Below are 229,605 nucleotides of genomic sequence, written 5' to 3' on the forward strand. Positions count from 1 at the left end.
AGGCTGGTCAAGCAGCTGGTTGAACAACTGATGCAGCATTATCGCCCGGCGGCCGAGCAAAGCATCCGTGGTGCGCTCAACCGTGCGACCCGCAGCAACCGCCCGCGTCCGTCCGAGGTCAACTGGAACGCCACCATTCGCAAGAACCTGAAGCACTGGCAGCCCGAAGAACAGGTCATTTTTCCCGAGCGACTGGTCAGCTACGGCCGCCGTCAGCGCCGGGCCAAGCAGGTGATTCTGTGTGTCGACCAGTCCGGCTCCATGGCGGACAGCGTCATCTACAGCTCCATTTTCGCGGCTGTGATCAGCTCCATGCCGTCACTGCGCACCCAGCTGGTCGTGTTCGATACTGAAGTGGTCGATCTGACCGAAGAGTTGCAGGACCCGATCGAGATGCTGTTTGGCATCCAGCTCGGCGGCGGTACCGATATCGCCAAGGCACTGACCTACTGCGAAAGCCTGATCACCAACCCGTCGGAAACCCAGCTGATCCTGATCAGCGATCTCTACGAAAACGGTGATAAGCAGGCTCTGCTGCAGACGGCCCAGCGCATCATCGAAGGCGGCACCAACCTGGTCACTCTGCTGGCCCTGTCCGACGAAGGAGCGCCCATATCCAACCGTCATATTGCCGGTCAGTTTACGGCATTGGGCTCTCCGGCCTTCGCCTGCACACCGGATCTGTTCCCGCAACTGATGGCCGCCGCCCTGGAACGCCGCGATCTGCACCAGTTCGCCTCCAGCAACAACCTGCCGGTCATGGTAGGCGAAGACTGAGCCCATGCGGAGTCCTTCCGGGCTACGCATGTCCTATCCCTGCTGCTTCACGCCCAGCCAATAGGCATAAAGCCCCTCGATATCGCCGGAACACAGCAGCGGCACAGCCTCTTTGACCCATGTATCCGGCCAATGCCACCACTGCATTTCCAGCAACTTGCCGACCAGCACGTCATCAAAGCGGTAACGAATCAGTTTGGCCGGATTGGCGCCGACGATGGCATAGGGCGGCACATCTCGAGTCACGACCGCACGACTGGCAATCACCGCGCCATCGCCGACCTGCACGCCGGGCATGATCATCGCCTCACTGCCGATCCAGACATCATGGCCGATACGGGTATCACCGGCCCGGACAAAGCCATCCCGCGCACCCTCGAGCAACGGATGACTCTGGTAAAAGAACGGAAAGGTACTGCCCCAGTCCATGCGGTGCCCCTGGTTGCCCGCCATCATGAACACGGCACCACTGCCGATGGAGCAGTAACGACCGATGATCAGCTTGTCCACATCATCCCGGTCGGGCATCAGGTAACGAGCACAGTCATCAAAACTGTGGCCATGGTAGTAGCCGGAATAGTAACTGTGTTCACCGGCAACAATGTTGGGGTTGGTAACCTGATCCCGGATGGGCAGCCCCACAAAGGGACTGTCAAAATGGTTGACTTGAGTGTCGTCGGTCATATTGCCTTGCGCCTGATATAGCGTTTCAACAAGCCGCCAATCAGCAGGGCACAACCAAACGCCGCCAGGAGCCAGGACAAGGGCAACAATGCAAAGGGTTCACGCAGCACACCATCCGCCCCCACTTCCGAACCGATCATGCGAAAGGCCATCAGGCAGGCAAAAGACAAAAACAGACACAAGCAGCCAATGGGAATCAGCGCCCAGAATTTTTTCAACATCAATATCCCCCACCAAACATCGAACGATGTTGGATCGAATGACCTTGTATTGGTTCCTGTTGCCTGAACAGCAACATTAATCGCCGCATCCTGTCAACGCTCTCAGGCGAGCCAGTGCTCCCAGCCGTTCGGACCTCCAGGGATGGGCAAAACTCATGCGCAGGCAGTTTCGATATTGCCCGGTGATCGAGAACAGAGGCCCCGGTGTTACCACCACTCCCTGTTCCAGCGCATGATGATAAAGCGACAGCGTATCAACCTGTTCAGGCAGCTCAAGCCACACGGCCAGACCGCCTTCCGGCCGACTGACCCGCAGATCAACAGACCAGCTATTCAGCTCCCGCAGCAACCGGTCACGCTGATCACGTAACTGTAAACGCTGACGCCGAAGATGGGTGGCATAACTGCCGTCGGCCATGTAATCAGCAACGCCCTGCTGCAGGTAGCGGCTACTGGCCAGCTGGGTAACCAGCTTGAGATGCAGAATACGTGCATGCCAGCGTGCGCCGGCAATCCAACCAAGCCGCAAGTCACGCGAAAGTGCCTTGGAAAAGGAACTACACAGGATGACCCGGTCCTCCCCATCCAGCGCTTTCAACGGGTCGGGCATGTCGGAGAACGCGGTATCGGCATAAATATCATCTTCAATAACCGCCAGGTCATGGCGACTTGCCAGCGCCAGCAGACGTCGCCTTGACGCCTCGGGCATCAAGGCTCCGCCGGGAGTCGAAAAGGCCGGCGAGACAATACAAGCTCTGACGGGCCAACGCTGCAACACATCCTCCAGTGCATCCATATTCATGCCTTGCTCGCAACTCGCCGGAACTTCAACGCCCTGTAAACCAAGCTGTTCCAGCAGCTGCAGCACGCCGTAAAACCCCGGCGATTCTACTGCAACCACATCACCCCGTTCACAACAGGCCATCAGAGCCAAGAACAGGGCATGCTGACAGCCTGATGTAATGCACAGCTGATCGGGCGTGACCGGCCAACCACGGCGCAAGGCATGCTGTGCAATTTGCTCCCGCAAGGCCGGTTCGCCTGCAGGCTCATCATAATATTGGTAGTCATTGCCCTTCTGGCGACGCAGCGCCCGCCCGATACTGCGATTCAAGGTAACCAAGGATGCGGGCAGCTCACCGGCCTGCGGCATTGGCAGCAGGTCAAACGCGGCACTGCGGCGCATGATATCCTGCAACAGGTCACTGACCGTTACCGGACGAGGTGCCGCGATGCGCGCCTGCACCACCGGCGCCTTGATCGGCACTGGCAAACTGGTCACGAAATAGCCGGACTTGGGCCGGGCCTCCACCACTCCCATTGCCTCCAGTCGCTGCAGGGCATGCATCACGGTCGCCTTCGATAACGCCTTTTGACGACACAACTCTCGAATCGAAGGCAACCGCTCACCCGCTTGCCAACGGTGCTCTCGTATCCCCTGTAACAACCAGCTTTCCAGCTGCTGGTAACGATATCCCACAACTGCCCCATCTGTTCCTATCGAATTTATGTTTTTTATACCTGCATCTATTCAGATTACAAGCGTAACCTGCCGCTGAAACTGATTTGCGGATAGTAATGATGGAAAAGATACCCGTTGTCCAACAACATACTCCTGCTTTCGTGAAAGACGGAAAGTTCCATGTACGTCTGGTCGAAGGCCGCTTTCAGAACCTGCGCCGCCTGACAACCTGGCCACTGATCGCACTATTTTTCGGTCTGGTCTGGGTACAGGTCGATGGCATGCCCTGGTTGCTGTTTTCGTTTGAACAACGTCGCATTCTGTTGTTTGGCACGTCCTTATCCTGGCATGACCTGCCCCTGCTCGCCGGCCTGATGATTGCCGGTGCCTGCCTGCTGTTTTTTATGGCCGTTGCCTGGGGACGCGTCTGGTGTGGCTTTGCCTGTCCACAAAGTATCTGGACCTGGCTATTCATCCGTATTGAAGACATGACCGAAGGCCGTGCCAACCAACGTGCAAAACAGGATAAAAAGGGGCTGACAGGCGCTTTGTTCCTGCGCCGTAGTGCCAAACACCTGCTGTGGTGTCTACTATCGCTGGCCACTGCTATCACCTTTACCGGCTACTTTATTCCCGTACGTGACATTATGGATGGCGTACTGACACTGCAGCTATCACCAGCCATCGGAGGCTGGTTGCTGATCATGGCCGGACTGACCTATGCCAATGCCGGTCTGGTGCGCGAGAAGATCTGCCTGCATGCCTGCCCCTACTCACGTTTTCAGGGCGTGATGTTCGATTCCGATACCCGTACCGTCAGCTACGATACCAACCGTGGCGAACCAAGGGCACACAAACGTGCTCAGGACGGCAGCAGTGGCGACTGTGTGGATTGTGGCCTTTGCGTACAGGTTTGCCCTACCGGAATCGACATCCGCAACGGCCTCCAGGCCGCTTGTATCGACTGCGGTGCCTGTATCGATGCCTGTGATGAAGTGATGCACAAACTGAACAAACCACGCGGCCTAATCCGCTTCGCGTCAGAAATGGAATTGACGCACAAGGCATCCCGCTTCCTGCGTCCCCGTCTGCTCGGCTATGGCACAGCCATTGTCTGTACTACTGTTGCAGTTCTCTATGGCTTTACGTCTACAACCAGCCTGTTGGTTGAGATACGCCGTGATCGCAACGCCCTGTTCATTCAGCTGGATGAGGACACTTTCTGTAATACCTATGGCGTCAAGGTCGAAAGTTTCGCCGACAATGAACAGTTGATCAACGTATCGATTGCGGGCGACCGCCCCTACGAACTGTTCGGCCCGGCACAGCTCGATATGCAGGAGACCGGCTCTACATGGCTGCCTTATCGTGTCTGTGCATCAGGTATAGACAGCCCCCGCTCCGAACTGACCTTCAACTTCAACGGCCGTGAGGTTGCTGCCAGCAAGCAAACAACCTTCCTCGCACGACCGTCAAAGCCGGTACCAAGAGACTGATACCTCTGGACGGGCGGTCGTCAGGCCGCCTATCTCCTGATCCAGTTCCTCTGCAAAATAACGCTTGATCTTGCTGACCAACAGGTCAACATTTTCTTGAGGTATTTTAATATCGTTCATAAAGTCCGAAGCTGCGGGCTCTTTTGCCCGCACCTCATCACATACTGCTTCGATCGGTAACTGTACCAAGAGAGCCTGGCATATCAGACAAACTGCCCGGCACAAAACCCGGATGCCCAGGCCCACTGAAAATTATGTCCGCCCAAGTGACCGGTGACATCCAGACACTCGCCAATAAAAAACAGCCCCGGAGCCTTGTTGGCCTCGAACGTTTTCTGTGAAATTTCGTCGGTTTCAATACCGCCCAGCGTCACCTCGGCCGTCCGATAACCTTCTGTCCCTGAAGGCTTCACCTGCCAGTGCTTGAACTGTCGCGCAATCTCTTGCAAGCGAGCATTGCTGCACTGGCCAATCTCACCATCAAAATGCCAAAGGTCACACAAGGTCTGTGCCAGGCGCCGAGTCATGTGCTGTGCCATCAATGTCCGAAGTTCCGCTTTGGGACGCTGTTGCCGCTGCTCCTTAAGCCACTCTTCCAATGCCAACTGTGGTAACAAATCAATCTCAATCGAATCCCCGGCACGCCAATAAGACGATATCTGCAAGATCGCAGGACCACTCATACCTCGATGCGTCAGCAGAAGGTTCTCGGTGAAGCGCTGGCCATTACACGCTACCGTAACAGGCTGGGACACACCGGACAGGGGCTTCAGATGTTCAAGCAGATCCGGTTGCAGAGTAAACGGCACCAGAGCCGCCTGACGCGATGTCACGGCCAGTCCGAACTGCTCGGCGACTGTATAGGCAAAACCGGTGGCACCACCGTTGGGAATGGACAAGCCCCCAGTCGCCACCACCAGTGATTCGGCCTGATACTGCCCCCTGGAGGTCTTGAGGTGATACCCCTGACCAGACTGTTCCACTTCGAACACAGTGGTTTCAGTCATGATTTCAACCCCCGCCCACTCGCACTCGGTCAGCAGCAGTTGCAGGATCTCTTTACTGGATTCGTTACAGAACAACTGCCCCGGCGTTTTCTCGTGGTACTCGATGCCATGACGGTCCACCAGCTCAACAAAGTCCGCGGCACCAAAACGACTCAGTGCCGACTTACAAAAATGCGGATTCCCGGAAAGAAAATGACCGGGAGTATTGTGCAGATGGGTAAAATTGCAGCGCCCACCTCCGGACATCAGAATCTTGCGCCCGATTTTACGGGTATGTTCCAGCAGCAAGACCTTGCGGCCCCGATAGGCAGCAGTTGCGGCACACATCAGGCCAGAAGCACCACCGCCAATGATTACAACATCGTAGTTCACATATCACTCCACCGGGGCCACCCGGTATGGGCGTTACTCGTCAGCGGTCTGTTCCTGCTCGCGCTTGTCGGCATTCAGCTTACGGATCTTGTCAGCCAGGGGACCACCATGCCGGGTTCCCTTGCGACCGGCCCGAGTGTCTCGCTCCTGAGCCGACATGGTGGCATCACGCTTTCGTTCCGCAATCGAAGTGTGCTTTTTGCGCTCGTCCAACGCCTTTTTGCGACGACTTTCCTTACTGGTCGGATCCGCCAAACGCTCCTGTTTTTTGGGCTTGCGCTCCAGCACCGTCATAAAGGCACCGGCTTTACGTGTTTTTTTGTTACGACTCATTACTTTTTCTCCTCAGCTTCGGCAGCGGCCTGGGCGGCCGCTTCAGCTGCAGCCTGTTCGGCTTCAATACGTTTACGCTCCCACTCTTCGACAGTCTCGAAGGTGATTTGACCCAATTTCCCGGCCCGCATCTCGGTCAGCAGTATTTCCGATGCTTTGTGGCGATCGACCACACCTCCCGGGCGCAAGCAACCACGCCGGCGGCCCAGCTCATCAAGCAGCGCCTCACGTCCGGCTGGCAAGTCTTTCAACTTATAGCGCTCCTGCAACCGCTCGGGGTAATCCCGCAGCAGAAAGCCGGCGGTGTAGGCTGCCACCATTTCATGTTCGATCGCGGTATCCTTGATGGCCCCACTGGCTGCAAGACGGTAACCGGAATCTTCATCTTCGATCTTGGGCCACAGAATGCCCGGCGTATCGGACAACGCCATGCCGTTATGCACACTGTACTTTTTCTGTGCCTTGGTGACGGCCGGTTCATTGCCTACCTTGGCGATCTTTCTCCCCAGCAGTGCATTGATCAGGGTCGATTTCCCCACGTTGGGAATCCCCATGATCATCGCTCGGACGGGCCGGTCCTGACGCGTTCGAGCCGGCACCATCTGCTTGCACATCTCGGGAATGCGTTTGATGACGGCTTTCTGCTGGATATCCAATGCGATCGCCGTGATATCGTCTTTGGCATTGAAGTAGTCCAGCCATTCGCGCGTGCGCTTCGGGTCTGCCAGGTCCTGCTTGTTCAACAGTTTCAAGACAGGCTTGCCTTTACGCAGCATATCCACCAACGGGTTCTCACTGGACATCGGCAGGCGAGCATCCAGAACTTCGATGACTACATCGATTTCATCCATCACCTGCGCAATTTCCTTGCGCGCCTTATGCATATGGCCGGGGAACCAGTTGATACGGGTCATGCTTTATCCACTACTTATGTTCGGAAGGCCCGCTATTATACCTGCGTGCGGGACGTAACCATACCGAAAAGCTCGAGTGGTGATAAAATCGCCCTTCCACTCAGCTCTACTTGGAGAGATCCATGGCAAGTACAACGGAAAGGGGCCAGACCTTGCTGGCACGGCAGCCCATTTTTGACCATCAACAGCGCGTAATCGCTTACGAACTGGTTGCCAACGATACAGACCACTTGAATGCCATGCTGGAGATCGATCCCGAGGCCGAGTCCGGTTCTGAATTGCTGTTACACGCCTATACCAGCCTGTCTGATCAGGGTGAAATCAAGCGCGTACCGGCTTTCATCCGTGTCAGCCAGAAAATGCTGATCGAGGGCAATATGCCCGCACTACCGGCCAAGCAGGTCGTGATCTGTGTTCGCCTGACCGAACCGGACAATATGGAGCTGTTACGCGCCATGCATGCCATGGTCAAGGCAGGCTATCGTTTTGCGTTACATGATTTCAAATACGACCCGGCCTACAGTACGGCGTTAAAGCTGGCCAAAATCGTACGCATCGACGTCAACAACCTGGACTCCCAGGGGATTCAAGCACAAATCGAACAGCTGGAGCCCTTCAAATCAACTGTACTGGCCGCTAACATCTCCAGCTTTGAAGCCTTGGAAGAGTGTATCCAAAACGGATACAAGCTGTTCCAGGGCAGTTTCCTGAGCAAGCCCAAAGTCGTCAAGGGACGTAAAATCAGTGCCAACCAGGTTGCACTGATGCAATTGATTCAGGAGCTGCAGAAGCCCTCCACCACGCCGGAAGCACTGGAGGACATGATCATCCGCGACCCCATTTTGACCTATAAATTGCTGCGCATCGTCAACTCGGCAACGTACTCACTGGTACGTCAGGTCGAGTCCGTCGCCGAGGCAGTGGTACTGCTGGGCATGGAGCAGGTACGCAAGTGGGCTACCCTGATCTCCATGTCTGCCAACAAGGACAAGCCGGAAGAGCTGACACGCTTGCTGCTGACCCGAGGCCACATGTGCGAGATCATTGCCCGAAGCCTTAACCTCACCAACCCATCCGGTTTTTTCATGGTCGGTATGATGTCGGGCCTCCACGCCATGCTTGATATTGATCAGCCAACCCTGTTGGAGCAGTTGCCCCTGGGTGCTGATACCCAACTGGCTCTGAGCAAGGGTGAAGGTGATATGGGGACTGTATTGAATCAGGTAATGGCGTATGAATCAGGCGACTGGGACCTGCTGCCCAGCAACTTCGATGTTTCGCTGTACGAAGCAGCCTACCGCCACAGTTTGAAATGGACCAAGGAATCCATGCAGGCCATGTACGACTGATTTGCGGGAATAAAAGCACGCATTCGGTGAAGGGGAAAGCCGAATGCGTGCAGCGTATATCCATATGCTCCTGCCCGGGCAGGCCAGTGCGCTTCCCGCGCACTGTTGGCTACCAGTATAGACAGCACTGAAAATATTGCGCCTTAAAAGGCCATTATTTTCAAAATAATCTCGCTGTCATAGCACTCACGGCTATCATCGGGCACCCGCTTCAGCCGCCCGGCATCAGCTCTCAGGCAGCTCCAGCTGTTGCGGCGCAACCAGTACACCATTGTTGTCGGCATACACAAATTCACCCGGGTGGAATGTCACGCCACCAAATGTTACCGGCACATTCAGCTGACCCACTCCCAGCTTTTCAGTTTTCATGGGATGGCTACCCAATGCTTGTACGCCGAGTTCCAGTTCGGCAATCGCATTCACGTCGCGCACACAACCATAGATGATGATGCCTTCCCAGCCATTATCCTGAGCCTTCTCGGCCAGCATGTCACCCAGCATGGCGCGACGCATGGAGCCACCACCGTCTACGACCAGCACCTTGCCCTTGCCGGGCTGGGCCACCTGCTCTCGTACCAGTGAATTGTCTTCAAATGCCTTGATGGTCACGATTTCACCACCGAAGGTTTCACGTGCACCATAGTTGCCAAACATGGGTTCAACAACCCGAACCAGTTCTTCAAAATGATCGCAGAGATCAGGCAACAGGTCTTCCATCAGGTGCTCCTTCATACTGTTTGATAATGAGGGCCATAATCGCCGATCCCTGCTGCATTTGCACTACAACTTATGCAGTAGGAAACGGCGACGCCGGTCTTGAGGCCACTTAATCCCGCAGTGCCGAGAGCAGTGCCTGTACCGGGTGCGGCAACTGCTGATCGTCAAAGCGTTTCACCTGCGAACGGCAGGAATAGCCCGTTGCCACCAGTTTGCCCGTGTTCTCCGGCTCGTTAACAATGCCACGCCAGCTCAATTCGTAGATATCCTTTGAACGCTGCAGATTCTCGCTTTCATGACCAAAGGTGCCGGACATGCCGCAACATCCCGTTGCCACAATTTCCAGTTTTTGCCCCAGCGCTTCAAAAATCGCCTGCCACTGGCGCAGTGACGGTGCCGCCGAGGTCTTCTCGGTACAGTGGGCCATCAGGCGATAAACGCTGGGTGTCGCTGCCGGGCGGTTGATCGTGTCCAGCTGACTGCTGAGCCACTCCTGGATCAACTGCACCGGCGGCAAATCACCGTCAACGACATCCTTGTATTCCTGACGATAGGTCAGCGTCATGGACGGGTCGATTCCGACCAGCGGAACATCACAAGCCGCCAGCTGTTGCAGCATCCGAGCATTGCGTGTGGCCGCCTTGTCAAAGGCCTTCATGAATCCGTGGACATGTAACGGTTTGCCGTTGGGCATAAACGGCGCTACCAGTACGTAGAAGCCCAGTTTGCCCAGCAAATCCACCAGGTCCAGTACCAAGCGTGTTTCGAAGTAGCTGGTAAAGGCATCCTGCACGATCACGACTGTACGCTCACGCTGAGTATCGCTCAGACCGGCGATGGTTTCGGGCGTTGCCCAGTCAATGCCGCGCTGAGTCAACCCTTGCTTGAGGCTATTGGTGCATATGACCGGGCTGTCCACCATGCCGCCAATGCGCCTCATGGCGCTGCGTACAAGAGTATTGCGCATCGCCCAGTTATAGGGCGCCGGAAACTTGGACAGAGTCGGTATCATGTATTCCAGGCTCCCTACCAGATAGTCTTTCATCGGCCGCAGGTAGCGTCCGTAGTAAACCTCAAGGAAGCGGGCACGGAAGTCGGGTACGTTCACCTTGATCGGGCACTGACCCACACAAGACTTGCAGGCCAGACATCCCATCATGGCGTCATGTACTTCATTGGAAAAGTCATAGTCGCCGTTTTGCTTGCCCAAGGTATTGCGAATACGGCCAGGCAAAGAACGGATAAAACCACGCTGACGCACCTGCTCCGCTTCAGCGCTCACATCCACGCCCCGGTTGGCCATCAGGCGCAACCATTCGCGGATCAATGATGCGCGCCCTTTCGGAGAATGAATACGCTCACGAGTCCCCTTCCAGCTCGGACACATGGCGTCGTTGGGATCATAGTTGTAGCAGGCGCCGTTGCCATTGCAATTCATGGCGGAATCGTACTGTTCCCGCACTGGCTCGCTGATCTGACGATCATGCTGGCCACGGGTGGCAACAGCATCGATTTTGAGCAGCTCGGCACCTTCGATCATCGGTGTGGCGATCTTACCCGGATTAAGCTGGTTACGCGGGTCAAAGCAGCCCTTGATCTGCTGCAGAACCGGATACAGCGGGCCAAAGAATTCCGGCGCGTATTCTGAGCGCACCCCCTTGCCATGCTCCCCCCACAACAGACCTTTGTATTCCTGGGTCAGGCGTACCACCTCATCGGTGACTTCACGGACCAGGGCTTCCTGTGCCGGGTCTTTCATGTCGATGGCCGGGCGAACATGCAGCACACCGGCATCAACATGGCCGAACATGCCATAGGCCAGGCCACGCTCATCCAATACTTTCCGAAATGCCATGATAAAGTCGGCCAGATTTTCCGGCGGTACCGCCGTGTCCTCCACAAAGGGAATCGGACGCTTCTGCCCCTGCGCGTTGCCCAACAGGCCAACCGCTTTCTTACGCATACCCCAGACCTTGCCAATCTCACCGGCACCATACACCACAGTATAGCCAAAGCTTTTGCCCGGCTCGCCGCTGATGGCCTCCAAATGCTGGCACAACTTTTCAACTTTGGCACGCAGCTCCGCTTCATCATCCCCGGTATATTCCACCAGATTGATGCCCTGAATCGCCGGGTCGCCATCCTTTTCCGGGAAATAGTCACGCACCGTATCCCAGACGATATCGCCCATCGCCAGGTTCAGCACCTTGGAATCGATAGTCTCAATGGAAGTCGGCTGCCAGTCGGTCAGCGCTTTGGCATCACGCAGAGAAGACTCAAAGCTGTCGTACTTGATATTGACCAGCGCGGCATATTTCGGAATCGGCAGTACATTGAGCTTGGCTTCGGCAATAAAGGCCAGCGAACCCTCGGCGCCACAGAGCACGGAGTTAAGGTTGAAACGGCCGGACTCATCACGGATATGTGCCAGGTCGTAACCGGTCAGACAGCGGTTCAGTTTCGGGAAACAGGCATCGATCTCGCCCTGCTTGGTGCGCTGAATGTCATCCAGCAAACGATGTGCCTCACCGATACGATCCTGACGCTGCTTGATGCCTTCCAGCTCTTCATCACTGATCGGACCGGACTGCCAGACGCTCCCATCAAGCCAGACGCTGGTCAGTGCCAGCACATGATCACGGGTCTTGCCGTACAACACCGAGCCCTGGCCGCTGGCATCGGTATTGATCATCCCGCCCACGGTGGCACGGTTACTGGTGGACAGCTCAGGCGCGAAGAACAGGCCGTAGGGCTTGAGCGCCGCATTGAGCTGATCCTTGACGACACCGCTCTGCACCCGCACCCAGCGCTCATCCGGGTTGATCTCCAAAATGCGGTTCATATGCTTGGAGACATCCACAATCAGGCCGTCGGTCAGCGACTGGCCATTGGTGCCGGTACCGCCGCCACGAGCACTGAGTACCACGTCCTTGAACCGAGCCTGGCTGGACAGCGTTGCGATCAGAACCAGGTCATCCGTGTGTTTCGGATACAGAACCCCCTGAGGCAGTACCTGGTAAATACTGTTATCGGTCGCCAGCACCGTCCGGTTAGCGTAATCAGGGTTCAAATCTCCCTTGAACCCCTGCTCTTGCAGGGTTTCGATAAACTCAAGGTAGAGACTCTGGGTGTCATCAATCTGATCTAGGCGAGGAATCATAGCGTTCTCCGGGGCTGGCTGACCCGATGCTGCACAACCGGTGCAGATCAGGCCCACTGGCATCTGGTCATCAGACACAGGCGGTGTGTCTTTGTATATTTGGATGTAATGATGCAGAATCATCATTTATCATTCAAATGATTAAATTCTATAAATTAATCAATTAATACGAATAATGAGCAGCATCATTGGCATCCGTCATTTCAAGGCCTTTCTCGAAGTTGCGCGTTGCGGCAGCTTTACCCGCGCAGCTCGACAGCTGCATCTGACTCAGTCAGCCTTGACCGCCACGATAAAACAGCTGGAACAGGATGTCGGGCTGACCCTGTTTGATCGCACCACCCGCAGCGTCGTTCTCAGTGCGGAGGGTGAGCGCTTGATGCCGGTTGCCACCCGTCTGGTATCGGATTTCAATACCGCACTGGATGACCTGCGCGCCCGAGCCGAACTGCAGCAGGGCAGGGTTAGTCTGGCCGGATCGCCCTCGGTTGTCATGCGCCTGCTGCCTGTGGCACTGGCTCAGTTCAGAGCCCTCTACCCTTCCATTCAAATTGATATTCGCGATGAAAGTGCCGGCAGCCTGGAACAGCGCGTACTCGGCAATGACGTTGATTTTGCCATCGCCGGCAACCATTCTCAGCAACCAGAGCTGGAATACAGCCCTATCCTTCGCGACCGCTACGGTCTGGTTGTGCCAAGTGATCATGCTTTGGCCCAAGCCCGATATCTCGACTGGCAGCAACTGCCTGCGGACGACCTGTTGCTGCTTTCTGAAGACACCGGCATTCGCGCTCAGTTGACCCGCTTCAGCCTGAACGAACAGATCCCCATCAATCTGGGGCGAGTTCAGATAGAGGTTTCCAATCCTGCCGGCATGGCAGCACTGATCAGCCAGGGACTGGGCATTACTTTACTCCCGGCCCTGGCAGCCGACACGCGTTCCTTTGCAGATCTGCACTTCATACCGCTTGCAGCTCCTCTGCTGGAACGTGAGATATGCATCATTACCCGTAAGGGGCGCGCCTTAAACCCGGCTGCGGCAGCGCTTCTGGCGACAGTCAGGTCCTGCCTGCGCAACATGTCACTCCCCGAATGGGTCAGCACAGTCTAAAGCCGGCACATCCAACATTTTTCTGCGGTGATATTGCATACAATTATTCCGATAGACAGCATGCTCACCTCCTGCCAACCAATCGAGTATTGTGCATGGAAATCGTCTATGTCAGTATTTTTATCAGTGATAACTGAATACTTGAAATGTCATTTTTATACGACACTTTAAAATAAAGTATTCAACGAAAAGTTAAGCAGGGATACATTTTGTTCGGCACCATTCATCTCCCTTAACTTATCGGGACCACTCGTTAAAAACCGAAAAAATCGGTTTTTTTAATACTCATGGAGGAAACATGAAGAAAGCACTTGCCCTTATCTGTGTCGCAACCTTTGCCGTTAATGCCCATGCAGGCGTTAAAGAAAAAAAGGCACAGCGCGCTGCTGAAGAAAATATTGCTGCCGCTATTGTTGACACCAAAGCTGCCTGCGGCAATGCTCAGCTGGATGTCAAGGTCGCATGGGACGAGGTTGATGCCATGGCGGCAGACAACGAAGCGATCATTCAGCAAAAAGGCATGACCCTGCCACAGATTTATGACGGTCTCGGCAAGCGCACCCAGGCCACCCTGGAGTCCCTTACCAAAATTTGCCAGGACGATGCCGATTACAAAGCGGCAATCGCCGAAATGACTAACGTGGAAGTCAAAACCAAGCCCAAATATGACGACTACCGCTCCGCCTTCACACTGAACGGCACAACACTGGTCATTGAAAATGGCTGGTACATGACCCGCTCAGCTTCTGATTTCCGCTCACGCCTGATGGACCTGTATTAAGCATCCGGTTCTGGCTCGGGGATGCAGCCGTCCTTGTCCGGGAGCTGCATAACCGAGTGTGGAGGTGAACCCCCGCCTCCACACTCATCCCCCCTACCCAAAACCTTCTCGAACCTCATCCTTGAGAGGGCGCTGACAAAAATCGGCCAGATACTGGCCTTGCCGCTCAGCCTCCTGTCGCACCCCTCGTTTCACCAGACAAATACGCTGCCCGTTCGACAGGCTCATCATCACGCTGTACCGGCGCCGCTCAAAAGCCGCTCTGGATACATAAAACCCTGAAATCTCATCCAAAGGCACTTCCAGACGCGCAATGGGATACAGGCTGCTTAAGCTGTGGATCAAGACCCCTCTGTTCTTGTCAATTGCAATTGAATGTCGCACACACAGCAAGTGCCATGAAAATGTCGCAGCCAACGCCCACCCCAAAATCATGGGCGGCTCGCCGGGTAGACCTGTAAGCCCGGTGGGAATCACTAGCAGCAGAAAAGGGATGGCCCACATCCAGGCACGCCGCCCGAACACCAGCTTGCCTTGAGTCGGCGATATTTCAATCCAATGCCCCACGTTAACCCCCCCGATTACCAATCAACATGGATAACACCCCCAGTATGACAAAGAGAGGGAACGGCCATACCAGCTTCAGCACAATGTAGCGCTCCCAGACACCCCGGTAAGTAACAGGCAACACTGACGGCCCCTTGTTATCCTTGCCCACGGCAATCGCCATCACGGCTTCAGGTTCTGTTACGGGCAAGACCAGAGGTCGCTCTTCCGGCCACTCGGTCACACGATCAACGGCCTGAACCTTGAAATATCGGTGCAAAAATAGCGCCAGCTGGCGTGTCTGTTCCAGAGAGCCAACCGTAAAGCGTTGCTTCAGCACTTCAAGTTGACACCCTTCAGACAGTTCCGCAATGGGAGCCACCACAACTTTCAACTCGCTCAGGGGCGGCCCAGGCAGCTCTTTCACAAACAGTCCCCACCAGCTTTTCCGGTGCAGCAATTGCCCTTGATGCCGATCAAAAACGAAATGATGACGCCTGCCCAACGCCAGGATAATAAACGGCCACAGCAAAAACGTCACAACGGTATATATAACCTGTTCAGCCCCCGACAGAACGATAGCCATAAAGGCGGATGACAGCCCCGACACTAATGCGATCAAGCCGATAATAATCCATGTCACCTGACTTGAACCTATTAGATAATAGCGCCCTTCCACACCCGCTTTCAGGTGCCAGCGTGCGCCCTTGCTGAGAGAGCTATAATCGGTTTGTATTGACATACATCATCCTGAATTCAGGTCTTTCAAAAATAAAGACATCATATTTTACCTGTATTAAAAGGTATCTGTATCGTCATAAAACGCACTCCGTCCTGTTTTTTCCAGCAGTGCTATTAACTTCTGCAATGTTACCCCCGGTGCTCCCCGCCACACCAAATGCGTGCAGTTATACGCCCAACGGTCCGGCAAGGCATGAAGCTGCACCGCCTCACGGCAAACAGCCGTTTCCAGCACCGATAATGGCACAACTCCGACGGCCGCACCTGCTGCGACACAGGCCAAAATGGCATGATAGGATCCCAACTCCATGATCCGCCGCGGAACCACGGCCTCGGTAGACAACCATTCAAGCAGGATATGGCGATACGAACAGCCTTGAGAAAAAGCGGCAATGGCACGCCCCTGTAAAACGGCGGGCGAAGATACCGGTGCATGGCCTTGTGCCGTCACCAGTACCAGTTTTTCTCGAAACACCGGCAATACATTAAGGCCCCCCGGATCAAAAGGCTCCGACACCAACGCCGCATCGATCCTATACTCCCGCAGCCGCTCCAGTAATACACCGGTACTGCCGGTACAGAGATCTACAAGGATATCGGGATACTGTCGATGAAAGCCGGACAGCACATCAGGCAGACGCACCGCCGCCGCACTTTCCAATGAGCCCAGCCGCAAAGGGCCAGACAGTTCCCGGCTAGTCATGTCCCGCTCGATCTCATCTGCCAGGTCCAACAAAGCATCGGCATGACCCAACAATCTGCGGCCAGCCCCCGTCAGTACCAACTGGCGTCCCTGGCGCTGAAACAGGGCACACCCCAAACGCGCTTCAAAACGCTTGATCCGCGTCGTTACGTTAGACGGTACACGATTGAGTGCATTGGCTGCCCGGTGGATGCCCCCCTCACGTACGACCGTCCGAAAAATCAGCACATCCTCAAGAGTTATAGTTCTCATAATATGAATGGTCACAATTTATTATTCAGTTTTAAATTATAACCAAACGATATCTAATAACCTCCATACGCATGTCCACCGGCCGATGCAGCCACCGTGAGATGCTATTCGACAGGCAACCAATATCAGAGCCCACATGAATAGACTGACCAATCTTTTCAATATTGATCTCCCACTCATACAGGCCCCCATGGCAGGGGTACAAGGGTGGGAGCTGGCAGCCGCTGTCACCCTCACTGGCGGTCTTGGCTCGTTACCCTGTGCCACGCTGACACCCGGCACTATACGTGATGCCGTGCATCAGTTTCGCCAACACTCCAGCGGATCGATCAACCTAAACTTCTTCAGCCACACATCACCGTCACAGAACGCCGACATGCAAAAGAACTGGCTGGATCATTTCCGTCCCTATTATGAAGAATGGGGCATCCCCACCCCCAGCGGCACCAGTGGTCCCGGCCGACGGCCATTCGATCAGGACATGGCCGATCTTGTCGAGGAAGTAAAACCTGCAGTCGTCAGTTTTCATTTTGGCCTGCCCGAACCGCGACTGCTGTCTGCCGTGCAACGCTCGGGGGCCAAAATCATTTCATCCGCAACAACGGTTGAAGAAGCTCTCTGGCTGGAAGCACACGAAGTGGACGCTATTATTGCGCAGGGGCTGGAGGCCGGTGGACACCGAGGCATGTTCCTGAGTCAGGATATCAATGCCCAGGCAGGTACCTTTGCCCTACTGCCACAAGTTGTCGAAGCCGTAAGGGTGCCAGTCATCGCGGCAGGCGGAATCGCGGATGCAGCGGGCGTCAGAGCAGCCATGACACTGGGCGCTTCCGGTGTACAGGTCGGCACGGCCTATTTGCTTTGCCCGGAAGCCCGTACCTCAGCCATTCACCGGACGGCACTGAGCAGCGAAGCCGCTCGACATACCGCGTTGACCAATATTTTCAGCGGTCGCCCCGCTCGCGGTATCGTCAACCGCATGATCCGGGAACTGGGCCCCATACACCCTTCGGCACCTCCCTTTCCGCTGGCAACCGCAGCCTCCGCGCCGCTGCGGGCTGCTGCAGAAGCCAGGGGGGCCGATGATTTCACCCCGTTATGGGCAGGCCAAAACGTATCGGGCTGCCGCCCGATTCCCGCCGCCGACATCACACGGGGCCTGGCGGAAGGTTTTGCGGCATTGCGATAAGTAAGTGGCAGAGAGTTGCTTCTCATCCAGCAACCCTGTGCCCGCTATGTCTCCGACCAGGTTGCCTTCAAGGTAACCTGGACTTTCAGTCCCCCCATTTCAGAGCGTCCGAACTCGACCGTCCCCGCATAGCTGTCTGCAATCGCTCTGCAGATCGAAAGCCCCAGCCCACTGCCGTCACCGTTGTTTTCATCTATACGGACACCTCGGGCCGATAGCTGGTGCAAGTTCTCAGACGCAACGCCGACACCATCATCCTCCACTATCAACCACCATTCGCGGGGATCAGGACCTGCCGGTACCAACGCCAAATGTACTCGTGATCCGGCATGCCGCCAGGCGTTGTCCAACAGGTTGCCCAGCAGTTCCAGCATGTCATCACGATCAAAGGGAACAGCCCCCGACGGAAGCTGCGAGACAAAGTTCAGATCCGCACGCCCAATACGCTTCAGCAGCTGTACCAGATGAGGCAGTTCCGCTTCCGGCACAAACTGCCGCCCCGGCCCTGGAGCCCCCGCTATCCGTGCGCGCCGCAACTCCCGTTCGACACGCTGCAACAGCTCCTGATACAACTGCGTCAACTGCTGGCCCTGTTCCGGATCAGGGTGCTGGTCGGCCATCCACTGTAACTGCTGCAGCGGGCGCTTAAGTTCGTGGGCCAGATTACCCAGTGCCATGCGGGACCGACTGATCTGTTGTCCCGACTGATGCAGCAATTGCGTGATACTGGCCACCAACGGTGCCACTTCATCCGGTACATCGCCCGGAAGCGCTACGGCTTCACCCGCCTGCTGCTGTGCCAAAGCCTGGCGCAATGGTTCCAGGCGTGCAAACCCCCGCTGCAAAACCCGGCGCTGCAACAACAACAGCGCCGGCACACTGAGCCCCAACAGTAGCAGCAGCGAGAACTCAAAACGCTGCTGATCATTCCGCAATTCGGTAATATCCTCCGCCAGCCACAATGTAAAAGACTGCCCTTCCTTTACAAACCCCTGCTCCACAACCAGCCAGTGCTGGCCTGCCACCGGCGCCTGCAACTGTATCAGCTGCTTGCCGGGTGCCAGCGTATTGACGTGAGGCTCAGTATCCCACAATGAACGGGAACGAAATCGGGTTGTTCCGGACTGCAACATGTAATAATGACCCGAGTGCACCCGCTGATAGGCCTGCGCCAGCCCGGAGGTATTCAAAGACCAGCGCTTGTCAGCGCCCCACTCCAGCGCCGCAATCAGGTTTTCGGCATCATCCGCAAGCTGACTGGCGACAAAACTCTGGGTCAGACGGGTCACACTGAAATGCACCACCGCCAACAACACCAGCATGACCGCCAACAACCCCAGCAAGAGCTGACGGCGAATACGACTTTCCAGTGAACCGACCCGCCCAATCATATCAATGCCCTGAATTAGAGCCCGAAGGCAGGCAGTACCCCTGGCCACGTCGGGTCAAAATGACCTCCTTGCCCAACCGTTGCCGCAAGCGATTGATGTAAACTTCAATCACATTGCTGTCACGCAAATGCTCTTCCTCATATACGTGCTCACTCAATTCCGTTTTTGACAGTATCCGATCCGCGTTCAGCATCATGTAACGCAGCAGCCGATATTCGGTCCCGGTCAATTGATGGGATACCCCCTGCTGGTCATCCACCATTTGACGATCCATATCCAACTGCAAACCACCCACTTCCAACTGACTACTGGCATGACCATGTTGACGCCGCACCAGTGCCTCCAGACGTGCCAGAAGCTCCTCCATATGGAAGGGCTTTCCGAGATAGTCATCGGCCCCCGCCTTCAGCCCATCCACCCGCTCATGCCAGGCATCGCGGGCCGTCAAGACCAGTACCGGCATCCCTCGACCTTGCCGACGCCACTGCTTCAACACCTCGAGGCCGGGCTTTTTCGGTAACCCCAAGTCCAGCACAACAGCGTCAAAGGACTCTTCCATACCTAGAAATTCGCCATCGATACCGTCGGTCGCCACTTCCACGGCATACCCCGCCTGCTGCAAGCAAGGCCTGAGACGTGCAACCAGGCCGGTATCATCTTCCACCAACAATATCCTCATCCTCAGTCCTCAATCTCTTCCTTGAGCACCACACCGGTGACGGGATCCAGCTCGAACTCTCTCACCACACCATCGTCCCCCAGGATTTCGATTTCATAGATCAGCCGACCATCATCGTACTCCAGCTCGACATCCAGCAAGTGCCCCCTGAAACGCTTAGGGTTTTGCGCCATCAGCTCGGTCAGCGGCCTGATTTTCCCCTGCCGTACCAGTTCCAGCACATCATCCTGATTCAGATCGCGGCCGGCAAAGGCAAACGAAGGCCCCAGAGCAGCCGTCAACAGACCGATCACTACCAACGACTTGACTGTTTTACTCATAACGCCTCCGCAGGCCTCATCTTACATTCATGGCCGATTACAAGGGTCTCGGTCAGACGACCAGCGCACCGCCTGGGCAAGCAAACCCCATAGCCCTACACCACTCTTTAATCGTCCAGCTCCATTTCAACCATCTCAAAGGTTTTGGGGTTGAAGCAAGCTTCGATACGTCGCTGCTGTTCGTCATAACCATCGATTTCATAGCAGCCATCGTCGATCTCGAACTGAGTGATTTCCCAACCTTTTGCCTTGATAGCAGCACGGAACGCCTGTTCACTCTGCCATTCATCTTTGGGAACATCGCATTTGACACCCGCCATGGCCGGGGCAGACACGACAGCGGCTGAAACCAGAAAAGCAGCTAACATTTTTTTCATCGTTTGACTCCTGTATTGATTGACAGGAACCAGTGTAAGGCCAGGGACTGAAACGAAACTTAAAGACCACTTGCCCAGAAAATACAAAGCGTTAAGCTGTGATACTTACGGCCCACCAGGATGTCTGCATGCGCTTGCGAATTCTTTCCGATCTGCACCTGGAGCACCATGATGAGGGACGTGCCTTACCCGATGCTCCGGCAGACGTGGTGATTCTGGCGGGTGATATCCATACCGGCACTAAGGGGCTGCATTGGGCTGCAGCCCGTTTCCCCGACACCCCCGTACTCTATATACCTGGCAACCACGAGTTCTACGGCACTTGTATGCCCAAACTGAGGCAGGCCCTGCAATACGAGGCTCAGCAGCTGGGTATCGAGCTGCTGGACAACCGCTCCATAGTGCTGGATGGCGTTCAATTCATGGGGACGACGCTGTGGACCGATCTGGCACTCTACGCACAGAGAGAGGCGTATAGCCCTGCGGCAATAGAACATTTCGCAGAGCACGTCATGCCGGATTTTCGGTTGATTGAACAGCCGGAACAGGAAATTTTCAGTGCTCGAGAAAGCACCCGACTACACCAACAGGCGCTGGCCTGGCTGACCAATGAACTGGATCAACCGTTTACCGGCCGCCGAGTCGTGATCAGCCACCATGCGCCCTTGCCCGACTGCATTCCGCCGCGCTACCGGGGTGATGACCTGTCCCCGGTTTTTGCTTCAGACCTGTACCTTCTGATGGGCCGGATGGACCTGTGGGTACATGGCCATGTACATGAGCCGGTCGATTTTTTCTGCGCCGGCACACGCGTTCTGGCTAATCCGGGCGGTTACCCCGGCGAATTTGAACCACCCGTTTTTGTGGCAGACAGGATCGTCGATCTCGATTAACCGACACACTCAGCCGTTCAGGTGAATACCCTGCTCGTCCTGTCGAATACGACCGGCCTTCATCAGCTGTCCCAACGCCATTTTGTAGGCCTTCTTGCTGACCCCGAAGGTCTCTCGAATCGCATCAGGGGCGCTCTTGTCACCCAAAACACAGAAGCCGTTACGTGCCTCAAGATACTGCAATATCTGCTGCGCCAATGGATCAACCCGGCCATAACCCGGTTTCTCCAGCATCACGGTGATTTTGCCATCCTCTCGCAATTGCTTGATAAATCCGGATAGCCGCTGCCCCGGACGCACCGGACGATGGATATCCTGCTGATGCAGCAAGCCTTGCGCCTGGTTGTCGATGATCACCAGATAACCGATGTCGGTACGACGCCATACCAAAAGTTCCACCAGCTGCCCCTGTTGATAGTCAACATCGGCCGCCAAGTGCTTTTCAACCTTGGTCGTCGCGGCAATGCGGCCTGTGTTATCCAGATACAGATACACCGTGACGTGCTCGCCGGGCTGAAGTCGGCGCGTTTGCTCGTTAAAAGGCAAAAACAGGTCCTTGGGCAGCCCCCAGTCCAGAAAGGCACCCACATCGTTCACTTCGACGACTTTCAGATTTGTGAACTGCCCGACCTGCGCGCGCGGACGCCGAGTCGTCGCAATCGGCATGTCATTGGTATCAAGGTAGACAAACACCTGCAAATGGTCACCCAGGCGCGCCCCTGCCGGCACTTCGCTTTTGGGCAGCAGGATGCCTCCGTCGCGGTCGCCTTGCAGATAGACGCCAAATTCGACTTCACGAATCACTTTAAGCCTGTTCAGCTGCCCCATTTCAACCATGAATTACCCCGATAAACGCTGTGTACTGCCTCTATGAAAAAGGCACCCCGAAAGGTGCCTGCAGAAGTATACCCCAGTTATCGCCCGAACGATTGCTTCTTGCCGCAAATACAGGCGCACGCCTCAAAGTGCTGCTTCACTCACCAGGCCTGTATCAAAATACCCCTTGATAATCATGCAATCACTCCGGTCAGCCTCGGCGAACATGCCGTCCTTACGACAGACTTCCGCTTCAAAGCTCCCCCTGGCATGAGCATTACCTTCCAGTTCAATCGACTCAAACTCGAATTTGACCGCCGATGTATCTTTTTCGTCGCTGACATAAAAAGGCTTACCCATACCCTCGGGCCAATAGGACACATCAGCTCCGAAATGTGATGACAGCGTTCCTGAATGGGATAACGGCATTTCCAGTGTCACTACATTATGCATCACACTGTCAGCGTCAGGGTCATGACTCTGAAGCTTCACAATTGCCATATTGGTCACTCCGAAATCCATGTAGCTTGCCGATGCGCTGCGTTCTCCCTTGGCAGTCAAGGTAATACCTTCATACTGCATGTCACCAATGGTTGCGGTCAACGTTCCCAACGCGTCCTTCTCCGAGATGCCGGCCTGAGCGCACAACGAAAAGGTCAAAACACCTATGGCGGTCACGTTTCGTACGATGTTAACGGATAGTGTCATGATCTCATTCCTCTTGAAATTATCTGTTCTGTTCATCCAAAGAAAAGTCGCGCGCGCCATGTTCAATGTTGAAAATCCGGACAGGCGCACCATCCCGTTCCGTATCCGCACGCAGCCTCAAGGTTGCACGCTGCTGTACGCCGAAGTTGATAAAGTCCACATGGACGGTAATCATGCCGCGCAGCACCGGTTGCACCGCGTCTCTCACCGGTTCTTGCATGCTGCCGTTAAAATCTTGTCCACCAAACAGAGGGTCCTCCTGCATTTCGCCCGACAGCAGCTGTTCCACCAGGTCATGCGTAAAAAATCGGCTGGCCGTTTCAGCATCGTAAATACCGGCATGGGCGCCGCTGAGCCATAGGGTATGAATGTCATACAGCGTTCGAACCAGTCCCTCGGCTTCTGCAATCATCGCTTCGGCCGATTGGCTGTAGCCTCTCTCTACTACCGGGTTTTCACCATAGTCCGGCATCAAATAGCGCGCCTCGACCCAGCCCGCTCGAATGCCGCCGGCATCATGAACGAGACACCAGCGAGGAGTGAGCTCTACAGCCTTTAATACTGCTTCACCTATATTCACCACTCCAAAGACGAACGGTACACAGGTCACCTGTTGCAAGCCCCTGGCATGATGTGGAAACACCCCAATGGAACGATAGTCGTCTCCGGGCCCCATTCTCGCCTGAAGAGACTGCCCCTCTGCCACACCGGTAACACGCCATGCATCAGGACCATGTCCATCAAGTGCAGACGCGAACATCGATGGTACCGACAGTCCAAACAGCATGATCATGCTCCAACGCGCCTGTATACGCATAAATCATCCTCAACCACGCCAATGCCCATTACCAACCCTTGCCACCAACACCGTCCAAGTCCATTGGCTGGGCCGGCAATTTGAAACGAGCGGCCTCAGGACTGCTTTCTTCTATGGAGGAGACAACATATTCCTTCCCGTACCGCAGCACTCCAAGTTTCTCACCCAGTATGCTTTGCTCCATCATTTTCAGATCCGCCGACTTATCGATCTGAGCGGCGCGCATCATGATGTAACTCATGGCCATAGTTGCCTGCGTCAACTCATAGACTACCGGATCATCACTCAGCACCAGTGTTTCAGTACCGGAGTCGCCACTGTTATCGACATAATCCAGCTCATAGACATCACCGCGGATGGTCGCTACGGTTTCCTTACGCTCCGTTTTCCTGAACGCTTTCACTTCTTTCACATCAGCCCCGAACAGTTCGTTATCCGGCGCGTCATCGCTCATTTTGCCCAATGCCGCGCCCAATTCGATCACGAACGCAGTACCGGCCTGTTCCACAACACTGTAAATACGATCATCACGCATAATCATGTACACATCGGGTTCGTCCGACTGTTCAAGGCGCATGGCGCCCAGACCGTCAAATTCGATCAAAGTTGTGGCACCATCCGCCTGAATATGAGCCAATCCGCCGGCCCAGGCCGGAAAGGGTACGGCAATCAGCAACAACAACGTTGTCAGATACTTCTGCACACACATGTCTATCTCCTTGCACATTGAGGACGCAGCATGCTTCTCCCCAGCCAAGTGCATGCCGTCAAAAAAAACCTGATTAAACACTAGCAACTGCTCGAGCCCACCGCCCCGTGCGAATCAAGGGGAAAACACACGATTGGGCTCGAAAGTCGACAGGCGTATTTGAATCACTACACACATGGATATAGGCTAAAAGGCAATCCCGTCTGTTTAGACGGGGTCATGAACGGTGCGATGCTGTAAAGTCACCCCATTACCAGGCGTGCAGCAACAGGGCCGTCCCTGTGCCGCAACGTCATTCGAGATAATGTAATTCCAGGAAGGTTATATGCATTTTCTCCCTTGCTTGAGTCTGAGCCTGCTGCTCGTGTCCTCTGCAGCAGCACAAACAGACACACTGCCACAACCGGTCACTCCCGTGATCCTGACGGTCGGTGGCCATATCGCCCATTTCAATACCGATACGTCTGACCGCCGAGAAGCCCGACTGGACCAAACCCTGCTTGATACCCTACCCCGACGGACACTCATCACCTCAACAGTTGTTACCGACGGGAGCCGCACCTTCGAAGGCTTTCTGATGCGCGACCTGCTCAACCGGCTGGAGGCACAAGGCTCAACCGTGGCAGCAACCGCGCTCAACGACTACGTCATTCGAATTCCTTTCGACGACTTCTACCGTTATGACGTACTGGTCGCCGACACCATGGACGGCAGACGCCTGACGCCACGTGACAAGGGCCCGCTCTGGATTGTCTACCCGCGTGATACGCATGATGAACTGCAGGATATTCGGTATGACTATCGCTGGGTCTGGCAGCTGCATCGTCTGGAGATCCAGTGATACGCCCTCCACGCACCCGCTACCTGCTGCCAACCGTGGCGATTGTCGCACTGGTCGTATTTCTGAGCGGCTCCCTGCTGCAATTGCTGCAGCTTGAAAAAGACATGCGCCTGCATGTGGATGAGAATATGCTCTGGGTCGTCACCCAAGCGCAGGTGGCCGGCCACCGATTGGCCGATGATGTGCACCGCTATAGCCATGGCGACACTGGTGCCAACCCGTCGTTGCGCTTTGATATTCTCGCCAGCCGACTCGCCTTGATGCACGATGGCCCACAACGCCGCTATCTGGAAGCCCTGGGACACACCAACGATCTCGACCATACGCTTCATACTCTGGAACGCCTGGAGCCGGCCCTGGCCGCCCCTGACATGCATACCAACTCTGCCCTCATTCACACCCTGCTAGCGCCTCTTCTGGCACGCCTTAACAGCATTGCAAATGCCGTCATGGTTGCAGAATGGGAATCCGCCGGGACCCGTATCGACACCTATCGATCCAACATGCTGCAAGTGATCGGCCTGATCATCGGCATTCTGTTCAGCGGTCTGATGCTGGTCGTGTTGCTGATCCGGGCCCTGCAGCAGCAGGGCCGGGCACATCATGCACTGGCATGTCACCGCGACGAACTGGAAAATGAAGTACAACGCCGCACACGGGACCTTGAAGCCGAGCGCCGCCGAGTCGTGACTGCCATCGAAACCGCGCCAGACGGTTTTGCCGCCTTTGACAACGAAAACCGGCTGACTTTGGTCAACCCCCAGTTTTCAAACCTGCTGCCCGTCCCGCCCGAAGTGCTGGAGCAAGGCCTCCACCTGCACAGTCTTCTAACCAAAATCCGAGGCATTGCACGGATTGAAAAAGATGATACCGAGGCCCTTGCACTCGATGTGAACGGCCACCTGCAATGCGACCTTGAACTGGCCAACCGAGGCTGGCGACAGTTGACCGTACGCAAGGCGCGTGACGGCGGGCAGATCATCCGGGTTGCCGACATTACCAATTACAAGGCCGCTGCCAAGGGGCTGGAACGCTCCCTGCAGCTGGAACGCGGTGTCAGTGAATTCCACCGCAGCTTTGCCGGAATGGTGTCGCATCAATTTCGTACGCCAATGGCAGTGATCGATTCCGGCCTGCAGCGCTTACTGCGACGCGGCAGCACCATGAACCACGACGAACGTCAACAGCGTCTGCACAGCATGCGCGCATCCGTCGCCCAAATGATTCGCCTGATTGAAAGCTCTCTGACTGCTGCCCGACTGGATGGAGGCACTGTGCATTTGCAGTCCCGGCAACAGGACCTGGTCGCTCTGACCCGGCAATGCTGCCGACTGCCCCAAACATTACACGCCCGCATTCAGATCAACGCCAGTGCCCCCGCACTGACCACCTGGTGCGACCCTATTCTGGTGGAACAGATTCTGAACAACCTGCTCACCAATGCCATCAAGTATTCGCCAGCCACAACAGACATACACATATACTTGGGCGATTCAAGTGATCAGGTGTTTTGCGCTGTGGAAGACAAGGGTATCGGCATTGCTCCCGATGATATTCCCTATATCTTTGATCGTTTTTTTCGATCAAGTAATGCATCCGGGTCGCCCGGTGTGGGGCTCGGCCTGAACATTTCCCTCAATCTGGCCCAGATACAGAAAGGGAATATAACCGTGACATCCACTGAAGGCGAAGGTACTACCTTCACCCTTTGGTTACCCAAGAACCAGATACAGGAAGAGGACTTCGGATATGGATAGCGCAGCCGTCACCCCTGCCCTGATACTCTGCGCAGATGATGAAGAAAGCCTGCTGACGGATATATGCGACGAACTCAGGGAGGCGGGCTACAACGTTCTTGGCGCTACCGACGGCAACACCCTGATGGAGCAGGTAAGTTCCGTAACGCCCAACCTGATCTTATGTGATATCAACATGCCCGGCTTGAATGGATATGACGTTCTCGACACCATCCGTGAACAGCGACCGGACCTGGCCGACATCCCCTTTATTTTTCTTACCGCCCTGTCCAATCCCGACGAAATTGTCACCGGCAAACGCTTGGGCGCCGATGATTATCTCGTCAAACCCATCGACTTTGATTTATTGCTGGCAACGATTGATGCCCGACTCCGACAGGTTCAGCGTATGCATGAAAAGGCTTCGCTCGAGAAAGAAAAACTCTGCGAAACCATGCAGGAACTGACCCATCAAGCCGTGACCAGTACCAGCCGCGCACTGGATCTGGTCGCGCCCGGCATTGTGCTACTCAACGATCAAGGACGAGTCATGTATGCCAACCGCTCAGCAACGCTACTGGCAGATACGAACCGCTATCTGAATCTGGGTGAAACACTGACCACGACGCTGACCCGCGAAAACAGACAGCTGTGCCAGTCCATAACCGATATGATCAACGCAGAAAATGAACAGGTCCTGTGCCTCAGCCTGCCTCACTCGCGGAAAGGGCATGACTTGTTGGTACTGGTGTGCTCTCTGGACAAGCGTAATGCCGGCCCTGCCGCCGTTGTGCTGTTATCCGACCCCGACAACCGTGTACATGTGCCGCCACAGGTCGTCGCCAAGCTGTTCAACTTCACACCGACCGAAGCACGTATTGCCTTGGCGCTGGCAGATGGCCGGCGTACGGAAGAAATTGCCGTCGACCTGTCCATTTCCGCAACAACCGTTGCCTTCCATTTGCGCAATCTCTTTCAGAAGACGGACACCAATCGTCAGGCCGACCTGATTGCACTGATTCTGGCAGGCACCATGATGTGGAATCTGGGGGGCTGACGCCAATAGGACTTAACGCTTTTTCTGCTTACGTTTTTTCTTGAAGTAATCCTTAACTGGCGTGGGCTTGTCCGGCAAAGCCGCAGCAAAGCGTGCTCGCATGGCATCGACCCGCTCTTCCTTCTGTTCCTGCTGACGCCGCTGCAAGTGCCTGGTGCCGGCTGCAGCAAAATCGACTACATTGTCATCACTCACGATCAGATGCCCCCATAGTTCATGCCGGTAAAGGTAAGGTATCGTCCACCAGGAAATCCTGCAATGCGTAGACACTGACCTCTTTCGAGCGCAAGCGTCGGAAGGACACCTCCGTGGCAGATACTTCGCAAAACCACTGGTGTGTATCCGTTGGTGCCGTTTGCACAAACGCGGCAGGCGTAAACAGTGCCACACAGTCGCCACAATCATGTATCCGGGCAGATTCATATTCAAACGCTTCAACACCCGACTGACGCATGGCGATGCCAGCGGCCTGGGTATCCGCATACTGGCGCGGGTGTATCAGCCTGTCACGATGCTGCCGGAAGGGCTCCGACTGCAGCTGCACACCGAGAGATGTCACGTAATCCACTGAGAACAGTGTGTGTTCCGTCAATATTCGCTTCTTGACTGGTACTCCCTGGATGGAATACCAAAACACAAAACGGTAGTAAGCCGATTCCGCCAGTGTTACCCCTATATCAAGACCACCATAAAAAAGACTCGGCTCATGGGGACTGCCAAAACGGGAGCCCCACTGTAAAGGCGGGTAACGAAACGGCGTTTTCAACAGGTAGTGCAATTCATCCGGGGCTTCCGGTTGAACCGGTTTCACGTCCTCCAGCATGTCTTCCAGCAACGCCTGTTCCTCAAGCGTGTCCACATACCCGAGCGTCGCCACCTGCTCCTGACTCTCAACCAGGCGATAAAGCCTACCCTTGATCGGTTTTATCTGATCTGGTCCCTGACACGCCTCCCAGATCATTACACCTTGCCTCGAATGCCATCAGCAAAACGTAACACCGTCATCAAACCTTGAATAGTACGAATCTGCTCGGATGGAACCCCACCGGTCAGTCGGTTGTGACTCCGCATGAAATGACGCATCCAATCGGTATCACCGCCGGTCAGGGCAAACAACGAACGGGCCAGACGAATCAACAAAAGCGCCAGCTCACCCTCCTTCGAGCGTGGGTCCAGCGAAGGCTTGCTATTGAGACGACTGACCGCCGTGCGATGCAAACCGATGACGGCACCCAGATGCGCCTGCGTCAGCCCCAGCTGTTCGGACGCCCTGAGCACCGCCTTCGCCAATACGGCATCCGGCGCAGGTCGAGTATTTTCCAATTCGGACATGCCCCTCCCATATGTGCAATATGCAATAATAATAGCCACCCTGTGCTATATGCACAATCAATTCTGGCTGTTATCGCTTGAAACAACAGGCCTGCTCGTGCGAACGGGGCAAGCAGACGGTTTTCAGACTTGATCTGCCAGCACGTGGCTGACCTTGACAGCAAAACTCCAGCCTTGCCGGGCTTGTTTCGCCAGAAACCAGCCCAATATAGGCACAGGTATACTCTGAACATCAACAAGGGGACTGACCTTGAACCTGACCGACATCGCCCTGAGCCGTTACTCCACCAAAGCCTTCGACCCTGACCGCAAGATTCCGGACGAAGCGCTTACGCAGATCAAGTCACTGCTTCGCTACAGCCCGTCCAGCGTCAACTCCCAGCCCTGGCATTTCATCATCGCCGGCAGCGATGCAGGCAAGCAGCGCATCGCCAAGGGCACTCAAGGGCCTTTCCAGGCGAACGAAGCCAAAGTCCTCAATGCGTCTCATGTCGTCCTGTTCTGCGCCAAGACCGAGATTGACGATGACTACCTGGATCATCTGCTGGCCACCGAGGACGCCGACGGCCGCTTCCCTGAGCCGTCTGTCAAGGAGATGACAAAAGGGGTACGTTCCGTCTTTGTGAATCTGCACCGCCATGAGCTGAACGACGCCCCTCAGTGGATGGAAAAGCAGGTGTACCTGAACATGGGCTCCCTGCTGCTGGGTGTCGCCGCACTGGGGATCGATGCCGTGCCGCTGGAAGGGATCGATATTGCGGCATTGAATGAAGAGTTTGGCCTGCAGGAGAAAGGCTACACGGCTGTAGCCGCTGTATCCCTGGGATACCGCAGCACCGACGATTTCAACGCCAAGCTGCCCAAGTCCCGCCTGCCGGAGGACGAGATCTTTACGCTGGTGTAACTGGCAGAATGAGGTATGGGATGCCCGTTTCGGCGGGCTTTCTCCTGTTCAACTCTAAAACCAACCACCCTCTGACCTCAGGAAGTAGCCTCTTCCGTCTGCGTCAACGTTTCATTTTGCATTCCATTCAAAGGGGATGACGTCAAATAGGGCACCTTACCGGACGGGACCAGTTTTGCCGCCTCGTCCAGATGTACATCCTGGTCATCAAAAAACACATGCGGCCGAAACGCCTGCAACACCTTTGTCTTGCCCACGCCACCCATGAAAAACGCCTCATACATGCACGCCCCAGTGACGCAGAGTCTTGATCACACGCATCTCGGCCGGGCTGTCCCGAGCGGTGATCAGCGCGATGCGAACAGGAGAGCGATCTACTCCCTGAGGCAAACGTTCCTGCAGCCGTGACAGCTTGCGCAACAGGTGGGCATAGGGACCCTCTTCCAGCGGCTCATCCTGATGCGCGTCCTCATGGTCATGGAAGGCCTGCAACCCCTGAGTCTTGTACACCAGTTCACTTTCTTCAGAAAACAGCACCGCATCCCCATCGAAGGCTATTCTGACTTGTCCCTCGGGAATTATCCCACCCGTACCGCTTGGCGGCTCCTTCAGTACCGCTGCGGCACACGCCCGCGAGTCAATCACTTTCTGTGCATCTTCGGCATTGGTAGTCAGGAAAAGATCCACATCAAAGGCATCCAGATAATCGGGGACCGATTCACCACCGGTAAAAGCCGAGCGGGAGATTTTCAGCTGATGACGGCGAATATTGCTCAGCACTCGCAGCCCGGTATCCGGGCTGTTTCGCGACATCACCACCACTTCGACCAGCGATGGCTGGTCAGCGCTAGCATACTGGTTCAACCCCAGCAACGCCTTTACCAGCGGATAACCGGTACCCGGCAGCAACGGGTCGTCTTCATTCTCCAGCATGTGTGCACGGTATACCGACACCGCCGTATCCGGGTTGTCCGACTGCGCCTGACGATACACGCGATCTGATTCACTCATATCGAACAATGCCGTTGCGGAAATACCGACGACGAAAGTTTTGCTCAGGTTTACGGGCATAACTCTTTCCTTAGTGTTGGGCCGACATGTGCTGGCTGGCCAGCCAATCATTCCACTCTATTGATTGACAGCTTCGACCGGTCTGACTAATAACCTGTGCGCCGAAGATACTGCAACGCCCGTTCATGGTCAGTCATTTCAAGCCGTTCGCTTTCAGTTTAGCCAACTGATCTTCAAAGCTGAGCCAGGGCTTCCCATACGCCATCACATCTTCCCTTGTTATACCTGCAACGACTCCTGGACATCAATCAGCTCCAGCCAAGACTTACCAACGAACTGCGGCCGGCACTGGCAGTGTATTCTTCGCGAACCTGCGTCTGGATATTACAGCCTGCGGCGACGATGGCTGGGGTAAGGAATTTGGCGTGGATATCCGTTTCGGTGAGGCTGCGCTTATCCATGCTCGGTTCCACTTCAAACATTGTGCTGCTCAGTGTATCCAGTCCCGAGGACATTGTCCGTTAACCGGGACAGCACCTAGGATACAAAAACACCCGCCAAGCTGCCCGGGCGGGTGTTTTGTTTTCAGTGCTCAAGCGGGTTATCAAGCCCACTCGCTGCCGCTGAGACTCAAGCCTTTTCGTTGGCCAGGAAGAACCTTAGTTTTTTAACACTTATAGAACAATGGCTTATATTTTATGCCTAAAATCAGCAAACATATTGCAAACATCTAGCTCCCTGTCGATCTCTACCAGCCTGCCCCTGTATTCCTGTTCACTAATCTGATGCTGCCAGTACCTTTGTCGGGCTTCAATTGCCTGCATCGCCAGGTTGAACGCCTCATGCTTCACGCGCCAGCGGTGAACTGTTCGCCGGTCGATGCCTAGCCTCTCTGCCAGTCTGCCCATGCTCGGGAATGGTTTAGCCTGCTCTGCATACTGCCGTGCGGTGACAACAGCTTCGGCGCTGAATTTGGTCGGATATGGCATTGCGTCTACCTCCTTGCCTTGCCTAACGTGCGTTCACCGTCGCGGATCTCCAAAACTGCCTGCTTGAATTGATCCTGCAGCCACTCCGGGTCAGTGCCTGTCATCTGGCATAAGTGCCGCGTCATCGGCCCCAGCCTGCAAACATCATCAAACGCAGCTTCCAGCTCATAATCTGGCACGTTAAATGGTTTTTTACCGCCGGTGGCGTGCCTGATTGCGTCCTGCAGGTACAGCGCCAGCGCAGACGCCCATAGCCTTGAGCACTGCTCGGCCTGCTGAGTTGGACACGGCTCCAGGTCATCGGCGTGATCGGCTTCAATGGTCGCGGTGACGGGTGCATTCATCGGCTTAGACCTCAGTGCAAACTCTGAACCACCGGCAGATCCCGGACGGCTTCGACAAGCTCCGGGCGGTGGCGTAACCATCGGTAAAGCGTTGGGCGGCTGATCCCCAATTCATCAGCGAGTGCGGTCATGCTGGGGCGCTGGCCCTGAGCTTCACACCGGCGCAGATAAGCCCGGACGGTGCCGGGCATGTCTGGTCGATACAGTGGCGGGCGTCCTGCTTGGCTATACCGCATCGCGCTCAACCTTCCGGCCATGCGGACCAATGCTTGCCACTGCTCGATTGAACCCAGCTCGGCAACGGTCACGGACGGCTGTCAGGTCCATGATTTCCGCTTCTACGGCCTTGAGCTTGTCGGCTGCCCCATCGGTCACAATGTCGATAAGTCGCGCTTGTGCGGCTTCCTGCAGCGGCTGGCGCTTACATGCTCGGGCGGTATCTGCAAGCACACGCAAACCATCGGCATCAGTCGCGGATTCCAGCAGCTCGGCATCATCAGCACCGGCAATAATCGCGGCTTGAATGTCCAGGCGCTTGCGCAGATCGGACACGCTTTCCGGTTGTGGTTCGCATGCCTTGCTGAGCTGGTCGCGGTACTGGCTTGCCTGTTCGGTTAGCCGGTCAATGAGTGCATCCAGCTCTGTCATTTGGGGCGCGTGCTTCCGGGCTTCGGCCTGAAACTTGTCATACGCGGCATCCACGGCGGCAACGGCGGCGGCAATTTCGTTATTCATAGCCACAACGGCATCGGCGGCATCACCCCGGTAACGGTGTGGCAGTGCCACTTCCTCAATCGACAAGCTCAGCGCGTGGGTATAAGGCTGGCCAAACTCGTTGGAGCGCAAAAATTCGGGAATCTGACTCATTGCGGCATGTACCCCTCATCATCCGGCGCTTCCATGTCCATGATCGAATCACCACGGTTGCCCTTAAAAATACCGCCCAACTCAGGCGTATCAGATACGGAAGGCGGCTCCATCAGCAGACCTACCTTGCCTTGCCGGTGCAGGCGCTCAAATGCCTGCCGGTGGCTTTCGTCGTAGGCGGTGTGTGCAATCAGGTTTGCACGGATCATTGCCATTAATGAATCATCGCTGGTCATGACACCAGTGAAGGTTTTTTCCTGTTTGGCTGTAAGTGCCATCGGTGTGGTTCTCCAACAAAGCGTTAAATATGTGTTGCGTAACTGTCTAAATTATAACCTATTACGTGGTAGAATGTTAGTGAATACTAACCTTATAGGCTTTGAATTATGGCGAACATTGGACGACCACGGGTATTCCAGAACCCCGGCGAACTTGAATCAGGATTGAACGATTATCTGCAGCATTGCGAGGACTCAGGCGAACCCAAAACGATCACCGGCCTTTGCCTGTTTTTGGGACTCAGCAGCCGGGCGGCATTAGACGACTACGCTGGACGGGATGGTTTCGGGGATGCGGTGGCGCGGTGCAAACTAGCGGTTGAACACGGATATGAATTGCGCCTGCATGGTGACGGTGCATCATCTGGCGCAGTGTTCGCGCTGAAAAACTTCGGTTGGAGTGATCGCCGGGAACTCGACCATCAGTCATCAGACGGATCCCACCGGCCCCCGGCGGCTCAAGTGGTGGTCACTGAGGCCGATATTCAGAGCATCCTCGACCGGCTGTAATGGTATAGGCGGCTCAGGTGGCCGCCTTTTCGCGTTTCACTGTCTGGACTAAGTAAGTGCTGCAGCCTGCAAGCTCTGCCGTTCTGCGTACACTGTGGCCCTTCTCCAGCAGCTCAGCCACCCTGAGGCGTTTGTCGGCGTCCTTCTTTCGGCCCTGATAGACGCCTGCAGCCTTTGCCTTGTCGATGCCCTGTCTCTGCCTCCGGCGGCGGTCATCGTAGTCCTTGCGAGCAACTGCGGCCAACACATCCAGCATCATGCCGTTAAGCGCATCCAGCATCCGAGCGGTGAAGTCATCCCCGGCGGTTTCCTTCATGGCGGCATGGCTGGTCGGCAAATCCAGCGCGACAACACGCACGCCCTTGGAGTCGATCTCATGCCGTAGGGTTTTCCAGTCATCAGCACTGAGGCGGCTCAGGCGGTCAACCTGTTCCACCAGCAGCACATCACCGGCGTGGGCGTCATCCAGCAGGCGCATAAGCTCCGGTCGATCCTTCCGGGTGCCTGATTCATTTTCCGTGTAATAGGACGCGACTTTGTGGCCGTGGTCACTGGCGAACTGTTCCAGGTCAGAACGGGCGCGGTTGGCGTCCTGATCCTTAGTTGATGCTCTAAGGTATGCGCGGATAAACATCACTGATCCCCTGTGTTGTTATGGGTGTGTTGTTTTTACTGTATAGAATAGGGTTATATTTATCAACCAAAATACAGGGCTTAGGGGAAGGTGTTTGTATATTGGTTGGGCTATACCCTTTTCAACACACATCAGCAGCACGTTTCCCCCGCGTTTGATGCCAGAAAAATCATGGGGCGCTTCAGTGGGTCGCGATTGGGGGCGGGAACCTCGACCACCTCCATGGCGTCGGGAATCTGTGGCGCTTGCTGGCGCTAACGGGCCTAAAATCTGCGGCGCTTCGATTTGTTAGCCGGTCTGTTTGTGTTCACTTTGTCCAAATGGCTTGCCCAGCTACAGGCCAGTAACGGCGCGACTTTCGGGCTATTTGTCCAAACTTGTCCAAATGGCTTGCCCGGCTACAGGCCAGTAACGGCGCGACTTTCGGGCTATTTGTCCAAACTTGTCCAAATGGCTTGCCCGGCTACAGGCCAGTAACGGCGGGGCATACAGCCTATTTGTCCAAATAAAGAGAATTTTTTTATTTTCTTTGTTCTTTTCTCTCCCTTTTTTTGTTTATCTTGAAAATCGCGGTTTTTTGGAAAAATAAGCCCTCAGCCCAGTAACGGCGCGGCTTTGAGCTGGGCAAAAGGCTTGCCCAAGTTTGCCCAAGTTGGACAAGTTGCCCAAGTCGCAGGCACAAAAAAGGGGCCACTGTCGGCCCCTTGCGTCATATTGCGGATTTTGAGCGGTAACGCTTGGATCTGCCGTTATCTATCAATTCCAGCTCACCACTGGCCTGCATACGATCCAACAGCTCGGCTAACCTGTCCCTGGTCACGTCCTTGTTCTGCATCGCCTGCCACTCTCTCGACCGGGTGACGGTCTTTTCTGTCGCGCTTGGGGTTAGTCCTTGCCCCTTGCACTGTTTGAGCAGTTTCAGCCGGGCGTTCTCAATAACGGCCCCATCTGCAGCGGCATCGCCTTGCGCCATCGCCTGAATTATCAATTCGCGTATGTCTGCAATGGATGATTTCACCAGCGCCCCGGCATATTTGGCGTGCTTTAGGGTGATCGTTCCGGTTTCAACGGCCAACAGGCTGGCCACCTTATAGAGTTGTTCAGGCGCTCGGCGGTAGATAGCTCCTAAATATTGGCAGTTGCGCTGTTCTTCGGCGTCGTAGAAATCAATGCACTGCTCCAGGTATTCAGCCGCATCAGGTGACGGGATAACCATTTCACGGGATCGCTTGATCCTGCTCAGGCGCTCCACTATTTCAGCCTCCAGGTGCTTTGCGGCGTTCTGGTCGCGTTTCCCTCTTTTCAGTAGTTCGCCACCTTCCGGGCATCGGACAACAAGGGTTCGGCCCATCAAGCCTTCGGCAATGGCGGTCGAATCAGCGGCCAGCTTGTCCATGTGTTCCGGCACTGAATGGCCCATGATTGAACAGAAGGGGTTCGGCCATCCGTTCTCGATGTAATCAATGTGCCGCTCGAGCTTTTCCTTTGTCCTGGTCAGCCTTATAAGGTCGTCGCTGATTTCGCTCCCGTCTTCGTTCTGTTTGTCGAGCTTGGCATTTACCTGTTTCAGATCATCGTTCAAAGTCTTTAACGGCCCCCGCTTTTCCATCGGTCGGAAGGTATAGCGGTTCGTGGTCGTCATCTTGAGGATTTCGGGCTTTATCTTCTTTTCATAGCTGGCTGCATTCTTGTCCTGTATGCCACCTAACAATGAATGCGCCTCGTCCACAATGTAGAGACTAGCCCCGTCTGTCTCGATCATGTTGTATATCATGTCTCGAAAACTGCCAGGTTCGGACGTTACCTTGCTGCTCAGATGAACAGAGTGCAGCAACTCCTTTGCTACTTCTTGCGGGTTTTCCTTACCGGCTGCGCTCGATGCAATACCTAGCGTTAGCAGGTTCAGCTTTTTGGTGTATTCCGATTCGCGCCCATTGCTCAGCAGCGCCAGCACATGAAGCGCGGCCAGCTTGTAAAGCTCGGGGCGGTCGCGCCGTGCTTTCATCTGCATAAGCTGGCATATATCCCCGGCAATTCCCGGCGGGTAATCCAGGTCAATCCCCGGATCACTAGCCGGGCTAGTATCTTGCTCAGGTTCGGCGGTGCTGTCCTGCAGATCCTCAAACGTCCGGGCGGCATGTTCCTGTTCTCGCTGAATCGCCCACTCTTTCCGGCGCTCCTGGTTGCCGTCCTTGTCGAGCATAACGGCCACGGCTTCCACGGCTGCAGCTTCATCGCCCCCGTGTTCAAAGTGGCAATACAGGTCGAAGCTGTCACCCCATTGGCCGGAACCACCAGGGAACGGCGCTCCTATGCCTGCAGCCTGATCGCTGCCGTGGTGACTAACCCACTTGCCGCTATCCATGATGGATATGGCGGCTGATCCACTCGAGCTGTAAGGTGATAACAGGCGCTTGCCTCGTGGTTTTGCGCCGTAGCTGATCCAGGCATCCCCGCTCCTCACCTGTTCAGCGTAGGCGGTGCGAGGCAATACGCCCTGAACCTTGACCAGCTCGGCGGCTTTTCGGCGGCTCTCTTCACGTTTGGTGTCTGCTTCGGCTTTGGCTGCAGCATCAGCGGCCCTGATCGCTGCAATCTGATCGGCCCATTGGTGCGGTGACAGGAAGCCCAGCATTTCCTCAACGTGGAAGCTGTACCACTCGCCGGGGTTCGGAAGGTAGCAGAGCTGTCCAGATCGCTCATTCACTATGTCCGGCTGTATGCCCCCGGTCTGCATCAGATCGTTAAGAATCGCCTGCATGATCTGCCAGGTGTAACCGTCCACGGGTTCCAACAGCGGGATAATGAGGCGGTGCTTTTGGTTGTCTTTAGTCGCGCTGCGGCTGGCGTATGCCCAGAAATCGCCAGGGATATGACCAGCGGCATGTTCAATGCTGTCAGTCATCGTCCGGCCCTGCAGCTCGTCAGCATCGAACCATAGGGCATGATAGCGGCCCTGGTTGCGGTGCTGTTCGTGGCTGCGGGTCAGTTGATCGGACGGGATGAACCAAAGCCCGGCGTGTTTATCGCTGGTCTGCAGGCCATCGCGCCCCGCTTCGATCATCTGCCGGATCTGCTGCAGGGTGATAGTGTCGAGCTGTTCCCGCTTTTCCGTGTGGTACTGGCCACGGCCAGCACACAACGGAACGGTCAGCACATTATTAGCCGGGCTAATCGCTTGAGGTGCATTCATCGAATCACCTCCCCGACCTTCAGGCGAACGGCGGGGCGGCCATCCGAAGTCCAATGCTTGCCATAATCGGGGACATTTACAGGATCAAACTCGACGGCCAGGCGGCCATCGGTCAGCATCTGATCAATCACGACACGCACGTCGTCCTCGAAAAATGCGGTGCTCAGGCGCTTGTGAAGGTCCACCAGTGTGACCGGATCCATGACATGCCGATTACGGACATACTCCAGGATCAACAGCTCGACCATGTGGCCATGTGGCTGCGGGTATGGGCGATTATTAGCGGTCATAATTCGCCCCCTTGCCATTGCAACCATTGTGCTCAGTGGTAAAATAGTAACCAGTGAATGATTTATGATCGGCTTTGATGTTCTCAGCGTCAAAGCCTTTTCTTTTCTGGTTCATACCCGTCCAGCCTCCTTGCCTTCCAGCCAATTCAGCAAAGACTCAGCACGCCAGCCAACACAACGGGACGTGATAACGATTTTTCGCGGGAACGTGGGGTCTGATTGCTCCAAACGCCAAAGGGTCGTAGTCGATACACCCAACAGGGCTGCAGCGGCTTTGGTGCGTAGCAGTTCAGTTTTCTGTGTGATCTTCATGCCAGCACCTCCTTGAAAGCATCAAGGCGGGTGGCCAATAGGCGGGTTAAACGTGATCGCGCGGGTTCTGGGTCAGGATCTCCACTGCTGCTGCCGGAACTACTGCCTGAGCTGTTTCCGTTAACGCGGTGGCTGCCCCCGTGGCTGGCGCTGCTACGTTTGGAGCGGGTGGACTGGTTCTGCTGTACCGATTGCGCCTTAGAAACGTGCGACGGCTTGCCGGAAAGCATGTCGGACAGCTTGTGGAGCAAGGATATTACTTTCAGGCGCTGTGCCTTGCCACTGCCGGTACGCTTCAGCTTGCTTGCTTTCGCGGTCAGGGCATCGCGTATTACATACGCATCTTTGCGCCGAATGTTTACATTGATTCCCATCTAAAAAACCTCATTCCTGATTGATGAGGTTTAATAATAGACGTAGTTATTTCAGCAAACAACACTATAGGGCAAAAAAAACCATGTTTCAACCATTATGCACAAAAAAATTAGGCGGGTTTGGGGTTGCTATCGCGCGGCCTCTTCGCTGCTATTTGGTGCTACCTGCAGGCTCTGGCCCAATACCTCCAGCGCGTGTGCTGCTGAATGCGGTGCCAAGTGGCCATAGTGCCGTTCGATCATCTTAGTGGACTTATGACCGGCTAATTTCGCCACGGTGAACAATGGCACGTTGTTAGCCACCAGCGTTGAAATGAAATGGTGCCGGGTACTGTATAGCTCCGGCTCTAGACCCGTGATTGTTCGCAGCTTGTTCCATGTTCGATTGAGTACCACTTGTGAGACTTGGCCGCCACGGGGCGTTGTGAACACTAGCCCGCCATCGGGTTTGCCGCATTTATCGAACCAATCGCGCATAATTTCCAGGCACTCCCCCTGCAGCGGCATTGTTACCTTAGCCGGGTCTGGATGATCTAATGTTTTGTTCGGGACTTTGGTCAGCCGCTTGAACTGGATATTCAATTCACCCCCCCATACAAGCGAGCGCAGATCACCGGGGCGCAAACCAGTATGCAAAGCGAGGATCACCAGCGGCTTGAACCACTCCACGGGATCGGCTCGAACGTCCAGCGTGTGCGGCAACCGCTCTAATCCATCACGGATCAAACGGATCTCATCCGGGGTTAACATACGGCGCTTGGCTGCATCCCTGTCGGCGGCTATACGTTTTTTCTCTTCGGCGGTTGGCTCCTTGAGCTGAACACCTTTCAACGGATTGAAGGCGATAACCTCCTCTTTCACGGCATGATTCAACAGCGCCTGAATGGCTGAATAGAAGCGTTTAATACTGCTGTGCCGCTTGCCGTCTTTTTCTAGCTGCAACTGCCAAGTTGTTACCCGCCCCTTGTCTAGCCTCTCCAGTTCCAGATCCAGCCACTCAGGGAACGCGCTCTCGATCATCTTTTTGGTGGGTGTACCACCGTTGCGGCGGCGTGATAGGTCGCGCATATATGGCCCGTCTAGGTAGCCACGGACGGTTGCGAATTGCCGTTGCTGCTTTTCCTGTTCGCGCTGCTTTGCCTCTTCCTTGAGCTTGTCGATCTGCTCCAGCGGATCAACTTCAGGCAAGCCAGCCCGGTACTGTCGAGCAACGGTAGCGGCTTGAACGTGGGTCATTTCAGGATAGCGGCCAATTGTGGCTATACGCACCTTGCCAGCGGCGTTGCTGTACCTGAACCGCCAAGTGCCAGCAGGCACTTTAATCTTGTTGCCGTTGCTGTCTTTGCCTGAACGCTCGACCTTCACCAGATGAAACCCGGCGGTCATAGCGCAGGGCAATTCCTTGCGCTCGGGTGCGTCCTGAATATGCGCTTTGGCTGCATTGTTATCAATGCTAGTGATCTTTGCCATGCTGTTTGCTCTCCATTTTCTGCAAACATTTTGCAAACATCATAATGGAAGAATCAGCAAAAAACAGCACTAACCTGAAATAACGCCATCGGGCAATAAGAATGGGTAACTGTTTGTTTTTGAAGGCCAAACCCCCGTTTTTCAGGGGGTTCAGCTATGGGGCGGGATTACGATTTTTCTTCGTTGGCCAGGAAGAACCAGGTATCCAGTACGGAGTCCGGGTTCAGGGACACGCTGTTGATGCCCTGCTCCATCAGCCAGCGGGCCAGATCCGGATGATCGGACGGGCCCTGACCGCAGATGCCGACGTACTTGCCCTGTTTGCGACAGGCTTCGATCGCCATGCCCAGCAAGCGCTTGACTGCTTCGTTACGTTCGTCGAACAGGTGCGCGATGATGCCGGAGTCGCGGTCCAGACCCAGAGTCAGCTGGGTCAGGTCGTTGGAGCCGATGGAGAAACCATCGAAGTACTCCAGGAACTGATCCGCCAGCAGGGCATTGGACGGGATCTCGCACATCATGATCAGGCGCAGACCGTTCTGGCCTCGCTTGAGACCGTTTTCGGCCAGCAGATCGACCACTTGCTTGGCCTCGCCCGGGGTACGCACGAACGGCAGCATGATCTCGACGTTGGTCAGCTTCATTTCGTCACGCACGCGCTTGAGCGCACGGCATTCCAGTTCGAAGCAATCACGGAAGTTGTCGGAGATGTAACGCGCCGCACCACGGAAGCCCAGCATCGGGTTTTCTTCGCTTGGTTCGTAGCGGTCGCCGCCAATCAGATGGCCGTACTCGTTCGACTTGAAGTCGGACATGCGTACGATCACCTTCTTCGGATAAAAAGCCGCGGCCAGGGTGGAGATGCCTTCCACCAGCTTATCGACATAGAAGTCGACCGGGGATGCATAGCCGCCGATACGACGCTCAATGATCTGCTTGGTATCACGCGGTTGATCATCAAAGTTCAGCAATGCTTTGGGGTGCACGCCAATCATCCGGTTGATGATGAATTCCAGGCGTGCCAGGCCCACACCGGCATTGGGCAGTGACTGGAAATCAAAGGCACGGTCCGGGTTGCCCACGTTCATCATGATATCGAACGGCAGGCTCGGCATGGATTCGACGCTGTTACTCTGATGCTCGAACGCCAACTTGCCTTCATAGGCGCGACCGGTATCACCTTCAGCACAGGAAACGGTCACATCCTGACCATCCTGCAGCTTTTCGGTGGCGTCGCCACAGCCCACAATGGCCGGGATACCCAGTTCGCGCGCGATGATCGCCGCATGGCAGGTACGACCGCCACGATTGGTCACGATGGCGGAAGCACGCTTCATCACCGGCTCCCAGTCCGGGTCGGTCATGTCGGTGACCAGTACATCACCCGGCTGCACTTCGTGCATCTGCTCCAGGCCGCTGACCACACGCACAGGACCCGAACCGATACGATGGCCGATGGAGCGGCCTTCAACCAGCACCTTGCCTTTCTCTTTCAGCAGGTAACGTTCGATGACCGTGCCCTTGTTCTGGCTCTGCACGGTTTCAGGACGCGCCTGCACGACGTACAGCTTGCCGTCGTCACCGTCCTTGGCCCACTCGATATCCATCGGGCGACCGTAGTGTTTTTCAATGATCACGGCAATACGCGCCAGCTCTTCTACATCAGCATCGTTGATGGAGAACTGGTTGCGCTCGGCCTTGGCCACATCGACAGTCTCTACGGCCTTACCGGCGCTGCCGTCATCGGTGTAGACCATCTTGAGCGCCTTGGAGCCCAGGGTACGACGCAGGATTGCAGGTGCACCCTGAGCCAGAGTCGGCTTGTAGACGTAAAATTCGTCCGGATTCACGGCACCCTGAACCACGGTTTCCCCGAGGCCATAGGCAGAGGTAATGAACACCACATGATTGAAGCCGGATTCGGTGTCCATGGTGAACATGACACCGGAAGAACCTGTTTCGGAACGCACCATGCGCTGAATACCGGCCGACAACGCCACTTCCGCATGGGTAAAGCCCTTGTGTACACGGTAGGAAATGGCACGGTCGTTATACAGGGAAGCAAACACTTCCTTGATGGCGTGCTTGACGTTGTCCAGGCCACGAATATTCAGGAAGGTTTCCTGCTGACCGGCGAAAGATGCGTCGGGCAGATCTTCTGCAGTAGCGGACGAACGCACGGCGACAGCAATTTCATCACCGCCTGTCATTTCGGCCCAGGCCTCATTGATCGCCTGATCCAGTTCAGGCTGAAACTCAGCCTCCATGATCCACTGGCGGATATTGCCACCGGTTTCGATCAGGGCCCGGGTATCATCCGCATCCAGCGCATCCAGCGCCTGATTGATGCGGTCGGCCAGACCACTTTGCGCCAGAAAGTCGCGATAAGCCGCTGCGGTAGTCGCGAAACCGCCCGGCACACGCACACCCGCGTCACTGAGCTGGTGAATCATTTCACCCAAAGATGCATTCTTGCCGCCGACTTTGTCGACATCTCCCATGCCTGCCTGTTCCAGGCGCAGTACATAATCCTGCAAAGCCAATTCTCCTGAGTCTGAGCCGTTTGACGTAAGGATCATTATTATTATTTTCACCGAAAGCCGGATAATACTGCAGAAATCACAAAAAATCTTGGCTTCGGCGAAATGTAAATTAACTACAAAAACACGGGCCCGATTTTCTGCTAGAGTAGCCTTTTAGCAAAAGGCTTAATAGCGCAACATTGTCGACAATCAGGATGTAACATGAAAAGAACGGCCTTCTTTATTTCCGATGGCACCGGCATTACCGCCGAAACACTGGGCAATAGTCTGCTTTCACAATTCGAGGCAATACAGTTCGATAAGATCACCCTGCCCTATGTCGACACCCCCGAAAAAGCCAAGGTCATTGTTGAACGTATCAATCAGCAGGCAGAGGAAGACGGCAAGCCACCCATTGTACTGGACACCATCGTCAATGATGAGATTCGCGACTTGCTGGCAACCTGCAACGGTTTCAAAATCGACGTCTTTTCCACGTTTCTCAAGCCCCTGGAATCGGAACTGGAAACGCATTCGTCCTACACTGTCGGCAAGTCACACGCCATCAACGAAATGGAGCGCTACAAGGACCGCATCGACTCGGTCAACTTCGCGCTGGACAACGATGACGGCGCCCGCACACGGCAATACAACAAGGCCGACATCATTCTGGTTGGCGTCTCACGCTGCGGTAAAACCCCCACCTGCCTGTACATGGCACTGCAATTCGGCATCCGGGCCGCCAACTACCCCTTGACCGAGGAGGACATGGAGGCCAGCCGCCTGCCGGAATGCCTGCAAGAGCACCGACACAAACTGTATGGGCTAACCATCGATCCTTTTCAGCTGGCGGCCATACGGCACGAACGACGAGCCAACAGCCGCTATGCATCACTGGATCAGTGCGATTTCGAGGTGCGTACGGTGGAGCGCCTGTTCCAGAAGGAAAACCTCAATTGCATCAACACAACCAATTTTTCCATTGAAGAGATCGCGACCCGCATAATCAATGAGTCCGGCCTGAAACGCCGCATCAGCTGATCAGCGTCCTGACTCGAACATCGACAGATTCAGCGGGACAGCCTGCCCCAACCAATAGGCGTAATCGGTGTGATCCTTGTAATCATCGCCGGTTACGCCATGTACCAACACATCCAGATCACCGCGCTGTATATCCAGCCAGGGGATGAAGGCGTCGAAATCACGATGTGTAAACAGGATTTGGACACTCCAGCGGGGATGAGGCCCCACCGGCTTCTGGTGTATACGGCCAACATTTAGACCGAAAGACTGACTGACCAAGGCACAGAGCGCCGTAACACGATCAACGCTCTGTTCATCGAAGTAGATATGCGCATGATAGACCTTGTGGCGATTTACCGGATAGGCAGAAGTCGTGTTCATCATCGTTCCGTCAAAAACCAAACCTGAAGTGTACGCATCCGCCGCATTACAGTGCAAATCTGCGCCCCCTATCTGTGACGAACAGCACTTTTCTCATAAAATGGAAGGCGTTTCCCTTACACCTATTTTTGGAGTTCCACCATGCCGAAAGCGGCCGATGTTAAACGTGGCAATCTGGTCGAAATCAATGGACAGTACATGCTGGTCCAGCAAATCGATATTTCCAGCCCGACTGCACGCGGCGCCAAGACCCTGTACCGCATGCGATTCAGCAAACTGCCCGGCGGTGGTCGACACGAAGAGACCTTCACCGGCGACGACATGCTGAAAGATGCGGCCCTGGAGCGACGCAAGGTATCCTACCTGTACAAGGAAGGCGACCTGTACACCTTCATGGATACCGAAGACTATACCCAATACATGCTGAACAGCACCGCCATTGAAGCTGAACTGCCCTACCTGATGGACGGCATGGAAGACATCATGGCACTACTGGTGGATGACAATATCCTGACGATCGAACTGCCGGCAACAGTGGTAATGGAAATCATCGAGACAGTCCCCGGCATGAAGGCTGCCAGCGCAACAGGCCGCACCAAGCTCGCCAAATTCGCGACCGGCCTTGAGCTGCAGGTTCCCGAATACCTTGAGGCTGGCGAGAAAGTCAAAATCAACACCGAAACCGGCAAGTTCCTGTCTCGCGCCTGACCCACCCGGGCCGTTAAACCGACGGCCCCACCTGCCGGGGCAACAGCCCCCTCGCCCACCATCAGCAGCAACCTGTTAAAATATGACACTATCTAACTATATAAATTAATTTAAACGTGTCATTTAATAGCGTTTAAGGCTCTTACCGGCGCCGGTCCTTGATGAAGCGCACCGAGCAACATAAAATTCACTGCCCGCTGCGGGTATGGCGTTGCCCTTACACCTCGACAGCAGCCAGTATCGACCAGACAGATGTGAGGCATGACCAAAATACGTTGTATCGAAGAGCTCGTTCAGGAGTTCCAGGAACAAAGACCCATTCGGGGCGGCTCTCTGATCATTACCATTTTCGGTGATGCCATTGCGCCCCGCGGCGGCACAGTCTGGCTGGGTAGCCTGATCAACCTGCTGGAGCCTCTGGGGCTGAACCAGCGCCTGGTCCGCACCTCCATATTCCGCCTGACCAAGGATGGGTGGCTGACTTCCAATCAGATCGGACGACGCAGTTACTATAGCCTGACCGATTCCGGCCGACGACGCTTTGAAAGCGCCTTTCGCCGTGTCTACGCGGAACTCTATCCCGAATGGGACGGCAAATGGGACATGGTATTGGCCAACCAGCTGGATAGCGAGTTGCGCAAGGTATTGAAAAAAGAGCTGGAATGGCAAGGCTTCGGCAACATTGCTCCCAGTATCATGGCGCACCCCATGGCAGACCCTCAGGAGCTGAACAACACCCTGCAAGAACTGTGCGTACAAAATGAAGTCATTCACATGCGTGCAGAAATGGTAGGCACCCAGACTTCGGAAGCCCTCAAGCAGCTGGTACACGAATGCTGGAGCCTGCACGAACTGGCTGAAGATTATCAACAGTTTCTCGACCGCTTTCGCCCTATTCTGCGAGCACTCAAGTCAGTCGATGACCTGGAACCCGAACAGTGCTTCCAGCTTCGCACCCTGCTGATCCATCATTATCGACGCCTGCTGCTGCGCGACCCGTTGCTGCCTGAAAAGCTGCTGCCTGCAGACTGGGCCGGCACATCTGCACGCCTGCTGTGCCGCAATATTTACCGCCTGATCTATGCTCAGGCCGATCAGTGGCTATCCGAAACTCAAGAGACGGCCGACGGCCCGTTACCCGAACCGGTTCCCCGCTTTTACAAGCGTTTCGGCGACCTCTAATCCGTACCCACACTCGAGGTAATCATCATGCCCCTGCCCACCCCCGCCGAGCGCGAACCGGTGCATACACGCCATGTGACCTGTCAGGGTTACAAACGCAAGGACGGCCTTTGGGACATTGAAGGCGAACTCATCGATATCAAGAGTTTTGATCTGCAAGTTGCCGAGCGCAACAACGGAGTGATACCGGCAGGCGAACCCCTGCACAAGATGTCATTACGGATGACCATCGATTACGACCTGAATATTCTGGATGTTCAGGCATGTATGGACTACACCCCCTTTCGCCACTGCCCCGGCATTGCCGACAATTTCCGCAAATTAATCGGACACCGTATTGCCCCGGGCTTCACACGCCTGACCCGCGACCTGCTGGGTGGTACTCAAGGCTGCACCCACTTGCTGGAAATGCTGGGGGTACTGGCAACGACCGCCTATCAAACCACCCACCACGAGCGAGAACAGCGCGAAGATTTCGGCACACAAGGTGGCGGACGCCCCCCCATGCTGAACACCTGCCACACCTTCGACACACGCGGCCCGGTGGTGCAGCAGTACTGGCCCCAGTTTTACGAAGGCAATGACTAGCCCCGGTAACCGATACACGACGGCGAGAGCCAACCTCCCGCCGTTCCTGCTATCAATCGCCCTTCTGCTTGACCTGATACAGCGGGATCACCTCGTCATCAAAGCTGAGCCGCTTGCGATCTGATTCCACTTCGGTCAGGGCCTCCACTTCCTGCATGGTGTTCAAACTGCGTATCGCCAGATCCTGATACTGACGCGTACCCGCCGATTTCCAGGCAACTTCCTGCTCTCCCAGTTCACGAATGATACGCGCAGGAGAGCCCGCGACCAGAGTACGCTCGGGTACCTCGAACCGAGCCTTGACGAACGCCATAGCCGCCACAATCGCAGACTCACCCACGACAGCACCATCCATGATCACGGCATTCATACCCACCAGCGCGTTCCGCTTGATCACACAACCATGCAAGACAGCACCATGTCCGATATGCCCATCCTCTTCCACTACCGTATCTGTACCGGGAAAACCGTGCATGACACAGGTGTCCTGGATATTTGCCCCTTCCTTCAGCACCAAACGACCGAAATCCCCTCGCAAACAGGCCGCCGGACCAACATAACAGCGTGGTCCTATAATGACGTCACCAATCAGCACCGCGCTGGGGTGAACATAGGCGGTCGGATCTATGACCGGGGTAATACCATCAATGGAATAGACTTTCATGCTGTCTCCTTGGCTACAGACTTATCGTTATTTGAGTCAGTTCTAACATGCAACCGAACGAGACTCCAACCTTATATTTTTATATTGTGATACATGATATATATTTTTTTTAATAAAAATGTATCTCTTTTTTCTTTGTGCTAAGATGCCAAAATGTTGCTCCAGCACGACCGGGCAACGCTCTCATCTTCCCTTCGGACATCCATCATCCGAAGCAAGCAATGTTACTTTGCCCTTGGCGGACCGGCTCTCGTCGGTCCGCGTTTTTCTCTTTTTGCGTCCTCCGCCGACACGGTTCCCTGATGCACAGGTTCGGGCTATGCTGGAGACCACGCATAACAGGAGGAAAGACTATGCTGATCCATCCAGAGACATCCTGCCTGCTGGTCATCGACATTCAGGAACGCATGACCCCCGTCATCCACCAGGTCGAGCAGTGTGTGGCCCACTGTGAATGGCTGATTGATATTGCAAATCGACTAGAGGTACCGGTACTGGCGACCGAACAGTATCCGCAAGGACTGGGCAGTACGCTGTCAAGCATTCGTGACCGCATTCGTCCTGAACATATTGTCGAAAAGATTCATTTCTCAGCCATGTCCGATGCCGAACCCGATCGCCTGATCAATGCGGGGCAATACTCTCAGATCATCCTCATCGGCATGGAGTCTCATGTCTGCGTGTTACAGACGGCTCTGGAATTGAAACAGCAGGGCAAAACGGTTTTTATCGTTGAAGACTGCGTTTCCTCCCGCTCCCCCGATGACAAGGCAACGGCGCTGGCACGCTTCCGCCAATGTGGCATTTACATAGTCAGCCGCGAGATGGTCGCCTTTGAATGGCTACGCAGGGCCGGCACCGACCGCTTCAGGGAGATCAGCAAAGCCTACCTGCGCTAACCCCATTCAGTATTTTCCCTTATTCCCTTGACTCTGCCAGACAGATCAATGAAAGTTTACGTAAACGTAAACTTTCATTGATATACCAACATACGATATCTCACCCATAAAAATTAAATCAGGAGAGGTCGATGACAGCGCCACTCTGGACACCCAGTCAGGTCCGTTGCGAACATACTCGCATCTACCAATTCATGCAGCAGCTGAATCAAACCCACAGTCTGTTTCTGGACTCGTACACAAGCCTGTACCAATGGAGCATCGACAACAGTAGTGCCTTCTGGGGTGCGCTTTGGGAATATGCCGACGTTATCGCATCAGAGCACGGCACCTCGGTTCTGGAACATCCTGAACGCATGCCCGGCGCGCGCTGGTTCCCGCAGGCTCGGCTGAATTTTGCCGAAAACCTGCTGCAACATCGCGACAACCATCCCGCCATCATCTTCCGTGGCGAAGATGATACGCGCATCGAACTGAGCCACGCCGAGCTCTACCATCAGGTTGCCCAGTTGGCGTCGGCCCTGCGCAAACAAGGGATTGTCCCCGGCGACCGTGTTGCAGGCTTTATGCCCAATATCCCTGCAACCCTTATAGGCATGCTCGCCACTACTTCTATCGGCGCTATCTGGAGTTCCTGCTCGCCCGATTTCGGTATCAATGGGGTGCTGGACCGTTTCGGGCAGGTCGCACCCAAGGTGTTACTGACCACCGACGGCTATCGTTACAACGGCAAAACACTGAGCAGCCTGGAGCGCGTTCAGGGAATTGCACACGAGCTGCACTCGGTCGAGACCATTATCGTCGCTCCCTTCATTGAGACAACACCCGATATCAGCCAGCTGGATCGCGCCATTCTCTGGGACGACTTTATCGACACCGAAGCCGAAGAAATTGTTTTCGAACAGCTGCCCTTCGACCACCCTCTGTATGTCATGTACTCATCAGGCACCACCGGAGTCCCCAAGTGCATCGTACACAGTGCCGGTGGTACCCTGCTCCAGCATCTGAAAGAGCACATGCTGCATACCGACGTAAACCGTGAGGATCGCCTGTTCTACTACACGACCTGCGGCTGGATGATGTGGAACTGGCTGGTCAGCGGACTGGCAACCGGGTGCACGCTGATTCTGTTTGACGGCTCCCCGTTTGCCCCGTCTCCCGAAGTACTCTGGGATATTGCCGAACAGGAGAAAATCAGCATTTTCGGCACCAGCGCCAAATACATCGCCGCCCTGGAAAAAGCCAATATCAAACCCCGTGAGAGTCATGATCTCAGCTCTCTGAAGACCGTTCTTTCCACTGGTTCGCCGCTGGCGCACGAGAGCTTCGAATACGTCTACCGGGATATCAAGCAGGACCTGCAGCTGTCCTCCATATCCGGAGGCACCGATATTGTGTCCTGCTTTGCACTGGGCTGCCCCATTCGCCCCGTCTATCCTGGCGAACTGCAATGTCGCGGACTCGGCATGGCCGTTGAAATCGTCAACGACGAAGGCCAGCCAGTACGTGGCGAGAAGGGCGAACTGGTCTGTACGCACCCCTTCCCTTCAATGCCCATCGGCTTCTGGAACGACCCCGACGGACAGAAGTACCATGATGCCTACTTCTCCCAATTCGAGAACATCTGGGCCCATGGCGATTATGGTGAGATTACCGAACACGACGGCTTGATCATTCATGGTCGCTCGGATGCCGTACTCAACCCTGGAGGCGTGCGCATCGGAACGGCCGAGATTTACCGCCAAGTCGAAAAGATTGAGGACGTACTGGAAAGCCTCTGCATTGGCCAGCCCTGGGACAACGATGTACGCGTCGTACTTTTCGTTCGCCTACAGGATGGAGTTGAACTGACCGAAGCACTCATCAAAACCATCAAGGATACCATCCGTGCCGACACTACACCTCGCCATGTGCCGGCTTGCGTGGTTCAAGTCAGCGATATCCCCCGCACCATCAGCGGAAAAATTGTCGAGCTGGCCGTGCGCAAGGTCGTCATGGGAGAAGCCGTGACCAACAAGGATGCTCTGGCCAACCCCGAAGCTCTGGAACTTTTCCGGGACTTGCCTGAACTGAAAGCCTGACAATAATGACCCCGCTCACGGCGGGGTCATCAATACACATCAGCGTCATTCAACGATCATCGGTTATTACCGCTGCACGTGTTCCGTTTGAGCAATAAAATCTTCAGGGTCGATGACACCGATCAGGGTCAGCTCAGGTCGCACCTGCCCACTGGCATCATAGAAAATCAATGCCGGAGGACCAATAATGGAAAAACGACGGTATAGCGCTTTTGCCTCCTCGTCATTAGCGGTCACGTCCAGCTTGATCAATTTGAAGGGTGCCAGTGACTGCTGGACACCGCTATCACTGAAGGTTACGTAGTCCAGCTCTATACAGGAGATACACCAGTCGGCGTAAAAATCCAGCATGACCGGCTGCCCTTTTTCCCGTGCCTGCTCCAGCAAACGATCCAGCTCAGCTTCTCGACTGACGGTTTCAAACGCCAAGCCGGGGGTAGCCTGATTGCTCGCAGCACCGACTCCCGCAACCCCTTGCAGCGGATACAGCAGACTCTTGCTGCCAGACAATACGCCGACCATCAACGCCGCACCATACACCAGCAGAATGACACCGATACCCTTCCAGAAACGATGCCAGCCCCGAGCCTTGTCGTGCAGCCGGTCCAACGCACCAAGATAAACGGCACTGATCAACAGAATCACGCTGACCATCAGCATGGTAATGGTCGTTGGCAGAATGCGATCCAGCATCCAGGTGGCCATCAATAACAGCAGGACACCGAAGCCCGCCTTGACACCTTCCATCCAGGCCCCCGCTCGCGGCAGCAGCTTGCCAGCCGACGCACCAACCAGCAACAGAGGCACCCCCATGCCGATGGAGAGACTGAATAGCGCCGCACCACCCAGTACCGGATCACCACTTTGACCAATATAGATCAGGGCGCCCGCCAGCGGTGCTGCCATACACGGCCCTACGATCAATGCAGACAGCAGTCCCATGATGGCGACACCGGTCAAAGTCCCGCCCTGCTGACGGTGGCTGGCACTGCTCAAGCGACTCTGCAGTGCAGACGGCAGTTGCAGATCATAAAAGCCGAACATGGAAAAGGCCAGCAACACGAAAACCGCGCTGAAACTGCCAATAATCCAGGGGTTCTGGAAAGCAGCCTGCAGGTTGGCGCCAAAAAGGCCCGCCGCAACCCCGGCAAGGGTATAGGTCAACGCCACTGCCAACACATACACCAGCGAGAGCAAGAACGCCCGTGCCGTGCTGATATGCGTTCCCTGGCCTGCGATGATACTGGACAGAATCGGTATCATCGGCAACACACAAGGCGTCAACGACAGCGCCAGACCGGCCAAAAAAAAGGCTCCCAGCATTAACAGCCAATTACCGCCGGCCAACAGTCCCGCAAAACGGTCCTGCTCACTCATGCCAATGCTGCCAGCCTTCTCATTCGGGGTAATCGCCGCTTCTGCCGTTTTTTCAGCAGATGCTGCCGACTCCTCGCTCCACGCTGAGTCAGGCCATACAAGACCGGCAGCCGCAGGCAAGTTGCTGACGCTCACCACCTTGGTAACGGGCGGATAACAAATCCCGCCTTCCCAGCATCCCTGATAACTGACGGACAGCTCGACCTGATCATCAAAGCCCGGCGCATGCCCCAGCAATAATGCCACTTCAGCAATGTCATGATACACCTCAACCCGACCAAACAGGGGGTCGTCCTTCATATCACCGCTGGCATCGCGCCGTTCGACCAGCTCAACCCCTTCTGGCAGCTCAAGTGAAATTCGCTCCTGATACAGGTAGTAACCGGGCTCCACATCCCAAACCAGTCGGGTTACACCCGCATCCGGGGCTTCAACACGCAACCGGAAAGCCTCATCCACCTCCAGAGGCTGGCTGCTGCTGGCTCCACCGCCAAAGGGGCTGGCATAGGCCGTGAGCGTGGCAGAAAGCGTCAGCAACAACAGCACCAATGGCTGCAAAAACACGCGAGTCAACAAAGCGGTCATCCTTATTCAATCACATCATTCAGGTCTGACCACCAACGGCGCGGAATGTTCTCGAAAACGACCAGACCTGATCCTGTTCCAGTTTACCACCCACATCAATGCAAGGGGGTACACAACGCACAATCTCACACCTTCAGATACTTATAACCGCCGCACCAATGTGGTAAAACAGAAGGAGACCGGCCAGCCAATAAAGCCGGCGACCAGCACTCAAGCCGCTGCCAGGACGATAAGATGACCGATACACGTGTAGAAGACCTTAATATTGACTCCAATGTCCCATTGATCACCCCGGAAGCCCTCAAGACCAAGCTGCCCATTACCGATGCGGCCGCCGCTACTGTTATAGAAGGCCGCCGGGTCATCAAGGACATCCTCGACCGCAAGGACAAGCGCCTGTTTGTTGTTGTAGGCCCCTGCTCCATCCATGATCCTGAAGCTGCTCTGGAATATGGCCGCAAGCTGAAAGCACTGGCCGAGGAAGTCAAGGACACCCTGTATCTGGTCATGCGCGTCTATTTTGAAAAGCCCCGTACCACCGTGGGCTGGAAGGGTCTGATCAACGACCCGCACATGAACGATTCCTTCGATATCGAAGAAGGACTGCATATTGCACGCAAGCTGCTGATCGATCTATCAGAAATGGGCTTGCCCCTGGCGACCGAAGCGCTAGACCCGAACACGCCACAGTACTTGCAGGACTTGATCAGCTGGTCCGCAATCGGCGCTCGCACGACCGAATCGCAGACACACCGTGAAATGTCATCCGGCCTGTCGTGCGCCGTAGGCTTCAAAAACGGTACTGACGGTGGTCTGGATGTGGCCGTCAATGCAATGAAGTCCGTACTCCACCCGCACAATTTTCTGGGCATGAACGGAGACGGCCAGGTATCCATTGTGCGCACACGCGGCAACCGCTATGGCCACGTTGTATTGCGCGGCGGCAACGGCAAACCCAACTACGACTCCGTCAGTGTCAAACTGTGCGAACAGGCACTGGAGAAAGCCGGACAGCCCGCCAACATCATGGTCGACTGCAGCCACGCCAACTCCAACAAGGACCCAGCCCTCCAGCCTCTGGTAGCTGAAAACGTAGCCAACCAGATTCAAGAAGGCAACAAATCCATCGTTGGACTGATGATTGAGAGCAATCTCGAGTGGGGCTGCCAATCCATACCGGACGACCTGAGCCAGCTCAAGCACGGCGTATCCGTAACGGATGCCTGCATTGACTGGAGCGCAACCGAAGAAAGCATGCGCGCCATGCATGTAAAACTTAAGGACACAATCAGCCAGCGCTAAGTTCACGGGAGGTTTCAACCGCCTTCCGCCTCGACCGCGTCGCGATACAAAAACGCCCGATGATCACTCACCGGGCGTTTTCACAATCAGCACCGAGCCATTACCTCACCAATCAGAAGGTATCGCCCGGGACACGTACATACCCTTCCATTAATACTCGGGCACTACGGCTCATTACCGCTTTTTTGGCCGTCCATTCACCCTTAACCTCTTCCGCTGCCGCACCGACACGCAGTGTGCCAGAGGGGTGGCCAAAGGTAACCGCATCGCGAGCACCGCCACCGGCAGCCAGATTGACCAGCGTACCCGGTACCGCCGCAGCGGTTGCGATGGCGACAGACGCGGTACCCATCATCGCATGGTGCAGCTTGCCCATGGACAGCGCACGTACGCAGACATCAATGTCATTTGCACCAATCTGCTTGCCACTGGAGGCTTCATAGGAAGTAGCCGGAGCGACGAACGCGATTTTGGGAGTGTGCTGACGCGCTGCAGCTTCTTCGATCTCCTTGATCAGGCCCATTTTCACCGCACCATAGGCACGCATGGTTTCGAACCGCGCCAGCGCTTCGGCATTGCCGTTGATGTCTTTCTGCAGTTCGGTACCGGTATACCCGATATCGGCTGCATTAACGAAGATGGTCGGGATGCCAGCGTTGATCATGGTCGCCTTGAAGGTACCCACACCCGGCACTTCCAGGTCATCGACCAGATTGCCGGTCGGGAACATGGAACCTTCGCCATCGGCCGGGTCCATGAACTCGATCACCACTTCGGCGGCCGGGAACGTCACGCCATCCAGCTCGAAATCACCGGTTTCCTGCACCTCACCATTGGTGATCGGCACATGGGCGATGATGGTTTTCTGGATGTTCTTCTGCCAAATACGCACAGTGCAGATGCCGTTTTCCGGAATCCGATCCGCATCAACCAGGCCACCGCTGATGGCGAAGGCACCGACAGCGGCGGTCAGGTTGCCGCAGTTGCCGGACCAGTCGACAAACGCCTTGTTAATCGCCACCTGACCGAACAGGTAGTCAACGTCATGGTCGGGCTGGGTGCTTTTATCCAGGATAACGGTCTTGGAGGTTGAGGATGTGGCACCACCCATGCCGTCGATCTGCTGACCGTAGGGATCGGGGCTGCCGATCACCCGCATCAACAGCTTGTCACGGGCTTCGCCGGGCTCCTGGCAGGCTTCAGGCAGGTCCTGACGACGGAAGAAAACACCCTTGCTGGTACCACCACGGATATAAGTGGCCGGTACTTTGATCTGGGGAACACTGGACATGTAAATGCTCCAAAATAAGTCGGTTGCCGGACGCAGAAACGCCGCTGAGAAATATGAGGAAGTGGCGGGGTGTGGCTACAGCGGACCGTCTGTCGCCATGGACGGCGACAGCGAGCCCCCATGGATGGGTTTACGGCGTGTCCGATGCAGTTACATCCCGGCACGGAAGTAGTTTCTGCTCCGGGAAATACCCGAACCATCATCGATGGCCCGGGCAGTTTTCAGGAGTTCGGAATCAGGCAGCGCCTTCCGCTTCCAGGAACTCCTTGGCGAAGCGCTGCAGTACGCCACCAGCCTTGTAGGTCGCTACTTCAGCAGCGGTATCCAAACGGCAGGTCACCGGCACTTCAACGGTTTCACCGTTGCGACGGTTGATTACCAGCGTCAGGTCTGCACCCGGTGCAATCTCGCCCTTCACATCATAGGTCTCGGTACCATCGATGCCATAGGTGTGGCGGGTATCACCTTCCTTGAACTGCATCGGCAGTACGCCCATGCCGACCAGGTTGGTACGATGGATACGTTCGAATCCTTCGGCCACGATCGCTTCCACGCCAGCCAGACGCACGCCCTTGGCCGCCCAGTCACGGGACGAGCCCTGACCGTAGTCGGCACCGGCAACGATGATCAGGTTCTGCTTGCGGTTCATGTAGGCTTCAATGACTTCCCACATGCGCATCTGCTGACCTTCCGGCTCCAGACGCGCCAGAGAACCCTGGATCACCTCACCCTGGTCATCCAGGCACATTTCGTTCAGCAATTTCGGGTTGGCAAACGTTGCACGCTGAGCAGTCAGGTGGTCACCACGGTGAGTCGCGTAGGAGTTGAAGTCCTCCTCCGGCAGGCCCATTTTGGCCAGGTACTCACCGGCCGCAGAACTGGCCAGGATTGCGTTGGACGGAGACAGGTGGTCAGTGGTGATGTTGTCACCCAGTACTGCCAGAGGACGCATGCCGCTCAGGGTACGTTCACCGGCCAGCGCACCTTCCCAGTACGGCGGACGACGGATGTAGGTGGACATTTCACGCCAGTCGTACAGCGGGCTTTCCGCCTCTTCAACCTGACCCAGGTCGAACATCGGGATATAAACCTGCTTGAACTGTTCCGGCTTCACGCTTTCCTTGACGATCGCATCGATCTCTTCGTCCGACGGCCACAGATCCTTCAGGGTAACCGGGTTACCGTTCTGGTCGGTGCCCAACACGTCCTTCTCGATATCGAAGCGCACGGTGCCAGCGATAGCGTAGGCCACGACCAGTGGCGGAGACGCCAGGAACGCCTGCTTGGCATACGGGTGGATACGGCCATCAAAGTTGCGGTTACCGGACAGGACTGCTGTCGAGTACAGGTCGCGGTCGATGATCTCCTGCTGAATCTTCGGATCCAGGGCACCGGACATGCCGTTACAGGTGGTGCATGCGTAGGCTACGATGCCGAAGCCCAGCTTTTCCAGCTCCGGCAGCAGGCCGGCTTCTTCCAGGTACAGACGGGCAACCTTGGAGCCCGGTGCGAAGGAAGACTTGACCCAGGGCTTGCGGATCAGGCCGAGTTCGTTTGCTTTCTTTGCCACCAGACCGGCCGCAACCACGTTGCGCGGGTTAGAGGTGTTGGTGCAGGAGGTGATCGCCGCGATGATGACAGCGCCATCCGGCAGCAGGCCTTCTTCCTCTTCCTTACGTGCTTCCGCCAGCTTGCCTTCGTCGGCGATACCGCGTTCGTGCAGAGCCGTGGTCGGCAGGCGACGGTGCGGGTTGGACGGACCGGCCATGTTACGTACTACAGTGGACAGATCGAACTCCAGTACACGTTCGTACTCCGCCTCTTCCAGTGCAGTCGCCCAGAGGCCCGTTTCCTTCGCATACTGCTCGACCAGCGCGACCTGTTCCGGCTCGCGACCGGTCAGCTTCAGGTAGTCGATGGTCTGCTCGTCGATGTAGAACATCGCGGCAGTGGCACCGAATTCAGGCGTCATGTTGGAAATGGTGGCACGGTCACCGATGGTCAGGCTATCGGCACCTTCACCGAAGAATTCCAGATACGCACCCACCACACGCTCCTTACGCAGGAACTCGGTGATCGCCAGCACGATATCGGTGGCGGTGATGCCCGGCTGGCGCTTGCCAACCAGCTTCACGCCGACGATGTCCGGCAGGCGCATCATGGACGGGTGACCCAGCATCACGGTTTCAGCTTCCAGACCGCCGACACCGATGGCAATAACGCCCAGCGCATCGATATGCGGAGTGTGGGAGTCGGTACCGACACAGGTATCCGGGAAAGCCACGCCATCACGGGCCTGGATCACCGGCGACATTTTCTCCAGGTTGATCTGGTGCATGATGCCGTTACCGGCCGGGATCACGTCCACGTTCTTGAACGCGGTCTTGGTCCAGTCGATGAAGTGGAAACGGTCTTCGTTACGACGGTCTTCGATAGCGCGGTTCTTTTCGAACGCTTCCGGATCAAAACCTGGTGCTTCCACGGCCAGAGAGTGGTCAACAATCAGCTGAGTCGGCACCACCGGGTTGACCTTGGACGGGTCACCGCCCTGCTCGGCGATGGCGTCACGCAGACCTGCCAGATCGACCAGTGCGGTCTGCCCCAGGATGTCATGACACACTACGCGGGCCGGGTACCAGGGGAAGTCCAGGTCGCGCTTGCGCTCGATCAGCTGCTTCAGGGAATCGGTTAGCGCTTCCGGCTCACAGCGGCGCACCAGCTGTTCAGCCAGTACACGGGAGGTGTACGGCAATTTGGCATAGGCACCGGCTTCAATTGCTTCAACCGCCGCGCGGGTGTCAAAGTAATCCAGCTCAGTACCGTTCAAAGATTTACGAAATTCTGTATTCATGGCGTCGGGAGTCCATCAAGTAGTGTTCATTGACGCAGGCCTTGAGGGTACGAATGCACCCGGCCGATAGACCGAGGGAAGACGGGGTGCCGCCAGTCATGACCACACCCCGGCGCATCAGGCGCGCTCTTCGATCGGCACCCACTCGGCCGATTCAGGGCCGGTGTAGTCCGCGGACGGACGGATGATACGGTTGTTGGCACGCTGCTCCATCACGTGAGCGGTCCAGCCGGCAACACGCGAGCAAACAAAGATCGGTGTAAACAGTTCGGTCGGAATGCCCATGAAGTGATAGGCGGACGCATGGAAAAAGTCGGCGTTGCAGAACAGCTTCTTCTCGCGCCACATGACCGCTTCAACACGCTCGGAGACCGAGTACAGCACGGTGTCACCCACCTGCTCGGCCAGCTTCTCGGACCATTCCTTGATGATGGCGTTACGCGGATCGGACTCACGGTAGATCGCATGGCCGAAGCCCATGATCTTGTCCTTGCGCGCCAGCATGCCCATGATTGCCTCTTCGGCTTCGTCGGCAGACCGCCACTGCTCGATCATCGCCATGGCTGCTTCGTTGGCGCCGCCGTGCAGCGGACCACGCAGAGAACCGATCGCACCGGTTACGCAGCTATGGATGTCGGACAGCGTAGAGGCACAGACGCGAGCGGTGAAAGTGGAGGCATTGAATTCGTGTTCGGCGTACAAGATCAGGGATGCATGCATTACCTTAACGTGCAGCGGATCCGGCTTCTTGTCGTGCAGGGTCCACAAGAAGTGTTCACCGATGGAATCCGCATCGGTTTCCGTCTCGATACGCACGCCGTTGTGAGCAAAGTTGTACCAGTAGTTGATGATCGACGGGAACACGGCCAGCATGCGATCGATCTTGTCATGCTGCTCGCTGAAGTCCATTTCGGTCTCCAGGTTGCCCAACATGGAACAACCGGTGCGCATCACATCCATCGGGTGAGCATCTTTCGGGATCTGCTCCAGCACCACTTTCAGCGCTTCGGGCAGACCACGCATGCCTTTCAGCTTGGCTTTGTACGCATCCAGTTCTGCCTGGTTCGGCAGCTTGCCGTACAGCAGCAGGTAAGCAACTTCTTCAAACTGCGCCTTGTCGGCCAGTTCCTTGATGTCGTAACCACGGTAGGTCAGGCCGGCACCGGTTTTACCCACGGTACACAGTGCGGTTTCACCTGCGGACTGTCCACGCAGGCCGGCGCCACCGAGTTTCTTTGCTTCTGCCATCTGTATCTCCTTAATCTGTTGTCGGGAGGCCGAACCTCCCTGTACCAGTTATCTCGATCCGCAAAACGGATGATGACTTATATTTATTTGTTTTTGCCTTCTTTGAAGAGGGCGTCCAGCTTCTGCTCGAAGTCGTGGTAGTTGAGGAAATCATACAGTTCCATACGGGTCTGCATGGTATCGACAACCGCTTTCTGGTCACCGTCTTTCATCAGGTGTTCGTACACATTCAGGGCTGCCTTGTTGGCGGCGCGGAAAGCCGACAGCGGATACAGCACCATGCTGGCACCGGCTTCAGCCAGCTCGGCCTTGTTGAACAGCGGTGTCGCGCCGAATTCGGTGATATTGGCCAGCAGGTGCGCACCGTTGATACCGTCAGCGAAGGCACGATAGTCATCCAGTGTATGTACAGCTTCAGCAAAGATGCCATCTGCACCCGCTTCCAGGCACGCCTGGGCACGTTCAACCGCCGCGTTCAACCCTTCCATCTGGAAGGCATCGGTACGCGCCATGATGAAGAAATTGTCATCATTCCGAGCATCAACCGCAGCTTTCACACGATCAACCATCTCTTCCAGTGATACGATTTCCTTGTTCGGACGATGTCCGCAACGCTTCTGCGCAACCTGGTCTTCCAGATGTACAGCAGCCGCACCGCCCTTTTCCATTTCCTTGATGGTACGCGCGATGTTGAACGCACCACCCCAACCGGTATCAATATCAACCATCAGCGGGGTATCAACGGCGCTGGTAATACGACGAACGTCTTCAACCACATCATTCATCGAGGTCATGCCAAGGTCAGGCAGGCCGTAAGACGCGTTCGCAACACCGCCTCCGGACAGGTAGATTGCCTGATGGCCCACACGCGTCGCCATCATTGCATTGTATGCGTTGACGGTACCCACGATCTGCAGCGGCTTGCTCTCGGCCAGCGCTTTACGGAAGCGCGCACCCGCAGTCAGTTTCTCAGCCATGTTTATCCCCTTCTGGTTTGGTATCGGTATCCAGTTTGGCCTCGATATTCCGACGTGCCGCACTGATATGACGGCGCATCAGCATCTCGGCCAGCTCTTCGTCACGAGACTCGATGGCATCAATAATCTGACGATGCTCTTTGAGCGCCCGCTTGGGACGAGAACTGGAAACACTGAATTGATAGCGGTACATACGTACCAGGTGGTACAGGTCATCACCCAACAGTTCCAACAGCTTGGAATTCTTGCTGCCCTGTACAATTCGATAATGGAAGTCCAGGTCGCCCTCTTTCTGAAAATAAGAGCGTCCTTCTCGCTGTTCGACAGAGGCTTCATGCTCGTCAAGCAACTGCTTGAGGCTCGCAATTTCGTCATCTGTCATGTTCTTCGCTGCCAAACGGCAGGCCATGCCTTCAAGTGCTTCACGCACTCGATAAATCTCGATCAGTTCACGTGTCGACAGCTGTACGACCCGAGCACCCACATGCGCCTTGCGTTCAACCAGTCGCCATCCTTCCAAACGACGTATGGCTTCACGCAGAGGCCCACGACTGATGCCATAGGTGCGCGCCAGTTCCGGCTCGCTGATCTTCTGGCCCGGAGGGATTTCACCCTTGACGATGGCCGTTACGATCTGACGACAGACACGATCCGCCAGTGTTCGCGTTTCAGGCTCCAGAGGAACCACTTTCAGCTCTACGCTTTTTTTACTCACGCTCTGCACAACCCTGATTCAAGATTGTCGACAATATTTTCAGAAGCAACAATACCGATGCCAAAACCGAGCGTCAACTCAACCATAGCGAAAAATTGTCAACATCAGACAAAAGTCTAGGGGGAATCCCTCAGACTCTTTCGAGGTGACGTTTCAACTCATCATTCATGATACGCGCGATCTGGCGCGGCTTTTGAAATGGTAAGGAGTGATCCGTTCCCGGCACCATGAAGTAGTGCCAGTTAGCCATGCGTTCAGCCAAACTTAAATGCAATTGATGCATCAGTTCGACACTCTGGCCGCCAATGAAGCTACTGACATCCCCCTGCGTAGCCAATAACACCTCTCGATCAATCGTGTTGATCGCCGCCGTGACCGCATCCAGAGAATTCGCAAAACCCAGGGGTCTGCGCGCCAAGCGGCTGACGGCAACCGACTCGGCCTGGACCGACACCTTTCGTTTGGGCGAAATGGTATCGAGAAACTGCCGGATACCCTGATCCCGATCCACCGAGCGCAGATGTACGGCCGCTTCCGAGTAACGGCGACGCAACTCGACCGTACTGCCCCAGTCAGGGCGATCCAGTACCGCCGATTCCAGCAGGTACTGCTTGCCAACCCGATCACGGCAACGCTGCTTGAGCAACATACTCACCAGCCCGCCCAAGGAGTAGCCTCCCAGATCAAACTGCCACCAGCCCATATGATCCACCAGAGCGGCCATATCATTCACAAGATCATGCACATCAAAAGCATGCTCCTGCCCGTCAGGGTAGTAACTGCCCCCGGCTCCACGCAAATCCGGTACCAGTATCTCGCTCCACTCACTCAAAAAGGCGGTCAACATGTGCCAGGTGTCTTCGCCGGCTACCCCCGCACCATGGATCAATAATAAACGGCGAGAGGAATGGGCCTCCCGATTGCGGTACAAACGGTAATGCAGCTGCTGATCCGGCAGCGACAAGCGATCTTCCTGAATGGCAAAAGGGTGTTTCATAATCGGCTTCCACAACATATCAATGACATATTATAAGCAACACGAGACTCGGGGCGTAGCCAAGCCCTCTCGGGATGCTAGAATATGATCTTTTGCCGAGGCCACGGGTTGATTAAGCAGCAATACCTTGATTATGAATTGAACGCACATACGCTGCTGGAGCGTCTTCGACCACTTGGCCACGCAGTACTGCTGGACAGCAGCCACCCTCAAACCGATCGGGGCCGCTACGATATCATCGCCGCCGCCCCTGATCGTGTTATCCGTTTTGATCACGGGTGCCTCCAGGTCTGCGATGACCACCAACGCGCTCTGGATACCGGCTCGCTATCACCATTTGAATATATGGATCAATGCCTGGCTGAACTGGGGCAACCAAATTCCACCCCTGACCTGCCCTTCTGCGGCGGCCTGATCGGCCTGTTCGGCTATGACCTGGGGCGCTCACTTGAGCAGCTGCCCGAGCACGCCGATGCGGATATCGATTACCCTCAACTGGTGGCAGGGCGCTATCTCTGGGCCGTGGTGATCGATCACCACCACCGCAGTTCACGCCTCATCAGCCACCCGCTAACCGATCCCGTACGACTGGAACAGGCGAAAACCCGACTGCTCACCCCCGCAACCAATCACGACATGCAGTTTCGCCTCACCTCAATGTTCAACAGCAACCTGAGTGCCGAAGCCTACGGCAACGCCCTGAAACGCATCGATGACTACATCCATGCCGGAGACTGCTACCAGATTAATTTCGCCCAACGCTTTCAAGCACATTACACCGGCGACCCCTGGCAGGCCTATCGGGCACTGCGCACTGTAGCACCAACCCCCTTTGCCGCCTTCATGGACATGCCCGAGGGCTCTATCCTGTCGCTGTCGCCGGAACGTTTTCTGCTCTCTGATTCAAGCGGCGCCGTCGAAACTCGCCCCATCAAAGGCACGCGCCCGCGCGGCAAAACGCCAGCCGCTGACCGGGCGCTGGCCGATGAGCTGTTCCACTCAACCAAAGACCGGGCCGAAAATCTGATGATTGTTGATTTGCTGCGCAATGACCTGAGCCGCAACTGCGCTCCCGGCAGCATTCAAGTACCGGAGCTGTTCAGCATTGAGACCTACCCGAATGTACATCATTTGGTCAGCGTTATCCGCGGACAACTTAAGACCGGGACGGGCCCCCTGCAACTGTTGCGTGATGCTTTTCCCGGAGGCTCCATTACCGGCGCGCCCAAAATCAGAGCAATGGAGATCATTGATGAGCTTGAGCCTCAACGTCGTGCGATCTATTGCGGCTCCATCGGCTATGTCAGCTGCTGCGGGCGCATGGACACCAACATCACTATTCGCACACTGCTGTGCCAGGAAGGATCAATCTACTGCTGGGCCGGCGGCGGGATTGTAGCGGACTCACGCATTGAGGATGAATACCAGGAAACCTTCAACAAGGTTGGCAACCTGATCGAGTGCCTGCAGCAGCAGGCCTGATACTCGACCCCGCGTCAATCAGCCCTGATTGACGCCCATCTGCTCCAGCAGGCGCTGGGTACGCTGAGTGAACGCCAACCGCTCATCCTTATCGACTCCATCCGCAACCGGTATCGGTGCAGTCATTGCATTCACTGGACGACCGTTGACGTGCAGCTCATAATGCAGATGCGGACCGGTCGAGCGCCCCGAATTGCCGGACAAGGCTATTTTCTGCCCGCGACTGACGGTCTGGCCTTTTGTTACCAGAGCCTTGCTCAAGTGCAGGAAACGCGTTTTGTATTTTTCACCGTGCTCAATGACGATGTACAGCCCGGCATAAGGATGCTTGGTGACGCGCGTTACTACACCATCACCCGTTGCCAGAACGGGCGTCCCTATCGGCGTGGCAAAATCAGTACCGTTATGAGGACGTACTCGCCCAGTCACCGGGTGCTTGCGGAAGGGGTTGAAATGAGAACTGAGCCGATACTTGCCCTTGGTAGGGTAGCGTATAAAGGCACTCGCCAGGCTCTCGCCATTCAGGTCATAGAATTGCCCTTCAAAATTGAAGGCGGTCAACTCACGGGAGCGATTGAGGATACGCAAACCTTCCAGCCGTGTATTACCGGTCGCTTCGCCATCCACATACTGTTCGGCACGCACAACCTGAAAGCGATCACCGGCCCTCAGGTCTCGGCGGAAATTAATTTTATCCTGCAACAGCGCCGATACACGTTGTATTTCAGAAGCACGTAAGCCGGCTCGTTTGGCCGAATTATAGAAGCTGCCATTGATCTCTCCGGCAAGCATCTCTTCACGCCACTCACCCTCTAGACGCACTTCGCTGTATTCAAAAACTTCTGCCGCAGCGCGGGTAAATACAACCTGTTCCGCTGCACTGAACCTGAGTTCCAGCTGATGCAACTGCCCCGACTCAAGCCAGAAACCCAACTTGTCGCCAGGCTTGAGCGTATCCAGCGCCAGGATGGAAACATCGCTTTCCAGCACTTGATACATCTCTTTTTGGGAGACACCCAGGCGCTCAAAAATAGTACTCAGAGTATCACCCGATTGGATCGTGTAAACATAATCGGGGATACTCAACTGAGTCAAAGATGTCGGCTCTTCAGCCTGCAGATCGACCGCCGCGGATTCGGGGAGTTTCAACGGCAGCGAGTACTCCAACGGCTGAAACGAGAAGGCCCCGAGCATGAGCGCTGCGGCGGGCAGGTAAATGCCCAGCATCAGCGGCTTGCGCAAATATCTTTTCATTATTCAGGACCTCCTACGAACAGCCTTGATGGACGATACCCTCAAGGCAGGTTACTGCAATAAATCAGATCGTCAGATCACGTACACTCGCCTTGACGAACTCGGCCTTGAGATCTTCGTAGCTGTGAACCGCCGGGAACTGCGGAAATTCACTGATCACGTTCTGCGGCGCATGGAATAAAATTCCCGACTCCGCCTGTGTCAGCATGGTGGTATCGTTATAAGAGTCACCGGTAGCAATGACCCGGTAATTCAGCAGCTGAAACGCACGCACGGACTGACGCTTGGGGTCACGCTGACGCAGGGTGTAATCGGTAATGCGGCCCTGCTCATTGACTTCCAGCTTATGGCACAACAGGGCCGGATAGCCCAACTGCTTCATCAGGGGAGCCGCGAATTCGTAAAACGTATCGGACAGAATAACGACCTGAAAACGCTCGCGCAACCAGTCAACGAAATCGCGCGCGCCTTCCAGAGGCGACAAACGGCTGATGGTATCCTGGATTTGCGGCAAGGTCAGACCGTGCTCATCCAGAATACGCAGTCGCTGCTTCATCAGCACATCGTAATCCGGGATGTCCCGCGTCGTAGCCTTCAACTCTTCAATACCGGTTTCCTCGGCAAACGCAATCCATATTTCGGGAATCAGAACACCTTCCAGGTCAAGACAAGCCAGTTCCACGCGGGACGCCTCCAGTCAGTTAATAAAGTGCGCAACAATGTACCCTGTCACCTATTCCCTTTCAATGCTCTGGCAGCTCAAGATCTTCAAACAGCGCCTCAATATCGTGACGATTTTTGCATGCCTGCACCTGGCGCACCAGGTCGGGTGTCAAATGCGGCGCAAATGTCTGGATAAACTCATACATATACCCCCGCAGAAAACTGCCCTTGCGGAAACCGATACGGGTGATGCTGGGCTCAAAAAGATGACTGGCATCCAGTGCTACCAGACCATCATCCTTACCTTCCTCAAACGCCATAGTCGCGATAATACCCACGCCAAGCCCCAGGCGCACGTAGGTCTTGATTACGTCGGAGTCAACAGCCGTCAACACCACCTTCGGCTCCAGCCCCCTGTTGGTGAAGGCATCATCCAGCTTGGAACGACCAGTAAAGCCGAACACATAGGTGATAATCGGCCACTCAGCCAAAGCTTCCAACGTCAACTCGGGCAGTTCGGTCAACGGATGCCCTTCCGGCACAACAACGGACCGGTTCCACCGATAGCAGGGCATCATGATCAGGTCACTGAAGTGCGACATTGCCTCGGTCGCTATCGCAAAATCCACCGTGCCATCGGCAGCCATTTCCGAGATCTGCATTGGCGTACCCTGGTGAATATGCAGGGACACATCGGGATAAACCTTGATGAAATCATGAATGGTTGATGGCAAGGCATAACGCGCCTGAGTATGAGTAGTGGCCACTTCCAGTTTGCCCTTGCGCTCATCACTGAACTCCTGAGCAACCTGACGAATGGCCTCACATTTTTGCAGCACCTCGCCCGCGATCGCCAGAATCGCTTCCCCGGCAGGTGTCACACGAGTCAGATGCTTGCCACTGCGCGCAAACACCTCCACACCCAGCTCATCCTCAAGCAGACGAACCTGCTTGCTGATACCGGGCTGGGACGTGTACAGACTTTGTGCGGTTGCCGACACGTTCAGGTCATGACGGGCCACTTCCCATATGTAGCGCAGTTGCTGAAGCTTCATCGATCCACCCCATGAAAGGTTATAAATATTCCATGCAATATAACATCAAGGAATAAACAAGCAAAACCCCGGCCATCGATATCTACATCAGGCGCGCTGTTTGATGCGACGCACCTCTTCTTCCAGCGCTTCAGCTCTCTGCTCGGCCGCCTGGGCCCGCACCTGAATTTTCAACACGTCATCTTCACGCTGCTGCAGCTGAGCTCGCAACTGCGCTTCCCGGCGCGCACTATCACTGCTGGTTTCCACCTGTTTCTGACTCACGGCCTGCAAACGCTCTTCCAGTTGCTTCACCTGCTCCTCGGTCCGCTTGTTTCGATTTGCGGCCGACAACAGCTGAGCGCTCATCTGAGCCTGTTCACGCTGCTGCTGAGCATCTTGCGACTGCAGCCCCCGCATGACTTCATCCTGTGTTCGCAACTGATTACCCAAAGCTTCCGATTTGGCATCACTGCGAGCCAGACGTGCGCGCAGCTCATTCAGCTCACGAGTCAAATCCGCCTCTTTGCGACCACTTTCATCCCGCAATTTTTCCAAAGCGTTCCGATAATGCCGGGTGTCGACCTCGGCACGCGCCAGAGCTTCCAAGTTATGGCGCTGTTCGTCACGAACACGCTGATCAAATACTCGCTGCGCATCCTCATAGGTCTTGCGCAACTGCTCCAGCTCTTGCACAGCACTGGCTCTGAGCTGTTCTTCCTTCTTCAGTTCGGCATTTTCGGCGGACTGCTCGTTGCGCACCTGCTGCAGCTCGGTTTCCAGCTCGGTCTGCCGCTCTTTAGACTGACTCAACTTGAACGCCTGCTCACGGTAACGCTGCTCCAGCTCGGCAATTTCATCTCGAGCACGTTTCAAGGCATCATCGCACGCCCGCTGTTTCTCATCGCTTGCGGGATCGGAAATCGGAGCCTGCCGCCCCAGCTCTTCACTCGCCTCCTGCACTGCCTGACGCCATACACGCACAAACAGTTGTTGCATGCTATCCGGAACACCCATAGCCGTAGAGGGCCCTGTCAACTCCTGCAAGCGAACTCGCGACGGCAATTGCGCCCGCCACTCAACCAGCAACCGCTCAATTTCGGCAGGCTCGGCGCTGGATAATCGCGCCTCCAGGCCTTCCAGAGTCGGCATTTCGCCCGACAGCAGGCTTTGATCGGCAAGGGTAAATATTTTGGTTCTGAACTGCGAATCCATTACTGTGTTCCTGTATTCACTCCACTCGGTCATCGGCAAGGCGTGACAAGGCTTTCTCGGTATCAGTGTCCAAAGGTGCGTCCACTCGCAAGCGCTCGCCATCCGGCATGTGCAGTTCCAGCCGAGCGGCATGCAGCATCAATCGTCTGATGCCCTCCTGCCGAAACACTCGATTATCATCATCCGGCGTGTACTTGATATCACCGACTATCGGGTGGCCCGCAAACTGCGTATGAACTCGGATCTGATGCGTACGCCCCGTTAACGGCCGCGCCTCGATGAGCGTGGCAAAGTCCTGATATCGACGCAGCACCTTGAACTCCGTTACCGATGGTTTGCCCTCAGGATGCACTTTGACGATACGCTCACCCGATTTCAACTCAAATCGCTGCAGAGGGGCATCAACCCTGTCACGACGCCCTGGCCAACGACCAACGACCAACGCATGATAGACCTTGTTTACCTTGCGCATTCTCAAAGCATCATGCAAGTAACGCAACATGCTACGTTTCTTTGCCACCATGATGCAGCCCGATGTATCCCGATCCAATCGGTGGACCAGCTCCAGAAAACGGCAGTCTGGGCGGATCTGTCGCAACGCCTCAATCAATCCCAGGCTTACCCCGCTGCCGCCATGCACTGCCAGCCCGGCCGGTTTATTGATAACAATCAGACTGTCACTTTCGTACAAAACTGCACGATCAAGGTGCTCAGCAAGACCCGCACCCACAGGCGCACTTTCACCCCGCTCGGCCACTCGAACGGGCGGAATACGGATCAGATCACCCGCATTCAAACGGGTTTCGGGCTTGACCCGTTTTTTGTTAACCCTCACTTCCCCCTTGCGTACTATGCGATAGATAAGACTCTTCGGAGCACCCTTAAGGGCCGTCCGCAAAAAGTTATCGATACGCTGTCCTGCCTGATCTGCATCCACTTCAACAAAGCGGACCTGATGTTGCTGCTCTTGTGTATACGTCATGCCAACGAAATCGACTCTCAATTGATGCCTTAGGGGGTTAACTGTTATATTCTAGCGATGCTACGGGCGGTTGGCTTTAGTAAATTTGAAAACCATGCAGCTGGCCCCGCCTTTTTTCAGGACGAGTGGCCGCACGCGCACTCCCACCGGTAGCTGAACATACTATTTATCGTGAAATACAACACTTTCACGTAACGCTTTCACGACCTTCGTCAGACGGAAGGTTCAGTTGGAGGTGAAGACGCACGCTGACCAGGAACCTGCCCGCGCCGACTGGCCCGGGTAGCCACAACCAGAGACTATAATGACAGAGGTCTGCGTTTCCTTCACTGTCGATCGTGGCGGCCCGCCGATTGCGTGGCTGCACATGTTGCCTGCACAACCGGCAACCGCATCCAAAGACTGGACATTGACTTTCTCCCTCACAGCCAGGGCGAGAAGCGTTGCGTTTATGAGAACGCACACGACATGAAAAGAATGCTGATTAACGCAACTCAACCCGAAGAGTTGCGCGTCGCGCTGGTGGATGGCCAGCGCCTGTTCGACCTGGATATCGAATCCGACAGCCGCGAGCAGAAAAAAGCCAACATCTACAAGGGCCGCATTACTCGGGTAGAGCCCAGCCTTGAAGCCGCTTTCGTCGACTTTGGTGCCGAACGCCACGGTTTTCTGCCACTGAAGGAAATCTCGCGCGAATACTTCTGCAAGCAACCCGAACGCGGGCAGCGCCCCAACATCAAGGAAGTCATCAAGGAAGGCACCGAAGTCATCGTTCAGGTTGACAAGGAAGAGCGCGGCAACAAGGGCGCCGCTCTGACCACCTTTATCAGTCTGGCTGGACGCTATCTTGTTCTGATGCCCAACAACCCCCGTGCAGGCGGCATTTCCCGCCGCATAGAAGGTGAAGACCGCACCCAACTCAAGGAAGCCCTGTCCGGCACCAACATACCCGACGGCATGGGTGCCATCGTGCGCACGGCAGGCATCGGCCGCAGCTCGGAAGAACTGCAATGGGACCTGGATTACCTGACCACTCTGTGGGACGCTATTCAGGCCGTTAACGAACGCCCGGCCCCCTTCCTTGTCTATCAGGAAAGTGATGTTGTCATCCGCGCCATTCGCGATTATCTGCGCGCCGATATCGGCGAGGTACTGATCGATAATCCCAGCGTATACGAACAGGCCCTGCTGTTTGTTCAGCAAGTCATGCCAAGCTACGAAAGCCGCATCAAGCTGTACAAGGAACAGACACCTCTATTCAACCGCTTCCAGATCGAAAGCCAGATTGAAACCGCCTTCGAACGCGAAGTAAAACTGCCCTCTGGCGGTTCTATCGTAATTGACCCGACTGAAGCGCTGGTCTCCATCGATATCAACTCCGCCCGCGCCACCCGCGGCAGCGACATTGAAGAAACCGCTCTGCAGACCAACCTGGAAGCAGCGGAAGAGATCGCCCGTCAGTTGCGTCTGCGCGATATCGGCGGCTTGGTGGTCATCGACTTTATCGACATGACCCCCATTAAAAACCAGCGTGAAGTCGAAAACCGCCTCCGCGATTCCCTGAAGCTGGATCGAGCCCGTGTTCAGATGGGTCGTATCTCCCGCTTCGGCTTGCTGGAAATGTCTCGCCAGCGCCTGCGCCCGTCTCTGGCCGAGTCTCGCGGCAGCGTATGTCCGCGCTGCCACGGACAGGGCACCATTCGCGATACCGAGTCACTGGCACTGTCAATCCTGCGCCTGATCGAAGAAGAGTCATCCAAAGACCGTACCGCCCAAATCCGTGCCATTTTGCCGGTTTCCGTTGCCACCTACTTGCTCAACGAAAAGCGCCCCGAAGTACACGCGATCGAGATGCGCCATCAAGTGCGCATTGTGGTTGTTCCCAACCCGAACATGGAAACACCTCACTATGAGGTCGTACGCTTGCGTGACGATCACACGGTCACCACAACCCAGGATGCCAGCTACAACCTGCAGCTCGATGCCGAACCGGCACAGCAGGAAAGCAGTCGCACACCGGCCGCCAAACGCGAGCAGGCAGCCGTCAAAGCGGTCGCCCCTCCCACACGTGCTCCACAACCCATCAGCGAAGACCAGCCGACCCCTCGAGCTACCGACAAAGGCAGCGACAGAAAAGTCGAAGCTGCCACTACAGCTGCACCCTCGTTCGGCGACCGCATTTTGGGCGCGCTACGCAGTATTTTTGGCGGTGACAAGAATGCGCCGGCACAAACCGGTAAGCCCGCCAACAAGAACGCTCAAGCCGAACCCAAGGCCGAACGAGAATCTGCCGGCCAAACCAAGCGCGGCAACCGTGAAGAACGCAGCGAAGAAAGCAAGAATAACCGCGACCGCCGCTCTCGCAGCAGCAATCGCCGCGACTCCGACCGTCGACGCAGCAACCGCGACAAGCGCGACACTGACGAGATCATCACGATAGAGCCGGATCAGGTAGCTGCACCAACGACTGAAACAGAGTCATCCAGCAAGAGCGACGAGAAAAAAGACAGTAGCCGCCGTCGTCGTCGTCGCGGCCGCCGCGACGACACCCAGGATACCAAATCAGCCGATACCGGTAGCACGGACAGCAAAACACAACCGGCTCAGGACAAGAAGCCGAACGAGCAGGATGAAGGCAGTCGTGCATCCCGCCGCCGTGGCCGCCGTCGCCGCAATACCGAAGAGCGTACCGCGACACGCACAGCTCTGCCTGAAGAGATGCGCGACACCCAAGCGGAGCAGGAAATTCAGTCTCTGTTGAGTGAGCAGAAGATCACCAACGAAACGCTGAATACCGCTGAAGCTGCACCAACCCCTGCCACAAGCAAAGTGGCTGAAGTGGCTGAAGTGGCTGAAGTGGCTGAAGTGGCTGAAGTGGCTGAAGTGGCTGAAGTGGCTGAAGTGGCTGAAGTGGCTGAAGTGGCTGAAGCCAATGCAACGCCAGCGCCGGCTACCGAGCAAGCGGCAGAAACGGCAAAAGCCGCTGAAGCTTCCCCCGCAGACAACGGCACCGCGGCAACACAAGCGGACGCCCCGCAATCGGGAGCAAAAACGGCTGATGATCAAGATGGAGACAGCGAAAAACCCAAGCGCAACACTCGCAGTCGACGTCGCCCGGCCCGTGGCCGCAAATCCGAGAACAAGACTGAGCAAAACACTTCCTCTGAAGCAGAGTCTTCTGTTTCAAGCGGGGAAACACAGCAGGAACTTGCTCTCGAAGTCGATGCGCCAGAGTCACACGGAGCCGAAGGCAAGCAGGAAGTGACGCCCCCCTTCCCGCAGGAGGAGGCTCCGCAAGAGCAAAAGCCGGAAGAGGCACAACACGCAACGGTAACGGCGGCAGATACACCGATACCCACGCAGAGCGAAACGGGTAAACCTGTCACTGAAGCGAAGCCTGCGATCGAAGCAGCCAAGACTCCAGAGGAAGAGGCTCACTCCGAAGCATCGGCCACCCCGGCAGCGGAAGCAACAGCCGAGCAGCCGCGCTCACGCCGCCGTGCAGGCCGCGCACCCAACGACCCTCGCGAAGTCCGTCGCCGCCAGCAACAGGCGGCCGAACAGAGCCAACCCGATACTGACCAGCAGTAGGGTCAGCCGAAGACTAAAAAGCCGCTGCAGTCTTGATACTGCAGCGGCTTTTTTTGTCTCTCTATCAACCTTCAGGTCAGGGGTAAAAACGAGGCTCTGGCTCCAGCTCGACACCAAAGCGCTCTCGCACTTTCAACTGTATATACTCGGCCAGTCGCTCAATGGCTTCGCGGTCTCCCCCACCCCAGTTCACCAACACCAAAGCCTGATCAGGGTACACACCCACTGAATTCTGACGATAGCCTTTAAGCCCACAGCGATCAATCAGCCAGCCTGCTGCAAGCTTGCATCCACCCGAAGAGTCCGGATAAAACACCAGATCAGGCTCCTGCGTACACAGGCGCCGGCACTCTTTATCGCTAATGACTGGGTTCTTGAAAAAGCTGCCGGCATTACCCACCCGATCCGGGGACGGCAACTTGCTTCGCCTTACAACACAAACAGCATCAAATACCTGCTGTGGATCAGGCTCCCTCACATCACCCAGCGCCGTACGCAACGCTGCATAGCCTACCTGCACATCGGGAATCAGGCTCAAATTCAACTCAACTGCCGTGATAATATAACGTCCCGGCTCACCCGACTTGAACAGGCTATCGCGGTAGGCAAAACCACATGCCTCACGCTCCAGTATTTTCAACCGGCTTTCCATACAATCAAAAACTTCAACCCGACTCAGACGATCCTTCAATTCCACGCCATAAGCACCGATATTCTGGACCGGAGCAGCCCCCACAGTTCCTGGAATCAATGCCAGGTTTTCCAGGCCGTACCAGCCCTGACGAAGCGTGTGCTCAACAGTTTCATGCCAGCTCTCTCCGGCACCCACCCAAAGCCTGACTCGATCTGCCTCTATTGTCGGCTCCCAACGTCTGATCGCCATACATGCCACAACACCCGGCACATGTTCAGCCAACACCAGATTACTGCCACCACCCAGCACCAACAAAGGCTGGGGATCTTGAGACAACCGCCCCATCAGCTGCGCCAATTGCTCGGTATCACGAATCATGACCAACTGGTCCGCCGTCACCTCGAAACCGAACGTATTCAAATGCCTCAGCGAAGCCTGATACTCGATGCTCAAATCACTCAATGCCAGACTCCTGCAAGCGCCGGTATAATCCCTGACTCGCAACCTCGACCAGATCCAGCACCTCCTCAAATCCCTGTTCGCCCGATGTATAGTATGGGTCCGGTACTTCCTTGTGCTTTACGCCCTCGGCAAAATCAAGAAACAGCCCCAGATGACCGTGAAAACCGCGTGGACACAAGCGGCGCAGATCGCGCAGGTTGGCGTCATCCATCGCTAAAATATAATTAAAGCGTTCGAAGTCCGCCGCTTCGACCGCCCGGGCACGCAAATGCTCCAGCGCGTAACCTCGGCGACGAGCCGCTACCTGAGTACGCGGATCCGGCGCCTTGCCAATGTGATAGGCCGCCGTGCCTGCCGAATCGATCAGGAAAGATTCCGATTCTCCTTTCCGCTCGACCAAGTGTTCGAACACACCATGCGCACTGGGTGACCTGCAAATATTGCCCAAGCAAACGAAGAGAACTGAAATTTTTTCCATAAAATCAACACCTTATGCATAAAAACAGGGCTAAATAACACATAAAAAAGGCACCTGTTTGGCCATTATAAATCAAAAGGTTGCAAAAGAGTTTTCAAACGCGGCAAATGGGAGCAGGTCGACCCAGAACCAAAACAGGCGCCCTGGGAGGCGCCTGTTTTTTTCATCATCAACCATGTTTTACTCAGTCAATCAGAGTATCAATTAGATCAATCATGAATTCCGTTTGCTCTTCTTCCATCAAATCCCAGCCATCAAGCCCCATGCTCTTGAGCACTTCACGGCCTTTAGGGTCTTCTTCCATACCAAGCAAACGCTCCGTCAGCAATTCCACATGCTCTTGCATGCGCGGACCAACAACCAGAGTGTGGTGCACCACACTAATCTGGCTATTCACCAGCGATTTGGTCTTGCTGCGCACCAGATCGGACAACTCGTCATAACCGGCTTTCAGGAAAAAACCAACATCAGCCTGACCGTTCAACAACGCCTTGGCAACCAGTACATAGTTGTCGTATTCGCGGAAGGTGACATTATTTTTATCCAAGTCCGCTGATTCCAGCATGATCATACCCATGGTATGAACGTCCGGATCGGCCGTCGTAGCAATAGTAATACCCGACTCCAAATCTTCTACGGAGTTGCGTTCATCATCCTGGCGCACCGCAATAACCGTTTCATCTGCACGGTTGCGAGGGCGCACCAAGACCTTGAACCCAAGCTCACGCACCAGCATCGACGCATCATAGGGATTCGCGTAAATCAGGTCGATTTTTCCGTTCCGGATATCTTTACGCTGCTCCTCAAAGCCATCGTACAGTTCCAGATGCACCCCTGTACCCAGCTGGCGCTGCAACCAAGTATTGAAGATAAACCAACCGGAAAGATGAGCCGGCGGAAAATCCGGACTCACTGATAAATTCAATGTCATCGCGTTACCTCGCCTAGCGCAGCGTCTCGTACAGAGCTTCGCTCTCCTTGATTTTGCTGCGCGATGGCTTACGGCGGACGGAAGTATATCCGACCAGCTCGCCATTACGAATGTTCGGTATAACGGTCGCCTTGACCCAGTAATAGGCCCCATCCTTGCGCAGATTTTTTACGTATCCCTGCCACTTTTTCCCCTGAGCTACCGTATCCCACAGGTCCTTGAACGCCACAGCCGGCATATCGGGATGCCTCAGGATGTAGTGATTCACGCCCAGCAACTCTTCGCGAGCATACCCCGACATTTCAATAAATGCACGGTTGGCATGAGTGATAACACCGCTCGGGTCGGTACGGGAGACAATCAGCTTGCCATCTGGATAGGGAACCTCACGGTCAACAATCTTGGCCAGTCGTTCCGTACTGTCAAAATACTTGATCAGCACCTCACGAACCGAGCCTGTATCATGTTCGGACATATTCACTCCAAACCAGGAAAGAAGCGTGCACTCAACCAATCAGCATCCATGCACGCCAGGCAAAAGGTTGTTTCAGAGAATCTTGCCGATGGCGTCAGCTGCACGCTTGACATCCAGGAAGATCAGACCCAAACGCGCATTGGTCTTGGCAACAACGGTCAGTACGGATTCCTGGTTTGCATGTGTCATCAGGATATAACCGTTTTTACCCTTGACCAGAACCTGCTCCAGCTCACCGCGAGCCAGCTCCTGAGACGTCCGCTCACCCAATGAAAGCATTGCGGCACTCATCGCACCCACACGGTCTTCGTCCATACCGGCCGGCAGGAGCGCATCGATCACCAGGCCATCTGTAGAAATCACTGCAGACGCTTCGATTTCAGCAGAAGTGCCGTTGAGATCGTTAAGAATAGAAGTCAACATTTCTGAGCGCATGGTAGTCTCCTTTTAGGCCATTAGCGCTGGTTGTAATTCTGTATGAAACGGCTAACCCGTTTCATCAGTAATCCAGGTAGCGTCGGATCAGAACCGACATCAAATCTACAAAAGGCTGCCTGTTCAAATGTGGCATCCCTTCCAGAATCAAGAGAAACTTCTGCTCCCCGACATGCAGGGTCCAGAACCCCAACTCACTCTGGCCGACTGCATCAATCAGCGCCCAGGATGAGCCATCAATACCAAGGTGACGGCCCAGCAACGCCTGATGGCGCTCGTGCATGGACACCAGGTCTGCCGCCATACCGGCGATCGCTTCAGCTTCTTCATCTTCAAAGCCGGACTGCCCCAGACAGAAGCCCTGGTCATCCGCCAACAACACACGACCATCGGCCAGGCTCGGCAGCAGCTTGGGCAACAACTCTTCAATCGTCCCCCCGGCAATGCTTTCAGGTGCTTCCGGCAGGTCAATGAAGCCATGCTGCACCGCCTTGTCGAGCAGCGTTTCAGCTTCAGCTTCCGGCAGGCCGGTCAGTTTCTGCAACAAGGAGCCGAGGTACGGAATGTGCGTATCAGCACTCAGCAACTGCAGCAACAAGGCACGCAGTGTTTCCGGTTCGGTATTCAGGGTGGCGTAGTACGCGCCACTGGGTGTGACCTGAAAATACCGCGGGGTATCATTTTGCTCTTGATTCACGGTTAAACTCCGAAAGATCCATTGGTGTGATACACACGTTTTCGGTCAGGGGCAGAACAGACCGATGGCGTCCGCTGCCACAAAGAACGAGAATACGAAACGTTGAGGCACACCCAACATAGACGCTATATTTTGTGCAGACAAACGCTGGCTTTGCCAAAGCTCCGCAATACTTCTTGCGTGAGGCGTCTCAAGCAAACGCTCGAAATCCGGCATTTCATCCAGCACCCGCGGCTGCTCTGCCGACAATGTATCCGGGACGCGTCCGCGCGCCGTAAAAAGTGCCAACTGCCACAGCAACTCATCAGCGGCCACCTTGCGCCCCTGGGGCAACTCGGCCTCGGCACTTCGCTCCTGCAGAGAAATTTCATCAAATCCGAAACGGGTACGCGTCAACTGCAACAGCAGATCCGCATCGACTCCAACGAGAAAAGCCCTCTCGGCCGGGAGATAAAGCAACGCACCCGGCACTCCCAGCACTTGCTGTACCTTGCCTGATTCATTACCCTGCTGAATGCAGCGTTGAATCCAGGGCAGCAACAAGCCATCAAGACTGAAGTAAGCCCGGCGACGCTCATGCGCCGAATCCAGATTGACATCCGGCAAACTGCCGCAGCACTGCTGAATCATTTCTGCAGACAATTTGGGAGGCTGCAATATATCTTCCGGCTCTTCAACAGGCTCGGATGCCGGTCGCGACGGCGCACGCTGTTGCTGCTCCTGAAGCGCCTGCTGGGCTTCAAAAATCAGGCTGTTCAGCTCATTACGCTCGACACTAAAGCGACTACGCAAGGCCTCGCCTTCTCGCTGCAAGCCATCCCCTTTCCAGGCAGAGAGCGCCGCACTACTGCGCTCTTTGCGCGCTTCCCATTCGGCAAAAACCGCTTCTCGCACCTTGTCCTGCTCACTCGCAGCCACTCGATCGCCGGCAATTCTACCGCCTGCTTCATCATGCAACTGGTCAGCAGCATCCAGCCTGCCATGCAACTGCACCAAGGCAGCCTGTAACGCGCTTATTGTCAGCGGACGGTGAATAACGATATCTGTCGCAGTAACGCGCGACGTGCTCGATGGATCTACCACCGCAATCCGGGGCTGATCATGTTGCGCCAGCCATTTTTCAGTCTGGGCCGATTCTTCTCGATCACTGAAGCCGACAATCAGTGCCTCTGCATGATTCACATCAGACAGAAGGAATCCATCCCCTTTATTGCCTTTAAAGAAAAGCTCCAGCATTGCTGCCTCATTGGCAGCAAAACCGATGACTCCAATTGAGTGCTTACCACCGAACGACATATTCAAATCCTTCTAAGGCGGTGTTCAGTGTAGTTTCTGTCTGGAAAACTGCATGCAACGCCCATTGCTCAAAACCGCATGTTCAAGGGGCAGATCAACCAACCGCGACAAGTCTCGTGTGTCGACGGCCTTGTTCATTGCGATTCGGTGATCACTGTGCAGCAGGGGACCCGATTGTTGAATAAGGCGATTGACCAAAAATTGACCTCGCCCGCGCAGCACCAGCAACAGATCGATCAAGGCACCGGTCAGCTGTTCGTTATCAGCGCACTGAATAGCGAGATAAATACGTCGGATATGATTACGCAATATCCGAGGGCGAGCCGCTACCAGGCGCGTAAGGTAACGCAGCGCAACAGTTGGCTGAACGCCGATATAGATCAGTCGCTTGTCGGCTTGCAGATTAAACATGATCTGCAATTTTGAAAGCTGTAAATCCGCCTTTATCATGCGCTCATCCTGTGCGACTTCAGCCGGACTGTCTGCTGAACTCATCGAGGCTACCTCCTGCCTGAGATAATGTATTGATTTGTTATACGTAGCTTTTCGCTGGATTTCAAACACAGCTAATTGAAACTTGACCGGCATCAAAAGCACCTACTCGTAAAACACGGAAAATCCAAGTTTTCCCGCACTCTTCAGGCACATGAAAGCCGATGGTCACTTTAACACCTGCATCTTTTCAATCTTATGAAACAACATGTTAGATGAAAAACCAAGAACGTGCCGGTCACACCATGACTTTTTTCGCCCACACCTCTCTTTTCTGGATTCAAATGTCTCTCTGGAATGACATACGCATGTTTAAATCTATCGTTCGCCATATTGAGAAACATGACAATCCTATCCCCGCCCCATTTCCTCCTAATAAAGGCAGACAAACATCAGCCTGACGACAAGGAGACCACCGAGGTAAACCGAACCCTTATTTACACCTGCAATTGTGAATTTCAATAATCGTGTAAGCCCTTGTTCCCCGCATGATTGGGACTCTTATACTTTGGTCAGGTAATTGTGTCGACAATCTTAACTTTGTAGCTGCCTTCCGCTAGAATTCGCCTCGCCAATCACCATTCGATACCTAGTCGATACGCCGTCGGTGGAGGTTTACCACTCCGGCGTCCGGCGGTGAAAACAGATGAGGGCCATATCGTGCTTGAAGCTTATCGTAAACATGTAGAAGAACGCGCCGCCGAAGGCGTCCCTCCGAAGCCGCTTGACCCTGAGCAGACATCCGCTCTGGTCGACCTGCTGAAGACCCCGCCTGCTGGCGAAGAAGAATTCCTGCTGGACCTGATCACCAACCGCGTACCCGCGGGTGTTGACCAGGCCGCTTACGTCAAGGCCGGTTTCCTGGCAGCGATCGCCAAAGGTGAGACCTCCTCTCCTCTGATCGACGAAGTAAAGGCTGTTGAACTGCTGGGCACCATGCTGGGCGGCTACAACATCGCACCGCTGATCGAGTGCCTGGATAATGAAGCGCTCGCACCCACTGCAGCCAAGGCTCTGTCTCACACACTGCTGATGTTTGACGCCTTCCACGATGTTCAGGAAAAAGCGACTGCCGGTAATACATTTGCCAAGCAGGTTATGCTCTCTTGGGCTGAAGGCGAATGGTTCACTTCCAAGCCGGAACTGGCCGAGAAAATCACCGTTACCGTCTTCAAGGTACCGGGCGAAACCAACACCGACGACCTGTCTCCCGCCCCGGATGCCTGGTCACGTCCCGACATCCCGCTGCACGCCAATGCGATGCTGAAGATGGAACGTGAAGGCATCAATCCGGAAGAACCCGGTGTTAAAGGCCCGCTGGCCCAGATCGAAGAAGTCAAAGCCAAAGGCTTCCCGGTCGCTTACGTGGGTGACGTAGTCGGTACCGGCTCTTCACGCAAATCTGCTACCAACTCCGTACTGTGGTTCTTCGGTGATGACATCCCGAACGTACCGAACAAGCGCGCTGGCGGCTACTGCTTCGGTGGCAAAATCGCTCCGATCTTCTATAACACCATGGAAGATGCCGGTGCCCTGCCGATCGAAATGCCGGTTGACAACCTGAATATGGGCGATGTCATCGACGTTTACCCGTTCGAAGGCAAAGTATGCAAACACGGTACTGACGAAGTCATCTCCACTTTCGGCCTGAAAACTCAGGTTTTGATCGACGAAGTACGTGCCGGCGGCCGTATCCCGCTGATCATCGGCCGTGGCCTGACCGAAAAAGCCCGTGAAGCACTGGGCATGGGTACGTCCGACCTGTTCCGTAAGCCGGAACAGCCGGCTGATACCGGCAAAGGTTACACCCTGGCACAGAAAATGGTCGGCAAGGCTTGCGGCATGGACGGTGTACGTCCGGGCATGTACTGCGAACCGAAGATGACTACTGTTGGTTCCCAGGATACCACTGGTCCGATGACCCGTGACGAGCTGAAAGACCTGGCGTGCCTGGGCTTCTCTGCCGATCTGACCATGCAGTCGTTCTGTCACACTGCGGCTTATCCGAAGCCGGTTGACGTGAACACTCACCACACCCTGCCGGACTTCATCATGAACCGCGGCGGCGTTTCTCTGCGCCCGGGCGACGGTGTTATCCACTCTTGGCTGAACCGCATGCTGTTGCCGGACACCGTGGGTACTGGTGGTGACTCTCACACCCGCTTCCCGCTAGGCATCTCTTTCCCGGCCGGTTCTGGTCTGGTTGCCTTCGCAGCAGCTACCGGCGTTATGCCTCTGGACATGCCAGAATCCATTCTGGTTCGCTTCAAGGGCAAGCGCAACCCGGGCATCACCCTGCGTGACCTGGTACACGCCATCCCTTACTACGGCATCAAGCAGGGCCTGCTGACCGTAGAAAAAGCCGGCAAGAAGAACGCATTCTCCGGTCGTGTACTGGAAATCGAAGGTCTGGAAGAACTGACTGTCGAACAGGCGTTCGAACTGTCCGATGCATCTGCCGAACGTTCCGCTGCAGGCTGCACGATCACTTTGTCCGAAGACTCTGTTGCCGAGTACCTGCGCTCTAACATCGTGATGCTGAAGTGGATGATCGCTGAAGGCTACGGTGATGTACGCACCATCGAGCGCCGCATTAAAGGCATGGAAGAGTGGCTGGCCAACCCGAGCCTGATGCGTGCTGACGCTGACGCTGAATACGCTGAAGTGATCGAAATCGACCTGTCCGAAATCAAGGAGCCGATCCTGTGCGCTCCGAACGATCCGGACGATGCCCGCCTGCTGTCTGAAGTACAGGGCGAGAACATTGATGAAGTGTTCATCGGCTCTTGCATGACCAACATCGGACACTTCCGTGCCGCCGGTAAACTGCTGGAATCTTCCGGCAAGTCTATCCCGACACGCATGTGGATTGCCCCGCCGACCAAGATGGACCAGGCACAACTGAGCGACGAAGGTTATTACAATATCTTCGGCAAGGCCGGCGCACGCATGGAAATGCCGGGCTGCTCCCTGTGCATGGGCAACCAGGCACGTGTTGCCGCGAAGTCTACAGTTGTTTCCACTTCAACTCGTAACTTCCCGAACCGTCTGGGCGATGGCGCCAACGTATACCTGGCATCTGCCGAACTGGCAGCTGTTGCGGCACTGGAAGGCAAACTGCCGACCGTAGCCGAGTACATGGAATACGCCAGCAAGCTCGATAGCATGTCAGGTGAAATTTACCGCTACCTGAACTTCGACCAGATGGATAACTATGTCGAAAAGGCCAGCAACGTTATCCCGACCGCTGAAGCCTGATCCATAAGAGGGTGCCAAAAGCACCCTCCATTTGACGAAACAAACCCCGCCTCGGCGGGGTTTTTGCTTATCTGGCGTCCGTTTCGGCCCCGGTCATGCACCTGTTATACTACTTGCTACACATTCGACACGAACTGCTGCATACAGGTCACCCACCATGAAAACAGCTACTCCCGACCAGCCCCTGTCTCGGGAAGAAGAGACGTCACAAACCAAAAACGGCTTCCTGGTACTGGCTTCACGCCTTCTGCTCGAAGAGAAACTGCCCATCCGCTTCATGTACAAAACCGTGCCCGAGCACCTCAACGATACCGGGTGGCGCATGTATACCGGCTATGAAACCGATGAGTTCCTGGAAAACGAACTGATCAATATGATGCCGGTTCCGCTGGAGCGAATCTGCCAACTGGATCCATCCCTGACTCCTCTGGTGGAATATAATGCAGGCACCGTCTGGGAGCGCATACCCGATTCGGAGGGTTGGGAGCGCGTTCATGATTTCCGTATCCCCGCCCCCAAAGTAGATGTTGATATCACCAACGACGTTGACCATTTCAGCCAACAGCGAGAAGGCAGCTGAACAGCCAAACGACCGGTGTCATTCACATGCCGGTCGTTCCCTGTCTTCGGCAAAAGACTCGCTTTCATAACGCCAGACTCTGACCTGATCTGACCAGTAATCAGCCGCCAGCGCCGCTTTGCGCTTCAGTGCACGCAAAAAGATATCAGGCGTCGTCAGCCCCTCCCAAACGACGGGCAGAAACGTCGCCCGATTACGCCCCGCCTGCAAGAGCACGCCATCCCGTCCCGGCACCAACTGATGGAGCAGGTCCGCCTCCGAACTGAATATCACCTCATCCAGCGGCGAGAGAATGGAAACCGATATCGATACAGGTTCACTGGCCTGCAAGGGCGCAAAGCGATAATCGTGCAAAGCCGCTCCGCATGCATTATGCAACACATCATGCGCCAACGGACGGACCGCCTGTAGCGAACCGATACACCCCCTCAATTCGTCATGACTATCCAGAGTTACAAAACTGGCACGAGGCAGCTGCAAATAAGGCTCGAGCGAGGCAAGATCCGGCAAGTCGATATACCCTTTTGCTACCGCCTGACAAACTCCCTGACGGGCCAAAGACAGAAGCGAAGCCCGCTGTCGGGCCGTATACTCAATAGCAGACATAAGCGCCATACCCTACGACCTGTTCTTTATCCCCCGTCACGTCACCCGACGTCATGTATTGCAAACAATCGATAGCCGCCCCTTGCCTTTTCGCAGCCAATAGCAGGCCATTCAGGGCATAACAGCCGCAAGCCTGCCCGGAGCCAAGTTGCGGATCAGCTTGAACAATCATGTGGCTGGTCATGGCATCCAGGCGCCGAGCCTCGACCCAGGGGTGATAATGGCTAAGATCACTACTAACAATCACCAGCGTCTGCTCGTCCTGCCAGCAGTACTCAATCAGCTCAGCCACCTTGTTTGCAGGCGTCTGCCCCACCAGAATCGGCACCAGACGACAGCCTTCGGCCACCACCTGCAGGAATGGCAACTGTACTTCCAGTGAATGCTCCAGACGATGGGCCTCCGGTGACGCCACCAGGCCAAACACCTCTGACAACCGGATCATAAACGCTCGATCAAGCCACCCAATACCCAGCGGGGTCTTCCAGTCAGCCTCACCAGCCAGCGCCATACCCTCCAGCGGCATTCGATGATTAGGCCCCAGCAATACGATACGACTCCAACCATGGACGGCTTGAGCCTGCTGTAAAAGATGGTAAGCCGTCGCCGCAACAGGCCCCGAGTACACTAACCCAGCATGAGGCACAACCAGCGCCCGCATGCGCCTGGGCAAGACCGGGCAATCTTCCGCCGACGCCAACATCGCACGCACCAGTCGTTCTAATTCTGCCTGCTCTTCAGGATAAAACAGCCCCGCAACCGCAGCTGGTCGCCACATATCACTCATAATACCCCCAGCCTTTGCTATGCTTTGAAGTATAGAAGCCGACCGGCGTTTTATCATGAACAACATGCACAGTGTCAGTACCGAGTACTGGCACCCGTTGGATAACGGCAAAATTCAATGCGATCTATGCCCCCGCTTCTGCCAACTGAATGATGGCCAGCGAGGGTTATGCTTTGTACGCGGGCGTGTCGGCGATGAAATACGCCTGCTAAGCTACGGCCTGTCCAGTGGCTTCTGCATAGACCCCGTCGAAAAGAAACCACTCAACCACTTTCTACCCGGCACCCCCGTACTCTCCTTCGGAACAGCCGGCTGCAATCTGGCTTGCCGCTTCTGCCAAAACTGGGATATAAGCCGCTCCCGACAAACCCAGCGCCTGTGCGACAGCGCCATGCCCGAGCAACTGGTGCGGGCAGCCATCGCGCATGACTGCCGCAGCATCGCCTTCACCTACAACGATCCTGTTATTTTCCACGAGTACGCCATTGATGTTGCCAAGGCCTGCCATCAGCACGGCCTGAAAAGCATTGCGGTCAGTGCCGGTTATGTCTGCCCAGCCCCAAGAGAAGCTTTTTATCAGCACATGGATGCCGCTAATATCGACCTGAAAGCTTTTACCGAACGCTTCTACAAAAGGATCTGCGGCGGCTCACTGGCCCCTGTACTGGACACTCTGGAATACATTCATCACCAAACCGACACCTGGCTGGAAATCACCACACTGCTGATTCCCGGCGAGAACGATTCCGACCGTGAGATTGCTCGACTGGCACACTGGATATGCACTCACCTGGGTGATGGAATCCCCCTGCATTTCACCGCATTCCACCCGGACTGGAAAATGCTGGATCACCCGTCAACACCGCTGGACACTCTGCGTCGCGCACGCATGATTGCACACGAAGAAGGGCTGAAATATGTCTATACCGGCAACTTGCCGGACCCCGAGGGTAATACCACCTACTGCCCGGAATGTGACCGCCCGCTCATCAGACGCTCCGGCTATACCATCACTGAATGGTCACTGACACCTGCCGGCCATTGTCGCTACTGCGGTCACCCTCTGGCCGGCCACTTTGAAGCAACCCCCGGCCACTGGGGCTCAAGACGACTGCCGATCAGTATTAACCGGTAGCACTCGCATCATCAGCCAACAACGCCGCAAAACGCGCAGGATCCATTTCGGCCCGTACTCGCTCAAACAAGATAGCCGCCTGAGGGTAATGGCGCTGCATCATCCGCAACCACTGCTTGGTACGCCCATTGACATGCTCCGCTGCCAGGCGTGCCGTTACTTGCTGGTGGTAGATTCTGATCAACCGACAGGTATCATGCCACGTAGTCGCCGCGTCAAGATTTTGCCCGGGGTCGTGTATTGCCTGGGCCAGAAAAGGATTGGCTATCATGCCTCGCCCGATCATCACGTCATCGCAGCCACTGACCTGACGGCAGCGATGATAGTCTTCCACCGTCCAGACGTCGCCATTCGCCACCACCGGTATCGACACGGATTCGCGAATGCGCGCAATCCATTCCCAATGCGCTGGAGGTCGATACCCCTCAACCTTGGTCCGCGCATGCACCGTCAGCCGCATGGAGCCAGCCGCTTCCAGCGCCTGAGCATTCTCGATAGCAAGACTTTTGTCCTGAAAGCCAAGCCTCATTTTGGTACTGAGCGGTACCTCCGAGGGCAGCGCACGACGCACACCTGCCGCGATATCATGCACCTCTTCTGGATCTTTCAGCAGGATGGCACCACCACGGCTTTTATTGACCGTTTTGGCCGGGCAGCCAAAATTCAGATCAATGCCCGGAGCACCCATTTGCGCAGCTCTGGCAGCATTCTCACCCATAGCAACAGGATCATTACCCAGCAACTGTACCCACACCGGAGTACCGGATGGTGTACGACACCCATGCGCCAACTCCGGGGCCAGACGACGAAACACCTGCTCCGGTAACAACTGATCAGTCACGCGAATGAATTCCGTAACGCATATATCCACTCCCGGAATCCGGGTCAGAATATCACGCAGGGAATGATCCAAAACGCCCTCCATCGGGGCCAGAAAGATTTTCATGGGTTTCATGTTCGGCAAGAGAGTGGCCGCTCAGGACAGAGCGGCCAGAGAGGAAATATCAACCGTGCAAGGCATCCAGACCACGCTGCAAGTCGGCCTTGATGTCATCCAGTGACTCCAGGCCCACCGAAAAGCGGATCAATCCTTCACGAATTCCGGCCGCTTCGCGCTCTTCAACGCTCATACGACCGTGGGTGGTCGTGGCGGGATGGGTAATCGTGGATTTCACATCACCCAGGTTGCCCGTGATCGATACCATGCGCGTTGCATCAATAAAGCGCCAGGCTTCTTCGCGTTCGCCCTCCACTTCGAATGCCAGTACACCACCGAATGCCGACTGTTGCTTGCACGCCAGCTCGTGCTGCGGATGCTCAGGCAAACCGGAGTAGTAGACACGACGAATTCCCGGCTGTTGCTGCAGCCAGGTCGCCACTGCCAGCGCGCTTTCGCTGTGCGCACGCATACGTAGCGGCAAGGTTTCAAGCCCTTTCAGGAAAACCCAGGCATTGAATGGACTCAGACAGGCACCACCGGTGCGGATAAGTCCGAACACAGCTTCCATCTCTTTGTCACGCCCAACCAGGACACCGCCAATACAGCGCCCCTGCCCATCCAGATATTTGGTGGCCGAATGCATCACAATATCCGCCCCCAAGGCAAGCGGACGCTGCAGTACAGGCGTCAGGAAACAATTGTCCACCACTAACAGAGCATCATGGCGATGCGCAATGCCCGCCACTGCTTCAATATCACTCAACTCGGCCAGCGGATTGGAAGGAGTTTCCATGAAGAACAGACGTGTTTGCGGCGTTACGGCCGCTTCCCAAGCCCCTATATCGGTAGGATCAACAAAGGTGGTCGTGATACCTGCACGGATCAGGTATTTGGTGAATAGCGACACGGTGGAACCGAATACACTGCGTGAGCATACGACGTGGTCACCATGCTGCAGCAAAGCCAGCCCCAGGTTCAAAATCGCAGCCATGCCCGAAGACGTGGCGATCGCTCGCTCACCACCTTCCATCGCAGCAATACGCTCTTCAAATGCCTGCACCGTCGGGTTGGTAAAGCGGGAATAAATATTGCCGACTTCTTCACCGCCAAACCGTGCCGCCGCCTCACGGGCACTGGAAAATACAAAGCTGGACGTCGCAAAGATCGCATCGGAATGCTCACCTTCGGCAGTACGGCTCTGGCCAGCACGAATCGATAGCGTATCGATGTCGTACCCTTCGCCCGCATCAAAATGAATGCGCTGTATACGCTCGTAACTGGACTGACTCATGGATCACCTCAGTCGATCTTGTTATGCAGATCGGCAGACTCGTTCGCATCTTCGGCTGTGCTGTCGGCAGCTGCCTTGGCATCATCGTTTCGCTTGGCTTCGATTCTGCGCAGATAGTCCGAGTCAACCGTTCCGGTCACATAATGACCATCAAAGACACAGGTATCGAACTCTTTGATCTCGGGGTTGAAGCAGCTGACGGACGCCTTCAGGTCATCTAAATCCTGATACAACATCCAGTCACAACCGATGTATTCACCCACCTGATCTGCAGTACGACCATCTGCGATCAGTTCACTGGCCGACGGCATATCAATGCCGTACACATTCGGGTAACGCACTTCCGGTGCAGCAGAAGCAAAGTATACCTTGCGAGCCCCGGCCTCTCGCGCCATCTGGACAATCTGCTTGGAAGTCGTGCCACGCACGATAGAGTCATCCACCAGCATTACGACCTTGTCACGAAACTCAGCCTGGATAGGATTCAGCTTCTGGCGCACGGATTTCTTGCGCTGTGTCTGCCCCGGCATGATAAACGTACGGCCGATATAACGGTTTTTGATAAAGCCTTCGCGGAAGGTTACGCCCAACGCATTTGCCATTTCCAGCGCAGCGGTACGACTGGTATCCGGAATCGGAATAATGACATCGATATCATGCTCAGGCATCTCCCGCTTGACCTTGTCGGCCAGCTTGATCCCCATCTCCATACGCGAATGATGAACCGACACCCCGTCGATAATGGAGTCGGGGCGTGCCAGATAGACATATTCGAACAGACAGGGAGCAATTTTGCTCTCGGCCGCACACTGACGGGTGAAAACATTGCCATCAATATCAATAAAGATAGCTTCGCCGGGAGCCAGGTCACGTACCATCTGAAAACCAGATGTATCCAAGGCAACACTTTCCGACGCTACCATGTACTCTTCTTCACCCTGGTCGGTCACGCGCTTGCCATATACCAGCGGGCGGATGCCACAGGGATCGCGGAACGCCACAATGCCATAACCTGTGATGATCGCCACGACTGCATAACCGCCCTGGCAGCGACGGTGCACCTTTTCCACGGCCTGAAAAATATCATCGGCCTCGGGGGTCAGTTTGCCAAGCCGCTGTAGTTCATGTGCAAAGATGTTGAGGAGAACTTCAGAGTCGGATGTGGTGTTAATGTGGCGCAGATCGGAACGGAATATTTCATCGGCCAGTTGGTCAGCGTTGGTCAGATTGCCGTTATGTGCCAATGCAATACCGTACGGTGAATTGACATAAAACGGCTGAGCCTCCGCCGCACTGGAGCTTCCGGCGGTTGGATAACGGACATGGCCGATCCCCATGTTACCGTTCAGCTTTTTCATATGACGGGTGCGAAACACCTCGTTCACCAAGCCGTTGTCCTTACGCAGGTAGAAACGGTTACCTTCACAGGTCACCATGCCGGCCGCATCCTGACCACGGTGCTGCAACACCGTCAACGCATCAAAAATAGTCTGATTTACAAAGGACTTGGCAACTATGCCGACGATACCGCACATTCAATCCACCTCTGAAGGATGTCACAAAAAGAGTGGCGCCAAGCGTTGTGCTCAGCGTCCGATATTCCAGATTACTTGCCCGACGTCACTGGCCACCTGACGGGTCCAGTCCTCAAGCAGTACAAAATGGGGAATCAGCTCCGATTCCAGCCACCAACGATCCTGTACTGCCGGCGTCATCTCCAGCAGAGCCACCATCACAACGATCACCAGGCCACCGCGCACAAGACCAAACCCCATGCCCAACACGCGGTCGGAACTGGTTAGTCCGGTGGCACTCACCAACGCGGAAAACAGCGCCCCTACAAGGGCCCCGGCAATCAGAGTGACGATAAACAGGATAGCAAAGGCCGATACCAAGCGCAGGGAGGGAGTCTGGATATAGGCTTCCAGCAGCACGCTCAGTGAGGGCGAGAAAAGACGAGCCAGAACAAAGGCGGTAACCCAAGTCAGCAACGAAACAGCTTCGCGCACAAAGCCCCGTTTAAGGCTCATCAGGCTAGAGATCGCTATGATCGCAATAATGGTCCAGTCAGCCCAGTTCATCGTCGTTCGCCAGTGTCGAAAACAGCGCGCATTCTAACAGAGCCCAAGGGTCAACCCAATGGTGAATTCACTGTGTCGTGAATCGAACGATCATCCCTTCCAAGGAATAATCACGCTTCAACCGTGTCTGCAACTGCTCCAACCGACTCCGCTGCAAATCAGGCCCCACAAAAACACGCACCATGTCAGGGCCGTTACGGATATAGACCTTATACCCGGCATCAACCAGCTCCTTACGTAACGAGCGCGCATTGGCCTCGTCTCTGAAACTGGCCAACTGCAGGGTCCAGGCGACAGGCACCTGCTGCTGATCCAGCACCGGGGTATCCTTCGTGGCCTCAATACGCGGCTGCGCCTGTTCTACTGCCGGTTGCAGCGCCGAAGCCGGCACCTCCACCACCGCAGGAGCCGCCAGCGGCGCAGGCTCGGCACTGTCAGCCAACACCGGCTTCGAAGGGGCAATATCCACCACATCGGGCAACGCCGGAGCTGCGGGCATACGCTCCGGCAAATGACGCTCACGATACCCGCTGCCATCCAGCAGCAACGGAAACAGAATAACAGCCGATACGATCACGGCAGCCGCACCCACCAACCGTTTTTTCTGTTGCTCGGTCATTGGCTCAACTCTCCCGCTGCACACAGACGCAGAGCATCCGCGACAGTAAAAAACGACCCCGCTACAATCACCTGCCCTTCGGGGCGCGCTCCCTGTAGCTTCTGAAGCGCCTGGCCAACACTCGCTGCCGAATGCACCCTGGCCACATCGACACCCGCATCATGCAGGACCGACACCAGCGTCTCGGCAGAGGCCCCTCGCGGTACCGAAAGTGTTACCGGATACCAGAAATCCACCACCGGCAACAGCGTCTCTATTACCGTCCGAATATCCTTGTCCGACAACATGCCCAATACCAAATGGACCGGCTCTCGTACAGTTTCCAGCTGGCTGACCAAATACGCAGCCGCTTCCGGATTGTGCGCAACATCAAGCATTACCGACAATGAACCAATATCCGCAGCCTGCATTCGCCCCGTCAAGCCGGCTTGAGCAAACCCGCGCCGAATGGCCTCTTCACGGATTGACCAGGGCAACAACTGCAGTACCTGCAACACCAGAGCCGCATTCGGCAGCGGCAACCCCGGTACGGGAAGCTGATCATATCCGCACGGCTGGCCGGCATTACCGACACCTTCCCAGGACCACCCATCAACGGTCCGCTCATAGCGGTAGTCAATCCCGTTACGATGTAGCGGCGCTCCGATTGCTTCAGCATGCCTTATCAAACTGTGCGGAGCTTCGGGGTCCCCGCATAGAGCGGGCTTGCCCGCACGAAAGATACCGGCCTTTTCAAAACCGATCGCCTCACGATCATCACCCAACCAATCAGTGTGATCCAGAGCTACGGTGGTGACCGCAGCAATATCCGCATCGACGATATTCACCGCATCGAGACGGCCGCCCAGCCCCACTTCCAACAGCGCCACATCCACCTTTTGACGCGTAAACACCAGCAGCGCCGCCAAGGTGCCATATTCAAAGTAGGTCAGCGATATATCACCACGCGCCTGTTCGATTTCCGCAAAAACCTCACACAGCAGCACATCAGAAACCGGCTCGCCGTCGATGACGATACGCTCGTTATAATGCAGAAAGTGCGGCGAGGTATAAACACCGGTCCGGAGCCCCTGCTCCCTCAGCACTGCGTTCAGCATACTGAGTGTCGATCCCTTGCCATTGGTACCCGCCACAACGATGCGCGTACTACCTGACAGATCAATGGACAGACGTTCAGCCACTTGAGAAAGACGCTCCAGTCCCAACTCGATCTCACCGGGGTGGCAGGCCTCGATACGGCTCAGCCAACCCTCCAGTGTGTGCGGATAAGCATCGACGCTCATTCTTTGTCGCTTTCCTGCTCAACAACGTCCGCAGCTTCAATCACGTCCTCAACGGGTTCATTGACTGCTTCATTCTGGCTGTGCGTCAATTTGCGCAGAATATCCGCCAGACGGGCCGACAATTCATTGCGGCTGATAATCATGTCGACCTGCCCATGCTCCAGCAGGAATTCACTGCGCTGGAAACCTTCGGGCAGTTTCTCACGCACGGTCTGTTCGATTACGCGTGGTCCTGCAAAACCGATCAGGGCGTTCGGTTCAGCCACGTTCAAATCACCCAGCATCGCCAGAGACGCAGACACACCACCATAGACGGGGTCTGTCAGCACCGAAATATAAGGCACACCCGCCTGTTTGAGTTTTTCCAGTGCTGCACTGGTCTTCGCCATCTGCATCAGGGAGAACAACGCCTCCTGCATGCGCGCACCACCCGAGGCCGCAAAACAGATCAACGGAATGCGCTCCTCCAGTGCCAGCCGAGCCGCACGTACAAACCGCTCACCCACGACTGCCCCCATGGACCCGCCCATAAAGCTGAACTCAAAGGCAATCGCTACCACGGGAACACCTTCCAGTGTTCCCCGCATGGCGATCAAGGCATCCTTCTCACCCGTCTGCTTCTGCGCTGCGCTCAAACGATCCTTGTATTTTTTGGAGTCACGGAATTTCAACCGATCGACAGGCGTAACCTCGGCCGCCAGTTCCTGACGCCCCTCATCATCCAGAAACAGCTCAAGACGACGACGCGCATTGAGACGCATGTGATGATCACATTTGGGGCAAACGTTAAGGTTCTTCTCCAGCTCAGGCCGGTAGAGGATCGAATCGCACTTGGGGCACTTTTTCCACAGACCCTCGGGGATATTGGTACGCTTCTTTTCGTTGCGTACCAGAGAAGGTACGATTTTTTCCAGCCAGTTACTCATGTCTCACGTTCCTGTTGACGCCCGCTGCCCGGTAGGTGCAGGCTGTTGGAAAACACATATTCTAGTCATATTGCCTTTAATGCCGCTGAACAGCCGCCATAAAGGCCTTGATTCTTGTCCGGTCCTTACGCCCCGGTGCCGCTTCAACCCCCCCTGACACATCGACCGCATAGGGGGCGACCAGCTCAATCGCACGCGCCACGTTTGCGGCACTCAAGCCGCCCGCAAGCGTGATCCGAGACGCCAGCTCCGCAGGTATCAGCGCCCAGTCAAACACATCGCCCGTTCCCCCGGGGATTCCCGGACGATAGGCATCCAGCAGCACGCCTCTGGCACTGGGGTAGGATTCGACCTGCGCCATCAGATCCAGCTCCGGACGCATCCTGAATGCCTTGATATACGGTCGGGTAAAAGCCCGGCAAAAACTTTCCGGCTCGTCGCCATGAAACTGCAGCAGATCAATCCCCGTACGCTCCAGTATCGACATCACTGTCTCCCGAGACTCGTTAACGAAGAGCCCCACCGTGGTTACGAAAGGCGGCAACTGCCGAATGATATCCGCTGCAACATCAGGATGCACATAGCGCGAGCTGGGCGCATAAAAGACGAACCCCAGCGCACTGGCACCGGCTTCGATCGCCGCAACCGCATCCGCCAGGCACGTAATGCCACAAATTTTCACCCGAGTAGTCATGCTTTTTCCTGCTGTATGGCGCAAGGCGACAATCTTAGCAAAGCCGCTTCGGGCCGTCAGTCCGATGTTGACAGAAAATAAGGTCCAAGCGGCATCTTCGGCAGCTTGAACAGATCGGGGTAGCGCACATCAACAAAATAAAGGCCATCCGGAGGTGCCGTCACCCCTCCTTGGCGCCGATCCTTTGCCTGCAAGACTGCAAGTGCCCAATCCGGTGATTTCTGACCGGTGCCCACCGCCATCAAGACACCTGCGATGTTGCGCACCATGTGATGCAGGAATGCATTGGCACTGATATCGATCACGACCAACTGCCCGCTCCGGTACACGTCCAGATGCCGAATTTCCCGCACCGGACTACGCGCCTGACACCCCACCGCGCGATACGAGGTGAAATCATGCTCCCCCAGCAGATGCCTGGCAGCCGTTTGCATACGCTCGGTATCCAACTGACGATGCGTCCAGGTAACACCACCCGCCAGAATCGCCGGGCGCGTAGGAGAGGTGTAGATCAGATAGCGATAGCGGCGCTCTCTGGCCGAAAAACGGGCATGGAAGCATCCGGGCACCTTGCTTGCCCACTTGATCGAGATATCATCCGGCAGATGGCTGTTGGTTCCAAGCGTCCAGGCACGCTCGTCACGCTCGGACCAGCTGTCGAAGTGAACCACCTGATGACAGGCATTCACCCCCGCATCAGTACGGCCCGCACATACAACCTGCACCGGATGATTGGCAATAACCGATAACGCACGCTCGACCTCGGCCTGGATGGTCGGCACATTATCATATGCCTGCAACTGCCAGCCTCTGTAGCTTGCCCCCACATACTCGATGCCGAGCGCATAACGAAAAGGGGCGATCGAAATCGCCCCGGTAGAAGTTTCTTTACTCATCCAATCTCTTGATCAGGCCAGCGTCTCCAGAAGTTTCTGCGCTTCCTCACGCTGACTATCGGAGCCTTCGCCGGTAATTTCATTAAGGATATCACGAGCGCCTTCACTGTCTTCCATTTCAATATAGGCACGTGCCAGATCGAGCTTGGTTTCAATTTCATCCGCATCACTGAGCAGGTTCAGCTTGTCCAGAATCTCACCCAAGTCATCGTGATGCAGCTCATCCAGCTCAATCTCGTCATCGGTACTGCCGAGCAGCTCATCCACTTCTGCGTGAAGATCCATCTCAAGATCATGCGAGATATTGGCAGCCAGCTCCTCTTCCGCCCCCTCACTGACCATCGCCAGCGCAGGTGCCGTTGTCTCTTCCACAACAAAGTCATCCGCGTCGAGGGAAGCCAGCAGACTTGCCAGGTCATCCTCATCGGAGCTGCTCTCGGCAGAAGCGGACACATCATCCGCAAAGCTCAGATCGAATTCAAGGTCACCATCGTCCTGCTCCGCTTCAGACTCTCCGTCGCCCTGCAGCATCGCCTCCAGGGCAGGATCAATTTCAAACTCGACTTCGCGGGCAGCATCAACCTGTTCATGCAGACTGTTGTCAACGTCCGCTTCGTCGACTTTTTCTTCCACGGCACTGTCAGCGCTATCAAGCTCGCCGGCCAAAACCGCTTCCATATCGAAGTCCAGCGATGCTTCATCCGCCTCAGCCTGATCCCTGCTGGCATCCTGCTCGACATCGGCCGAATCAACATTGGCGTTCAGCAGAAAATCCAGCTCATCATCCAGGCTTTCATCCGCCAGCATCTTATCCAGTTCGCTGAAGCTTTCGTCTTCTGCCGCCGGCTCATCCAGCGTAAACTCAAGCTCATCCAATTCAGCAACAGGCTCTGGCTCAACTTCCTGCTTTGGCGCAACCTCTTCAACAGCCGCTTCGGTAACCGTTTCATCCAGCCCCAGATCAAACTCGTCCGAAGCAGTATCGGCAACATCAGAGACCACCGACGCCTGCTCGTTCAGATCCAGCTCCATATCCAGATCCAGAGCCTGCAGATCACGATCAAGGTCTTCCTCGGCAGGCGTACTGTCTACCGGTGCCAGCGATGCCATCGGCGGCCGTACGAAGTCGTCCTTTTCAACATCGCCCTGCACATGTTCAGCTTCATCTGTGGCGGCTACCGCGACGGCAGCAGCCCCGGCGGCGACGGCAGCCGCACCTGCCGTCGCAATATCGGGAGTCGTCTCTTGCTTATCGACAGAGGGCTCCGCTTCGTCCAGTTCATCGAACTCGTCCAGGAATTCTGCTTCTTCCTTCGCACGCTTGCGGCGCAACATCAACCAAGCACCCCCCAGTAGCGCAATTGCACCTGCGCCGACGCCACCCAGCAGGGTCGGATTATCCAACAGAGAGGGTTCTTGCTTGTCAACCGGCGCTGCCGGCTCAGTAGCCGCAGGGGCTGGGGCCACCGATTCCGGCTCGGACTCTGCAGGTGCCGGCACCGCTTGCGGTTTGCTCAGCTCTTCCTGCAAGGTCGACATCTGCTGAGATTGCAGTTCAAGCAGCCTGTTCTGGGATTCCAACTCTTCCAGTACGGAGCTCAGCTTATCATTCAGATCGGTATTATCGCGCTCAAGACTGTCGATCTTTTCACGCGCCATCAGCAGTTCATTTTCCAGACGCTCGGCCGCCGCCGACACAACCTGCTCTCCGCCGGCATCAGCCCCCGCAGTTTCATCAGCCCCGGTATCGCTGTCAACACTGCTGGTCGCGGATGTGACCTGCTTCGGCTCTTCCGCTTCCGGCTCAGGTGCCATCACGGTCAATTTGCCTTCATCCGGCTGCTCAGCAGCCTGAGGCACCTCAACCATTTCAGCGGCCGCCTCTTCCTTCACCGGTTCCGGCTTGGGCTCAGGCTTGTCGGCTGCCTTACTGACATCCAGAGGAGCCTTGTTCGGCGCTTTTCCGGCTGCCTGTCGATCCTTCCATATCTGCATCTGCCGCGCGACTTCCGCCACGGACTCACGATGGCTTAACTGTTTGACTTCGGCACCCGCCGGAATATCCAGCACCACGCCGGCCCGAAGGTTGTTGATGTTATCTGCCAGGAAAGCCTGCGGATTCTTGCGCTGTAACGCCAGCATCATCTGATGTTCACTGACGCCCTGCGGCTTGGTACGGCGCGCTAGATCCCACAAGGTATCCTGCCCGGTCACACGAACCTGAGTCGGAGCGGACGCCGGGGCAGACACCTTGACAGCTGGTACCGGCACAGGCGCCTGCGTGCGCACGGGACGCTCCATCGCAACCGGTGCAGCCGACTGCGTACGGGTCATGGTCATTCCACGGGACACCGGAGACGGATCAAACACGGGAGGATCAAGCAGCAGCGTATACTCCCGCACCAATCGACCACTGGGCCAATTGACCTCAACCATGAAATTGAGAAACGGCTCTCGCACAGGCTCGCTGGATTTCAGGCGGATACGCCCGGTTCCTTCCGGCGATACAAGAACCTGAAACTGGATATCGCGCAGATAGCGCGCCTGGATACTGCCCACCGAACTTGCATATTCGTCCAGACCTGCCATTTTCGGCTGGATCTGCAACGGAGAGAGATCACGTACCTGCGTCAGTTTGATTTCAGCATCGAGCGGCTCATTCAGGGCCGAATTAACTTGAATTTCCCCGAGCCCAAGGGCATTAACCTGTGACGCCCCCAGAGCTGCTGAGACCGCAAGGCTTAAGGCTAGTTTACGCAGCATCGGTTACTCCCTTTGGTGTAGTATGCGCGCCCTCTCCATTTCTCGACGAATCAGAGGGTTACGGATCCATATTGTTTGCAAGTATTATGTTTAAACAGCAGGCGGTCAACCCGTACCCCTACCTCGTCTCAACTATCCCTGTCCCTGTAACGCCAGCGCTATCTCCAGTGCTGCCAGTGCGCTTCCGCGGCTCAGGTCGTCACTCAGCGCCTGCAACCCGAAACCGCTCTCACCCGAAAAGTCGGGTCGAATACGATTAACGAGCACAGTCTCCTCGCCAATGACATCATCGACCAAACTGGCCGGCTTTTTGGCCGCCTGATCGAAACGCACTCCTGCAGCCTGATCCATCAGCAGCTGGATGTTATCCAATTCCAATGACTGACGTGTTTCGGCCTGCGCAACAACCATGTCCCCGTAAAACACCGGAACACGAACCGCACTCACATCCAATTCCAAATCTTCATCGCCAAGCAACTGAGGCAGCTGCGATAGCACCTGCTCTTCCAGTGACGTATAACCCGATGGCTGTACATCACCCACATTGGGAATCAGGTTGAACGCGATCTGACGCTCAAAACAATCTGCCTCGACATCCCGGCCGTTCAACAATCTGGCTGTCTCGGCAGCCAGCGCTTCCACACCCTTGCGTCCATATTCAGATGCGGCACACAGCACGGTCAAATTCAGCTTAAGTATCTGATATGCATGGTGCAACGGAGCCAGAGCCAAGGCAGCGGTAATAGTAGCCGATCCCGGCACTCCGATAATACGACCTGCGTCAATCGAAGCGAGCACATCCCCATTGATTGCAGGCAGAACCAGTACAGGTGTTTCAGAATAGTGTTGCGGATACAGATCAATCACGATGGCCGTTGTCTGACTTTCCAGCGTACTCACCGTCTCGGCATCAAGAGCGGGCTCACAGACAAAAATCAGCGTACAGTCCTGAACTGCCAAGGCATCCAATGCCTGGGTGCGGCAGGCCTTGCCTCTGAACATCAGACTGCGCCCGGCATTGTCGGCCTCTTCATACAGCGTCATGCTGTCGATTGACAGGACCGACTCATCGAGCAACTCCAGCAACTTTTCCCCTTTCAGGGTACCCGGTCCAATTAAAGCAACGTGTATTGACATATATCCAGGGTCTCACAAAGCAAAACAGCCCGGACAATCGCCGGGCTGGGAAGTAGTTGTAACATCAGAGCGGTGATTACCGCTCCAGAAGGATGCGCAGAATTCGGCGCAAGGGCTCGGCGGCCCCCCACAGAAGTTGATCGCCAACACTGAACGCGTTCAGGTAATCCGGCCCCATCTTCATTTTGCGCAACCGGCCAACCGGAATATTCAGCGTACCGGTCACTTTGGTCGGCGACAGATCACGAATGGTCGCTTCACGCTCATTCGGTACGACACTCACCCAATCATTCGCCTCGGCAATCATCTGCTCAATTTCATCCAGCGGCAGATCCTGCTTCAACTTGATGGTAAATGCCTGGCTGTGACAGCGCATTGCGCCGATACGGACACAGGTACCGTCGATGGCAATAGGGCTATCGGACAGACCCAGAATCTTGTTGGTTTCAACGAATCCTTTCCATTCTTCCTTGCTCTGACCGTCTGCAACCGCCTTGTCGATCCAGGGAATCAGAGAGCCGGCCAAAGGCGCACCGAAGTTATCGGTCGCAAAGGTATCGCCTCGCATGGTATCCACAACCTGGCGATCAATATCCAGAATTGCCGATGCCGGATCTGCCAACAGCGCCTCGGAGCCGGCATGGATCTGCCCCATCTGGGTGATCAGCTCACGCATGTTCTTGGCACCCGCGCCAGATGCAGCCTGATAGGTCATGGACGAAACCCACTCGACATGACCGGCCTTGAACAGGCCACCCAGCCCCATCAGCATCAGGGAAACAGTGCAGTTACCACCCACAAAATTCTTTACGCCCGCATCAATACCGCGATCAATCACCTCGCGGTTAACCGGGTCCAAAACGATCAGACTGTCATCAGCCATGCGCAAGGTAGAGGCCGCATCAATCCAGTAGCCATTCCAGCCGGATTCACGCAATGCCTGGAACACTTCCGTGGTGTAGTCACCACCCTGACAGGAAACAATGGCGTCCATCTGCTTCAGCTCATCAATATTACGCGCATCTTTCAATGCCGGAATATCCTTGCCGATATCAGGACCTGCCGCTCCAGTCTGAGAAGTGGTGAAGAAAACCGGCTCTGCAATATGATTGAAATCCTGCTCTTCCAGCATACGCTGCATCAGAACAGATCCCACCATGCCACGCCAGCCGACAAAACCTACACGCTTCATTCGTGCCCCCAATAATTATAGTGTGCTGTACAACAAAACCCTGTATGACCTGGAGAACACCCGACAATGGCGGGTATTCTCCACATCATGGTGCTCAGGCCTGCAAGGCTGCCACAACGGCATCACCCATTTCGGATGTGCTGACCGCCCGCATGCCTTCGGACATGATATCCGGAGTACGCAGATTCTGATCAAGCACCTTGCTGACCGCCGCTTCGACCTGATCAGCCGCTTCACCTGCACCCAAAGAGTAACGCAACATCATAGCGACTGAGAGGATCGTTGCCAACGGATTTGCCTTGCCCTGGCCTGCAATATCCGGTGCCGAACCATGACAGGGCTCATACATGCCCTTGCCGCTTTCATCCAGAGATGCAGACGGCAGCATGCCGATAGAGCCGGTCAGCATGGCTGCTGCATCCGACAAAATATCGCCAAACATGTTGCCGGTCACGACTACATCAAACTGTTTGGGCGCACGTACCAGCTGCATGGCGGCATTGTCCACGTACATGTGGCTCAACTCTACATCAGGGTACTCCACGGACAGCTCTTCCATAATTTCACGCCACAGGACTGTCACTTCCAGCACGTTGGCTTTATCGACGGAGCACAAGCGCTTGTTGCGGGCACGAGCTGCTTCAAACGCCACACGACCGATGCGCCGGATTTCATTTTCATCGTAGACATAGGTATTGAAACCTTCACGAATGCCGCCATCCTTCTCACGAACGCCGCGCGGCTGGCCGAAATAGATGCCGCCGGTCAGTTCACGTACGATCAGGATATCCAGCCCGGACACAACTTCCGGCTTCAGCGTGGATGCATGTGCCAGCTGCGGATAGAGAATGGCGGGGCGCAAGTTTCCGAACAGCTCCAACTGGGAGCGGATCCCCAACAAGCCTTTTTCCGGACGGATGGCGAAATCGGGATTGGTATCCCATTTCGGACCACCAACAGCACCCAGCAGAATGGCATCAGCCGCTTTGGCCGCGGCCAGCGTTGCGTCCGGCAAGGGAACACCAGTCGCATCAATGGCGGCGCCGCCAACCAACGCTTCGTTGATTTCCAGGCCGAGACCATGGCGGTCGTTCACCAGCTCCAGCACCTTACGGGCTTCGGTGACGATTTCAGGACCGATGCCGTCACCCGGCAAGACCAATACGTTTTTACCCATGTTACATATTTCCTTGAATCCAGAATCGTTTACTTGATCGCACCAAACAGCCAGGGTGCTTCCTGACGACGACGCGCTTCATACGCCTTGATCTCGTCAGCATGCTGCAAGGTCAGGCCAATATCATCCAGACCATTCAACAGACAGTGCTTGCGGAAGGCATCGACTTCAAAGACGAAACTTTCACCGCTCGGTGTCACGACAACTTGCCGTTCCAAATCAACGGTCAACTGATAGCCTTCTGTCGCATCAACTTCGTGGAACAGCTGATCCACCTGCGCCTCTGGCAGCACGATCGGCAACAGGCCGTTTTTAAAGCAGTTGTTGTAGAAAATATCCGCAAAACTCGGCGCAATTACAACACGAATCCCGAAATCGTCCAGCGCCCAAGGCGCGTGTTCACGACTGGAGCCGCACCCGAAGTTCTCCCGAGCCAGCAACACACTGGTGCCCTGGTAGCGAGACTGGTTCAAAACGAAGTCCGGATTCAACGGCCGGCCCGAGCAGTCCTGATCCGGCTGCCCCTCATCCATATAGCGCAGTTCATCAAACAGGTTGGGACCAAAACCGGCCCGCTTGATCGACTTCAAAAACTGCTTCGGAATGATCATATCGGTATCAACATTGGCACGGTCCAGCGGTGCAGCAATACCGGTGTGTTGGGTAAACTCTTTCATTGCACTCTCCGTTTACTGCATCATTTCACGTACATCAACAAAATGGCCCGCTACGGCTGCAGCTGCCGCCATTGCCGGACTCACCAGATGGGTGCGACCACCAAAGCCCTGACGCCCTTCAAAGTTCCGGTTTGAAGTCGAGGCACAATGCTCACCCTGCCCCAACTTGTCCGGGTTCATTGCCAGACACATGGAACAGCCCGGCTCGCGCCATTCCAGCCCCGCGTCAATGAATATCTTGTCCAGGCCTTCCGCTTCCGCCTGCGCCTTGACCAGACCGGAACCCGGCACGACCAGCGCCTGCTTGACGGTCGCAGCCACCTTGCGCCCTTTTACCACTTCAGCAGCCGCGCGCAAGTCTTCAATGCGCGAGTTGGTGCAGGACCCGATGAACACGCGATCCAGCTGAATGTCGGTAATCTTCTGATCCGCCGTCAAGCCCATGTACTGCAGGGCACGACGAATACCATCCGCCTTGACCGGATCACTTTCGGCCGCCGGATTCGGCACCAGCGCACTGATCGGCGCCACCATTTCGGGAGACGTACCCCAAGTCACCTGCGGCTGAATTTCTTCCGCCTTGATTTCGACCACAGTATCGAAACGAGCATCGGCATCCGACACCAGCTCTTTCCAGGCAGCAGCCGCAGCATCCCATTGCTCGGCGCTGGGAGAAAACGGGCGGCCACGGAAGTATTCAACAGTGGCGTCATCAACCGCGACCAGACCGACACGCGCCCCCGCTTCAATCGCCATATTACAGATGGTCATACGGCCTTCCATCGAAATGGAGCGGATCGCACTGCCACCGAACTCAACCGCATAACCGGTCCCGCCTGCAGTGCCGATCACACCGATGATGTGCAGCACCACATCTTTTGCGGTCACACCGGCACCCAGTTCACCATCAACACGCACCAGCATGTTTTTCATTTTCTTGGCAATCAGGCACTGAGTCGCCAACACGTGCTCCACTTCGGAAGTGCCAATGCCGTGTGCCAGTGCACCAAAGGCGCCATGTGTCGAGGTATGAGAGTCACCACACACAACTGTTGTGCCCGGCAATGTCATGCCCTGCTCAGGCCCCACGACATGCACAATCCCCTGACGCTGGTCATTCATCTTGAACTCGGTGATACCAAACTCGTCACAGTTGGCATCCAGCGTTTTAACCTGAATCCGCGATACCGGGTCAATGATCTGATCGACCCCGCCGGCCCGTTCAGTTGTCGGCACGTTATGGTCAGGTGTCGCAAGGTTGGTATCGATCCGCCATGGCTTCCGACCGGCCAGGCGCAGCCCCTCAAAAGCCTGCGGTGATGTTACTTCGTGCAGAATCTGGCGATCGATATAGATCAGGGCACTGCCATCATCGTTCTGGCGCACCAAATGGGCATCCCAGAGCTTGTCATACAAGGTTTTTCCAGCCATGTTACTCTCCCCTCTTAATTAGTCCGCTCTTGTGGCGATTGCAATCATCCTAATCCAGCCGTAGCGCATAAACAAATTCATAATTTTTATGTTTTGAATTCCGACAAGGAATAGATAGACTGTCATCCAATATTCTCAGACCCCCGGAATTCATGGATACTGCAGGCCTGAACGCTTTTGTTACCGTCGCGGATACCGGCTCCTTTTCCCAGGCCGCCCAGCTTCTGTTTCTCACCCAGTCAGCGGTCAGCAAGCGCATTGCCCTGCTCGAGAGCCAGCTCGACTGCCGCCTGTTCGACCGTATCGGCCGCCAGGTTCTGCTCACGGAGTCGGGCCAGGCCCTGCTGCCCAAGGCACGCGAGATCCTTATCTCCATGGAAGACGCCGAACGCATGCTCGGTAACCTGTCCGGCCATGTCGGCGGTCGTCTGGCGGTTGCAACCAGCCACCACATCAGCCTGCACCGCCTGCCTCCGCTACTGAAACATTTTGTGGCATGCTACCCGGATGTGGAACTGGATCTGCAGTTCGCGGCCTCGGAAGTGGCCTATGAAGGCGTATTGAAAGGAGACCTGGAACTCGCCCTGATCACCCTGTCACCCGAGCAGGATGAGCGTATCTGCGCCCGCACGATTTGGAGCGACCGCCTGCAGTACGTAGTTGGACACAACCATCCATTAGCTGCCAGTACGCACCTGAACCTGACAGAGCTTAACCGCTACCCGGCCATTCTGCCCAGTCCGAACACTTTCACGCATCAACGCGTACGCCAGCAACTGGCGCGGCAGGGACTGGAGCTGAACCTGGGCATGGGCACCGACTACCTGGACACAATCCGCATGATGGTCAGCATAGGACTGGGCTGGAGCTTGCTGCCTGAAACCATGATTGATGAACAACTGGTACGACTGGATACCGGCACAGAGCCCATCGTTCGCCCACTGGGGTACATTTATCACCGTGCCCGTACACTGAGCAACGCCGCCCGAGAACTGGTGCAGTTACTCGAGACAAGCGTTTAACAACACGCGACCATCGTTTAAGATCGACGCTCAACTTGCACGGAGACGTGATGTGAACGAGCAACTGCTGAACAGCCTGCGCCTGTGGCTTGAGCAACTGGAACAGGGTCGCCCGGCCAGCGATGGCCTGGGTGCATTGCAGCAATGCCTGTTTATGCCGCCCAGCGACAACATCACCCCACAGCCTGCCGACCTGTTCTACCGCATTACCCGCCAGAGCAAGCAATTCAAACAGTTCGCTACCCGTCTGGCCGAACTCTGTGATACCAAGAACAGTATCGACAGCAATGAGCTGATAACCCATTTTCAACACCATCTGGAACAGCTGAACCAGGACTGGGTTCTGTCTCACTGGCCAATACCGGAACCTTTGGCAACACTGTTTGCCGTTGCATTCAGCCAGCCCCCCAATCAGGAAGACACCCTGCACCATATGAATGCGCTGCTGACACAGCTACTCAGCACCCTTGAGCCTCACCTGCCCCTCTCTCTGCTACAGCACCTGAGGGACAGACTGGTTCAGCTGGAAACCTTTGAGCAGTCACGTCAGGCGTATCGAGAACAACTGGATCGTATCAATCAGGAAGCGTTGACCCACTTCCGCCAACAACTGATCGGCAATACCCTTTCCGACCTCGACCAGCTGCATCAACTCTGGAGTCAATGTTACGAGCAGTGCTATCAGAACCAACTGCAGCAACCGGCATATCAGCAAGCGTTTGGTACACTCTGTAATGCCGCCATGGCGATCAGACATACCTGGCAACAACAACTGAATCAATTCTATGCCAACTGCGGTTTGGTCACGCTGTCGCAATATGATGAGCTTAGCCGACAGCACCACCAGCTGCGTCGTCGCGTCCGCAGCCTTGAGCAGCAGCTGTCCCGGACACAGCCGGACGACCCCGGCTGCAATGGTACATCGCCATGACACGCATCAATGTTGATTCCGACCATATTCGTCAACAGGCGGATGCGCGACATCAGCGCCTGACCCAACAGCTTCCCCATGCAGACAAATACTTGACGCCTCACCTGCCGACACCGCACACCACACTACTGCGTAGCGGCAGCCTGCAACTACTCAAATTCGAGCCGGTCACATCGCCCCAACTGCACACTCCGGTGCTGATTTGCTACGCCCTGGTCAATCGCCCCTGGATTCTGGACCTGAGCCCGCAGCGTTCACTGATCCATCGTTTACTGCAACAAGGAATTCCGGTTTACCTGATCGACTGGGGTTACCCCGAACGTTGCGACCGCCACCTGACACTGGACGATTACCTCACAGACCTGCTCGACCGCTGCACCGACAGCGTCCGACTGGATGCCGGCAGCAACAAGGTCAATCTGATGGGGGTCTGCCAGGGCGGTGTGCTCAGTCTGTGCTACAGTCTTCTCTACCCTCACAAGGTGCGTAACCTGATTACTCTGGTAACACCGGCTGATACGGCTGTCGACAACTTCACCCTCAGCCAACTGACTCGGACGATCGACCTGGACCTGACGAGCCGCACGTATGGCAATATTCCGGGCTCATTGCTCAACGAAATTTTCACTCTGCTTCAACCCATGCGCCTGGGCCTGGAGAAAAGGATCGTAGCCAGTCGACAGCTCTGTGACAACGACAACCAGGTACAGCACTTTTTACGTATGGAACAATGGCTGCAGGACTGCCCCGACTTGGCCGGTGCGGCCCTGCAGGACTTCATTCAACTGTTTTTCCGCGACAATGCTCTGATGTCAGAGGCCGGATTTGAACTGGCCGATTCACTGCTTAAACCACACGACCTGTCACCACCTCTACTGAATATCTACGGTAGTCGTGATCAACTGGTGCCACCGGCCGCATCGGCCGCGCTCGGGAAACTCGCACAGGGAAAGGATTACACGGAAGTTGCCCTGGACGCCGGGCATATAGGGGTACTCAATGGCGGCAAGGCACTAACCACACTTCCGCCACTGATCTACAACTGGTTACAGGAACGCGAACCTCACCGAATCAGCGGCTCGCCTTAGTCGCAGCATCATCGTCCTCGGTCTTCTCTTCCACTTCAGAGGAGGCCTGAGACTCTTCCTGCTCCTGCTCCGAGCCTCCATCTGCTGCACGTGGTGCAAACATATTCCAGACCGCCATGTTCTGGTCGGCAATACGCCCCATCATCGTCAACGGATTGGCCGCCCCCATCATACTCTGCATCTGCTCGCGAATACGATCCTGATGCTCCAGAAAAGCCGCGATACTCTGCTCCAGGTACTGACTCATCATGCCCTGCATGCTGTCACCGTAAAAACGGATCAACTGCTGCAGCACCTGATTGGTCAACAAGGTTCCATGTCCATCGGCCTCCTGCTCACTGATAATCTGCAGCAGTATATTGCGGGTCAAATCATTACCGGTTTTCGAGTCCTGAACCTGAAAATTCTCGCCGCTCAGCACCAACTGCTTCACGTCTTCCAACGTCACATAGCAACTGCGCGAGGTATCATACAAGCGTCGATTGGTATATTTACGCAGAATCCGCACGTTCGACTCTCCTGCTCCTCTCTGACTCATCCACACGTTCCATTCAGTCGGCGTCGTGTCTGTCTTTCCCGTACTGGCTCATCATGCCGAAGAGCAGTTTCTGGAAAGACTCCATCGAGCCGATACCACTATTGAGGTAAGGCTTCAGCAGCGTCAGCGGGTCATAACCTTCAGCCCCAGCATTCATCTGCTCCCTGACCTGATCGATCATTTCCTGCTGCAGCGCCGAGACATCCGGCAATCCCAAAGCCCGGCGCAACTCTTCGGGCGTCATTTCAATATCGATTCTGAAATTCATACACATTCACCCGATCTGGAAATGTTACCTCATACTATAGCAATAGCCTTTCAAAACAACATCACCCCAGTATTTACGATTCTTTTTCCCGACAGCTTCCCGCCCTGCTGCCCAATCCATTAGGAGGCCTAATGAGATGCAACATGACCACACAACATGACATTCAACTGCGGAAAAGGAAAAGAGAAAGATTCAGGTGCCGAAGCCGGAGCGGGGGAAGGTATTGGTGGGAAGGTGCAGGCTCTCGGCTTGCTGAACGGGGCTGAAGGAGAATCAGCCCCGTTCCGGATTAACAGTCGCTAAGCGCCTGTACGACATACTGCGGCAACGCGAAACTTGCCACATGCAGTTCAGGCGTATAATAACGTGTTGTGATGCCGCTGCGCTCAAAGCGCTCACGAATCACCTCCACACGTTGTTGGCGCATGCCCTTATTATCGCTGCCCCAGGCAAAGGCCATCACGCCACCCACGTAAGTCGGCACCGCTGCGGCATAAAAATACGGGTCCGCAAAATAAGGGCCAAGACGGCGATATGTCGTAACCGCTTCTTCCGGCTGCATGAACGTTACCCCGTTCTGAGCAACAAAAACACCGCCCGGCGTCAGACAGCGCTTGCATCCTTCATAAAAGCGGCTGGAAAACAGCACTTCACCCGGACCAACCGGGTCCGTGCAGTCGGAAATAATGACATCAAAGGTATCGGTGCATTCATTGACGAATTCAACACCGTCGGCAATGACGACATTGGCACGGGAATCCTCAAACGCACCCGCCGAATGATTGGGCAGGTATTGTTTACACATGTCGATCACGGCCTGATCGATTTCAACCTGAGTGACATGCTCCACATTCTGATGACGCAGCACTTCACGCAGCATTCCACCGTCGCCACCACCAATGATCAACACACGCTTGGCATCGCCATGCGCCAGTATCGGCAGGTGCGCCATCATTTCATGGTAAACAAATTCGTCACGCTCGGTCGTCTGAATCACGCCATCCAGCGCCATCACGGTACCGAACTCACGGTTACGAAATATGATCAACTCCTGGTGTTCGGTGCGATGCTCAAACAGCACCTCATCCACCGTAAAGCTCTGACCGTAACCGTCATACAATTTTTCAAGATAGGTAGTCGTCGTCATCAATCCTCACCTTACCACGCAAAATTTCTTCAACTTTCACTTCAGTCGGCGCAAATGCCGCCTCCAGAACGGGAACGGCCTTGGCCGGCTCTGATTCTCCGCACATAAAGACATCAAACGCAGCGAAGTTGCGTTCCGGCCAGGTGTGCACACTGATGTGCGACTCGGCCAATACCGCCACTCCCGAAATACCGCCATTCGGCGTAAAGTGGTGCAGGTGGATATGCAGCAGTGTTGCCTTGGCCGCTTTGATCGAGTCACGCAGCGCTTTCTCCATCACTTCCAGATCATCCAGACGCGATGCACCGCGCAGATCAATGATCAGATGGGTACCGGCATAACGATGACCGTCACGCTCGATGAAAAAGTCCAAACGTTCTTCATCGTCGCCCTGAGCATAGGCGGGCCATTCGGCAACACTGCCTGCTGCCTCTTGGTCGTTCACTTCAGACGCCAGGTCTATTGTTTCTTGCATGGGGAATGACTCCAAACAAGTCTGTGCTTACACAGAGTTCAGAAAACAAAAACCCAACCTTTGGCGCTGTGACCGGGCACCATGCAGCATTATCAAATCAGGCTGTCACCTGCAGCAGGCGGCAACCTGAATCGCTTCATGAACCCCGCACACCCCCAAGGGTTGGGACGTATCAAAATCTGCCGCCTTTATACCGCGTTATGCTCAGAATTCAAGCAAAAAGCACAAGACTGTCAGAAAAAATTCACCCACTGACAGTACAATCAGAAAGTTAGCTTTCAGCACTGCCCAGCATCGGCAACACAGATTCGACATCCGCATTTTGACCACGATGGCGCAGCAGATGATCCAGCAGTACAATCGCCATCATCGACTCAGCGATTGGCGTTGCCCGGATACCCACACAAGGATCATGGCGCCCCTTGGTAACCACTTCGATTTCCTCGCCCGCCGCGTTAATACTGCGGCCCGGCAAACGCAGACTCGAGGTTGGCTTAAGTGCAATATGCGCCTCGATGGTTTGCCCGGTAGAAATGCCGCCAAGAATGCCACCCGCGTGATTGGATAAAAAACCGCCGGGCGTCATTTCATCACGATGCTCGGTGCCTTTTTGATTGACCACCGCAAAGCCGTCACCAATTTCTACGCCCTTGACCGCATTAATGCTCATCAGGGCATGAGCAATATCGGCATCCAGACGATCAAACACGGGCTCGCCAAGCCCGACGGGAACACCTGTAGCCTGTACGGAAATCCGCGCACCTATGGAATTCCCTTCCTTGCGCAAGGCATCCATGTAGACCTCCATCTCGCTCGCAGCCTTTGCATCCGGCGAGAAGAAAGCGTTCTGCTCGACCTGCTCCCAATCGAACCGTGACTGATCGATGGCAATGGGCCCAAGCTGGGACAGGTATCCGCGCACCTGCACGCCCTTCTCGGCCAGCACTTTTTTGGCCACGGCGCCCGCCGCCACTCGCATGGCGGTTTCACGGGCCGAGGAACGCCCGCCACCACGGTAGTCACGGAAACCGTATTTGTGAGAATAGACATAGTCCGCATGCGCCGGACGGAAGGTGTCGGCTATGTTGGAGTAATCCTTGGAGCGCTGATCCGTATTTTCAATTAACAGTCCAATCGGTGTCCCCGTCGTCTTGCCATCAAAGACACCGGACAGAATGCGCACCTGGTCCGGCTCGCGGCGCTGCGTCGTATGACGAGAGGTACCCGGTTTCCGACGATCAAGATCCGCCTGCAGATCGGCTTCGCTCAACGCGATGCCGGGAGGACAACCATCGACGATGCACCCCAGTGCAAGGCCATGGCTTTCACCAAAGGTAGTGACTGTAAACAGTTTTCCAAAGCTGTTTCCGGACATAGTGTTCTACTCTATAACTGTATGGTGCTCACCCGTGTGGCCGCACCTGAATTCATAACAAATGTTGATGCGCCCGCAAATCGGCAGCGGTAATCACGAACACGCCATTGCCGCCCCGCTCAAGCTCTACCCATACCAGCGGCAACTCGGGCAGACTCGACATCAGGTGGACCTCGCTGTTGCCGACTTCGACGACCAGCAGGCCATCTTCCGCAAGATGAGAGCCGGCCTCCCGCAGGATACGACGAGTAATATCCAGACCATCCGACCCTGACCCCAATGCCAGCGCGGGTTCATGCCCATATTCTTCTGGCATGTCAGCCAGGTCGTTCTGATCCACATACGGCGGGTTACTGACAATCAGGTCATAACGTGCTCCGGGCACGGCCGCGAAGAGATCCCCCTGACGGGCGTAAACGCGCTCTTCCAGTTCGTAACGGGCGATATTCTGTCTGGCCACCTCCAGCGCATCGCCGGATATATCCGCCAAGTCGACTTCCGCCTCCGGGAAGGCAAGAGCACACGCGATACCGATGCAGCCACTGCCGGTACACAAATCCAGAATACGTCCGACCGGGCCGGGCCTCAGCCAGGGCTCAAAACCCTGCTCGATCAATTCAGCTATCGGCGAGCGTGGAATCAATACCCGCTCATCAACCTGAAACGGCAACCCCATAAACCAGGCTTCACCGGTTATATACGGTAGCGGCTTGCGCTCTAGTGTGCGCTGACGCACAAATTCCTGTACACGCATGCTCTCAGCCGGCAACAAACGCGCATCCAGCACGGCCGGATCCGTATCCCAGGGCAGATCCACCGCGTTAAGCACCAGCTGACAGGCTTCATCCCAGGCCGTTGCATGACCATGACCGAAGTAGACCTGGTGACGATGGAATTCACTCAACGTCCAGCGGATGTAATCACGGAGAGTAAACAGGTGCTCGCTAATCGCGGCTTGATCCGACTTCATATATGGCCTGATAATAAGTTTTACTGCATTTAGGGCGAATATGTTAATGAAAACCCCCGTTGAACGCCATGTCTTATCCAACTGATACAGAATCCAACGACGATCTTGACTTCAGCAGCGCCATGCAAGGCGTCAAACCGCTGTCCCATGACCGCCATGTCGCCACAAAAACGCTGAAGCCCAGCCTCAAGGCCGCTCGCGATCAAACGTCACGCTATCGTCGCGCCGCAGCTGCAGAAGAGATCGAACAGGTCATCGACGGCCTGTCGTCAGAGGCCAAGGAGATCATCGACTCGCAGGATGAGTTACTGTTCGCCGCACCGGGAGTACAGCTCAGACTGCTCAAGCGCCTGCGCCAGGGACACATACACTGGGAGGCGGGCCTGGATCTGCATGGCTACAGCGTCGACCAGGCCCGCGATGAGCTCAGCACTTTTATTCGCGATGCGGCCCGACAGCAGATGCGGGCCGTTATTGTCGTTCACGGCAAGGCCTTCACCCAACCGGGCCAGCCCGCCCTGCTCAAATCATGCGTCAACGACTGGTTGCGCCAGCTGGACCCCGTGCTGGCCTTCTGCTCTGCACAACCCAAGGACGGCGGCACCGGTGCAGTATACGTCCTGCTCCGTCGCGAGCGTTAGCCCCCTCGCTCGGGCCGCTGCTATACTGCTCCACTCCAGGTATCGCCCTGTTTAAACGACCAGGCAACACCGCCGGTATCGGGCACAAGAACAGGCTGTTGTTGCCCCCTGCCCTTTACCCGAGTGTCATATTCAAGTAATTTACGCCGTTTTCTCCCAGACGCGTCGAGTAACCGAGGATCCAAAATGGAAACAGCCTACGCCCAGATCATTGAACAGCTCGGAGAGGACCTGAACCGCGACGGGCTCAAGGACACCCCCACCCGAGCGGCCAAGGCGATGCGCTTCCTGACCCGCGGCTACAACCAGAGCCTGGACGAAGTCGTCAATGATGCGCTGTTCCCGTCCGATAACAGCGAGATGGTTGTCGTCCAGAATATCGAACTGTACTCATTGTGCGAGCACCACCTGCTGCCCTTTATCGGCAAGGCTCACGTTGCCTATATTCCGAACGGCAAGGTACTGGGCCTGTCCAAACTGGCCCGTATTGTCGACATGTATGCGCGCCGCCTGCAGATCCAGGAAAACATGACCAAGGAAATTGCCGAAGCGATTCAAAACGTGACCGGTGCTGCAGGTGTCGGCGTAGTCATTGAAGCACAACATATGTGCATGATGATGCGCGGCGTCGAGAAACAGAATGCATCCATGAAAACTTCCATGATGCTGGGCTCATTCCGCAATAACCCGGCCACCCGCGCCGAATTCATGGCTCTTGTCGGCAAGTAACTCGAACAAGATCTTGCTAAAGGGGGAGAGACTACCTCCCCTTTAGCACCACCACGGCCACTTGGCTGCGCCCACCCAGCACGCGCGGCACCAGAGCCCCGACTCCACGCCCCTTGATGTTTTTCGCATCTCCGCCCTTGTCAGTCAGCAGACGCAGCAAGCGTCGAGCGGCTTCTTCCGACTGGCGCACGCTAAGATCCAGATCCTCACCTCGCCAATGCACCACCAGCCACATCTCCCTGGTCGGGAAGGCTGTCTGCAGATCCAACAGAGCCTTAACAGAACGATCCGGCGAATCAGGCCAGTCCGGCAATTCCACATACCCCTGCTGACGCAAGCGAACACTCAATTCGGCCAAGGTCGCTTCTTCATGTTCAAGCACATCCAGATGGAGATAGACCCGCCCATTACCTCGGCGCACAGCATAGATCGCCACATGCGCCTGCGGCAACACCAGCGCTGCGTAGAACTGGCTGTTATCCACCCCGTAAAGCCGCGACTGCCCAAAGACATCATTCGCCCAAAGATTGCTGGACCCGCATTGACGGCCGGCACATTCAAACAGCACCTCTGCATCGCGACTCAGGAATTGTTCACGCAGATAATTAAAGCCCGCCTCGGGCGCATATCCCGAAGGCAGTTGCCAGGTTGTACGACTCAACTGAGCCTGGAGGCGCTGCTCACGATCACTGCGAATCAGGCCATTGATTTTGACGATCCCCCCCAGCATCAACTGATAATCCGGCTCCTGTCGCTGCAACTGGCTGATCACCGTTGACAGAGGAAAAGGCTTTAACTCAGACATCAAGGATGATTCCCGAGCCTGCACAGACACCGAAACCAGCAACACAGACAGCAGAAACAGCCGCATCACCTTCATCACCTTCTCCTTGCACCCTTACAGATGCCGATGGAATTCATTGATCGTGTCCGCAACTGCGCGGGCGGACGATTCATCCAAGTGCAAATGATGATTACCGGCCAGCGTAAGACGCCGCAGCCCGGATACCAGTGCTGCACGCTCATCCAGCAACGGCGTCCCTATTCCTTCCGAGCCCATCACCAGCAGGGCCGGAGCCTTGACAGCACATAAAAACGCACGTACCTGTGCTTCCGACAACCGCAACACGGACGGCAGGACCAGAGCCGGGTCACTGCGCCAGCGAACTCCCTTGGGAGTATGCACTATAGAGCGTTCGACCAGCCACCGAGCAGCCTGTTCCGTAACCGGGAAATGCCCTTTCATCCGCGCCTGCACAGCGGCCTCAGTATCAGGATAGTATCTGGGGCTGCGCCCCCGGCTCTGCCGCCGCCGAATCGCCAATGCCATTTTGCCCGGCAACTCATCCGGCTCATCCGCCAGCGGTGCCAGCCCTTCCAGCAAGACCAGGCTCAGGATCCGTTCCGGCATGGTACCGGCCAGCAGCGAAGCGATACCCGCACCCATCGAGTGCCCAAGCAGGTGGAACTGTTCCCAGCCCAGCTCGTCAGCCACTGACAGTACATCCGCAACGTTATCCCAGATGTAATATGGCATTGCATCCGGTCGATGCATGGAAAAACCATGCCCAGCCAGATCCAAAGCCACCAGGCGTACGGAATCCAGATACGGTTCCAACGCACGAAAACTGGCCGCGTTATCCAGCCAACCATGCAGTGCCAACACAGGCCGTCCGTCAGCAGGACCAACAGCACGGGCAGCCATCAACTGCCCGTTCACTTCAAAACGCAGCTCTTCTGCCACCATGGAAAGGTCTCTCAATTCAGGGCGTATGCGGATCAAGCCAACGCACCAGACGTGCCATGCCCGCCGCAGGCCAGTCCAGTTCCAATAACGCACCACTGCAAGGCGCCACCGACAGCGGCTGATCTTGCCCCTCGGTCAACCAGTGAATCAGCCGACCGCACAGGGGCTGATGCGTCAACAGCACCAAAGGTCGGTCGGTCGCAAACAACGGCTCAAGCCGTACCGCAACCGCCGCTACTGAAGCGGTCGGGATCAGCTCGAGGGCAGAAGAAATCTCATTTTCGGACGCCGTCAGCTCGGCCGCCGTACTCCGTGCCCGCACCCAGGGAGAACTTAGCAAACGAAAGTCTCCCAGCAGCGATTCCAGCCGTGATGCCATCATCTGTGCTTGCACGCGCCCCTGCGGCGTCAGCTCACGACAAGGGTCAAGATCCGCACCCGACACCGCCTCGGCATGCCGCAAAACAAGCAAACGCATTATGGCTCCTGGCGTGGCAACACGAACTCCACATCGCTGCTTTGGGCATTCAGCATCATGCCCCGCGCCACTTCCTTGACCGGTGCATTGTTGAACACCACCTCATACAAACCGGCAACGAGCGGCATGTATATTCCCAGACTTTCGGCCTTTTCCTTCACCAGCCGCAGGGTATTAACCCCCTCGGCCACTTCGCCCAAGGCTGCAACGGCCTCATCCAGCGTTTTACCCTCGCCCAAAGCATGGCCCACTCGATAATTTCGACTCAGAGGCGACATGCAGGTCACGATCAGATCACCGACGCCCGCCAATCCCAGAAAAGTCAGCGGATTGGCCCCCAGGCTAACGGCAAACCGGCTCATTTCCGCCAGACTGCGCGTCATCAGCATACTCTTGGTATTTTCTCCCATACCCAGAGCGGCACTAAGACCCGCTGCGATAGCGTAGATATTTTTCAGGGTACCACCCAGCTCGACCCCGTAAGTATCGGTACTGGCATAGACCCGGAAGCAGGAAGTGTGCAACAGCGCCTGAACCTGATCACGAAGTTCCGCATCACTGCTGGCAATCACGGTTGCCGTCAGTTGGTGCTGCATGATTTCTTTCGCCAGGTTAGGCCCACTGAGAACTCCCATACGAGCCTGCGGGCATTCCTGCGAAATAATCTGACTCATCAAGCAGAAAGTGCCCGATTCTATTCCCTTGGTTGTGCTGACCAGCAGTTGTTCTGGCGTCAACCATGCCGCTGCCTGTCGCAACACTTGGCGAAAAGCGCTGCTGGGAATCGCAATAAAGACGGCCTGAACCCCGTTCAGTGCCTGCTGCAAATCGGTGGTTGCAACCAGAGAAGGCGCAAGATCCCGCCCGGGAAGATAACGTTCATTGCGATGATGCCGGTTAATCTCGGCAACTGACACTTCGTTACGCATCCAAAGGCGGACTTCCAGGCCTTTTTCGGCCATAAGGTTCGCGATGACGGTACCGAAACTGCCGCCACCCAAAACGGCCACAGGGGGCTGGGATTGCATATATTCTCCCTAAGACTGAGCATGGAAGCCTCGCAGGCTTCCGTCAAGATGGATCGATCTTGTCCAGTAGACGCCCAATCCCGAAAAACAGAAATTTGACGACAACAAATGCCAGCACAGCCAGACCCAGAAACAACAGTAACTGCTTCAGGTCTTCCGTACGCTGGTAACCGGCCACGGCTACGGCAGCAAAAAAGGCGCTGGCGACAATGGCCAGCACCGTACTGATCCGCCGCAGATTGTGCTTATCGCTCATCTCTCTGCTCGGTTTTCGGTTCAGCTTGTTCAGCTTGTTCAGCTTGTTCAGCTTGTTCAGCTTGTTCAGCTTGTTCAGCTTGTTCAGCTTGTTCAGCTTGTTCAGCTTGTTCAGCTTGTTCAGCTTGTTCAGCCAAGTCTGCGCCGGCCGCTTCGACCACTGCAACATCCTTCACCGCATCAGCCTCAGCTGCAGATTCAACCTGCTTTTCGACGACAGCCTGTACCGGCTCATCAGGCTCAGCTGTCGCAACGGCAACAGGTGCATCATCGGATTGGGCAATCAGTACACTCACTGCCCCATCGTCCTGCGCATCATTACTGCCCTCAGGCAGTTCGGAAACGCTCTCGGTCACTACTGACTGCTCTGCGACGCCTTTCTGCTCGGGCTCAACGGCCGTCTCTGCGGTTTCAGCCTTGGCTTCCACAACGGCCAGCACCTCGTCAGAGGCTGCAACAGCCACCGCTTCGGTTACAGTCTCAACCGACTCGGATGCAGGGACGGCAGCCATGTCATTGCCAGCAGCTATTTCAGCCTCACCCAAAGGCTTCACCAACGCTGCCTCCGGGTGGATGCATTCCAGTTTCACCCCGGTTTCACGTTCGATTTCGGGAATCAGGAATGAATCATCTTCACAGGCAAAACAGATCGATGTACCGGTTTGACCCGCACGGCCTGTACGGCCGATACGGTGCACATAATCGTCGGCATCTTCCGGCAGCTGGTAGTTGATCACATGTGTAACGCCATCGATATGAATCCCGCGACCAGCCACGTCGGTGGCGACCAGGACTTCAATCTTGCCATTACGGAAATCCTCAAGCGTTTTCAGACGCTTGTTCTGAGGTATTTCGCCGGACATCAGCGCAGCCTTGATGCCATCCTTGCTCAGGCGTTCAGCCAGTGCCCGCGTTTCGTGACGGCGGTTGCCGAACACAATGGCACGCTCGATACCGTTGATGCGCAGATAATTACGCAACAGCTGGTACTTTTCACTGCTGGAAACCAGGAAAACCTTTTGCGCCACATTATCGGTGGTTTTGTGTTCGGACTCGATTTCGATGGTCACCGGGTCCAGGGTCCACTGTTCCGCCAGGCGCATTACCTCTTCGGTAAAGGTCGCGCTGTACAGCAGAGTCTGACGGTCGGCACCCTTGCGCGGAGTCTGGCGGATAATGGTGCGCACATCCGGGATAAATCCCATGCTGAGCATACGGTCCGCCTCATCCAGCACCAGCACCTCAACGTGATAGAGATCGACTTCCTTTGAACGCACGAAGTCGATCAGACGTCCCGGTGTCGCTACCAGAATGTCAACCGGCTTGGCAGCCAGCGCCTTGCGCTGTTTTTCATAGTCCATGCCACCCACCAGCGACACCACGGACAGGTCACTGTATTTACCCAAGCCTTCGGCATCAGCGGCAATTTGCAGGGCCAGCTCACGAGTCGGGGCAATGATCAGAGCACGCGGCTCCCCCTTCTTGCGCTCTTCGTCAGCAGTCAGCGGGTAATCGAGCAGGTCGGTCATGATCCCCATCAGAAAGGCTGCCGTCTTGCCGGTCCCCGTCTGCGCCTTACCAATCAGGTCACGCCCCTGCAGGGCATGCGGGATCGTCGCAGCCTGAATCGGCGTGCAGTATTCAAAACCCAGATCCGCAATCGCATGCATCAATACATCGGGCAAACCGAAATCGTGGAAACGGCGTTTGCCTTCAACGACCGGCACCTTGAACATCACTGGTGTCCAGCTGCCCTGCTGGCCACCTCCGTCACGCGGCTTGCGCGAGCGACGACGACGACGCGGGCGGTTGGAATTGGGCTTTTGTTCTGAGCCCTCTGCAGCTGTGGTCTGTTTGTCTTCAGTACTCAAGATCGGATCCATTCAGATTAACGGTTTATTTCGCGCCGAAACGGAGGCAAGGAGTCTAACAGTTGTCGGCCATAGCGTCGCGTTACAACACGACGATCCAGCAACACGACACGTCCCTGGTCCTGCTCTGTACGCAGCAATCGCCCGACGGCCTGTGTCAGGCGCATTGATGCCGCCGGGACAGTCCAATCCGTAAACGCATTGCCGCCACGGGACTCAATCCACTCCGCCATGGTAGCATCAACCGGGTCGTCCGGGACGCTGAACGGCAGTTTGGTGATAAACACATCGGTCAAATAACCGCCGGGCAAATCAACGCCTTCGGCAAAAGAAGCCAGGCCAAAAATAACACTGTGCTTACCTTCGTCAATACATTCGCGATGACGCTTCAAGGTTTCCTGTTTACTGTATTCTCCCTGCGCCAGAACACTATTCTTAATGGATTCATCCAGACGTTCAAGCACCGAACGCATTTGCCGCCACGAACTGAACAAAACCAGCCCGGCCTTGACCGTCGGCAGTTGCTTTTCAAGCAACATCAGCACTTCATCGGTGTGTGCATCCGGTTGCCCGGGGTCCGTTTTCATTGCCGGCACCTCCAGTACGCCGTGTCGTGCGTAGTCGAACGGACTGTCGAGACGAATCGCCTCGGTATCATCCGGCAACCCCAGCGAAGCAAACAGCTGATCAAAGCGCCCCAAAGCCGTCAGTGTAGCCGATGTTAATATGGCGGCATGACAAACCTGCCACAGATGCTCCGACAGTGTATCGGCAGCGGAAACCGGGGCGCTGCGCAATTCCAGATCCTCACCAGCGGGCGACTCCAGCCGATTGATCCAGCGTGCCGTTGGAGACTTGCCTTCCACGTCTTCACGCGCATAACTCTGTGCCAGCCAGGCGATATGTTGCACCCGCCCCCACAGGCTACCCAACTGCGGATACCAGCGCTCTGCTGCCGCCCGCGGAATATCAGCCAGACCGCCTTCCAGGGCCTCTTTAAGCACATCGACTATTTGCTCAAGGTGCTGCTGCGCTCGACTGGCCGCATGCGCCAGCATTGAGCAAGGCTCTATCAGAGGAGCCGGCAGCTTACCGCCGGGAAAACGATACCGATCCTTGGGTTGCTCCTGCATCATCGGCTTCAACAATACTTCCAGTTGCTCCAGTGACAGGCTGATATCATCAAACGGCTTGTGCAAACGCTCTACCGGCCCGCTCAACTGCGCTGCGGCACCGGTATCCTGCAACATCTGCGCCAGCTGCTTCAAAGCCGAACGCAGCATGCGCCGACTGCTGTCCAAACGCGTACCGAAAGCAAAATGACCGCTGGCCTTATTGGCCAAATGATGACCCTCATCAAAAATGTAGATGGTTTTTTCAGGTTCGGGCAGGATAGCACCACCGCCCAACGCCAGGTCGGCCAAAACCAGATCGTGATTCGCAACAATGACATCGGCCTCTTCCAGCCTGTCACGCGCACGATAAAAGGGGCAAGCCGTGAAGTTCAGGCAACGGCGATTGCTGCACTGCATATGATCACTGGTCAGGGGTTGCCAAATCTGATCATCGATTTCATCACTCAAACCATCCCGGTCTCCATCCCAACGCCCGGACGCATAATCATCCATCAGCATCTGATAGCGAGCCAGGGTTGCCGGCTCCAGCTGCTCCGCCACTTCATCTTCATACAGCGCCATTTGCCCCAGAACGCCCTGTTGCTCGAGTAGTCCCTCGACCTTATTCAGACACAGATAGCGCCCGCGCCCCTTGGCCAGACGATATTTCATCGACAGCCCGGCATGCTCTTCAACTTCAGGCAGATCCTTGTTGATCAGCTGCTCCTGCAAGGCCACGGTTGCCGTGGACAGAACCAGTCGGCACTCTTTGGCCTGTGCCAGCGGAATCGCGGCCAACAGGTAAGCGATCGTTTTACCGGTACCGGTGCCCGCCTCCACTACGCCAACCAGCGGATGCTCGGCACGGTTGATCTCGGCCGAATCCGCCTGCGCCAGAGTGCGCGCAACCGTCGCCACCATCTGCTTTTGTGCCGGGCGCGCCTTCAGCCCCCTGCTTTTGAGAAAGCGACTGTACGCTTCCTGTATTTCCCGTTTCTGCGCGTCACTCAGCACACCCGGCCCCCATTGCTTTTCGATGAGCGGATTTTAACAAGATACTGGATATTTAGACAGATAATGCTTGACCCTCACACCGCACTGTATAAAATCACAGTAAATCGATTGAGTACGGCCGCTATGAAACTGACAAAAAGACAAACCGAAGTATTGGAGTGCATCAAGCAGCATATCGACTCCACGGGCTATCCGCCCACACGTGCGGATATTGCGCGCGAACTGGGCTTTCGTTCCGCCAACGCCGCCGAAGAGCACCTGAAGGCATTGGCACGAAAAGGCGCCATTGAGCTGACCAAAGGGACCTCCCGCGGCATTCGCCTGCCCGAGAGCGAACAGGCTGCCGCCGAGGGACTTCCAATTATTGGCCAGGTCGCCGCCGGCGAGCCCATTCTGGCGCAAGAACATGTCGAAGATCAGTGTACGATCTCAGCCGATTTTTTCCGCCCTCGCGCAGACTACTTGCTAAGGGTCAAGGGAATGAGCATGAAAAACATCGGTATTCTGGATGGCGACCTGTTAGCCGTTCACCAGACACCCGATGCCAGGGATGGACAGATTGTTGTTGCCAGGATCGGCGACGATGTAACGGTCAAACGCTTCAAGCGAGACGGCCAGAAAGTATTTCTGATTGCCGAAAATGAAGACTTTACCCCAATCGAAGTCGACCTGTCCGAGCAAGAACTGATTATCGAAGGTTTAGGGGTCGGCGTTATTCGACAAGGTCATTAACGAGGTGAGCCATGCCTGCCATCCACTATGCTCCAGTAAACCGTACACGCGCCACTTGTCATCACACGAGCCGCGACGGCAGTCATGGCGACTCCAGCCGGGTAACCGAAATATTGCTGCATAACAACCGGGTATCACTGCACCCGGTGCTGCTGCCCATGATCACTCAGCTCAGCCGTCACAACCGCTGGCTGACCCTGATCAACCCGCCCGCCGATCTTAACCGCGAGTTGTTGTTGCAGGCCGGAGCCATAACCGGACACATACAGTCTCTGCACAGTCGCGATCATCGGCACGAGCCGCTCAAGCTATGTCAGCAGGCACTCTCTGCCGGCACTTCGCATACAGTCATTGCCTGGTGCGAGCCAAACCGTTACAGACCTTTGCACCTGCTGGATCTTGCTGCCAATCAGGGGGACGCCCAAGCCATTCTGGTCCGTCACTGACCGGGCTACCACTCCTGCATATTGGCACGCAGGCGCTCCAGCAGCTCCCGGAACGCCTGCAGCCAATGATTGTATTCTTTCAGCACTTCGGCATCTTCTGCATGATCCGGATTGACCTGCAACACATGGATTTCCGATACGCTGCTGCCGGCGGCAGTCACTTTCACTGACCCTCCTGCCACCTCCCAGCAGGAGCGGTAGGCCTGCAGCATTTTATGCAACCAGCTGTTCCGGTCCGACTCCAACTGCTCCAGCTCCCGAACTTCCGGGGACTCCTGGCCCGTTGCTTCCATCTGTTCCAGCAAGTCCGCATGACAGTGGATTCCGGTCGGAGTCAGATTGTAATTCTCGGCAATTTCGCGCAGCAGTGCCGCATAGCCACTGGCCAGGAAAAACAGTACGGACTCATGATAGGACTCAATCCGCGGATTCTGACTCCACTGAGGCGCTTCCTGTGCCTGCACCAGCGCCTTGATATGCAAGCGGGCGAAATTCAGCTTTTGATTGGTACGTACCGCATAGATTTCACTCATCGTTCCGACTCTCGTCTAGTCCCTGTGTTGCGGGCAGGTCAGCGCTTGCCGCCCTGCTCCTCCTGCCAACGACCATCACGGTAGAAGGCTTTCCACCCGGTAGCCTTGCCCTCGACTTCGCTCATCACATACTGCTCCTTGCTCTTGCGACTGAAGCGAATAACGGCAGGGTTACCCTCCGGGTCCTGCTGGGGCGCCTCCATCAAGTAGGCATATTTGGGATCGATTTCATCCTTGTGAGGCACCAGTTCCCGCACCAACGGCGCTCGCGTTTCACGCATTTTGGGGAACTTGCTGGCCGCCAGGAAAAGACCACTGGCACCGTCACGCAGAACATAGGTGTCATCCACTTTCTGACACTGCAGCTCCGGCATCGGCACCGGGTCCATTTTGGGTGGCGCCGGCTCGCCGCTTTTCAGCAGCTTACGCGTATTCTTGCACTCACTGTTGGTGCAGCCGAAGAACTTGCCAAAACGGCCCGTTTTCAATTGCATGTCGGCGCCACACTTGTCACATTCGATACTCGGGCCGTCGTATCCCTTGATACGATAGCTGCCGACTTCGACTTCAAACCCGCTGCAATCCGGGTTGTTGCCACACACATGCAACTTGCGCTTTTCATCAATCAGATAAGAATCCATCGCCGCATCACACAGCTTGCAACGATGTTTGTTACGCAGAATTCGGGACTCTTCCTCTTCATCTCCATCCACACTGACCACCTCGTCTCCGGGGATCAGGTTGATTGTGGATTTGCAGCGCTCTTTTGGCGGCAGGTTGTAACCTGAGCAGCCCAAAAAAACACCGGTGCTGGCAGTGCGAATCATCATCGGACGACCACACTCCGGACAGGGAATATCGGTTTGTGTTGGGGTGTTGGGCCGCATGCCGTGCTCACCACCCTGAGCTTCACCCAGTTTGTCGGTAAAGCCACGGTAAAAATCGTTCAGCAGGTTTTTCCAGTCGATATCACCCTGAGCCACCTCATCCAGCTTCTGCTCCATACGGGCCGTAAAACTGTAATCCATCAGATCGGAGAAGTTTTCGTTCAGGCGTTCAGTGACGATATCACCCATTTTGCACGCATAGAAACGACGCCCCTGCACCTCAACATAACCGCGATCCTGAATCGTGGAGATAATGGAGGCATAGGTTGACGGGCGCCCGATGCCCCGTTTTTCAAGCTCTTTGACCAGACTGGCTTCACTGTAGCGTGGCGCCGGCTTGGTAAAGTGCTGCCGGGGCTCGAGCTCCACCAGCGTCAGGGCTTCGCCCTGCTGAATATCGGGCAGAATGATATCTTCATCGCTGCGACCTTTCGGTGGCAAGACACGGGTGTAACCGTCAAAGCGCAGGATACGTCCCTTGGTTGTCAGCTCATATTCGCCACAGCCCACATGAATACGAGTACTGGTATAACGGGCCGGTGTCATCTGACACGCCATGAACTGACGGCGAATCAGATCGTACAGCCGCTGAGCGTCCGGCTCCATACCCTTCAACTGCTCAACCGTCAGCGCCACGTCGGAGGGACGGATCGCCTCGTGCGCTTCCTGGGCACCTTCCTTGCTGCTATAGCTGACCGGCTGTTCCGGCAGATAATCGCCGCCATAATGCTCCTGAATAAAATCACGGCAGGCAGCCACCGCTTCAGCACTCAGGTTGGTCGAGTCGGTTCGCATATACGTGATGTAACCGGCCTCATAGAGGCGTTGCGCCAGCATCATGGTTTTCTTGACACCAAAGCTGAGACGCGTGCTGGCGGCCTGCTGAAGAGTCGAGGTAATAAAGGGCGCCGACGGCTTGCTGCTGGTCGGACGATCCTCGCGCTTTTCAACCACCAGACTGCCGGTACGCAAGCTCGCCAAGTGCGCCTCGGTTTCATCGGCACTCAGCGGACGAAATGCCTTGCCCTGGTATTTACTGACCTGCAAGCGCAGTGCGGCCGCGGTGGCGGCCTGTGTATCGGCGTGCACTTCCCAGAACTCTTCCGGGATGAAGGCACGAATTTCGCGCTCACGCTCCACGATCAGCCGCACGGCGACCGACTGTACACGGCCGGCCGACAAGCCTCGGGCAATTTTTTCCCACAACAGCGGCGACAGCATATAGCCCACGATGCGATCCAGGAAGCGTCGTGCCTGCTGCGCGTTAACCCGGTTCAGGTCCAGATCACCCGGCTCTTCGAACGCCTGCTGAATCGCCTTTTTGGTGATTTCGTTGAACACTACTCGGCGATAGCGTTGATCATCACCACCGATGGCCTCGCGCAGATGCCAGGCAATCGCTTCACCCTCTCTGTCCAAGTCCGTTGCGAGATAGATTTCATCAGCGTTCTTGGCCAGCTTGCGCAACTCTTCGACAACCTTTTCCTTGCCCGGAAGAATTTCGTAGTGAGCATCCCAATCATGATCAGGATCAACCCCCATCCGCGCAATCAACTGCTGATGAGACTTCTTTTTTTTGTATTCCGCTTTTTCATCAGGTGACATCTTGCGCGTCAATGCTGCCTGGCGCGCACGCTCTTTGGGATCACTCTTGCTGGCACTGCCACTGGTCGGCAAGTCGCGAATGTGACCGACACTGGACTTGACCACGTACTGGCTGCCCAGATACTTATTGATCGTTTTGGCCTTTGCCGGTGACTCGACAATGACAAGGGTTTTTCCCATGAATACAGATCCTTTTTACGACGGGCAACTCAGAAACTGCGAGCATATATAAGGTGTGGTGCTCTCAGCGTCAAGCGAACTGTTAGCATCCGATCATCCGACAAGCAGGCTATCGCTTACATTGCACAGGCTATCTGATGTAAATTAGCTCTTTTTCAGAGTGCCAAACACTATGCTTGGAGACAACCTGTATCTTGTAATCTTACTGGCTGGCGTCGGCATTCTGGCGCTGGTGGTGAATTACATTCTGACCACACGCGAACAACAGTCCGAGGCGCGTCGCGAGCGCCTGAACTGGCTCCAGACGCAAGCTGAGCACACACTGAGCGCACTGGCCATCTTGAAAGAAACCGGTTGCCGACAAGATATCGTGGACAAGCTCAATCAACACGCCATGGCACTGATTGAAGAGATCAGCCTGCTGGCTCCTGACTCAGAGCTGATGACGCAGGTTGGCGATCTCAAGGAAACCAGCGACCGTTCCCGCCCCGATCGAACACGCTTTAACAGCGACCGTGCCGTCAAGCGTGCGCAAATTTACATCAATTTCGCCGAAAAACTCATTATCCAGATGGCCAAGGCCGGTAAAATGACCGGCCAACTGGCCCGCACCTACCAGCAGGAGTTGTATTGGCTGAACGTTTCACTGGTAGCCGACGCTCATCAACACCAAGCCACCCGCCTGATGGACATGGGCGACAAGCACACCGCACTGAGCCACCTGAAGCATGCCAAGGCGGTCCTGGTCAGGGCTGGTGTTCCGCAGCGACAAAAACAACCCAAACTGGACGAGCTGCAGGTCAGCATTGACCGTATCCAGCCGAAGCGAGACTGGGGGGCCGGAGCCTTGGCTGATTCACTGGATGACTACTTGAACGATTCTCCATGACCCCTTAAATCTTGGCATCCAGCAATGGCTGCACCAGCGCCTGAAGCTGATCCAGGCGTTCGATTTCACCACGCTCGTACCAGTACAGGGTCAGGTTGAGAGGGTTTGACTCGACCCCAACGACATCATCAGGCAAAGCATTCAACAACTCGACCAGCCGCGACAGCACCGGTTCCGGCAAAGTGCCACCGCCCTTGAGCCAACTCCACCCCTGCGGCAGCACCTCGTTGTGGAGACCGATCGTTTCCACTCGGTGCACTTCCCACTCTACCCAGGCATTGCGTTCCCGACTTTCCAGGTTGGTACGTACAAAGCGATACGCCGGCACACTGACACGCTCGGCTTCCAGCTCGCCCCTGGCCCGTGGCAAGTCCACATGCGCCAACTGCACCTGAATACCCAATGCACGGGCCCGCATTCGCACCTTGGCCTGATACCGCTGACGTGGGCTGGGCCTGACCCAAAGCACCGAACCCAGCAACGAAATAAATATGAGGGCAACAATCAGCCACTTCATCTTCTGCAGATCCTCCGTATGGCCGCTGACAGGGCCGCCGTAAAAGTGCCCTGTATGATAACGATCAACCCGCAGTGACAACAGCATTACAAGGCACATGCCGGCTCAGGAAGACCGTGTTTTTATTGATATCGGTAGGGGACGCTTGCCAAGGTTGATGCTATTCTGCTGTCAGAACCATCTAAGTCGCACGGTTGCAAGCAGCAACCTAAAGGAAGGATTACGCGCATGAGCATTTACACCCGCATCCTGCTGGCCCTTGACCTGTCCGAAGAGTCCGAACAGCTGGCTGTCAAAACAGCCCAGATGGCCAAGGCATTCAATGCCGAGTTGAATCTGATCCATGTCGTCGAGCCGCTCAGCTTCGCCTACGGCGGGGATGTTCCCATGGATTTGACTACCATTCAGGAACAACTGGATGATCATGCTCGCACCAAGCTGGATCAGTACGCCGAGAAGATCGGTTACCCGGTACAGAAAAAAATCATCGTGACCGGTCACACTGAAACCGAAATCCACCGCGCCGCCGAAGAACTCGGCAGCGATCTGGTGATTTTGGGCAGCCACGGCCGCCACGGTCTGGCCCTGCTGCTGGGCTCCACTGCCAATGGAGTCCTGCACGGCGCCAAGTGTGACGTACTGGCCATCCGGGTGAAAGAGGAGGATTAACCCCCCTCCTGCAGCGCCTCCAACTCAACCCAGCGCTCCATCAGCGTTTCCAGCAGCAGCTCTTGCTGCTGGAGCTGAGCCAGGGTATCGGCAACCTGCTCGTGGTCACCGGTGTAGAAATCCGGTGTGGCCACCACCTCCTGCAAGGCTGCCAACGCCTGTTCAGCTTCTTCCAGCCGTGCCGGCAACTGATCCAGTTCACGCTGCAGTTTGTAGCTGAGTTTTTTACTCTGCTTCTTGACCGGTCGACTCTGCGTAGCCGGCTTGTCAGCAGGTTTTGCCGCTTCAACCTTTGGCGTCGGCCGCTGGCGTAACCAGTCCTGATAGCCGCCAACATATTCCCGCACCTGCCCATCACCTTCAAACACCACCGAACTGGTGACGACATTATCGAGAAAGCGTCGGTCATGACTCACCAGAAGAATGGTGCCATCAAAGCCCAGCAGGATCTCTTCCAACAGCTCCAGCGTCTCAATATCCAGGTCGTTGGTCGGCTCATCGAGCACCAGCACGTTGGCAGGCTGACTGAACAGCCGCGCCAGCAGCAGTCGGTTGCACTCGCCGCCTGACAATGCCTTGACCGGCGTACGCGCCCGCTCCGGGCTGAACAGGAAGTCCTGCAGGTAGCCAATGATATGCTTGCTCTGGCCGTTGATTTCAACGCTTTCACGACCACCCGAGACGTTATCGATCACGCTTTTTTCGGGATCGAGCTGCCCCCTCAACTGATCGAAGTAGGCCACTTCCAACTTGGTCCCAAGGCGTACTTTGCCGGACTCCGGCTGCAAATGACCCAACAGAATTTTCAGCAGGGTACTCTTGCCGCTGCCGTTTGCACCAATCAGACCAATGCGATCCCCGCGCTGCACCTTCAGCGAGAAGTGCTGCAATAGCGGCTTGTTCTCGTAGGACATGGAAACATCCTCAAGCTCGGCCACCAGCTTGCCGGATTTCTGTGCCTCTTCTAGGCCGAAACTGGCGCCGGACTGACGCTCACGTCGCTGAGAACGGTCCCGGCGCATCTGCTCCAGCGCCCTGACTCGCCCTTCGTTACGCGTCCTGCGCGCCTTGATGCCTTGGCGAATCCAGCGCTCTTCCTGTGCCAGCTTTTTATCGAACTCGGCATTCTGGCGCTCTTCCTCTTCCAACAACTGCTGCTTGAGTTCCAGGTAACGATCATAACTGCCCGGGAAGCTGGTCAGATTACCCCGATCCAGCTCCACAATCCGGGTGGCCAGCTTCTCCACCAACGCACGGTCATGCGATACAAACAGAATCGCGCCACGAAAATCCAGCATCATCTGCTCCAGCCACTCGATGGTCTCAATATCGAGGTGGTTGGTCGGCTCGTCCAGCAACAGCAGGTCAGGTTTTTGTACCAGCGCCGCTCCCAGGGCGGCACGGCGGCGCCAGCCACCGGAAAGTTCGGACATGCGAGTGTCCGCGTCCAGTCCCAAACGATCCAGCACGGTCTGGACCTGCTGTTCAAGATGCCAGCCATCCTGCGCTTCCAACTGATGCTGAAGATGCTCCATCTTTTGCAAGGATGCCGCGTCAGTCTGGTGCGACAGCGCCTCAAATGCCTCACGCAATTGCACGACATCAGCCAGACCTTCGGCAACCACATCATAAACCCGACGCTCATCGGCTGCCGGCAGCATCTGCGGCAGCTGGGCAACACGAATAGCCGGATCCTGCCACACACTGCCCTGATCAACATGAATGTCACGTGATACCAGCTTCATCAAGGTCGACTTACCGGCTCCATTAAGCCCGACCAGCGCGACCCGCTCCCCCGGATCAATCTGGAAATCAACCTTGTCCAGCAGTGGCGCGGCACTGAAACTGACTGAAACGCCTTCAAACTTCACCAACGGCATAGAAACTGCATCCTGTCCTGTAAAAACCAGGCTCTAGTGTACCTGAAATCCGGTTCGACATTTAAAAGCCGCACTTCAAGGTGATTTTTTTCGTCCAGTCGATATACACTGCAGGCTATCGCTCCCCAGGAACACCAGAGAGGACCTCATGTCTATACCGCGCCGCACGCTTCTCATCGGAGCCCTGATCGCCACTCAGGCATCAGCCGCATCCACTGTGGATCAGGACGACCTGCGCCAGGCCTTTATCGAACATTATGCAACAGCCGTGGCCGAACCCAACGCGGTGAGCAGCGCCATTCACCAGACACTGTCAACCTACCCTCTGTACCCGTATCTGGAATATCAGGTACTCAGGTCCTCGTTGAGCAGCCAATCGGAAGCGCGCGTCAATGACTTTCTCGAACGCAATGCCGACACGCCTCTATACGGACGTTTGCTGTTTGCCTGGGCACGCCAGACAGGTGCCAAGGGAGAATGGGACAGCTTTGACCGGGCCTGGCAGAAGATCCAGCGCCCCAGTACTGATCTGAAGTGTCTGAACGGACGGCATCAGCTGGAGCAAGGCAACCTGTCCGTCGCCTGGGAACAGGCCCGCACACTCTGGACCGTGGGTCACTCACAGCCCGACAGCTGCGATCCTCTATTCAACACCTGGCTCGAATCGGACAATTTCAGCACTTCTGATGCACTGAAACGCTACCAGGCTGCGCTGATCAAGGGACGAGAAGGACTGGCAACCTATATCAAGCGCTTTATTAGGGACCAGGCAACCCTGGCCGAAGCCGAGCGCGCACTGGCGCTATATCAGACGCCCCGCCTGTTGCTGGACGAACCGGCGCGGCTGAAAGACGACATGCCCGGTGCACAGGCACTGCTGGAGATGAGTGTACGCCGTCTGGCCCGCCAGGATTTGACCGCCGCCATTCAGCTCTGGGTACGCGATCGGGATCGTCTCGGTCTGAGCACAGAGAACCAGGCGGAGCTCACCCGCTACCTGGGCGTCTGGTATTCCAAACGTTTCCCGAATGCACAGGGCCGCGCCTTGCTGGCACAGCTTGACCCTCAATACCAGAGTGCCGATCTGGTGGGCTGGCGCGCCCGGCTCGCCTTGAGCGACCGCAACTGGTCAGAAGCGCGACAGCTGATCGAGCGCCTGCCTGCCGAAGAACAACAGTCCGACCGCTGGCGTTACTGGACGGCCATTTCCCAACAGGGGCAGGGCGATTCGGCGCGAGAAACCTTGCAGGCACTTGCCGCTGAGCGCAGCTTCTACGGGTTCATGGCAGCCCAGATTCTGGGGGTCGACTACGCGTTGAACAACCGACCGGCCAGCCTGGATATGACGCGTCTGGAAACCCTGGCAGCGACTCCTGCCTTTGCCCGCATGCGCGAACTGCTGGCACTGGAACGCTACTCTGATGCTCGATCCGAATGGAATCTGGCCATTGCCGACATGAGCGAAACAGATATCCACCATGCCGCACATCTGGTCAGCAGCTGGGGTTGGCATCATCAGGGGATACGTGGCGCCATCAGCAGTGAACAGTGGAACGACATGCAACTGCGCTTCCCCAACCCCTATCCGGAACTGTACAGCCGCCATGCCGGGACCCGTGACATTGACCCCATCTGGGCACTTGCCGTCACCCGCCAGGAAAGCGCCTTTTGGATGGGTGCCAAGTCGCGCGTGGGCGCTCGCGGCCTGATGCAGCTGATGCCTGCCACAGCACGTGCCACGGCACGCCGCAACGGCATCAGCCTGTCCACACTGGACGACTTGGGCAAACCCGATCTCAATATTCAGCTGGGCACTGCCTACCTGGGCGAAATGTTCCAGCAGTTCAACGGCAACCAGGCACATGCCACAGCAGCCTACAATGCAGGCCCGCACCGCGTCAGCCGCTGGCTGGATGCGCGCGGCGAACTTCCTTTGGACATATGGATCGAAACCATTCCCTTCGATGAAACCCGAAGCTATGTCCAGAACGTTCTGTCATTCAAGGTGATCTATGCGCGTATGGCCAACACCCCTGTCGCACTCTTCAGTGACCGGGAATTCGCCACCCTGGCACTGAATCAGCAGAATTGACCTAAGGGCGCTGCGGCAGACTCTGGAGAAACTGCCGCAGCTGCTCCGCATCAAACGGCCACCCCAGCTCACGTTCGCCCCCTCGCTCAACCAATACGGGAATACGCACGGCGTACTCTTCCATCAGCTTGGGGTCATATACAATATCAACCAGGTCCACTTCGGCCTGTCCCGGTAATAACACCTGCTGCAACACCACGATAGCGTCTTCACACAGATGACAGCCTTCCGTTGTCATTAAATCCAGGTACAGCACATCACACCCTCTTCTGCAGTATCATTCGATGCTTGAATCGCCACTCGACTCACGGCACTAACGCTAAATACCTCACACCATACAAAAAGTGCAACATACGATAGTTAGGGTTGCCTATTCGAGACTCTTGAGTATTGTAATAGATGAAAGGACTTGCCACTCATACTGGTTGCACGTCTTTTCAGGTGGCTATCCCGCTACAAGCCCAACAGGTAGTGACGGGCCATCAGCCCGTAGCGACCGGCAGCCGTGTATTGGCCGGTACTGATGTCCCAAACAGCAGATTGGAAGCAGGCATTTATGACGGATAAAAACGGCAACTTCACCACAGACCCCCAGGAATTCATCGACTACGTCAACCGCGAGACCAGCAAAGTGCTGGAAATGTTCTCCGCCACCGGGGGCGACGACATCCTGCGCCAGTTCACGCAATCATGGACCGAGTTGGCCACGCGCTCTCTGGAAGATCCAACGGTATGGGTTCGTGCCATTGCAGACTATCAACAGGCCCAGTTCAACCTGTGGCGTAACCTGCTCAGCGGCAACACCAGTGACAACCCGATTGCCGAACCCACACCGGGCGATCGCCGCTTCAAAGCCGAGGAGTGGTCCAAAAACCCGGTCTTCGACTATATCAAGCAGTCCTACCTGCTGACATCCCACATGCTGATGGACATGGCCCAACACGCCAACTTGTCCACTCAGGAGCAGCAAAAACTGGAGTTCTACACGCAACAGTATGTCGACGCCCTGTCACCGTCCAACTTTGCCCTGACTAACCCCGAAGTACTGCAGCAGGCTCTGGAGACCAAAGGTGCCAGCCTGGTCGACGGTCTCAAGAACCTGCTGAGCGATATCGATAAGGGCCGCATCTCCATGACCGACGAAGATGCGTTCGAGCTGGGCACAAACCTGGCGACAACCGAAGGTGCCGTTGTTTTCCAGAACGACATTTTTCAACTGATTCACTATAAGCCGCTGACCGAACAGGTCCATGAACGCCCGACACTGATTGTGCCGCCCAGTATCAACAAGTACTACATTCTGGACCTGCAGCCCGACAATTCCTTCGTCCGCTATTGCCTGGAACAGGGACAGGATGTCTATCTGGTGTCCTGGATCAATCCATCACCGGAGCAGCGCAGCCTCAGCTGGGACGATTACGTGGGCGACGGCGTTCTGAAAGCCATCGATGTCACCAAGGCCATCAGCAAACAGAGCAAGCTGAATCTGGTTTCCTGGTGTGTGGGGGGCACTCTGACCGCATCCGCACTGGCCGTGCTGGCCAACCGCAAGGACACTTCGATTGGCAGCTGCACCTTCCTGACCACTCTGATCGATTTCAGTGATCCCGGCGATCTCAGCGTTTATATCGACCAGTACCAGGTCAAGCATCTGGAAAGCAAGGTAAACAATGAAGGTATTCTGCATGGCCGTGAGCTGGCCACCTCTTTCAACATGCTGCGTTCCAATGACCTGATCTGGTCCTATGTGGTCAACAACTATCTCAAGGGCCAAACACCTCCCCCATTCGATATTCTGTACTGGAACAGCGACCCGACCAACCTCCCGGCCGATATGTATACCTATTACATCAACCGCATGTACCTGGAAAACAAGCTGGTAGAGCCGGATGCCCTGACCATCTGCGGCGAGACCATCGACCTGCGGCGCGTAAAAACACCCTGCTACTTCCTGTCGACTATGGAAGACCATATCGCTCCCTGGAAAGGCACCTTCAGGGCGCTCGACCTGTTCAGCGGTACGGTGGAGTTTGTCCTCGGCGCCAGCGGACATGTAGCGGGCGTCATCAATCCCGCCAAGAAGAATCGTCGCAACTACTGGATCAAGGGCGAATTGGGCAAAGGACCCGAAGCCTGGCTGGAATCGGCCGAACGTCAGGAAGGCTCCTGGTGGAACCACTGGAGCGAATGGCTGCGCCGCCGCGCCGGCAAGAAGGTGACAGCACCGACCGAATATGGCACTGCGGATTATCCCGTTATCGAAGCGGCCCCCGGCAGCTACGTACGCAACCGACTGGATTGACCCGGCACCGACCCGCTACACAAACGGGGCTTTACGCCCCGTTTTCAGTATTGTTTGTGTCAAAGCAGTAGCACGTCAAAGACCGCCCATCAACATGTACTTGCACTCAAGATATTCATCCAGTCCCTGACGCGCCCCTTCGCGCCCAAGACCCGAGGCCTTCACACCGCCAAAGGGTGCCAATTCTGTCGAAATCACCCCTTCATTAATGCCGACCATGCCATATTCCAGCCCCTCGGCAACACGCCAGCACCGGGCCAGATCACGGCTGTAGAAGTAGGCTGCCAACCCGTATTCAGTCGCGTTTGCCATGGCAATTGCCTCGGCTTCATCCTTGAACCTGAACACCGGTGCCAAGGGGCCAAAGGTTTCTTCACGTGCTACACACATCTGTGTCGTCACGTTTTTCAATACCGTCGGCTCAAACCAGGTACGCCCACGATCATGAGGCTTGCCGCCACACACCACTTCAGCCCCCAAGGCAACAGCATCATCAATATGCGCCTGAATCTTGTCGACCGCAGCCTGATTGATCAATGGACCCTGCTGCACATCCGCCTCGATACCGGCCCCCACCTTCAGCCGGGATGTCCGTTCCGCAAGACCTGCCACAAAACGATCATAGATGCCGTCCTGGACCAGAAAACGGTTGGTGCAAACACAGGTCTGGCCTGTATTACGGTACTTGGAGGCCATGGCGCCATCAAGTGCTCGCTCCAGGTCCGCATCATCAAACACGATAAAGGGCGCATTCCCGCCCAGCTCGAGCGAAACCCGCTTAACCGTCTCGGCACATTGCGCCATCAGCAACTTACCCACTCCGGTAGACCCGGTAAAAGACAGCTTTCGCACCTTGTCACTGCCCGTCAGGACTGCGCCCAGCGCCTGAGGGTTGCCGGTAATGATATTGAATACTCCGGCCGGAACGCCGGCACGCTCGGCCAGTTCCGCCAGCGCCAAGGCCGAAAGAGGTGTATCCTCTGCCGGCTTGCAAACAAACACACACCCTGCCGCCAGTGCCGGGGCCGCCTTGCGCGTAATCATGGCGGCCGGAAAGTTCCAGGGCGTAATAGCGGCTACCACGCCGACCGGCTCACGGCTGACCAGAATACGGGCATCAGTTTTATGACTGGGGATCAAATCACCGTAGGCTCGCTTTCCTTCTTCCGCAAACCATTCGACAAAACTGGCAGCATACAAGACTTCGCCCCTGGCTTCCGCCAGCGGCTTGCCCTGCTCCAGCGTCATCAGCAGGGCCAGATCGTCCGCATGCTCAAGCATCAGCTCATACCAGCGCCTCAGAATGGCGGCCCGTTCCTTCGCAGTCGTTTTACGCCAGACCTGGAACGCATCTTCTGCCGCAGCAACCGAACGCTCCGCATCCGCCTCGTCCATCCAGGGCACGCGTGCAATTTCTTCCCCCGTCGCCGGGTTGTATACGGCAAAGGTTTCACCGCTTCCGGCATCTATCCAACGGCCGTCCACATAGGCTTGCTGACGCAGCAGCCGGTTATCATTGAGCTTCATAACTGATTACCTCCGACAAAATCCATAACACCTTAACCGTCTCGGGATTGCACTCCCTGCTGCTCGCGCTTATGCTTGGCGCGTTCAAGGAGCGAATGACCATCATAGCCGATACAGCCAACTGTACAGAGCCACTTTCTCTCCATCCGTTTCACTTTGCAGAGTACAACATCTCACCGTGTTCAAGTTGAGTCAGAAACGCAACGCAGAAGTCCGTTACTTGTTACGCCTGGGCTGGCCAATTATGGTCGCGCAACTGGCCCAGAACGCCATGGGCTTTGTCGATACCCTGATGGCGGCCCGTGCCGGCACCGAAGATCTGGCTGCGATTGCGCTGGGCAGCAGTCTCTGGTTACCGGTTTTCCTGGCCCTGGCCGGGATTCTTATGGCAACCACTCCACTGGTCGCCCACCTGGTGGGCGCTGGCCGGGATTCGGAAACCCGCCTGCCACTGCAGCAGGCGTTCTGGGTCGCGGCAGGTCTCGGGCTGCTCGGGGTGATTATCCTGCGCAATGCCAACCCGGTACTGGACCTGCTACAGCTGGCGCCGGGACTGCAACACAAAACCCAGGACTATCTTGATGCGATCAGCTGGGGATTCCCCGCCTTTCTCTTCTATCAGGTCATGCGCAGCTATTGCGAGGGCTTTGGCAAGACTCACCCTGTTATGCGCATCGCCGTACTGGGCGTCCTGTGCAACATCCCGCTCAATTACGTGCTGATTTTCGGCAAACTCGGTCTGCCCGAGCTGGGCGGAGTGGGCTGCGGCTATGCGACAGCCGTCGTCATGTGGATCATGCTGAGCACCGCCGTGTTCTATCTGCTCAAAAGCCAGCATTTCAAGCCCCTGCGTCTGTTTAATGACTGGCAACCACCCCGCCCCGAACAGCTGCTGCAGTTGCTCAAACTGGGTGTTCCAATCGGCTTTTCCCTGCTGATAGAGGCCAGTATGTTCTGTGTACTGGCCCTGATGCTGGCCCCCTATGGCGAAACCGTTATTGCAGCCAACCAGATTACAATCAGCTACACCGGTATGATCTTCATGATACCCCTGAGTATCGCCATGGCCCTGACCATCCGCGTCGGCCAGTTGGTTGGCCGGGGGGAGCCTGTCGAGGCCCGCCATGCAGCTCAGACCGGCATCTTGATCACCCTGTTCGTCGCACTGTTCAGCTGCAGCTTATCCCTGTTGTTGGCACGTCAGATTACCGGACTCTACACCTCGTCAGAAGAGATTCTGACCCTGGCCACAACCTTGATCAGTATTGCAGCCGTTTTCCAGTTTTCCGACGCCCTTCAAGTCAGTGCAGCCGGTGCTCTGCGTGGCTACAAGGACACCAGCATTCCGCTGGTAATGGTCTTCATCGCCTATTGGCTGGTAGGCCTGCCAGTCGGTTATATTCTGGGCTTTACCGACTGGCTGCGCCCGCCGCTAATCGCCGCCGGGCTCTGGTATGGCCTATTGATCGGTCTGAGTGTCGGGGCTGTCCTGCTCTCCAACCGCCTGGCCCGCATTTCACGCCAGGCGATCAACGCCACACCCATCGTTCGGCCCGCTCAATCACTGTAACTCAACCGGCCTCCAGTCCGTCTATACTGTTAGCAACCATAATTGCTGACTTACACCCCAGACGTTACTGCCAGGCCGGTAACACACCCGCCTGCCTTTCAATCCGAACATGAGGCTGCAGCCAGCCGCGCCATGTCGCAGGAGCGTGCCATGTCACTGTCACATCAGCTGGTCGCGGCCATGCTGGCCGTACTGCTGAGCTTTACCCTCGGAACAGTATCCATCCTGTCGTACAATTCCCGCGCTCTGCTGATAACTCAGCTGGACGCTCAAGCGAAAAACAGCGCTGCCCACTTGGGACCTTACCTTGCTCCTCATATCCGGCAGCACGACCCGAGCGCAATTGCACAGGCCGTTGATACTCTTTTTGACAGCGGCCTTTATCAAAGCATCAGCGTATACGACCCACTGGGTCATGCGCTATACCGCACCAGCCGTCCGGCCGAGAGCGTCATTGATGCACCCGACTGGTTCATCCGCCTGCTGCCTCTCACCACCACCGAGCAATCACACCCACTGACCTATCAACAGCAGCCTGTCGGCAGCATTCGTATTCTGAGCAGTACCAACTATGCTTATGCGTCCATCTGGCAGACAATACGCCACACCTTGGTGCTGTTTGCCTGCTTGACCGGCCTAACGGCATTGGTCATATTCGGCCTTATACGACGCCTGCTCCACCCCTTGGCAACCATTGAACACCAGGCGACCGCCCTCGCCCGGCGCGAATACGTCGAACAGCAATCACTGCCTCGTACCCCCGAACTGCGCCGAGTCGCTGCCGCCATGAACATGATGGTTCAACGTGTTCGAAAAATGTTCGATGAACAGAACCGCAATATGGAGTCCCTGCGCAGCACCGCTTATCAGGACAACCTCACCGGCCTGAACAACCGACGCGCCACCCTGATCCAACTGACGGAGCATCTGGAACATCATCAGGACTTCGGCCCCGCATCCCTTCTTCTCATTCATCTGAACAACCTGCAACGATTGAATCAGCTGCTGGGCGAAGACGCCACCAACCACTTGATTCGACACTGTGCAACGGCTGTGAAGACCCTGGGCGAAAGCCTTGGGCCTCATATAGTCGGACGGACGGGAGGAGCGGATCTGATATTGCTGACACGCAAGCTTGCGCTGGAAGAGTGGCATAAACGACTGGATCCCATACTGCACGCCGTTCACAACCAGCTGCAGCAGTATTCACTGGAAGGCGGATCGGAACAGTGGCTCAGTATCGGCATTACATCCGCCGATGGCCCCGCCACATCAACTCAATTACTGACCGAGGCCCGCCTGGCACAGCAGGAAGCGGAACAACGCAGCGACTGCAACATTCTACTGTACCAGCCGCATCAGCAGGGTTGGCCGACCCAATGGCGGCAACACGTTGCCGATGCCGTTCAAAATGAGCAGATTTTCCTGCAACAGCAACCTGTGATCACGCCTGCCGGGGCCTGCGTTCATGCCGAAGTATTCGCACGCATTTTGGATCAGGACAACTCCGCCTGCCCGGCTTGCGATTTCCTGGGTGCAGCCTGCGACCTTGGTCTGCTGGCAGACATTGATCGTGCCATCATGCAGCATGCTCTGCAGCATCTGCACAACACACCGGACAGCTCGCCTCTTGCGCTAAACCTGTCCAACCAGACACTGGCAGAACCGACAGCCATCAAAGAACTGCTGACAACGTTGAGCAGCAGCCCCGTCAGCAGCCGACTGCATATCGAAGTTAACGAAACAGCCATTCTGATAAACCCGGACAACATGCAACAGTTACGACAGGCACTGGGAGACATGAGCATTCGTTTCGGAGTGGACCACTTCGGCACTCACCCCAACGGCTTTAGCTATCTGTATGCCCTGCGTCCCGACTATATAAAAATTGACGGCTCTCTGGTACGCCACCTGGAGCAGAGCGAGGAGGATCAGTTTTTTGTCGGCAGCTTGATTAATGTCGCACACAGTCTAGGCATTCAAGCCTATGCGGAACAGGTGGAGCGTGAAAGCCAGCGTCAGGTGCTGCACCGGATGCAGATCGACGGCACCCAGGGCTACCTGCATGGATTGCCGTCGGCACTCTGATCCCGGTTTGATCTCACAAGTGAGGGCGGACCCAACGCTGCAGACTGCCCAGATCCATCGCGCCGGCCTGACGGGCGATTTCCACCCCTCCGTGCAGTAGAAGCAGGGTTGGAATACTGCGAATCTGGTAACGCGCCGCGATTGACTGAGCCTGCTCGGTATTCACCTTAAGCAAGCGGCAATCAGGCTCCAAAGCGGCAGCCGCTTGCGCGAAAACAGGCCCCATCATTTTACACGGCCCGCACCATTCGGCCCAGAAATCGACCAGCACCGGAATATCGGTATTTGCCAGAATGCGATCGAAGCTGCTCGAATCCGCGTCTACAGGGCGGGCATCGAACAACAGAGCCTGGCAACGCCCGCACTGAGGTGCGTGCTGCAGTCGCTGTGAAGAAACACGGTTGGTTGCCAGACAACTCGGACAGGAAATATGCAGGGAATCGTTCATCGGTAGCCTCCAAAAATCACTCTAGCCAGTATAGATGGAGGCTACCGATCGGCTTTTCAATGGATCAACGCCCCTTGACGTTGACCAGCGCCTCCAGCTTGCGAGAAAAACGCTCTTCCTTTTCACGCTTGCGCTGCTGCTGTTCCTGCTCACGCTGCTCCTTCTGGCGTTCACGGCGCTGCGCTTGAATTTCCTTGATCCGCCCCTGAGCGTGCTCGGCCTCACCGGCACTAACCACGCCAGCCACTTCGCCCTTCAGGTCAATACGCTCGGCACCTTCCTGCACGCTGCGCAAATACGCCAGGGAACGCACATAAGTTGCCAGTGCCCGTTTGATACGGTTACGTGCCAACTTCTCGTCAGCGATCAGATCTTCCTGAATGCCGACCTTGAGCGGACGCACATTTTCACGACTGAACGTCTGCGGATAGGCTTCGATCAGTTGCTCCAGCGCGGCCTGGTTTGCGGCGCGGTTCTTGGAGCGGGTCTTGCTATTGGCTGTTTGATTCACGATTTGACTCTCTGTTGTACCTGTTGCTGCCCGCTGGTGTTGCTCCACTGCCGACAACCTTTGTTCACACTCTTGCAGCAGAGATTCGACCTCATGCTGCAAATTGATCAGATCTGACACTCAGCCAGCCCCTTTACGAATAAGATACTCATAGATTTCATCTTCCAGCACCACTTGATGCATCAACTCATGGCCCAGAAAAGTACAGAACTTGGGAATGTCACGCTGTGTAGACGGGTCTGTCGCAATCACCAGCAACACCTCGCCTGCCGACATTTCACGCACCTTGTTATGCAACAGCATGACCGGTTCGGGGCAAAGCAGCCCGCTCGCGTCAAGCCTGTAATCTGCATTGGATGTCTTCATGCGGGTCAAATACTCCCCCGACGCACAATGAATGTTAAATATTTTGCATCCTGCCACTGATACAGGCTTGCGACCTTCCAAGAAGCGATTATCCTGATATCAGGACCATCTCTCAAGGAGTTAGCTGATGATTCGTGTACTGATTGAACGCCATATCGCCGATGAACTGAGCGAGCACTATGAACGCGCCTCTCGCGAAACGCTGCAAAAAGCGATGCATTCTCCCGGCTTCATCTCCGGCGAAGCGCTGCACAACACCAGCGATCCCTGTCACCGCCTTATTCTGGCGACTTATCGATCTGAACATGATTGGCAACTCTGGTACGCCTCGACGGAACGACGCAGCATGATGGACACCATCACTCCCATGCTGACAACCGAAGAGAAAATAACCGTTTTCGAGCACTGATTCAGTGCTCCGGTGTCAGTGACAGCCAACAGGTAATCTCTTCTCGGTCATGATAAAGATGGCGCGCCTGCAAACGGTACTTGATACCCGCCTCGGCCAGCGCCTCGCGCAAACGTTCCAGGCAGCGCTCAACCTCGTCGAAACGCTGCTTCATGGGCAGCTTGAGATTGAACATGGCGTTTCGGCACCAGCCATTGAGCGCCCACTGCAGCATTAATTCCGTCACCCGCGCCGGCTTATCCACCACGTCACATACCATCCAGTCGACAGGCTTGGAAGGCACGAAGGTAAAGGCATCCTCACGGCGATGCTCCACCTGCCCACTATCCATCAGTGCTTCGTTCATCGGGCCGTTGTCCACCGCCGTCACGAACATGTGCCGATTAACCAGCTGCCACGTCCAGCCCCCCGGCGCTGCGCCCAGGTCCACTGCTGTCATGCTGCCACGCAGTAATTCTTCTTTGCGCCGCGCCGGGATGAAATAGTGCCAAGCCTCTTCCAGCTTGAGTGTCGACCGACTGGGCGCATGTTTGGGGAACTTGAGTCTCAACACTCCCATCGGCCAGGGCGAACTGTTGCCAACTGGCGCAACACCTACCCACAAGGTACGCCCTGTCAAGACAAACACATGCAACCGCCACTCGGCTCTTTGCTTGCGTGGCAACATCAGGCCATCACGGCGCAGTCCCTGCGCAAGTGCCGAACCGAATTTACGTGCGAAACCCTGCAACTCACGCCCATCAGTCGTATCGGCAACTTCGACCACCAGCTCACCGGTTTCCGGCAGCTCGGCCACCAACTCCCGAATCGGCCCGATTCGATCCGATGCGGACAAATCATCCAGGCGCGGCATGCACGCTACCCACTGCCGAGCGAAAACCAGGGCGCGAAAGCTCAGCTTGCGCATCGCCGACAGGGCCCCACCGGGCTCATGGCAATGATAGAGAACATATCCCTGGGCTGATTCAAACTGCGGATAGCCATATATTCCCACCTCGGCACAGCGAGTTGTTATTTCAGCGGCACATTCCTTTTCAAAACCGGAACGGCAGTACAGCAACAGTGTGTTTACGTCAGTCATGAATTCTCCCCAAATGCCCGCGCACTATAGTAATCCATTGGTCTAATAACAACTGCACTTAAGCGTTATGCCACCCTCAAAAACCTCCGATAACAGCCTTGATCCATATCAATCAAAACCTTGTATCAAACAAAAAACACCCTGAAAACGCGCTGCCAAAAGCCTCTGGCATGGAGAAAAACGCTTCTTCTCACCCCACGAGATAACCCTACCTGATTGAATCCGTTGAAATATCCATATAAATGCCAAATGACCGCAAAATTACAAAATCAAAAACTGTCCTGCGACAATAAACCACAGTTAAAGGTTCCATCACATTGAAATACCGTGGGTATTCCCAGATAATTGCCGGTGGAACTCTTCTTACTACTATTAGCTTGTTGATGAGAGCCTGACATGAGCACTGCAACTGAACACCCGACTTACAACTACAAAGTCGTGCGCCAGTTCGCCATCATGACGGTGGTCTGGGGCATCGTCGGTATGGGCGTTGGCGTCTTGATCGCCGCCCAGCTGGTGTGGCCTGCACTGAACTTTGATATTCCCTGGTTGACCTACGGACGCATCCGTCCGTTACATACCAACGCGGTAATCTTCGCGTTTGGTGGCTGCGCACTGTTCGCGACCTCGTACTACGTGGTTCAGCGTACTTGCCAAACCCGACTGTTTTCCGACTCTCTGGCGTCGTTTACATTCTGGGGCTGGCAAGCCGTAATCCTGGCTGCGGCCATCACCCTGCCAATGGGTCTGACCAGCACCAAGGAATACGCAGAGCTGGAGTGGCCGATCGACATTCTGCTCGCCGTTGTCTGGGTCAGCTACGCCATTGTTTTCATGGGCACTGTCAAGAACCGCAAGACGTCTCACATCTACGTGGGCAACTGGTTCTACATGGCGTTCATCATCACCGTTGCGGTGCTGCATATCGTCAACAGCCTGGCTATCCCCGTCACTCTGACCAAGTCCTATTCCGTTTATCCGGGCACCGTGGACGCCATGGTTCAGTGGTGGTACGGCCATAACGCGGTAGGCTTCTTCCTGACCGCCGGCTTCCTGGGCATGATGTACTACTTCGTACCCAAGCAGGCCGAACGTCCGATCTACTCGTACCGTCTGTCGATCGTACACTTCTGGGCTCTGATCGCGACCTACATCTGGGCCGGTGGTCACCACCTGCACTACTCTGCTCTGCCTGACTGGACTCAGTCCGTAGGCATGGTAATGTCCCTGATCCTGTTGGCTCCCTCTTGGGGCGGCATGATCAACGGCATGATGACCCTGTCCGGCGCCTGGCACAAACTGCGCACCGACCCGATCCTGCGCTTCCTGGTGGTATCCCTGTCCTTCTACGGCATGTCCACCTTCGAAGGCCCGATGATGTCCATCAAGACCGTTAACGCCCTGTCTCACAACACTGACTGGACCGTTGGCCACGTACACGCCGGCGCCCTGGGCTGGGTTGCGATGATCTCCATCGGTGCGGTGTACCACATGATCCCGAAACTGTTCGGCAAGGCTCAGATGTACTCTGTTGGCCTGATCAACACCCACTTCTGGCTGGCAACCATCGGTACCGTTCTGTACATCTGTTCCATGTGGGTCAACGGTATCCTGCAGGGTCTGATGTGGCGTGCGGTTAACGAAGACGGCACCCTGACTTACAGCTTCGTCGAAGCGTTGGAAGCCAGCCACCACGGCTACCTGGTGCGCTGGATCGGCGGCTGCTTCTTCCTGACCGGCATGCTGCTGATGGCCTTCAACGTTTGGCAGACCGTGCGCAGCGGCAGCTCCGTCAAGGCAGCTGAACCGTCTGCCCAGGCGGCCTGATTGAGACGAGGAGCAGAAAGCAATGATCAAACACGAAACGATTGAAAAGAATATCGGCCTGATGATCCTGCTGATCATCATCGTGATCAGCGGTGGTGGTCTGGCCGAGATCGTACCGCTGTTCTTCCAGAGCTCTACGACCAAGCCGATTGAAGGCCTGCGTACTTACAACGCGCTGGAACTGGAAGGTCGTGACATCTACATCCGTGAAGGCTGTCATGTATGTCACACTCAGATGATCCGCCCGTTCCGTGCCGAAACGGAGCGCTATGGTCACTACTCCACTGCCAACGAGTTCGTTTGGGAACACCCCTTCCTGTGGGGCTCCAAGCGTACCGGTCCGGACCTGGCTCGCGTGGGCGGCCGCTACTCCGACGACTGGCAGAAGGCTCACCTGTACAACCCGCGTGACGTGGTACCCGAGTCCAAGATGCCGTCCTACCCTTGGCTGTTCGAGAACAAGCTGACCGGCAAGGACACCGCTGCCAAAATGACAGCGCTGCGCAAACTGGGCGTCCCGTACACCGATGAACAGATCAGTACTGCACGTGAAGACGTACAGGGTAAGACCGAGATCGACGCCCTGGTTTCTTACCTGCAGTCCTTGGGTAAAACCCATTCTGTTTATACAAACCAACGGTAATTTTCCGTGAGTTATGAGGTTTATGGTCCCTACCTGCCAGTTCTGATGCTGGTTACGTTTATCGGCCTTTTCGCCTGGGTGCTACTGCCCGGCAACAAGAAAGGTTTCGATGAGGCATCTCAGCTTCCCTTCGCCGACGAAGAGAAGACTGATGAACCGGGTCAGGATGGGACCCATAACAGGAGAGACAACAAATGAGTGCTTTCTGGAGCGCATGGGTAACCGTTATTACCCTGGCAGTTATTTTCGGCTGCGCCTGGCTACTCTTCGCGACGCGCAAGGGTGAAAAGTTCAAGGAAACGACCGACCAGACCGTTGGTCACGCATTCGATGGCATTGAAGAGTTTGATAACCCGCTGCCGCAGTGGTGGTTCTACCTGTTCGTAGCAACCGTCATCTTCGGCCTGGGCTACCTGATGCTCTACCCGGGCCTGGGTAACTTCAAGGGCCTGCTGGGCTGGACTTCCACCAACCAGTGGGAAGCCGAAATGCAGCACGCTGAAGAAGTGTACCGCCCGGTCTTTGCCAAGTATGCGGCCTTGTCTATCGAAGACCTGCAGAAGCCTGAACACGAAGCCGGTCTGAAAATGGGTCAGCGCATGTTCGCCAACAACTGCTCCGTATGTCACGGCTCGGCAGGTACTGGCGCCATCGGTTTCCCGAACCTGACCGACAGCGACTGGCTCTATGGCGGTAACCCGGCCACCATCAAGCAGACCATCACACACGGTCGTACCGGCGCAATGCCCCCCTGGGGCGAAGTGCTGGGCGAAGATGGTGTACGTGACGTGGCCAGCTATGTCATGACCCTGAGCGGCCAGGACGCGGTTGCCGGTACCGATATCGGTAATGGTGAACGTCAGTTCCAGGCCCTGTGCACGGCCTGTCACGGTGCTGACGGTGAGGGCATGCATGCGCTGGGCGCACCCAACCTGACCGACGACGTATGGCTGTATGGCAGCGAGTTCAAAAACATCGCCCATACCATTCGTGCAGGTCGTGCGGGTGTCATGCCTGCACAGAAGGATCTTTTGTCTGAAGACAAGATCCACCTGATCGCCGCTTACGTGTACAGCTTGTCCAACAAGTAAACCCGTTCGGCTGACAAAAAGGCGGCATGACGCAGGTCATGTCGCCTTTTTTGTTACCGGACTAGTATAATATTCAGCATTCCTAATAAATTTGGAATAGACCTGTCGACGTAATCAGTAGTAGGTACTGGCATGAATCAGATACCGGTAAAAGACGTAACCCCTCGCAAAGATGGCAAGGAGCAGGCTGAGTCCTACAACCTCTACGCCAAACGCGAGCACATTTACGTCAAATTTTACAAAGGCTTGTTCAAGAACCTCCGTGTGGCATCCGGCGTACTGATGCTGGCCATGTTTTACGGGGTTTCCTGGATTCAGTATGACGGCCGCCAAGCCGTTCTGTTTGACCTCCCCAACCGTCAGTTTCATATTTTCGGCCTGACATTCTGGCCCCAGGATTTCGTACTGCTGTCCTGGCTGCTGATCATTCTGGCCTTTACCCTGTTTTTCGTGACCGTATTTGCCGGCCGTCTCTGGTGTGGCTACTCCTGCCCACAGTTTGTCTGGACCTGGCTGTTCATGTGGGTAGAACGCATCACCGAAGGCGACCGCAACAAGCGCATGCGTCTCGACAAGCAACCGATGAGCGGCGAAAAATTTGCACGCAAAACGGCCAAGCACTTGCTGTGGGTAGTGATCGCCATCGCCTCGGCCATTGCCTTTGTCGGTTATTTCTCACCTATCCGTGAATTGATCCCCAACATCATGGTCTGGGACCTGGGTCCCTGGGAAACCTGGTGGCTGGCCTTTTTCGTAGTTGCAACCTACGGCAACGCCGGCTGGTTGCGCGAACAGGTCTGCATCTACATGTGTCCCTACGCCCGCTTCCAGAGCGTCATGTTCGACCAGGATACGCTGATCATTTCCTATGACGAAGCCCGCGGCGAACCGCGTGGCAGCCGCAAGAAGAACACCGATAAGGAAGCCGCCGGCCTCGGCGACTGCATTGACTGCCTGGCCTGTGTTCATGTTTGCCCCGTCGGAATCGACATCCGTGATGGCCTGCAGTACGAATGCGTCGCCTGCGGCGCCTGCGTAGACGCCTGCGACGATATGATGGACCGGATGGGGTACGCACGTGGACTGGTGCGCTACACAACCGAGCACGCCCTCAGCGGCAACAAGACCAAACTGCTGCGTCCACGCCTGATTGGCTACTTCGCTGCCCTGCTGATCATGTCCGGCGCCTTCGCCTGGGCCATTGCCGACCGCGTCCCGCTGGAAGTCGATGTCATTCGCGACCGAGGCCAGTTGTACAACAACACGCCGTCCGGTCTGATCGAAAACATCTATACACTGAAGATCGCCAACAAGGAGCAGGTCGATCATCGCTATACCATTTCGGTATCAGGTCTGGAGGGCATCAAGATCGCCACCGACCCCGAAATTGCGATCGCAGCTGGCGAACTGCTGACCTACCCGGTACGTCTGCAGATCAGCCCCGATAACCTGCCATCGAACAACTCGACCATTCGCTTCAAGGTTGAGGCCATCAGCGATTCAGGTATCAGCATTGAAACTGAAAACCGTTTCCTGGGTCCCATACCACAACGGTAGTCCCTGAAAACTTTAATTTAGGTTAGAATAACGGCCGGCTCATCCCCGGCCGTTATTCTATGCAAGGAGTGTCATGAACACGCACGTCAACCCCCCTGCTCCCTGGTTCAAGCAACCCTGGCTCTGGTTTATCCTGGCCCCGCTGATCGCGGTCTTCATTTACTCAAGCTTTTTCATCTACTACGCCATCACCACCAGCGATGGCGTAGTCAAGGAAGACTATTACAAAGTCGCACGCGGCATGAACATCGATACATCCAAGATCGATTACGCACGCACGCTGGGCCTGGATGCCGATCTGCGCATGGATACGCTGACCGGTGATATCAACCTGCGCCTGTCCGGAGCACTGGAGGCCTACCCCCAGATCTTGCACCTGAACATCATCCATCCAACGCATCAGAAATATGACCAGATCCTGGTATTGCGCAGCGTGGATGGCAAGGGACTTTACACCGGCAGTCTGGAAGGCCACATCAGCGGCAAACGTTACCTGTCACTGGTACCGGATGACGGCGACTGGCAATTACGTCAGGAAATCCTTCCACCTTTCACTGAGCAGCTTCGCTACTCTCTGACCCCGCAGTGAGTATAGACATGACCGTCCAGCGGACACAGGCACCGGCATCCTGCTTTCATTGCGGACTGCCGGTACCTTCCGGCACCGATTACACCACCCTGATCAATGGCAAGGCACAGCCCATGTGCTGCCCAGGTTGCCAGGCGGTGGCAAAAACCATCGTTGACGGCGGTCTCGATGGTTTCTACCGTCACCGCGAGGCGTCTGGCGCGATCAACGACGGGCGCCTGGCCGCCGAGTCTCATCTGGCCGACGAACTGGCGCTGTATGACTCGAAAGCCATACAGGCCGAGTTTGTGCGCCACATCAGCTCTGAACAGGCTGAAGCCACACTGGTGATTGAAGGCATCACTTGCGCCGCTTGCGTCTGGCTGCTGGAGCACCATTTGGGCCAACAGCCCGGCGTGACTCAATTCAGTGTAAACATGACCAACCACCGCGCACGCCTGGTCTGGAACCCCGAGCAAACCCGTCTCAGCACACTATTTGCCGAAGTTCTGCGTATCGGCTACAAGGCACACCCCTACCACCCCAACCGTGAAGAGCAGTTGCTTGAGCAGGAAAACAAGCGCGCCATTCGACGCCTGGGTGTAGCCGGTGTCGGCATGATGCAGGTCATGATGATGGCCATCGCCCTCTATGCCGGTGCTCTGCAGGACATGGAAGCCCGCTTCGTCGAATTCATCCGCTGGAGCAGCCTGGTATTGGCGACGCCGGTGGTACTCTATTCCGCCCGCCCATTTTTCATTACGGCCTGGCGCGACCTCCGCACCCGCAACCTGAGCATGGACGTGCCGGTTTCCATTGCCATCGGTGGCGCCTATCTGGCCAGCGTCTGGGCAACTGTTATGAACACGGGTGAAGTCTATTTCGACTCCGTCACCATGTTCACATTCTTCCTGTTGATCGGTCGTTATATCGAGATGCAGGCACGACACCGTACCGGCAAAGCCGGCAATGCCCTGATGGACCTGCTGCCGGCCAGCGCAACCCTGCTGCAGGAAGGCCATGAGAAAATGGTCCCGGTTTCCGAGCTTAAGCCCGACGATCTGGTACTGGTCCGCCCCGGACACACCCTGCCTGCCGATGGCATCATTACGGACGGTGAAAGCGCGATCGACGAATCGGCCCTGACCGGAGAATACCTGCCCATCAGCAAAGCCGTGAATGATCCCGTTGTGGGCGGCACCATCAACGTCGAACATCCCATCAAAGTCCGCATTACCGATGTGGGTGCCAATACTCGCCTGTCCGCCATTGTCGGCCTTCTGGACCGCGCCCATGCCGACAAGCCCATGACGGCACGAGTCGCCGACAAGGTCGCCCGCTACTTCGTTCTGGCGGTACTCATCACGTCAGCCACTGTAGCCACAGCCTGGTCATTTATCGCGCCTGAAGACGCTTTTTGGATCACCCTGTCCGTACTGGTTGTTACCTGCCCCTGCGCACTCGGACTGGCCACTCCTACCGCTCTGACGGCGGCAACGGGAACACTGCGCCAACAGGGCTTCCTGATCACGCGGGGCCATGTGCTGGAAGGGCTTGCCAGCGCCACTCACGTCATTTTTGACAAGACCGGTACCCTGACCGAAGGCAATCTCAGCATCCAGCAAATGCAGCCAGCCCGCGAGTTGGGCAGTCACAACCCCTACGCGATCGCAGCCGCACTTGAGCAGGTATCCGAGCACCCCATTGCTCGCGCGTTCCGACCCTATTTCCAGATTGAGGCCTGTAACACTCGCATCACCGTCAACGCCGGTGTTGAAGGCGAAGTGGCCGGAACATCCTATCGTATCGGCAAACCTTCATATGCTGCCGAGCTGTATCAAGGCCCACTGCCCGAACAACCGGACAGAGAGCGCCAGTGGCTGCTGCTGGCCGATCGACAGGGACCGCTTGCCTGGTTCGCTCTCGACGACCAGATCCGCAAGGACGCCGCCTTCACCCTGTCCGCACTCAAGCGACTTGGCATGCAGATCGGCATGCTCACCGGCGACGATTCTTCCGCCGCCGCTCGTGTGGCACAGGAACTTGGAATTGATACGGTCAAGCAGGGTGTTTCGCCCGACCAGAAACTCGAGTACATCAACGAGCTGCAGGCATCCGGGGCCAGTGTGGTCATGGTCGGCGACGGTATCAATGATATTCCCGTTCTGGCGGGCGCACGCACCTCCATCGCCATGGGCTCTGCGACCGACCTGGCCAAAACCAGCGCTGATGCCGTACTGATTTCCAGCGAACTGGAACGCCTTGCACTCGCTCTTCTGGTTGCACGCAAGACGCGCATGATCATTCGTGAAAACCTGACCTGGGCGCTCATGTATAACCTGGTCGCTCTGCCGCTGGCCGCCATGGGCTTTATTGCCCCCTACATGGCCGCCGTCGGCATGTCCGCCAGCTCACTGATCGTGGTAGGCAATGCCATGCGACTGTCACGCCGACCACGCCTTCGTCGCAAGCATCGGGAGTAACTTATGGAAATCATCTACCTGCTGATTCCAATCGCGATCATCTTGGTCAGCGTCGGTATCTGGGCGTTTTTCTGGAGCGTCAAGCAAGGTCAGTTTGATGACCTTGAGTCACCGGCTCATCGCATTCTGTTCGAGGATGATGGAGACATGATCCCCGACGATGCCCGCCCTGATCATTCCGACAAAACGGACAATACTCCCTGATGGAACCCAGCTTGATGCTGTCCGCTCTGGTCTTCGGTCTGGCGGGCAGCACCCATTGCGTCGGTATGTGCGGCGGCATCGCCGGCAGCATTTCCATGAGCCGGACTCCTGCCCAAAGCAGCGGCCTGTCATTGCTGCTGGCCTTTAACCTGGGCCGCATTCTGAGCTACGCCATCGCCGGCCTGCTGGTCGGAGCTTTGGGACACTCCCTGGCCAATAGCCCGGAAGCTACCCGCTGGCTGCGTACACTGGCCGCACTGATCATGATAGTCAGCGGACTCTATATTGCCGGCTGGTGGCAGGGTGCCGCCTACCTTGAGCGACTGGGCGGCGTCCTCTGGCGACGTATCCAGCCGCTTAGCCGTACGCTCTTGCCGGCCACCACACTACCCAAGGCTCTGGCTCTGGGCGGACTTTGGGGCTGGCTGCCCTGCGGCCTGGTCTACACAACTCTGATCTGGACCGGGAGCGTCAGCAGTGAGCCCGCCAACAGCGCCCTGCTGATGCTGTTGTTCGGACTGGGAACTCTGCCGGCTATGATGACAACCGCCTTGCTGGCCGGGCAGCTGCGCCAGCTGATGCAACAGCAGGGCGTACGTACCGGCGCTGGCCTGCTGGTTATCGTCTTCGGCCTTGCTACCGTGCCCTGGGGACTGTGGCTGCCTCACGCTTGATACTTATCAAGCCGTCTGGTCGACACAACGCCTATAATGCCTTTTTGATTGTTATCCAAGAGGTGTAGTCGTGACTCAACAGAGCAATGTCAGCTGGGATCTGGATCTTATTCGCCGTTACGATCTTGCCGGGCCCCGCTATACCTCCTACCCGACCGCTATCCAGTTTGATTCCGGCCTGGCAGCCGATCAGCTGATTGCCGCAGGACAAGACAGCGCCGACCTGAACGCCCCCCTGTCACTGTATGTGCACATTCCCTTCTGTGCCCATGTCTGCTATTACTGCGCCTGCAATAAGGTGATCACGCGCAACCGCAAGAAGGCCCAACCTTACCTGGATACGCTGTACCAGGAAATGGAACAGCTGTCCCGTTGGTATCGTGGCGATCGTATCGTCAACCAGCTGCACTGGGGAGGCGGCACTCCCACGTTCATCAGCGATCAACAGATGCGTGACCTGATGCAGGCGCTGAGGCACAATTTCAATCTGCGCGACGATGATCAGGGCGATTATTCCATTGAAATAGACCCCCGTGAGGCAGGCACGGACACTTTAGGCGTACTGCGTGATATCGGCTTCAACCGCATCAGTCTGGGCGTACAGGATGTGAACCCTCAAGTCCAGGAAGCGGTCAATCGCGTCCAGCCCACCGAACAGGTCAACGCCGTACTGGAACGCTCTCGCGAGCTGGGCTTCAAGTCCATCAACATGGACCTGATTTACGGCCTGCCGCACCAGAGCGAACAAAGTTTTGCCGACACGCTGGAAACCGTCCTCGACATGAGTCCCGACCGCCTGTCCGTATTCAACTATGCCCACTTGCCGGACCGCTTCCGCTCACAAAAACACATTCGTGCCGACGACCTGCCCTCAGCCGAGACGAAACTCGCCATTCTGCAAAACAGTATCAACCGCCTGCTTGAGGCCGGTTATGTCTATATTGGCATGGACCATTTCGCCAAGCCTGACGACGAACTGGCCCAGGCACAGGCCCAAGGCAAGCTGCACCGCAACTTTCAGGGCTACACCACCCATGCGGACTGCGACCTGGTCGCCATGGGCGTTTCCGCCATCAGCCAGGTTGGCAACGTCTATTATCAGAACGAGCACGACATGACGGCGTATAGCCAGGCCGTAGCGCAGCAGCAACACGCCGTCAAACGTGGCGTACAACTGGGTCGGGACGACCACATCCGCCGCGCCGTCATCACCAGCCTGATCTGCCAATTCGAACTGGACACGCGCAGTATCGAGCAGCGTTTTGCCATCAGCTTCAACCAGTATTTTGCCGACGAACAGGCAGAACTGCGCCAATTTGATGCCGACGGCCTGATTCGCCTGCAGCCGAACTCCATTTCCGTCACCCCTGCTGGCCGACTGCTGATCCGCCGTATCTGCATGGCCTTCGATGCTTACATCCCCAAACAGCACCCGACACGAAATTTTTCCCGTATCATCTAAAGTTCAGGCCCGGTTCACGGGCCTTGCGCTTCACCCTTGAGGGTAAATGTTACATAATGCGCCCAAAGCCATCATGTGACTACAGACCAAAGGATGCCCTCATGGCCGACTGCAAAAATCAAGGAAAGCTTCATAGTCTATCCCAGGTGCATTGCAAGACCTGCAGCCTGAGCACTCTTTGTTTACCCGTGTCCCTGGAAATGACGGATATCGACCGTCTGGACGATATCATCGAAAAGAGCCGCCCCCTCAAAAAGGGCGAGCACCTGTTTCATCAGGGCGAACCTTTCAGCTCGGTCTACGCCATCCGCGCCGGCACGATCAAAAGTTACACGCTGACCAATGAAGGCGAAGAGCAGATCACCGGATTTTATTTCCCCGGCGAACTGGTGGGCCTGAGCGGTTTTGATGCCGAAAACTACCCGATGTCGGCCAAGGTTCTGGAAACAACCACGGTCTGTGAAATCCCCTTTGAACGCCTGGATGACCTGTCAGGCCAGCTGCCCGAGTTGCGTCGACAGATGCTGCGCAGCATGAGCAAGGAACTGCGTGACGACCAGCAGATGATGCTGCTGCTGTCCAAGAAAAATGCGGAGCAGCGCGTTGCCACCTTCCTGCTCAAATTGTCCCAGCGCTTCAAAACCCGTGGCTACTCGGCTTCGAACTTCCGTCTGTCCATGTCACGTAATGAGATCGGTAACTATCTGGGTTTGGCCGTGGAAACAGTGAGCCGGATTTTTACCCGCTTCCAGAAAATGGAACTGATGAGGGTTGATGGCAAGGAAGTGGAACTGATCAATCTTGAAGAAATGTATCGCCTGTCGGGCGAGTCACGTGATAACAGTCAATGCTCAACGGCAGCTCAGCGAGAACACAAAAGCTCCTGACGCCAACCAGCCTACCCTGGTTACACATGGCTCGATAAAAAAAGGACGTAGCTCCACTGAAGCTACGTCCCAAGTTGCACAATGAAGTAGCCATCTCAATGTGTAACCCAACACCTGCATTACACCTGTATTCCGTTACTGCGGCATTGAGTTATATCAATTGAGTGCCACCTGGGAGTTATCGCATGTCCTACGATGAATTTTATGTCAAATCCGTCATCCGCTCGCTGCAGGACTGGCCTGATCCCGGCGTCATTTTTCGAGACGTGACACCGATTTTCAAGGACCCCAAAGCCATGCGCATGGTGTCTGATGCATTCATCCAGCGCTATATCGACAGCGACATTACCCACATTGCCTGCATTGATGCACGCGGCTTCCTGGTCGGTGCCATCATTGCGCACCAGCTCAACTTGCCCCTGGTTCTAGTGCGTAAAAAAGGCAAACTTCCCGGTGAAACCATTCATCAGGAATATACGCTGGAATACGGGACTGCTGCGGTCGAAATGCAGATCGACGCCGTTAGCGAAGGTGATCGCGTCCTGCTGTTCGATGACCTGATCGCAACCGGCGGAACCCTTCTGGCCGCCTGCACGCTGATCAAGAAACTCGGGGCCGAAGTCATCGAAGCAGCTGCACTGATTGACCTGCCCGATCTGCAGGGCTCGACTCGCATTCAGGAACTGGGTATTCCCGTGTACGCTCTACTGGCTTATGAAGGCAGCTGAGTCGACGTCACACGCGCCACTCATCGCCCGGAAGCAACAATCATGAAACTTTTTTTTGCCTTGCTGCTTATCCTGCCTGCCCTGCCGGCAAAAGCAGCCGAAACCTTGCCCTATTTCACCGGCTTTGAGCCCCTGCGGGCTCAAACACCGGCACCACAGATACTGGTGCTGCTGTTTTCACAGCCCGAATGCGTCTACTGCGACCTGGTACGCGGGGATTTTCTGCTTCCCATTCACCGGAAACAACAATCAGAACTGATCGTGCGCGAACTGAAAGTCCCCGGGGCCGGCATGATCAAGACCGGCGACCACCAGCCTGAAACACCTTCAACCTTTGCTCAACGTTACGGGATCAAGTTCTTCCCCAGTGTGCTGATGCTGGGCCTGGATGGCATGGCACTGGGTGAACCTTTGGTCGGTATCAGCTCCAGGGACTTCTACGGCTACTACCTTGACCAGGCGATTGAACAGGCTCTGATGCACACTCAGCCGTGAATCAAACCGTCCGGCGCGTTAGAATTCTTCCATACCCCGCTTAAACCACTCTTACCGGGAGATCCCATGCTCTGGTTTCGCAACCTTATCTTCTATCGTTTTGAGCCCCCTGCCGGCCTGACGCAGGAACATCTGCAACAGGCCCTTGCCGAACACCCCTTCACTCCCTGCGGCAGCCAGGAAATGAACCGCAGCGGCTGGAGCCAGCCGGTCAAGGAAGCCGAAGAGATGCTGGTCTTCAGCAGCAACGGTTTCTTACTGATCAATTTGCTGCAGGAAGAACGCATTCTCCCCGCCAGCGTCGTCCGCGAGCAACTGGATGAGAAGGTCGCCCTGATCGAAACAGAGCAGGCCCGCAAGGTGTATCGCAAGGAGAAGCTGCAGCTCAAGGATGACGTCATCATGGACCTGCTGCCTCGCAGCTTCACGCGCCGCCGCCGTATTGAAGCCATTCTGATGCCACAACAAGGCTGGATTCTGATCAATACATCCAGTCACAAGCAGGCCGAAGAATTGCTGAACCAGTTGCGTCAAGTACTGGGGTCCCTGACCGTCAAGCTGCCTCAGACCCAGCTATCGGCCGATAAGGTTATGACCGCCTGGCTGCAGGGAGAAGGCATGCCCCAGGGGTGGGCACTGGAGGACGAATGCGAGTTGCGCGATCCGATGAATGAGGGCAGCAAGATCAGCGTCAAGGGACAGGACCTGCTGTGTGATGAAATCAGCGCACACCTGGAAGCCGGCATGCAGGTCAAGCGACTGGCGCTGGAATGGCAGCAACAGGTGCGCTTTGTGCTGCATGAAGACCTGAGCCTGCACCGCTTGCGTCTGAGCGATGAATATCGCGAGCAACTGGACGCTGAGATGCCCGAAGATATCCTCGCAGCCCGTGACACCGAACTGGCGCGCATGGGGCTCGAATTTGCCCGACTGCTGCCCGAGGTATTGCATGCATTCGGCGGCGAACCTCAGGCCTGACGAGGTCCGCCCGGGGGTGCCATGACGTTTACTCGGCACCCTCACCCACAACAGAGAAGCCCAGGCTGACCCAGGCCTGCATACCACCCCGGTAGTATTTCAACTTGCTGTCAGGATACCCCAGCGCCAGCAATTTGCGAATCATCGCTGGCGTCTGGGCACACCAGTAGCCGTTACAAAACATCGCCAGCGTTTTCGCTTGGCTGAAGTCATATTCTCCAGCGGCCGTTTTGGTCACGCCGAAATCATCCAGTGCCCAATCCCGGTCCCCAGCATCATCCATCATCGTATACGGATAGCTCTGCGCTCCCGGAATAGTCAGTCGTGCAAACCAGCCCACGGTGCGAGTATCCACGATCATTACATTTGAATCCGTTTGCGCCTGCTGCATGTAGCGTATGAACTCCAGCTCACCCAGTGTTTCAACCTGATGCGGCTCAAATGGATGCATCGGCTGAGGCACGCCTCGACCCGTGGTGTCATACAGCGCATTAATACGATGCCCCGGGGTCTGGTTGCGCAGAATTTCGTATGCCTCACCCTCATGCGTAACGGTAAAGGAATACAAGTCAGGCGCAATCATCACACGATTGCCTGCCTCGTCCCCAGAAGCGACAGGTGCCACAGCCAACAAACTGCTGAATGCGGCAGCTGCAAACCAACGCATATCCATTTTCATCTCCTCCATTTATGTGGCCTTGCAGTATAAAACACTTCGTGCACATCCCCGAGCATCTTGATCATTATCAAATTGCCGATACACTGACGCCTCAATTCAGCAGGAGCTTGCATGTACAGCGTCAAAGAAATTTTTTACACCTTACAGGGCGAAGGTGCCCAGAGCGGTCGCGCCTCGGTTTTCTGCCGCTTCACCGGCTGCAACCTGTGGTCTGGCCGGGAACAAGACAGGGCCGGCGCTCTATGCGACTTCTGCGACACCGATTTCATTGGTACCGATGGGCAAAATGGTGGCAAGTTTGCCGACGCCGACACCCTGGCCGCTCGTATCAACAGCTTCTGGCCGGATAAACAGACAGGCAAGCGCTATGTCGTGTGCACCGGCGGCGAGCCCGCACTCCAACTGGACACCGAGCTGATAGAAGCCCTGCACGCCTACGGCTTCGAAATTGCCATTGAAACCAATGGCACCAAGCCCCTTCCCCCCGGTATCGACTGGGTATGCGTCAGCCCCAAGGGGCGCAGCGAAGTCATCATTACCGAGGGTGACGAACTCAAGCTGGTCTACCCGCAGAGCGAAGCCCTGCCGGAGCGCTTTGCCCACTTGGCATTTGATCACTTTTATCTACAGCCACTGGATAGCCCGCTGCAAAACACACACACACGCCGTTGTATCGACTACTGCATGGCCCACCCACAATGGCGACTGAGCCTGCAGACACACAAGATCATTGGTATCGACTGAAACTCAGTCCAACGGGGTGAATCCTGACGAAGTTGATGAAACAGGTATGAGATCACGGTTGCGCCAGCCGATCAGAACCAGTACCGGCAACTGCATCAGCACCCCGTAAATCAATACGCCCACTGACATTTCGGCGCTTTGCAGCAACCCTCCCGTCACCAGCAAGGCGGTGCCTGCATTCTGAATACCGACCTCAATGGCCAGTGTAACCTTCCCCGCCCCCGACACCCCTGCCCAGGCTGCGAGCAGATATCCCGTCAGCAAGGCGCAAACCGCCAGTAGCAAAGAAACCGGCCCCACGGCACCGATCAGCTCCGGCAATCGGGCCCAATTGGCCCACATGATCAAGGATACGGTCAGCACCATGAAGATCAACGAACATACCTTGATCGGCGGGATCAGGCGCGTGCATTGAGACGGCCTCACAGAGGCAACCAGCATACCCAGCCCCACCGGCAACAAGGTTACCAGCACCATTTTCAAGAGGGTTACCAATACGGGAAAGGGCGGCATGACCTCACTCAGACCATACACGTCCAGCACGACCAGTGTCAGTAATGGCAACGTAAAGGGTGTCACCAGACTGGTGATGGCTGTTAATGTGACCGAAAGTGCCGTATCGCCCCGGGCCAGCAGCGTCAGCATGTTGGAAGTGGCGCCACCCGGCGCCAATGTCAAGATCATCAAACCCGCGCCCAGCAGTGGAGGCACCTCTGTACACCACAGCACCATGGCCCCCAGCAGGGGCAAGAGAATCAACTGCGCCCCCAGCCCCAGCAACACGATTCCCGGTCTTTGCAACAGGCGCATAAAATCACTTCGGGACAGAGTCAGGCCCACACCAAACATGATGCTGAACAGCGCCAGAGGCAAAACAAGCTGGGTGAGATATGAGGTCTGCATCAGGCACCATCGACGCGAAACGAAGTCGCCATGCTAAGCGATACGGCATGAAGGAACAATGGCATACTGACGCCCCGACCCTCTCCGTGACCGGCTTATGTCATCCTACCCACATCTGCTGTGGATAACACTGTGAAGATTTCATTACCAAACGGCTTCAGCTCGCGTAATCACGTGCCCTCAAACAGATTGATCGTTTTTTGATCACCAGTTTTTAATTACTGAAATCAGCCACTTACTCGCTCAATAACCCTACCGTCAGGCGCACGTCTAGTGCCGACCGGGATATAACGGTATCATTACGCGCTGTTTTCAGCGGAGTGCACAACCGATGCAGGAACAACTCGACAAGCGCCGCAAGGCCGCCGAGCGCGTCACCATTATCGGCGCCATTCTGGATACCTTTCTCGGCATCCTGAAAATCCTGATTGGCGCTATTGCGAACTCGAGCGCTCTGATTGCGGACGGAATCCATTCCCTGTCCGACCTATTGACCGACTTTATGGTCGTCGCGGTACTGAGGCTCTCGCACCGAGCACCCGACGACAACCACCCTTGGGGCCACGCACGCTTCGAAACGGTAGGCACCGTGGCGCTGGGTACCATTCTGATCGCTGTCGGCGGCGCCATGGCCTACGACAGCATCAGCCTGCTGTTTGCCTCGACTGCGCCTGACCTGCCAACTTGGCCCGCACTGATTGCTGCGGCCATTTCCATTCTGGGAAAAGAGTGGATCTTTCGCTATACGCTGAAGATCGGTAAGCAGTTGCAGTCCGATCTGATCATCGCCAATGCCTGGCACAGCCGTACCGATGCCTTCTCTTCCATTGTCGTACTGCTGGCGGTTGCCGGTGCCATGGCCGGTATCTGGTGGCTCGACGCGCTGGCAGCCGTTTTGGTGGCCGTTCTGGTAGGCAAGATCGGCTGGGACCTGGTTTCCAAAAGCGTGACTGAACTGGTGGATACCGCCTTGCCCGAGGAGCGCGTTGCGGAGCTACGTGAGCAGGTCTTGCGAGTAGAAGGCGTTATCAACGTCCACAGCTTCAAAAGCCGCCTGATGGGCAGCCAGAGCCTGCTGGAGATGCATCTTCAGGTTGCCCCCCACCTCAGTGCGGCCGAAGGGCACTACATTGGTGACAATGTGGTGTGCCAGTTACAAAGCCGGTTTGATGACATCGGCCATGTCATTTTTCATATCGACACCTATGACGATGAAATCCATGGTGATGTCTTTTGCCCGATCATGCCGTCACGACGTGAAATCAGCCAACACCTGGACGCGGCGCTGAGTCGAATTCTTGGCGACAACCCGGATTACGAACTGATTCTGTACTACCATCCGGAATATATTGACCTGGATATCAAGGCATCGGGACAGATTCATCAGTTGCTGGTACAAACCGGACTCAGCGCCCGGGAACTGGAAGAACAGCTGCGCGAACAGCTGTCGGCATTGAACTGGTTCAGGGAATTGAATCTATGGCTGCCGCCACACTAGCTCCCGGCCGACAATCCGGGGCTGGGTCCCGGCAAAGGACCCGCCCCATCCAGAGACGGACTCAGCCGTTGACCAGAAGCTCGGCGATACGCGCCAGGTCTTCCGGCGTATCCACTCCCGCGGGTGGCGCCACATCCGCCGCTGCCACGTGTATCCCCACCCCGTGCCAGAGTGCGCGCAACTGCTCAAGGGACTCGGTCTGCTCCAGCGCAGCCGGTGGCCAGTTGACAAAATCATTGAGCATTTTGACCCGGTAGGCATAGAGACCGATATGACGCTGCCAGGGGAAGCCTGCCGGCATTTGATCACGCTCACCCGACATGAAGTCGTCACGCGGCCAGGGTACCGGTGCGCGACTGAAATACAGCGCCATCCCCTGATGATCGGTTATGACCTTGACCACATTGGGGTTCAGTAGCGCATCAATCGTTTCAATAGGCTCGGACAGCGTGGCAATACCCGCCGTTGGCACCGCCATCAGGTTGTGCGCCACCTGGTTGATAATGCGCGGCGGAATCAGCGGTTCGTCACCCTGAACATTGACCACGATATCATCCGCATAAAAGCCCAGCGTCTGGACCACTTCCTGCAAACGATCAGTACCCGACGGGTGATCAGATGATGTCATACATACTTCGGCCCCAAAACCGTCAGCGGTCTGTGCAATCCGGTCGTCATCCGTGGCGATAACCACCCGTACAGCCTCACTCTCGCAAGCACGCTCGTAGACATGCTGCAGCATCGGTTTTCCGGCCAAATCCGCCAGCGGCTTGCCCGGAAAACGACTGGATGCATAACGAGCCGGTATAACAACTGAGAAACTCATGGATCACTGGCTCTCCTTCAACCGCTCTTCCGCACTCAGAGTACGGGCTTCCGACTCCAGCATCACCGGAATATCATCGCGAATCGGGTAGGCAAGGCCGCTGGCTCGACACACCAGCTCATTGGTCTCCCTGTTCCACTCCAAGGGAGCCTTGGAAACGGGGCACACCAGAATATCAAGCAGTTTGGGATCCATTGTTTTGTCCTGTCTGTTGCGCTGACACCTGTGCCAGCCGCTGTAAAAATTGAGATTGGAACGATGCGCTCAAGCGGGCTTCGACCCTGAGCACCCAGGCTTCCTTCAGCGGAAAGGCCCGGCACTTCACGGCATCCTTTTCGGTCATGATAACAGGCAACGGCGGCAGAAAGTCGAATTGCTCGGGAGTCATCGCTGCATGATCTTCCAGCGGATGCTCAATGGGCTCAAAACCCAATGATCTGAGAGTATCAAAGAAACGGCCCGGATTGCCGATGCCGGCTACCGCATGAACCTGCCGCCCCTGCGTCCAACATTCGGGCCGAATGCTCGGACCACCCGACAGGGGTGTTAACCGGGAGGGAAACAGCTGCATACAGACCGGCGTCTGTTCCAGCGCCGGCAGCCCCGCGACCGTGGCAGCGCCATTGACCACAACCCAGTCCACCAGCGCCAGGCGCTCGGGCGGCTCCCGCAACGGCCCTTCAGGCAGACAATGCCCGTTACCCAGTCCCCGCCTGCCATCAACCACGGCGATCTCGATGTCCCGTGCCAATGCATAATGCTGCAGTCCGTCATCACTGATAATCACGTCACAGGGCGAGTGATCCAGCAGAGCATCAACCGCGCGCGGGCGATCCGGGTCTATCACCAGCGGCACATCGGTACGCTGCACGATCAAACAGGGTTCATCTCCGCCCGTTGCCGGCGGTGTTTCTGCAGTCACATGCCAGGGATAGGATGGAGGAGCAGCGCCATAGCCGCGACTGACCACCCCTGGCCGGTAACCTTCAGCACGGAGCAACTCAATAAGCGCGATTGTCAGCGGCGTTTTCCCGGTGCCTCCGATACTGATGTTGCCGACAATGACAACCGGTACGGGAATGCCGGATTCGGCACTTCCCAGACGGCGCTGCCGCGCACAGCGGCGCTGCACCAGACACCGAAACAGAGCCGACAGGGGGCGCAGCATCCTGAGCCAACTCGCTCCCGAATACCACGCCCTTTCCAATGACATCAGTCGCCGGCTTTTTGGGTCGCGATACTCAGCCGGGAGAATCCGAGCTGGCCGGCCACATCCATGACCGTTACAACCGACTGATGTTTGGCATTGGCATCCGCCGTAATGACGAACGGCAAATCACGTTTTTCCCCGGCCAGCTTGATCACTGCTCGCCGCAGCGTCAGTGCATCACTCGTTACCAGCGGCAGTTCATTGACCGAATATTGTCCTTCGGCCCCGATGACCACATCAATGGCGTCAATTTCGCTTGCCGCATTAACGGCATTCGTTGCCGCTTCCGGCAAACTGATGCTCAAGTGGGACTCGCGGGTAAACGTGGTCGTGATCATGAAAAATATCAACAGCAAAAACACCACATCAATCAAGGGTGTCAGGTTGATATTGATCTCTTCACGTCGTTGACGTTGGAATTTCACCGCTACCTCCCGGATTATTGGGTATCGACTTCGCGATCACCATGAATCACTTCGACCAGCTTGATCGACTCCTGCTCCATGGTCAGAACAAGACTGTCGACACGGCGTTGGAAGTAGCGGTGCATAACCAAAGCGGGGATCGCCACCGACAGCCCAGCGGCCGTCGTGATCAGAGCTTCGGAAATCCCGCCCGCCAGAATGCTGGCATTGCCGGTTCCCTGCAGCATAATCTCCATGAATACCTTGATCATGCCGATCACGGTTCCCAGCAGTCCCAAGAGCGGCGTAATGGCTGCAATCGTTCCTAATGAGTTCAAAAAGCGTTCAAGCTCATGCACCACATGGGAAGCTTCTTCCTGAATGCTTTCTTTCATGATATCGCGGCCATAGCGCGCATTGTTCAGACCGGCAACAATGATACGCCCCAACGGGCTGCCGCCACGAACAGCGTCAAGACGCTCGGTGGTCAATGCATTTTTCTGGGTTGCTTCCCACACATCCGCCAGCAGCCCTGCGGGAGTAACAAGCGCGGGGCGCAACACCAGCAAACGGTTCACGCAGATGGCAAGTGCAACAATAGAGCACGCTACGATTGGCAGCATCAACCAGCCGCCGGCAACTATAATCTCAAACACCTTAGACACACCTCCTGTTAGTGGTGTCAACTTTATCACAGCATCCTTACCGGGAGTAAGGCGTTAACTGGCTGTCCAATAACGCTTTTTCTGCTTTCTGTAACCTGCTGCCGAACAGTGTTCCGAATCGGCAACCAATTGTATGGCTCCTGCGTCAGCCGTCTGCAGCCAAGGGATTCCCCGTGCTTCCAAGCGCGCCACGACCTCGCCATGAGGATGACCAAACCGATTATACCGACCGGCACTGATCACGACCTGGTGCGGCTGTAACAGGTCGAGCAACGCAGCGGTGGTTGAGTCCCGACTGCCATGATGCCCGGCAACCAGCCAGGTGACCGGCTGTCGGAAGCCTCTAGACAGCAACCGGTATTCGCCACTCGCATCCAGATCGCCCGTCAACAGCAGGCTGCAATGGCCGTTGTCGACATACAAGATACAGGAGCGATTGTTACGGCTACGCGTTTCCGTATCGGCAAAGGCCCGGTAAAAGCCGAACTTCACACTCCCCGACCGCCACTGCTGCTCGGCACAACGTTCAGCGCCCGGCAGCGCATCCGGCTCACCGGCATAAAGCTGTCGCACACTCAGATGTTCGGCCAGAACATTCCAGCCCCCGGCATGATCGCTGTCGCCATGACTGATTACCAGGGTTTCCAGCACCGATATACCACGCCGCTCAAGCCAGGGTAGAACCGCATACGGAAAGGCTGCACCGCCCCCGGGGTAACCCGGGCCCGTATCATACAACAGAGAACCGCCTGCCGTTTCGATCAACACGGCCTGTCCTTGCCCCACATCAAACACCCAGACGTTGAATTCACCCACTTCCGGCAATGTAATCCGCGGCGCCAGTATCGGGATCAGTACCGGCACCAGCAACACACGACACAACGCGGGCATCGGCAACAGCAGCAGGACAACCGCCAACCCCATCAATACCAGCAAACTCCCCGAAAGCCCTGCCACATCGGTATGCAGACCCGGGACCGTCGCGCACCAAGTCAACAGCTGCCATAACCCTTCGACCCCCATATTGATCAGCTGAACCACTTCAACACTGAAAGCAGCCAGCGACAACAGGGCCGGAAGCGACCAGATAAGCAGCCCTAAAATCGGTACGGCCACCAGGTTGACCGGCACGGAGAGCAGGCTCAGCTGATTGAACAGAGCCGCTAACAGGGGCAACATGCCAAGAAAAAGTACCCACTGCAGCTTGAGACCAACGCCCAGATGCCGCTGCCAGCCCTGCACTTCGGCGTTGCTCTGCCAGAGCCAGAGAATCAGCGCCACCGCCCCGAACGACAGCCATAATCCGGCTTCCAGAATGGCCAGCGGATGCAGGGTCACAATGACGACCAGCGCCAGGCGCCAGCGCTGCCAGCCCGACAAGGGATACAGCCCTCCACTGCCCAGCATGAAAACCGCCAGCATCAACCAGGCCCGCTGCACGGGAATCCCCCATCCCGACAAACCGGCATAACACCCTGCCAATCCAACGGCCATCATCGGCGCCAGCCAGCGCCAACCTGAAGTGGACCGAGACCATAGCAACAGCGGCAACTGCAGCAACCGCCCGATCCCCCAGCCCAAGGCCGCAAAAACGGCCACATGCAAACCGCTGACCACAAACAGATGCGCCGTCCCGGTGACCTGCAGCACCTGCCACTGCTCGGAGCTCAGGCGCGTACGATCTCCCAGTATCAACGCCCTGAGCGTGTTTGCTCCGAGCACCGAGAACCTTTGGTCAAAATAATCGGCCAGGTATTGGCGCACATGTCGTATCGAGGGCTCAGCACTCCGATGCCCCTCAATCCGGCGGACATACCCCCTGGCATCGATGCCACGACTAAGGTAATCACGTTCACGATCAAACGCAGCCGGATTGCTTAACCCGACGGGGGGCTTGATTTTAACCACCAGCTCCAGGCAATCACCCTTTGCAAAACGATAATCGACCCCATAGTAGTTTGCCTCAACCAGCCTGAGCGCTGGCAGTTCAGAGGCTTGGGCAGACACCTGCACGGGCCTGAGCAGAAGGCGGTAATAACCGTTCTTATAGACCGGCAAAGCCGCAACTTCTGCCGTCATAACCAGGTCTTGGGGCGATTGTTCAAAACGATGTGCAAGCTGCCAATGGCCATAGACTGTAGCGACCAGCAGCCCCCCTGCGTATAACAGGGCCGATGCCCGTATCGGCTGCCAGAATGCAACCGCCAACGCCATCAGTATGCCCCACCAGCCCCACGACAATTCGGGGACAAACACGAGACTGACAATTCCGGACAGATAAGCGATCATCCTTGATCCTTATGGTTGGCTTAACGAAATTCTGGCGGCATAATGTAACCACTTGTCAGAAGTGGTGAACCCGTCTCGATGCCTCGCAAGCTGATCAAAAAATACATGCCCAACGAGCAGACGTTGAAGTCACATCGTCATCTCAGCTGGCTAGGACGACACCTGCACGACCCCAATCTATGGCATCTGACCCGCAAATCCGTTGCACGCGCCTTTCTGGTCGGCATTCTCTGTGCTTTTATGCCGATTCCCGGCCAAATGGTTATCGCTGCCGTTCTGGCCATTCTGGTATCCAGTAACCTGCCCATCTCCGTAGGCCTGGTCTGGATCACCAACCCCCTGACTATGCCACCTATTTTTTACGCCTGCTACCGGGTCGGTCTGTGGATACTGGGTATGGAGTCCAGCCTGGGACATAACTGGTCGTGGGAGTTGCAAACCATTCAGGCGGAGTTTGCCTCGATCTGGTGGCCCTTGTTACTGGGCAGCGTGGTATGCGGCCTGTTCTTCGGCCTGACCGGATATGCAGCCATCAGCCGTTTCTGGATCTGGCATGTCAATAGAAGCTGGCGCAAGCGCATACAGCTTCGCTGTAAGCGCAAGGACAGCAAATAAATAATCAGGCGACCGCTTCGTGCAGCACACCATCGACCAGTTCAAGCGCCCGCCCCATGCGAGCCGCCAACTGCATATCATGCGTCACGATCACAAAAGCCGTCGCCAAAGTTGCATTCAGCTCGTCCAGATAGTGCTGTACTTCTTCAGCCGTATGACGATCCAGGTTCCCTGTCGGCTCATCCATTAATACACAGGCAGGCTCATTAACCAGCGCACGTGCAATCGCCACTCGTTGACGCTCTCCGCCACTCAACTGAGCCGGTTTATGCCGGATACGATGCTTTAATCCCACTCGCTCCAGCAGTTGACCCGCGCGCTCGGCAGCGGTATGGCTGGACTCTCCGGCTATCAGAAGAGGCATGGCAACATTTTCCAGCGCAGTAAATTCGTGCAACAAGTGATGAAACTGATACACAAAACCCAGCTTCCGGTTACGCAGACGAGAACGCTGACGCTCACTGACACCATAGAGTGACTGACCGACAACCTGAACTTCGCCGCCATCCGGGCGGTCCAGACCACCCAGTATATTCAGCAGGGTACTCTTACCACTCCCCGAGCTGCCGACAATCGCCAGTCGCTCGCCCTTGGCAACGGTCAAATCGATGGATTTGAGAATATGGATCGGCTGCCCAGCTTCCCGGTAGCATTTGTCGATGTGCCGACAGCTCAATACAGCTTCACTCATAACGCAGGGCCTCCGCCGGTTGGGTACGTGATGCGCGCCAGGCCGGGTACAGGGTCGCGACAAAGCTGATCGCAAAGGCTGCCGCCGTAATCATGCCGACATCGGACCACACCAGTTCCGACGGCAGATAACTGATGAAATACACATCCGCTGACAGAAATTCGATTCCCAGCATACGCTCGATCCAGGCCACCAGATCCGTCACCGTCAGTGCCAACGTCACACCCAACAGCACACCCAGCGCCGTACCAATCAACCCGATCAGAATCCCCTGCACCATAAAAACGCGCAGAATCATGCTCGGGGTCGCCCCCATGGTACGCATAATGGCAATATCCGACTGTTTATCCGTCACCACCATCACCAGCGTTGAAACAATATTGAAGGCCGCCACAAAGACGATCAGCAACAACAGCAGTGCGATCATCCGCTTTTCCATTTGAATGGCCTGAAACAGGTTGCCATGCGTACGTGTCCAGTCATTTACATACAGAGGACGTGGCTGCGCCTGCGCAATGGCCCGTGCTTGCTGTGGGGCGGTAAACAGATCATCAAACTTCAGGCGCAAGCCGTCTACCTGGCCGGTTGACATTCGCTTGATGCGCGCGGCATCCGCAATGTGCATATAGGCCAGGTTTGCATCCAGCTCGGCCCCGACCGAAAAAATACCAACCACATCAAAGCGTTTTAATCTGGGTACGATACCCGCCACACTGATCGAGGCTTCCGGTAATACCAGCGTGACCTTGTCACCGACAGCGACACCCAGAAAACGTGCCAGCAGCTCGCCCAGCACTATGCCGTATTCCCCACCCTGCAACTCGGACAGAGTCCCATGCTGCATGTGCCGACCGATTATGGAGACCGATTCTTCCTGGCCAGGGTCTATGCCGTTGACCAGCACACCCTGAACGCGCCCGCGGCTGGTCAGCATGCCTTGGGCCTGCACATAGGGCGCAGCACCCTCGACACCGGGCTGAAGCAGGACCTGATCACGCAGGGATTCCCAGTCCTCAAGTCCCTGATCACCATAGCCGGCCAGAGTTGCATGAGGCACCATGCCCAGAATGCGTTGGCGCAACTCCCGGTCAAAGCCGTTCATCACTGACAAGACGACAATCAAGGCTGCCACGCCCAGCATAAGGCCCAGCATGGACACCAGAGAAATAAACGAAATGAAATGATTGCCGCGCTTGGCTGCGGTATAACGCAGGCCGACAAATATCGATAATGGTCTAAACATGGGGCGGAATTAAATCACAGTTGGTGAACAAGCTCTAATAGAATTGCAAAAATCGCTGCCTCTTGCATCGACAACGACCGGGACCTACAGCCAGCGGCGATGTTGCTGCTATGATTAGCCGGCCACTCAGCCTTCACGATACGGAAACTGCCGATGAGCCAAAAACCCCTCGATACTCCCCGCCCACGCCTGTACCTGCTGGCCAGCGCTGCTGGTTTCGCCGGCCTGATTCTGTGGTTCTACGCCGGTCGCGAGCTTGGTATTCTGCAATGGATCGTGGATTTTTTCCCCGCTTCACATGCCGGCGCCGGTTTGATGATCGCCATCATGCTGATGATGACTCCCGGTTTCCTGATCTGGAAATTCTACAATCGCTGGGTCGAGCAGCGGCTTGAAGTCAAGGGGCGCCACCTTGAAGATGAGGTCTATCTGCCGCCCACAAAAAACCGGAGCTAGGCTCCGGTTTTCCAACAACGCCGCCCGGTTACAGATTGGCGATACGGTTCAGGCCCGAAATGGCCGCTACACGGTAGGCTTCCGCCATCGTTGGATAGTTGAAGGTGGTATTGATGAAATACTTCAACGTGTTGGCTTCGCCCTCCTGGCGCATCACTACCTGGCCGATATGGATAATCTCCGACGCTTGGTCACCGAAGCAGTGAATCCCCAGAATCTGCAGCGTTTCCCGATGGAAGAGGATTTTCAGCATTCCGACCGGCTCACCTGAAATTTGCGCACGCGCCGTATCCTTGAAGAAGGCCTGCCCGACTTCATACGGAACACTTTCGGCCGTCAGCTCCTCTTCGGTTTTACCGATTGAACTGATCTCGGGAATCGTATAGATACCGGTAGGTACGTCGTTGATATAACGGAAATCGTCCGCCGACAGCATGTCTGCCGAGGCTGAGCGCCCCTGGTCCAGGGCAGCCGACGCCAGGCTCGGCCAGCCAATCACGTCACCTACCGCATACACGCCTTCCGCCGCGGTACGGTAATGCTCATCCACCGCGACCTGGCCGCGACTGTTCGCTTCCAGACCAATGTTTTCCAATCCAAGACCCGCCGTATTACCGGTACGGCCATTACACCAGAGGAAGGCATCTGCCCGAATGCGCTTGCCCGATTTGAGAGAAATCGTCACCCCATGCGCATCGCCTGTAACCGATTCATAGTCTTCGTTATGGCGAATTTTCACTGCATTGTTGCGCAGATGGTAGCTCAGCGCATCCGAAATCTCGTCATCCAGGAAGGACAACAGGCGGTCACGCATGTCGATCAGATCGACCTTCACCCCCAAACCGCTGAATATCGATGCATACTCACACCCGATCACACCCGCTCCAAAAATAACCAGCGTACGTGGCGTATGGCTCAGCTTCAAAATGGTGTCCGAGCTGTAAATACGCGGGTGATCGAAATCGATGTCCGGCGGACACCAGGGACTGGAACCGGTTGCCAATACAAAATTCCTTGAGCGCAGGATTTCACGGCCGCTGCTGCGCCCTTCCACCTGAATTTCGCCCTGTTTCAAGAACTTGGCATGACCAAAGAAAACATCAATCCGGTTGCGTGCATAGAAGTTGGTACGCAGCATGACCTGGTTCGATATCACCTTTTCCGCCCGCGTCAGCACCTTGGGAAACGAGAACCAGCGCGGCTCGCCGATATCACGGAACATCGGGTTGGTATTGAATTCAATGATCTGCTTGACGGAATGACGCAGCGCCTTGGACGGAATCGTTCCCTTGTGAGTGCAGTTGCCGCCAACGGTATCCTGCTCCTCGACAATTGCTACTCGGCGTCCCTGTTTGGCCGCATTGATAGCAGCCCCTTCACCGGCAGGACCTGAACCGATCACTACGACATCATAGTCATATACAGCCATTAAGTTTCCCCTTATTGCTCCAATCTGATTGCTGACCCCAGACACCCACGGCTATCCGTCAGTTTAAAGGTCCGGCCATCAACAACCCCATTAACCTTTAGACTTAACCTCATAGGCAAGATCCGCCGACGCGGTTGCCGTACTGCGTTCCTGCTCTTCATCACACTTGTTCGGATCACCACCGCAGATATCGCATACCGTGTCCATACCCAGTGCGCTCATGCCGCCACAGGAGCCTGCGATAGGCTTGCGCCCCAGCAGCACACCCACCGACATTGCTGTTATGATGAGCAACAGTGCCGCAAACGTAAAAATCATCGTATCCATCACAGTCCTCCTGTGGGTTCTTGCAGATAAGGCACAAAGCCGGGCGTGGCACGACTATCAAACCCGTCACCGGACTTACTGGTGAACATGGCCTTTATCCCTTGTTCGAAAGCAAAATTGTAACCTTGTTCCTCGCCCATCACCATTAGGGCGGTTGCCCATGCGTCGGCATCCGCGCAATTATCGGCAATCACGGTAACAGACACCAATCGGTGGCGTATCGGTCGTGCAGTACGCGGGTCTATCGTATGTGAATAGCGCACCCCATCCTCTTCAAAGTAATTGCGATAATCACCCGAAGTAGCCACGGCTCCCTGTTGAAGACTGATAACTTGCTGCACCTCCCGTGTTCCGGCCCGAGGTGCCTCAATCGCCAGTCGCCAGGGCTCTCCTCCGGGCTTCACGCCCCTCATCCGCAACTCCCCCCCTATCTCTACCAGGTAGCGCCGAATGCCACGCGCCTCCAGCAGATCGGCCAGTTGATCAACACCATACCCCTTGGCAATGGCCGACAGGTCGATGTACTGATCATATTCCTTGAGCACTGTCGAAGCCGCAGGATCCAGATGCAGGAAGGTATAACCCACTTTCGACTTCAACTGCTCAATTTCAACAGTGTCCGGCTGGTGTGTAATCCGCCCCTCGGGGCCAAACCCCCACAAATTGACCAGTGGACCGACGGTAACATCAAAGGCGCCGCCGGAAACCTCGCTGATTTGCCGGGCGCGCTGCACCATGGCAAACAATTCCGGCCCCACCTTATGCGCCACGCCCGCTTCGGCACGATTCAGCACGGACAGTTCAGAGGTATCGATATAAGTCGACATTTGCTGATTGATCAGGGCCAGCAGCTCTCCTGCCTCCGCACGAATCGAGGGCACACGGCTTTCGTCCGCATCCACCCACTTCATGCTGAAGCTGGTCCCCATAGTCAGCCCCTGAACAGCGACCACTTTTTCCTGTGACGCCGAATTGCACCCCAGAACTCCCAAAACAAAAACGGCCAGCAGCGAGGCTGCCAGCCATTTTGTCAGACGTATCCGATTAGCCATCAAGATCAGCCACCGAAGTCATCCAGCAGGATGTTTTCAGGCTCAACACCCAAATCTTCCAGCATCTTGATAACAGACGCGTTCATCATAGGCGGACCACACATGTAGTATTCACAGTCTTCCGGCGCATCGTGATCACGCAGGTAGTGTTCGTACAGCACGTTATGGATAAAGCCTGTGTAGCCGGTCCAGTTATCTTCCGGCTGCGGATCAGACAAGGCCAGGTGCCAGGTGAAGTTCTCGTTCTCTTCCGCCAACTGGTCGAACTCTTCAACATAGAAGGCTTCACGCACGGAGCGAGCACCGTACCAGAAGGAGATCTTACGCTTGGAGTTCAGACGCTTGAGCTGGTCAAAGATGTGTGAACGCATCGGCGCCATACCGGCACCACCACCAATGAAGACCATCTCATTATCGGTTTCCTTGGCGAAGAATTCACCGAAGGGTCCGTACACAGTGATCTTGTCACCCGGCTTGAGGCTGAACACGTAGGATGACATCTGGCCCGGCGGAATGCCCTGGCTGCCCGGAGGCGGCGAAGCAATACGGATGTTGAACTTAACAACACCGCGCTCTTCCGGGTAGTTGGCCATGGAGTAAGCACGGATAACCGTCTCATCAACCTTGGACACAAACTGCCACATGTCGAACTTGTCCCAGTCGCCACGGAACTCAGGCTGGATATCAAAATCCTTGTAGTTCACGACGTGAGGCGGCGCTTCCAGCTGTACGTAACCACCGGCACGGAAGTCCACGTTCTCGCCTTCCGGCAGACGCAGGGTCAGCTCCTTGATGAAGGTTGCCACGTTCGGGTTGGACTCGACGGTGCACTCCCACTTCTTCACACCGAAGACGTCGTCTTCAACGTGAACTTTCATGTCCTGCTTGACGGCAACCTGGCAGGACAAACGCCAGCCTTCCTTGCCTTCACGCAGGGTGAAGTGAGATTCCTCGGTCGGCAGCATGGAACCACCGCCCTCGGTTACCTGACATTTACACTGGGCACAGGTACCACCACCACCACAGGCAGACGCCAGGAAGATACCCTTGTCGGCCAGCGTCTGCAGCAGCTTGCCACCCGCCGGAACGGTGATCGATTTTTCCGGATCATCGTTGATCTCGATGGTCACATTGCCGGAGCTGACCATCTTGGCTCGGGCTGCGAGGATCACGGCAACCAGTGCAAGCACCACTGCCGTAAACATCACAACGCCGAGGATAATGACTTCTGTATTCATCTGTTTATCCTATCCTTTAAGCCTTCCATGTCGATCGCTTACAGCTGTACGCCGGAGAACGACATGAAGCCAAGAGACATCAGACCCACAGTGATGAAGGTGATCCCCAGGCCACGCAGACCATGCGGCACGTCACTGTACTTGAGCTTCTCACGGATACCCGCCAGGGCAGCGATTGCCAGCGCCCAGCCGATACCGGCACCCGCGCCGTACACCACACTTTCGCCAAAGTTGTAGTCGCGCTCCACCATGAACAGAGCAGCACCCATAATGGCGCAGTTCACGGTGATCAGCGGCAGGAATACACCCAGAGCGTTGTAAAGTGCAGGCACGAACTTGTCCAGGAACATCTCCAGGATCTGAACGATCGCGGCAATTACGCCGATGTAGGAGATATAACCCAGGAAGCTCAGATCCACTTCAGGATAACCGGCCCAGGCCAGTGCACCCTCGCGCAGCAGATAGTTGAAGATCAGGTTATTGACCGGCACGGTGATGACAAGCACCACAATAACGGCAATGCCCAGACCAATCGCGGTCTGAACCTTCTTCGAGATCGCCAGGAAGGTACACATCCCGAGGAAGAAGGCCAGCGCCATGTTTTCGACGAAAATCGCCTTAACAGCAAGGCTGATCAGCTGTTCCATGATTTACGCAGCCTCCTTCTTGGTGTTCGGAGCCATTTCGAAATCAGGCTTTTCAACCTGCTCCGGCTTCCAGGTACGGATGATCCAGATGAACATGCCGATCAGGAAGAACGCGCTCGGCGGCAGCAGCATCAAGCCGTTGCCCTGGTACCAGCCACCGTTGTTGACCAGCGGCAGAATTTCGATACCGAACAAGGAGCCGGCACCGAACAGTTCGCGGAAGAAACCGACGAACAGCAGTACTGCGCCATAGCCCAAACCGTTACCGATACCGTCCAGGAAGCTCGGCATTGGCGGGTTTTTCATGGCGAAGGCTTCGGCACGACCCATTACGATACAGTTGGTGATGATCAGACCAACGAATACCGACAGCTGCTTGGAGATCTCGTAGGCAAAAGCCTTCAGGATCTGGTCCACCACGATTACCAGCGAGGCAATGATCGTCATCTGTACGATGATTCGAATGTTGCCCGGAATGTGGTTACGGATCAGCGACACGAAGAAGTTGGAGAACGCTGTAACGGCAATTACTGCCAGCGTCATCACCATTGCGGTCGCCATGTTGGAGGTAACCGCCAGCGCAGAACATACACCCAGAATCTGCAGTGCAATCGGGTTGTTCTTGAAAATTGGCGTTACCAGAACGTCTTTAGTCTGAGACATGGATTAAGCCTCCCCTGCACGCAAGTTGTTCAGGAACGGCGCGTAGCCATTCTTGCCCATCCAGAACTGAACCAGGTTGGTAACACCATTGGCTGTCAGCGTAGCGCCAGACAGACCGTCAACCTTGTACTCTGCATTGGCAGTCGATGCATCGACACTGCCCTTGATCAGCTGGATCTGAGGGTCAGTCTTGTCGTCAGCGTACACTTTCTTGCCAGGCCAGAGTGCTTTCCAGGCAGGGTTGTCTACCTCGCCACCCAGACCCGGGGTCTCGGCGTGAGAATAGAAGCCCAGACCCACAACGGTGTTCAGATCACCTTCCAGCGCCAGGAATCCGTACAGAGTCGACCAGAGCCCCTTGCCGTGTACCGGCAGAACCACTTTGTTCACGGAGCCGTCAGCACCTTCAACAAGGTATACCGGCTGAACACGCGCGATCACCTTGATACCCGCCTTGTCATCCTGGCGATCCAGCGCGATGCTCTGCTGAGGATCCTTGGTCGCCTTGGACTCATCATAACCGGCCGGCACATCAACATACTGGCCTGTTTCCAGATCAACATATTTAGTCGTAATCTGACTAAACAGTTCATCTACGCTCTTGGACGGATCGGCAATACCGGCAGCCGCCAGGATATTGCTTTTACGGTCCAGTTCTTTGTTGGCAACCTGCTGCGGCTTGAGAATTACTGCCGCAGCGGACACCACTACCGAGCACACGACACACAACAGAATCGTGACCAGCAGGGTTTTGCCCATCGTATCGTTATTAGACGACATTGCGCTTCATCCTCCGCTTGATATTCGCCTGGACAACAAAGTTGTCGATCAGCGGTGCAAACAGGTTGGCAAACAGAATCGCCAGCATCATACCTTCCGGGAATGCCGGGTTGGCAACACGGATCAGTATCACCATCACACCAATCAAAGCACCGAACACCCACTTGCCGGTATTGGTCATGGATGCCGACACCGGGTCGGTTGCCATAAAGATCATGCCGAAGGCAAAACCACCCAGCACCAGATGCCACCAGAACGGCATATTGAACATGGGGTTGGTGTCGGAACCGATCAGATTGAACAGCGACGACATGGCGACCATGCCCAGGAAAACGCCGGCGACAATACGCCAAGCCGCAATGCGTGCAAACAGGATCACCGCGCCACCGATCAGGATCGCCAGTGTCGAGGTTTCACCCACCGAACCCTGAATGGTACCGATGAAGGCATCGAACCAGGTGATGTTGGCATTCAGTACGGCTTCAACACCGCCCATGGCTGCCAAGCCCAGCGGAGTTGCACCGGAGAAACCATCGACTGCTGTCCAGATTGCGTCACCCGACATCTGTGCCGGATAGGCAAAAAACAGAAAGGCTCGACCGGTCAACGCCGGGTTGAGGAAGTTTTTACCGGTACCACCGAATACTTCCTTGCCAATAACCACACCGAAGCTGATACCCAAAGCCACCTGCCACAACGGGATGGTCGGCGGCAGAATCAGGGAGAACAGCACCGAGGTCACGAAGAAGCCTTCGTTGACTTCATGGCCACGCTTCATTGCGAACAGCACTTCCCAGAAGCCACCCACAATAAAGGTCACGGCATAAATCGGCAGCCAGTAGGTCGCACCATGAAGGATGTTGTCCCAAATACTGTCGGGGTTGAAACCGGTCAGCGATGCTGCCAGGGCGCCGCGCCAGCCGGTCGCTTCAGTCAGCCCAAGTTCGGCCATAGCTGTATTGGCCTGCAGACCAACGTTGTACATGCCGAAAAAGATGGCCGGGAAGGTACACAGCCATACCAGGATCATGATGCGCTTCAGATCAACGCCGTCACGTACGTGCGCTGCACTCTTGGTCACATGACCCGGAGTATAGAAAATGGTATCGACTGCTTCATACAGCGCATACCAGTTTTCATATTTGCCGCCTTTATGGAAATGCGGCTCCATTTTGTCCAGAACGGTTCTCAAACTCATGACCAGCCTCTCTTACGCCTCTTTTTCGATGCGCGTCAGGTTGTCGCGAAGGATAGGACCGTACTCGTACTTGCCCGGGCACGCGAAGGTGCACAGCGCCAGGTCCTCTTCATCCAGCTCAAGACAGCCAAGCTGCATCGCGGTCACGATATCGCCGGTGACCAGTGCGCGCAGCAACTGAGTCGGCAGGATATCCAGCGGCATCAACGCTTCGAACTGACCAACAGGAATCATTGCCCGTTCGGAACCGTTCGTGGTTGTGGTGAAATCGAACTTCTTGCTCGGCGAGAATACGGAGGCAAACATGTTCAGTACCGAGAACTTGTTAGCGCCCGGTGTAATCCAGCCCATAAAGTCACGATTATCGCCTTCCAGAAGCACACTGACCTGGTTTGCATAACGCCCCAGGAAGCCGGTCGGACCGATGGCCGAGCGGCCGTTCCAGACAGAGCCGTTAATAACACGATTCTTACCCGACTTGAGCTTACCAGCGCACAACTCTTCGGTCGCAACACCGACACGGGTGCGTACCAGACTCGGGGCTTCGACTTGCGGACCGGCCAGCGCAACAACACGCTCGGTCGGCAGACGGCCGCTGACAAACAATTTGCCGAACGCAATCACGTCCTGATAGCCAATGATCCAGGCGGTTTTTTCACGCGAGACGGGATCCAGGAAGTGAACATGGGTACTCGGGTTACCTGCCGGGTGTTTACCGGCAAATTCTTCCACCTGCACGCCTTCGGCTGTGGGAACCTGCACTCCTGCGGCCTTACAGAGATACACCTGCCGGCTACCCATACGGGCCAACAGCTTGAGGCCGTTCACGAAATCTTCAGCCTGCTCGTTGATAATCAGAGCAGGATCCGCCGCCAGGGGATTGGTATCGATGGCCGTCACAAAAATGGAACTCGGAGTCGTGCCGACCTGAGGTACACGGCTGAACGGACGCGTACGGAAAGCGGCCCACAGACCGGAAGCCAGCAGATTTTCCTCGATCTGCTCTCGAGACAGGGTGTCCAGTTTGGCAGCGGGGTAGCTGGCAAACTCGACAGCGTCTTCCTGATCATCCAGTTCAATGACCACGGATTGCAGGACACGACGTTCGCCACGGTTAATGGCGCACACGGTGCCGGCACCGGGAGCCGTATACTGAACCCCTTCTGTTTTCTTATCGGTAAAGATCACCTGACCGAGCTTCACCCGGTCACCCACTTTGACCATCATCGTCGGCTTCATGCCGATGTAATCCTGGCCAAGCAGAGCCACAGTACGCACTTTGGGACCATCCTGGATGGTCTGTCCAGGCGCACCTGCAATCGGTAGATCCAGACCCTTATTGATCTTGATCATTCGTCTCACCCAACTTTCGGAAATATTCAGGAGGCTTTCCGCTGCTCGAGCGAAGCTGAGCAAGACATGAAACACGCCTCGCCACCTGCGGAGCAACCGAAAGATTTTCCACCAAAAAATCCCTGCAAGTATAACCGAGTCGGCCAAGCTTTTGCTACAAGGCACTGTTTTACTTAGGCGAATGGCGAATAATTTATACCATCACTATAGATTTAATTGGTATAAAATTATTCTTTTTTGGAATCAAAAAGGACAGGCATAAAAAAGGCCGCATATAGCGGCCTTTTCTTGACACCAAAGGAATCAGTGCTTTCCTTTCGGGAAAGCATCCAGCGTGCACTTGGCCAAGTGCTGAGCCATGCGCACAACCTGGCAGCTGTAACCGAATTCATTATCGTACCAGACATACAGCACGCAACGATTGCCATCAACGATAGTGGCCAGCGCATCCACCACACCAGCAGCGCGAGACCCCACAAAGTCGGAAGATACGGCTTCAGGTGAGTTGCTGTAATCAATCTGCTTCTGCAGTTCGGAATGTACGGCTGCATCACGCAGATAGTTGTTCAGCTCGTCCTTAGAAGTATCCTTGTCCAGATTCAGGTTCAGGATTGCCATGGACACATTCGGTGTCGGAACGCGAATCGCGTTACCGGTCAGCTTGCCTTCCAACTCCGGCAACGCCTTGGCAACCGCCTTGGCTGCACCGGTCTCGGTCAATACCATGTTCAGTGCCGCTGCACGACCACGACGATCACCTTTGTGGTAGTTATCGATCAGGTTCTGGTCATTTGTGTACGAGTGAACGGTCTCAACATGGCCATTCACCACACCAAACTGATCATTGACGGCTTTCAATACCGGCACGATAGCGTTAGTGGTGCAGGAAGCGGCGGACAGCACGCGATCATCATCAGAGATATCGCCATGGTTCACACCCATCACAACGTTCTTCACGCCTTTGCCCGGCGCCGTCAGCAACGCACGTGCCACACCCTTGGATTTCAAGTGCAGGGACAGGCCTGCCTCATCACGCCAAATACCGGTATTGTCGATTACCAGGGCATTTTTGATGCCGTACTGAGTGTAATCAACCTGATCCGGGCCATCGGCGAAGATGATCTGGATGTAATTACCATTGGCGATGAGTGCGTTATTCTCTTCATCTACCTGGATAGTGCCTTTGAAAGAACCATGCACGGAATCGCGGCGCAGCAGGCTCGCGCGCTTCTCGAGGTCATTGTCGGCCTTACCCTTGCGCACAACGATGGCACGCAGACGCAGAGAGTGGCCACCACCGGCACGATCCAGCATCAGGCGCGCCAACAGGCGACCGATACGGCCGAAACCGTACAGCACCACATCAGTGCTCTCATGGGCTTCTGCAGGCTCGGTAGACGCATCTGCCAGCTCTTCCTGCAGGAATGCCTGCAACGTGCGACCGTTGCTTTCGTCGCGGAATTTTACCGCCAGCTTGCCAATATCGATGTGCGCATTGGTTACATCCATTTCAGCAACAGCTTCCAGGACCGGGAAGGTATCGACAACCGAAATCTCTTCACCTTCTACCTGGCGCACAAAACGGTGTGCTTTCAGGATATCGATCACAGACCGTTTAACGATCAGACGACCGTACACAGAAATTTCAATGTTACGGTCACGGTACAGACGGCCAACCAGGGGCACCATTGCTTCAGCAATTGCTTCGCGGGCTTTCCAGTCTGCAAAAATCATTTCTTGGCTCACGGGGTAACTCCGAAATTGTCATCGCTCAATTTGGGTGCGCGCATTATCCTCTTTTCGGCTATCCGGGGCAAACCCGAGAGCGTAGACTTTGGTCCCGATCTGCATCCAAGGCTGCACCCGATGGCCTCAACAGGTAGAATTCACTTTTTCAGCAGGATCAAGGAGCCCGGTTTGTCAGCGCTATTCAGCATCCCTACCCCCAAAGGCCCAGGCGATCACAAGCGGCTCGGACACGTCATCGGCAGCGCAACCGGCCTGCTTATTCAGCAGCTCAGCCAGAAAACACGCGGCATGATCATGCTGATCAGTCAGGATATGGAAAGTGCGGAACGCCTGCTGCAGGAAATTCGTTTCTACTGCGACGACAGCCTGCCTGCGGCACTCCTGCCCGACTGGGAAACCCTGCCATACGACAGCTTTTCACCACATCAGGACATCACATCCAGCCGTATCCAAACGCTGCACCAACTGCCGGAGCAACAACATGGCGTACTGGTGATCCCGGCCTCGACGCTTCTTCACCGCCTGCCGCCGGTCAGTTTTGTGACGGCCAATGCGCTGTTTCTTGAAACCGGCCAGCACCTGGACAGCATTGTCCTGCGCCAGCGATTTACCGATGCTGGCTACCATGCCGTGGATACCGTTTACGAGCACGGTGAATTCGCCATTCGCGGCGCCATTATCGACCTGTTCCCGATGGGCGCCGACGCACCGCTGCGCATCGACCTGTTCGATGACGAAATCGACAGCATTCGGACTTTTGATCCCGAAACCCAGCGTTCCATCGACAAGGTCGATCGCGTACGCCTGCTGCCCGCGAAGGAATTCCCCTTTGACCAGACTGCCATCACCCGCTTCAAGCAGCACTGGCGCGAGCGCTTTGACGTCGACCATACACGCTGTCCGATCTACCAGGATATTTCCAGCGGTCTGACACCGCCCGGTATCGAATACTACACCCCCCTGTTCTTTGAACAGACTGCAACGCTATTTGATTACCTGCCCGACAATACACTGATTCTGCACGACAAGGACCTTAAAACTGCAGCTGACCAGTTTTCCGCAGACACTCTTTCCCGTCATGCCGAGCGCTCCGGCGACCTGCAGCGTCCGATACTGGATCCGGATGCACTCTTCCTGTCGACCAGCGAACTGTTTGCCCGTCTGCATGACTACCCGCTCATGCGGCTGAATGCCGGGCCAGAAGAGGTACGCCCCGGGCGTGACAACCTGCCATGCCTGACGCCGCCAGAGCTGGGCGGCAAGGACAGCCAGCATCCCCTTGCACCACTCCAGGACTACTGCAGCATACACACGCTGCCAACGCTGATCTGCGCAGAATCGGCCGGCCGCCGGGAAGCCTTGCTGGAGCATGCTCGCAAGGCAGGGCTCAACCTTGTCGAATGCGACAACTGGCAGGACTTCCTGACTCGGCAACCGGCTCTTGGCATTACGACCTATCCACTGGAACAAGGCCTGCTGCTTGATGACCGACTGCAACTGGTCACGGAAAGCCAGCTGTTCGGCCGACAGGTTTTTCAGCGCCGTCGCCGCGAAAAGGAACAGATCGATGCGGATCAGGCCGTCCGTCACTTGTCGGAACTGGACATCGGTGCACCGGTCGTGCATATCGATCATGGTGTCGGACGCTATCAGGGTCTGCAAACCATCGACATTGACAACCAGGCCGCCGAGTTTCTGGTCTTGGAGTATGCCAACCAGGCCAAGCTGTATGTACCGGTTTCATCACTACACCTTATCGGTCGCTATTCCGGTGCCAGCGATGAATCAGCGCCACTGCACAAGCTTGGCACCGAACAATGGAACAAGGCCCGACGCAAGGCCGCCGAGAAGGTGCGCGACTCGGCAGCCGAGCTGCTTGACATCTACGCCCGTCGCGCCGCTCGCAAAGGCTTCAGCTTCGACTGCAGCGATACGGAATATCTCCAGTTTGCCGACAGTTTCCCGTTTGAAGAGACGCCCGACCAGGCCAATGCCATCAGCGCTGTCGTTCAAGATATGCGAGCCGCAACACCGATGGACCGACTGGTATGTGGCGATGTAGGTTTCGGCAAAACCGAAGTCGCCATGCGCGCAGCCTTCATCGCCGTACAAAGCGGCAAGCAGGTTGCCGTATTGGTACCCACCACGCTCCTGGCACAACAGCATTTTGAAAACTTCCGCGACCGCTTTGCCGAGTGGCCGGTCGAAGTCGAGCTGATTTCACGCTTCAAAAGCACCAAGGAGCAACAGGCCACCATCGACGCACTGAGCGAAGGCAAAGTCGACATTCTGATCGGCACCCACAAACTGCTGCAGGGCGGCATCCGCTTCAGCGACCTGGGCTTGCTGATCATTGACGAAGAGCACCGCTTCGGTGTGCAGCAGAAGGAACGCCTGAAGTCGTTACGATCAGAGGTCGACATCCTCACACTGACCGCGACCCCCATCCCACGTACGCTCAACATGGCCATGTCCGGCATTCGCGACCTCTCGATCATCGCCACGCCACCGGCCCGCCGCCTGTCGATCAAGACTTTTGTGCGCCAGCACGAAAAACCCATGATTAAGGAAGCGATCCTGCGAGAGCTCTTGCGTGGCGGTCAGGTGTACTACCTGCATAACGAGGTCAAATCGATCGAGAAGGTCGCGACCGATATCAACGAACTGGTACCCGAAGCTCGCGTTGCCATTGGTCATGGCCAGATGCGCGAACGCGAACTTGAACAGGTCATGAGTGACTTTTACCACAAGCGTTTCAATGTACTGGTATGTACCACCATTATCGAAACCGGTATCGATGTCCCCAGCGCCAACACGATCATCATCGATCGAGCCGACAAGTTCGGCCTGGCTCAGCTCCACCAGTTGCGCGGACGCGTGGGCCGATCACACCATCAGGCCTATGCTTATCTGCTGACCCCACCCCCAAAACTGATGACACAGGACGCCACCAAGCGCCTGGACGCCATCAGCCAGTCGAGCACTCTGGGCGCCGGTTTCACCCTGGCTACTCACGACCTTGAAATCAGAGGTGCAGGAGAGCTGCTCGGCGAAGAGCAGAGCGGCCAGATGCAGAGCGTCGGCTTCGGTCTGTACATGGAGATGCTAGACCAGGCGATCAAGTCGATTCAGGAAGGAAAAACGCCGGATCTGGACAAGCCACTGCATCATGGCAGCGAAATCAACCTTCACCTGCCAGCCTTGATCCCCGAGGACTACATCCCTGATGTGCACAACAGGTTAATGCTGTACAAGCGTATCGCCAACGCCGACAGCGGCCCCGCGCTGGATGAACTGCAAGTGGAAATGATTGACCGTTTCGGCCTGCTGCCGGAGCCGACACGCAACCTGATACGCCTGACTCGCATCAAGCTGAGTGCGGAAGCACTGGGCATCACCAAACTGGATGCCGGTGAAAAATCGGGACGCATCGAATTTGAAGCCGAGCCCAATGTCGACCCAATGACCCTGATCGCTCTAATTCAACGCCAGCCAGACCGTTTCCGTCTCGACGGCGCCAACCTGTTGCGTTTTACCCAGCCGATGGAAAAAGCCTCTTCACGCTTTGAAGCCGTCGAGCGCCTGCTGACACAACTGTCACCGAAGGAGAGTACCTGACCCTAGGCTTCTGTGCGGTACCGCTCACTGGTAATAGCAGCACCGAGCAAGACGCCCCTACAGTGCACGCAGCTGATTGAAACGGCTATCGGCGCGTGCCATCAACTCAGCAGGGCGACCCTGCTCGATCACGGCCCCACTGTCCAGTATCACGACCCGATCAAAAGACTCCGCCATCTGCAAATGGTGGCTGATCATCAGCAGGGTACGCGTGCGACAACTCGCCAGCATCGACTTAACGACCGCCGCTTCGGTCACGGCATCCAGACCTTCCGTCGGCTCATCCAGCACCAGTGTCGGCGCCGGTTTCAACAAAGCCCGCGCCAGTCCAAGACGCTTGCGCTGTCCGCCGGACAGTCGCCCGCCTGATTCACCGACCCGGTACGCCAAGGGATCATCCCCCAACGCCTCCAGCAACAACACCTGCCCAAGCACCGCCAGCAACTGTTCATCAGTTGCCAGAGGGTCGGCCAAACGCAGGTTATCGGCAACACTGCCGGAGAACAGCTGAACCGGCTGCGACAGGACACTGATCTGCGCCCGCAGTGTCGGCTCATCATAAGCGCCGACCGGTCGCCCCGAGAGGCTGACAGCCCCCGCATCAGGATCATGGAAACGCGCCAACAGATTGATCAAACTGCTCTTGCCGCTACCGGTATGCCCCAGGATCAAGACATGCTCACCTGGCGATACCTGCATCGAAAAGCTCTCCAGCGCCCAGGGAGCATCCTGCACATAGCGAAAGCAGACATCGTCGAAGGCCAACTGCCCTGGCACTGCAGGCAACTCGCCCACAGCCGGAAAGCCGGTTACAGGCTGCTGCTCGACAACATCCATCAATCGACCGGCCGCTGCTGCCGTTTTGCTCCAATACTGAAAAGCCAGTGGCAACGGGGCCACAGCTTCGAACACGGCCAGCACACAGAACACCAACATGGCCAACTGGGGCGGCGCTATCACTTCCTCATGTACCAGACCAATACCCAGCACCAGAGCCGCTATACCCGCCATGCCGCCAATCAACGTCATCATGGCACTGGTGAGCCCGCTTATCAGCGCCATCCGCAGCTGTGTTCTATACAGCTCCGCCTCCGCCTTTTGCGCCTGCTCAACAGCCTGCCCTACACCGCCATAGATTTGCAGATCTGCCTGCCCCTGTACCAGAGCCAACAACTGCACACGCAATCGACTGATCCGTACAACCTGCGACCGCCCGGTCGAGCGCCCGGCCAGCTGAGCCCCCCAAGGCAGAAAAACGCCGGCCAGCAGTAGCGCAAGCGCAGTCATAATCGCAATCTCGGCGCTGTAAAAAGACAAAAACAGCACGACCAGACCACCGACCACCAACGCCCCAAGCGTCGGGACCAGTACACGCAAATACAGATTATCCAGGGCATCGATATCGGCCACCAAGCGATTCAACAGGTCGGCAGAACGGTACCCCTGCAAGCGCGCCGGCCCTAATGCCTCCACATGCCGGTAAAACCAGGCACGCAACCGAGCCAGAATTCGAAAGGTCGCCTCATGCGTCGTCACCCGCTCGAAATAGCGTCCGACCGTGCGGAATATGGCAAAGCCCCGCACTCCAGCTCCCGGCGTAAAGTAGTTGAACTGTTTGATACCCAGCGCCGTCAGACCCGCCAGCGCCGAGGCCGAAATAAACCAGCCCGACAATGTCAGCAGACCGATTGCCGACAACAGGGTCACCAGACTGAGCAGGACCCCCAGCGCCACCCAGCCGCGATGCATATTCAACATGCGAATAAATGGCCACAGCGCCTTCATGACGTTACCTCTTCAATACGTTGCAACTGCCCCTGTGCCAACTGCCAGATCTCATCCGCCTCCAGCATGGAGCTTTTGCGATGTGTCAGCATCAACACCAGGCGACCGGAACAGAGGGTCCGCAGCGATGCCAACACCTGACGCTCGCTCTCCCTGTCCAGAGACGCGGTCGGCTCATCCAACAACAGCACCGGCGCATCCTTGAGGAAGGCTCGCGCCAGCGCCAGCCTCTGAATCTGGCCGCCAGAAAGGCCAACACCCTGCTCACCCACTCGAGAATCCAGCCCGTCCGGCAAACGCTGAACAAACTCCAGCGCATTGGCCTGCTCCAGCGCTCTGTACAAACGGTGCTCATCTGCATCCGGATTCGCCAACAGCAGGTTGTCACGCAGTGTCCCGGGAAACATGGAAGTATGCTGACTGACCCAGGCTACCTGTTGCAACCAGGCGTCCGAGCCCAGTGTTTCCAGCGGAGTATCATTGATCAATATCTGTCCCGCATCCAGCCGACGGAACCCCAGCAGAGCCTGCAACAGACTGGATTTTCCGGCACCACTGGGGCCGATCAACGCCAGAATACGCCCCGGCTTTAAATGCAGATTGACATGTGTGAACACCGGTTCAGGCTGCCCCGGGTATTGCATCTGCGCATCCTGAATCACCACATCCCGCACGCGCCCAATAGTCTCACTGCCTGCCGGTTCAACCGCGCCCGAAGGCTGATCCAACAGCGCCTGCAAACGCTCAGCGGCGGCAACAGCCTCCTGCTTGGCGTGGTAATGCGTACCCAATTCACGCAACGGGAGATAAAATTCGGGGGCCAGCAGCAGGATAAACAACCCCTGATATAAATTGACCGGTGCATCCCAGTAACCGAAATTCAGATGCCCGAGAAAGCTGAAACCCAGATAAACGGCAACCACGGCGATCGAAATGGACGCAAAGAACTCCAGTACCGCCGAAGACAGAAAAGCGAGCCGCAAGACCTGCATCGTGCGCAGGCGAAACTCCTCGGCCCCCTGCTCGATCAGCTCACCCTGCGCCCGGCTGCGATCAAACAGCTTCAAGGTTACGATCCCCTGCACCACATCCAGAAAATGCGCACTCAGCCCTGACAGAGCTGCAAAGTTGCGACGATTCGCTTCCGCCGCACGTGTCCCCACCAGCGCCATGAACAGCGGCACCAATGGCGCCGTCAGCAGAAAGATCAAACCCGCAGCCCAGTTTACCGGGAAGACAAAAGCCAAGATAACCAAAGGCAGGATCGCGGCCAGCGCCATCTGCGGCAGGTAACGCGCAAAGAAACCGTCCAGCGCTTCGACTTGCTCCAGCAACTCACTGCCCAGCTCACCGCTGCGCTGCTCTCCGGCATAGGCAGGCCCCAGTCGCGTCAGGTGCTGAAGCAGCAAAGTGCGCAGGCGCCGACGCACACGCACGGAGCTCTGCTGCCCGGCCCACTCCCGAAGAACTCCCAACAGGGCCCTGATCAATAACGCAGCCAACAGACCGCCCAACAGGGGCCAGGCGATATCCGTACGCGTCGCGTCAAACAGCGTTCCGTGTATCAGTGTAGCCAACAAGTGCGCCTGCACAATCAGCATTAATCCGATACCGACACCGGCCAGCACACTGACCCAGGTCCAGACTTTTTCCGAACGCGCCAACTGCTTGAGCCAGCGCGTTTGCGCACTAGTTGTTTCGGATGACATCTATCGCCTCTTGCGGCTCAAACGCCACCTCCGGCTCTGGAGCCTCTCCTCCGCCAAAGCGCAGCGTTTGGGTTGGAAGGGCAAACTCCGCGCCATGCCGGAAGATGATCGCGGCAATTTTCAGCATCACGTCTTCCTTGATCGCGTGGTACTTCACCCACTGTGTTGTTTTGGTAAAGGTGTACACCATGAAGTCGAGGGACGAGGGCCCAAAACGGTTCAGATGTACAATGAGCGTTTGTCGGGTATCAATATCGGCGTGCGCCTGCAGCATCGCCCTCACATCGTCGATAATACCCTTGACCTTGGCCGCATCATCGTAACGCACTCCGATGTGCTCATATATGCGGCGATTGCGCATGCGCGAAGGGTTTTCCACCGCCACGTTTGCAAAGGTCGCGTTAGGCACATACAGAGGACGCTGATCAAAGGTTCGAATACGGGTGAGTCGCCAGCCAATCGCCTCCACCGTGCCTTCGATGGATTTGTCCGGTACGCGAATCCACTCTCCGACGCTGAAAGGTCGGTCCATGTAGACCATCAAGCCGCCAAAAAAATTGGCCAACAGGTCCTTGGCCGCAAAACCAACGGCAATACCGCCGATCCCGCCAAACGCCAGAATACCGGAAATGCTGACACCCGCAGACTGCAACAGGGTCAAGCCGGCCACGACAACCACCACCAGACGGGTCAGCTTGGCCAGGACATCCACCGTCGTTCTATCGACGCGTTTGCGCCCCTTGGCCTGGGTCGTGAAATACTGCTCTCCCATGCCGATAAAGCGCAGCAGTCCCCAGGCTACAATCAAAATCGCGCCAAAGCGCCGCACATCGGATCCCAACCGGGTACTGATCGACAGACCGTTACGGCTGAAGATATCCAACAACAGCGACAGACCAACCACCCAGATCAGCAGACGCAGCGGTGGACGGATCGCTCTCAGGAACATTTCGTCCCACACCGGCCCCCGCTGGCTCATGTGAGTAATCATGCGCTCGGTCAGCCAGTTGAAGCCGACTGTCAATAACCAGGCCATAATCAGGATCACCCCGGCCGCAATCTGCCAGACGTAATCACTCAGCTCAGGCCAGCGCCCTGCAACAGACGCCAACACGGGGTCGAGCAACTGCTCCACCATCAAGCCTCCTTAATCAGCTCCGCCGCCAGGGCACGACTCTGCTGCAGTCGCTCGGCATCCGGCTCCCGTGCCGGGCGCGCCCGCATCCTTGCCACGCGATGAGAAGCCGGCACCGCCTTAGCCTGTAAATGCTGCAGCACCTCTTCAGCACCTTCCCGGTGGTTACATACCAGTACCATGTCGCAACCGGCCTCCAGAGCGCGATCACAGCGCTCGGCATAACCGCCGGCAAAGCGGGCACCTTCCATGCTCAAGTCATCGCTGAAAATGACACCATCGAAACGCAACCGCTGGCGCAATATCTGTTGCAGCCAGAAGCTTGAAAAACCGGCCGGTGCCGAGCAGACCTTCCGATACACGACATGCGCTGGCATCAGACCATCCAGACCACGGCGAATCAATGTGTCAAATGGTCGCAGGTCCTGCTCCTCAATGGCATCAAAGTCTCGCTCGTCAACCGGCAGTTCCAGGTGTGAATCCGCTTCGACCCAGCCATGCCCCGGGAAATGCTTGCCCGTTGCAGCCATGCCGGCTTCGTGCATCCCGGCCATAAGACCTCCGGCCAACTCGATCACCCCTTCCGGGCTCTGGCCAAAGGCACGGTCGCCAATAACACTGCTGCGACCCCAGTCCAAATCCAGCACCGGGGCGAAGCTGATATCGATATCATAGGCCCGCAGCTCGGTTGCCAGCAGCCAACCGATTTCATGCGCCTCTGCAATGGCACGGGACGGATTATCCTGCCAACGCCGCCCCAGCACCGACATCGGCGGCAGACGCGTAAAACCTTCTCTGAATCGCTGCACCCGACCACCTTCCTGGTCAACTGCAACCAACAGATCCGGCCGCTGATGGCGGATAGATGCCATCAATTCATGCAGCTGTTCCGGGCTTTCATAGTTGCGACTGAACAAGATCAGCCCCCCTATCTCCGGAGACTGCAGAAGGACCGCTTCTTCAGGAGTGAGCGCCAGCCCCTCCACGTCCAGCATCAATACACCTGTGGTCATATGACATCACTCTTCAATCAGAACGGACATTCCCGGCTGCACCCGCTCAAAAAGTTCGACAAGATCCGCATTGCGCATCCGGACACAGCCATGGGAACGAGGAACCCCCATCGGCTCGCTGTCAGGGGTTCCATGAATATAGATATAGCGGCGCTGCGTATCGACATCGCCACCGCGGTTGAAGCCTTTTTCACGACCACACAGCCAGAGAATCCGGCTCAGAATCCAGTCACGCTCAGGGTACCGCGCAGCCAATTCGGGACTGTAGACCTCTCCCGTCCAGCGACGCGCAATAAAAACGGCACCCTCAGGCCGATTGCCACCAATACAGGCACGGATATAATGCTGCCCGCGCGGCGTACAGCCCGACCCATTGGCCTCCCCGGCCCCCGCCAGCGCAGTAGAAACCGTATAACAAGCTGTGACAGCATCGCCATCCATCAGTTTCAACGCCTGTTGCGACAACGAGACTCTGAGCTGACACTCCGACATCAGTGCTCATGCCCCTTGGCCTGTATCCCGGCACAAATGACCGGCAGCATACGCGCCAGAATCACTTCGACTTCGACATCCTTCTGGTCGGTGGACTGGTCAAGTTCAACCAGCGCATGCATATTGGACAGGGTAAAAATGACCGACCCAATCAGGAAGTGCAGCCGCCAGAAAAATTCGCTTTCGCTCAGGCCCGTCGTATTCTCGCGCAGGTAATGCAGGAATACGGCTATTCGCTTGCCATACTGGTCGCGCAAGAACTGTTGCAGATCCTGTTGCGAAGGACGGTAGGCATGATCCAGCAGACGCATCAGCACAGCCAGTGCGTAATCATTACGATGATGGACACGCACCAGCGCCACCGCCAGCACCTTCATCAACTCCATCAGTTCGGGGCCGGAACCGTCTTCCTGTCGACCCAGACCCTCCTCTATGGCTTCACACAGGGGGGTCAGAGACTGTTCGGCAACCGAGTGGATAAGGCCCTTCTTCGAACCGAAATGATAGTTGACTGCCGCCAGGTTCACGTCCGCCAGAGTGGTGATCTGACGCATCGTGGTTTCCTTGAAACCCTGCTCCGCAAACAGCTTCTCAGCCGCCTGAATGATGCGACTTGAGGTGTCGGTTCCCGGACACATAGATGTGTTATCCACGGACATATTGCTGACCTCTCCCCACTTAGGCCTGGATGTTCCAACCATACTCACCCCCTGCGGACTAACGCGACAACATGCGACTGTTCATGACCCGTTGCCACCAGCGCAACAACAGATTATCGGACGTATTCACCGCCAGCTGCCCCAACCGCTCCTGCAGGCCGACCTTGACTTCATAGTGCAGTTCAAACACATCATGTTCACTACACAGCTCAAAAAGATAATCATCGCTGGTCGAAATGGCATCGATCAACTGCTCATCCAACGCTCGACGTCCAAACCAGACCTCACCGGTCGCAACCTTCTCCACGTTCAGCCGGGGACGGTATTCGGCCACAAAGGTCTTGAACAGGTCGTGAGTATCTTCCAGTTCCTCAATGAATTTCTCGCGTCCCTTATCGGTATTTTCACCGAAAACGGTCAGCGTACGCTTGTACTCACCTGCCGTCAGCACTTCATAATCCACGTCATGCTTCTGCAGCAGGCGGTGAAAATTGGGTAACTGCGCCACCACCCCGATCGAACCCACCAGCGCAAAAGGTGCCGCCACCAAATGGTCCGCGATGCAGGCCATCATGTAGCCACCACTGGCCGCGACCCGATCCACACAGATGGTCAGACGTATCCCCTTATTCTTGATGCGTTCAAGCTGGGAGCTGGCCAGACCATAGGCATGCACCAAACCGCCCGGACTCTCCAAGCGCACCACCACCTCATCATCCTTGTCGGCAATGGTCAGGACTGCGGTAACCTCTTCACGCAGCGCTTCCACGCCGGACGCATGAATATCACCATCAAAGTTGAGTACGAATACGCGCTTGCGCGGCTTTTCAGGCTCTTTACCCTGCTTAAGCGTTTTTTTCAGCGCCTTGGCATCCGCCTTTTCCTGCTTGCGACGCGATTTTTCGTGCTGTTTTGCCAACACTTCATCAACAACGGCGGCCTCAATATCAGTTTTCATATCCTCGAGGTGATCATTCAGGCTTTTTACCTCAATATGTCCCTCGCGATGTTCTCGGCGGCGTTCCAATAAGGCGCCTATTCCTCCAACCAACAACAGGATACCGGCAATCAGGGTAATCACTTTGGCCAGAAAAAGGCCATATTCCGCAACAAAAGCTGTCACTCTATCTCTCCGCTCAGGCACTGGATATTCGCTTCAGAGTCTGGGCTACTGTACCATAAACCTGATACAGATCATGCCCATATGCACTTCAGGACAACAGCCGTTATGACTTCACCCCTGACCCTCGAACGCATCGTCACCAAATTGCCGGAAAAATTTAATCCCGACCAGGCCAAAGAGCTGAACGCCACCTTCCAGTTTCAGCTGTCGGATGCCGACCCATTCTTCATCAGCATCCACGAAAACTGCTGCCAGAGCCAGTTCGGACAACACGAAGACCCCGACCTGGTATTGCGCCTGGATGAGGCAACCCTGATCAGAATCATCATGGGGGAGCAGGATGGAATGAGCGCTTATCTGAAAGGTCAGTTGCGCGCCGAAGGCAATGTCATGCTGGCAACGCGCCTGGGCAAGCTATTCAGCCGCTGACGCCCGCCCGAGTCGCAAAAAAACGGTCTATCAACTGGCGCGAAATACTGAACGGAGGCGGCAGGTCCGGCAGGTTATCCTGATCAAACCAGCCAGCTTCCTGTATTTCATACCCATCCGGAATCAAATCTCCGCCGGCATAATCAGCAAAGAAGCCCAGCATCAGCTGATGCGGAAATGGCCAGGACTGACTGGCGAAAAACTCCAGGTTTTTGACCTCGATTCCCACTTCTTCGCGAATTTCCCGCCTGACAGCCGCCTCGGCCCGCTCTCCCGCTTCGATAAAACCGGCCAGCGTACTGAAACGTCCTGGCGGAAAACGTCCTGACCGAGCCAGCAGGCACTGATTGCCGCGTCGTACCAACACAATGATACACGGAGACACACGGGGGTATTGCACCAGTTCGCACGCAGAACAAACCCGTGCCAGATCCTGCTTGTGCGCTTCCAGAGTCGCGCCACAGCGACCGCAAAAGCGATGCTGATCGAACCAGGTCGCCAATTGGGCCGCCCGTGCCAGGCGGGCATATTCATTTTCGTCGGCCGCCTGCGCCAAGGCACGGCGCAGACTGACATCAGCACTCATGCCCTCCGGACATCGGCGCAGCACATGTAAACCGTAGCCGTCATCCACCTTCAGACTGCATTCGATTGCGGCCATCGGCACCGTGATTTCGGAGCGTGCGAATTCAAGTTGCTCCCCCTGCCACAGCAACTGTCCGCCATGACAGAAGTAAAAACGTCCTGCATGCACAGGCTGCTCCATCACATCGGCTCCTTCAGTTGACGCCAAACGGCTCCATCACTTTTTTTGTCCAGAAGATCAAGAAACGCATCATGCTGAGCCAATTCATCGGCCGACGCACGCTGCACCCGCAACCCCATCCCTGCCGTATCAACACGACGCACGGGCTCATCTCCCCCGTCACCATCCTGGCCCGACTGTCCCAATTGCAGCGCTGTCTGTCCACCGGTCAGTGCCAGGTAAACATCTGCCAGAATTTCGGAGTCCAGCAAGGCGCCGTGCAACTCTCGGTGCGAGTTATCGATTCCGTAACGACGACACAAAGCATCCAGACTGTTGCGCTGTCCCGGATACTTTTTGCGTGCCAGCGCCAGAGTATCGGTGACGGTACAAATCTGCGCCATCCGTTCACTGAAACCGTTGCGTGCCAGCTCCGTATCCAGAAAGCCGATATCGAATGCAGCGTTATGGATAATCAGCTCGGCGCCCCGCACAAAGTCAATGAACTCACGCCCCAACTCCACGAAGCGCGGCTTGTCGAGCAGAAACTCATTGGTAATCCCGTGTACTTCGATCGCTTCGGCCTCGACCTCACGATCCGGTTTGAGATACTGGTGCCAAGTGTTGCCGGTCAGCTTCCGGCGCACCATTTCAACGCAGCCGATCTCGATAATATTGTGCCCGGCTTCCGGGTCGATGCCGGTGGTTTCCGTATCAAGAATAATCTGGCGCGCGCTCATGACTTACCGTACTCCTCTACGCCCCGGTTGGCTAACTGGTCAGCCCGCTCGTTCTCCGGATGACCGCTGTGTCCCTTGACCCAGCGCCAGTCGATATCATGACGTGCAACCTGCACATCCAGTGCTTGCCACAAGTCCTGGTTTTTCACAGGCTGTTTGGCCGCCGTTTTCCAGCCGTTCCGCTTCCAGCCCGCCATCCAGCTCATGATGCCCTGACGCAAGTACTGAGAGTCGGTCGTCAGGATCACCCTGCAGGAACGCTTCAAACTGGCCAGCGCGGAAATCGCCGCTTGCAGCTCCATGCGATTATTGGTTGTTTCCGGCTCGCCGCCGTACAATTCTTTCTCCTGCTCGCCATAACGCAGCAGCGCTCCCCAGCCACCGGGTCCCGGATTCCCCTTGCAGGCACCATCGGTAAATATTTCTACTGCTTTCAAATCGTTTTTCCCCTGGCGCTGGGCTTCGGTTCAGCAACCGGAATGCCCATTAAACGTTGCTGTTTTTTCTCAGGCCGCAAAAGCGTCATGCCAGCGACATCCTTGCGCGCCAACACCATCAACACTGCACCGCTGTTAAGCGGCAGACGCCGACTGCAAGCCTCAAACGGACGCAGGCGCCGCCGCCAGCGTTCACTGACAATCGGCAGATGATAGCAGGCACTGCGTGTTTCCAACTCGGTCATTTCCAACAATCCAAGCCAGTCATGCAAGCGCCCCTGACTGATGAAATGCCCGCCCTGCACCGGTGGCACACGCCGCCCGAACAGTCGCCACAATCCCCAATAGCTGGATGGGTTGAAGCTGAAGCTCAGCAAGTGCCCTCCGGGCCGCAACACCCGTGCAGCCTCGCGTAATACCTGATGAGGATTATCCGCATAATCCAGTATGTGGTGCAGAATCACCACATCCATTTCGTTGGTGACAACCGGCAGTTCGGATGGCCGAGCAATCAGGGTACGCGTATCCACGCCCAGCTCCATCTGCGGAATCAGCATGTATTTTCGCGAAACCGGACTGGCCGAGAAAAGCGGCTGACGGTGATCCCATCCGGCCTGCAGCAGATGATAGCCAAACAAGCGCGGCAGCACTTCTTCGGCAAACGCCTGTTCCTGTTGCAGCAACTCCTGGCCCAACGGGCTGTCGAACCAGTGGTGAAGCAAAGGCACCAGCCGGGAATATGGCAGTTGCTCCGTAAATTTCATGCAAAGCCACCATGCGGTCCTGAGTGTAAATTCACTTCAGTATACAGTACCCTCAACAGGCCCTGAATCAAGAATTGTCCTGCTCATTGCAGCCCTTTACAGGAAAACGCCATGTTTACCGTCACCCCCATTCCTGCTTTTAACGATAACTATATCTGGGCTCTGACCTCCTCTGCCGAACCGGATGCCGCCGTCGTCGTAGACCCAGGTGATGCAGCACCGGTTCTGCAATGGCTGGCACAGGAGCAAAAAACGCTGACAGCGATCCTGATCACCCATCATCACCATGATCACACCGGCGGCGTTGCGGCCTTGCGGGAACAACAAGAGCTTAAGGTGTACGGCCCGGCCAATTCGCCTTTTGACGGCATCACTCATCCCTTGCAAAACGGTGACACCCTCGAACTGCTGGGCGAAACCCTGCTGATACATGAAGTGCCCGCCCACACACGGGATCACATCAGCTATCTGCAGCCTGGAGCAACGCCCCAGCTGTTCTGCGGCGACACTCTGTTCCTGGCCGGTTGCGGCCGCCTGTTCGAAGGTACCGCCCGGCAGATGCTGGATGCCATGACCTACTTTGCATCGCTCGACGATAAGACCGAAGTGTTCTGTACCCACGAATACTCGCTTGCCAACCTGATCTTTGCCGCGCAGGTTGAGCCCGCAAACACTGCCATCCGACAGGTCGAGCAACACTGTCAGGCATTGCGACAGGCACACCGGCCTACCTTGCCATCAACCATCGGACAAGAAAAAAATATCAACCCGTTCATGCGTACAGGCAACGCCGATGTGATTCTGGCCGCCGAACAATTCTGCGGTAATCCATTGCCTTCAGAGGTCGAAGTTCTGGCTGCGTTGCGCGAGTGGAAAAACCGGTTCTGATTGACCCTCCCGCTCGGGGTCCATAGAATCACGTTCTTTAAGGTTATTTCAGGACTGAAATTCAATGCGACTTGTGCCCGCCGCAGTGATGGCTGTGACATTGGGAATGTTACTGGCCGGCTGTCAAACCCGTTCCGTCAAACCAGAATCTGCCGCGCCCGCCAAGCCTCTGCCTCAGACCGAAAGCATCACTCGGGCCGACAGCGAAAAGCCCGCAACCGATGCTGACCTCTGGACCCTGACCCGCCAGCACATGCAACTGCCCCTGGACCTTGAGCACCCTCGCATCCAGACACAAATAAACTGGTACCACCGTCACCCTTCCTCCTTGCAGCGGGTAACCGAGCGTGCCCAGCCCTATTATCACTACATTCTCAATGAAGTGCTGAAACGGGACATGCCGGCCGAAATCGCATTATTGCCAGTCGTCGAAAGCTCCTACGACCCCTTCGCCTATTCACATGGCCGCGCCGCCGGCCCCTGGCAGTTTATCCCAGGCACCGCTCGCCATTTTGGACTCAAATCCAGCTGGTGGTATGACGGGCGACGCGACATTCTGGCATCAACCGAGGCCGCGCTGACATATTTGCAGCAGCTGAACAAGCGCTTCGACGGCGACTGGCTATTGGCGCTGGCAGCCTATAATTCCGGCGGCGGCACTGTCAGCCGCGCCATGCGCCGCAACCGCGAAAAGGGCGAGCCTACCGATTACTGGTCCCTCGACCTGCCCCGCGAGACTCAGGCCTATGTGCCCAAATTGCTGGCAGTCGCCAAGCTGGTCCGTGATGCCGACACCCTCGGCATGACCCTCACCCCCATCGACAATACGCCACATTTCGAGGTTGTAGAAACCGGCGGTCAGATCGATCTGGCACAGGTTGCCAGCATGGCCGAGATGGAGCTCAAGGCCCTGTATCAGCTCAACCCTGGCTTCAACCGCTGGGCAACCGACCCGGAAGGGCCGCACCAACTGCTGATCCCCGTCGGAAAGGCCGAGCAACTGCGTAACCAGCTGGCTCAACTACCGCCGCAGCAACGCGTCAGCTGGCACCAGTATCAGGTCCAGTCCGGTGATACACTGAGCACTATTGCCCAACGCTTCAATAGCTCCGTTGCCGTTCTTCGTCAGGGCAACAACCTGAAAGGCAACCGGATTCGTGCCGGTCAAAACCTGGTCGTCCCGAAACCGGCTCTGGATGCAACCGACTACGCACTCAGCAAAACCCAGCGCAAACATGCCCGCATGCAGCACCTCGAACAAAGCAATAGCCGCAAGCAGTATCATCAGGTCAACCCGGGCGACAGCTTCTGGGGCATCGCGCGCCACTACGGTATTGGCGTACGCGAATTGGCCCGCTGGAACCAAATGGCTCCCGGCGACACTTTGAAGCCCGGTCAGCGCCTGCTGGTGCTGAACGCCAGCAACAACCAAGCAACCCCCACCCTGCCGGTCATGCCAACACGAGACATGACCCGTAAAGTCGGCTACCGTATCCGCAAGGGAGATTCACTGTATCGCATTGCCAGCCGGTTTGGCGTTAGCGTCTCAGACATTCTCAGCTGGAACAAGATCAGTGCCGATACTTTGCTCCAGCCTGGCCAACCCCTGACGCTATACGTCAATATTGCAGACGCGAGCTAGGCCATGGACGCCCTGAGTATTTTCATTATTATTGTGTCTGTTGTACTGGCAATCGTGTTCAAATGGGTGCTGTTTCGCAAGATTCAGCGCTGGATGGACCAGGATCTGATCAAGCAACTGGCCGATGGTGATCCGGTACGCATGTCGGCGCTACACCAGCAGGATCAGCAACTGAAACAACAGGGCATCAAACGACCAAAGCGGCATGAACGCCTGCAAGAATATGCCCGCAACAGCGAACCCAAAGCGGATTAAACTGTCACAGGCTATTGAATTCATTATAAGAATCACGCATGACCTTGGGAGAATACTGTGTCCGACTCAGTCAATATCCACCGCTGCCTCCTTGCGGTTAGTGCTTTCCTTATCCTTACTCTATTCCCCCTGCCCGGCCTGACTGCCGAGTCCGTGCACGGCATTGCCATGCACGGCGAACTCAAGTACCCGGCAGACTTCCAGCATTTCGACTATGTAAACCCACAAGCCCCCAAGGGTGGGCGCCTGCGCGAATCCGCCATCGGTACTTTCGACAGCCTGAACCCCTTCATCATCAAGGGTACCGTCGCCGAGGGCAGTGGGCTGATCTACGACACCCTGCTCAGCCGGGCACTCGACGAACCCTTCTCGCTGTACGGATTACTGGCCGAGCAGTTGCGCGTTGCCGAGGACCGCAGCTGGATCGAGTTCGATCTGCGCCCTGAGGCCCGCTTCAGCGATGGCCAGCCGGTAACCGCCCAAGACGTCGTGTTCACGTTCAACCTTCTGATGGAAAAGGGTAGTCCCTTCTTCAAAAGCTACTATGCCGACATACGTGATATTAGCGCTCCGTCCCGGCATACCGTTCGCTTTTCCTTCAGCGGCGGCCTGAACCAGGAGTTGCCACTGATTGTTGGTGAGGTGCCGATCTTACCCGCCCATTACTGGCAAGAGCGCGACTTCTCGATCCCGTCACTGGAAGTTCCCGTTGGTTCGGGCCCCTACCGTATTGGCCGAATTGATCCGGGACGCACCATTGTTTACGAGCGACGCGAGGACTACTGGGGAACGAACCTGCCCGTAAACCGTGGCCGCTTCAACTTCGACCAGCGCCAGTATGACTACTACCGGGACAGTACGGTTGCGCTGGAGGCCTTCAAGGCCGGCGAATATGATTTCCGCCAGGAAAACGCGTCCAAGATATGGGCGACCGGCTATACCGGAGCCCCGTTCAACGACGGCCGTATCCGGAAGGAAGAGATCGAACACCGCAACCCCCAGGGGGTGCAAGGATTCGTCATGAACAGCCGTCGCCCCGAATTCAGCGACCCTCGTGTACGTGAGGCCCTGACCTACGCCTTCGACTTTGAATGGACCAACCACAACCTGTTCTACGACGCTTATACCCGCAGCAACAGCTATTTTTCCAACTCGGATATGGCGGCGAGCGCTCTGCCGACCTCCGCAGAACTCGAGTTGCTGGAACCGGTACGCGACCAGGTCCCGCCCGAAGTTTTCACCAATGTCTACAAAGCCCCCAGTACGGATGGCAGCGGACGCAATCGCACCCAGATGCGTACCGCCCTCAAGCTGCTGCAGGAGGCCGGCTGGGAGCTGAAAGGCGGCAAGCTGGTCAACGCTGACGGCAAGCCTTTTCACTTCGAAATCATGCTGATCCAAAAAGAGTTCGAGCGCGTCGTCTCGCCCTTTGTGCGCAACCTGGAACGTCTGGGCATTAGCGCCGACATACGCATGGTCGATGTATCTCAGTACATCAACCGCCTGCGTCAGTTTGATTTTGACATGGTCGTGTATCGCTTTGCCCAGTCCAGCTCCCCCGGCAACGAGCAACGCGATTACTGGCATTCGGATTCCGCCATGAAACCGGGCAGCCGCAACCTGATCGGCGTACGGGATCCGGCCATCGACTTCCTGGTCGATCAGCTGATTGCCGCACCTGATCGGGAACAGCTGATCCTGCGAACCCGTGCTCTGGACCGGGTTTTGCAGTGGAATCACTTTGTCATTCCACACTACCACATCAGTACCTGGCGCATTGCCTACTGGAACAAATTTGCCCACCCGGCGAACAGCCCGACCTATAGCCTGGGCCTGGATACCTGGTGGACCAAGCCCTGATGACCGCCTATATTGTCCGCCGGTTGCTGCTGATTATTCCGACCCTGCTCGGTATTCTGGTGTTGAATTTCGCGCTGGTACAGTTTGCACCCGGCGGGCCGGTGGAACAAACATTGGCACAGCTACAAGGATTGGGCGGTAGCGCAGGCAACCGCATGGGCAGCGGGGCTCAATCCGACATCTCGGCCGGCAGCAACACATCATCGGGCTACCATGGAGCCCAGGGTCTGGACCCGGCTCTGGTCAGCGAAATCGAGCAACTGTATGGCTTCGACAAGCCTCCTCTTGAACGCTTTTACCAGATGATGATCAACTACCTGCAGTTCGACTTCGGCAAAAGCTTTTACAGTGACAAGCGCGTGACCGATCTGATTCTGGAAAAAATGCCCGTTTCAGTTTCTCTGGGGCTCTGGACCACCCTGCTGACGTATCTGATCTCCGTTCCCCTCGGGATCCGCAAGGCCGTTCGAGATGGATCTCCCTTCGATGTCTGGACCAGCAGTGCCATCGCACTGGGCTATGCCATCCCCAATTTCCTGTTCGCCATCCTGTTGATCGTCCTCTTTGCCGGCGGGACCTATCTGGAATGGTTCCCACTGCGTGGGCTCACTTCGCAAAACTTCCACGAGCTGACCTGGTGGCAACAGATCGGAGACTATTTCTGGCACATTACCCTGCCTGTCCTCGCATCCGTCATTGCCAGCTTTGCCACTCTGACCATGCTGACCAAAAATTCCTTTCTGGACGAAATCAACAAACAGTATGTCCTGACGGCAAGATCCAAGGGGCTCAGCCAGCATGCCGTACTCTACCGCCACGTATTCCGCAACGCCATGCTACTGATCATTGCCGGCATGCCCGCGGCACTGATCGGTATATTCTTTACCGGTTCGATGCTGATTGAGGTTATTTTCTCTCTGGACGGGCTGGGATTACTGGGCTACGAAGCAGTCATCAACCGTGACTATCCCGTCATTTTCGGCACCTTATATATCTTTACCCTGGTTGGGCTGCTGATGAAACTGATCAGCGACATCACCTACATGCTGGTGGACCCTCGCATTGATTTTTCCAGCCGGGAGGTTTGAGGCATGAAGCTGACACCTATTCAGCAGCGCCGCCTGCATATCTTCAAGCGCAATCGACGCGGCTACTGGTCTCTGTGGGTCTTCCTGTTGCTATTCGGCCTCAGCCTTCTGGCCGAGTTTATTGCCAACGATCGTCCCATTGCCATCAGCCATCAGGAACAGCTCTACTGGCCCGTATTCAACGACTACACTGAAGCCGATCTGGGAGGCGATTTTGCCCTGCCTGTCGATTATCGCGACCCCTATATTCAGGAGATGATTGAATCCGCCGGTGGCTGGATGCTCTGGCCACTTATTCGTTTCAGCTACGGTACTATCAACTACAACCTTGACCAGCCGGCACCCTCTCCGCCCAGCAGTAGCAACTGGCTCGGCACCGACGACCAGGGCCGGGATGTACTGGCCCGTGTTATTTACGGATTTCGCATTTCCGTTCTGTTTGCCCTGACCCTCACCCTCGCCAGTTCGGTCATCGGTGTCTGCGCCGGTGCCGTTCAGGGATACTATGGCGGCCGCATCGATCTGTTATTCCAGCGCTTTATCGAGATCTGGTCGGGACTGCCGGTTCTGTTCCTGCTGATCATTCTGGCCAGTCTGGTACAGCCCAACTTCTGGTGGCTTCTGGGCATCATGCTGCTGTTTTCCTGGATGAACCTGGTCGATGTCGTCAGAGCCGAATTCCTGCGCGGACGCAGCCTCGAATATGTTCGTGCAGCCAAAGCACTCGGCCTGAGCGACATACGCATTATGTACCGCCACGTGCTGCCTAATGCGATGATTGCCACCCTGACCTTCATGCCCTTTGTATTCAACGGAGCCATTGTTACCTTAACGGCTCTGGATTTTCTCGGCTTCGGCCTGCCGCCAGGCTCACCATCCTTGGGTGAGCTCGTCGCTCAAGGCAAGGACAACCTGCACGCGCCCTGGTTGGGCATTACTGCGTTCTGCTCACTGGCGACCATGCTGACCCTGCTGATTTTTATCGGCGAAGCGGTTCGCGATGCCTTCGACCCCAGGAAAGTCTGACATGGCCTCAACTCTCATTTCAGTCCGGCAGCTCTCGATCCAATTCAACACAGATACAGCCCCCGCTGTCAGTAATGTCAGTTTTGATATTGAGGCCGGCAAGACTCTGGCACTGGTCGGAGAGTCCGGCTCGGGCAAGTCGATTACGGCTCTGTCTCTGATGCGTCTTCTGCCCGAAACACAGGTTCAATACCCCGATGGCAGTATCAGCTACCACGGTGAAAACCTGCTCAGCGCCAGTGAGTCACGCATGCAGCAACTGAGAGGCAGCCGCGTCGGCATAATTTTTCAAGAGCCGATGACCTCTCTCAACCCACTGCATACACTTGAAAAGCAGATCAGTGAAACTCTTCGTATACACAAGGGGTTTAGCCTGGCAGCTTGCCGTCCTCGAGTAATTGAGCTGTTAAACCTGGTGGGCATCGATAAACCTGAACAGCGCCTGGGGCATTATCCTCATCAACTGTCAGGAGGACAGCGACAGCGTGTCATGATCGCCATGGCACTGGCCAACGAACCCGAGTTATTGATTGCAGACGAGCCAACCACGGCTCTGGACGTGACGATTCAACAGCAAATCCTGGATCTTCTGCAGTCGCTACAGCACAAGCTCAACATGGCCATCTTGCTCATTTCACACGACCTCAATGTCGTTCGACGCGTAGCTGACCGTATCTGTGTCATGCACAAGGGTGAATTACTGGAAAATCGTCCCTGTGCCGAGCTGTTCGCAGCGCCGCAACATGAGTATACCCGGCAGCTGCTTGCCGCCGAGCCGGAAGGACGCCCACACCCCATCAACACCCGGGCAGGCGAACTTCTGCGCACCCACGGACTGAAAGTCCATTTTTCATCACCACAAGGGCTTTTCAGGCGCAGACAGAGCGCACCGGCCACTGTCGCCGGCATAGACCTGCATCTGCGTAGCGGAGAAACACTGGGTATTGTAGGAGAATCCGGGTCCGGCAAAACCACTTTGGCTCTGGCGATCCTGCGGCTTATTCGCAGCCAGGGCGATATTGTATTCAAGGGGCTGCCGATATCATCCTGGAAGCAAAAACGGATCACTCCGCTCCGAAAACAGATGCAAATAGTGTTTCAGGACCCTTACGGCAGCCTTAGCCCTCGTATGAGCCTATTCGAAATCATCGCAGAAGGCCTGGCCATTCAGGGGTGCAGATGTGCCCAGGAACAGATATCTCGTGTCTCTCAAGCCCTTCAGGATGTCGGACTGGACCCTGCCGTACAGCACCGCTACCCTCATGAATTTTCTGGCGGGCAACGACAAAGAATCGCGATTGCTCGAGCGCTGGCACTCAAACCCGAACTGATTATTCTCGATGAGCCTACATCCGCTCTGGATCGGACTGTCCAAAAGCAGATTATTGAGTTGCTGAGAGATCTACAGCAACGTTACAACCTCAGCTATCTGTTCATCAGTCATGATCTGGCTGTCGTCCGCGCCATGAGCCATCGTGTCATGGTCATACAACAGGGTAAGGTTGTCGAGTCCGGCGCAACTGAAACTCTGTTCTCCAAACCTCAACGGAGTTATACCCGCCGACTGTTGGCCGCCGCCGCCTTGAAAGCCGACTAACAGGAGAAGCTGGTTGCAATCCTCATTCAAACGCTGAGAGGATGAAAAACTCGCTGATTCTTTGCAAAGAATAATACCATTTTCGAAAGGACACTCATCAAAAGACTTTCAGAAGAGCATAAAAAACTCATTTATAAATAAAAAGGCTCAGGCGAGCTTTTAAGACTTCCCCCGAGCCTGAATCATTCATTGGAAATGGATACCTGTAATATCATATTCGCCAACATATCGATACCCATAGATATCGACAAAGGTAAATTCCATTTCTATTTTTTCACGTTTACCTGTATGACCCAATAATTCTATAATATAATACGTCTGCGGATCTTTAACATACGCAGGACTCTCGCGCGTCTCAATCACCTTGAATTCACTTGGGTTACCAATAGTATCAAAATACTTGTAAAGTGTGCCTAATCCTCTAGAGTATATACCTTTTTCTCTATCAGAAGAGCCCGGCATTTGCTGTCCCAGCAGCCAGTCATTGCTCTTTTCATTTATAGACTTAATAAACCGTTTTATAATATCTTCATGGGAAGGAAGCTCCGGCATTTTTATTTCATTCAGAGCAGCATTCAACCTTTCACTGGCTGATTCAGTTCGTTGTATATAGCCTTTAAAATCACCTGAAATTTCCATATAATCCAGATAGTCAGAAAGCCCCTTATCAAACACCTGCTTGAAAGGAAAATAGTCTTCTGAGAGGATATTTTTCAGATTCACGTAAAAACCATATGCATACTCTTGATCAAGATGATCAATATCGGTCGTATTCAAAAACTGACCAAACAAAAGCGCATCCAAGCCAACGATATTATCGACATCTTTGAAAAATATAACTTGTTTCGACCATTTTTTACCCGATTTTTCAATCTTCAGAAGATAACGATAAAAAGGAATATCACTGTCATTTTCTACCTCTACCTTATCAGTATTGAAATCATAAACTTTCGAATCTGTATGAATATCGGTAATAGTTATATCATAACCTTTTGACAAATCTGAAAACGCTACAGATTTTTCAATAGATATTGCCTGGGAAGCATAAGCCATATTAGAAATATTTATAATAAAAGCTATTATCAAAAACTTTAAAAATGATTTCATAAAACTCCTTTTCGATATATAAGATGATTAACTTACAGCCAGCCCAATATTAAAACACATATTGATTTCAACAGCCATTGATAATGGAAGTTATAATAAAAATATCATCAATCAAACCCATAAAAAATCACCTTAACCGACATGAAATCATATACTTAATTTTCTCTTGATAAGCAGGACAAAATGAAATAAAAATCATAAAAATGCAGAGTTTAAATAATAATAGTGCTTTATATTAAAAATGGAATAGATTAAAAACAGCTGATATAAAACAATAAGAAAAAATTCCGATATAATCAGTTTTATGCCTTTGCTGAACTTACGAAATAAAATGATCGCCGCATCCAACCTTATTATTTCAACTGCTCTATCACGAGCTCATCTGTATTCTTCACATAGCAATAGATTGCAGGACAACTGTTTGACCTGAGCCTGCAACATTTGATTCACACAGACAATAACAGCACAAAAAAAATCCGGCTCCCACTATAAGCAGGCTCCGGATTTTTCATGAAGAAGCCCAGATACATGGAGCACTGGGCCAGGGTAAATACAGTGTTTAATTACGCTCAACTTCTGCTGCGGCATTCAAATCCTGAACACGTGCACGGAAAGCCGTTTCCGCCTGACGCATGTCCAATGATTTTTGCAATTGCTGCGTCAACTGCTCATCAACCTGCTCGGGATCATGCACGGCACGTACACGCAATACGGCATAATCGCCGCCATTCAGCTCTACTGCTTCCAGAATGCTCTTGTTCTCCTCCGGTCGGGCCAGCTCGAAGGCCGCACGATTGAGTTCCAGCGGCATACTGCCCGCATCGCGGGTAACGGCTTCTGCAGAGCTCCAAACCAGGCTAGAGTCCAGGTCCGTCAAGGCTTCACCGGCAGACAAGTTTTCCACCAATGCTTCGGCACGCTCTTTCAAGCCTTCAACAGCCTGCTCCTGCTTGAGTTCAGCAACCAGAATAGACTTGACCTCGTCCAGGCTCTGCTGACGTGCGGGAATCTTCTCATGTACTCGTATGACAACCGCATGCTCGCGGCTCAGCTCGATTGGTGCACTGTTCAACTGTTCGTTCAGCAGGTCATTGCTGAATGCCGCACGCAGCACTTTGGGGTTACTGGTCAATGCCGTATCGCCGCCAGTCTGAGCAAAAGGTGCGGTTTGCTTAATCTCCAGCTCCAGCTCTTCAGCCGGCACCTGCAGATCAGCCGCCGAGAAACTCAGATCAGCCAAACGATCCAGAGCTTCCACATAACCTGCCTCGGCTTCGGCAGCTGCCAGCTCAGCCTTCAAGACCGGCAGGCGCTCTTCAAACGTAGGCGCTGCTGTCTCACGTACCTCGGTCAGTTGAATCAAGTGGTAACCAAACTCAGTGCGTACCGGCTCGGACAGCTCGCCGGCCTGCATGGCAAACAGCGTATCTTCGAATGGACCGGCAAAGATACCACGACCATTAAATCCAAGTTCGCCTCCATTACCCGCCGACCCCACGTCTGCGGAGTACTCGGCAGCCGCATCGGCAAAGCTTAGTTCACCCGCCTGAATACGCTCCCGAACGGATTCGGCAAGAGCCTGTATATCAGCCTCGGAACCTTCGCCAAACTCAAACAGGATATGCGCTGCCTGACGTTCTTCCGCTGCTTGGAAACGTGCCAGTTCCTGTTCATAGGCACTGCGCACATCGCTTTCGCTGACAGCATCCGGGTTCACGAAGTCAGCCTGATTCAATTCAATGTAAGACAATACGACCTGTTCGGTGGTCATAAAACGCTGCGGGTTCTCATCGTAACGCGCCTGCAGCTGGTCCTGCCCGACTTCAACCTGTGCCAGCTCGTCCTCAAGACTGAACCGGACCCAATCCACATCACGGGTCTGTGCCGCCAGTTTTGCCAACCGCTCAGCCTGAACCGGGGTCGCAAAGGCCGACAGGGAATAGGCGTTACGTTCTTGCGCCATTAGCAGCGCCTTTCGCAACTGGTCACGGTACATCAGCGGAGTCAAACCGACACTGCGCAGGGTTGCTTCAAACTGGTTGCGATCAAAGCGACCATCCGCTCCTTGAAAACCGGGATCGGCCACCAAAAGCTGATCAATGATCTGGTCCGACACATACAGCCCTTGACCTTCAGCAGACTGCAGCAGAATCTCCCGGTTGATCAGGTTGTCGAGTACAGAGCGGCGCAAACCGACTTCGTCAATAGCTGCCGGGTCTGCGTCTTCACCCATCTGGGACAGAATCTGCCGGCGCTGCAGCTCGGTTTCACGCTGCAGTTCAATGTTGCTGATCTCTTTTCCATTCACTTCGGCCGGTGCTTTTTCACTGTTGGCCAGGCCGATCAGTGATTCAACACCAAAGAGAGCAAAGGTGACGATGATCAGACCGACGATCACCTTGGCAATGATTCCCTGTGAATTTTCCCGGATGGTTTGAAGCATGGTTGGCGTACACTCTGATTGTATAAAAAAAGCGCATTCGGCCGAATGCGCTTTTTCTGATCACTTTAAATATCCGATATAGAATCGGAGATGATCGGAATTGGCGGAACGGACGGGATAAAAAGCCCGTTGAATCCTGGAGAGTCTGTCCACTGATGCTCGGGTGTACAGCTCTCTAAAGTGGCGGAACGGACGGGACTCGAACCCGCGACCCCCTGCGTGACAGGCAGGTATTCTAACCAACTGAACTACCGCTCCGCTGAATTCAGGACGTCAAGTCCTGCTTACTTGTTGACCGCGTCTTTCAGCGCCTTACCCGGCTTGAAAGTCGGCAGGGTCGCTGCTGCGATGTCGATCGGGTTACCTGTCTGCGGGTTACGACCGGTACGTGCGGCGCGTTCTTTGGTCGCAAAAGTGCCGAAACCAACCAGAGCAACAGACTCGCCACGCTGCAGCGCTTCGGTGACGGCTTCCAGTGTCGCATCCAGTGCACGGCCAGCAGCCGCTTTAGGAATGTCAGCGGATGCCGCAATAGCGTCAATCAGTTCAGATTTATTCACAATGTTCCCCTTGTAGAATCGTTGTCGTGTTCTATCCGTTGTCGTTGCCCAGCGCATAGTCTGCAACTTTATACCAACTGCCAGAAACCGGTGTCAACTGGCTGCAGCCCTTTTCTGCTGGGGCTTTGCGTTAATGCGTGCTGAGCTGACTTGAGCCGTTGCGCGTATTGTTCGTTTCAGTGGAGGCCTTATCCTCCTCCGCCTCTGGCAGCGGTTCCGGCTGACGTGCCAGCGCGATCTCCAATACCTCATCAATCCACTTCACGGGACGAATATCCAGATCAGCCTTGATATTGTCGGGAATTTCCTTGAGATCGCGGGTATTTTCCTCAGGAATAATCACCGTACGGATGCCGCCACGGTGCGCCGCCAGCAGCTTTTCCTTCAACCCACCAATCGCCAGTACCTGTCCACGCAAGGTGATTTCGCCCGTCATCGCCACTTCTGAGCGTACCGGTATCCCGGTCAGGGCCGAGACAACCGCTGTGCACATGCCGATACCGGCACTCGGTCCATCCTTCGGTGTCGCACCCTCAGGCACGTGAATATGAATATCACGCTTCTCATGGAAATCGGGCACGATGCCCAGCGAACGGGCGCGGTTCCGTACAACCGTCATGGCTGCCTGGATCGATTCTTTCATCACATCGCCCAGGGAACCGGTGTGTATCTGGCGCCCCTTGCCCGGCACAACCGCTGATTCGATGGTCAGAATATCCCCGCCCACCGAGGTCCAGGCCAATCCGGTCACTTGGCCTACCTGATCCTGCTCTTCAGCCATGCCGAACTTGAACTTTTTCACGCCACTGTAGTGCTCCAGCTCTTCAGCCGTTACCCGCACCACACCGTTCTTTTCATTCAATGCCAACTCGCGCACAACTTTGCGAGCTATTTTTGCAATCTCGCGCTCCAGACCACGTACCCCGGCTTCGCGAGTGTAGTAGCGTACCAGATCAACCACGGCATCATCGGTAATCTCCAACTCCGCCGGCTTGATACCGTTATTCTTGAGCTGCTTGGTAATCAAATACTTGCGCGCAATATTAAGCTTTTCGTCCTCAGTGTAACCCGGGATACGAATGATCTCCATGCGATCAAGCAGCGGACCCGGAATGTTCATGGAGTTGGAGGTGCACACAAACATGACATCAGACAGGTCATAGTCCACTTCAAGATAGTGGTCATTGAAGCTGCTGTTCTGTTCCGGGTCCAGCACTTCGAGCAGCGCCGATGCCGGGTCTCCACGGTTATCCATACCCATCTTGTCAATTTCATCAAGCAGGAACAGCGGATTCTTGACACCTATGCGCGACATTTTCTGGATCAATTTACCCGGCATGGAGCCGATATAGGTACGACGGTGACCGCGAATTTCGGCTTCATCGCGCACCCCGCCCAACGCCATCCGAACATATTTGCGGTTGGTCGCACGTGCAATCGAGCGTCCCAGAGAAGTCTTGCCGACACCTGGAGGGCCGACCAGGCACAGAATCGGTCCTTTAAGCTTCTTGACCCTTTTCTGCACCGCCAGATATTCAAGGATACGGTCCTTGACCTCTTCCAGACCATAATGGTCTTCGTTGAGAATCTTTTCCGCATGTTTCATATCCATCCGGACACGGGAACGCTTGGTCCAGGGAATCTGCAGCATCCAGTCGATGTAGCTGCGCACAACCGTGGCTTCCGCACTCATGGGCGACATCATCTTGAGCTTGTTGTATTCGCCCAGTGTCTTGTCCAGCGCTTCCTGAGGCATACCGGTCGCTTCGATACGGTTTTTCAGCTCTTCCATATCGGATGCGCCGGTTTCATCCATATCGCCCAGCTCTTTCTGAATGGCTTTCATCTGCTCATTCAGATAGTACTCACGCTGACTTTTTTCCATCTGCTTTTTGACGCGACCACGAATCCGCTTCTCAACCTCGACCAGGTCAATTTCGGCCTCCATCAGCGACATCAAGCGCTCCAGGCGCTGGCGCGCACCCAGAATTTCCAGAATATTCTGCTTTTCATCCACTTTAAGGGACATATGTGCAGCGATGGTATCGGCCAAACGCCCTATTTCATCGATATTCTGCAGTGACCCCAGCACCTCGGACGGGATCTTCTTATTTACCTGAGCAAAACGCTCAAACTGATCCAGTGCTGTTTTTTTGTACACTTCGGCCTCAGCCACGCCAACCGTTTCAATCGGCAGCACATGGACTTCGGCGCAGAAGCAGGCCTCTTCTTCACGCAGTGACAAGATCCGGGCGCGATAATCCCCTTCGACCAGTACCTTGACCGTACCATCGGGCAGCTTCAGCATCTGCAGGACATTGGCCACACAACCAACAGCAAAAAGATCATCTGCAGCGGGCTCATCTTCGGATGCGCTTTTCTGTGCAACCAGCAAGATCTGCTTGTCACTTTCCATCGCCAACTCCAGCGCATGGATGGACTTTTCGCGGCCGACAAACAGCGGAATCACCATATTGGGATAAACCACCACATCGCGCAGCGGCAGAACCGGAAGCTCGACGGTCACGGCGTCATCTTTTGCTTCATATTGATCCATGATGGAGTGCCTCTCTACAGGGCGCCATACGAAATGACGCGGCTTGGGTAATATCAGATTAGTCTTTCAATGGGGGTGGTTCCAGCAATTACAACTGCTTGAAACACTTTTTCACTGGATAAACGTACCGAGAGGGAATGCAGGAGGCCGAAACCTCCCACATCGAGTCATTGCGGGACAATCAGTTACTGGAAATAAGCGTTTTCACGAACACTGTGATCCGTGACATCGCGGACACCGACCAGACCGGGAACACGCTCGATCAGGGTCTTTTCAACACCATCTTTCAAGGTCATATCCACGGCGCTGCACCCCTGGCAGCCACCGCCAAAGCGCAATACAGCAATGGTGCCGGCTTCTTCTTCAAGCAGTTCGACCAGTTTTACCTCGCCGCCATGAGAGGCCAGGCCCGGATTGATGTCCGAATACAGAATATAATTGATCTGCTCATCCATCGGGCTGTCCGGTGACACCTTGGGCACTTTTGCATTGGGTGCCTTGATGGTCAGCTGACCACCCATGCGGTCTTCGGCAAAATCAATATAGGCTTCTTCCAGATAGGGCAGACTGTTACGCTCCATATAAAAGCGCAGCAGCTCAAAGTCCATGACTTCATCGTCCGAGTTGACTTCATCGGGACGGCAGTACGCCAAACAGGTTTCCGCATAGGCCGTGCCGGGCTGCGTCACGAACAGGCGCACGGCGATACCTTCTACATTCTGTTTTTCAAGCAGCTCTGCCAAATAGCGCTCAGCTGATTTTGTAACCGTAATTGTCATAACCAAACCTTATGAAAATCCTGTCTGTCTGATGGGTTCAGGATACACCCAAAACAAACCTGAGTAAATTGATCGGTTATTAATCAATATGCACTTTTGTCACGCGCCTGCCAAAGCGCTCTGGCACGCTCTACCCACACCTGAGGCAACTCCACCTCCCCCTTGGCTAACAGTCGAAGCACACCGGCCAATGTACTGATTACGGCTGCCTCGCCATAGTCATGACGGATTTCACCACGCCACACCTTCAGCAAATCGGCAGGATCAAGCACCTCATCTCGCAGCAAGCGCTGCGGATACAACCTGGGCCAAAACTCTTCCGACAACGCCCCGTCGCACACCCAATGCAGCTCAGACTCGGAGTCCGGCTTCATCTCCGCCTCTCCACCATCACCGCGAACAGTCAGACTGTACCGAGTACCCAACAATTGAGCTGTACGTTGATGCATAGGGGCATAGGGCGGGTGAAAAACCCCATCTACACAACAGGCAGCTGCCAGCGGATTCAACAGGCGGCATAGCGTGTGCACCGGCGACCTCAACCCCAGCACTGGCCGTAGTGCAATCAATTCCCCCAAACGCGGGACCAGCCGATCAATTGACATGTAAGCAATATTACGCCGCTCCAGCGATTCGGCAACATCCTGCCAGCTGTCGTCGGCTCCAAACCCAAACAATGGCAGCATGTCCTCGGTATACAAACGCCCCGGCGTGTGCCCCTTGGCACCATGCATGAAAATTTTGACGCCCTGCCCTGCCAGCGTTAATGCAGACAGCAGGAACCAGGGCAGACGCCGCTTTTTGCCGGCGTAGCTGGACCAATCCAGATCCACCCTCAGGCCTGCCGGAGGAGTCAGCCTGGATCTGACGGCATGCGCGAATCCCATCAACTCCTCAGGTGCTTCCTCCTTCATCCGTATCAGCATCAGAAAAGCCCCCAGCTGCTCCGGCATGACCTGCTGATCCAGGATCATTCCCATCGCCGCTTCCGCCTCTTCGGCCGTTAATGATCGACTGCCCTTTTTACCCTTACCCAAAATGCGTACGAAGGGTGCGAAAGAGTGTTCCTGATGCATCGCTATTCCTCTTGTCAAACGGAGCGATTGATTCACGAGTCAGGCAGTGCTTTGCTACAATGGCCGCTAACCCTGCGGAAAGTATGACATGAGCCGTCAAAGAATTCAGTTTGGTGCACCACGCCGTGCACGTAAAAATCCCCCCTTACCCCAAGAACCGCTCACCCTGACGGTAGAACGCCTGAGCCATGAGGGGCGAGGTATTGCCAAGGCGGATGGTAAAACCACCTTTATCGCCGGCGCCTTGCCAGGCGAAACGGTGCAGGCACGCATAAGTGCTCAGCACAAACGCTATAACGACGCCGAACTGATCAAGGTGATAACCGAGAGCCCCCACCGAGCCACACCGCCCTGCCCTCATTACTCTCAGTGTGGCGGCTGTGATCTTCAGCATCTGTCCGTGGAGCAACAGCGCATCCACAAACAGCAGCAGGTGCTGGATCAGCTGACACGCTTTGCCGACGTGGTGCCGGAGCAGGTGGAAACACCACTGACCGGTACCGACACCGGCTATCGACGTTCAGCACGCATCGGTATCAACCAGCGTCGTGATGGCGAAGTTCTGATCGGCTTCCGCCGCCGCGGCAGCCACAAACTGTTGAACATCGACAGCTGCCCTGTCCTGATACCACGCTTGCAGCCCGTCTTTTCCCAGCTACGCGAAGCGCTGTCCGGACAGGGTGATATTCGTACTCTGACTCACGTGGATCTCAGCTGTGGAGATGCGGACGGTTTCATCCGGTTTCGCTGTACACGCAAGCCCAGCGAGGCCTTGCTGACCGCTCTTCAACATCTCAGTCAGCAGCTGTCTCTCAAACTGATTATCGGACTGAATGATCGTGACATTCACCTTGATGCGGGATTGGCGCAGTACTCACTCCCCGCACAGCGGCTCGCATTGAGTTTTCATGCAACTGATTTCATACAGGTCAATGCCGATATCAACAAAGCCATGGTCGATCAGGCGTTGGCCTGGTTGAATCCGCAACCCGGCCAGCGTGTTTTGGACCTGTTTTGTGGCCTGGGAAATTTCACCCTGCCCCTGGCGCAGAAAGCTGCTCAGGTTGTCGGCATTGAAGGATCTGCCGAAATGGTTGAACGTGCCCGCTTGAACGCCACCGCCGCCGGCGTGGAAAATGCGCATTTCTACCGCGCCGACCTCAGCGAAAGCTTCCGTCACGCCGCCTGGTTCCGGGAAGGCTTTGATCTTATTCTGCTGGACCCGCCACGTACCGGTGCCCGTGAAGCCGTGCAGCAGCTTACCGATTACGGCGCCTCGAAGGTGCTTTACATCTCCTGTAATCCGTCGGCGCTGGTCGCCGATATACCACTACTGGTAGCCGCCGGTTACCGAGTAACTCGCTTCGGTATCATGGACATGTTCCCCCATACCGCCCATGTGGAATCCATGCTATTGCTTGAGCGCTGCCATGCCTGAGTACGTCTTCAGCGACACACACATCGTCGTCGTCAGCAAACCGGCCGGACTGCTCAGCGTCCCCGGTCGAGGCGAAGACAAGCAAGACTGCCTCTGGCGTCGCGTACAGCAGCACTTTCCGACTGCCCGTATTGTTCACCGCCTTGACCAGGCCACCTCAGGGCTCCTGATTCTGGCACTTGATGCGACATCCCATCGCAATCTGAGCCAACAGTTTCAACAGAGGATTCCTCGCAAACGCTACCAGGCTATCATCAGCGGCTCTCCCGAGCAGGAGAGCGGTCGGGTCGAACTGGCATTACGTTGCGACTGGGACAACCGTCCCCTGCAGATGGTGGACCCGGTACAGGGCAAGCCGGCACTAACGGAATGGGAATGTCTGGAGCGGGAAGCAGATCGCAGTCGCGTTCTCCTGTACCCGATAACGGGCCGTTCGCACCAACTGCGCGTTCACATGCAGGCCATGGGCCATCCCATCATCGGAGACCGGTTTTATGCGCCCGAGCCTCAGCGTAGCGCCAGCAGCCGTCTGTTGCTACATGCCGAACACCTTGCGCTGAAACACCCCGACAACGGCACCTGGCTGGAATTCGAGACCCCCTGCCCCTTTTAATCGCCTGTGCACAATAGAAAACGGGAGCCAAGGCTCCCGTAAATGTTTTCCGCTTATCGAATCAGTACGATTCAGGCAGCTGATCCTTGACTGTCCACAGAATCTCCTCTGCCACTATGGCAGGTGCTTCCAGACCGTCTTCATTCATGACACTCAGGAATACTCCCGAGCGCGTACGGTTCATTTTCAACTGATAACGGCCAGTATGCTCGTAATAGCCGGTTTCGGCATTAAAGTCACCGTTACTGTCTTCACTGCCGAAGACATACACCACCTTGCCGGCAAACCAGATTTTATAGCCCTTCCGGTTGGCAGGGTTGTCCGGGTCAGAAAGCTCCGTACTCAACTCACCTTCTTCATCCTGACGCTCATTGGACGGTACAGCGCCAATCGCACTGTAGCGTACCCCGCCTTCCTCGGCTTCATCCCCCCCCAATGCGGCACTGATCATGCTGGTGTCCAACTTGATGTCACCACGATCAGAGTGCAGCCATTCGAAGAAGCCCATTTTCTCGGTTTCTTCAAAGGGTGTCGTCGTCGTGTAAGTCAAATAGAAAATGCCGGCAGCCTGATCACGTGTACCCACATCGACATCCGCAGCATCAAGCGCTGCATCCACCTGAGCCCAGGCTGAATCGATGGAGGTGCTGATCTTGAGTACCGGGTTGCCGCGGGAATCACGACCCAACAATGGGCGGTCGGCGGTTTTCTGCTGCAGAGCCACCAGCGTGTTGGCAGTTTGCGGCGAGCCTGCTTTGCTCAAGTAGCGCAGCAGCTCAAACATCATGTCAGACTTGTAACTCACGTCCTGTGCCTGCCGGTCCCAGTCGATACCAGCCACTTCGGCCTCTTCCGGGTACTGAACATGCTTGAGACGAACAGCCGTACGGCCATAATCTTCCGGATCCGGCCTCAGAGTCATACGCAGCTTGTTGCGGGTCGGCCCCTCAACATCCTGCAATGTCAGCCGCTTGACCCACAGGTCAACAAAACTGTAGTCGCGACCATCCAATACGATCCAGTCTGTTTCCATTACCCCCTGGCGAGGATCAAAACGCACGATATCGATGTCGTTGAAAGCCCAGAAATCCTGTGCCTTCAACCAGACATCGGCGATAGGCTCATCAACCAGAATGACCTTTTCACCCTCGATGCGTCGAAAGTTCACGCTGTCTGTGCCTGAGTCGGCGTAGAAAAACTCCGGCCGCGGCACTTCGAAACTCCCATCACTCTGGGTCGCTGTCGCCCCGACATGCGGCACAACAAGCTGCTCCTGCATTTCCTTGGCTCGCAGGTGCGGGGGCAGCTGCAAACGTCCGCTCTTCCTGGCCAGCTCATAGTCCTGACTGCGGTCACGAATAACGCCGCTTTCGCCATAAATCGGGTTTTTGTCGACCATGCTGCAACCCGTCAGCGCAACGGAGATCGCCAGCGCCAGCGGAAGATAGGTGGTCCGAAGTGTAGTCATGCCTAGTCCTGTTAGATGATGCCAGCTTCGTGCAGAGAGTCGCGTACCAGTGTCTGATACTGCTCGGACAATACCGTCAGCGGCAAACGAATACCCTGACCGATCAAGTTCATTTCGGCCATCGCCCACTTCACCGGAATCGGATTGGCTTCAACAAACAGATTGGTATGCAGCGGCATCAGCTTCTGCTGCAGGGCACGCGCCGCTTCCGTTTCTCCGGCCAGACCCAGACGGCACAGTTCGGCCATTTCAGCCGGGGCCACATTGGCGGTCACAGAAATATTACCCTGGCCGCCTTTCAGGATCAGTTCAATGGCTGTCGCATCATCGCCTGAATAGATGGCGAAATCCGTTGGCACCTTGGCGATCAGTTCAGCCGCACGCTCCAGATCGCCTGTCGCTTCCTTGATACCGACGATATTATCGATCTGCGCCAAACGGCAGACAGTTTCCGGCAGGATATCGCAACATGTACGACCCGGTACGTTATACAGAATTTGTGGAATGGAAACTGCTTCAGCAATCGCCTTGAAGTGCTGGTACAGGCCTTCCTGGGTCGGCTTGTTATAGTACGGGGTTACCAGCAGACAAGCGTCGGCACCGGCCTTGGCAGCACGTTCGGTGAGGTCGATAGCTTCCCGGGTCGAGTTGGCACCAGTACCCGCAATGACCGGAATACGGCCATTAACACGCTTGATGATGGCCTTGATGACTTCCAGGTGCTCATCATAGTCCAGCGTGGGAGACTCGCCTGTTGTGCCCACGGCAACAATTGAGTCGGTGCCCTTCTCGATATGGAGATCCACAACTTTATCCAGGGCAGCCCAATCAATCTCGCCATTGTCTGTCATCGGGGTCACGAGCGCTACAATACTGCCGCGAATCATCTTTGTCTCCATCTGTCTGAGAACTCTCAACATGTGCATCATGCTACCGAGACCGGATCACGGCCTCAACCAGCAGGCACTTTTTTGATATCGTAAAAGCCGCATTCTAAACGAATTATGTGCACTGCGCGTAGTGGTGCAAAGCACTTTTTAGGAACCAAGGACATTTCAACATGACTGCACCCGCTATCGGCGAGCCGATTGCCGACTTCACGGCACCTGCGACCAGCGACTCCGAAGTCTCTCTGAGCGCTCTCAAAGGCAAACATGTCGTCATCTATTTTTACCCCAAGGACAGCACACCGGGCTGCACAACCGAAGGGCAGGATTTCCGTGACCTGTACGATGAGTTCCAGGCACTGGATACCGAAATCTTCGGCGTTTCACGGGACGGTTTGCGTAGTCACGAAAACTTCAAGAGTAAGCAGTCCTTCCCCTTCGAGCTGATCAGTGACAAGGAAGAAGCGCTGTGCCAACTGTTTGATGTTATCAAACTGAAAAAAATGTACGGACGCGAATACATGGGACTGGAGCGCAGCACCTTCCTGATCGATAAGTCGGGCACCCTGCGCCAAGAGTGGCGCAAGGTGAAGGTCAAAGGTCACGCAGCAGAGGTTCTGGAAGCCGTCAAGGCGCTCTGAACCGATGCCAGGCCACCCCCGCTCAGTCGGAGGTGGCCACCCCCTCCTCCGCCGCCCTGGGCCAGGCACTGACAATGGCCTTCACCAACGTCGCCAGCGGAATGGCGAAGAATACACCCCAGAACCCCCAGAAACTGCCAAATACCAACACTGCAACAATGATTGACACCGGGTGCAAATTAACCGCCTCGGAAAACAGCAGCGGCACCAGCACGTTGCCATCCAGGGCCTGAATAACACCATAGGCGATCATCACATACATGAAATCGCTGCTCCAACCCCATTGAAACAGTGCAATCAACATGACCGGCAACGTTGCCACGGTGGCACCAATATAGGGGATGACGACTGACAACCCAACCATGATCGCCAGCAGAGCCGCATAGTTAATCCCGAAAAAAATAAAGGTCACGTAACTGACCGCCCCCACGATCAGGATCTCGATGGCCTTGCCGCGTACATAGTTGGCAATCTGCTCATCCATCTCATGCCAGACCCGCGTCATCATTTGACGTTTTTCCGGCAGAAAAGCGGTCCATCCGCTCACGAGACTACGTCCATCCTTGAGAAAAAAGAACACCAGAATCGGCACCAGCACGACATAAATCAGCAGGGTGACGATGCCAGTGATCGAGTTCAGCGAAAACGTCAACACCCACTGACCCAGCCGACTCAATTCAGTCGCGGCAGCCGCAAACAGATCCTTGACCTGTGTTTCGGATACCAGATCCGGGTAGCGCTGCGGCAACACCAGCAACTGCGCCTGCACCTCTGTCACCATACGCGGCGCTTCAGCAAACAGATTGACCAACTGCTGCCATACGATTGGCAAGACAAACAACAGCAGCGCCGCCACAAACCCGACAAAAACCAGGAAGACTGCAATTACGGAGACAAGATGGCCGACACCACGCCGCTGAAGCCAATCAACGGCTCCCTGCATCAAAAATGCCAGAATCACACTGGCAATAACCGGCGCCAGAGGCTGACCCAGCATCCAGATAACCACCATGGCCCCGGCCAGCAGCAGAAACAGGAGCAATGCCTCTTCATCCGAGAAGTAACGATCGATCCATTTACTGAAAATTTTACGCATAGCTCACCTCAAGCGCTGTTACCGCGCCGAATCCAATACATGTAATGCTGATCATCACTGAACGTATGCAACAACTCATGGTCGGACACGTTAGTATAAGCAGGAAAGTCCCGTACCGAGCCTGCATCCGTTGCAATGACTTTCAGCACCTGCCCCGGCGACAACTGATGCAACGCCAGTTTGGCCTTGAGTAATGGCATGGGACAGGCAAGTCCGCTGGCATCCAGCTCCTGATCATGTTCTGGAGGTCTCATCTGCACGACTCCTGCGATACACTGGCCAGATATTTGAATGGTAGGCACTATATCATTAAACCCATGCCAGAATAATTCGGAAGGCACCCGCAATGCTCAAACGCATCACCATCGGCAGCGTACTGATTTCGTTACTGACAGCCCCATTTCCAGGACGCGCCGAAGAGCCCTTCAACCTGCCCCTTCTCAACGACGGCACATCCTCCGTCGTCAGCCTGGAAGACGAATATCGTCTCGGTCGCAACTGGGCGCGCATTTTGCGTGGCCAAGCCCCCATTCTAGATGATCCGATCACCTACCAGTATCTTGAGGACCTGCTGTGGCGCTTATTGCCCCACAGTCAGGTGCAAGATCGGCGACTCGAACTGTTTCTGCTGGCCAACCCCAGCTTCAACGCCTTTGCCGTGCCCGGCGGCGTGATCGGTGTCCACGGCGGTTTGATCATGGCTGCCGAAAGCGAAGGTGAACTGGCTTCGGTGATTGCGCATGAATTGGCACACCTCAGCCAGCGCCACTATGCCCAGCGCCTGGAAGAAGAGCGCCGCAACCGCCCCCTGATGCTGGCTGGCATGTTGGCCGGCATTCTGGTCTCTGCAGCCGACACACGCGGCGGCATGGCCGTCATCTCTTCGACCATGGGAGCCTCCGCCCACAACCAACTCGCTTTCAGCCGCCGCAATGAACAGGAAGCAGACCGCGTCGGGATGCAAACACTGGCTTCAGCCCGCTTTGACCCACACACCATGCCGCAGATGTTTGGCCGTCTGCAACGCAACTATCAGTTCTACGGCCAACGCCCCCCCGAGTTCCTGCTTACACATCCGGTGACCGAATCACGTATTGCCGATTCACTGAACCGTGCCAGCCAGCTTCCCCCTGTCACGACACCACCGCCCAGCATTGAATTTTCTCTGATCAAGGCTCGCATGGATGTACACTTTGCCGCCTCTCCCGGCAGCGCTCTGGAACACTTTCAGAACGCTTTCGACCGCACACCCAATGCCTACAGTCGCTATGGTCTGATGCTGGCCGCCATAGCCAGTCGCGACTCTACGCTTGCCCTGCGCACTTACGAACAGATGCCACTGACACTGCGTCAGCACCCCTATGTCGAATTCAGTCGTATCGACGGTTTGCTCAATGCCGAGCAGCCCGCCGAGGCCCTGACACTGGCACGCACCCTTTTGGCGCTCTATCCCGACAGTCGCCCCGCACGCACACTACATGCACGCGCACTGCGCAGTAACGGCCAGCTAAAACCGGCCTTGCGAGAGTACAAATCACTGGCCCGCGATTTCCCTACCGACGCCGAGCTCTGGTTTCAGATTGCCGAAACGGAAGGTCTGGCAGGCAATACCTTGGGTGTTCATGAGGCACGTATCGAGTATTTCATGCTGACTGCCCAATTGGATCTGGCACTTAAGCAGATCACCTATGCACGTCGTGGAACAGGGCTGACCGCTTCCGACACAGCCCGTCTGGACCAGCGTGAGCAGGAGGCTCTCGCGCTGCGAAAGGAAATGAAAGAACAATTCTGACTCTCGCAGGCGAGACACGAGAAACAACGGCCCGAACAGCCGACTGGTTGAAGCGGCGTCATGCCGCGAGTCTGGAAATGGTGACGAATGTCAAACGCCCACCGGTAGCTCAGGATACCGGCGGGCACAAGACTGTGCAGCCTCGTTGCTCAACTGGCCGAGAAGTCCAGCATTCGCTGCAGTGGTCGACGTGCGCGCACCATCAGGTCCTCATCCACCAGAATCTCATCGGTGCCATTTTCCAGTGCAGACAGGATATTATCCAGCCCATTCATGGCCATCCACGGACAATGGGCGCAGCTGCGACAGGCCGCACCGGAACCACCGGTCGGCGCTTCCAGAAAGCGTTTGCCTGGAGCAGCCTGCTGCATCTTGTAAAAGATCCCGCGATCGGTCGCCACAATCAGTGTTTCATTGGGCAACTCCTGAGCCGACTTGATCAACTGACTGGTTGAACCGACAGCATCGGCAATTTCCACCACCGCATCCGGCGATTCAGGATGAACCAGCACAGCTGCATCCGGATAAACCTGTTTGAGATCCAGAATACCCTTCGCCTTGAACTCTTCGTGCACGATGCAACTGCCATCCCACAGAAGCATATCGACGCCGGTTTCCTTACGGATATATTCACCCAAGTGCTTGTCCGGCGCCCAAATAATCTTCTTGCCCTGATCCGCCAAGTGTTCGGCAACCTGCAGCGCAATACTGGATGTCACAACCCAGTCCGCACGCGCCTTGACCGCTGCTGAAGTATTGGCATACACCACCACCTCATGGTCAGGATGCTGGTCGCAGAATGCAGCAAATTCGTCAGCGGGACAGCCAATATCCAGTGAGCAGGTTGCTTCAAGCGTCGGCATCAGAATCCGCTTTTCGGGATTCAGAATCTTGGCCGTTTCACCCATAAAGCGAACACCAGCCACAATCAGCGTAGATGCCGAATGACGAGAGCCGAAACGCGCCATTTCAAGCGAATCAGCGACACAACCACCGGTTTCGTCCGCCAACTGCTGAATCAGGTCATCAGTATAATAATGCGCAACAAGACAAGCATCCTTCTCGATTAAGAGACGACGAATCTTGTCCTTGTACGCTTCGATTTCAGCCGATCCCATCTGCTGCGGCAGGTGCTCATGCGCAAAGTGCTCCTGTACCAGGATGCGATCATCAATATCTTGCTTACTCAACATAGTTCTGGTTCTTATCATCCAGCGGGTTGATGCCATTGAGGGCAAAAATAACGGGGCGAGGATTATACCATAGTTGGGCCGGGGTTAACCCTCTGATTCAGCTCATCGCTTGAATCAAGAGCATTTGCCTTACATTGACTGTAACAGAAAAAGGATAAAATGGTGGGTCGTATAGGACTCGAACCTATGACCAATTGGTTAAAAGCCAACTGCTCTACCAACTGAGCTAACGACCCACAAAGAAACCAGACAGACAGCCTGATTTTTGAAGGGTAATGGTGGGTCGTATAGGACTCGAACCTATGACCAATTGGTTAAAAGCCAACTGCTCTACCAACTGAGCTAACGACCCGATGGGCTGCGCATTTTACGCCATCTCTGGAGAATGACAACCCCTTTTCTTACATTTTTTACATATAACGCGTACTGTCGGCCACACCGGCGTCGACAAAGCCTTTGGCGCGCAGTCGACAGCTGTCACAGCGACCACAGGCCCGCCCCTCATCATCGGCCTGATAGCAGGAAACCGTGAACGCATAATCTATACCCAGCCGAGTGCCTTCACGGATGATATCGGCTTTGGTCAAATCCATCAGCGGCGCTTCAATATGAATGGGGTCACCACACACGCCACGACGCGTCGCCAGATTCGCCATCGTTTCAAAAGCGGCAACGAATTCCGGTCTGCAATCGGGATAACCCGAGTAATCTACGGCATTGACACCGATAAAAATAGCATCAGCCTCCAGCACCTCGGCCCAGCCCAGCGCAAGCGACAGAAACACCGTATTCCGCGCTGGTACGTAGGTAACCGGTACACCTTCAGTTTCGCCTTCAGGAACTTCGATACTGGTATCGGTCAACGCTGAGCCGCCAAAGTCTTCCAGATGCAAGCGCAGCACCCGATGATCAGCAACACCCAACTGCTCAGCAATATTTCTGGCTGCATTCAACTCGGTCACAGAGCGCTGCCCATAGTCAAAACTGAGCACATGACACTCATACCCACGATCCTGAGCCATGGCCAACGCCGTAGCAGAGTCCAGCCCCCCCGAGAGCAGCACAACCGCTCGCTTTACATCTTGTTTCATTAGTCCCAATCTTTGTTACGGCTTCAGATAACCACGTGCAAGATCTGCCGCAGGTGCCTGCGGATATTCCTGCACCACTCGTTGCATAAGCTGACGCGCCTTGGCTGTATTGCCACTCCGGCCCGCCAGCACGCCCAATTTGTACAGTGCGTCCGCTGCCTTGCCATGCTGACCAAAACGGTCAACCACCCGGTTGAACGCGGCCTCCGACTCAGCCGTCTTCTGCTGGGCCATGTAGACCTCACCCAACCAGTACCAGGCATTGGGCTGAAAAACGCTTTCCGGGTAGCGGTCGACAAAGGCCTTGAACTCGCCTTCGGCCGCCGCAAAATCACGTGATCGAACCTTGGCAAACGCTGCGTTATAGGCCTGCTCTTCCTGTGCCCCACTGGCATTTTCAGGCGGCACAACAGGAGCCGCCGCTCGCTCGCCGGAAACCGATACTTCGTCAGATGCGGCCAAGCGACCACTGCCGGTCTCAACAGACGCAGCCGCCCCCGCGTCTTCCGTCAACGACATGCCGGCACCTTCCGGCAGATGCTGAAACAGCAAACCGATCCGCTTGTCCATATCCCGGTAGCGGTCACGCTGCTGACTTTCCAAGCGGTCCAGACGATACTGCTGCTGCTCGATGGTTCCGCGCAGACTGCGCACTTCATCCTGCAGCTGTTGCAGCATGAAGAACATCTCATTCTGAGCAGACAGGCGAGGCTGAGCACCAGCCCCACCGCCCGTTCCGGCCTCTGAAATTTCGACCACAGTAACCGGCGCCGCCTGCACATTCAATACAGACAGCGCCAGCGCCGCAATCAATAGCTGGCGAGAACCTTTCATTGCTTACTTACTCAGGTACTTAAGCTCAACGCGACGGTTCTTGGACCATGATGCCGCATCGTGCCCCAGCACCGCCGGCTTTTCTTCACCGTAGCTGACCGTTTCAACCTGGTTCGCAGATACACCATTCACGACCAGCAGACGCTCAACGGCCTGGGCACGACGCTCACCCAGTGCGATGTTGTATTCGCGGGTACCGCGCTCATCCGCATGACCTTCCAGGCGAACGGAGGCCGAGGGGTTTTGTGCCAGATAGCGTGCATGCGCTTCCAGATCGGCAAAACCGTCCTGACGCACAACAGACTGGTCAAAATCGAAGTAAAACACGGTACGCAACTGCTTCAGGTCTTCAGCCGTCACAACGGCACCACCGCTCAGACTGCCACCAGACGTGCCATAACTATTGGCGCCGCCAGCCTGTTCACCCGCCCCAGCACCTGCACCCATGCCTTCGGCATCAGTTGTTGTGCTAGTAGTGCTACAGCCCGCTGCCCAGATCATGGCCGCAGAAACAATCACGGATTTGGTCAGGTTGCCTACCTGCATGTTGTATCCCCTGTATTAAGTATTGGTATCATTTATTGGATTATAATAGTCAGACAAGGGAGTTTAGCACTTCTACACTAAACTCCCGTTACTGCCTTAACGCAGATAGGGTGACCACGCAGGCTCACGTACATCACCGCTAACGGCGGGCATTCGGAATTGCACACGCCCGTCCAGCGACACCGCCGCCAGTACACCGCGTGTCCCTTCCTGAGTTGCATAGATCACCACGCTGCCGTTCGGCGCGATACTGGGTGATTCCACCATCCCAGAACGCGTCAACACATCCAGTCGACCCGTTTTCAAATCCTGCACTGCCACGTCAAAGCCATTGCCGCCCCCGCCACTGCGGTGCACCATAGCCAGGAAACGACCGTCCTGAGTCAGACGCCCACTGGAGTTGTAGTTGCCTTCAAATGTCAGACGCTCCAGCTTTCGGTTCGCCAATTCCAGGCGATAGATCTGCGGCTGCCCACCTCGGTCAGAGGTAAAAATCAGCGACTGACCATCCGGCGCCCAGCTCGGCTCGGTATCGATGCCATAGTGCCGGGTCACTCGCTGCAGCTGACGACTCTGCAAATCGAGAATATAAATTTCGGGGTTGCCGTCGCGAGACAGCACCAACGCCAACTGACTGCCATCCGGCGACCAGGCGGGCGCGCCGTTCAGGCCAGGAAACGATTGGATACGCTCACGACGCCCTGTAGCCAAGTACTGCACATAGATCGCAGGCTTGCCGGTTTCAAACGACACATAGGCCAGCTTGGAGCCGTCCATGGACCACACTGGTGACATAATTGGCTCAGATGATTCCAGAATCGTCCGGGCACGAGCACCGTCCCAATCAGCCAACTGCAAACGGAAACGCTGCTTGCCCGGCGCCAACTGCTCGGCAGTTACATAGACGATGCGGGTAGAAAACGCCCCCTGCAGCCCTGTCAAACGCTCAAACAGGCGATCTGCAATAAAATGGGCCCCATCACGCAGATTGTCGCGAGTAATCGTCACCTGCTCACTCAGCAGAGACTGTTCGCGCAAGACGTCATAAAGTTCGAAACGAACGCTGATATCGTTCGCCCCCACCGAAACGGCACGACCGATGACAACGTAGTCCATTTTGGCAATTCGCCAGTCACGGTAATACAGTTCAGACTGCTGAACCGGAAAACCCAGCATGTTTTCACGCGCCATCGGCTGGAAAAAACCGCTGCGCTGCAAGTCCTGCTGCACGATGGCGGCCACGTCTTCCGACAGAGCACTACCTGTCTCATTGCCAAAAGGCACCACTGCGATGGCAGTTGGCGCTTCAACGCCCTGCGTCACCTCAACAACAAGCTCCGCTCTTGCCATCATCGACAGCAGCATCACCAACAATCCTGCGGCTACGCGCCTCATAATCACCACCTGAGCCCCTCCGGCCTGAATTTAACTGATAACTTGCGTAAACGGCGTTCGAACAATATGGGGTCAATATCAGCCACCCTCGGAAAGCGCTGAACCCGGTACACTGCCTGAATCGCCGAGTTATCGAAAGCGGCATTCCCGCTGCTGGTATGGATATAAGCCTGATCCACCTCACCATTGGGCAACAGATGTATCGTCACGACAGCTTCCATGCCATTGCGTGCCGTACTGGGGATTCGCCATCCGTTCTGCAGCATCGCCTGAATGTAGGACTGAATATCGCCTATCACGGCCTGTGAGGCCTGTCTGGCAGCCGCTTCCCGCGCTTTCTGCTCACGAGCCAAGGCCTGCTTCAATTCAGCTTCAGCCTGTGCCTGTTTCCGCTCACGCTCTTTTGCCGCTTTTGCGGCAGCTTCCGCCTTGCGCTTAACCTCTGCTTCCTGACGCCGCGCCTGCTCTTCCGCTTTGCGCTTGCGCTCGACGGCTTCCGCCTTACGCTTCGCCTCCAGCTCGGCCTGACGCTTTTGTTCGGCAGCACGCTGCGCTGCCTGCTCTTTCTGACGTTTCTTTTCCGCTTCCTGCCGCGCCTTGCGCTTCGTCTCAGCCTCGGCCTGCTGTTTAGCCAGTTCCTGGCGGCGCTGTTCGGCTGCCACCCGCTCCTGCCGCTTGCGCTCGGCCTGCTGCGCCTGCTCGGCTTCACGAGCCCGCTCTTCAGCAATATGCGCCTGCTCCGCCTCACGCCGCGCCAAGGCGGTCAGATCAATCATCTGCGCCTCGATATGCCGGGGCACCTTGCGCTGGGGCTCATCATGCCCCATCCAATGGGTACTCAGCAGAGCCAAGACAGCGGCATGCACCCCCAGTGCCAGCACAAACGGAACAATATAACTTCTGATCTCCACTGGCGATCCTATTCCGTTACCAGGCCAACACTCTTGGCCCCAACCTGCTGCAGCAGCACCATCAACTGCACAACCTGATCATAATTGGCCGATTTATCGCCACGTACCAACAACAATTTTTCAGGAGCCGATGCGAGAATTTTGCCGACACGCTCGGCAACTTCATTACGCGTAATTGCTGTTTTCTCGTCACCGCCCACATTGATGTAGTACAACCCCTCGGCATCCACCGTCAAAATGACCGGTTCTTCATTCTGATCCTCTACCGGCTCGGCAGCCGCCTGGGGTAGTTCAACACTCACACCCTGAGTCAGCATCGGGGCCGTCACCATGAAGATCACCAGCAACACCAGCGTCACATCAATATAGGGGACAACGTTGATCTCTGAATTCAGCTTGCGTCTTTTACGCTCTTTACGAATCATGCTTGGCCTCAGGCAGCCCGGTGAACGCGGCGATAGAGGATACTGGAGAACTCGTCGGCAAAAGTATCATAGGCGTTCAAAAGACCTTCGGACTGAGCCGAAAAACGGTTGAATGCAATCACTGCCGGAATGGCTGCAAACAAGCCAATCGCCGTTGCCACCAGTGCTTCCGAAATACCCGGCGCAACGGATGCCAGAGTGGCCTGATGCACATTCGCCAGCCCGCGAAAGGCGTTCATGATACCCCACACAGTGCCAAACAGGCCGACGTAGGGACTGGTTGACCCCACTGTCGCCAGAAATGGCAAATGACGTTCCAGGCGCTCTTCTTCACGAGCCATGGCAACACGCATTGCACGCTGTACGCCATTCATGACCATTTCAGGATCATTCCCGGCCTTTTGAGTCAGGCGCGTATATTCCTGGAGGCCGGCCCGAAAAATATTCTCAGCACCACTCCCCGCGTTGGGTGTCAGGTTTACCTCGCGAAACAGCTCACCCAGATCAACCCCCGACCAGAATCGATCCTCGAACTGGCGCAGCGAGCGACGCGCCTTGCGCATCACCTGGTTACGTTGAAAAATCATGACCCATGACAGAAACGAAGCCAGCAGCAGTAGCAGCATTACCAATTGAACAACAAGACTCGCGTTCAACACGAGACTCCAAATTGACAGCTTGTCTTCCATCATTTCTCCTCAGGGATAAGCTGTTGAACGAAATTCGACATCAGTCGCTCCAGCATTTGGGCTGGCCAGCGTTGCGGCCTGAGCCGCTCTGCGGACACACAGGCAACATCTACTTTAGCCTGACAAAGCAGAACAGAATCTGAAGCACGGATAATTTTTTGCTGAAAGGTAACGCGCACGCCAGATGCTCGTTCGACGATCACGCTAACCAGAAGTTCATCATCAAGTCGGGCCGGTTTAAAGTAGCGCCCCTCTACTCCCGTAACAACAAACAGCACATCATCTTGAGCCAGCTGTTGTTGGGAGTAGCCACATTGACGCAACAGCTCGGTGCGCGCCCGCTCCATAAACTTGAGATAATTGACGTAATACACGATACCGCCCAAGTCGGTATCTTCAATATAAACACGTATTGGCCACTGAAATGGCATGCCAACAACCCAAATCCGGTTTAAGGTTTAAAATCGGCACAAACAATAACAGCAGCCCGTGTCAAAACAAAGCCTCAACCCTGGCAGATCAGACATGTCTCCACCAGAGGGTCGGCTCGCAGGCGGTTCAATTCGATGGCTTCACCACAGTGAGAGCAACGCCCGAATCGACCCCGGTTGATTCTTTCCAGTGCACGATTACAGCCCGCAATCGCATCCAGGTGGTGGCGCATATGCTCCAGGTTCAGCCGGCGCGCCACTTCAAGCGCAGTCTGCTTGCCACTTTGTCCCGGCACCTGACGCTTGAGCAGATGCCGCACATGCTCAATTTCGTTCAACTCATCCGTGAGCTCTTCATGCAGCGATTCCAGCAGCTCATGCAGCGTTCCCGCCATGTTTTCCAACTCATCGCGACTCAGTACTGCTGCCATTTCAAAGGCCTCCGTTTAGTGGACCTCATCATGGTACTGCGCGCGCACTGGTTAAAAGTTGATCCTTATCACCTCTGCCTTCAACCTCCCGACAAGGTAAGCAACCCTTGATATCAGTCAGCCCTTTCGAGGCCAAAATGCACATAGGCATGGTCTGTCACAATTCGGCCACGTGGCGTACGCATAATAAAGCCCTGCTGGATCAGATAGGGCTCCAATACGTCTTCAATCGTATCTCGCTCTTCGCTGATTGCTGCCGCAAGACTATCGACCCCCACCGGCCCGCCCCCAAACTTCTCGATCATCGCCAATAGCAGGCGACGATCCATATGGTCCAGCCCGCGTTCATCCACATTGAGCATATTCAAAGCCAGATCCGCGATCGCCTTGGTAATGCAACCATCACCCTTGACCTCGGCAAAATCACGAGCGCGCCTTAACAGTCTGTTGGCGATACGCGGTGTCCCGCGCGCACGGCGTGCAATCTCACGCGCCCCCTCTTCATCGACGTCAGTGCCGGACAGCAACCCCGAACGCATCACGATACCCGTCAGATCACCAATCGAGTAGTACTCCAGCCGCTGAACAATACCGAAACGGTCGCGCAGAGGCGATGTCAGCAACCCCGCACGGGTCGTTGCGCCCACCAAGGTAAATGGCGGCAAGTCCAGCTTGATAGAGCGCGCAGCAGGCCCCTCACCTATCATGATATCGAGCTGATAATCCTCCATGGCCGGATATAGCACCTCTTCAACATTCGGGCTCAGGCGATGAATTTCATCAATAAACAAAACATCTCCCGCTTCCAGGTTCGTCAGCAAGGCCGCCAGGTCTCCTGCCTTTTCCAGCACCGGCCCGGATGTGGTCTTGATCTGAGACCCCATTTCGTGAGCAATTATGTTTGCCAGCGTGGTTTTCCCCAAACCCGGCGGCCCGAAAATCAACGTATGATCAAGCGCCTCTTCACGGGCTCGCGCCGCGTGAATGAAGATCTCCATCTGCTCTCGCACGGCTGGCTGACCTTCATAGTCGGCCAGTAATCGGGGCCGAATCGCACGATCATTTACCTCTTCGACCGGCGTCGCCAAGGGAGTAATGAAACGGTCCGCTTCTATCTTCATGCCGCACTCCTCAACCGGTCACCATGGCTTTCAGCGCTTGACGAATCAGGTCTTCAGTCCCGCTTCCCTCACCAAGCACCTGTATCGCCTGCTCGATCGCCCGTGTCGCCTGCTGCGGCTTGTAACCCAAAGCAATCAAGGCACTTTCCGCTTCGGCGCGACAATCCACCACCACAGCCTCTACTGCGGGCATATTCCCCGAACTCAACTCCAGCTCTGTCAGAGTCGGCAACTGCAATTGACTCAAGCGATCCTTCATTTCCACTATCAGGCGCTCCGCAGTTTTCTTGCCCACACCAGGGACCTTCACCAGAGCAGTGGTATCCTCGTTATGTACGGTACGAATAAACGCCTCCGCGCTGATGCCCGACAGAATCGACAAGGCAAGCTTGGGCCCCACACCATTCGCCTTGATCAACGCACGAAACAATAATTTTTCCTGATAATCGGCAAAGCCGTATAACAACTGGGCATCTTCACGCACGACAAAGTGGGTATGAAGCCCCACCTCAGCCCCCAGCTCCGGCAATTTGTAGAAGGTATTCATCGAGGCTTCAACCTCATACCCTACGCCATTGACCTCCAGCAGCAACCAGGGCGGCTGTTTTTCCAGAATTCGACCTCTGAGATGTCCAATCACGAATCAACTGTCTCCATAAAAATCATAAACGCCAGCGACCACTGCTGCGACTTCGACTGCGTACCGGCGGCACCTGGCCCGCATTGGTGTGAGCATGACAGAGCGCAATCGCCAGCGCATCAGCCGCATCCGCTTGTGGCAGTCCGGGCAGCTTGAGCAGGTGTGCTACCATATGCTGTACCTGCGCCTTGTCTGCACCGCCATTACCGACTACCGACTGCTTGACCCGTCGCGCCGCATATTCTGCCACCGGCAGTAACTGGTTGGCGCCAGCCACAATGGCTACGCCTCGCGCCTGACCCAACTTGAGCGCCGAATCGGCATTTTTCGACATGAACACCTGCTCGATTGCCATTTCCCGTGGCTGATAGCGCTCGATGATCTCCGTCACACCGGCAAAAACCTGCTGCAATCGTTCCGCCAGCACATCGCCACTGATACGAATACAGCCACTGGCCACATACTCGATACGCGTTCCGACCACATTAATGACGCCATAACCGGTAATACGCGAACCGGGATCAATACCCAAGATCAGCATAGGCTCATCTCAATACTCCGAAAACACAGAGGGCCAAACATCAATGCTGTACATTTATACACTAAAACGCCACATTTTGCCCAAAAAAAACCGGGGTTTCCCCCGGTTTCTTGCACCTGACAGTGTCGATGTTATTCCATTGCCTCTTCAGGAATATCGGCATTATGGAACACGTTCTGGGTATCATCGAGATCCTCAAGCGCATCAATCAACCTCAGCGCCTTGGAACCGGTCTCAACATCCAGCTCAACACTGGTGGACGGAATCATGCCAACTTCCGCAAAAACGGGCTCAAGCCCGGCATCCACCAGTGACTGTTTCACATCCATGAATTCCTGCCAGGGCGCAAACACATCGATGGAGCCATCATCGTTTGTCACCACATCGTCGGCACCGGCCTCCAGGGCCGCCTCCATGATGGCGTCTTCATCGGCGTCTTCACCAAACGTGATCTGCCCCTTTTTTTCAAACAGATACGCGACCGAGCCGTTAGTCCCCAGGTTGCCGCCCGCCTTATTGAAGGCCGCACGCACCTGAGACACGGTACGGTTGACGTTATCCGTCATCACCTCAACCAGAATTGCCACTCCGTTGGGACCGTAGCCCTCATAGGTCAGCTCATCATAGTTGTCACCATCAGCACCGCCGGCACCACGGGCAATAGCCTTCTCGATGGTGTCCTTTTTCATATTGGCACCCAGCGCCTTATCGACAGCTGCGCGCAGACGTGGATTGTCTTCCGGGTTGCCACCACCTTCCTTGGCTGCAACTGTCAGCTCACGAATCAGCTTGGTGAATATCTTGCCTCGCTTGGCGTCCTGCGCTGCCTTACGATGCTTGATGTTAGCCCACTTGGAATGACCTGCCATTAAAACATCCTCGATTGATTGCAGGGCCTGCAAAGCCCTGTGATCCTAATGCGTGTCGTGCAATGAAAAGGGGCGACTCAACTGGTCGCCCCGGGTGCGCAATCAGGGGGTTTTACGCAGCTTGATATTCAGCTCGCGCAACTGAGTCGCACTGACTTCTCCCGGCGCATCGGTCAGCAGACAGGCCGCACTCTGAGTTTTCGGGAAGGCAATGACTTCACGAATAGAGGAAGAGCCGGTCATCAACATGATCAGGCGGTCCAGACCAAACGCCAGACCACCATGCGGCGGAGCACCGAATTTCAGCGCATTGAGCAGGAAGCCGAATTTTTCTTCCGCTTCCTCGTCGCTGATACCCAGCACCTTAAACACAGTACGCTGCATATCCTGGTCATGAATACGCACGGAACCGCCACCCAGCTCGGTACCGTTCAGCACCATATCGTAGGCGCGAGACAGCTTGCCCTCCGGCTGCTCCAGCAGCTCCGCCGGCGTGCAGCTGGGTGCAGTGAACGGGTGGTGCAGTGCAGTCAGACCACCATCGCTGGTTTCTTCGAACATCGGGAAGTCGACCACCCACAAAGGTGCCCATTCGCGTTCGATCAGGTTCATGTCTTCACCGACTTTGATACGCAACGCACCCAAAGCTTCGTTGACGACAGTTTCCTTATCGGCGCCAAAGAAGACAATATCGCCATTCTGGACTTCCAGGCGCTCCATTACCTTCATGGCGACATCTTCGCCCAGGAACTTGACGATCGGAGACTGCAGACCTTCGGCACCTTTTTCCAGTTCGTTGACCTTAATCCAGGCCAGCCCCTTGGCACCGTAAATACCGACGAATTTGGTGTATTCGTCGATGATCTTGCGGGTCAGCTCAGCGCCACCCGGCACCTTCAAGGCAGCGACACGGCCCTTCGGATCCTTGGCGGGACCTGCAAACACCTTGAATTCGATCTCCTGCAACAGGTCTGCCACATCAACCAGTTCCAGCGGGATACGCAGATCAGGCTTGTCCGAGCCGAAACGCTGCATGGCCTCGGAATACGGCATGCGCGGGAAATCCCCCAGATCCACATCCAGCAGCTCTACAAACAGCTTACGGATCATGTCTTCTGTCATTCCCATGATACCCTCTTCGTCCATGAACGAAGTTTCGATATCAATCTGGGTAAACTCCGGCTGACGGTCGGCACGCAGGTCTTCGTCACGGAAACACTTGGCAATCTGGTAGTAGCGGTCGAAACCGGACACCATCAGCAGCTGTTTGAACAACTGCGGGGACTGCGGCAGTGCAAAAAAGCTGCCTTCATGAGTACGACTCGGCACCAGGTAGTCACGTGCGCCTTCCGGGGTTGCCCGGGTCAGAATCGGCGTTTCAATATCAAGGAAGCCGTTCTCTTCCAGATAATTGCGGATATTGTGGGTAATCTGGGAACGGAAACGCAGCTTGCGCTGAATTTCAGGACGGCGCAGGTCGATGAAACGATTGCGCAGACGGACATCTTCCCCCACCTGCTGATGCTCATCCAGCTGGAATGGAGGTGTTTCAGCCTTGTTCAGAATGACCAGGTCTTTGCCCAGCACCTCGATTTCACCGGTACCCATCTCACTATTGATGGTTCCTTCCGGACGCGCACGTACGGTGCCACGCACTTCAACCACATACTCACTGCGCACACTGTCAGCCAAATTGAAGCTTTCTTCACGATCCGGGTCGAAAACAACCTGGGCAATCCCTTCACGGTCACGAAGGTCAAGGAAGATAACGCCACCGTGATCTCGACGGCGGTGAACCCAACCGCTCAGGGTGATGTCTTCTCCAATATGGTCTGCTCTTAGGTCGCCGCAATAATGGCTGCGCATAGTGTCCTGTTCCTGTATCCGAATGCAACATGGAAATCAAAGGCGGGAATTATAACCGATTTGGCCGGACCTGACAGGCCCGGCAACAGGGTTTGATTCAGCGAGGGATATCATGGGGTTCGAAAGCCAGCTCTCCGTCGAGCAGGCGTTCCAATTTGTTACGCACGGTTACCAATGCTTCCGGCGTATAGGGAACCGCCGGATGGCGCCCCCAGACGGGACCCGGCCAGGCCGGATCCGATTCCTGACGCACAATGACATGCACATGCAGCTGAGGCACCATATTGCCCAATGTCGCCACATTCATTTTGCGCGCCTGAAAAAGATCGACCAGCGTTTCCGACAATTCGCTGATTTCATGCATCAGCTGATTCTGTTCACTGGCAGGCAGATGGTAGAGTTCCGTCACATCAGCCCGGCGCGGCACCAGTATCAGCCACGGGTATTGGCTATCATTCATCAGCAACAGACGGCACAGAGGAAAATCACCCAGTACGATGGTATCTGTTACCAGACGGGAGGCCAGTTCAAACTCCAGCTCAAGCTCGTCCATCACGCCGCTCCTTTCAAAACAGGCTTTTTAATCCAAGTGTTACCGGAATTAGTATAGGTCAGCATGTATAAAGTCAATCTTCACTCCAGCATCAGTGAAATCGATGCCACACGCTGGGATCAGCTCTGTGACCCGGGATACCCTTTCCTGCGCCATGCTTTCCTGCAGGCACTGGAGGCCTCGGGCTCCGTCGGGCCCGAAACCGGCTGGCAGCCTCTGCACCTCGAGGTCACGGACAGCCAAACCAGCGTACTGGTCATGCCGCTTTACCTCAAGCGGCACTCCTGGGGCGAGTATGTCTTTGACCAAAGCTGGGCTGATGCCTACGAACGCAACGGATTGGTCTACTACCCCAAGCTCCTCAACGCCATTCCCTTCACCCCGGCAACGGGCCCTCGCTACGGCTCAACCTTGAGCGCCATGGAAACACAACAACTCATTCCCGAACTGCTGGAGCAGGTCATGCGGCAGGTACAGGCATCCTCCTGGCACTGCCTGTTCCCGCCCTCACCCATTTCTGCATCGGCGTCAACACACGCACGACTTGGCTGCCAATATCACTGGTTCAACCGCGGATATGCCGACTTTGATGATTTCCTGAGCCGTTTTACGTCACGCAAACGCAAATCCATACTCAGGGAAAGGCGCAAGGTGCAGGAGCAAGGCATTGTTTTGAACTCACTGACCGGTTCGGCAATACTCCCCAAACACATAGAGCAGTTTTACCGTTTCTATCAGGCCACTTACCACAAGCGTGGACGCCGGGGGTATCTGACCCTTGAGACCTTTCATCAACTGCTTGATCAGATGGCAGAGCAAATGCTGCTGGTGCTGGCCGAAGACGAACATACACCCGTTGCTGCCGCGCTCTATTTTATCGGCAGCAATACTCTGTACGGCCGCTACTGGGGGTGCCTGGAACACTATGACAGCCTGCATTTCGAAGCCTGTTATTACCAGGGCATCGAATTTTGCATCAAACAGGGACTGGAACGCTTTGACCCCGGCGCTCAGGGAGAGCACAAAATCCAGAGAGGCTTTGAGCCGGTCAGAACCTGGTCACTGCACCACATGATACACCCGGGCTTCCACCAGGCCGTTGGCGATTTTGTTGCAGAGGAGCACGAACTGATGGAGCGAAGAATTGAGGAATTGACTACCTGGCTGCCGTTCAAACACGCTTGATATCTACCCAACCGGGCACTCGGCAGCGCCCGAACATCCCGAGCGCTGCCAGGCACGACCATTAGAGCATCATCGCAGCCGCCCAACCGG

At 55.7% G+C, this 229,605-nt stretch carries 224 protein-coding genes, 3 tRNA genes and 2 pseudogenes (2 of these 229 running past the window's edge); 70 read left to right on the plus strand and 159 right to left on the minus strand.

Annotated features, from left to right (window positions below; translation table 11 throughout):
• Positions 1–777 carry the 3' portion of a VWA domain-containing protein gene (locus tag H1S06_RS05425; RefSeq protein ID WP_220183772.1) on the plus strand. 420 nt of this gene lie to the left of the window's left edge, so only the last 777 of its 1,197 coding nucleotides appear in the window; its start codon lies off the left edge, out of view; its stop codon occupies positions 775–777.
• 33 nt (positions 778–810) lie between these two features.
• Here H1S06_RS05425 and catB read toward each other — a convergent pair whose 3' ends face one another.
• The 3 genes from catB to H1S06_RS05440 all read right to left on the minus strand — a co-directional run bounded on the left by catB (position 811) and on the right by H1S06_RS05440 (position 3,162).
• The gene (catB, locus tag H1S06_RS05430; protein WP_181738018.1) at positions 811–1,461 is read right to left on the minus strand and encodes a type B chloramphenicol O-acetyltransferase; all 651 of its coding nucleotides are present in this window, start codon (positions 1,459–1,461) and stop codon (positions 811–813) included.
• Positions 1,458–1,682 carry a DUF3955 domain-containing protein gene (locus tag H1S06_RS05435; protein ID WP_181738020.1) on the minus strand — a complete coding sequence of 75 codons (225 nt, stop codon included), beginning with the start codon at positions 1,680–1,682 and terminating at the stop codon, positions 1,458–1,460. Before H1S06_RS05435 ends, catB begins: the two co-directional genes overlap by 4 nt.
• A 76-nt stretch (positions 1,683–1,758) precedes the next feature.
• Positions 1,759–3,162 carry an aminotransferase-like domain-containing protein gene (locus H1S06_RS05440; RefSeq protein WP_181738022.1) on the minus strand — a complete coding sequence of 468 codons (1,404 nt, stop codon included), beginning with the start codon at positions 3,160–3,162 and terminating at the stop codon, positions 1,759–1,761.
• A 101-nt stretch (positions 3,163–3,263) separates the two neighbouring features.
• On the opposite strand from H1S06_RS05440, the gene ccoG (H1S06_RS05445) reads away from it, so the two are divergent.
• Positions 3,264–4,640, plus strand: coding sequence for a cytochrome c oxidase accessory protein CcoG (gene ccoG, locus H1S06_RS05445; protein WP_181738024.1), 1,377 nt, complete (start codon positions 3,264–3,266; stop codon positions 4,638–4,640).
• Here ccoG (H1S06_RS05445) and H1S06_RS15780 read toward each other — a convergent pair.
• The 4 genes from H1S06_RS15780 to ylqF all read right to left on the minus strand — a co-directional run bounded on the left by H1S06_RS15780 (position 4,617) and on the right by ylqF (position 7,266).
• On the minus strand, positions 4,617–4,760 hold the full coding sequence (locus H1S06_RS15780) for a DUF2164 family protein (RefSeq protein ID WP_181738026.1): 144 nt from the start codon (positions 4,758–4,760) through the stop codon (positions 4,617–4,619). The genes ccoG (H1S06_RS05445) and H1S06_RS15780 overlap by 24 nt on opposite strands.
• An 83-nt stretch (positions 4,761–4,843) precedes the next feature.
• Positions 4,844–6,019 carry a BaiN/RdsA family NAD(P)/FAD-dependent oxidoreductase gene (locus tag H1S06_RS05455; RefSeq protein WP_181738028.1) on the minus strand — a complete coding sequence of 392 codons (1,176 nt, stop codon included), beginning with the start codon at positions 6,017–6,019 and terminating at the stop codon, positions 4,844–4,846.
• A gap of 33 nt (positions 6,020–6,052) precedes the next feature.
• On the minus strand, positions 6,053–6,352 hold the full coding sequence (locus tag H1S06_RS05460; protein WP_181738030.1) for a hypothetical protein: 300 nt from the start codon (positions 6,350–6,352) through the stop codon (positions 6,053–6,055).
• Positions 6,352–7,266: a ribosome biogenesis GTPase YlqF gene (gene ylqF / locus H1S06_RS05465; RefSeq protein ID WP_181738032.1), complete on the minus strand. Its 915-nt coding sequence runs from the start codon at positions 7,264–7,266 to the stop codon at positions 6,352–6,354. Before ylqF ends, H1S06_RS05460 begins: the two co-directional genes overlap by 1 nt.
• A gap of 122 nt (positions 7,267–7,388) precedes the next feature.
• Here ylqF and H1S06_RS05470 point away from each other — a divergent pair, with 122 nt between their 5' ends.
• Positions 7,389–8,615 carry an EAL and HDOD domain-containing protein gene (locus H1S06_RS05470; RefSeq protein ID WP_181738033.1) on the plus strand — a complete coding sequence of 409 codons (1,227 nt, stop codon included), beginning with the start codon at positions 7,389–7,391 and terminating at the stop codon, positions 8,613–8,615.
• Positions 8,616–8,840: 225 nt separating this feature from the next.
• Here the strand turns inward: H1S06_RS05470 and rraA are convergent, their stop codons facing one another.
• A complete protein-coding gene (gene rraA, locus H1S06_RS05475) occupies positions 8,841–9,332 on the minus strand; it encodes a ribonuclease E activity regulator RraA (RefSeq protein ID WP_181738035.1) in 492 nt (163 codons plus the stop codon).
• A 109-nt stretch (positions 9,333–9,441) separates the two neighbouring features.
• Entirely contained in the window at positions 9,442–12,492 is a 3,051-nt protein-coding gene (gene ydiJ, locus H1S06_RS05480) for a D-2-hydroxyglutarate dehydrogenase YdiJ (RefSeq protein WP_181738036.1), read from the minus strand.
• Positions 12,493–12,667: 175 nt separating this feature from the next.
• Between ydiJ and H1S06_RS05485 the strand changes: the two genes are divergently transcribed.
• Both H1S06_RS05485 and H1S06_RS05490 read left to right on the plus strand, forming a co-directional pair.
• On the plus strand, positions 12,668–13,603 hold the full coding sequence (locus H1S06_RS05485) for a LysR family transcriptional regulator (RefSeq protein WP_181738038.1): 936 nt from the start codon (positions 12,668–12,670) through the stop codon (positions 13,601–13,603).
• A gap of 298 nt (positions 13,604–13,901) precedes the next feature.
• Positions 13,902–14,384: a hypothetical protein gene (locus H1S06_RS05490; RefSeq protein ID WP_181738040.1), complete on the plus strand. Its 483-nt coding sequence runs from the start codon at positions 13,902–13,904 to the stop codon at positions 14,382–14,384.
• A gap of 93 nt (positions 14,385–14,477) precedes the next feature.
• On the opposite strand, the gene H1S06_RS05495 is transcribed toward H1S06_RS05490, so the two are convergent.
• From H1S06_RS05495 to H1S06_RS05505, 3 genes are read right to left on the minus strand one after another with little or no spacing between them, the layout of a single operon-like run.
• Positions 14,478–14,951: a hypothetical protein gene (locus H1S06_RS05495; protein ID WP_181738042.1), complete on the minus strand. Its 474-nt coding sequence runs from the start codon at positions 14,949–14,951 to the stop codon at positions 14,478–14,480.
• A gap of 1 nt (position 14,952) precedes the next feature.
• Entirely contained in the window at positions 14,953–15,672 is a 720-nt protein-coding gene (locus tag H1S06_RS05500; RefSeq protein WP_181738044.1) for a hypothetical protein, read from the minus strand.
• 54 nt (positions 15,673–15,726) lie between these two features.
• Complete coding sequence (locus tag H1S06_RS05505; protein ID WP_181738046.1) at positions 15,727–16,626, minus strand: LysR family transcriptional regulator; 900 nt, start codon at positions 16,624–16,626, stop codon at positions 15,727–15,729.
• Between the two features lie 136 nt (positions 16,627–16,762).
• Here H1S06_RS05505 and H1S06_RS05510 point away from each other — a divergent pair, with 136 nt between their 5' ends.
• The gene (locus H1S06_RS05510; RefSeq protein ID WP_181738048.1) at positions 16,763–17,815 is read left to right on the plus strand and encodes an NAD(P)H-dependent flavin oxidoreductase; all 1,053 of its coding nucleotides are present in this window, start codon (positions 16,763–16,765) and stop codon (positions 17,813–17,815) included.
• A 44-nt stretch (positions 17,816–17,859) separates the two neighbouring features.
• On the opposite strand, the gene H1S06_RS05515 is transcribed toward H1S06_RS05510, so the two are convergent.
• The 4 genes from H1S06_RS05515 to H1S06_RS05530 all read right to left on the minus strand — a co-directional run bounded on the left by H1S06_RS05515 (position 17,860) and on the right by H1S06_RS05530 (position 20,582).
• Positions 17,860–19,206 carry a sensor histidine kinase gene (locus H1S06_RS05515; protein ID WP_181738050.1) on the minus strand — a complete coding sequence of 449 codons (1,347 nt, stop codon included), beginning with the start codon at positions 19,204–19,206 and terminating at the stop codon, positions 17,860–17,862.
• 1 nt (position 19,207) lies between these two features.
• Positions 19,208–19,885, minus strand: a complete 678-nt coding sequence (locus H1S06_RS05520; RefSeq protein ID WP_181738052.1) for a response regulator transcription factor — start codon at positions 19,883–19,885, stop codon at positions 19,208–19,210.
• Positions 19,886–19,887: 2 nt separating this feature from the next.
• Positions 19,888–20,205 carry a PepSY domain-containing protein gene (locus tag H1S06_RS05525; RefSeq protein WP_181738054.1) on the minus strand — a complete coding sequence of 106 codons (318 nt, stop codon included), beginning with the start codon at positions 20,203–20,205 and terminating at the stop codon, positions 19,888–19,890.
• 107 nt (positions 20,206–20,312) lie between these two features.
• On the minus strand, positions 20,313–20,582 hold the full coding sequence (locus tag H1S06_RS05530; protein WP_181738056.1) for a PepSY domain-containing protein: 270 nt from the start codon (positions 20,580–20,582) through the stop codon (positions 20,313–20,315).
• A 128-nt stretch (positions 20,583–20,710) separates the two neighbouring features.
• On the opposite strand from H1S06_RS05530, the gene H1S06_RS05535 reads away from it, so the two are divergent.
• Positions 20,711–21,475 (plus strand): metallophosphoesterase, encoded by a 765-nt coding sequence (locus tag H1S06_RS05535; protein ID WP_181738057.1) that lies wholly within the window; start codon positions 20,711–20,713, stop codon positions 21,473–21,475.
• A 9-nt stretch (positions 21,476–21,484) separates the two neighbouring features.
• Here H1S06_RS05535 and H1S06_RS05540 read toward each other — a convergent pair whose 3' ends face one another.
• From H1S06_RS05540 to H1S06_RS05555, 4 genes are all read right to left on the minus strand, one after another.
• On the minus strand, positions 21,485–22,312 hold the full coding sequence (locus H1S06_RS05540) for a CvfB family protein (protein WP_181738059.1): 828 nt from the start codon (positions 22,310–22,312) through the stop codon (positions 21,485–21,487).
• A 123-nt stretch (positions 22,313–22,435) separates the two neighbouring features.
• The gene (locus H1S06_RS05545) at positions 22,436–22,999 is read right to left on the minus strand and encodes a hypothetical protein (protein ID WP_181738061.1); all 564 of its coding nucleotides are present in this window, start codon (positions 22,997–22,999) and stop codon (positions 22,436–22,438) included.
• 19 nt (positions 23,000–23,018) lie between these two features.
• Positions 23,019–23,816, minus strand: coding sequence for an SH3 domain-containing protein (locus H1S06_RS05550; protein WP_181738064.1), 798 nt, complete (start codon positions 23,814–23,816; stop codon positions 23,019–23,021).
• Positions 23,817–23,844: 28 nt separating this feature from the next.
• On the minus strand, positions 23,845–24,525 hold the full coding sequence (locus H1S06_RS05555) for a hypothetical protein (protein WP_181738066.1): 681 nt from the start codon (positions 24,523–24,525) through the stop codon (positions 23,845–23,847).
• 325 nt (positions 24,526–24,850) lie between these two features.
• Here H1S06_RS05555 and H1S06_RS05560 point away from each other — a divergent pair, with 325 nt between their 5' ends.
• Genes H1S06_RS05560 through H1S06_RS05570 form a run of 3 tightly spaced genes read left to right on the plus strand, consistent with a single transcriptional unit; the run spans position 24,851 to position 28,159 of the window.
• Positions 24,851–25,366 carry a molybdopterin-dependent oxidoreductase gene (locus H1S06_RS05560; protein WP_181738067.1) on the plus strand — a complete coding sequence of 172 codons (516 nt, stop codon included), beginning with the start codon at positions 24,851–24,853 and terminating at the stop codon, positions 25,364–25,366.
• Positions 25,363–27,123, plus strand: a complete 1,761-nt coding sequence (locus H1S06_RS05565; protein ID WP_220183773.1) for a sensor histidine kinase — start codon at positions 25,363–25,365, stop codon at positions 27,121–27,123. Before H1S06_RS05560 ends, H1S06_RS05565 begins: the two co-directional genes overlap by 4 nt.
• Positions 27,116–28,159, plus strand: a complete 1,044-nt coding sequence (locus tag H1S06_RS05570) for a response regulator (RefSeq protein ID WP_181738069.1) — start codon at positions 27,116–27,118, stop codon at positions 28,157–28,159. The genes H1S06_RS05565 and H1S06_RS05570 overlap by 8 nt, the downstream gene beginning before the upstream one ends.
• A gap of 12 nt (positions 28,160–28,171) precedes the next feature.
• On the opposite strand, the gene H1S06_RS05575 is transcribed toward H1S06_RS05570, so the two are convergent.
• The 3 genes from H1S06_RS05575 to H1S06_RS05585 all read right to left on the minus strand — a co-directional run bounded on the left by H1S06_RS05575 (position 28,172) and on the right by H1S06_RS05585 (position 29,491).
• Positions 28,172–28,354: a tRNA (uracil-5-)-methyltransferase gene (locus tag H1S06_RS05575; protein ID WP_181738071.1), complete on the minus strand. Its 183-nt coding sequence runs from the start codon at positions 28,352–28,354 to the stop codon at positions 28,172–28,174.
• Between the two features lie 19 nt (positions 28,355–28,373).
• Positions 28,374–29,036 carry an RES family NAD+ phosphorylase gene (locus tag H1S06_RS05580; protein ID WP_328515313.1) on the minus strand — a complete coding sequence of 221 codons (663 nt, stop codon included), beginning with the start codon at positions 29,034–29,036 and terminating at the stop codon, positions 28,374–28,376.
• A gap of 83 nt (positions 29,037–29,119) precedes the next feature.
• Positions 29,120–29,491, minus strand: a complete 372-nt coding sequence (locus tag H1S06_RS05585; RefSeq protein ID WP_181738075.1) for an MbcA/ParS/Xre antitoxin family protein — start codon at positions 29,489–29,491, stop codon at positions 29,120–29,122.
• Positions 29,492–29,741: 250 nt separating this feature from the next.
• Between H1S06_RS05585 and nfsB the strand changes: the two genes are divergently transcribed.
• Positions 29,742–30,395, plus strand: coding sequence for an oxygen-insensitive NAD(P)H nitroreductase (gene nfsB, locus H1S06_RS05590; protein WP_181738077.1), 654 nt, complete (start codon positions 29,742–29,744; stop codon positions 30,393–30,395).
• Positions 30,396–30,472: 77 nt separating this feature from the next.
• Here the strand turns inward: nfsB and H1S06_RS05595 are convergent.
• From H1S06_RS05595 to H1S06_RS05620, 6 genes and pseudogenes are all read right to left on the minus strand, one after another.
• Positions 30,473–31,517, minus strand: a pseudogene (locus H1S06_RS05595) (5'-nucleotidase).
• 197 nt (positions 31,518–31,714) lie between these two features.
• Positions 31,715–31,867 carry a hypothetical protein gene (locus H1S06_RS05600; RefSeq protein WP_181738079.1) on the minus strand — a complete coding sequence of 51 codons (153 nt, stop codon included), beginning with the start codon at positions 31,865–31,867 and terminating at the stop codon, positions 31,715–31,717.
• A 228-nt stretch (positions 31,868–32,095) separates the two neighbouring features.
• Positions 32,096–32,395: a helix-turn-helix domain-containing protein gene (locus H1S06_RS05605; RefSeq protein WP_181738081.1), complete on the minus strand. Its 300-nt coding sequence runs from the start codon at positions 32,393–32,395 to the stop codon at positions 32,096–32,098.
• Between the two features lie 5 nt (positions 32,396–32,400).
• On the minus strand, positions 32,401–32,739 hold the full coding sequence (locus H1S06_RS05610; RefSeq protein WP_181738084.1) for a hypothetical protein: 339 nt from the start codon (positions 32,737–32,739) through the stop codon (positions 32,401–32,403).
• Between the two features lie 225 nt (positions 32,740–32,964).
• Entirely contained in the window at positions 32,965–33,606 is a 642-nt protein-coding gene (locus H1S06_RS05615) for a hypothetical protein (RefSeq protein ID WP_181738085.1), read from the minus strand.
• Positions 33,603–33,884 (minus strand): hypothetical protein, encoded by a 282-nt coding sequence (locus H1S06_RS05620; RefSeq protein WP_181738088.1) that lies wholly within the window; start codon positions 33,882–33,884, stop codon positions 33,603–33,605. Before H1S06_RS05620 ends, H1S06_RS05615 begins: the two co-directional genes overlap by 4 nt.
• 108 nt (positions 33,885–33,992) lie before the next feature.
• On the opposite strand from H1S06_RS05620, the gene H1S06_RS05625 reads away from it, so the two are divergent.
• A complete protein-coding gene (locus H1S06_RS05625; protein WP_181738090.1) occupies positions 33,993–34,394 on the plus strand; it encodes a terminase small subunit in 402 nt (133 codons plus the stop codon).
• Between the two features lie 13 nt (positions 34,395–34,407).
• On the opposite strand, the gene H1S06_RS05630 is transcribed toward H1S06_RS05625, so the two are convergent.
• The 7 genes from H1S06_RS05630 to ppsA form a co-directional block, all read right to left on the minus strand.
• On the minus strand, positions 34,408–35,028 hold the full coding sequence (locus H1S06_RS05630) for a recombinase family protein (protein WP_181738092.1): 621 nt from the start codon (positions 35,026–35,028) through the stop codon (positions 34,408–34,410).
• 709 nt (positions 35,029–35,737) lie between these two features.
• Positions 35,738–38,221, minus strand: coding sequence for a hypothetical protein (locus H1S06_RS05635; protein ID WP_181738094.1), 2,484 nt, complete (start codon positions 38,219–38,221; stop codon positions 35,738–35,740).
• On the minus strand, positions 38,218–38,511 hold the full coding sequence (locus tag H1S06_RS05640; protein WP_181738095.1) for a hypothetical protein: 294 nt from the start codon (positions 38,509–38,511) through the stop codon (positions 38,218–38,220). Before H1S06_RS05640 ends, H1S06_RS05635 begins: the two co-directional genes overlap by 4 nt.
• A gap of 111 nt (positions 38,512–38,622) precedes the next feature.
• The gene (locus H1S06_RS05645) at positions 38,623–38,823 is read right to left on the minus strand and encodes a helix-turn-helix transcriptional regulator (protein WP_181738097.1); all 201 of its coding nucleotides are present in this window, start codon (positions 38,821–38,823) and stop codon (positions 38,623–38,625) included.
• On the minus strand, positions 38,820–39,197 hold the full coding sequence (locus H1S06_RS05650; RefSeq protein ID WP_181738099.1) for a hypothetical protein: 378 nt from the start codon (positions 39,195–39,197) through the stop codon (positions 38,820–38,822). The genes H1S06_RS05645 and H1S06_RS05650 overlap by 4 nt, the downstream gene beginning before the upstream one ends.
• 129 nt (positions 39,198–39,326) lie before the next feature.
• Positions 39,327–40,667 carry a tyrosine-type recombinase/integrase gene (locus H1S06_RS05655; protein WP_181738101.1) on the minus strand — a complete coding sequence of 447 codons (1,341 nt, stop codon included), beginning with the start codon at positions 40,665–40,667 and terminating at the stop codon, positions 39,327–39,329.
• Positions 40,668–40,834: 167 nt separating this feature from the next.
• Positions 40,835–43,168 carry a phosphoenolpyruvate synthase gene (ppsA, locus tag H1S06_RS05660; RefSeq protein WP_407658772.1) on the minus strand — a complete coding sequence of 778 codons (2,334 nt, stop codon included), beginning with the start codon at positions 43,166–43,168 and terminating at the stop codon, positions 40,835–40,837.
• A gap of 243 nt (positions 43,169–43,411) precedes the next feature.
• Here ppsA and ppsR point away from each other — a divergent pair, with 243 nt between their 5' ends.
• Entirely contained in the window at positions 43,412–44,230 is an 819-nt protein-coding gene (gene ppsR / locus H1S06_RS05665; protein ID WP_181738105.1) for a posphoenolpyruvate synthetase regulatory kinase/phosphorylase PpsR, read from the plus strand.
• Here ppsR and H1S06_RS05670 read toward each other — a convergent pair whose 3' ends face one another.
• Positions 44,231–44,593 carry a DOPA 4,5-dioxygenase family protein gene (locus H1S06_RS05670; protein ID WP_181738107.1) on the minus strand — a complete coding sequence of 121 codons (363 nt, stop codon included), beginning with the start codon at positions 44,591–44,593 and terminating at the stop codon, positions 44,231–44,233.
• Between the two features lie 141 nt (positions 44,594–44,734).
• Between H1S06_RS05670 and efpL the strand changes: the two genes are divergently transcribed.
• From efpL to H1S06_RS05685, 3 genes are all read left to right on the plus strand, one after another.
• Positions 44,735–45,301, plus strand: coding sequence for an elongation factor P-like protein EfpL (efpL, locus tag H1S06_RS05675; RefSeq protein WP_181738109.1), 567 nt, complete (start codon positions 44,735–44,737; stop codon positions 45,299–45,301).
• Positions 45,302–45,562: 261 nt separating this feature from the next.
• Positions 45,563–46,483 carry a phenylacetic acid degradation operon negative regulatory protein PaaX gene (gene paaX, locus H1S06_RS05680; protein WP_181738111.1) on the plus strand — a complete coding sequence of 307 codons (921 nt, stop codon included), beginning with the start codon at positions 45,563–45,565 and terminating at the stop codon, positions 46,481–46,483.
• A 27-nt stretch (positions 46,484–46,510) separates the two neighbouring features.
• Entirely contained in the window at positions 46,511–47,071 is a 561-nt protein-coding gene (locus H1S06_RS05685; protein ID WP_181738113.1) for a DUF2889 domain-containing protein, read from the plus strand.
• A 52-nt stretch (positions 47,072–47,123) separates the two neighbouring features.
• Here H1S06_RS05685 and paaY read toward each other — a convergent pair whose 3' ends face one another.
• Positions 47,124–47,735, minus strand: a complete 612-nt coding sequence (gene paaY / locus H1S06_RS05690) for a phenylacetic acid degradation protein PaaY (protein WP_181738114.1) — start codon at positions 47,733–47,735, stop codon at positions 47,124–47,126.
• Between the two features lie 353 nt (positions 47,736–48,088).
• Here paaY and H1S06_RS05695 point away from each other — a divergent pair, with 353 nt between their 5' ends.
• Together H1S06_RS05695 and H1S06_RS05700 are read left to right on the plus strand one after the other, a co-directional pair.
• A complete protein-coding gene (locus H1S06_RS05695) occupies positions 48,089–48,634 on the plus strand; it encodes an isochorismatase family protein (RefSeq protein WP_181738116.1) in 546 nt (181 codons plus the stop codon).
• A gap of 131 nt (positions 48,635–48,765) precedes the next feature.
• Positions 48,766–50,715: an acetoacetate--CoA ligase gene (locus tag H1S06_RS05700; RefSeq protein WP_181738117.1), complete on the plus strand. Its 1,950-nt coding sequence runs from the start codon at positions 48,766–48,768 to the stop codon at positions 50,713–50,715.
• 66 nt (positions 50,716–50,781) lie between these two features.
• Here H1S06_RS05700 and dsbD read toward each other — a convergent pair whose 3' ends face one another.
• On the minus strand, positions 50,782–52,677 hold the full coding sequence (gene dsbD, locus H1S06_RS05705) for a protein-disulfide reductase DsbD (protein WP_181738119.1): 1,896 nt from the start codon (positions 52,675–52,677) through the stop codon (positions 50,782–50,784).
• A 234-nt stretch (positions 52,678–52,911) separates the two neighbouring features.
• Here dsbD and H1S06_RS05710 point away from each other — a divergent pair, with 234 nt between their 5' ends.
• Positions 52,912–53,979 (plus strand): 3-deoxy-7-phosphoheptulonate synthase, encoded by a 1,068-nt coding sequence (locus H1S06_RS05710; RefSeq protein WP_181738121.1) that lies wholly within the window; start codon positions 52,912–52,914, stop codon positions 53,977–53,979.
• Positions 53,980–54,091: 112 nt separating this feature from the next.
• Here the strand turns inward: H1S06_RS05710 and prpF are convergent, their stop codons facing one another.
• The 6 genes from prpF to H1S06_RS05740 form a co-directional block, all read right to left on the minus strand.
• Positions 54,092–55,270 carry a 2-methylaconitate cis-trans isomerase PrpF gene (gene prpF / locus H1S06_RS05715; protein WP_181738123.1) on the minus strand — a complete coding sequence of 393 codons (1,179 nt, stop codon included), beginning with the start codon at positions 55,268–55,270 and terminating at the stop codon, positions 54,092–54,094.
• Positions 55,271–55,505: 235 nt separating this feature from the next.
• Positions 55,506–58,121: a Fe/S-dependent 2-methylisocitrate dehydratase AcnD gene (acnD, locus tag H1S06_RS05720; RefSeq protein WP_181738125.1), complete on the minus strand. Its 2,616-nt coding sequence runs from the start codon at positions 58,119–58,121 to the stop codon at positions 55,506–55,508.
• 117 nt (positions 58,122–58,238) lie between these two features.
• Entirely contained in the window at positions 58,239–59,369 is a 1,131-nt protein-coding gene (gene prpC, locus H1S06_RS05725; protein ID WP_181738127.1) for a bifunctional 2-methylcitrate synthase/citrate synthase, read from the minus strand.
• Between the two features lie 83 nt (positions 59,370–59,452).
• Complete coding sequence (gene prpB, locus H1S06_RS05730) at positions 59,453–60,346, minus strand: methylisocitrate lyase (RefSeq protein ID WP_181738129.1); 894 nt, start codon at positions 60,344–60,346, stop codon at positions 59,453–59,455.
• Entirely contained in the window at positions 60,339–61,061 is a 723-nt protein-coding gene (locus tag H1S06_RS05735; RefSeq protein ID WP_181738130.1) for a GntR family transcriptional regulator, read from the minus strand. The genes prpB and H1S06_RS05735 overlap by 8 nt, the downstream gene beginning before the upstream one ends.
• Before the next feature lie 130 nt (positions 61,062–61,191).
• Entirely contained in the window at positions 61,192–62,058 is an 867-nt protein-coding gene (locus H1S06_RS05740) for an alpha/beta fold hydrolase (RefSeq protein ID WP_181738133.1), read from the minus strand.
• A 108-nt stretch (positions 62,059–62,166) separates the two neighbouring features.
• Here H1S06_RS05740 and pabB point away from each other — a divergent pair, with 108 nt between their 5' ends.
• Positions 62,167–63,540, plus strand: coding sequence for an aminodeoxychorismate synthase component I (gene pabB / locus H1S06_RS05745; protein ID WP_181738135.1), 1,374 nt, complete (start codon positions 62,167–62,169; stop codon positions 63,538–63,540).
• An 18-nt stretch (positions 63,541–63,558) separates the two neighbouring features.
• Here the strand turns inward: pabB and H1S06_RS05750 are convergent, their stop codons facing one another.
• From H1S06_RS05750 to rluC, 5 genes are all read right to left on the minus strand, one after another.
• Positions 63,559–64,794, minus strand: a complete 1,236-nt coding sequence (locus tag H1S06_RS05750) for a peptidoglycan DD-metalloendopeptidase family protein (RefSeq protein WP_255482912.1) — start codon at positions 64,792–64,794, stop codon at positions 63,559–63,561.
• A 64-nt stretch (positions 64,795–64,858) separates the two neighbouring features.
• Positions 64,859–65,476: a bifunctional phosphoserine phosphatase/homoserine phosphotransferase ThrH gene (thrH, locus tag H1S06_RS05755; protein WP_181738137.1), complete on the minus strand. Its 618-nt coding sequence runs from the start codon at positions 65,474–65,476 to the stop codon at positions 64,859–64,861.
• A 61-nt stretch (positions 65,477–65,537) separates the two neighbouring features.
• Positions 65,538–66,512 (minus strand): HTH-type transcriptional regulator CysB, encoded by a 975-nt coding sequence (gene cysB / locus H1S06_RS05760; protein WP_181738139.1) that lies wholly within the window; start codon positions 66,510–66,512, stop codon positions 65,538–65,540.
• Positions 66,513–66,599: 87 nt separating this feature from the next.
• Positions 66,600–67,706, minus strand: a complete 1,107-nt coding sequence (locus tag H1S06_RS05765) for a DNA-binding protein (protein ID WP_181738141.1) — start codon at positions 67,704–67,706, stop codon at positions 66,600–66,602.
• Between the two features lie 16 nt (positions 67,707–67,722).
• Positions 67,723–68,688 carry a 23S rRNA pseudouridine(955/2504/2580) synthase RluC gene (rluC, locus tag H1S06_RS05770; protein WP_181738143.1) on the minus strand — a complete coding sequence of 322 codons (966 nt, stop codon included), beginning with the start codon at positions 68,686–68,688 and terminating at the stop codon, positions 67,723–67,725.
• Between the two features lie 468 nt (positions 68,689–69,156).
• Between rluC and rne the strand changes: the two genes are divergently transcribed.
• Complete coding sequence (gene rne, locus H1S06_RS05775; protein ID WP_255482913.1) at positions 69,157–72,279, plus strand: ribonuclease E; 3,123 nt, start codon at positions 69,157–69,159, stop codon at positions 72,277–72,279.
• 76 nt (positions 72,280–72,355) lie between these two features.
• Here rne and murB read toward each other — a convergent pair whose 3' ends face one another.
• The 8 genes from murB to H1S06_RS05815 form a co-directional block, all read right to left on the minus strand.
• Positions 72,356–73,375: a UDP-N-acetylmuramate dehydrogenase gene (gene murB, locus H1S06_RS05780; RefSeq protein ID WP_181738145.1), complete on the minus strand. Its 1,020-nt coding sequence runs from the start codon at positions 73,373–73,375 to the stop codon at positions 72,356–72,358.
• Positions 73,368–73,853, minus strand: a complete 486-nt coding sequence (locus H1S06_RS05785) for a low molecular weight protein-tyrosine-phosphatase (RefSeq protein WP_181738147.1) — start codon at positions 73,851–73,853, stop codon at positions 73,368–73,370. The genes murB and H1S06_RS05785 overlap by 8 nt, the downstream gene beginning before the upstream one ends.
• Before the next feature lie 184 nt (positions 73,854–74,037).
• Entirely contained in the window at positions 74,038–74,784 is a 747-nt protein-coding gene (locus H1S06_RS05790; protein ID WP_181738149.1) for a phosphate/phosphite/phosphonate ABC transporter substrate-binding protein, read from the minus strand.
• Between the two features lie 13 nt (positions 74,785–74,797).
• Entirely contained in the window at positions 74,798–75,259 is a 462-nt protein-coding gene (locus H1S06_RS05795) for a PAS domain-containing protein (RefSeq protein ID WP_181738151.1), read from the minus strand.
• A gap of 72 nt (positions 75,260–75,331) precedes the next feature.
• Positions 75,332–75,694 carry a roadblock/LC7 domain-containing protein gene (locus tag H1S06_RS05800; RefSeq protein WP_181738152.1) on the minus strand — a complete coding sequence of 121 codons (363 nt, stop codon included), beginning with the start codon at positions 75,692–75,694 and terminating at the stop codon, positions 75,332–75,334.
• Between the two features lie 64 nt (positions 75,695–75,758).
• On the minus strand, positions 75,759–76,391 hold the full coding sequence (locus tag H1S06_RS05805; RefSeq protein ID WP_328515316.1) for a hypothetical protein: 633 nt from the start codon (positions 76,389–76,391) through the stop codon (positions 75,759–75,761).
• Positions 76,392–76,436: 45 nt separating this feature from the next.
• Positions 76,437–77,687 (minus strand): hypothetical protein, encoded by a 1,251-nt coding sequence (locus H1S06_RS05810; protein WP_181738154.1) that lies wholly within the window; start codon positions 77,685–77,687, stop codon positions 76,437–76,439.
• A gap of 24 nt (positions 77,688–77,711) precedes the next feature.
• Positions 77,712–78,182 carry a hypothetical protein gene (locus tag H1S06_RS05815; RefSeq protein ID WP_181738156.1) on the minus strand — a complete coding sequence of 157 codons (471 nt, stop codon included), beginning with the start codon at positions 78,180–78,182 and terminating at the stop codon, positions 77,712–77,714.
• 657 nt (positions 78,183–78,839) lie between these two features.
• On the opposite strand from H1S06_RS05815, the gene acnB reads away from it, so the two are divergent.
• Positions 78,840–81,437 carry a bifunctional aconitate hydratase 2/2-methylisocitrate dehydratase gene (acnB, locus tag H1S06_RS05820; RefSeq protein ID WP_181738550.1) on the plus strand — a complete coding sequence of 866 codons (2,598 nt, stop codon included), beginning with the start codon at positions 78,840–78,842 and terminating at the stop codon, positions 81,435–81,437.
• A 157-nt stretch (positions 81,438–81,594) separates the two neighbouring features.
• Positions 81,595–82,017, plus strand: coding sequence for an immunity protein Imm33 domain-containing protein (locus tag H1S06_RS05825; protein ID WP_181738158.1), 423 nt, complete (start codon positions 81,595–81,597; stop codon positions 82,015–82,017).
• An 18-nt stretch (positions 82,018–82,035) separates the two neighbouring features.
• On the opposite strand, the gene amrA is transcribed toward H1S06_RS05825, so the two are convergent.
• Entirely contained in the window at positions 82,036–82,623 is a 588-nt protein-coding gene (gene amrA, locus H1S06_RS05830; RefSeq protein WP_181738160.1) for an AmmeMemoRadiSam system protein A, read from the minus strand.
• Positions 82,610–83,410, minus strand: a complete 801-nt coding sequence (gene amrB, locus H1S06_RS05835) for an AmmeMemoRadiSam system protein B (protein ID WP_181738162.1) — start codon at positions 83,408–83,410, stop codon at positions 82,610–82,612. The genes amrA and amrB overlap by 14 nt, the downstream gene beginning before the upstream one ends.
• Before the next feature lie 55 nt (positions 83,411–83,465).
• Here amrB and amrS point away from each other — a divergent pair, with 55 nt between their 5' ends.
• Entirely contained in the window at positions 83,466–84,545 is a 1,080-nt protein-coding gene (gene amrS, locus H1S06_RS05840; protein ID WP_181738164.1) for an AmmeMemoRadiSam system radical SAM enzyme, read from the plus strand.
• Here the strand turns inward: amrS and H1S06_RS05845 are convergent.
• The 15 genes from H1S06_RS05845 to leuC form a co-directional block, all read right to left on the minus strand.
• Positions 84,535–85,491 carry a tRNA dihydrouridine synthase gene (locus H1S06_RS05845; protein ID WP_181738166.1) on the minus strand — a complete coding sequence of 319 codons (957 nt, stop codon included), beginning with the start codon at positions 85,489–85,491 and terminating at the stop codon, positions 84,535–84,537. The genes amrS and H1S06_RS05845 overlap by 11 nt on opposite strands.
• A 58-nt stretch (positions 85,492–85,549) precedes the next feature.
• Positions 85,550–86,776, minus strand: coding sequence for an O-succinylhomoserine sulfhydrylase (locus tag H1S06_RS05850; RefSeq protein ID WP_181738168.1), 1,227 nt, complete (start codon positions 86,774–86,776; stop codon positions 85,550–85,552).
• An 8-nt stretch (positions 86,777–86,784) separates the two neighbouring features.
• A complete protein-coding gene (gene purF / locus H1S06_RS05855; RefSeq protein WP_181738170.1) occupies positions 86,785–88,311 on the minus strand; it encodes an amidophosphoribosyltransferase in 1,527 nt (508 codons plus the stop codon).
• Between the two features lie 51 nt (positions 88,312–88,362).
• Complete coding sequence (locus tag H1S06_RS05860) at positions 88,363–88,857, minus strand: CvpA family protein (RefSeq protein WP_181738172.1); 495 nt, start codon at positions 88,855–88,857, stop codon at positions 88,363–88,365.
• A 67-nt stretch (positions 88,858–88,924) separates the two neighbouring features.
• Positions 88,925–89,476: an SPOR domain-containing protein gene (locus H1S06_RS05865; RefSeq protein ID WP_181738174.1), complete on the minus strand. Its 552-nt coding sequence runs from the start codon at positions 89,474–89,476 to the stop codon at positions 88,925–88,927.
• Positions 89,473–90,759: a bifunctional tetrahydrofolate synthase/dihydrofolate synthase gene (folC, locus tag H1S06_RS05870; RefSeq protein ID WP_181738176.1), complete on the minus strand. Its 1,287-nt coding sequence runs from the start codon at positions 90,757–90,759 to the stop codon at positions 89,473–89,475. The genes H1S06_RS05865 and folC overlap by 4 nt, the downstream gene beginning before the upstream one ends.
• A complete protein-coding gene (accD, locus tag H1S06_RS05875; RefSeq protein WP_181738178.1) occupies positions 90,756–91,685 on the minus strand; it encodes an acetyl-CoA carboxylase, carboxyltransferase subunit beta in 930 nt (309 codons plus the stop codon). Before accD ends, folC begins: the two co-directional genes overlap by 4 nt.
• A 76-nt stretch (positions 91,686–91,761) precedes the next feature.
• Positions 91,762–92,379, minus strand: a complete 618-nt coding sequence (locus tag H1S06_RS05880) for a phosphoribosylanthranilate isomerase (RefSeq protein ID WP_181738180.1) — start codon at positions 92,377–92,379, stop codon at positions 91,762–91,764.
• 56 nt (positions 92,380–92,435) lie between these two features.
• A complete protein-coding gene (truA, locus tag H1S06_RS05885; RefSeq protein ID WP_181738182.1) occupies positions 92,436–93,275 on the minus strand; it encodes a tRNA pseudouridine(38-40) synthase TruA in 840 nt (279 codons plus the stop codon).
• A gap of 12 nt (positions 93,276–93,287) precedes the next feature.
• Positions 93,288–96,038, minus strand: a complete 2,751-nt coding sequence (locus tag H1S06_RS05890; protein ID WP_181738184.1) for a FimV/HubP family polar landmark protein — start codon at positions 96,036–96,038, stop codon at positions 93,288–93,290.
• Between the two features lie 132 nt (positions 96,039–96,170).
• On the minus strand, positions 96,171–97,175 hold the full coding sequence (locus H1S06_RS05895) for an Asd/ArgC dimerization domain-containing protein (RefSeq protein ID WP_181738186.1): 1,005 nt from the start codon (positions 97,173–97,175) through the stop codon (positions 96,171–96,173).
• Positions 97,176–97,251: 76 nt separating this feature from the next.
• Positions 97,252–98,367: an aspartate-semialdehyde dehydrogenase gene (asd, locus tag H1S06_RS05900; protein WP_181738188.1), complete on the minus strand. Its 1,116-nt coding sequence runs from the start codon at positions 98,365–98,367 to the stop codon at positions 97,252–97,254.
• A gap of 94 nt (positions 98,368–98,461) precedes the next feature.
• Positions 98,462–99,544 carry a 3-isopropylmalate dehydrogenase gene (leuB, locus tag H1S06_RS05905; protein WP_181738190.1) on the minus strand — a complete coding sequence of 361 codons (1,083 nt, stop codon included), beginning with the start codon at positions 99,542–99,544 and terminating at the stop codon, positions 98,462–98,464.
• A 29-nt stretch (positions 99,545–99,573) separates the two neighbouring features.
• A complete protein-coding gene (gene leuD, locus H1S06_RS05910) occupies positions 99,574–100,221 on the minus strand; it encodes a 3-isopropylmalate dehydratase small subunit (protein ID WP_181738192.1) in 648 nt (215 codons plus the stop codon).
• Positions 100,222–100,233: 12 nt separating this feature from the next.
• On the minus strand, positions 100,234–101,652 hold the full coding sequence (gene leuC, locus H1S06_RS05915; protein ID WP_181738194.1) for a 3-isopropylmalate dehydratase large subunit: 1,419 nt from the start codon (positions 101,650–101,652) through the stop codon (positions 100,234–100,236).
• Between the two features lie 152 nt (positions 101,653–101,804).
• Between leuC and H1S06_RS05920 the strand changes: the two genes are divergently transcribed.
• From H1S06_RS05920 to H1S06_RS05930, 3 genes are read left to right on the plus strand one after another with little or no spacing between them, the layout of a single operon-like run.
• Positions 101,805–102,674, plus strand: a complete 870-nt coding sequence (locus H1S06_RS05920) for a LysR family transcriptional regulator (protein WP_181738197.1) — start codon at positions 101,805–101,807, stop codon at positions 102,672–102,674.
• 52 nt (positions 102,675–102,726) lie between these two features.
• On the plus strand, positions 102,727–103,605 hold the full coding sequence (locus tag H1S06_RS15705; RefSeq protein ID WP_181738199.1) for a poly(R)-hydroxyalkanoic acid synthase subunit PhaE: 879 nt from the start codon (positions 102,727–102,729) through the stop codon (positions 103,603–103,605).
• Positions 103,602–104,693: an alpha/beta fold hydrolase gene (locus H1S06_RS05930; RefSeq protein WP_181738201.1), complete on the plus strand. Its 1,092-nt coding sequence runs from the start codon at positions 103,602–103,604 to the stop codon at positions 104,691–104,693. The genes H1S06_RS15705 and H1S06_RS05930 overlap by 4 nt, the downstream gene beginning before the upstream one ends.
• On the opposite strand, the gene phaR is transcribed toward H1S06_RS05930, so the two are convergent.
• From phaR to prmB, 6 genes are all read right to left on the minus strand, one after another.
• Positions 104,677–105,231 carry a polyhydroxyalkanoate synthesis repressor PhaR gene (gene phaR / locus H1S06_RS05935; protein ID WP_220183775.1) on the minus strand — a complete coding sequence of 185 codons (555 nt, stop codon included), beginning with the start codon at positions 105,229–105,231 and terminating at the stop codon, positions 104,677–104,679. The two genes, H1S06_RS05930 and phaR, sit on opposite strands and share 17 nt — an antisense overlap.
• A gap of 13 nt (positions 105,232–105,244) precedes the next feature.
• Positions 105,245–105,499 (minus strand): DUF6489 family protein, encoded by a 255-nt coding sequence (locus H1S06_RS05940; RefSeq protein WP_181738202.1) that lies wholly within the window; start codon positions 105,497–105,499, stop codon positions 105,245–105,247.
• A 289-nt stretch (positions 105,500–105,788) separates the two neighbouring features.
• Complete coding sequence (gene speE, locus H1S06_RS05945; RefSeq protein WP_181738204.1) at positions 105,789–106,646, minus strand: polyamine aminopropyltransferase; 858 nt, start codon at positions 106,644–106,646, stop codon at positions 105,789–105,791.
• A complete protein-coding gene (speD, locus tag H1S06_RS05950; protein WP_181738206.1) occupies positions 106,624–107,121 on the minus strand; it encodes an adenosylmethionine decarboxylase in 498 nt (165 codons plus the stop codon). Before speD ends, speE begins: the two co-directional genes overlap by 23 nt.
• Before the next feature lie 271 nt (positions 107,122–107,392).
• The gene (gene aroC / locus H1S06_RS05955; protein ID WP_181738208.1) at positions 107,393–108,496 is read right to left on the minus strand and encodes a chorismate synthase; all 1,104 of its coding nucleotides are present in this window, start codon (positions 108,494–108,496) and stop codon (positions 107,393–107,395) included.
• 52 nt (positions 108,497–108,548) lie between these two features.
• Positions 108,549–109,466, minus strand: a complete 918-nt coding sequence (gene prmB, locus H1S06_RS05960; protein WP_181738211.1) for a 50S ribosomal protein L3 N(5)-glutamine methyltransferase — start codon at positions 109,464–109,466, stop codon at positions 108,549–108,551.
• Between the two features lie 68 nt (positions 109,467–109,534).
• On the opposite strand from prmB, the gene H1S06_RS05965 reads away from it, so the two are divergent.
• Both H1S06_RS05965 and folE read left to right on the plus strand, forming a co-directional pair.
• Positions 109,535–110,107 (plus strand): Smr/MutS family protein, encoded by a 573-nt coding sequence (locus H1S06_RS05965; RefSeq protein ID WP_181738213.1) that lies wholly within the window; start codon positions 109,535–109,537, stop codon positions 110,105–110,107.
• A 186-nt stretch (positions 110,108–110,293) separates the two neighbouring features.
• Positions 110,294–110,836, plus strand: coding sequence for a GTP cyclohydrolase I FolE (gene folE, locus H1S06_RS05970; protein WP_181738215.1), 543 nt, complete (start codon positions 110,294–110,296; stop codon positions 110,834–110,836).
• 31 nt (positions 110,837–110,867) lie between these two features.
• Here the strand turns inward: folE and H1S06_RS05975 are convergent, their stop codons facing one another.
• The 7 genes and pseudogenes from H1S06_RS05975 to dinG all read right to left on the minus strand — a co-directional run bounded on the left by H1S06_RS05975 (position 110,868) and on the right by dinG (position 118,344).
• On the minus strand, positions 110,868–111,716 hold the full coding sequence (locus tag H1S06_RS05975; RefSeq protein ID WP_181738217.1) for a DUF4892 domain-containing protein: 849 nt from the start codon (positions 111,714–111,716) through the stop codon (positions 110,868–110,870).
• Between the two features lie 18 nt (positions 111,717–111,734).
• On the minus strand, positions 111,735–112,619 hold the full coding sequence (locus tag H1S06_RS05980; RefSeq protein WP_255482914.1) for an alpha/beta fold hydrolase: 885 nt from the start codon (positions 112,617–112,619) through the stop codon (positions 111,735–111,737).
• Complete coding sequence (locus H1S06_RS05985) at positions 112,600–113,061, minus strand: SixA phosphatase family protein (protein WP_181738220.1); 462 nt, start codon at positions 113,059–113,061, stop codon at positions 112,600–112,602. Before H1S06_RS05985 ends, H1S06_RS05980 begins: the two co-directional genes overlap by 20 nt.
• Positions 113,061–114,089 (minus strand): NAD(P)H-dependent glycerol-3-phosphate dehydrogenase, encoded by a 1,029-nt coding sequence (locus tag H1S06_RS05990; RefSeq protein WP_181738223.1) that lies wholly within the window; start codon positions 114,087–114,089, stop codon positions 113,061–113,063. The genes H1S06_RS05985 and H1S06_RS05990 overlap by 1 nt, the downstream gene beginning before the upstream one ends.
• Positions 114,090–114,132: 43 nt before the next feature.
• Complete coding sequence (locus tag H1S06_RS05995; protein WP_181738224.1) at positions 114,133–114,345, minus strand: hypothetical protein; 213 nt, start codon at positions 114,343–114,345, stop codon at positions 114,133–114,135.
• 550 nt (positions 114,346–114,895) lie between these two features.
• A pseudogene (gene rhlB / locus H1S06_RS06000) lies at positions 114,896–116,227 on the minus strand (ATP-dependent RNA helicase RhlB); the annotation flags it as partial.
• Positions 116,228–116,232: 5 nt separating this feature from the next.
• Positions 116,233–118,344, minus strand: a complete 2,112-nt coding sequence (gene dinG, locus H1S06_RS06005; RefSeq protein ID WP_181738228.1) for an ATP-dependent DNA helicase DinG — start codon at positions 118,342–118,344, stop codon at positions 116,233–116,235.
• Positions 118,345–118,467: 123 nt separating this feature from the next.
• Here dinG and lexA point away from each other — a divergent pair, with 123 nt between their 5' ends.
• Positions 118,468–119,076, plus strand: a complete 609-nt coding sequence (gene lexA, locus H1S06_RS06010; RefSeq protein ID WP_181738230.1) for a transcriptional repressor LexA — start codon at positions 118,468–118,470, stop codon at positions 119,074–119,076.
• A gap of 11 nt (positions 119,077–119,087) precedes the next feature.
• Entirely contained in the window at positions 119,088–119,522 is a 435-nt protein-coding gene (locus tag H1S06_RS06015) for a SulA-like leucine-rich domain-containing protein (RefSeq protein WP_181738232.1), read from the plus strand.
• Positions 119,523–119,527: 5 nt separating this feature from the next.
• Here the strand turns inward: H1S06_RS06015 and H1S06_RS06020 are convergent, their stop codons facing one another.
• Positions 119,528–120,055 (minus strand): DUF6586 family protein, encoded by a 528-nt coding sequence (locus tag H1S06_RS06020; protein ID WP_181738234.1) that lies wholly within the window; start codon positions 120,053–120,055, stop codon positions 119,528–119,530.
• Between the two features lie 38 nt (positions 120,056–120,093).
• Entirely contained in the window at positions 120,094–122,727 is a 2,634-nt protein-coding gene (topA, locus tag H1S06_RS06025) for a type I DNA topoisomerase (RefSeq protein WP_181738236.1), read from the minus strand.
• A gap of 172 nt (positions 122,728–122,899) precedes the next feature.
• Between topA and H1S06_RS06030 the strand changes: the two genes are divergently transcribed.
• Complete coding sequence (locus H1S06_RS06030) at positions 122,900–123,616, plus strand: DNA topoisomerase I (RefSeq protein ID WP_181738239.1); 717 nt, start codon at positions 122,900–122,902, stop codon at positions 123,614–123,616.
• 4 nt (positions 123,617–123,620) lie between these two features.
• On the opposite strand, the gene H1S06_RS06035 is transcribed toward H1S06_RS06030, so the two are convergent.
• Positions 123,621–124,232: a hypothetical protein gene (locus tag H1S06_RS06035; RefSeq protein ID WP_255482915.1), complete on the minus strand. Its 612-nt coding sequence runs from the start codon at positions 124,230–124,232 to the stop codon at positions 123,621–123,623.
• Between the two features lie 129 nt (positions 124,233–124,361).
• Between H1S06_RS06035 and H1S06_RS06040 the strand changes: the two genes are divergently transcribed.
• Positions 124,362–124,802, plus strand: coding sequence for a universal stress protein (locus tag H1S06_RS06040; RefSeq protein WP_181738240.1), 441 nt, complete (start codon positions 124,362–124,364; stop codon positions 124,800–124,802).
• Here H1S06_RS06040 and H1S06_RS06045 read toward each other — a convergent pair.
• Positions 124,799–126,682, minus strand: coding sequence for an ATP-binding cassette domain-containing protein (locus tag H1S06_RS06045; RefSeq protein WP_181738242.1), 1,884 nt, complete (start codon positions 126,680–126,682; stop codon positions 124,799–124,801). The two genes, H1S06_RS06040 and H1S06_RS06045, sit on opposite strands and share 4 nt — an antisense overlap.
• Before the next feature lie 148 nt (positions 126,683–126,830).
• Between H1S06_RS06045 and H1S06_RS06050 the strand changes: the two genes are divergently transcribed.
• The gene (locus H1S06_RS06050) at positions 126,831–128,774 is read left to right on the plus strand and encodes a transglycosylase SLT domain-containing protein (RefSeq protein WP_181738243.1); all 1,944 of its coding nucleotides are present in this window, start codon (positions 126,831–126,833) and stop codon (positions 128,772–128,774) included.
• Between the two features lies 1 nt (position 128,775).
• Here the strand turns inward: H1S06_RS06050 and H1S06_RS06055 are convergent, their stop codons facing one another.
• Positions 128,776–129,030 carry a glutaredoxin family protein gene (locus H1S06_RS06055; protein WP_328515317.1) on the minus strand — a complete coding sequence of 85 codons (255 nt, stop codon included), beginning with the start codon at positions 129,028–129,030 and terminating at the stop codon, positions 128,776–128,778.
• A 300-nt stretch (positions 129,031–129,330) separates the two neighbouring features.
• Between H1S06_RS06055 and H1S06_RS06060 the strand changes: the two genes are divergently transcribed.
• The gene (locus tag H1S06_RS06060; protein ID WP_181738245.1) at positions 129,331–131,076 is read left to right on the plus strand and encodes a PHA/PHB synthase family protein; all 1,746 of its coding nucleotides are present in this window, start codon (positions 129,331–129,333) and stop codon (positions 131,074–131,076) included.
• Between the two features lie 75 nt (positions 131,077–131,151).
• Here the strand turns inward: H1S06_RS06060 and H1S06_RS06065 are convergent, their stop codons facing one another.
• The gene (locus H1S06_RS06065) at positions 131,152–132,603 is read right to left on the minus strand and encodes an NAD-dependent succinate-semialdehyde dehydrogenase (RefSeq protein ID WP_181738248.1); all 1,452 of its coding nucleotides are present in this window, start codon (positions 132,601–132,603) and stop codon (positions 131,152–131,154) included.
• A 187-nt stretch (positions 132,604–132,790) separates the two neighbouring features.
• Between H1S06_RS06065 and H1S06_RS06070 the strand changes: the two genes are divergently transcribed.
• Together H1S06_RS06070 and H1S06_RS06075 are read left to right on the plus strand one after the other, a co-directional pair.
• Complete coding sequence (locus H1S06_RS06070; protein WP_255482916.1) at positions 132,791–134,173, plus strand: MATE family efflux transporter; 1,383 nt, start codon at positions 132,791–132,793, stop codon at positions 134,171–134,173.
• 150 nt (positions 134,174–134,323) lie between these two features.
• On the plus strand, positions 134,324–136,261 hold the full coding sequence (locus tag H1S06_RS06075) for an EAL domain-containing protein (RefSeq protein ID WP_181738252.1): 1,938 nt from the start codon (positions 134,324–134,326) through the stop codon (positions 136,259–136,261).
• Between the two features lie 13 nt (positions 136,262–136,274).
• Here H1S06_RS06075 and trxC read toward each other — a convergent pair whose 3' ends face one another.
• The 3 genes from trxC to tusA all read right to left on the minus strand — a co-directional run bounded on the left by trxC (position 136,275) and on the right by tusA (position 137,586).
• Positions 136,275–136,709 (minus strand): thioredoxin TrxC, encoded by a 435-nt coding sequence (gene trxC, locus H1S06_RS06080; RefSeq protein WP_181738255.1) that lies wholly within the window; start codon positions 136,707–136,709, stop codon positions 136,275–136,277.
• Between the two features lie 64 nt (positions 136,710–136,773).
• Positions 136,774–137,340, minus strand: coding sequence for a ProQ/FINO family protein (locus H1S06_RS06085; RefSeq protein ID WP_181738257.1), 567 nt, complete (start codon positions 137,338–137,340; stop codon positions 136,774–136,776).
• Positions 137,341–137,586: a sulfurtransferase TusA gene (gene tusA / locus H1S06_RS06090; protein ID WP_181738258.1), complete on the minus strand. Its 246-nt coding sequence runs from the start codon at positions 137,584–137,586 to the stop codon at positions 137,341–137,343.
• A 127-nt stretch (positions 137,587–137,713) separates the two neighbouring features.
• On the opposite strand from tusA, the gene H1S06_RS06095 reads away from it, so the two are divergent.
• The gene (locus H1S06_RS06095) at positions 137,714–137,995 is read left to right on the plus strand and encodes an antibiotic biosynthesis monooxygenase family protein (protein ID WP_181738260.1); all 282 of its coding nucleotides are present in this window, start codon (positions 137,714–137,716) and stop codon (positions 137,993–137,995) included.
• Position 137,996: 1 nt separating this feature from the next.
• Here the strand turns inward: H1S06_RS06095 and rlmM are convergent, their stop codons facing one another.
• Positions 137,997–139,076, minus strand: coding sequence for a 23S rRNA (cytidine(2498)-2'-O)-methyltransferase RlmM (gene rlmM / locus H1S06_RS06100; RefSeq protein ID WP_181738262.1), 1,080 nt, complete (start codon positions 139,074–139,076; stop codon positions 137,997–137,999).
• Positions 139,077–139,472: 396 nt separating this feature from the next.
• Between rlmM and ccoN the strand changes: the two genes are divergently transcribed.
• The 14 genes from ccoN (at position 139,473) to H1S06_RS06170 (ending at position 152,673) form a co-directional block, all read left to right on the plus strand.
• A complete protein-coding gene (gene ccoN, locus H1S06_RS06105) occupies positions 139,473–140,903 on the plus strand; it encodes a cytochrome-c oxidase, cbb3-type subunit I (RefSeq protein WP_181738264.1) in 1,431 nt (476 codons plus the stop codon).
• Positions 140,904–140,925: 22 nt separating this feature from the next.
• Positions 140,926–141,546 carry a cytochrome-c oxidase, cbb3-type subunit II gene (gene ccoO, locus H1S06_RS06110; protein ID WP_181738266.1) on the plus strand — a complete coding sequence of 207 codons (621 nt, stop codon included), beginning with the start codon at positions 140,926–140,928 and terminating at the stop codon, positions 141,544–141,546.
• Between the two features lie 6 nt (positions 141,547–141,552).
• Complete coding sequence (locus H1S06_RS06115) at positions 141,553–141,744, plus strand: cbb3-type cytochrome oxidase subunit 3 (RefSeq protein ID WP_181738268.1); 192 nt, start codon at positions 141,553–141,555, stop codon at positions 141,742–141,744.
• Positions 141,741–142,637, plus strand: coding sequence for a cytochrome-c oxidase, cbb3-type subunit III (ccoP, locus tag H1S06_RS06120; RefSeq protein WP_181738270.1), 897 nt, complete (start codon positions 141,741–141,743; stop codon positions 142,635–142,637). Before H1S06_RS06115 ends, ccoP begins: the two co-directional genes overlap by 4 nt.
• 132 nt (positions 142,638–142,769) lie before the next feature.
• A complete protein-coding gene (gene ccoG, locus H1S06_RS06125; RefSeq protein WP_181738271.1) occupies positions 142,770–144,194 on the plus strand; it encodes a cytochrome c oxidase accessory protein CcoG in 1,425 nt (474 codons plus the stop codon).
• Between the two features lie 73 nt (positions 144,195–144,267).
• Positions 144,268–144,783 carry a FixH family protein gene (locus tag H1S06_RS06130; protein WP_181738273.1) on the plus strand — a complete coding sequence of 172 codons (516 nt, stop codon included), beginning with the start codon at positions 144,268–144,270 and terminating at the stop codon, positions 144,781–144,783.
• An 8-nt stretch (positions 144,784–144,791) separates the two neighbouring features.
• Entirely contained in the window at positions 144,792–147,245 is a 2,454-nt protein-coding gene (locus tag H1S06_RS06135) for a heavy metal translocating P-type ATPase (RefSeq protein WP_181738275.1), read from the plus strand.
• A gap of 3 nt (positions 147,246–147,248) precedes the next feature.
• Complete coding sequence (gene ccoS / locus H1S06_RS06140; RefSeq protein WP_181738277.1) at positions 147,249–147,449, plus strand: cbb3-type cytochrome oxidase assembly protein CcoS; 201 nt, start codon at positions 147,249–147,251, stop codon at positions 147,447–147,449.
• Positions 147,449–148,123: a sulfite exporter TauE/SafE family protein gene (locus H1S06_RS06145; RefSeq protein WP_181738279.1), complete on the plus strand. Its 675-nt coding sequence runs from the start codon at positions 147,449–147,451 to the stop codon at positions 148,121–148,123. The genes ccoS and H1S06_RS06145 overlap by 1 nt, the downstream gene beginning before the upstream one ends.
• 70 nt (positions 148,124–148,193) lie before the next feature.
• Positions 148,194–149,585 (plus strand): oxygen-independent coproporphyrinogen III oxidase, encoded by a 1,392-nt coding sequence (gene hemN / locus H1S06_RS06150; protein ID WP_181738281.1) that lies wholly within the window; start codon positions 148,194–148,196, stop codon positions 149,583–149,585.
• A 101-nt stretch (positions 149,586–149,686) separates the two neighbouring features.
• The gene (gene fnr, locus H1S06_RS06155; protein ID WP_181738283.1) at positions 149,687–150,472 is read left to right on the plus strand and encodes a fumarate/nitrate reduction transcriptional regulator Fnr; all 786 of its coding nucleotides are present in this window, start codon (positions 149,687–149,689) and stop codon (positions 150,470–150,472) included.
• 185 nt (positions 150,473–150,657) lie between these two features.
• The gene (locus H1S06_RS06160) at positions 150,658–151,200 is read left to right on the plus strand and encodes an adenine phosphoribosyltransferase (protein WP_181738285.1); all 543 of its coding nucleotides are present in this window, start codon (positions 150,658–150,660) and stop codon (positions 151,198–151,200) included.
• 42 nt (positions 151,201–151,242) lie between these two features.
• A complete protein-coding gene (locus H1S06_RS06165) occupies positions 151,243–151,695 on the plus strand; it encodes a thioredoxin domain-containing protein (RefSeq protein ID WP_181738287.1) in 453 nt (150 codons plus the stop codon).
• 66 nt (positions 151,696–151,761) lie between these two features.
• Positions 151,762–152,673 (plus strand): recombination-associated protein RdgC, encoded by a 912-nt coding sequence (locus tag H1S06_RS06170; protein ID WP_181738289.1) that lies wholly within the window; start codon positions 151,762–151,764, stop codon positions 152,671–152,673.
• A 28-nt stretch (positions 152,674–152,701) separates the two neighbouring features.
• Here the strand turns inward: H1S06_RS06170 and H1S06_RS06175 are convergent, their stop codons facing one another.
• Entirely contained in the window at positions 152,702–153,346 is a 645-nt protein-coding gene (locus tag H1S06_RS06175) for a rhodanese-like domain-containing protein (RefSeq protein ID WP_255482917.1), read from the minus strand.
• A gap of 117 nt (positions 153,347–153,463) precedes the next feature.
• On the opposite strand from H1S06_RS06175, the gene queE reads away from it, so the two are divergent.
• Positions 153,464–154,096 (plus strand): 7-carboxy-7-deazaguanine synthase, encoded by a 633-nt coding sequence (gene queE / locus H1S06_RS06180; protein WP_181738291.1) that lies wholly within the window; start codon positions 153,464–153,466, stop codon positions 154,094–154,096.
• Between the two features lie 3 nt (positions 154,097–154,099).
• On the opposite strand, the gene H1S06_RS06185 is transcribed toward queE, so the two are convergent.
• Positions 154,100–154,999 (minus strand): bile acid:sodium symporter family protein, encoded by a 900-nt coding sequence (locus tag H1S06_RS06185; protein ID WP_181738293.1) that lies wholly within the window; start codon positions 154,997–154,999, stop codon positions 154,100–154,102.
• Positions 155,000–155,330: 331 nt separating this feature from the next.
• Here H1S06_RS06185 and H1S06_RS06190 point away from each other — a divergent pair, with 331 nt between their 5' ends.
• A complete protein-coding gene (locus tag H1S06_RS06190; RefSeq protein ID WP_181738295.1) occupies positions 155,331–156,497 on the plus strand; it encodes a cation diffusion facilitator family transporter in 1,167 nt (388 codons plus the stop codon).
• 61 nt (positions 156,498–156,558) lie between these two features.
• Here the strand turns inward: H1S06_RS06190 and kdsB are convergent, their stop codons facing one another.
• The 6 genes from kdsB to H1S06_RS06220 form a co-directional block, all read right to left on the minus strand.
• The gene (gene kdsB / locus H1S06_RS06195) at positions 156,559–157,323 is read right to left on the minus strand and encodes a 3-deoxy-manno-octulosonate cytidylyltransferase (RefSeq protein WP_181738296.1); all 765 of its coding nucleotides are present in this window, start codon (positions 157,321–157,323) and stop codon (positions 156,559–156,561) included.
• A gap of 3 nt (positions 157,324–157,326) precedes the next feature.
• A complete protein-coding gene (locus H1S06_RS06200) occupies positions 157,327–157,518 on the minus strand; it encodes a Trm112 family protein (protein ID WP_181738298.1) in 192 nt (63 codons plus the stop codon).
• Positions 157,499–158,491 (minus strand): tetraacyldisaccharide 4'-kinase, encoded by a 993-nt coding sequence (gene lpxK, locus H1S06_RS06205; protein WP_255482918.1) that lies wholly within the window; start codon positions 158,489–158,491, stop codon positions 157,499–157,501. Before lpxK ends, H1S06_RS06200 begins: the two co-directional genes overlap by 20 nt.
• Positions 158,492–158,535: 44 nt before the next feature.
• Positions 158,536–158,958, minus strand: a complete 423-nt coding sequence (locus tag H1S06_RS06210) for an ExbD/TolR family protein (RefSeq protein ID WP_181738302.1) — start codon at positions 158,956–158,958, stop codon at positions 158,536–158,538.
• A gap of 14 nt (positions 158,959–158,972) precedes the next feature.
• Positions 158,973–159,593, minus strand: coding sequence for a MotA/TolQ/ExbB proton channel family protein (locus H1S06_RS06215; RefSeq protein ID WP_181738304.1), 621 nt, complete (start codon positions 159,591–159,593; stop codon positions 158,973–158,975).
• A gap of 63 nt (positions 159,594–159,656) precedes the next feature.
• Positions 159,657–161,891 (minus strand): DNA internalization-related competence protein ComEC/Rec2, encoded by a 2,235-nt coding sequence (locus H1S06_RS06220; RefSeq protein ID WP_181738306.1) that lies wholly within the window; start codon positions 161,889–161,891, stop codon positions 159,657–159,659.
• A gap of 78 nt (positions 161,892–161,969) precedes the next feature.
• Here H1S06_RS06220 and H1S06_RS06225 point away from each other — a divergent pair, with 78 nt between their 5' ends.
• Positions 161,970–162,506: a DUF2062 domain-containing protein gene (locus H1S06_RS06225; RefSeq protein ID WP_181738308.1), complete on the plus strand. Its 537-nt coding sequence runs from the start codon at positions 161,970–161,972 to the stop codon at positions 162,504–162,506.
• Between the two features lie 4 nt (positions 162,507–162,510).
• Here H1S06_RS06225 and lolD read toward each other — a convergent pair whose 3' ends face one another.
• Positions 162,511–163,197, minus strand: coding sequence for a lipoprotein-releasing ABC transporter ATP-binding protein LolD (gene lolD / locus H1S06_RS06230; RefSeq protein WP_181738309.1), 687 nt, complete (start codon positions 163,195–163,197; stop codon positions 162,511–162,513).
• Positions 163,190–164,440: a lipoprotein-releasing ABC transporter permease subunit gene (locus tag H1S06_RS06235; protein WP_181738311.1), complete on the minus strand. Its 1,251-nt coding sequence runs from the start codon at positions 164,438–164,440 to the stop codon at positions 163,190–163,192. The genes lolD and H1S06_RS06235 overlap by 8 nt, the downstream gene beginning before the upstream one ends.
• A 153-nt stretch (positions 164,441–164,593) precedes the next feature.
• Here H1S06_RS06235 and H1S06_RS06240 point away from each other — a divergent pair, with 153 nt between their 5' ends.
• Positions 164,594–164,896: a hypothetical protein gene (locus H1S06_RS06240; RefSeq protein ID WP_181738313.1), complete on the plus strand. Its 303-nt coding sequence runs from the start codon at positions 164,594–164,596 to the stop codon at positions 164,894–164,896.
• Positions 164,897–164,924: 28 nt separating this feature from the next.
• On the opposite strand, the gene sthA is transcribed toward H1S06_RS06240, so the two are convergent.
• The 10 genes from sthA to H1S06_RS06290 all read right to left on the minus strand — a co-directional run bounded on the left by sthA (position 164,925) and on the right by H1S06_RS06290 (position 175,329).
• Positions 164,925–166,325: a Si-specific NAD(P)(+) transhydrogenase gene (gene sthA / locus H1S06_RS06245; protein WP_181738315.1), complete on the minus strand. Its 1,401-nt coding sequence runs from the start codon at positions 166,323–166,325 to the stop codon at positions 164,925–164,927.
• Positions 166,326–166,415: 90 nt separating this feature from the next.
• On the minus strand, positions 166,416–166,652 hold the full coding sequence (gene nqrM / locus H1S06_RS06250; RefSeq protein WP_181738317.1) for a (Na+)-NQR maturation NqrM: 237 nt from the start codon (positions 166,650–166,652) through the stop codon (positions 166,416–166,418).
• On the minus strand, positions 166,652–167,704 hold the full coding sequence (locus tag H1S06_RS06255) for an FAD:protein FMN transferase (RefSeq protein ID WP_181738319.1): 1,053 nt from the start codon (positions 167,702–167,704) through the stop codon (positions 166,652–166,654). Before H1S06_RS06255 ends, nqrM begins: the two co-directional genes overlap by 1 nt.
• 5 nt (positions 167,705–167,709) lie before the next feature.
• Positions 167,710–168,942: an NADH:ubiquinone reductase (Na(+)-transporting) subunit F gene (nqrF, locus tag H1S06_RS06260; protein WP_181738321.1), complete on the minus strand. Its 1,233-nt coding sequence runs from the start codon at positions 168,940–168,942 to the stop codon at positions 167,710–167,712.
• Between the two features lie 38 nt (positions 168,943–168,980).
• Positions 168,981–169,589, minus strand: coding sequence for an NADH:ubiquinone reductase (Na(+)-transporting) subunit E (gene nqrE / locus H1S06_RS06265; RefSeq protein ID WP_181738323.1), 609 nt, complete (start codon positions 169,587–169,589; stop codon positions 168,981–168,983).
• Between the two features lie 3 nt (positions 169,590–169,592).
• Positions 169,593–170,252 (minus strand): NADH:ubiquinone reductase (Na(+)-transporting) subunit D, encoded by a 660-nt coding sequence (locus H1S06_RS06270; RefSeq protein ID WP_181738325.1) that lies wholly within the window; start codon positions 170,250–170,252, stop codon positions 169,593–169,595.
• A gap of 3 nt (positions 170,253–170,255) precedes the next feature.
• On the minus strand, positions 170,256–171,032 hold the full coding sequence (locus H1S06_RS06275; RefSeq protein WP_181738327.1) for a Na(+)-translocating NADH-quinone reductase subunit C: 777 nt from the start codon (positions 171,030–171,032) through the stop codon (positions 170,256–170,258).
• The gene (locus H1S06_RS06280; RefSeq protein WP_181738329.1) at positions 171,022–172,230 is read right to left on the minus strand and encodes an NADH:ubiquinone reductase (Na(+)-transporting) subunit B; all 1,209 of its coding nucleotides are present in this window, start codon (positions 172,228–172,230) and stop codon (positions 171,022–171,024) included. Before H1S06_RS06280 ends, H1S06_RS06275 begins: the two co-directional genes overlap by 11 nt.
• 12 nt (positions 172,231–172,242) lie before the next feature.
• Entirely contained in the window at positions 172,243–173,583 is a 1,341-nt protein-coding gene (locus H1S06_RS06285; protein WP_181738331.1) for a Na(+)-translocating NADH-quinone reductase subunit A, read from the minus strand.
• Positions 173,584–173,886: 303 nt separating this feature from the next.
• The gene (locus H1S06_RS06290) at positions 173,887–175,329 is read right to left on the minus strand and encodes a glyceraldehyde-3-phosphate dehydrogenase (protein WP_328515318.1); all 1,443 of its coding nucleotides are present in this window, start codon (positions 175,327–175,329) and stop codon (positions 173,887–173,889) included.
• Between the two features lie 171 nt (positions 175,330–175,500).
• Here H1S06_RS06290 and mfd point away from each other — a divergent pair, with 171 nt between their 5' ends.
• Positions 175,501–178,950 carry a transcription-repair coupling factor gene (gene mfd / locus H1S06_RS06295; RefSeq protein ID WP_255482919.1) on the plus strand — a complete coding sequence of 1,150 codons (3,450 nt, stop codon included), beginning with the start codon at positions 175,501–175,503 and terminating at the stop codon, positions 178,948–178,950.
• A 57-nt stretch (positions 178,951–179,007) separates the two neighbouring features.
• Here mfd and cydC read toward each other — a convergent pair whose 3' ends face one another.
• The 7 genes from cydC to sohB all read right to left on the minus strand — a co-directional run bounded on the left by cydC (position 179,008) and on the right by sohB (position 186,866).
• Complete coding sequence (cydC, locus tag H1S06_RS06300; RefSeq protein ID WP_181738334.1) at positions 179,008–180,735, minus strand: heme ABC transporter ATP-binding protein/permease CydC; 1,728 nt, start codon at positions 180,733–180,735, stop codon at positions 179,008–179,010.
• The gene (cydD, locus tag H1S06_RS06305) at positions 180,732–182,444 is read right to left on the minus strand and encodes a thiol reductant ABC exporter subunit CydD (RefSeq protein WP_181738336.1); all 1,713 of its coding nucleotides are present in this window, start codon (positions 182,442–182,444) and stop codon (positions 180,732–180,734) included. The genes cydC and cydD overlap by 4 nt, the downstream gene beginning before the upstream one ends.
• Positions 182,425–183,582, minus strand: a complete 1,158-nt coding sequence (locus tag H1S06_RS06310; RefSeq protein ID WP_181738338.1) for a mechanosensitive ion channel family protein — start codon at positions 183,580–183,582, stop codon at positions 182,425–182,427. Before H1S06_RS06310 ends, cydD begins: the two co-directional genes overlap by 20 nt.
• Positions 183,582–184,592, minus strand: coding sequence for a beta-N-acetylhexosaminidase (gene nagZ / locus H1S06_RS06315; protein ID WP_255482920.1), 1,011 nt, complete (start codon positions 184,590–184,592; stop codon positions 183,582–183,584). The genes H1S06_RS06310 and nagZ overlap by 1 nt, the downstream gene beginning before the upstream one ends.
• Before the next feature lie 6 nt (positions 184,593–184,598).
• Positions 184,599–185,084: a L,D-transpeptidase gene (locus H1S06_RS06320; RefSeq protein ID WP_181738340.1), complete on the minus strand. Its 486-nt coding sequence runs from the start codon at positions 185,082–185,084 to the stop codon at positions 184,599–184,601.
• Positions 185,084–185,737 carry a TetR/AcrR family transcriptional regulator gene (locus tag H1S06_RS06325; RefSeq protein ID WP_328515319.1) on the minus strand — a complete coding sequence of 218 codons (654 nt, stop codon included), beginning with the start codon at positions 185,735–185,737 and terminating at the stop codon, positions 185,084–185,086. The genes H1S06_RS06320 and H1S06_RS06325 overlap by 1 nt, the downstream gene beginning before the upstream one ends.
• A gap of 64 nt (positions 185,738–185,801) precedes the next feature.
• Complete coding sequence (sohB, locus tag H1S06_RS06330) at positions 185,802–186,866, minus strand: protease SohB (protein WP_181738344.1); 1,065 nt, start codon at positions 186,864–186,866, stop codon at positions 185,802–185,804.
• Positions 186,867–186,971: 105 nt separating this feature from the next.
• Between sohB and H1S06_RS06335 the strand changes: the two genes are divergently transcribed.
• Entirely contained in the window at positions 186,972–187,295 is a 324-nt protein-coding gene (locus H1S06_RS06335) for an SCP2 sterol-binding domain-containing protein (protein WP_181738345.1), read from the plus strand.
• Here the strand turns inward: H1S06_RS06335 and nudC are convergent.
• Genes nudC through H1S06_RS06355 form a run of 4 tightly spaced genes read right to left on the minus strand, consistent with a single transcriptional unit; the run spans position 187,285 to position 189,981 of the window.
• Positions 187,285–188,061: an NAD(+) diphosphatase gene (gene nudC, locus H1S06_RS06340; protein WP_181738564.1), complete on the minus strand. Its 777-nt coding sequence runs from the start codon at positions 188,059–188,061 to the stop codon at positions 187,285–187,287. The two genes, H1S06_RS06335 and nudC, sit on opposite strands and share 11 nt — an antisense overlap.
• A complete protein-coding gene (dnaQ, locus tag H1S06_RS06345; RefSeq protein ID WP_181738347.1) occupies positions 188,061–188,780 on the minus strand; it encodes a DNA polymerase III subunit epsilon in 720 nt (239 codons plus the stop codon). Before dnaQ ends, nudC begins: the two co-directional genes overlap by 1 nt.
• Complete coding sequence (gene rnhA / locus H1S06_RS06350) at positions 188,777–189,217, minus strand: ribonuclease HI (RefSeq protein WP_181738349.1); 441 nt, start codon at positions 189,215–189,217, stop codon at positions 188,777–188,779. Before rnhA ends, dnaQ begins: the two co-directional genes overlap by 4 nt.
• Positions 189,214–189,981: a class I SAM-dependent methyltransferase gene (locus tag H1S06_RS06355; RefSeq protein ID WP_181738351.1), complete on the minus strand. Its 768-nt coding sequence runs from the start codon at positions 189,979–189,981 to the stop codon at positions 189,214–189,216. Before H1S06_RS06355 ends, rnhA begins: the two co-directional genes overlap by 4 nt.
• A gap of 111 nt (positions 189,982–190,092) precedes the next feature.
• On the opposite strand from H1S06_RS06355, the gene gloB reads away from it, so the two are divergent.
• The 7 genes from gloB to H1S06_RS06390 all read left to right on the plus strand — a co-directional run bounded on the left by gloB (position 190,093) and on the right by H1S06_RS06390 (position 198,337).
• Positions 190,093–190,869 (plus strand): hydroxyacylglutathione hydrolase, encoded by a 777-nt coding sequence (gene gloB / locus H1S06_RS06360; protein ID WP_181738353.1) that lies wholly within the window; start codon positions 190,093–190,095, stop codon positions 190,867–190,869.
• A gap of 64 nt (positions 190,870–190,933) precedes the next feature.
• Positions 190,934–192,511 carry a lytic transglycosylase gene (locus H1S06_RS06365; RefSeq protein WP_181738355.1) on the plus strand — a complete coding sequence of 526 codons (1,578 nt, stop codon included), beginning with the start codon at positions 190,934–190,936 and terminating at the stop codon, positions 192,509–192,511.
• A 3-nt stretch (positions 192,512–192,514) separates the two neighbouring features.
• Complete coding sequence (locus tag H1S06_RS06370; protein ID WP_181738357.1) at positions 192,515–192,766, plus strand: hypothetical protein; 252 nt, start codon at positions 192,515–192,517, stop codon at positions 192,764–192,766.
• Between the two features lie 57 nt (positions 192,767–192,823).
• Positions 192,824–194,626 (plus strand): extracellular solute-binding protein, encoded by a 1,803-nt coding sequence (locus H1S06_RS06375; RefSeq protein WP_328515320.1) that lies wholly within the window; start codon positions 192,824–192,826, stop codon positions 194,624–194,626.
• Positions 194,626–195,714 carry a microcin C ABC transporter permease YejB gene (locus H1S06_RS06380; protein ID WP_181738568.1) on the plus strand — a complete coding sequence of 363 codons (1,089 nt, stop codon included), beginning with the start codon at positions 194,626–194,628 and terminating at the stop codon, positions 195,712–195,714. Before H1S06_RS06375 ends, H1S06_RS06380 begins: the two co-directional genes overlap by 1 nt.
• 3 nt (positions 195,715–195,717) lie before the next feature.
• The gene (locus H1S06_RS06385; RefSeq protein WP_181738359.1) at positions 195,718–196,740 is read left to right on the plus strand and encodes an ABC transporter permease; all 1,023 of its coding nucleotides are present in this window, start codon (positions 195,718–195,720) and stop codon (positions 196,738–196,740) included.
• 1 nt (position 196,741) lies between these two features.
• Positions 196,742–198,337 (plus strand): ABC transporter ATP-binding protein, encoded by a 1,596-nt coding sequence (locus tag H1S06_RS06390; protein WP_181738361.1) that lies wholly within the window; start codon positions 196,742–196,744, stop codon positions 198,335–198,337.
• A gap of 186 nt (positions 198,338–198,523) precedes the next feature.
• Here the strand turns inward: H1S06_RS06390 and H1S06_RS06395 are convergent, their stop codons facing one another.
• The 7 genes from H1S06_RS06395 to H1S06_RS06425 form a co-directional block, all read right to left on the minus strand.
• Complete coding sequence (locus tag H1S06_RS06395) at positions 198,524–199,444, minus strand: hypothetical protein (protein WP_181738363.1); 921 nt, start codon at positions 199,442–199,444, stop codon at positions 198,524–198,526.
• A gap of 559 nt (positions 199,445–200,003) precedes the next feature.
• The gene (locus H1S06_RS06400; RefSeq protein ID WP_181738365.1) at positions 200,004–201,887 is read right to left on the minus strand and encodes a SurA N-terminal domain-containing protein; all 1,884 of its coding nucleotides are present in this window, start codon (positions 201,885–201,887) and stop codon (positions 200,004–200,006) included.
• 181 nt (positions 201,888–202,068) lie between these two features.
• Positions 202,069–202,145 (minus strand) — tRNA-Asp (locus H1S06_RS06405).
• Positions 202,146–202,171: 26 nt separating this feature from the next.
• A complete protein-coding gene (locus tag H1S06_RS06410; RefSeq protein ID WP_181738367.1) occupies positions 202,172–202,504 on the minus strand; it encodes an HU family DNA-binding protein in 333 nt (110 codons plus the stop codon).
• A gap of 73 nt (positions 202,505–202,577) precedes the next feature.
• Positions 202,578–205,004: an endopeptidase La gene (gene lon, locus H1S06_RS06415; protein WP_181738369.1), complete on the minus strand. Its 2,427-nt coding sequence runs from the start codon at positions 205,002–205,004 to the stop codon at positions 202,578–202,580.
• 185 nt (positions 205,005–205,189) lie between these two features.
• Positions 205,190–205,783 (minus strand): Fe-S biogenesis protein NfuA, encoded by a 594-nt coding sequence (gene nfuA / locus H1S06_RS06420; RefSeq protein ID WP_181738372.1) that lies wholly within the window; start codon positions 205,781–205,783, stop codon positions 205,190–205,192.
• 83 nt (positions 205,784–205,866) lie between these two features.
• Entirely contained in the window at positions 205,867–206,859 is a 993-nt protein-coding gene (locus H1S06_RS06425) for a glycosyl transferase family protein (protein WP_181738374.1), read from the minus strand.
• A gap of 88 nt (positions 206,860–206,947) precedes the next feature.
• On the opposite strand from H1S06_RS06425, the gene rlmD reads away from it, so the two are divergent.
• Both rlmD and H1S06_RS06435 read left to right on the plus strand, forming a co-directional pair.
• Entirely contained in the window at positions 206,948–208,297 is a 1,350-nt protein-coding gene (gene rlmD, locus H1S06_RS06430; protein WP_181738377.1) for a 23S rRNA (uracil(1939)-C(5))-methyltransferase RlmD, read from the plus strand.
• Positions 208,290–208,910: a pseudouridine synthase gene (locus tag H1S06_RS06435; protein ID WP_181738379.1), complete on the plus strand. Its 621-nt coding sequence runs from the start codon at positions 208,290–208,292 to the stop codon at positions 208,908–208,910. The genes rlmD and H1S06_RS06435 overlap by 8 nt, the downstream gene beginning before the upstream one ends.
• Positions 208,911–208,971: 61 nt before the next feature.
• Here the strand turns inward: H1S06_RS06435 and bamC are convergent, their stop codons facing one another.
• Complete coding sequence (bamC, locus tag H1S06_RS06440) at positions 208,972–210,378, minus strand: outer membrane protein assembly factor BamC (protein ID WP_181738380.1); 1,407 nt, start codon at positions 210,376–210,378, stop codon at positions 208,972–208,974.
• Positions 210,379–210,389: 11 nt separating this feature from the next.
• Complete coding sequence (gene dapA / locus H1S06_RS06445; protein ID WP_181738382.1) at positions 210,390–211,265, minus strand: 4-hydroxy-tetrahydrodipicolinate synthase; 876 nt, start codon at positions 211,263–211,265, stop codon at positions 210,390–210,392.
• Between the two features lie 173 nt (positions 211,266–211,438).
• Here dapA and H1S06_RS06450 point away from each other — a divergent pair, with 173 nt between their 5' ends.
• A complete protein-coding gene (locus H1S06_RS06450; protein WP_181738384.1) occupies positions 211,439–211,906 on the plus strand; it encodes a peroxiredoxin in 468 nt (155 codons plus the stop codon).
• 22 nt (positions 211,907–211,928) lie between these two features.
• On the opposite strand, the gene H1S06_RS06455 is transcribed toward H1S06_RS06450, so the two are convergent.
• Positions 211,929–213,002: an AI-2E family transporter gene (locus H1S06_RS06455; RefSeq protein WP_181738386.1), complete on the minus strand. Its 1,074-nt coding sequence runs from the start codon at positions 213,000–213,002 to the stop codon at positions 211,929–211,931.
• An 8-nt stretch (positions 213,003–213,010) separates the two neighbouring features.
• A complete protein-coding gene (locus tag H1S06_RS06460) occupies positions 213,011–213,256 on the minus strand; it encodes a sulfurtransferase TusA family protein (protein WP_220183776.1) in 246 nt (81 codons plus the stop codon).
• Positions 213,257–213,348: 92 nt separating this feature from the next.
• Between H1S06_RS06460 and H1S06_RS06465 the strand changes: the two genes are divergently transcribed.
• The gene (locus H1S06_RS06465) at positions 213,349–214,794 is read left to right on the plus strand and encodes a M48 family metalloprotease (protein ID WP_181738388.1); all 1,446 of its coding nucleotides are present in this window, start codon (positions 213,349–213,351) and stop codon (positions 214,792–214,794) included.
• A gap of 149 nt (positions 214,795–214,943) precedes the next feature.
• Here the strand turns inward: H1S06_RS06465 and nadA are convergent, their stop codons facing one another.
• The 18 genes from nadA to H1S06_RS06555 all read right to left on the minus strand — a co-directional run bounded on the left by nadA (position 214,944) and on the right by H1S06_RS06555 (position 228,330).
• Positions 214,944–215,987 carry a quinolinate synthase NadA gene (gene nadA / locus H1S06_RS06470; RefSeq protein WP_181738390.1) on the minus strand — a complete coding sequence of 348 codons (1,044 nt, stop codon included), beginning with the start codon at positions 215,985–215,987 and terminating at the stop codon, positions 214,944–214,946.
• 160 nt (positions 215,988–216,147) lie between these two features.
• A tRNA-Lys gene (locus H1S06_RS06475) sits at positions 216,148–216,223 on the minus strand.
• 40 nt (positions 216,224–216,263) lie between these two features.
• Positions 216,264–216,339, minus strand: a tRNA-Lys gene (locus H1S06_RS06480).
• Positions 216,340–216,397: 58 nt separating this feature from the next.
• On the minus strand, positions 216,398–217,078 hold the full coding sequence (gene queC, locus H1S06_RS06485; protein WP_181738393.1) for a 7-cyano-7-deazaguanine synthase QueC: 681 nt from the start codon (positions 217,076–217,078) through the stop codon (positions 216,398–216,400).
• Positions 217,079–217,093: 15 nt separating this feature from the next.
• Positions 217,094–217,912, minus strand: coding sequence for a tol-pal system protein YbgF (gene ybgF / locus H1S06_RS06490; protein ID WP_181738395.1), 819 nt, complete (start codon positions 217,910–217,912; stop codon positions 217,094–217,096).
• 3 nt (positions 217,913–217,915) lie between these two features.
• Positions 217,916–218,458 carry a peptidoglycan-associated lipoprotein Pal gene (pal, locus tag H1S06_RS06495; protein ID WP_181738397.1) on the minus strand — a complete coding sequence of 181 codons (543 nt, stop codon included), beginning with the start codon at positions 218,456–218,458 and terminating at the stop codon, positions 217,916–217,918.
• A 96-nt stretch (positions 218,459–218,554) separates the two neighbouring features.
• Positions 218,555–219,853: a Tol-Pal system beta propeller repeat protein TolB gene (tolB, locus tag H1S06_RS06500; protein ID WP_181738399.1), complete on the minus strand. Its 1,299-nt coding sequence runs from the start codon at positions 219,851–219,853 to the stop codon at positions 218,555–218,557.
• A 2-nt stretch (positions 219,854–219,855) separates the two neighbouring features.
• The gene (gene tolA / locus H1S06_RS06505; RefSeq protein ID WP_181738401.1) at positions 219,856–220,764 is read right to left on the minus strand and encodes a cell envelope integrity protein TolA; all 909 of its coding nucleotides are present in this window, start codon (positions 220,762–220,764) and stop codon (positions 219,856–219,858) included.
• An 8-nt stretch (positions 220,765–220,772) separates the two neighbouring features.
• Complete coding sequence (tolR, locus tag H1S06_RS06510; RefSeq protein ID WP_181738403.1) at positions 220,773–221,189, minus strand: protein TolR; 417 nt, start codon at positions 221,187–221,189, stop codon at positions 220,773–220,775.
• Between the two features lie 8 nt (positions 221,190–221,197).
• The gene (tolQ, locus tag H1S06_RS06515) at positions 221,198–221,878 is read right to left on the minus strand and encodes a protein TolQ (protein ID WP_181738405.1); all 681 of its coding nucleotides are present in this window, start codon (positions 221,876–221,878) and stop codon (positions 221,198–221,200) included.
• Entirely contained in the window at positions 221,878–222,309 is a 432-nt protein-coding gene (ybgC, locus tag H1S06_RS06520; RefSeq protein ID WP_181738407.1) for a tol-pal system-associated acyl-CoA thioesterase, read from the minus strand. Before ybgC ends, tolQ begins: the two co-directional genes overlap by 1 nt.
• Positions 222,310–222,383: 74 nt before the next feature.
• Positions 222,384–222,740, minus strand: a complete 357-nt coding sequence (locus H1S06_RS06525) for a TraR/DksA family transcriptional regulator (protein WP_181738409.1) — start codon at positions 222,738–222,740, stop codon at positions 222,384–222,386.
• Positions 222,741–222,853: 113 nt separating this feature from the next.
• Positions 222,854–223,861, minus strand: a complete 1,008-nt coding sequence (gene ruvB / locus H1S06_RS06530; RefSeq protein ID WP_181738411.1) for a Holliday junction branch migration DNA helicase RuvB — start codon at positions 223,859–223,861, stop codon at positions 222,854–222,856.
• A gap of 10 nt (positions 223,862–223,871) precedes the next feature.
• Entirely contained in the window at positions 223,872–224,501 is a 630-nt protein-coding gene (gene ruvA, locus H1S06_RS06535; protein ID WP_181738413.1) for a Holliday junction branch migration protein RuvA, read from the minus strand.
• Positions 224,502–224,523: 22 nt separating this feature from the next.
• Entirely contained in the window at positions 224,524–225,042 is a 519-nt protein-coding gene (gene ruvC, locus H1S06_RS06540; protein WP_181738414.1) for a crossover junction endodeoxyribonuclease RuvC, read from the minus strand.
• A 131-nt stretch (positions 225,043–225,173) separates the two neighbouring features.
• Entirely contained in the window at positions 225,174–225,911 is a 738-nt protein-coding gene (locus H1S06_RS06545) for a YebC/PmpR family DNA-binding transcriptional regulator (RefSeq protein WP_181738416.1), read from the minus strand.
• Positions 225,912–226,013: 102 nt separating this feature from the next.
• Complete coding sequence (gene aspS, locus H1S06_RS06550) at positions 226,014–227,777, minus strand: aspartate--tRNA ligase (RefSeq protein ID WP_181738418.1); 1,764 nt, start codon at positions 227,775–227,777, stop codon at positions 226,014–226,016.
• Positions 227,778–227,874: 97 nt separating this feature from the next.
• Entirely contained in the window at positions 227,875–228,330 is a 456-nt protein-coding gene (locus H1S06_RS06555) for an HIT domain-containing protein (RefSeq protein ID WP_181738420.1), read from the minus strand.
• Between the two features lie 63 nt (positions 228,331–228,393).
• Between H1S06_RS06555 and H1S06_RS06560 the strand changes: the two genes are divergently transcribed.
• Positions 228,394–229,515, plus strand: coding sequence for a GNAT family N-acetyltransferase (locus H1S06_RS06560; protein ID WP_181738421.1), 1,122 nt, complete (start codon positions 228,394–228,396; stop codon positions 229,513–229,515).
• 61 nt (positions 229,516–229,576) lie between these two features.
• Here the strand turns inward: H1S06_RS06560 and H1S06_RS06565 are convergent, their stop codons facing one another.
• Positions 229,577–229,605: the final stretch of a Na+/H+ antiporter family protein gene (locus tag H1S06_RS06565; protein ID WP_181738424.1), read on the minus strand. 1,288 nt of this gene lie beyond the right edge of the window; 29 of the gene's 1,317 nt are visible here — the last part of the coding sequence; the start codon falls outside the window, past its right edge; the stop codon is at positions 229,577–229,579.

This window comes from Marinobacterium marinum (assembly GCF_013868415.1).
GTDB classification, from domain to species: domain Bacteria; phylum Pseudomonadota; class Gammaproteobacteria; order Pseudomonadales; family Balneatricaceae; genus Marinobacterium; species Marinobacterium marinum.

What these genes read in the sequence shown, in the direction of transcription:
- folC (WP_181738176.1), bottom strand. Translation starts at nt 90,759, where the DNA reads ATGAGCGTCGATGCTTATCCGCACACACTGGAGGGTTGGCTGAGCCGT.
- H1S06_RS06185 (WP_181738293.1), bottom strand. Translation starts at nt 154,999, where the DNA reads ATGCAGACCTCATATCTCACCCAGCTTGTTTTGCCTCTGGCGCTGTTC.
- ccoS (WP_181738277.1), top strand. Translation starts at nt 147,249, where the DNA reads ATGGAAATCATCTACCTGCTGATTCCAATCGCGATCATCTTGGTCAGC.
- ccoN (WP_181738264.1), top strand. Translation starts at nt 139,473, where the DNA reads ATGAGCACTGCAACTGAACACCCGACTTACAACTACAAAGTCGTGCGC.
- H1S06_RS05630 (WP_181738092.1), bottom strand. Translation starts at nt 35,028, where the DNA reads ATGTTTATCCGCGCATACCTTAGAGCATCAACTAAGGATCAGGACGCC.
- H1S06_RS06275 (WP_181738327.1), bottom strand. Translation starts at nt 171,032, where the DNA reads ATGTCGTCTAATAACGATACGATGGGCAAAACCCTGCTGGTCACGATT.
- H1S06_RS06175 (WP_255482917.1), bottom strand. Translation starts at nt 153,346, where the DNA reads ATGGATATGCGTTGGTTTGCAGCTGCCGCATTCAGCAGTTTGTTGGCT.
- lexA (WP_181738230.1), top strand. Translation starts at nt 118,468, where the DNA reads ATGAAACTGACAAAAAGACAAACCGAAGTATTGGAGTGCATCAAGCAG.
- H1S06_RS05585 (WP_181738075.1), bottom strand. Translation starts at nt 29,491, where the DNA reads ATGTCCGAATTGGAAAATACTCGACCTGCGCCGGATGCCGTATTGGCG.
- nudC (WP_181738564.1), bottom strand. Translation starts at nt 188,061, where the DNA reads ATGGAGCAGCCTGTGCATGCAGGACGTTTTTACTTCTGTCATGGCGGA.
- folE (WP_181738215.1), top strand. Translation starts at nt 110,294, where the DNA reads ATGGAAACAGCCTACGCCCAGATCATTGAACAGCTCGGAGAGGACCTG.
- H1S06_RS06060 (WP_181738245.1), top strand. Translation starts at nt 129,331, where the DNA reads ATGACGGATAAAAACGGCAACTTCACCACAGACCCCCAGGAATTCATC.
- H1S06_RS06190 (WP_181738295.1), top strand. Translation starts at nt 155,331, where the DNA reads ATGCAGGAACAACTCGACAAGCGCCGCAAGGCCGCCGAGCGCGTCACC.
- H1S06_RS05765 (WP_181738141.1), bottom strand. Translation starts at nt 67,706, where the DNA reads ATGGATTCGCAGTTCAGAACCAAAATATTTACCCTTGCCGATCAAAGC.
- H1S06_RS06240 (WP_181738313.1), top strand. Translation starts at nt 164,594, where the DNA reads ATGAGCCAAAAACCCCTCGATACTCCCCGCCCACGCCTGTACCTGCTG.
- aspS (WP_181738418.1), bottom strand. Translation starts at nt 227,777, where the DNA reads ATGCGCAGCCATTATTGCGGCGACCTAAGAGCAGACCATATTGGAGAA.
- prpC (WP_181738127.1), bottom strand. Translation starts at nt 59,369, where the DNA reads ATGGCAGAAGCAAAGAAACTCGGTGGCGCCGGCCTGCGTGGACAGTCC.
- dnaQ (WP_181738347.1), bottom strand. Translation starts at nt 188,780, where the DNA reads ATGAGCGCGCGCCAGATTATTCTTGATACGGAAACCACCGGCATCGAC.
- ylqF (WP_181738032.1), bottom strand. Translation starts at nt 7,266, where the DNA reads ATGACCCGTATCAACTGGTTCCCCGGCCATATGCATAAGGCGCGCAAG.
- H1S06_RS05670 (WP_181738107.1), bottom strand. Translation starts at nt 44,593, where the DNA reads ATGAACACGACTTCTGCCTATCCGGTAAATCGCCACAAGGTCTATCAT.
- ydiJ (WP_181738036.1), bottom strand. Translation starts at nt 12,492, where the DNA reads ATGATTCCTCGCCTAGATCAGATTGATGACACCCAGAGTCTCTACCTT.
- speE (WP_181738204.1), bottom strand. Translation starts at nt 106,646, where the DNA reads ATGACGACGACTACCTATCTTGAAAAATTGTATGACGGTTACGGTCAG.
- H1S06_RS05815 (WP_181738156.1), bottom strand. Translation starts at nt 78,182, where the DNA reads ATGAGTTCAGCAGACAGTCCGGCTGAAGTCGCACAGGATGAGCGCATG.
- rlmD (WP_181738377.1), top strand. Translation starts at nt 206,948, where the DNA reads ATGAGCCGTCAAAGAATTCAGTTTGGTGCACCACGCCGTGCACGTAAA.
- ccoO (WP_181738266.1), top strand. Translation starts at nt 140,926, where the DNA reads ATGATCAAACACGAAACGATTGAAAAGAATATCGGCCTGATGATCCTG.
- H1S06_RS06410 (WP_181738367.1), bottom strand. Translation starts at nt 202,504, where the DNA reads ATGCGCTGGGCAACGACAACGGATAGAACACGACAACGATTCTACAAG.
- amrB (WP_181738162.1), bottom strand. Translation starts at nt 83,410, where the DNA reads ATGAGTGATATGTGGCGACCAGCTGCGGTTGCGGGGCTGTTTTATCCT.
- truA (WP_181738182.1), bottom strand. Translation starts at nt 93,275, where the DNA reads ATGAGTAAAGAAACTTCTACCGGGGCGATTTCGATCGCCCCTTTTCGT.
- H1S06_RS05610 (WP_181738084.1), bottom strand. Translation starts at nt 32,739, where the DNA reads ATGAATGCACCCGTCACCGCGACCATTGAAGCCGATCACGCCGATGAC.
- queE (WP_181738291.1), top strand. Translation starts at nt 153,464, where the DNA reads ATGTACAGCGTCAAAGAAATTTTTTACACCTTACAGGGCGAAGGTGCC.
- H1S06_RS06280 (WP_181738329.1), bottom strand. Translation starts at nt 172,230, where the DNA reads ATGAGTTTGAGAACCGTTCTGGACAAAATGGAGCCGCATTTCCATAAA.
- tolB (WP_181738399.1), bottom strand. Translation starts at nt 219,853, where the DNA reads ATGAGGCGCGTAGCCGCAGGATTGTTGGTGATGCTGCTGTCGATGATG.
- acnD (WP_181738125.1), bottom strand. Translation starts at nt 58,121, where the DNA reads ATGAATACAGAATTTCGTAAATCTTTGAACGGTACTGAGCTGGATTAC.
- H1S06_RS06335 (WP_181738345.1), top strand. Translation starts at nt 186,972, where the DNA reads ATGACTTCACCCCTGACCCTCGAACGCATCGTCACCAAATTGCCGGAA.
- H1S06_RS05435 (WP_181738020.1), bottom strand. Translation starts at nt 1,682, where the DNA reads ATGTTGAAAAAATTCTGGGCGCTGATTCCCATTGGCTGCTTGTGTCTG.
- H1S06_RS05930 (WP_181738201.1), top strand. Translation starts at nt 103,602, where the DNA reads ATGACACGCATCAATGTTGATTCCGACCATATTCGTCAACAGGCGGAT.
- rluC (WP_181738143.1), bottom strand. Translation starts at nt 68,688, where the DNA reads ATGACGTATACACAAGAGCAGCAACATCAGGTCCGCTTTGTTGAAGTG.
- H1S06_RS05515 (WP_181738050.1), bottom strand. Translation starts at nt 19,206, where the DNA reads ATGATTGGGCGGGTCGGTTCACTGGAAAGTCGTATTCGCCGTCAGCTC.
- H1S06_RS05700 (WP_181738117.1), top strand. Translation starts at nt 48,766, where the DNA reads ATGACAGCGCCACTCTGGACACCCAGTCAGGTCCGTTGCGAACATACT.
- dapA (WP_181738382.1), bottom strand. Translation starts at nt 211,265, where the DNA reads ATGATTCGCGGCAGTATTGTAGCGCTCGTGACCCCGATGACAGACAAT.
- phaR (WP_220183775.1), bottom strand. Translation starts at nt 105,231, where the DNA reads ATGAGTCAGAGAGGAGCAGGAGAGTCGAACGTGCGGATTCTGCGTAAA.
- purF (WP_181738170.1), bottom strand. Translation starts at nt 88,311, where the DNA reads ATGTGCGGTATCGTCGGCATAGTTGCCAAGTCCTTTGTAAATCAGACT.
- fnr (WP_181738283.1), top strand. Translation starts at nt 149,687, where the DNA reads ATGGCCGACTGCAAAAATCAAGGAAAGCTTCATAGTCTATCCCAGGTG.
- H1S06_RS05865 (WP_181738174.1), bottom strand. Translation starts at nt 89,476, where the DNA reads ATGACCGAGCAACAGAAAAAACGGTTGGTGGGTGCGGCTGCCGTGATC.
- H1S06_RS06560 (WP_181738421.1), top strand. Translation starts at nt 228,394, where the DNA reads ATGTATAAAGTCAATCTTCACTCCAGCATCAGTGAAATCGATGCCACA.
- H1S06_RS05605 (WP_181738081.1), bottom strand. Translation starts at nt 32,395, where the DNA reads ATGCCATATCCGACCAAATTCAGCGCCGAAGCTGTTGTCACCGCACGG.
- H1S06_RS06370 (WP_181738357.1), top strand. Translation starts at nt 192,515, where the DNA reads ATGGACGCCCTGAGTATTTTCATTATTATTGTGTCTGTTGTACTGGCA.
- H1S06_RS05525 (WP_181738054.1), bottom strand. Translation starts at nt 20,205, where the DNA reads ATGAGTAAAACAGTCAAGTCGTTGGTAGTGATCGGTCTGTTGACGGCT.
- H1S06_RS05650 (WP_181738099.1), bottom strand. Translation starts at nt 39,197, where the DNA reads ATGGGAATCAATGTAAACATTCGGCGCAAAGATGCGTATGTAATACGC.
- H1S06_RS05850 (WP_181738168.1), bottom strand. Translation starts at nt 86,776, where the DNA reads ATGAGTCAGTCCAGTTACGAGCGTATACAGCGCATTCATTTTGATGCG.
- H1S06_RS06065 (WP_181738248.1), bottom strand. Translation starts at nt 132,603, where the DNA reads ATGAAGCTCAATGATAACCGGCTGCTGCGTCAGCAAGCCTATGTGGAC.
- paaX (WP_181738111.1), top strand. Translation starts at nt 45,563, where the DNA reads ATGACCAAAATACGTTGTATCGAAGAGCTCGTTCAGGAGTTCCAGGAA.
- H1S06_RS06050 (WP_181738243.1), top strand. Translation starts at nt 126,831, where the DNA reads ATGTCTATACCGCGCCGCACGCTTCTCATCGGAGCCCTGATCGCCACT.
- H1S06_RS05860 (WP_181738172.1), bottom strand. Translation starts at nt 88,857, where the DNA reads ATGAACTGGGCTGACTGGACCATTATTGCGATCATAGCGATCTCTAGC.
- H1S06_RS05570 (WP_181738069.1), top strand. Translation starts at nt 27,116, where the DNA reads ATGGATAGCGCAGCCGTCACCCCTGCCCTGATACTCTGCGCAGATGAT.
- H1S06_RS06450 (WP_181738384.1), top strand. Translation starts at nt 211,439, where the DNA reads ATGACTGCACCCGCTATCGGCGAGCCGATTGCCGACTTCACGGCACCT.
- bamC (WP_181738380.1), bottom strand. Translation starts at nt 210,378, where the DNA reads ATGACTACACTTCGGACCACCTATCTTCCGCTGGCGCTGGCGATCTCC.
- tolR (WP_181738403.1), bottom strand. Translation starts at nt 221,189, where the DNA reads ATGATTCGTAAAGAGCGTAAAAGACGCAAGCTGAATTCAGAGATCAAC.
- H1S06_RS05540 (WP_181738059.1), bottom strand. Translation starts at nt 22,312, where the DNA reads ATGGTTGAAATGGGGCAGCTGAACAGGCTTAAAGTGATTCGTGAAGTC.
- efpL (WP_181738109.1), top strand. Translation starts at nt 44,735, where the DNA reads ATGCCGAAAGCGGCCGATGTTAAACGTGGCAATCTGGTCGAAATCAAT.
- leuC (WP_181738194.1), bottom strand. Translation starts at nt 101,652, where the DNA reads ATGGCTGGAAAAACCTTGTATGACAAGCTCTGGGATGCCCATTTGGTG.
- H1S06_RS05995 (WP_181738224.1), bottom strand. Translation starts at nt 114,345, where the DNA reads ATGAGCGATAAGCACAATCTGCGGCGGATCAGTACGGTGCTGGCCATT.
- H1S06_RS06035 (WP_255482915.1), bottom strand. Translation starts at nt 124,232, where the DNA reads ATGTGCCTTGTAATGCTGTTGTCACTGCGGGTTGATCGTTATCATACA.
- H1S06_RS06390 (WP_181738361.1), top strand. Translation starts at nt 196,742, where the DNA reads ATGGCCTCAACTCTCATTTCAGTCCGGCAGCTCTCGATCCAATTCAAC.
- H1S06_RS05470 (WP_181738033.1), top strand. Translation starts at nt 7,389, where the DNA reads ATGGCAAGTACAACGGAAAGGGGCCAGACCTTGCTGGCACGGCAGCCC.
- H1S06_RS05920 (WP_181738197.1), top strand. Translation starts at nt 101,805, where the DNA reads ATGGATACTGCAGGCCTGAACGCTTTTGTTACCGTCGCGGATACCGGC.
- H1S06_RS06135 (WP_181738275.1), top strand. Translation starts at nt 144,792, where the DNA reads ATGACCGTCCAGCGGACACAGGCACCGGCATCCTGCTTTCATTGCGGA.
- H1S06_RS05785 (WP_181738147.1), bottom strand. Translation starts at nt 73,853, where the DNA reads ATGGAAAAAATTTCAGTTCTCTTCGTTTGCTTGGGCAATATTTGCAGG.
- H1S06_RS05645 (WP_181738097.1), bottom strand. Translation starts at nt 38,823, where the DNA reads ATGAAGATCACACAGAAAACTGAACTGCTACGCACCAAAGCCGCTGCA.
- H1S06_RS05685 (WP_181738113.1), top strand. Translation starts at nt 46,511, where the DNA reads ATGCCCCTGCCCACCCCCGCCGAGCGCGAACCGGTGCATACACGCCAT.
- H1S06_RS15780 (WP_181738026.1), bottom strand. Translation starts at nt 4,760, where the DNA reads ATGAACGATATTAAAATACCTCAAGAAAATGTTGACCTGTTGGTCAGC.
- queC (WP_181738393.1), bottom strand. Translation starts at nt 217,078, where the DNA reads ATGAAACAAGATGTAAAGCGAGCGGTTGTGCTGCTCTCGGGGGGGCTG.
- H1S06_RS05530 (WP_181738056.1), bottom strand. Translation starts at nt 20,582, where the DNA reads ATGAAAAAAATGTTAGCTGCTTTTCTGGTTTCAGCCGCTGTCGTGTCT.
- H1S06_RS06425 (WP_181738374.1), bottom strand. Translation starts at nt 206,859, where the DNA reads ATGCATCAGGAACACTCTTTCGCACCCTTCGTACGCATTTTGGGTAAG.
- H1S06_RS06310 (WP_181738338.1), bottom strand. Translation starts at nt 183,582, where the DNA reads ATGGTGGAGCAGTTGCTCGACCCCGTGTTGGCGTCTGTTGCAGGGCGC.
- H1S06_RS05505 (WP_181738046.1), bottom strand. Translation starts at nt 16,626, where the DNA reads ATGAGAACTATAACTCTTGAGGATGTGCTGATTTTTCGGACGGTCGTA.
- H1S06_RS05510 (WP_181738048.1), top strand. Translation starts at nt 16,763, where the DNA reads ATGAATAGACTGACCAATCTTTTCAATATTGATCTCCCACTCATACAG.
- leuD (WP_181738192.1), bottom strand. Translation starts at nt 100,221, where the DNA reads ATGAAAGAGTTTACCCAACACACCGGTATTGCTGCACCGCTGGACCGT.
- ruvC (WP_181738414.1), bottom strand. Translation starts at nt 225,042, where the DNA reads ATGCTGATCTTGGGTATTGATCCCGGTTCGCGTATTACCGGTTATGGC.
- H1S06_RS05535 (WP_181738057.1), top strand. Translation starts at nt 20,711, where the DNA reads ATGCGCTTGCGAATTCTTTCCGATCTGCACCTGGAGCACCATGATGAG.
- H1S06_RS05985 (WP_181738220.1), bottom strand. Translation starts at nt 113,061, where the DNA reads ATGCGTTTGCTTGTTTTGCGGCATGCCGAGGCGGTGTCGGGTGCGGAT.
- gloB (WP_181738353.1), top strand. Translation starts at nt 190,093, where the DNA reads ATGTTTACCGTCACCCCCATTCCTGCTTTTAACGATAACTATATCTGG.
- prpB (WP_181738129.1), bottom strand. Translation starts at nt 60,346, where the DNA reads ATGGCTGAGAAACTGACTGCGGGTGCGCGCTTCCGTAAAGCGCTGGCC.
- nagZ (WP_255482920.1), bottom strand. Translation starts at nt 184,592, where the DNA reads ATGACCACAGGTGTATTGATGCTGGACGTGGAGGGGCTGGCGCTCACT.
- H1S06_RS05615 (WP_181738085.1), bottom strand. Translation starts at nt 33,606, where the DNA reads ATGAGTCAGATTCCCGAATTTTTGCGCTCCAACGAGTTTGGCCAGCCT.
- ppsA (WP_407658772.1), bottom strand. Translation starts at nt 43,168, where the DNA reads ATGGGAGATGTCGACAAAGTCGGCGGCAAGAATGCATCTTTGGGTGAA.
- H1S06_RS06095 (WP_181738260.1), top strand. Translation starts at nt 137,714, where the DNA reads ATGATTCGTGTACTGATTGAACGCCATATCGCCGATGAACTGAGCGAG.
- H1S06_RS06465 (WP_181738388.1), top strand. Translation starts at nt 213,349, where the DNA reads ATGCTCAAACGCATCACCATCGGCAGCGTACTGATTTCGTTACTGACA.
- H1S06_RS05490 (WP_181738040.1), top strand. Translation starts at nt 13,902, where the DNA reads ATGAAGAAAGCACTTGCCCTTATCTGTGTCGCAACCTTTGCCGTTAAT.
- cydD (WP_181738336.1), bottom strand. Translation starts at nt 182,444, where the DNA reads ATGTCATCCGAAACAACTAGTGCGCAAACGCGCTGGCTCAAGCAGTTG.
- H1S06_RS06555 (WP_181738420.1), bottom strand. Translation starts at nt 228,330, where the DNA reads ATGGACGAGCTTGAGCTGGAGTTTGAACTGGCCTCCCGTCTGGTAACA.
- H1S06_RS06130 (WP_181738273.1), top strand. Translation starts at nt 144,268, where the DNA reads ATGAACACGCACGTCAACCCCCCTGCTCCCTGGTTCAAGCAACCCTGG.
- H1S06_RS06455 (WP_181738386.1), bottom strand. Translation starts at nt 213,002, where the DNA reads ATGCGTAAAATTTTCAGTAAATGGATCGATCGTTACTTCTCGGATGAA.
- H1S06_RS06160 (WP_181738285.1), top strand. Translation starts at nt 150,658, where the DNA reads ATGTCCTACGATGAATTTTATGTCAAATCCGTCATCCGCTCGCTGCAG.
- trxC (WP_181738255.1), bottom strand. Translation starts at nt 136,709, where the DNA reads ATGAACGATTCCCTGCATATTTCCTGTCCGAGTTGTCTGGCAACCAAC.
- H1S06_RS05640 (WP_181738095.1), bottom strand. Translation starts at nt 38,511, where the DNA reads ATGACCGCTAATAATCGCCCATACCCGCAGCCACATGGCCACATGGTC.
- nqrE (WP_181738323.1), bottom strand. Translation starts at nt 169,589, where the DNA reads ATGGAACAGCTGATCAGCCTTGCTGTTAAGGCGATTTTCGTCGAAAAC.
- H1S06_RS05635 (WP_181738094.1), bottom strand. Translation starts at nt 38,221, where the DNA reads ATGAATGCACCTCAAGCGATTAGCCCGGCTAATAATGTGCTGACCGTT.
- H1S06_RS05500 (WP_181738044.1), bottom strand. Translation starts at nt 15,672, where the DNA reads ATGTCAATACAAACCGATTATAGCTCTCTCAGCAAGGGCGCACGCTGG.
- paaY (WP_181738114.1), bottom strand. Translation starts at nt 47,735, where the DNA reads ATGAAAGTCTATTCCATTGATGGTATTACCCCGGTCATAGATCCGACC.
- kdsB (WP_181738296.1), bottom strand. Translation starts at nt 157,323, where the DNA reads ATGAGTTTCTCAGTTGTTATACCGGCTCGTTATGCATCCAGTCGTTTT.
- lpxK (WP_255482918.1), bottom strand. Translation starts at nt 158,491, where the DNA reads ATGCTGCGCCCCCTGTCGGCTCTGTTTCGGTGTCTGGTGCAGCGCCGC.
- H1S06_RS05710 (WP_181738121.1), top strand. Translation starts at nt 52,912, where the DNA reads ATGACCGATACACGTGTAGAAGACCTTAATATTGACTCCAATGTCCCA.
- H1S06_RS06400 (WP_181738365.1), bottom strand. Translation starts at nt 201,887, where the DNA reads ATGCTTCAAACCATCCGGGAAAATTCACAGGGAATCATTGCCAAGGTG.
- H1S06_RS05975 (WP_181738217.1), bottom strand. Translation starts at nt 111,716, where the DNA reads ATGAAGGTGATGCGGCTGTTTCTGCTGTCTGTGTTGCTGGTTTCGGTG.
- H1S06_RS05460 (WP_181738030.1), bottom strand. Translation starts at nt 6,352, where the DNA reads ATGAGTCGTAACAAAAAAACACGTAAAGCCGGTGCCTTTATGACGGTG.
- lon (WP_181738369.1), bottom strand. Translation starts at nt 205,004, where the DNA reads ATGGATCAATATGAAGCAAAAGATGACGCCGTGACCGTCGAGCTTCCG.
- cysB (WP_181738139.1), bottom strand. Translation starts at nt 66,512, where the DNA reads ATGAAGCTTCAGCAACTGCGCTACATATGGGAAGTGGCCCGTCATGAC.
- H1S06_RS06145 (WP_181738279.1), top strand. Translation starts at nt 147,449, where the DNA reads ATGGAACCCAGCTTGATGCTGTCCGCTCTGGTCTTCGGTCTGGCGGGC.
- H1S06_RS06285 (WP_181738331.1), bottom strand. Translation starts at nt 173,583, where the DNA reads ATGATCAAGATCAATAAGGGTCTGGATCTACCGATTGCAGGTGCGCCT.
- topA (WP_181738236.1), bottom strand. Translation starts at nt 122,727, where the DNA reads ATGGGAAAAACCCTTGTCATTGTCGAGTCACCGGCAAAGGCCAAAACG.
- rlmM (WP_181738262.1), bottom strand. Translation starts at nt 139,076, where the DNA reads ATGACTGACGTAAACACACTGTTGCTGTACTGCCGTTCCGGTTTTGAA.
- H1S06_RS05620 (WP_181738088.1), bottom strand. Translation starts at nt 33,884, where the DNA reads ATGGCACTTACAGCCAAACAGGAAAAAACCTTCACTGGTGTCATGACC.
- H1S06_RS05625 (WP_181738090.1), top strand. Translation starts at nt 33,993, where the DNA reads ATGGCGAACATTGGACGACCACGGGTATTCCAGAACCCCGGCGAACTT.
- ybgF (WP_181738395.1), bottom strand. Translation starts at nt 217,912, where the DNA reads ATGAAAGGTTCTCGCCAGCTATTGATTGCGGCGCTGGCGCTGTCTGTA.
- H1S06_RS06040 (WP_181738240.1), top strand. Translation starts at nt 124,362, where the DNA reads ATGAGCATTTACACCCGCATCCTGCTGGCCCTTGACCTGTCCGAAGAG.
- prpF (WP_181738123.1), bottom strand. Translation starts at nt 55,270, where the DNA reads ATGTCCAGTGTTCCCCAGATCAAAGTACCGGCCACTTATATCCGTGGT.
- ccoG (WP_181738271.1), top strand. Translation starts at nt 142,770, where the DNA reads ATGAATCAGATACCGGTAAAAGACGTAACCCCTCGCAAAGATGGCAAG.
- aroC (WP_181738208.1), bottom strand. Translation starts at nt 108,496, where the DNA reads ATGTCCGGAAACAGCTTTGGAAAACTGTTTACAGTCACTACCTTTGGT.
- H1S06_RS06380 (WP_181738568.1), top strand. Translation starts at nt 194,626, where the DNA reads ATGACCGCCTATATTGTCCGCCGGTTGCTGCTGATTATTCCGACCCTG.
- ppsR (WP_181738105.1), top strand. Translation starts at nt 43,412, where the DNA reads ATGAAAAGAACGGCCTTCTTTATTTCCGATGGCACCGGCATTACCGCC.
- H1S06_RS05825 (WP_181738158.1), top strand. Translation starts at nt 81,595, where the DNA reads ATGAAAACAGCTACTCCCGACCAGCCCCTGTCTCGGGAAGAAGAGACG.
- leuB (WP_181738190.1), bottom strand. Translation starts at nt 99,544, where the DNA reads ATGGGTAAAAACGTATTGGTCTTGCCGGGTGACGGCATCGGTCCTGAA.
- speD (WP_181738206.1), bottom strand. Translation starts at nt 107,121, where the DNA reads ATGCAAGAAACAATAGACCTGGCGTCTGAAGTGAACGACCAAGAGGCA.
- asd (WP_181738188.1), bottom strand. Translation starts at nt 98,367, where the DNA reads ATGAAGCGTGTAGGTTTTGTCGGCTGGCGTGGCATGGTGGGATCTGTT.
- H1S06_RS05520 (WP_181738052.1), bottom strand. Translation starts at nt 19,885, where the DNA reads ATGAGGATATTGTTGGTGGAAGATGATACCGGCCTGGTTGCACGTCTC.
- H1S06_RS05750 (WP_255482912.1), bottom strand. Translation starts at nt 64,794, where the DNA reads ATGAAAAGATATTTGCGCAAGCCGCTGATGCTGGGCATTTACCTGCCC.
- H1S06_RS05965 (WP_181738213.1), top strand. Translation starts at nt 109,535, where the DNA reads ATGTCTTATCCAACTGATACAGAATCCAACGACGATCTTGACTTCAGC.
- ccoG (WP_181738024.1), top strand. Translation starts at nt 3,264, where the DNA reads ATGGAAAAGATACCCGTTGTCCAACAACATACTCCTGCTTTCGTGAAA.
- H1S06_RS06365 (WP_181738355.1), top strand. Translation starts at nt 190,934, where the DNA reads ATGCGACTTGTGCCCGCCGCAGTGATGGCTGTGACATTGGGAATGTTA.
- H1S06_RS06020 (WP_181738234.1), bottom strand. Translation starts at nt 120,055, where the DNA reads ATGAGTGAAATCTATGCGGTACGTACCAATCAAAAGCTGAATTTCGCC.
- H1S06_RS05550 (WP_181738064.1), bottom strand. Translation starts at nt 23,816, where the DNA reads ATGCGTATACAGGCGCGTTGGAGCATGATCATGCTGTTTGGACTGTCG.
- H1S06_RS05845 (WP_181738166.1), bottom strand. Translation starts at nt 85,491, where the DNA reads ATGAAAATCTTTCTGGCCCCGATGGAGGGCGTTTTGGATCATTCCCTG.
- H1S06_RS05795 (WP_181738151.1), bottom strand. Translation starts at nt 75,259, where the DNA reads ATGTCCGAACATGATACAGGCTCGGTTCGTGAGGTGCTGATCAAGTAT.
- H1S06_RS05940 (WP_181738202.1), bottom strand. Translation starts at nt 105,499, where the DNA reads ATGAATTTCAGAATCGATATTGAAATGACGCCCGAAGAGTTGCGCCGG.
- H1S06_RS05655 (WP_181738101.1), bottom strand. Translation starts at nt 40,667, where the DNA reads ATGGCAAAGATCACTAGCATTGATAACAATGCAGCCAAAGCGCATATT.
- H1S06_RS05895 (WP_181738186.1), bottom strand. Translation starts at nt 97,175, where the DNA reads ATGTCAATACACGTTGCTTTAATTGGACCGGGTACCCTGAAAGGGGAA.
- rne (WP_255482913.1), top strand. Translation starts at nt 69,157, where the DNA reads ATGAAAAGAATGCTGATTAACGCAACTCAACCCGAAGAGTTGCGCGTC.
- H1S06_RS06355 (WP_181738351.1), bottom strand. Translation starts at nt 189,981, where the DNA reads ATGAAATTTACGGAGCAACTGCCATATTCCCGGCTGGTGCCTTTGCTT.
- H1S06_RS06435 (WP_181738379.1), top strand. Translation starts at nt 208,290, where the DNA reads ATGCCTGAGTACGTCTTCAGCGACACACACATCGTCGTCGTCAGCAAA.
- H1S06_RS06255 (WP_181738319.1), bottom strand. Translation starts at nt 167,704, where the DNA reads ATGGCTAATCGGATACGTCTGACAAAATGGCTGGCAGCCTCGCTGCTG.
- catB (WP_181738018.1), bottom strand. Translation starts at nt 1,461, where the DNA reads ATGACCGACGACACTCAAGTCAACCATTTTGACAGTCCCTTTGTGGGG.
- H1S06_RS06235 (WP_181738311.1), bottom strand. Translation starts at nt 164,440, where the DNA reads ATGTTTAGACCATTATCGATATTTGTCGGCCTGCGTTATACCGCAGCC.
- tusA (WP_181738258.1), bottom strand. Translation starts at nt 137,586, where the DNA reads ATGAAGACATCCAATGCAGATTACAGGCTTGACGCGAGCGGGCTGCTT.
- H1S06_RS06015 (WP_181738232.1), top strand. Translation starts at nt 119,088, where the DNA reads ATGCCTGCCATCCACTATGCTCCAGTAAACCGTACACGCGCCACTTGT.
- H1S06_RS05695 (WP_181738116.1), top strand. Translation starts at nt 48,089, where the DNA reads ATGCTGATCCATCCAGAGACATCCTGCCTGCTGGTCATCGACATTCAG.
- ybgC (WP_181738407.1), bottom strand. Translation starts at nt 222,309, where the DNA reads ATGCCATTTCAGTGGCCAATACGTGTTTATATTGAAGATACCGACTTG.
- H1S06_RS05990 (WP_181738223.1), bottom strand. Translation starts at nt 114,089, where the DNA reads ATGCAATCCCAGCCCCCTGTGGCCGTTTTGGGTGGCGGCAGTTTCGGT.
- nqrM (WP_181738317.1), bottom strand. Translation starts at nt 166,652, where the DNA reads ATGGATACGATGATTTTTACGTTTGCGGCACTGTTGCTCATCATAACA.
- ccoP (WP_181738270.1), top strand. Translation starts at nt 141,741, where the DNA reads ATGAGTGCTTTCTGGAGCGCATGGGTAACCGTTATTACCCTGGCAGTT.
- lolD (WP_181738309.1), bottom strand. Translation starts at nt 163,197, where the DNA reads ATGAGTGAAGCTGTATTGAGCTGTCGGCACATCGACAAATGCTACCGG.
- amrS (WP_181738164.1), top strand. Translation starts at nt 83,466, where the DNA reads ATGAACAACATGCACAGTGTCAGTACCGAGTACTGGCACCCGTTGGAT.
- H1S06_RS06545 (WP_181738416.1), bottom strand. Translation starts at nt 225,911, where the DNA reads ATGGCAGGTCATTCCAAGTGGGCTAACATCAAGCATCGTAAGGCAGCG.
- H1S06_RS05555 (WP_181738066.1), bottom strand. Translation starts at nt 24,525, where the DNA reads ATGTGTGTGCAGAAGTATCTGACAACGTTGTTGTTGCTGATTGCCGTA.
- H1S06_RS06460 (WP_220183776.1), bottom strand. Translation starts at nt 213,256, where the DNA reads ATGAGACCTCCAGAACATGATCAGGAGCTGGATGCCAGCGGACTTGCC.
- nfuA (WP_181738372.1), bottom strand. Translation starts at nt 205,783, where the DNA reads ATGACAATTACGGTTACAAAATCAGCTGAGCGCTATTTGGCAGAGCTG.
- H1S06_RS06075 (WP_181738252.1), top strand. Translation starts at nt 134,324, where the DNA reads ATGTCACTGTCACATCAGCTGGTCGCGGCCATGCTGGCCGTACTGCTG.
- H1S06_RS06220 (WP_181738306.1), bottom strand. Translation starts at nt 161,891, where the DNA reads ATGATCGCTTATCTGTCCGGAATTGTCAGTCTCGTGTTTGTCCCCGAA.
- H1S06_RS05545 (WP_181738061.1), bottom strand. Translation starts at nt 22,999, where the DNA reads ATGACACTATCCGTTAACATCGTACGAAACGTGACCGCCATAGGTGTT.
- nqrF (WP_181738321.1), bottom strand. Translation starts at nt 168,942, where the DNA reads ATGAATACAGAAGTCATTATCCTCGGCGTTGTGATGTTTACGGCAGTG.
- H1S06_RS05485 (WP_181738038.1), top strand. Translation starts at nt 12,668, where the DNA reads ATGAGCAGCATCATTGGCATCCGTCATTTCAAGGCCTTTCTCGAAGTT.
- H1S06_RS05790 (WP_181738149.1), bottom strand. Translation starts at nt 74,784, where the DNA reads ATGACATTGAATTTATCAGTGAGTCCGGATTTTCCGCCGGCTCATCTT.
- H1S06_RS05600 (WP_181738079.1), bottom strand. Translation starts at nt 31,867, where the DNA reads ATGGATAAGCGCAGCCTCACCGAAACGGATATCCACGCCAAATTCCTT.
- H1S06_RS06170 (WP_181738289.1), top strand. Translation starts at nt 151,762, where the DNA reads ATGCTCTGGTTTCGCAACCTTATCTTCTATCGTTTTGAGCCCCCTGCC.
- pal (WP_181738397.1), bottom strand. Translation starts at nt 218,458, where the DNA reads ATGCAGGTAGGCAACCTGACCAAATCCGTGATTGTTTCTGCGGCCATG.
- H1S06_RS05800 (WP_181738152.1), bottom strand. Translation starts at nt 75,694, where the DNA reads ATGCGCTCAGAAATGTTGACTTCTATTCTTAACGATCTCAACGGCACT.
- rraA (WP_181738035.1), bottom strand. Translation starts at nt 9,332, where the DNA reads ATGGAAGACCTGTTGCCTGATCTCTGCGATCATTTTGAAGAACTGGTT.
- sthA (WP_181738315.1), bottom strand. Translation starts at nt 166,325, where the DNA reads ATGGCTGTATATGACTATGATGTCGTAGTGATCGGTTCAGGTCCTGCC.
- H1S06_RS06045 (WP_181738242.1), bottom strand. Translation starts at nt 126,682, where the DNA reads ATGCCGTTGGTGAAGTTTGAAGGCGTTTCAGTCAGTTTCAGTGCCGCG.
- H1S06_RS05880 (WP_181738180.1), bottom strand. Translation starts at nt 92,379, where the DNA reads ATGACTACTCGGGTGAAAATTTGTGGCATTACGTGCCTGGCGGATGCG.
- H1S06_RS05890 (WP_181738184.1), bottom strand. Translation starts at nt 96,038, where the DNA reads ATGCTGCGTAAACTAGCCTTAAGCCTTGCGGTCTCAGCAGCTCTGGGG.
- H1S06_RS06270 (WP_181738325.1), bottom strand. Translation starts at nt 170,252, where the DNA reads ATGTCTCAGACTAAAGACGTTCTGGTAACGCCAATTTTCAAGAACAAC.
- prmB (WP_181738211.1), bottom strand. Translation starts at nt 109,466, where the DNA reads ATGAAGTCGGATCAAGCCGCGATTAGCGAGCACCTGTTTACTCTCCGT.
- H1S06_RS06525 (WP_181738409.1), bottom strand. Translation starts at nt 222,740, where the DNA reads ATGGCAGCAGTACTGAGTCGCGATGAGTTGGAAAACATGGCGGGAACG.
- H1S06_RS06200 (WP_181738298.1), bottom strand. Translation starts at nt 157,518, where the DNA reads ATGGATCCCAAACTGCTTGATATTCTGGTGTGCCCCGTTTCCAAGGCT.
- H1S06_RS05740 (WP_181738133.1), bottom strand. Translation starts at nt 62,058, where the DNA reads ATGAAACACCCTTTTGCCATTCAGGAAGATCGCTTGTCGCTGCCGGAT.
- ruvB (WP_181738411.1), bottom strand. Translation starts at nt 223,861, where the DNA reads ATGAAGATAGAAGCGGACCGTTTCATTACTCCCTTGGCGACGCCGGTC.
- H1S06_RS05810 (WP_181738154.1), bottom strand. Translation starts at nt 77,687, where the DNA reads ATGTCGTTCGGTGGTAAGCACTCAATTGGAGTCATCGGTTTTGCTGCC.
- H1S06_RS05560 (WP_181738067.1), top strand. Translation starts at nt 24,851, where the DNA reads ATGCATTTTCTCCCTTGCTTGAGTCTGAGCCTGCTGCTCGTGTCCTCT.
- H1S06_RS06320 (WP_181738340.1), bottom strand. Translation starts at nt 185,084, where the DNA reads ATGTCGGAGTGTCAGCTCAGAGTCTCGTTGTCGCAACAGGCGTTGAAA.
- H1S06_RS06395 (WP_181738363.1), bottom strand. Translation starts at nt 199,444, where the DNA reads ATGAAATCATTTTTAAAGTTTTTGATAATAGCTTTTATTATAAATATT.
- H1S06_RS06385 (WP_181738359.1), top strand. Translation starts at nt 195,718, where the DNA reads ATGAAGCTGACACCTATTCAGCAGCGCCGCCTGCATATCTTCAAGCGC.
- tolQ (WP_181738405.1), bottom strand. Translation starts at nt 221,878, where the DNA reads ATGGAAGACAAGCTGTCAATTTGGAGTCTCGTGTTGAACGCGAGTCTT.
- H1S06_RS06030 (WP_181738239.1), top strand. Translation starts at nt 122,900, where the DNA reads ATGCTTGGAGACAACCTGTATCTTGTAATCTTACTGGCTGGCGTCGGC.
- accD (WP_181738178.1), bottom strand. Translation starts at nt 91,685, where the DNA reads ATGAGTAACTGGCTGGAAAAAATCGTACCTTCTCTGGTACGCAACGAA.
- H1S06_RS06165 (WP_181738287.1), top strand. Translation starts at nt 151,243, where the DNA reads ATGAAACTTTTTTTTGCCTTGCTGCTTATCCTGCCTGCCCTGCCGGCA.
- H1S06_RS06225 (WP_181738308.1), top strand. Translation starts at nt 161,970, where the DNA reads ATGCCTCGCAAGCTGATCAAAAAATACATGCCCAACGAGCAGACGTTG.
- amrA (WP_181738160.1), bottom strand. Translation starts at nt 82,623, where the DNA reads ATGTCTGCTATTGAGTATACGGCCCGACAGCGGGCTTCGCTTCTGTCT.
- dsbD (WP_181738119.1), bottom strand. Translation starts at nt 52,677, where the DNA reads ATGACCGCTTTGTTGACTCGCGTGTTTTTGCAGCCATTGGTGCTGTTG.
- cydC (WP_181738334.1), bottom strand. Translation starts at nt 180,735, where the DNA reads ATGAAGGCGCTGTGGCCATTTATTCGCATGTTGAATATGCATCGCGGC.
- nadA (WP_181738390.1), bottom strand. Translation starts at nt 215,987, where the DNA reads ATGTTGAGTAAGCAAGATATTGATGATCGCATCCTGGTACAGGAGCAC.